This window comes from Salinicola sp. JS01 (genome assembly GCF_030284585.1).
In the GTDB taxonomy this organism is placed as follows: Bacteria; Pseudomonadota; Gammaproteobacteria; order Pseudomonadales; family Halomonadaceae; genus Salinicola.
This window is the reverse complement of record NZ_CP127244.1, coordinates 3,093,417-3,324,102: the sequence shown is the minus strand read 5'-3', so window position 1 is coordinate 3,324,102 and position 230,686 is coordinate 3,093,417. Positions and strand designations below refer to the sequence as shown.

198 protein-coding genes and 5 pseudogenes (2 of these 203 only partly in view) are annotated in these 230,686 nt (G+C 67.4%); 106 read left to right on the top strand and 97 right to left on the bottom strand.

The features are described 5' to 3' along the window. A protein-coding gene (locus QO259_RS15125) for a glutathione binding-like protein (protein ID WP_285950573.1) crosses the window boundary here: on the top strand, positions 1-7 show its 3' end. The gene continues 680 nt to the left of window position 1, outside the view; only the last 7 of its 687 coding nucleotides appear in the window; the start codon falls outside the window, past its left edge; the stop codon is at positions 5-7. Between the two features lie 131 nt (positions 8-138). Here QO259_RS15125 and QO259_RS15120 read toward each other — a convergent pair whose 3' ends face one another. Both QO259_RS15120 and QO259_RS15115 read right to left on the bottom strand, forming a co-directional pair. After that, positions 139-1,101 carry a D-2-hydroxyacid dehydrogenase family protein gene (locus QO259_RS15120; protein ID WP_285950572.1) on the bottom strand — a complete coding sequence of 321 codons (963 nt, stop codon included), beginning with the start codon at positions 1,099-1,101 and terminating at the stop codon, positions 139-141. Between the two features lie 221 nt (positions 1,102-1,322). Further along, a complete protein-coding gene (locus QO259_RS15115) occupies positions 1,323-3,893 on the bottom strand; it encodes a membrane-bound PQQ-dependent dehydrogenase, glucose/quinate/shikimate family (RefSeq protein WP_285950571.1) in 2,571 nt (856 codons plus the stop codon). A 414-nt stretch (positions 3,894-4,307) separates the two neighbouring features. Here QO259_RS15115 and QO259_RS15110 point away from each other — a divergent pair, with 414 nt between their 5' ends. From QO259_RS15110 to QO259_RS15085, 6 genes are all read left to right on the top strand, one after another. Beyond that, positions 4,308-5,600, top strand: a complete 1,293-nt coding sequence (locus QO259_RS15110) for a hypothetical protein (RefSeq protein WP_285950570.1) — start codon at positions 4,308-4,310, stop codon at positions 5,598-5,600. Between the two features lie 352 nt (positions 5,601-5,952). Further along, positions 5,953-7,080 (top strand): branched-chain amino acid ABC transporter substrate-binding protein, encoded by a 1,128-nt coding sequence (locus tag QO259_RS15105; RefSeq protein WP_207033367.1) that lies wholly within the window; start codon positions 5,953-5,955, stop codon positions 7,078-7,080. A 101-nt stretch (positions 7,081-7,181) separates the two neighbouring features. After that, positions 7,182-8,096: a branched-chain amino acid ABC transporter permease gene (locus tag QO259_RS15100; protein ID WP_035471257.1), complete on the top strand. Its 915-nt coding sequence runs from the start codon at positions 7,182-7,184 to the stop codon at positions 8,094-8,096. A 1-nt stretch (position 8,097) separates the two neighbouring features. Further along, positions 8,098-9,087 (top strand): branched-chain amino acid ABC transporter permease, encoded by a 990-nt coding sequence (locus QO259_RS15095; protein WP_285950569.1) that lies wholly within the window; start codon positions 8,098-8,100, stop codon positions 9,085-9,087. Between the two features lie 10 nt (positions 9,088-9,097). Next, positions 9,098-9,874: an ABC transporter ATP-binding protein gene (locus QO259_RS15090; RefSeq protein ID WP_285950568.1), complete on the top strand. Its 777-nt coding sequence runs from the start codon at positions 9,098-9,100 to the stop codon at positions 9,872-9,874. Continuing rightward, positions 9,871-10,665, top strand: coding sequence for an ABC transporter ATP-binding protein (locus QO259_RS15085; protein WP_285950567.1), 795 nt, complete (start codon positions 9,871-9,873; stop codon positions 10,663-10,665). Before QO259_RS15090 ends, QO259_RS15085 begins: the two co-directional genes overlap by 4 nt. 41 nt (positions 10,666-10,706) lie before the next feature. Here QO259_RS15085 and QO259_RS15080 read toward each other — a convergent pair whose 3' ends face one another. The 4 genes from QO259_RS15080 to QO259_RS15065 form a co-directional block, all read right to left on the bottom strand. Beyond that, complete coding sequence (locus QO259_RS15080) at positions 10,707-12,767, bottom strand: FUSC family protein (protein WP_285950566.1); 2,061 nt, start codon at positions 12,765-12,767, stop codon at positions 10,707-10,709. A gap of 4 nt (positions 12,768-12,771) precedes the next feature. Continuing rightward, a complete protein-coding gene (locus QO259_RS15075) occupies positions 12,772-13,791 on the bottom strand; it encodes an efflux RND transporter periplasmic adaptor subunit (RefSeq protein ID WP_353057294.1) in 1,020 nt (339 codons plus the stop codon). After that, positions 13,791-14,009 carry a DUF1656 domain-containing protein gene (locus tag QO259_RS15070; protein ID WP_285950565.1) on the bottom strand — a complete coding sequence of 73 codons (219 nt, stop codon included), beginning with the start codon at positions 14,007-14,009 and terminating at the stop codon, positions 13,791-13,793. Before QO259_RS15070 ends, QO259_RS15075 begins: the two co-directional genes overlap by 1 nt. A gap of 102 nt (positions 14,010-14,111) precedes the next feature. Beyond that, positions 14,112-15,047 carry a LysR family transcriptional regulator gene (locus QO259_RS15065; RefSeq protein ID WP_285950564.1) on the bottom strand — a complete coding sequence of 312 codons (936 nt, stop codon included), beginning with the start codon at positions 15,045-15,047 and terminating at the stop codon, positions 14,112-14,114. A 259-nt stretch (positions 15,048-15,306) separates the two neighbouring features. Between QO259_RS15065 and QO259_RS15060 the strand changes: the two genes are divergently transcribed. The 5 genes from QO259_RS15060 to QO259_RS15040 all read left to right on the top strand — a co-directional run bounded on the left by QO259_RS15060 (position 15,307) and on the right by QO259_RS15040 (position 21,285). Continuing rightward, positions 15,307-17,262 carry a ligand-gated channel protein gene (locus tag QO259_RS15060; RefSeq protein WP_285950563.1) on the top strand — a complete coding sequence of 652 codons (1,956 nt, stop codon included), beginning with the start codon at positions 15,307-15,309 and terminating at the stop codon, positions 17,260-17,262. Positions 17,263-17,407: 145 nt separating this feature from the next. Further along, on the top strand, positions 17,408-18,313 hold the full coding sequence (locus tag QO259_RS15055) for an ABC transporter substrate-binding protein (protein ID WP_285950562.1): 906 nt from the start codon (positions 17,408-17,410) through the stop codon (positions 18,311-18,313). Positions 18,314-18,425: 112 nt separating this feature from the next. Beyond that, positions 18,426-19,364, top strand: coding sequence for a FecCD family ABC transporter permease (locus tag QO259_RS15050; protein ID WP_502949153.1), 939 nt, complete (start codon positions 18,426-18,428; stop codon positions 19,362-19,364). A 5-nt stretch (positions 19,365-19,369) separates the two neighbouring features. Continuing rightward, positions 19,370-20,473, top strand: coding sequence for a FecCD family ABC transporter permease (locus tag QO259_RS15045; RefSeq protein ID WP_207033352.1), 1,104 nt, complete (start codon positions 19,370-19,372; stop codon positions 20,471-20,473). Next, complete coding sequence (locus QO259_RS15040; protein WP_285950560.1) at positions 20,470-21,285, top strand: ABC transporter ATP-binding protein; 816 nt, start codon at positions 20,470-20,472, stop codon at positions 21,283-21,285. The genes QO259_RS15045 and QO259_RS15040 overlap by 4 nt, the downstream gene beginning before the upstream one ends. Here the strand turns inward: QO259_RS15040 and QO259_RS15035 are convergent. The 4 genes from QO259_RS15035 to QO259_RS15020 all read right to left on the bottom strand — a co-directional run bounded on the left by QO259_RS15035 (position 21,256) and on the right by QO259_RS15020 (position 24,901). Then, complete coding sequence (locus tag QO259_RS15035; RefSeq protein ID WP_285950559.1) at positions 21,256-22,866, bottom strand: GGDEF domain-containing protein; 1,611 nt, start codon at positions 22,864-22,866, stop codon at positions 21,256-21,258. The two genes, QO259_RS15040 and QO259_RS15035, sit on opposite strands and share 30 nt — an antisense overlap. Next, positions 22,836-23,414, bottom strand: a complete 579-nt coding sequence (locus QO259_RS15030) for a putative pterin-binding protein (RefSeq protein WP_285950558.1) — start codon at positions 23,412-23,414, stop codon at positions 22,836-22,838. The genes QO259_RS15035 and QO259_RS15030 overlap by 31 nt, the downstream gene beginning before the upstream one ends. Before the next feature lie 34 nt (positions 23,415-23,448). After that, positions 23,449-23,910 (bottom strand): GNAT family N-acetyltransferase, encoded by a 462-nt coding sequence (locus tag QO259_RS15025; protein ID WP_285950557.1) that lies wholly within the window; start codon positions 23,908-23,910, stop codon positions 23,449-23,451. 121 nt (positions 23,911-24,031) lie between these two features. Continuing rightward, positions 24,032-24,901, bottom strand: coding sequence for a DMT family transporter (locus QO259_RS15020; RefSeq protein WP_285950556.1), 870 nt, complete (start codon positions 24,899-24,901; stop codon positions 24,032-24,034). A 224-nt stretch (positions 24,902-25,125) separates the two neighbouring features. Between QO259_RS15020 and QO259_RS15015 the strand changes: the two genes are divergently transcribed. The 8 genes from QO259_RS15015 (at position 25,126) to QO259_RS14980 (ending at position 34,449) form a co-directional block, all read left to right on the top strand. Next, positions 25,126-25,290 carry a hypothetical protein gene (locus QO259_RS15015; protein WP_285950555.1) on the top strand — a complete coding sequence of 55 codons (165 nt, stop codon included), beginning with the start codon at positions 25,126-25,128 and terminating at the stop codon, positions 25,288-25,290. After that, positions 25,274-25,783 carry a DUF192 domain-containing protein gene (locus QO259_RS15010; RefSeq protein WP_285950554.1) on the top strand — a complete coding sequence of 170 codons (510 nt, stop codon included), beginning with the start codon at positions 25,274-25,276 and terminating at the stop codon, positions 25,781-25,783. Before QO259_RS15015 ends, QO259_RS15010 begins: the two co-directional genes overlap by 17 nt. Before the next feature lie 508 nt (positions 25,784-26,291). Then, a complete protein-coding gene (locus tag QO259_RS15005; protein ID WP_207033339.1) occupies positions 26,292-27,266 on the top strand; it encodes a TAXI family TRAP transporter solute-binding subunit in 975 nt (324 codons plus the stop codon). Positions 27,267-27,581: 315 nt separating this feature from the next. Next, positions 27,582-30,173: a TRAP transporter permease gene (locus QO259_RS15000; protein WP_285950553.1), complete on the top strand. Its 2,592-nt coding sequence runs from the start codon at positions 27,582-27,584 to the stop codon at positions 30,171-30,173. Between the two features lie 98 nt (positions 30,174-30,271). Next, on the top strand, positions 30,272-30,709 hold the full coding sequence (locus tag QO259_RS14995) for a DUF4385 family protein (protein WP_285950552.1): 438 nt from the start codon (positions 30,272-30,274) through the stop codon (positions 30,707-30,709). A 36-nt stretch (positions 30,710-30,745) separates the two neighbouring features. Beyond that, positions 30,746-31,537, top strand: coding sequence for an MOSC domain-containing protein (locus QO259_RS14990; protein ID WP_285950551.1), 792 nt, complete (start codon positions 30,746-30,748; stop codon positions 31,535-31,537). Positions 31,538-32,159: 622 nt separating this feature from the next. Beyond that, a complete protein-coding gene (locus QO259_RS14985; protein ID WP_207033331.1) occupies positions 32,160-32,816 on the top strand; it encodes a carbonic anhydrase in 657 nt (218 codons plus the stop codon). 49 nt (positions 32,817-32,865) lie between these two features. After that, positions 32,866-34,449, top strand: a complete 1,584-nt coding sequence (locus QO259_RS14980) for a SulP family inorganic anion transporter (RefSeq protein WP_285950550.1) — start codon at positions 32,866-32,868, stop codon at positions 34,447-34,449. 103 nt (positions 34,450-34,552) lie between these two features. Here QO259_RS14980 and QO259_RS14975 read toward each other — a convergent pair whose 3' ends face one another. Together QO259_RS14975 and cra are read right to left on the bottom strand one after the other, a co-directional pair. Beyond that, the gene (locus QO259_RS14975; protein WP_285950549.1) at positions 34,553-36,460 is read right to left on the bottom strand and encodes an alkaline phosphatase D family protein; all 1,908 of its coding nucleotides are present in this window, start codon (positions 36,458-36,460) and stop codon (positions 34,553-34,555) included. Positions 36,461-36,537: 77 nt separating this feature from the next. Then, positions 36,538-37,518, bottom strand: a complete 981-nt coding sequence (gene cra / locus QO259_RS14970) for a catabolite repressor/activator (RefSeq protein WP_207033326.1) — start codon at positions 37,516-37,518, stop codon at positions 36,538-36,540. A gap of 330 nt (positions 37,519-37,848) precedes the next feature. Here cra and ptsP point away from each other — a divergent pair, with 330 nt between their 5' ends. From ptsP to QO259_RS14930, 8 genes are all read left to right on the top strand, one after another. Beyond that, positions 37,849-40,737 (top strand): phosphoenolpyruvate--protein phosphotransferase, encoded by a 2,889-nt coding sequence (ptsP, locus tag QO259_RS14965; protein ID WP_285950548.1) that lies wholly within the window; start codon positions 37,849-37,851, stop codon positions 40,735-40,737. After that, the gene (gene pfkB, locus QO259_RS14960; protein ID WP_285950547.1) at positions 40,737-41,714 is read left to right on the top strand and encodes a 1-phosphofructokinase; all 978 of its coding nucleotides are present in this window, start codon (positions 40,737-40,739) and stop codon (positions 41,712-41,714) included. The genes ptsP and pfkB overlap by 1 nt, the downstream gene beginning before the upstream one ends. Beyond that, entirely contained in the window at positions 41,711-43,528 is a 1,818-nt protein-coding gene (locus QO259_RS14955) for a PTS fructose-like transporter subunit IIB (protein WP_285950546.1), read from the top strand. The genes pfkB and QO259_RS14955 overlap by 4 nt, the downstream gene beginning before the upstream one ends. 336 nt (positions 43,529-43,864) lie before the next feature. Then, entirely contained in the window at positions 43,865-46,213 is a 2,349-nt protein-coding gene (locus QO259_RS14950; protein ID WP_285950545.1) for a type VI secretion system Vgr family protein, read from the top strand. Further along, positions 46,197-47,354 (top strand): DUF2169 family type VI secretion system accessory protein, encoded by a 1,158-nt coding sequence (locus QO259_RS14945; RefSeq protein WP_285950544.1) that lies wholly within the window; start codon positions 46,197-46,199, stop codon positions 47,352-47,354. Before QO259_RS14950 ends, QO259_RS14945 begins: the two co-directional genes overlap by 17 nt. Continuing rightward, entirely contained in the window at positions 47,344-48,924 is a 1,581-nt protein-coding gene (locus QO259_RS14940) for a DNA/RNA non-specific endonuclease (RefSeq protein WP_285950543.1), read from the top strand. The genes QO259_RS14945 and QO259_RS14940 overlap by 11 nt, the downstream gene beginning before the upstream one ends. 2 nt (positions 48,925-48,926) lie before the next feature. Beyond that, positions 48,927-49,226: an antitoxin YezG family protein gene (locus QO259_RS14935; protein ID WP_285950542.1), complete on the top strand. Its 300-nt coding sequence runs from the start codon at positions 48,927-48,929 to the stop codon at positions 49,224-49,226. A 213-nt stretch (positions 49,227-49,439) separates the two neighbouring features. Next, positions 49,440-49,844, top strand: coding sequence for a hypothetical protein (locus QO259_RS14930; RefSeq protein WP_285950541.1), 405 nt, complete (start codon positions 49,440-49,442; stop codon positions 49,842-49,844). A 215-nt stretch (positions 49,845-50,059) separates the two neighbouring features. Here QO259_RS14930 and QO259_RS20375 read toward each other — a convergent pair. Then, positions 50,060-50,324, bottom strand: a pseudogene (locus tag QO259_RS20375) (transposase); the annotation flags it as partial. 198 nt (positions 50,325-50,522) lie between these two features. On the opposite strand from QO259_RS20375, the gene QO259_RS14925 reads away from it, so the two are divergent. The 4 genes from QO259_RS14925 to QO259_RS14915 all read left to right on the top strand — a co-directional run bounded on the left by QO259_RS14925 (position 50,523) and on the right by QO259_RS14915 (position 52,591). Beyond that, positions 50,523-51,077, top strand: a complete 555-nt coding sequence (locus QO259_RS14925; RefSeq protein ID WP_285950540.1) for a bacteriophage T4 gp5 trimerization domain-containing protein — start codon at positions 50,523-50,525, stop codon at positions 51,075-51,077. After that, positions 50,992-51,183, top strand: coding sequence for a PoNe immunity protein domain-containing protein (locus QO259_RS20300; RefSeq protein ID WP_353057293.1), 192 nt, complete (start codon positions 50,992-50,994; stop codon positions 51,181-51,183). Before QO259_RS14925 ends, QO259_RS20300 begins: the two co-directional genes overlap by 86 nt. 15 nt (positions 51,184-51,198) lie before the next feature. After that, on the top strand, positions 51,199-51,960 hold the full coding sequence (locus QO259_RS14920) for a class I SAM-dependent methyltransferase (protein ID WP_285950539.1): 762 nt from the start codon (positions 51,199-51,201) through the stop codon (positions 51,958-51,960). A 94-nt stretch (positions 51,961-52,054) separates the two neighbouring features. After that, complete coding sequence (locus QO259_RS14915) at positions 52,055-52,591, top strand: O-acetyl-ADP-ribose deacetylase (RefSeq protein ID WP_207033318.1); 537 nt, start codon at positions 52,055-52,057, stop codon at positions 52,589-52,591. A 19-nt stretch (positions 52,592-52,610) separates the two neighbouring features. On the opposite strand, the gene QO259_RS14910 is transcribed toward QO259_RS14915, so the two are convergent. From QO259_RS14910 to folB, 4 genes are all read right to left on the bottom strand, one after another. Further along, entirely contained in the window at positions 52,611-53,306 is a 696-nt protein-coding gene (locus tag QO259_RS14910) for a response regulator (RefSeq protein WP_207033315.1), read from the bottom strand. Further along, positions 53,306-54,778, bottom strand: a complete 1,473-nt coding sequence (locus QO259_RS14905; protein WP_285952785.1) for an ATP-binding protein — start codon at positions 54,776-54,778, stop codon at positions 53,306-53,308. Before QO259_RS14905 ends, QO259_RS14910 begins: the two co-directional genes overlap by 1 nt. A 223-nt stretch (positions 54,779-55,001) precedes the next feature. Continuing rightward, entirely contained in the window at positions 55,002-55,526 is a 525-nt protein-coding gene (gene folK / locus QO259_RS14900) for a 2-amino-4-hydroxy-6-hydroxymethyldihydropteridine diphosphokinase (RefSeq protein ID WP_285950538.1), read from the bottom strand. Next, positions 55,526-55,879, bottom strand: coding sequence for a dihydroneopterin aldolase (folB, locus tag QO259_RS14895; protein WP_285950537.1), 354 nt, complete (start codon positions 55,877-55,879; stop codon positions 55,526-55,528). Before folB ends, folK begins: the two co-directional genes overlap by 1 nt. A 164-nt stretch (positions 55,880-56,043) precedes the next feature. Between folB and QO259_RS14890 the strand changes: the two genes are divergently transcribed. Then, entirely contained in the window at positions 56,044-56,721 is a 678-nt protein-coding gene (locus QO259_RS14890; protein ID WP_285950536.1) for a glycerol-3-phosphate acyltransferase, read from the top strand. A 28-nt stretch (positions 56,722-56,749) separates the two neighbouring features. Here the strand turns inward: QO259_RS14890 and tsaD are convergent, their stop codons facing one another. Further along, the gene (gene tsaD / locus QO259_RS14885; RefSeq protein ID WP_285950535.1) at positions 56,750-57,778 is read right to left on the bottom strand and encodes a tRNA (adenosine(37)-N6)-threonylcarbamoyltransferase complex transferase subunit TsaD; all 1,029 of its coding nucleotides are present in this window, start codon (positions 57,776-57,778) and stop codon (positions 56,750-56,752) included. A 451-nt stretch (positions 57,779-58,229) separates the two neighbouring features. Here tsaD and rpsU point away from each other — a divergent pair, with 451 nt between their 5' ends. The 3 genes from rpsU (at position 58,230) to rpoD (ending at position 62,875) form a co-directional block, all read left to right on the top strand. Continuing rightward, a complete protein-coding gene (gene rpsU, locus QO259_RS14880; protein WP_081919436.1) occupies positions 58,230-58,445 on the top strand; it encodes a 30S ribosomal protein S21 in 216 nt (71 codons plus the stop codon). Between the two features lie 241 nt (positions 58,446-58,686). Continuing rightward, complete coding sequence (dnaG, locus tag QO259_RS14875; protein ID WP_285950534.1) at positions 58,687-60,615, top strand: DNA primase; 1,929 nt, start codon at positions 58,687-58,689, stop codon at positions 60,613-60,615. A 397-nt stretch (positions 60,616-61,012) separates the two neighbouring features. Continuing rightward, positions 61,013-62,875, top strand: a complete 1,863-nt coding sequence (rpoD, locus tag QO259_RS14870; RefSeq protein WP_502949113.1) for an RNA polymerase sigma factor RpoD — start codon at positions 61,013-61,015, stop codon at positions 62,873-62,875. Positions 62,876-63,151: 276 nt separating this feature from the next. Here rpoD and QO259_RS14865 read toward each other — a convergent pair whose 3' ends face one another. The 12 genes from QO259_RS14865 to QO259_RS14810 all read right to left on the bottom strand — a co-directional run bounded on the left by QO259_RS14865 (position 63,152) and on the right by QO259_RS14810 (position 78,440). After that, the gene (locus tag QO259_RS14865; protein ID WP_285950532.1) at positions 63,152-64,270 is read right to left on the bottom strand and encodes a porin; all 1,119 of its coding nucleotides are present in this window, start codon (positions 64,268-64,270) and stop codon (positions 63,152-63,154) included. Between the two features lie 75 nt (positions 64,271-64,345). After that, positions 64,346-64,648: an EF-hand domain-containing protein gene (locus QO259_RS14860; RefSeq protein ID WP_207033299.1), complete on the bottom strand. Its 303-nt coding sequence runs from the start codon at positions 64,646-64,648 to the stop codon at positions 64,346-64,348. 218 nt (positions 64,649-64,866) lie between these two features. Continuing rightward, positions 64,867-66,468: an ABC transporter ATP-binding protein gene (locus QO259_RS14855; RefSeq protein ID WP_285950531.1), complete on the bottom strand. Its 1,602-nt coding sequence runs from the start codon at positions 66,466-66,468 to the stop codon at positions 64,867-64,869. 10 nt (positions 66,469-66,478) lie between these two features. Beyond that, positions 66,479-67,450, bottom strand: a complete 972-nt coding sequence (locus QO259_RS14850) for an ABC transporter permease (RefSeq protein WP_285950530.1) — start codon at positions 67,448-67,450, stop codon at positions 66,479-66,481. 70 nt (positions 67,451-67,520) lie between these two features. Beyond that, positions 67,521-68,447 (bottom strand): oligopeptide ABC transporter permease OppB, encoded by a 927-nt coding sequence (gene oppB / locus QO259_RS14845; RefSeq protein WP_285950529.1) that lies wholly within the window; start codon positions 68,445-68,447, stop codon positions 67,521-67,523. A 46-nt stretch (positions 68,448-68,493) separates the two neighbouring features. Beyond that, positions 68,494-70,074, bottom strand: a complete 1,581-nt coding sequence (locus QO259_RS14840; protein WP_285950528.1) for a peptide ABC transporter substrate-binding protein — start codon at positions 70,072-70,074, stop codon at positions 68,494-68,496. Positions 70,075-70,135: 61 nt separating this feature from the next. Continuing rightward, positions 70,136-71,731: a peptide ABC transporter substrate-binding protein gene (locus QO259_RS14835; RefSeq protein WP_285950527.1), complete on the bottom strand. Its 1,596-nt coding sequence runs from the start codon at positions 71,729-71,731 to the stop codon at positions 70,136-70,138. Positions 71,732-71,988: 257 nt separating this feature from the next. Further along, positions 71,989-72,924 (bottom strand): C40 family peptidase, encoded by a 936-nt coding sequence (locus QO259_RS14830; RefSeq protein WP_285950526.1) that lies wholly within the window; start codon positions 72,922-72,924, stop codon positions 71,989-71,991. A 31-nt stretch (positions 72,925-72,955) separates the two neighbouring features. Then, positions 72,956-74,554, bottom strand: a complete 1,599-nt coding sequence (locus tag QO259_RS14825) for a peptide ABC transporter substrate-binding protein (protein WP_285950525.1) — start codon at positions 74,552-74,554, stop codon at positions 72,956-72,958. Positions 74,555-74,781: 227 nt separating this feature from the next. Next, positions 74,782-75,969, bottom strand: a complete 1,188-nt coding sequence (locus QO259_RS14820; protein WP_285950524.1) for a GGDEF domain-containing protein — start codon at positions 75,967-75,969, stop codon at positions 74,782-74,784. 33 nt (positions 75,970-76,002) lie between these two features. Next, a complete protein-coding gene (locus tag QO259_RS14815; RefSeq protein ID WP_285950523.1) occupies positions 76,003-76,701 on the bottom strand; it encodes an OmpW/AlkL family protein in 699 nt (232 codons plus the stop codon). A gap of 128 nt (positions 76,702-76,829) precedes the next feature. Continuing rightward, positions 76,830-78,440 carry a peptide ABC transporter substrate-binding protein gene (locus QO259_RS14810; RefSeq protein WP_285950522.1) on the bottom strand — a complete coding sequence of 537 codons (1,611 nt, stop codon included), beginning with the start codon at positions 78,438-78,440 and terminating at the stop codon, positions 76,830-76,832. Positions 78,441-78,790: 350 nt separating this feature from the next. Here QO259_RS14810 and prfB point away from each other — a divergent pair. Both prfB and lysS read left to right on the top strand, forming a co-directional pair. Continuing rightward, positions 78,791-79,889 (top strand): peptide chain release factor 2 gene (gene prfB, locus QO259_RS14805; RefSeq protein ID WP_285950521.1). Its coding sequence is split into 2 segments (ribosomal slippage): positions 78,791-78,865 and positions 78,867-79,889, totalling 1,098 coding nucleotides; the frame shifts between segments, so codons are not numbered across the junction. Between the two features lie 365 nt (positions 79,890-80,254). Next, complete coding sequence (gene lysS, locus QO259_RS14800) at positions 80,255-81,784, top strand: lysine--tRNA ligase (RefSeq protein ID WP_285950520.1); 1,530 nt, start codon at positions 80,255-80,257, stop codon at positions 81,782-81,784. 96 nt (positions 81,785-81,880) lie between these two features. On the opposite strand, the gene glsB is transcribed toward lysS, so the two are convergent. Beyond that, on the bottom strand, positions 81,881-82,948 hold the full coding sequence (gene glsB, locus QO259_RS14795) for a glutaminase B (RefSeq protein ID WP_285950519.1): 1,068 nt from the start codon (positions 82,946-82,948) through the stop codon (positions 81,881-81,883). 104 nt (positions 82,949-83,052) lie between these two features. Here glsB and QO259_RS14790 point away from each other — a divergent pair, with 104 nt between their 5' ends. From QO259_RS14790 to QO259_RS14770, 5 genes are all read left to right on the top strand, one after another. Continuing rightward, positions 83,053-83,439 (top strand): hypothetical protein, encoded by a 387-nt coding sequence (locus QO259_RS14790; protein ID WP_035473929.1) that lies wholly within the window; start codon positions 83,053-83,055, stop codon positions 83,437-83,439. Between the two features lie 55 nt (positions 83,440-83,494). Further along, positions 83,495-84,883 carry an MFS transporter gene (locus tag QO259_RS14785; protein ID WP_285950518.1) on the top strand — a complete coding sequence of 463 codons (1,389 nt, stop codon included), beginning with the start codon at positions 83,495-83,497 and terminating at the stop codon, positions 84,881-84,883. A 72-nt stretch (positions 84,884-84,955) separates the two neighbouring features. Further along, entirely contained in the window at positions 84,956-85,267 is a 312-nt protein-coding gene (locus QO259_RS14780) for a BolA family protein (RefSeq protein WP_035473925.1), read from the top strand. Beyond that, positions 85,264-86,136 carry a hypothetical protein gene (locus QO259_RS14775; RefSeq protein WP_285950517.1) on the top strand — a complete coding sequence of 291 codons (873 nt, stop codon included), beginning with the start codon at positions 85,264-85,266 and terminating at the stop codon, positions 86,134-86,136. Before QO259_RS14780 ends, QO259_RS14775 begins: the two co-directional genes overlap by 4 nt. A gap of 14 nt (positions 86,137-86,150) precedes the next feature. Beyond that, positions 86,151-86,639: a GNAT family N-acetyltransferase gene (locus QO259_RS14770; protein ID WP_285950516.1), complete on the top strand. Its 489-nt coding sequence runs from the start codon at positions 86,151-86,153 to the stop codon at positions 86,637-86,639. Between the two features lie 58 nt (positions 86,640-86,697). Here the strand turns inward: QO259_RS14770 and QO259_RS14765 are convergent, their stop codons facing one another. Continuing rightward, positions 86,698-86,901 (bottom strand): cell division protein ZapB, encoded by a 204-nt coding sequence (locus QO259_RS14765; protein WP_285950515.1) that lies wholly within the window; start codon positions 86,899-86,901, stop codon positions 86,698-86,700. A gap of 165 nt (positions 86,902-87,066) precedes the next feature. Beyond that, on the bottom strand, positions 87,067-87,849 hold the full coding sequence (gene rsmD, locus QO259_RS14760; protein ID WP_353057292.1) for a 16S rRNA (guanine(966)-N(2))-methyltransferase RsmD: 783 nt from the start codon (positions 87,847-87,849) through the stop codon (positions 87,067-87,069). Here rsmD and ftsY point away from each other — a divergent pair. From ftsY to rpoH, 4 genes and pseudogenes are all read left to right on the top strand, one after another. Then, positions 87,848-89,439 (top strand): annotated as a pseudogene (gene ftsY, locus QO259_RS14755) (signal recognition particle-docking protein FtsY). The gene rsmD and the pseudogene ftsY sit on opposite strands and share 2 nt — an antisense overlap. Continuing rightward, a complete protein-coding gene (gene ftsE, locus QO259_RS14750; protein WP_106419408.1) occupies positions 89,436-90,104 on the top strand; it encodes a cell division ATP-binding protein FtsE in 669 nt (222 codons plus the stop codon). Before ftsY ends, ftsE begins: the two are co-directional and overlap by 4 nt. After that, positions 90,101-91,072, top strand: a complete 972-nt coding sequence (ftsX, locus tag QO259_RS14745) for a permease-like cell division protein FtsX (RefSeq protein WP_285950514.1) — start codon at positions 90,101-90,103, stop codon at positions 91,070-91,072. Before ftsE ends, ftsX begins: the two co-directional genes overlap by 4 nt. A gap of 298 nt (positions 91,073-91,370) precedes the next feature. Beyond that, entirely contained in the window at positions 91,371-92,237 is an 867-nt protein-coding gene (rpoH, locus tag QO259_RS14740; protein ID WP_035472419.1) for an RNA polymerase sigma factor RpoH, read from the top strand. A 107-nt stretch (positions 92,238-92,344) separates the two neighbouring features. Here rpoH and slmA read toward each other — a convergent pair whose 3' ends face one another. The 15 genes and pseudogenes from slmA to QO259_RS14665 all read right to left on the bottom strand — a co-directional run bounded on the left by slmA (position 92,345) and on the right by QO259_RS14665 (position 106,891). Then, the gene (slmA, locus tag QO259_RS14735; RefSeq protein ID WP_035472421.1) at positions 92,345-92,959 is read right to left on the bottom strand and encodes a nucleoid occlusion factor SlmA; all 615 of its coding nucleotides are present in this window, start codon (positions 92,957-92,959) and stop codon (positions 92,345-92,347) included. 269 nt (positions 92,960-93,228) lie between these two features. Then, on the bottom strand, positions 93,229-94,125 hold the full coding sequence (argB, locus tag QO259_RS14730; protein ID WP_285950513.1) for an acetylglutamate kinase: 897 nt from the start codon (positions 94,123-94,125) through the stop codon (positions 93,229-93,231). 67 nt (positions 94,126-94,192) lie between these two features. Continuing rightward, positions 94,193-95,599 carry a phosphomannomutase/phosphoglucomutase gene (locus QO259_RS14725; protein WP_285950512.1) on the bottom strand — a complete coding sequence of 469 codons (1,407 nt, stop codon included), beginning with the start codon at positions 95,597-95,599 and terminating at the stop codon, positions 94,193-94,195. Next, positions 95,596-96,143 (bottom strand): annotated as a pseudogene (locus QO259_RS14720) (YaeQ family protein). The gene QO259_RS14725 and the pseudogene QO259_RS14720 overlap by 4 nt, the downstream one beginning before the upstream one ends. A 302-nt stretch (positions 96,144-96,445) precedes the next feature. Beyond that, entirely contained in the window at positions 96,446-96,919 is a 474-nt protein-coding gene (gene dut / locus QO259_RS14715; RefSeq protein ID WP_207033255.1) for a dUTP diphosphatase, read from the bottom strand. Between the two features lie 161 nt (positions 96,920-97,080). Continuing rightward, entirely contained in the window at positions 97,081-98,322 is a 1,242-nt protein-coding gene (gene coaBC, locus QO259_RS14710) for a bifunctional phosphopantothenoylcysteine decarboxylase/phosphopantothenate--cysteine ligase CoaBC (RefSeq protein ID WP_285950510.1), read from the bottom strand. An 89-nt stretch (positions 98,323-98,411) separates the two neighbouring features. Beyond that, entirely contained in the window at positions 98,412-98,837 is a 426-nt protein-coding gene (locus QO259_RS14705) for a hypothetical protein (protein WP_285950509.1), read from the bottom strand. Positions 98,838-98,929: 92 nt separating this feature from the next. Beyond that, the gene (uxuA, locus tag QO259_RS14700) at positions 98,930-100,105 is read right to left on the bottom strand and encodes a mannonate dehydratase (RefSeq protein WP_285950508.1); all 1,176 of its coding nucleotides are present in this window, start codon (positions 100,103-100,105) and stop codon (positions 98,930-98,932) included. Positions 100,106-100,107: 2 nt separating this feature from the next. Continuing rightward, positions 100,108-101,601, bottom strand: a complete 1,494-nt coding sequence (locus QO259_RS14695) for a mannitol dehydrogenase family protein (protein ID WP_285950507.1) — start codon at positions 101,599-101,601, stop codon at positions 100,108-100,110. Position 101,602: 1 nt separating this feature from the next. Beyond that, a complete protein-coding gene (locus QO259_RS14690; protein ID WP_035472435.1) occupies positions 101,603-102,886 on the bottom strand; it encodes a TRAP transporter large permease in 1,284 nt (427 codons plus the stop codon). Beyond that, positions 102,886-103,470 (bottom strand): TRAP transporter small permease, encoded by a 585-nt coding sequence (locus QO259_RS14685; protein ID WP_285950506.1) that lies wholly within the window; start codon positions 103,468-103,470, stop codon positions 102,886-102,888. Before QO259_RS14685 ends, QO259_RS14690 begins: the two co-directional genes overlap by 1 nt. 106 nt (positions 103,471-103,576) lie before the next feature. Further along, complete coding sequence (locus QO259_RS14680) at positions 103,577-104,560, bottom strand: TRAP transporter substrate-binding protein (RefSeq protein WP_285950505.1); 984 nt, start codon at positions 104,558-104,560, stop codon at positions 103,577-103,579. 134 nt (positions 104,561-104,694) lie between these two features. Then, a complete protein-coding gene (locus tag QO259_RS14675; RefSeq protein ID WP_285950504.1) occupies positions 104,695-104,850 on the bottom strand; it encodes a hypothetical protein in 156 nt (51 codons plus the stop codon). Positions 104,851-104,949: 99 nt separating this feature from the next. After that, positions 104,950-106,161 (bottom strand): D-mannonate dehydratase ManD, encoded by a 1,212-nt coding sequence (gene manD / locus QO259_RS14670; RefSeq protein ID WP_285950503.1) that lies wholly within the window; start codon positions 106,159-106,161, stop codon positions 104,950-104,952. Between the two features lie 28 nt (positions 106,162-106,189). After that, entirely contained in the window at positions 106,190-106,891 is a 702-nt protein-coding gene (locus QO259_RS14665) for a GntR family transcriptional regulator (RefSeq protein ID WP_207033227.1), read from the bottom strand. 478 nt (positions 106,892-107,369) lie between these two features. Between QO259_RS14665 and radC the strand changes: the two genes are divergently transcribed. From radC to QO259_RS14595, 14 genes are all read left to right on the top strand, one after another. Further along, positions 107,370-108,044, top strand: a complete 675-nt coding sequence (gene radC / locus QO259_RS14660; RefSeq protein ID WP_035472443.1) for a RadC family protein — start codon at positions 107,370-107,372, stop codon at positions 108,042-108,044. A 180-nt stretch (positions 108,045-108,224) separates the two neighbouring features. Further along, positions 108,225-108,461, top strand: coding sequence for a 50S ribosomal protein L28 (gene rpmB, locus QO259_RS14655; RefSeq protein ID WP_035472445.1), 237 nt, complete (start codon positions 108,225-108,227; stop codon positions 108,459-108,461). Between the two features lie 12 nt (positions 108,462-108,473). Next, positions 108,474-108,629 carry a 50S ribosomal protein L33 gene (rpmG, locus tag QO259_RS14650; protein WP_035472447.1) on the top strand — a complete coding sequence of 52 codons (156 nt, stop codon included), beginning with the start codon at positions 108,474-108,476 and terminating at the stop codon, positions 108,627-108,629. Between the two features lie 123 nt (positions 108,630-108,752). After that, on the top strand, positions 108,753-109,568 hold the full coding sequence (gene mutM, locus QO259_RS14645; protein WP_285950502.1) for a bifunctional DNA-formamidopyrimidine glycosylase/DNA-(apurinic or apyrimidinic site) lyase: 816 nt from the start codon (positions 108,753-108,755) through the stop codon (positions 109,566-109,568). A gap of 60 nt (positions 109,569-109,628) precedes the next feature. After that, complete coding sequence (locus QO259_RS14640) at positions 109,629-110,819, top strand: class I SAM-dependent rRNA methyltransferase (protein ID WP_233076590.1); 1,191 nt, start codon at positions 109,629-109,631, stop codon at positions 110,817-110,819. A gap of 32 nt (positions 110,820-110,851) precedes the next feature. Continuing rightward, positions 110,852-111,187, top strand: coding sequence for a putative signal transducing protein (locus tag QO259_RS14635; protein WP_285950501.1), 336 nt, complete (start codon positions 110,852-110,854; stop codon positions 111,185-111,187). A 21-nt stretch (positions 111,188-111,208) separates the two neighbouring features. After that, a complete protein-coding gene (locus QO259_RS14630; protein WP_285950500.1) occupies positions 111,209-111,652 on the top strand; it encodes an acyl-CoA thioesterase in 444 nt (147 codons plus the stop codon). A 160-nt stretch (positions 111,653-111,812) separates the two neighbouring features. After that, positions 111,813-112,928 (top strand): alanine dehydrogenase, encoded by a 1,116-nt coding sequence (ald, locus tag QO259_RS14625; RefSeq protein ID WP_285950499.1) that lies wholly within the window; start codon positions 111,813-111,815, stop codon positions 112,926-112,928. 168 nt (positions 112,929-113,096) lie between these two features. Continuing rightward, positions 113,097-113,939, top strand: a complete 843-nt coding sequence (locus QO259_RS14620; RefSeq protein WP_285950498.1) for an IclR family transcriptional regulator — start codon at positions 113,097-113,099, stop codon at positions 113,937-113,939. 2 nt (positions 113,940-113,941) lie between these two features. Beyond that, positions 113,942-115,255 carry an NAD(P)/FAD-dependent oxidoreductase gene (locus QO259_RS14615; RefSeq protein ID WP_285950497.1) on the top strand — a complete coding sequence of 438 codons (1,314 nt, stop codon included), beginning with the start codon at positions 113,942-113,944 and terminating at the stop codon, positions 115,253-115,255. Positions 115,256-115,400: 145 nt separating this feature from the next. Then, positions 115,401-116,819 (top strand): Na+/H+ antiporter NhaC family protein, encoded by a 1,419-nt coding sequence (locus QO259_RS14610; protein ID WP_285950496.1) that lies wholly within the window; start codon positions 115,401-115,403, stop codon positions 116,817-116,819. Between the two features lie 122 nt (positions 116,820-116,941). Further along, the gene (locus QO259_RS14605) at positions 116,942-117,955 is read left to right on the top strand and encodes a tryptophan--tRNA ligase (RefSeq protein ID WP_207033212.1); all 1,014 of its coding nucleotides are present in this window, start codon (positions 116,942-116,944) and stop codon (positions 117,953-117,955) included. Positions 117,956-118,158: 203 nt separating this feature from the next. Then, positions 118,159-119,373, top strand: coding sequence for a YeeE/YedE family protein (locus tag QO259_RS14600; RefSeq protein WP_285950495.1), 1,215 nt, complete (start codon positions 118,159-118,161; stop codon positions 119,371-119,373). Between the two features lie 276 nt (positions 119,374-119,649). After that, a complete protein-coding gene (locus QO259_RS14595) occupies positions 119,650-121,332 on the top strand; it encodes an NAD-dependent malic enzyme (RefSeq protein ID WP_207033209.1) in 1,683 nt (560 codons plus the stop codon). Between the two features lie 393 nt (positions 121,333-121,725). Here the strand turns inward: QO259_RS14595 and QO259_RS14590 are convergent, their stop codons facing one another. The 6 genes from QO259_RS14590 to QO259_RS14565 form a co-directional block, all read right to left on the bottom strand. Then, positions 121,726-122,064, bottom strand: coding sequence for a TM2 domain-containing protein (locus tag QO259_RS14590; RefSeq protein ID WP_051895831.1), 339 nt, complete (start codon positions 122,062-122,064; stop codon positions 121,726-121,728). A gap of 286 nt (positions 122,065-122,350) precedes the next feature. Further along, positions 122,351-123,286 carry an SMP-30/gluconolactonase/LRE family protein gene (locus QO259_RS14585; RefSeq protein WP_285950494.1) on the bottom strand — a complete coding sequence of 312 codons (936 nt, stop codon included), beginning with the start codon at positions 123,284-123,286 and terminating at the stop codon, positions 122,351-122,353. After that, a complete protein-coding gene (locus QO259_RS14580; RefSeq protein WP_207033204.1) occupies positions 123,283-124,221 on the bottom strand; it encodes an ABC transporter permease in 939 nt (312 codons plus the stop codon). The genes QO259_RS14585 and QO259_RS14580 overlap by 4 nt, the downstream gene beginning before the upstream one ends. 29 nt (positions 124,222-124,250) lie before the next feature. Then, positions 124,251-125,183: an ABC transporter permease gene (locus QO259_RS14575; RefSeq protein WP_285950493.1), complete on the bottom strand. Its 933-nt coding sequence runs from the start codon at positions 125,181-125,183 to the stop codon at positions 124,251-124,253. Position 125,184: 1 nt separating this feature from the next. Then, complete coding sequence (locus QO259_RS14570; protein ID WP_285950492.1) at positions 125,185-126,639, bottom strand: sugar ABC transporter ATP-binding protein; 1,455 nt, start codon at positions 126,637-126,639, stop codon at positions 125,185-125,187. Next, positions 126,636-127,838: an ABC transporter substrate-binding protein gene (locus QO259_RS14565; protein WP_285950491.1), complete on the bottom strand. Its 1,203-nt coding sequence runs from the start codon at positions 127,836-127,838 to the stop codon at positions 126,636-126,638. Before QO259_RS14565 ends, QO259_RS14570 begins: the two co-directional genes overlap by 4 nt. Before the next feature lie 388 nt (positions 127,839-128,226). On the opposite strand from QO259_RS14565, the gene QO259_RS14560 reads away from it, so the two are divergent. Continuing rightward, positions 128,227-129,459 (top strand): GAF domain-containing sensor histidine kinase, encoded by a 1,233-nt coding sequence (locus QO259_RS14560; protein WP_285950490.1) that lies wholly within the window; start codon positions 128,227-128,229, stop codon positions 129,457-129,459. Beyond that, positions 129,456-130,217: a response regulator transcription factor gene (locus QO259_RS14555; protein ID WP_285950489.1), complete on the top strand. Its 762-nt coding sequence runs from the start codon at positions 129,456-129,458 to the stop codon at positions 130,215-130,217. Before QO259_RS14560 ends, QO259_RS14555 begins: the two co-directional genes overlap by 4 nt. A gap of 15 nt (positions 130,218-130,232) precedes the next feature. Here QO259_RS14555 and acnA read toward each other — a convergent pair whose 3' ends face one another. Continuing rightward, positions 130,233-132,995 (bottom strand): aconitate hydratase AcnA, encoded by a 2,763-nt coding sequence (acnA, locus tag QO259_RS14550; protein ID WP_285950488.1) that lies wholly within the window; start codon positions 132,993-132,995, stop codon positions 130,233-130,235. Between the two features lie 375 nt (positions 132,996-133,370). Here acnA and QO259_RS14545 point away from each other — a divergent pair, with 375 nt between their 5' ends. The 3 genes from QO259_RS14545 (at position 133,371) to trxB (ending at position 135,474) form a co-directional block, all read left to right on the top strand. After that, entirely contained in the window at positions 133,371-133,577 is a 207-nt protein-coding gene (locus QO259_RS14545) for a CPXCG motif-containing cysteine-rich protein (protein WP_207033190.1), read from the top strand. 159 nt (positions 133,578-133,736) lie between these two features. After that, positions 133,737-134,339, top strand: coding sequence for a peroxiredoxin (locus QO259_RS14540; RefSeq protein WP_035472475.1), 603 nt, complete (start codon positions 133,737-133,739; stop codon positions 134,337-134,339). A 181-nt stretch (positions 134,340-134,520) separates the two neighbouring features. Next, entirely contained in the window at positions 134,521-135,474 is a 954-nt protein-coding gene (gene trxB, locus QO259_RS14535; RefSeq protein ID WP_207033188.1) for a thioredoxin-disulfide reductase, read from the top strand. Positions 135,475-135,607: 133 nt separating this feature from the next. On the opposite strand, the gene QO259_RS14530 is transcribed toward trxB, so the two are convergent. After that, positions 135,608-135,883 (bottom strand): SlyX family protein, encoded by a 276-nt coding sequence (locus QO259_RS14530; protein WP_285950487.1) that lies wholly within the window; start codon positions 135,881-135,883, stop codon positions 135,608-135,610. A gap of 302 nt (positions 135,884-136,185) precedes the next feature. Between QO259_RS14530 and QO259_RS14525 the strand changes: the two genes are divergently transcribed. Then, positions 136,186-136,668: a cold-shock protein gene (locus QO259_RS14525; RefSeq protein WP_035472481.1), complete on the top strand. Its 483-nt coding sequence runs from the start codon at positions 136,186-136,188 to the stop codon at positions 136,666-136,668. 103 nt (positions 136,669-136,771) lie between these two features. Here the strand turns inward: QO259_RS14525 and QO259_RS14520 are convergent, their stop codons facing one another. The 7 genes from QO259_RS14520 to map all read right to left on the bottom strand — a co-directional run bounded on the left by QO259_RS14520 (position 136,772) and on the right by map (position 144,534). Next, positions 136,772-137,746, bottom strand: a complete 975-nt coding sequence (locus QO259_RS14520) for a cation diffusion facilitator family transporter (protein WP_207033184.1) — start codon at positions 137,744-137,746, stop codon at positions 136,772-136,774. Between the two features lie 160 nt (positions 137,747-137,906). After that, complete coding sequence (locus tag QO259_RS14515; RefSeq protein ID WP_207033182.1) at positions 137,907-138,299, bottom strand: hypothetical protein; 393 nt, start codon at positions 138,297-138,299, stop codon at positions 137,907-137,909. 7 nt (positions 138,300-138,306) lie between these two features. After that, positions 138,307-139,464: a succinyl-diaminopimelate desuccinylase gene (gene dapE, locus QO259_RS14510; RefSeq protein WP_207033181.1), complete on the bottom strand. Its 1,158-nt coding sequence runs from the start codon at positions 139,462-139,464 to the stop codon at positions 138,307-138,309. A gap of 16 nt (positions 139,465-139,480) precedes the next feature. Continuing rightward, complete coding sequence (gene dapD, locus QO259_RS14505; RefSeq protein WP_207033179.1) at positions 139,481-140,503, bottom strand: 2,3,4,5-tetrahydropyridine-2,6-dicarboxylate N-succinyltransferase; 1,023 nt, start codon at positions 140,501-140,503, stop codon at positions 139,481-139,483. A gap of 69 nt (positions 140,504-140,572) precedes the next feature. Beyond that, positions 140,573-140,920 carry an ArsC family reductase gene (locus QO259_RS14500; protein ID WP_285950486.1) on the bottom strand — a complete coding sequence of 116 codons (348 nt, stop codon included), beginning with the start codon at positions 140,918-140,920 and terminating at the stop codon, positions 140,573-140,575. Positions 140,921-141,006: 86 nt separating this feature from the next. Next, entirely contained in the window at positions 141,007-143,679 is a 2,673-nt protein-coding gene (locus QO259_RS14495; protein WP_285950485.1) for a [protein-PII] uridylyltransferase, read from the bottom strand. A gap of 63 nt (positions 143,680-143,742) precedes the next feature. Beyond that, the gene (map, locus tag QO259_RS14490; protein WP_285950484.1) at positions 143,743-144,534 is read right to left on the bottom strand and encodes a type I methionyl aminopeptidase; all 792 of its coding nucleotides are present in this window, start codon (positions 144,532-144,534) and stop codon (positions 143,743-143,745) included. A 365-nt stretch (positions 144,535-144,899) separates the two neighbouring features. Between map and rpsB the strand changes: the two genes are divergently transcribed. From rpsB to tilS, 18 genes are all read left to right on the top strand, one after another. Next, positions 144,900-145,634, top strand: a complete 735-nt coding sequence (gene rpsB, locus QO259_RS14485; RefSeq protein WP_035472496.1) for a 30S ribosomal protein S2 — start codon at positions 144,900-144,902, stop codon at positions 145,632-145,634. Positions 145,635-145,799: 165 nt separating this feature from the next. Continuing rightward, a complete protein-coding gene (tsf, locus tag QO259_RS14480) occupies positions 145,800-146,666 on the top strand; it encodes a translation elongation factor Ts (RefSeq protein ID WP_285950483.1) in 867 nt (288 codons plus the stop codon). Between the two features lie 162 nt (positions 146,667-146,828). Beyond that, positions 146,829-147,575, top strand: a complete 747-nt coding sequence (gene pyrH / locus QO259_RS14475; protein ID WP_035472500.1) for a UMP kinase — start codon at positions 146,829-146,831, stop codon at positions 147,573-147,575. A gap of 10 nt (positions 147,576-147,585) precedes the next feature. Next, positions 147,586-148,143: a ribosome recycling factor gene (gene frr / locus QO259_RS14470; RefSeq protein WP_207033167.1), complete on the top strand. Its 558-nt coding sequence runs from the start codon at positions 147,586-147,588 to the stop codon at positions 148,141-148,143. Between the two features lie 63 nt (positions 148,144-148,206). Continuing rightward, positions 148,207-148,968, top strand: a complete 762-nt coding sequence (gene uppS, locus QO259_RS14465; protein ID WP_207033166.1) for a polyprenyl diphosphate synthase — start codon at positions 148,207-148,209, stop codon at positions 148,966-148,968. Beyond that, positions 148,961-149,761 (top strand): phosphatidate cytidylyltransferase, encoded by an 801-nt coding sequence (locus QO259_RS14460; protein ID WP_285952783.1) that lies wholly within the window; start codon positions 148,961-148,963, stop codon positions 149,759-149,761. Before uppS ends, QO259_RS14460 begins: the two co-directional genes overlap by 8 nt. Before the next feature lie 6 nt (positions 149,762-149,767). Then, positions 149,768-150,958 (top strand): 1-deoxy-D-xylulose-5-phosphate reductoisomerase, encoded by a 1,191-nt coding sequence (gene ispC / locus QO259_RS14455; RefSeq protein ID WP_285950482.1) that lies wholly within the window; start codon positions 149,768-149,770, stop codon positions 150,956-150,958. 37 nt (positions 150,959-150,995) lie between these two features. Beyond that, positions 150,996-152,351 carry a sigma E protease regulator RseP gene (rseP, locus tag QO259_RS14450; protein WP_285950481.1) on the top strand — a complete coding sequence of 452 codons (1,356 nt, stop codon included), beginning with the start codon at positions 150,996-150,998 and terminating at the stop codon, positions 152,349-152,351. Between the two features lie 299 nt (positions 152,352-152,650). Continuing rightward, a complete protein-coding gene (gene bamA / locus QO259_RS14445) occupies positions 152,651-154,987 on the top strand; it encodes an outer membrane protein assembly factor BamA (RefSeq protein ID WP_285950480.1) in 2,337 nt (778 codons plus the stop codon). Positions 154,988-155,166: 179 nt separating this feature from the next. Continuing rightward, positions 155,167-155,670: an OmpH/Skp family outer membrane protein gene (locus QO259_RS14440; RefSeq protein ID WP_035472565.1), complete on the top strand. Its 504-nt coding sequence runs from the start codon at positions 155,167-155,169 to the stop codon at positions 155,668-155,670. A gap of 22 nt (positions 155,671-155,692) precedes the next feature. After that, complete coding sequence (gene lpxD / locus QO259_RS14435) at positions 155,693-156,733, top strand: UDP-3-O-(3-hydroxymyristoyl)glucosamine N-acyltransferase (RefSeq protein WP_207033160.1); 1,041 nt, start codon at positions 155,693-155,695, stop codon at positions 156,731-156,733. Positions 156,734-156,881: 148 nt separating this feature from the next. Further along, complete coding sequence (gene fabZ, locus QO259_RS14430; protein ID WP_035472512.1) at positions 156,882-157,325, top strand: 3-hydroxyacyl-ACP dehydratase FabZ; 444 nt, start codon at positions 156,882-156,884, stop codon at positions 157,323-157,325. Beyond that, positions 157,322-158,089 carry an acyl-ACP--UDP-N-acetylglucosamine O-acyltransferase gene (gene lpxA, locus QO259_RS14425; RefSeq protein ID WP_207033156.1) on the top strand — a complete coding sequence of 256 codons (768 nt, stop codon included), beginning with the start codon at positions 157,322-157,324 and terminating at the stop codon, positions 158,087-158,089. The genes fabZ and lpxA overlap by 4 nt, the downstream gene beginning before the upstream one ends. Positions 158,090-158,123: 34 nt before the next feature. Further along, a complete protein-coding gene (lpxB, locus tag QO259_RS14420) occupies positions 158,124-159,314 on the top strand; it encodes a lipid-A-disaccharide synthase (protein WP_285950479.1) in 1,191 nt (396 codons plus the stop codon). Between the two features lie 10 nt (positions 159,315-159,324). Continuing rightward, positions 159,325-159,951 (top strand): ribonuclease HII, encoded by a 627-nt coding sequence (rnhB, locus tag QO259_RS14415; RefSeq protein ID WP_285950478.1) that lies wholly within the window; start codon positions 159,325-159,327, stop codon positions 159,949-159,951. Positions 159,952-160,047: 96 nt separating this feature from the next. After that, a complete protein-coding gene (dnaE, locus tag QO259_RS14410) occupies positions 160,048-163,554 on the top strand; it encodes a DNA polymerase III subunit alpha (protein WP_285950477.1) in 3,507 nt (1,168 codons plus the stop codon). 99 nt (positions 163,555-163,653) lie between these two features. Next, complete coding sequence (locus QO259_RS14405; RefSeq protein WP_207033151.1) at positions 163,654-164,607, top strand: acetyl-CoA carboxylase carboxyltransferase subunit alpha; 954 nt, start codon at positions 163,654-163,656, stop codon at positions 164,605-164,607. A gap of 58 nt (positions 164,608-164,665) precedes the next feature. Next, positions 164,666-166,081 carry a tRNA lysidine(34) synthetase TilS gene (gene tilS / locus QO259_RS14400; RefSeq protein WP_285950476.1) on the top strand — a complete coding sequence of 472 codons (1,416 nt, stop codon included), beginning with the start codon at positions 164,666-164,668 and terminating at the stop codon, positions 166,079-166,081. Between the two features lie 28 nt (positions 166,082-166,109). On the opposite strand, the gene QO259_RS14395 is transcribed toward tilS, so the two are convergent. After that, on the bottom strand, positions 166,110-167,618 hold the full coding sequence (locus QO259_RS14395; RefSeq protein ID WP_285950475.1) for a Ppx/GppA phosphatase family protein: 1,509 nt from the start codon (positions 167,616-167,618) through the stop codon (positions 166,110-166,112). A gap of 184 nt (positions 167,619-167,802) precedes the next feature. Between QO259_RS14395 and QO259_RS14390 the strand changes: the two genes are divergently transcribed. The 5 genes from QO259_RS14390 to folM all read left to right on the top strand — a co-directional run bounded on the left by QO259_RS14390 (position 167,803) and on the right by folM (position 173,059). Next, the gene (locus tag QO259_RS14390; RefSeq protein WP_285950474.1) at positions 167,803-168,132 is read left to right on the top strand and encodes a thioredoxin family protein; all 330 of its coding nucleotides are present in this window, start codon (positions 167,803-167,805) and stop codon (positions 168,130-168,132) included. A gap of 394 nt (positions 168,133-168,526) precedes the next feature. Next, positions 168,527-169,786, top strand: a complete 1,260-nt coding sequence (gene rho / locus QO259_RS14385; protein ID WP_035472528.1) for a transcription termination factor Rho — start codon at positions 168,527-168,529, stop codon at positions 169,784-169,786. Between the two features lie 178 nt (positions 169,787-169,964). Continuing rightward, positions 169,965-171,470, top strand: a complete 1,506-nt coding sequence (ubiD, locus tag QO259_RS14380; protein WP_285950473.1) for a 4-hydroxy-3-polyprenylbenzoate decarboxylase — start codon at positions 169,965-169,967, stop codon at positions 171,468-171,470. 99 nt (positions 171,471-171,569) lie between these two features. Continuing rightward, the gene (locus QO259_RS14375) at positions 171,570-172,376 is read left to right on the top strand and encodes an FAD-binding oxidoreductase (RefSeq protein WP_285950472.1); all 807 of its coding nucleotides are present in this window, start codon (positions 171,570-171,572) and stop codon (positions 172,374-172,376) included. After that, positions 172,373-173,059, top strand: a complete 687-nt coding sequence (gene folM, locus QO259_RS14370; protein WP_285950471.1) for a dihydromonapterin reductase — start codon at positions 172,373-172,375, stop codon at positions 173,057-173,059. Before QO259_RS14375 ends, folM begins: the two co-directional genes overlap by 4 nt. 200 nt (positions 173,060-173,259) lie before the next feature. Here the strand turns inward: folM and QO259_RS14365 are convergent, their stop codons facing one another. Beyond that, positions 173,260-173,967, bottom strand: coding sequence for an anti-sigma factor (locus QO259_RS14365; RefSeq protein ID WP_285950470.1), 708 nt, complete (start codon positions 173,965-173,967; stop codon positions 173,260-173,262). Further along, a complete protein-coding gene (locus QO259_RS14360; RefSeq protein WP_285950469.1) occupies positions 173,946-174,500 on the bottom strand; it encodes a sigma-70 family RNA polymerase sigma factor in 555 nt (184 codons plus the stop codon). Before QO259_RS14360 ends, QO259_RS14365 begins: the two co-directional genes overlap by 22 nt. 183 nt (positions 174,501-174,683) lie before the next feature. Here QO259_RS14360 and QO259_RS14355 point away from each other — a divergent pair, with 183 nt between their 5' ends. Then, positions 174,684-174,815 carry a hypothetical protein gene (locus QO259_RS14355; RefSeq protein ID WP_285950468.1) on the top strand — a complete coding sequence of 44 codons (132 nt, stop codon included), beginning with the start codon at positions 174,684-174,686 and terminating at the stop codon, positions 174,813-174,815. Positions 174,816-174,928: 113 nt separating this feature from the next. Beyond that, complete coding sequence (locus tag QO259_RS14350) at positions 174,929-175,993, top strand: 3-deoxy-7-phosphoheptulonate synthase (protein ID WP_285950467.1); 1,065 nt, start codon at positions 174,929-174,931, stop codon at positions 175,991-175,993. Between the two features lie 4 nt (positions 175,994-175,997). On the opposite strand, the gene QO259_RS14345 is transcribed toward QO259_RS14350, so the two are convergent. The 13 genes and pseudogenes from QO259_RS14345 to QO259_RS14285 form a co-directional block, all read right to left on the bottom strand. Continuing rightward, positions 175,998-176,720 (bottom strand): hypothetical protein, encoded by a 723-nt coding sequence (locus tag QO259_RS14345; RefSeq protein ID WP_285950466.1) that lies wholly within the window; start codon positions 176,718-176,720, stop codon positions 175,998-176,000. Then, positions 176,720-177,238, bottom strand: coding sequence for a hypothetical protein (locus QO259_RS14340; protein ID WP_285950465.1), 519 nt, complete (start codon positions 177,236-177,238; stop codon positions 176,720-176,722). The genes QO259_RS14345 and QO259_RS14340 overlap by 1 nt, the downstream gene beginning before the upstream one ends. Before the next feature lie 205 nt (positions 177,239-177,443). Then, entirely contained in the window at positions 177,444-178,526 is a 1,083-nt protein-coding gene (locus tag QO259_RS14335; RefSeq protein ID WP_285950464.1) for a type II secretion system protein GspL, read from the bottom strand. Then, on the bottom strand, positions 178,526-179,662 hold the full coding sequence (gene gspK, locus QO259_RS14330; RefSeq protein WP_285950463.1) for a type II secretion system minor pseudopilin GspK: 1,137 nt from the start codon (positions 179,660-179,662) through the stop codon (positions 178,526-178,528). Before gspK ends, QO259_RS14335 begins: the two co-directional genes overlap by 1 nt. Then, a complete protein-coding gene (locus QO259_RS14325) occupies positions 179,659-180,267 on the bottom strand; it encodes a PulJ/GspJ family protein (RefSeq protein ID WP_285950462.1) in 609 nt (202 codons plus the stop codon). The genes gspK and QO259_RS14325 overlap by 4 nt, the downstream gene beginning before the upstream one ends. Further along, positions 180,264-180,656: a type II secretion system protein gene (locus QO259_RS14320; RefSeq protein WP_285950461.1), complete on the bottom strand. Its 393-nt coding sequence runs from the start codon at positions 180,654-180,656 to the stop codon at positions 180,264-180,266. Before QO259_RS14320 ends, QO259_RS14325 begins: the two co-directional genes overlap by 4 nt. Next, the gene (locus QO259_RS14315) at positions 180,653-181,129 is read right to left on the bottom strand and encodes a GspH/FimT family pseudopilin (RefSeq protein WP_285950460.1); all 477 of its coding nucleotides are present in this window, start codon (positions 181,127-181,129) and stop codon (positions 180,653-180,655) included. Before QO259_RS14315 ends, QO259_RS14320 begins: the two co-directional genes overlap by 4 nt. Then, a pseudogene (gene gspG / locus QO259_RS14310) lies at positions 181,126-181,565 on the bottom strand (type II secretion system major pseudopilin GspG). The gene QO259_RS14315 and the pseudogene gspG overlap by 4 nt, the downstream one beginning before the upstream one ends. A gap of 66 nt (positions 181,566-181,631) precedes the next feature. Next, entirely contained in the window at positions 181,632-182,840 is a 1,209-nt protein-coding gene (gspF, locus tag QO259_RS14305; RefSeq protein WP_285950459.1) for a type II secretion system inner membrane protein GspF, read from the bottom strand. 126 nt (positions 182,841-182,966) lie between these two features. Further along, entirely contained in the window at positions 182,967-184,475 is a 1,509-nt protein-coding gene (locus QO259_RS14300; protein WP_129140234.1) for a GspE/PulE family protein, read from the bottom strand. Further along, on the bottom strand, positions 184,472-186,703 hold the full coding sequence (gene gspD / locus QO259_RS14295) for a type II secretion system secretin GspD (protein WP_285950458.1): 2,232 nt from the start codon (positions 186,701-186,703) through the stop codon (positions 184,472-184,474). Before gspD ends, QO259_RS14300 begins: the two co-directional genes overlap by 4 nt. Next, a complete protein-coding gene (locus QO259_RS14290) occupies positions 186,700-187,206 on the bottom strand; it encodes a hypothetical protein (protein WP_285950457.1) in 507 nt (168 codons plus the stop codon). Before QO259_RS14290 ends, gspD begins: the two co-directional genes overlap by 4 nt. Continuing rightward, positions 187,203-188,954: a bifunctional UDP-sugar hydrolase/5'-nucleotidase gene (locus tag QO259_RS14285; RefSeq protein ID WP_285950456.1), complete on the bottom strand. Its 1,752-nt coding sequence runs from the start codon at positions 188,952-188,954 to the stop codon at positions 187,203-187,205. The genes QO259_RS14290 and QO259_RS14285 overlap by 4 nt, the downstream gene beginning before the upstream one ends. 407 nt (positions 188,955-189,361) lie before the next feature. Here QO259_RS14285 and QO259_RS14280 point away from each other — a divergent pair, with 407 nt between their 5' ends. Next, positions 189,362-191,431, top strand: a complete 2,070-nt coding sequence (locus QO259_RS14280; protein ID WP_353057290.1) for a PhoX family protein — start codon at positions 189,362-189,364, stop codon at positions 191,429-191,431. A 392-nt stretch (positions 191,432-191,823) separates the two neighbouring features. Here the strand turns inward: QO259_RS14280 and ppk1 are convergent, their stop codons facing one another. From ppk1 to QO259_RS14205, 15 genes are all read right to left on the bottom strand, one after another. Next, positions 191,824-194,031: a polyphosphate kinase 1 gene (gene ppk1 / locus QO259_RS14275; protein ID WP_285950455.1), complete on the bottom strand. Its 2,208-nt coding sequence runs from the start codon at positions 194,029-194,031 to the stop codon at positions 191,824-191,826. A 52-nt stretch (positions 194,032-194,083) separates the two neighbouring features. After that, positions 194,084-195,091, bottom strand: coding sequence for a porphobilinogen synthase (hemB, locus tag QO259_RS14270; protein WP_285950454.1), 1,008 nt, complete (start codon positions 195,089-195,091; stop codon positions 194,084-194,086). Between the two features lie 285 nt (positions 195,092-195,376). Further along, positions 195,377-196,156 (bottom strand): twin-arginine translocase subunit TatC, encoded by a 780-nt coding sequence (gene tatC, locus QO259_RS14265; protein WP_285950453.1) that lies wholly within the window; start codon positions 196,154-196,156, stop codon positions 195,377-195,379. Then, the gene (gene tatB, locus QO259_RS14260) at positions 196,153-196,659 is read right to left on the bottom strand and encodes a Sec-independent protein translocase protein TatB (RefSeq protein ID WP_285950452.1); all 507 of its coding nucleotides are present in this window, start codon (positions 196,657-196,659) and stop codon (positions 196,153-196,155) included. Before tatB ends, tatC begins: the two co-directional genes overlap by 4 nt. A 6-nt stretch (positions 196,660-196,665) precedes the next feature. Beyond that, positions 196,666-196,935: a Sec-independent protein translocase subunit TatA gene (gene tatA, locus QO259_RS14255; protein WP_035475688.1), complete on the bottom strand. Its 270-nt coding sequence runs from the start codon at positions 196,933-196,935 to the stop codon at positions 196,666-196,668. A 57-nt stretch (positions 196,936-196,992) separates the two neighbouring features. After that, positions 196,993-197,334 (bottom strand): phosphoribosyl-ATP diphosphatase, encoded by a 342-nt coding sequence (locus QO259_RS14250; RefSeq protein ID WP_035475685.1) that lies wholly within the window; start codon positions 197,332-197,334, stop codon positions 196,993-196,995. 63 nt (positions 197,335-197,397) lie between these two features. Beyond that, positions 197,398-199,020 (bottom strand): ubiquinone biosynthesis regulatory protein kinase UbiB, encoded by a 1,623-nt coding sequence (gene ubiB, locus QO259_RS14245; protein WP_285950451.1) that lies wholly within the window; start codon positions 199,018-199,020, stop codon positions 197,398-197,400. Continuing rightward, on the bottom strand, positions 199,017-199,667 hold the full coding sequence (locus tag QO259_RS14240) for a ubiquinone biosynthesis accessory factor UbiJ (RefSeq protein WP_285950450.1): 651 nt from the start codon (positions 199,665-199,667) through the stop codon (positions 199,017-199,019). Before QO259_RS14240 ends, ubiB begins: the two co-directional genes overlap by 4 nt. A 2-nt stretch (positions 199,668-199,669) precedes the next feature. After that, positions 199,670-200,416: a bifunctional demethylmenaquinone methyltransferase/2-methoxy-6-polyprenyl-1,4-benzoquinol methylase UbiE gene (gene ubiE / locus QO259_RS14235; protein WP_285950449.1), complete on the bottom strand. Its 747-nt coding sequence runs from the start codon at positions 200,414-200,416 to the stop codon at positions 199,670-199,672. Positions 200,417-200,570: 154 nt separating this feature from the next. Beyond that, entirely contained in the window at positions 200,571-200,954 is a 384-nt protein-coding gene (locus tag QO259_RS14230; protein WP_285950448.1) for a gamma-butyrobetaine hydroxylase family protein, read from the bottom strand. Positions 200,955-201,298: 344 nt separating this feature from the next. Beyond that, positions 201,299-202,672, bottom strand: a complete 1,374-nt coding sequence (gene hslU / locus QO259_RS14225; protein WP_051896335.1) for an ATP-dependent protease ATPase subunit HslU — start codon at positions 202,670-202,672, stop codon at positions 201,299-201,301. Positions 202,673-202,686: 14 nt separating this feature from the next. Next, entirely contained in the window at positions 202,687-203,205 is a 519-nt protein-coding gene (hslV, locus tag QO259_RS14220) for an ATP-dependent protease subunit HslV (protein ID WP_035475675.1), read from the bottom strand. Between the two features lie 684 nt (positions 203,206-203,889). Continuing rightward, positions 203,890-204,579, bottom strand: coding sequence for an SPOR domain-containing protein (locus QO259_RS14215; RefSeq protein WP_285950447.1), 690 nt, complete (start codon positions 204,577-204,579; stop codon positions 203,890-203,892). Positions 204,580-204,582: 3 nt separating this feature from the next. After that, entirely contained in the window at positions 204,583-206,268 is a 1,686-nt protein-coding gene (gene argS, locus QO259_RS14210) for an arginine--tRNA ligase (protein WP_285950446.1), read from the bottom strand. A gap of 150 nt (positions 206,269-206,418) precedes the next feature. Further along, positions 206,419-208,668: a primosomal protein N' gene (locus tag QO259_RS14205; protein ID WP_285950445.1), complete on the bottom strand. Its 2,250-nt coding sequence runs from the start codon at positions 208,666-208,668 to the stop codon at positions 206,419-206,421. A gap of 210 nt (positions 208,669-208,878) precedes the next feature. On the opposite strand from QO259_RS14205, the gene rpmE reads away from it, so the two are divergent. Next, a complete protein-coding gene (gene rpmE, locus QO259_RS14200) occupies positions 208,879-209,094 on the top strand; it encodes a 50S ribosomal protein L31 (RefSeq protein WP_035475666.1) in 216 nt (71 codons plus the stop codon). A gap of 440 nt (positions 209,095-209,534) precedes the next feature. Continuing rightward, positions 209,535-210,803: a malic enzyme-like NAD(P)-binding protein gene (locus tag QO259_RS14195; RefSeq protein ID WP_285950444.1), complete on the top strand. Its 1,269-nt coding sequence runs from the start codon at positions 209,535-209,537 to the stop codon at positions 210,801-210,803. A 117-nt stretch (positions 210,804-210,920) separates the two neighbouring features. Here QO259_RS14195 and QO259_RS14190 read toward each other — a convergent pair whose 3' ends face one another. Both QO259_RS14190 and QO259_RS14185 read right to left on the bottom strand, forming a co-directional pair. Further along, complete coding sequence (locus tag QO259_RS14190; RefSeq protein ID WP_285950443.1) at positions 210,921-211,673, bottom strand: DUF481 domain-containing protein; 753 nt, start codon at positions 211,671-211,673, stop codon at positions 210,921-210,923. A 128-nt stretch (positions 211,674-211,801) separates the two neighbouring features. Further along, complete coding sequence (locus tag QO259_RS14185) at positions 211,802-214,324, bottom strand: penicillin-binding protein 1A (protein ID WP_207033087.1); 2,523 nt, start codon at positions 214,322-214,324, stop codon at positions 211,802-211,804. Between the two features lie 307 nt (positions 214,325-214,631). Here QO259_RS14185 and pilM point away from each other — a divergent pair, with 307 nt between their 5' ends. From pilM to QO259_RS14135, 10 genes and pseudogenes are all read left to right on the top strand, one after another. After that, a complete protein-coding gene (gene pilM / locus QO259_RS14180; RefSeq protein WP_285950442.1) occupies positions 214,632-215,684 on the top strand; it encodes a type IV pilus assembly protein PilM in 1,053 nt (350 codons plus the stop codon). Then, positions 215,681-216,256, top strand: coding sequence for a PilN domain-containing protein (locus QO259_RS14175; protein ID WP_285950441.1), 576 nt, complete (start codon positions 215,681-215,683; stop codon positions 216,254-216,256). Before pilM ends, QO259_RS14175 begins: the two co-directional genes overlap by 4 nt. Next, complete coding sequence (locus QO259_RS14170; protein WP_207033081.1) at positions 216,253-216,924, top strand: type IV pilus inner membrane component PilO; 672 nt, start codon at positions 216,253-216,255, stop codon at positions 216,922-216,924. The genes QO259_RS14175 and QO259_RS14170 overlap by 4 nt, the downstream gene beginning before the upstream one ends. Before the next feature lie 26 nt (positions 216,925-216,950). Continuing rightward, positions 216,951-217,484 (top strand): pilus assembly protein PilP, encoded by a 534-nt coding sequence (locus QO259_RS14165; RefSeq protein ID WP_285950440.1) that lies wholly within the window; start codon positions 216,951-216,953, stop codon positions 217,482-217,484. A 76-nt stretch (positions 217,485-217,560) separates the two neighbouring features. After that, entirely contained in the window at positions 217,561-219,678 is a 2,118-nt protein-coding gene (locus QO259_RS14160; RefSeq protein ID WP_285950439.1) for a type IV pilus secretin PilQ, read from the top strand. Then, positions 219,678-220,232, top strand: coding sequence for a shikimate kinase AroK (aroK, locus tag QO259_RS14155; RefSeq protein WP_207033077.1), 555 nt, complete (start codon positions 219,678-219,680; stop codon positions 220,230-220,232). Before QO259_RS14160 ends, aroK begins: the two co-directional genes overlap by 1 nt. Positions 220,233-220,335: 103 nt before the next feature. Continuing rightward, positions 220,336-221,448, top strand: a complete 1,113-nt coding sequence (aroB, locus tag QO259_RS14150; protein ID WP_285950438.1) for a 3-dehydroquinate synthase — start codon at positions 220,336-220,338, stop codon at positions 221,446-221,448. A gap of 1,001 nt (positions 221,449-222,449) precedes the next feature. Then, positions 222,450-226,901: a glutamate synthase large subunit gene (gene gltB / locus QO259_RS14145; RefSeq protein WP_285950437.1), complete on the top strand. Its 4,452-nt coding sequence runs from the start codon at positions 222,450-222,452 to the stop codon at positions 226,899-226,901. 117 nt (positions 226,902-227,018) lie between these two features. After that, positions 227,019-228,448: pseudogene (locus QO259_RS14140) on the top strand (FAD-dependent oxidoreductase). 195 nt (positions 228,449-228,643) lie between these two features. Beyond that, positions 228,644-228,886, top strand: a complete 243-nt coding sequence (locus QO259_RS14135; RefSeq protein WP_035475645.1) for a hypothetical protein — start codon at positions 228,644-228,646, stop codon at positions 228,884-228,886. 41 nt (positions 228,887-228,927) lie between these two features. Here the strand turns inward: QO259_RS14135 and QO259_RS14130 are convergent, their stop codons facing one another. Next, on the bottom strand, positions 228,928-230,115 hold the full coding sequence (locus tag QO259_RS14130; protein WP_285950436.1) for an NAD(P)/FAD-dependent oxidoreductase: 1,188 nt from the start codon (positions 230,113-230,115) through the stop codon (positions 228,928-228,930). A gap of 270 nt (positions 230,116-230,385) precedes the next feature. Between QO259_RS14130 and QO259_RS14125 the strand changes: the two genes are divergently transcribed. After that, a protein-coding gene (locus QO259_RS14125) for a solute carrier family 23 protein (protein WP_285950435.1) crosses the window boundary here: on the top strand, positions 230,386-230,686 show its beginning. It continues 1,010 nt past the right edge of the window; the window shows 301 of its 1,311 coding nt (coding positions 1-301); the start codon lies at positions 230,386-230,388; its stop codon lies off the right edge, out of view.

The following is a 230,686-nucleotide window of genomic DNA, read 5'->3' as shown; positions in this document are numbered from 1 at the left end:
GCGCTGAGGGTCGCCAGGAGAACGAGGAGGCCAGGAAAGCTAGGGGAGCCAAAGAGAGAGGCCCGGTAGTCACCGGGCCTCTCGCGTTTCCATCACACTGTTCTAGCACAACATCGTTCTAGCACACCGCTCTGGCGCTCAGCGTTCGCTGTCGAAGAATGTCTTGACCTGCTGGAAGGCGGTGGAGAAGTAGCGCTCGTAGGTGTCCTTTTCGACGAAGCCGATGTGCGGTGTCGCCAGTACCCGCGGATGCGCCTGATAGGCGCTCGCCCCCTCCGGCTCCTGCTCGAAGACGTCCAGCGCCGCGCTCCCCGGACGCCCGGCATCGAGGGCATCGAGCAGCGCCCCGGGGCGGATCAGCTCGGCGCGGCTGGTGTTGACCAGCAGCGCATCGGCGCGCATGGCGGCCAGCTCGCGCGCGGTGATCATGCCGCGGGTGTCATCGGTGAGCCTGAGATGCAGCGAGACCACGTCGCAGCGGGCGAGAAAGGCGTGGCGGTCGGGCTCGAACGCGATACCCAGCTCGAAGGCGCGCCCGGCGCTCGCTTCGCGTCCGTGGGCCACCACCTGCATGCCGAAGGCCTGGGCGTAGCCGGCCACCAGGCTGCCGATCTTGCCCAGCCCCCAGATGCCCAGGGTGCGCCCGTGCAGCGCATGCCCCAGCGACTCCGTCTCTAGGCGCTCGGTGGTGCGCTGCCACTCGCCCCGGGCCTGGCGCGCCAGATAGCCGCCGAGACGGCGACAGCCGGCCATGATCAGCAGCCAGGTCAGCTCGGCCGGGGCGATGGGCGAACCGGTGCCCTCGCGCACCGCGATACCCAGCTCGCGACACGCCTCGAGGTCGATCGCCGAGGCCAGGCGTCCGGTCTGCACCACCAGCTTGAGCCGTGGCAGCTTCTCCAGCACCTCGCGGCTGAGCACGCTACGTTCGCGGATCAGGATCACCGCATCGCTCTCGGCCAGCCGCGCCGCCAGCGCCGAGGGAGCGACCCGCGCGTACTCGATATCCAGCCGCACGTCGCAGCCGTCGAGTTCGCGCACGGCGTCGAGAAAGCCGCAGCATCCCTGATAGTCATCCAGCACCGTTACCGTCATTGCCATGGCAGCGCCTCCTCGGCAGTCATACTGGCTGCCATTGTTGGCACGTCCAGGGGTGGCTGTCGAGCGTCGGCTGACGCACGTTGACGGAGGTGGCCAGGGGATATGAGAGGGGGTATTGAGGGGGCGTCACGAGAGGGGCGACGAGCGCAGCGGTAGCGGGCGGGTGGTATAGAAAGACGCCCCGCCAGGGGCGGGGCGTCTGTGCGGTTACCGTCAGTCGCTCAGCTATCGCTCTGCTTGGGCAGGGCGTAGGCGATCACGTAGTCGCCGGTGGGGGTCTGCATGAAGTGGTGGCCGGTGGCGACGATCACCAGATACTGGCGGCCGTCGGCTTCGTAGACCATCGGGTTGGCCTGGCCGCCGGCGGGCAGGGGAGCCTGCCACACGGTCTCACCGCTCTCGATGTCGATCGCGCGAATCAGATCGTCGGTCGCCGCGGCGATGAAGATCAAGCCACCGGCGGTCACCACCGAGCCGCCGTTGTTGGGCGTGCCGATATCGATCGGCAGGCCCGAGCGGATGCCCCAGGGGCCGTTGGCGCGGGCGGTACCCAGCGGGCGGTCCCAGAGCGTCTTGCCGCTGGAGAGTTCGATGGCGCGGATATGGCCATACGGCGGCTGTTTGCACAAAAGCCCGGTGTAGGGCACCCGCCAGCCGGCGTTGACGTTGATCGCGTAGGGGGTGTTGGCCTGCGGATCTCCCGCGCCCTCGGCGCCCCCGCGGTCGGATTTTTGCTCCTCGCGCGGGACCCAGCCCAGCTCGTTAGCGACGTCACGCGGCACCAGCTCGTTGTAGTTGGGCATGTCGTTGTAGTTGGCGATGATCACCCCGCGCTGCGGGTCGACCGCCACGCTGCCCCAGTCGGAGCCGCCGTTGTAGCCGGTGTACTCGACCCACGGCTGCTCCGCGGTGGGCGGCGTGTACATGCCCTCCCAACTGGCCTGCTGGTACTGGATACGACAGAAGAGCTGGTCGAACGGCGACATGCCCCACATGTCTTTTTCGGTGATGTCCGGCTGGCGCAGGGTGGCGTAAAGCGAGAACGGCTGAGTCTTGCTGCGCTGCTCCGGCTCGGCGCCGCCCTGAGGCACCGGGCGCTCCTCGGCGCCGCCACCGAGCAGTTCGCCGGTCTCGCGATTGAACACGTAGATCTCGCCCTGCTTGGTGGGCATGATCAGCGCCGGCACCTCGCCGTTGTCGGTGGGGAAGTCGATCAGCGTCGGCTGCGAGCCGGGGTCGTAGTCCCACACGTCCTTGTGCGCGGTCTGGAAGTGCCACTTGGGCAGGCCGGTCTCGACGTCGAGCGCGACCATCGAGCTGGCCCAGGCGTTCTCTTCCGGGGTGCGCGAGCTGCTCCAGTAGTCGGCGGCGCTGTTGGCCATGGGCAGGTAGACCAGCCCCAGCTTGCTGTCGCCGGCGGCGGTGGTCCACATGTTGGGTGAGCCGCGCACGTAGGTTTCGTCGCCGCTCAGCGGTTCGCTGCGATCGGGGCGGCCGGCATCCCACGCCCACTGCAGTTCGCCGGTCACGGCGTCGAAGCCCTTGATCACGCCGGAGGGCGGATAGCGGCGCTGGCCGTCGAGCACCTGATGCCCGGTGACGATGACATCGCGCACTACTACCGGGGCGGAGTTGATCGAGACATAGCCCGGCGGGGTCTCGCCCATGTTGCGCTTGATATCGACCTGGCCGTTGTCGCCGAAATCGGTGCACGGCTTGCCGGTGGCGGCGTCGACTTCGATGATGCGTCCATCCAGGGTGCCGGAGATGATCCGGGTGCGGCAGGCGATGGCATCGCTGTCGGCGACCGCGTTTTCTTTGTCTTGATCGCCGCCGTTCTGATCGCCCTCGTTGTGATGCTCTTCGCGCTTGGCGTCACCTTCCTGGGCGCCACTGGCCGCCTCCTGAGTGTCGGCGCTGGCGCTGTCCGCCGCGGGCAGGCGATCCGCCGGCACTTCGTAGTAGGTCACGCCGCGGCAGGCGGCGGTGTAGGGGATGGCATCCTCGGAGACCACCGGGTTGTAGCGCCAGTTCTCTTCGCCGGTGGCGGCATCGAGGGAGATCAGGATATTGCGCGAGGTACACAGGAAGACATCATCGCCCACCTTGAGCGGGGTGGTCTCGGCGCCCCAGCGGTGATCCAGCACGTCGCCGGTGCGGTACTGCCAGGCGACCTGGAGCTGGCCGACGTTGTCCGGGGTGATCTGCTCCAGCGGCGAGTAGCGGGTCGCCGCCGAATCGCGGCCGTAGGCGGTCCAGTCGCCCGGAGCGGGCACGTCCGCCGGCTGGGCGTTGCCGACATCGGTGGCCAGTGAGCCGTCGGCGACCGCCGGTACCGCCGCCAGGTGCTGATAGCCGCGCCCGGGCACAAACGCCAGCGCGCCGGCGACGATCAGCCCCAGGCAGAGCACGCCGGCCAGGGCGAAGCCGACCCGCGGGCGCGGGCCGCCGCGCAGCGCGGGCACGACCAGGGCGACCAGGATCGCCAGGATCAGGATCAGGTCGAAGCGCGGGATCCAGCGCCAGTAGTCGAGCCCCGACTCCCACGCGGCCCACAGGAAAGAGCCGATGAAGACCAGGGCGTAGAGCCAGGCGCCCGAGAGCCGGCCGCGCCATAGCTGAATGCCCGCGAGCAGCATCCCCACGCCCGCGATCAGGTAGTACCAGGAGCCCCCTAGCAGTGCCAGATAGAGCCCGCCGCCGCCCAGGGCGAGTCCGGCGAGCGCGACGATGAGACCTACGATGCAGGCGAACAACCTGCTCGCACCGCGAGACGAGGTGGATTTGGCCACGTTTTTCTCCCTTGAAAGAGCGCCTTGAAAGAGCGCCTTGAATGAACGCGTTGAATGAGTGCGCTGGCTGTCCGCCATCCATTGACCGTTGCGCGGCGGCGGCTCTGAATGGGGCGGCCCGCTTTCTGTGGCGCGCCGGCCCGTCTGACACAAGCGTAGTCAGCCCGAAGCGGGATGACGAATGCCGCTGCTTGCGGCGTGCGCTCATGGGCGCCGATGCCACGTGTGTCGAATGCGTAACGGATTCGTTACGGTAAACCGTCGAAACCGTCTACTTTGTATGAAGCGTCATGCTTTGTATGAGCCGCCTACCTCGTATAAAGGCTCGGATAAAGGGCGCGTATGTCGCGTATGCGACACGGTTTCTCGGCGGCCCGGCAGAGGCCGCATCGACAACGACAAGGGAATGACAACGTGATCAATACCTACAAGATGATCGGCCTCGGCGTGGGCCTGATGGCCTGCGTGCCTATGGCATTCGCGCAGAGCTCGCAGGATAGCGACACCATCCAGCGGCGCCTCGATGCGCTCCAGCAGCAGGTGCAGGAGCTCAAGCGCGAACTCGCCGCGCAGAAGGCGAATCAGCAGCGCGAGAATACCCAGACGCGCCAGTTGGCGGAGAAGAACAGCTCGCTGCTGGACAACGTCGGTACGCCACAATTCAGCGGCGCGATCGAGCTGGGCTACACCTTCAACGACTGGAGTGAGTCGAGCAAGGACACCGTCGGTGACATGGATTTCGGCAAGTTCATCCTCGGCATGGACGGTGGCGAAGGCCCGCTCTCCTACTCCTTCCAGTACCGCTTCTACGACGGCTATCGCTTCCTGCATCACGCCTGGGCGGGCTACGCCTTCAGCGATGCCGATACGGTCAAGCTCGGCCTGGTGCAGACCCCGTTCGGCAACATGGATTACGGCTACCTCGGCTGGTACGGCAACCTGCCTTATCTAGCGGGTTTCAACGACAACCAGAACGCCGGCATCAAGTGGGACCACAGCCAGGGCGCCTGGGATACGTCATTGGCGTTCTTCAAGAGCGATCAGCTCGGCGACGGCAACGAGCACTACGGCGCCAACGCGATCGGTGACAGCGCCCAGGGCAACAGCGAAGAGAATCAGCTGGCCGCACGCGCCGCCTATACCTTCGGCAAGGGCTCGGACTACACCACCGAGGTCAACCTCTCGGCCAAGGGCGGTCAGCTCTACAACCACAACACCCACGAGAGCGGCGACAACTGGGCCGTGGCGCTGGGCATGAACGGCAACTACGGCAACTGGACCACCCTGCTGCAGGCGACCAGCTACCAGTACGACGCCACGAACCCCGACGAGACCGTATCGGGTATCTCGGACAACGCGCTGCAGATCGGGGCCTTCGGCTTCAACTATCTGATTCCGGCAGAGGGGCAGATGTACTCGGCGAGCCTGGCCTACAGCATGGACGTCGACTGGGGCGTGGTGGAGAACCTCTACTTCTACAACGACTTCAGCTATATCGCCGCCTCGGGCGACTACTCGGCGGTCAACGGCGGCTTCGGCGACATGGACGACCCCATGCTCAACGACCTGGGGGTGAAGGTCACCGCCGGGCGCTACTACGCCTGGTTCGATATCGTCACCAACAAGAACGGGCTGAACTACTTCGGCTCGCCGGTGGACGATGGCTGGCACACCAGCGTGCAGAGCCACTTCGGCCTGACCTACTGAGGCGATTGGAGGTCGCGCTGCCATGCCCCGTCGAGCCCGCTCGGCGGGGCATGCGCGTTTCTGGGCTCATGTTTCTGAGCTCACGTTTCTGGGTCCGCGTCTCGCGCCACGTCCTGGCTACACCGCGGAGGTGGCATGTCTGTCGAGTAGACCAAGGCCACTTGCCAGTATTAGAAATGTATATTTTATACAAGAGGTGTGCTATCAGTGCGTAACACGCCGTGTCAGGAGGGGGTGGCAAAGGGGGAGGGCACGTTGCCCAGCCCGCTGCGCACCGCTCAACGCAGGCGGTCTCCTGATCAGCGTCGTACCAACAACCATAAAGCGCAAAGCGAAGGGAGTAGTGGCAATCATGAACCTGAGAACGATCCTCAAGCTCATCGCCTCCACGGCGGCCCTCCATCTGGCGGCGAGCGGCCCGGCTCTGGCCCAGGACGGACCGATCACCATCGGGGTCCAGGCGCCCACCACCGGCTCCGAAGCGACCTACGGCAAGGACATACTCAATGCCATCGGCCTGGCCGCCGACGAGATCAACGCCAAGGGCGGCCTGCTCGGCGGACGCCAGATCACCCTGGTCAGCGGCGATACCGCCTGTGACCCGCAGCAGTCGGTCAACGCCGCCAGCCGTCTGGCTTCCCAGGAGGTGGTCGGCGTGGTCGGCGGCTACTGCTCCGGTGCCACCCAGCCGACGTTGAAGATCTACGGTGACGCCAATATTCCGTTCGTGATCGTCGCCGCCAACTCGACCCAGCTGATACCCGCCAACCCCGGCAACGCCTTCATGATCAATTCGACCGGCGCCGACCAGGCCAAGACCGCGGTCGACTTCTTTGCCGGCAAGGGCATCGACAAGCTGGCGATCGTCAATCAGGGCGATGCCTACTCCCAGGATCTGGCCAACCTGACCCGCGACGCCTGGACCGCGGCCGGCCATGAGGTGTCGGCCTTCGAGTACGTCAACAAGGGCGAGCAGGACTTCTCGGCGCTGGTCAACAAGATCCGCGGCTCCGGCGCCCAGGCGGTGTTCTGGACCGCCTACTACGCCGACGGCGGGTTGCTGATCCGGCAGCTGCGCCAGCGCGGCTTCCAGGGCACCATCGCGGTGGGCGACGGCTCCAACTCGCCCAAGCTGTTCGATATCGCCGGGCAGGCCGCCGAAGGCGTCTACGCCTTCTCCAACCCCACCGCCGACTTCCTGCCGGCCGCCAAGCAGTTCATCAGTGACTATCAGGCCAAGTTCGATACCGCCCCCGGCCCCTACGCACCGCTGGCCTATGACGGTATGCAGCTGATGGCCTGGGCCATCGACAAGGCCGGCTCCACCGACGCCGATGCCATCATCAAAGCGCTGGGCAGCGCCGATGGCAAGGAGTGGCTGGCCGGCCCGATCAGCTTCACCCCGCAGCACACCCTGGCACGCAGCAACTTCGTGGTGCTCGAGGGGCAGGGCGGCAAGTGGACCCGCTACCAGCCCTGATCCACGGCCGGCCGTAGGGCCCGCCCGCCGTCTGCGTGCAGAGTGCGCGGCGGGCGGCGCCGTGACTGCCTCTTCCCCTCGCTGCCCAGGGACGCATGCCCATGACCTGGTACGACTCTCTGCTCCAGCAGCTCGCCGACGGGCTGGTGCTGGGCTCTTTCTACGCGCTGGTGGCACTCGGCTACACCATGGTGTTCGGGGTCATCAAGCTGCTCAACTTCGCCCATGGCGATCTCTACATGACCGGGGCCTTCGCCGGCTTCGGCGGTCTGTCGCTGGTCTCCGGGGTGCTCGGCGCCGGCTGGCTGGGCATCTTCGTGGCGATGCTGCTGGCGATGCTGGCGGTGGGCTGCCTGGGGGTGGTGATCGAGCGCATCGCCTACCACCCGATGCTGGCGGCACCCAGGCTGTCGATCCTGATCACCGCGCTGGCGGTGTCGCTGGTGCTGCAGAACGCCGCGCTATCGCTGACCGGCGGCCAGTACACCGCCTTTCGCACCGATCTCGGCTTCGGCGGGCTCAGCCTCGGCAATCTGTTCATCTCGTATAACCAGATCGTACTGGTGGCCACGGCGGCGGTGCTGATGATCGCGCTGGAGCTGTTCGTGTCGAAGACGCTTTATGGCCGCGCCATGCGCGCGGTGGCGATCGACAAGGACATGTGCCGCATGCTCGGCATCAACGTCTCGGCGGTGATCGCGATCACTTTCTTCATCGGCTCGGGGCTGGCCGCCGCCGCCGGCACCATGGCCGGCGCCTACTACGGCAGCATCTGGTACTTCATGGGCTTTCTGATCGGGCTGAAGGCGTTCACCGCGGCGGTGATCGGCGGTATCGGCAGTATTACCGGTGCCATGCTCGGTGGCCTGATCCTGGGCCTGCTGGAGTCGTTCGGCACCCATATCCCGTTCATCGGCAGCGAATGGAAGGATGTCTTCACCTTCGCGATCCTGATACTGGTGCTGGTGTTCAAGCCCACGGGGCTGCTCGGCAAATCCGAAGTGGAGAGGATGTGACATGGCCAATCCGACCCCTGTGGCGCCGCAAGAGCGCCCCCGTGGCAACCCGGCCCAGCGCCTGTATGCCGCCTTCGACTCCCCCGGGCGGCGGCGCGTGCTGCATCTGGTGCTGCTCGCCATCCTGATCGTCACGCCGTGGCTGTCGAGCCAGTACGTCACCGTGATCCTGACCAATGCGCTGCTCTACGTGGTGCTGTGCCTGGGGCTCAACGTGGTGGTGGGCTACGCCGGCTTGCTCGATCTCGGCTATGCCGCCTTCTTTGCCGTGGGCGCCTACACCATCGGCATTCTGACCCAGCAGTTCGGTTTCAACTTCTGGGCCGCGATTCCGTTCGCGCTGCTGGCGGCGGCGCTGGCCGGGGTGATCATCGGCGGGCCGACGCTGCGGCTGCGCAGCGACTATCTGGCCATCGTCACCCTGGGCTTCGGCGAGATCGTGCGCTTCACCGCGCGCAATCTGGAGATCACCGGGGGCGCCAGTGGGTTGTCGCACATCCCCGAGCCGTCGCTGTTCGGCTGGTACATCGATAGCTCGATCGATTTCTACTACGTCTTCGCGGTGCTGGCGGTACTCGCCTACATCGCCAGCCAGCGGCTGTTCGACTCGCGCCTGGGGCGCGCCTGGCTCTATGTGCGCCACGACGAGGATGCCGCCGAGGCGATGGGGATCAACCGCGTCGCGGTCAAGCTGGCGGCCTATGTGATCGGCGCGATCTTCGGCGCCGTCGGTGGCATCTTCTTCTCGGTCAACCTGGGTGCGATCTCGCCGGAGAGCTTCAGCTTCCAGCAGTCGGTGCTGATCCTGATGGCGGTGGTGCTGGGCGGCATGGGCAAGATCCCTGGGGTGATCCTGGGCGCCTTCATCGTGGTGCTGGGGCCGGAGCTGCTGCGCGAGTTCGACACCCTGCGATTGCTGATCTTCGCCGTGCTGCTGCTGCTGATCATGCTGTTCCGACCCAGCGGTATCTGGCCCGAAAAACGATCCTGAGGAGCCGCCGATGCTACTCCAACTCAACCAGGTCTCGCTGAGCTTCGCCGGCAACAGCGTGCTCGACGAGGTCGCTTTCGGGGTCGCCGCGGGGCGCATCCAGAGCCTGATCGGCCCCAACGGCGCCGGCAAGACCTCACTGTTCAACGTTATCACCGGCTTCTATCGGCCGCAGCGTGGCGAGATTACCTTCGACGGCGAGCGCCTGGTCAAGCGCAAGCCCCACAGCGTGACCCGCCTGGGCATCGCGCGCACCTTCCAGAACGTGCGTCTGTTCCGCGAGATGTCGGTGCTCGAGAACGTCATGGCCGGCCAGCACTGCCGCTCCCGCGCCGGGGCGCTGGCGGCGGTGCTGCGGCTGCCCAGCCAGCGCGCCGAAGAAAAACGGATTCGCGCGACCAGTCTCGAGTGTCTCGACTTTGTCGGCCTCGCCGACAGCCAGGAGCGGCTGGCGACCAACCTCGCCTATGGCCACCAGCGGCGGGTGGAGATCGCCCGGGCGCTGGCCACCGAGCCCAAGCTTCTGCTGCTGGACGAACCGGCGGCCGGGCTCAACGGCAGTGAGAAGGAGGCGCTGGTCGAGCTGATCCGGCGCATCCGCGACGAGCGCGGCATCGCCGTACTGCTGATCGAGCACGACATGAGCCTGGTGATGAACGTTTCCGAACACATCAGCGTGCTCGACCACGGCAGCCTGATCACCGAAGGCACGCCGCAGTCGGTGGCCAACGACCCTAGAGTGATCGAGGCCTATCTGGGCCAGGACGACGAGGAGTTGGCGCTGTGACACAGACGACGAGAGCCGACGACATGGCGGCGAGCCCTCAAGAAGCGGGCGGGCCGGGTGAGTTACGCCAGGGCGAGGTACGCCTGAGCCTGAGCGGGGTGGATGCGTTCTACGGGCAGATCCAGGCCCTGCGCGGAGTGTCGCTGGAGGTGCGCCAGGGCGAGATCGTCACCCTGCTGGGCAGCAACGGCGCCGGCAAGTCGACCACGCTGAAGACCATCTCCGGGCTGGTGCGGGCGCGTCAGGGTGACGTCTGCCTCGAGGGGGAGTCGATCGCCCGGCTGCCGGCGCATCGGATCGCCCGCCGCGGCGTGGTCCACGTGCCCGAAGGCCGGCGCGTGCTGCGCGGGCTGACGGTGAAGGAGAACCTCGAACTGGGCGCCTTTACCGTCAAGGACAGTGCGCTGCGCCGGCAGCGGCTGGAGGAGGTCTACGCGCTGTTCCCGATCCTCCACGAGCGCCGCCATCAGGATGGTTCGCTGCTCTCCGGCGGTCAGCAGCAGATGCTGGCGATGGGGCGGGCGCTGATGCACGGCCCCAGCGTGATGCTGCTCGACGAGCCGTCGATGGGGCTGGCGCCCAAGCTGGTGACCGAGATCATGCGCATCATCAAGCGCCTCAACGAGGCCGGCACCACCATCCTGCTGGTCGAGCAGAACGCACGTCTGGCGCTGCGCCTGGCGCACTACGCCTACGTGATCGAGAACGGCGAGATCCGCATGCAGGGCGACGCCGCGGCGATGCGCGAGGACGCCGCGGTGGTCAAGGCTTATCTCGGCCTGGGCGACTGAGCCCGCGGCGCCCGATCCGAGCCAGCGCGCGGCTCGGCGCTTCAATCGCTGGCCACGGCTGCCGTCGACGCCTTGATGTGCGGGCGCTCGGCCATGATCTTGGCCAGGCGCTCCAGCGCCAGTTCCAGGCGTTCGATCAGCCCCTCCAGCAGGACGCGGCGATCCGCCGGAACGTCGCCGTGCTCGGCGATCATCGCATCCAGGCGCTGGCCGGCGGCGTGCACGCCCTGGGGCGGGCGGCCGTTGGCGGCCTCCTCGAAGCCGCTGGCCAGGGCCCTCAGCAACTGGCGGTGGGCGCGCCGGATCAGCGGATGCGGTGCCTCGTCGAGACGGTCGCGCAGGCGCAGGGTGGCGCTGCCGACATCCAGGCCGGTGAGGCCCAGAATGAACAGATGGCGCTGGTCCTCCGGCAGCATGTCGTCGTGCTGCGCCAGCTGCAGCATGCGATCTGCCATGTGGCCGCTGAAGCGGGTCTCGGCATCGCGGATCGAGCGCCGCCGCAGCTGATGGATATCCTGGGAGATAGCGTTGATCAGGCGCCGACGGCGCAGTCGCGTGCCCAGCCCCGGCAGCAGACGGAACCCCATCACCACGCAGCTCAGGCCGATGATCACCGCCACGGCGCGGTTGGCGAAGCTGTCGAATGAGAAGTCCATGTCGTTGCCGGGCATGGTCAGCAGGATATTGAAGATGGTGAAGGCCAGGCAGTAACCCATGATCTTGGGGTTGGTCGCGCCCATCAGCCCCAGGAACAGCGGCGTGCCGAAGAGCATCGCCAGCATGGGGAAACCGTGGGCCTGAGACAGCAGCACGTGCCCGAACAGAAAGGCACTGGGGATCGCCGCGAGCATGCCCTTGTAGAACATCATGGTGATCATCACCGGATTGTCGCGGCTGGCGAAGAACGCCGAGAACAGCGTGCCCAGCAGCAGCGCCACCAGCGCGCTGCTCCACGCGGTGAGAATCCAGAAGGTGGCCAGGCAGGTGAACACCAGCCCGGCGCGCACGGCGTTGATGCCCGCCGCCAGATGGTCGCGGTGCCACGCCAGCGGCGCCGAGCGCAGGCGGTGGCGGCCCGGATCGGCGATCGCTTCGCGTGCGTCCAGCATCACCATGGCGTGGCCGATCGCTTCGCGGATGCCCAGGCGCACGCGGCGGTCGAGCGGCGCCAGGCCGGACTCGTTGCTCTCGTGGACCAGCCGGCGTAGCTCACGCAGCTCCTGGCGTGCCTGGGGGACGCCCTTGCCGTGCTCCGCATCGCGGAAGCCGTCGGCGACCCGACGCGCGACCTCCACGCTGCCCGGGTCGAGCTTGTCGGCGTGCTCGTGCAGCAACTGATGCAGCGCGTGCAGCGTGGCCATCAGGCGCAGCGTGCGGCGTGTCAGCACGTGGGTGGCGCGCATGCGTCCGGGGCCTTCGGGGCCTTCGAAGCGCGCCGCCTGGCTGTCGGTCTCGAGCAGGGTGAGCGGGCCCAGGCTGCCGCGCAGGGCCTGCTGCATGGCGGGGATGTCGTCACTCGCCGCCAGGCGCAAAGCGGCGTGCTCGAAGGCCTGATTGACCACGCTGTCGGCCTGGGTGGCGAGATGCTCGCCGACTCGTGAGGGCCATAGCAGCGAGCTCACCAGCGTGGCGCACACCGCACCCAGCCCAAGCTCAGAAAGCCGCGCGACGGCGATGTCGAAAATACCGCCGGGCGAGCTGCCGTTGGAGATCACCACGATCAGCATCGCGGTGACCGCGCCCATGATGCAGCCGTAGGTGTAGTTGTTGCGCCACAGCGAGCCGACGTAGGTGCACAGCATGATCCACAGGGTCAGCGCGATCAGCGCCGGGATCCGCGCCTGGGCGAACAGCGCCATGATCGCGATCCCGACCAGGGCGCCGATCAGGGTGCCGCCGATCTGACAGATGCCCTTTTCGATCACCATGCCGCTCATTGGACGGATCTGCAGAAACGCCGCCGAGATCAGCGCCCAGTAGGGGCGATCGAGATTGAACCAGAGCGCCAGGTAGAGCGCGATCATCATCGCCACGGTGGTCTTGATCGCGAACTTGACCGCCGCGGCGTCCGGCATCAGGTAGTGCTTGAGCAGCGTCGGCATGAGGTCAGGACGCGTCGTCGGTGGCGCGCTCGGTGGGGATCGCGTCGGGCAGCGGCGCTTGCGGCTGAGACTGCGGCGTGGGGCGGCGATCCTCGTCTTTGCCGGCCGGGGCGGCGGTGCTGGCAGGCTGGGCCGGCGTATGGCCTGCGTCGGTGCGCTCGGCATCGGCATCGTGCTGGATGCGGATCGTCGCGGTCATGCCGGCGCTCAGCAGGGTGTGGTCAGGCATCTCGTCGAAGGTCACCCGCACCGGAATGCGCTGGGCCAGACGCACCCAGTTGAAGGTGGGCTGGACCTGCGGCAGCAGCTGGTTGTTGAGGTTGGTGTTGCTGTCGGCGATACCGCGGCCGATACCGGCGACATGGCCGTGCAGATGGGTATCGCCGTTCATCAGGATGATCTCGGCCGGATCGCCGATGGCGATCGAGGACATCTTGGTCTCCTCGAAGTACCCCATCACGTAGTAGGAGCGCGCCTGCACCAGCGCCATCACCGGCGTGCCGCGGGTGACGTAGTTGCCTGCCGCCAGCTGCAGGTTGAGCACGTGGCCGCTCACCGGCGCCACCACTTGGGTGCGCTGCAGATCGAGCTTGGCACTGTCGAGGGTAGCCTTGGCCTGGTCCAGGTTGGCCTGGGCGATACGCGTGTTGATCTGCGCGATCTGGCGATCCTCGGCGCTGATCGAGCGGTTGCTGAGCTGGTTGCGGCGGCGCTCTTCGGCGCGCTTCAGATCGAGCGTGGCCTGATTGTTGGCGACGCTGGCCTTGGCCTTGTCGAGCGCGGCCTGATAGCGCGAGGGGTCGATCTCGAACAGGGTGTCGCCCTGGGTCACGTAGCCGGTGTCGCTGACGTTGAGCGAACGTACCCAGCCGGAGACGTCCGGGGCGATGGTGATCACCTCGGCGCGCACGCGCGCGTCCCGGGTCCAGGGGGTGAACAGGTAGTAGTTCCACAGCCATACGCCGGCAGCGACGGCGATGGCGACGATGATCAGGGTCAAGAGGATACGTAGCGAGTTGCGCATCAAGAGCTCTCGAGCAGGACGGTAAACAGAAAGGTGATCGCGGCGGTGAAGATCACGAACAGCGAGACGTCGAACCAGGCTTCGTACCACAGTGCGCGGTGCCCCACCAACCAGTGCAGCAGGGTTCGTGTGACCAGGGTCGCGACGAGGCCGAATATGGCGTAGATCAGTAGGGGGCTGAGATAGATGCCACCTAGCGCGATTTCCTGAAGACCCATGGCATCCCTTGGCGCAGCCGTCGAAGCGGCGATAATATTAGCATGCTTAATAAATTGTCGACAGATGATCATGGTCAGCAGACACCTGCCATATCGGCAAGTCTAGCTGCAAATGGCGAGCCCGGGAGAAGCGGGTGTGGCGATTCCCCAGGCCTCGGGGACGGCGTGTCTTAGCTGTTCCAGCAGCGCGGCGATCTTACGCGGCTGGTGGCCGTAGGGGTAGAGCAGCGTGATCGGCTGTGCCGGAGCCTGCCAGTCGGGCAGGCAGGGGACCAGCGACCCCGGATGATGGCGCAGACGCAGCTGAGCCATCCAATCCGGCATCAGTCCGAGCCCTTGGCTGCGAACGATGGCATCGGCATGCAGTACCAGTTGGTCGACCTGCAGACGCGAGGTCGATGCCGGCAGCGGATAGCCCCCGTGCTCCGGGTGTCGCAGCACCATGCCTTTCTCCGCCTCACCGAGACGATCTATCCAATCGTGGCGGCGCAGATCCCGCGGGTGCTGGGGCGTGCCGTGGCGGCTGAGGTAGTCGGGGCTTGCGTAGATACCGTAGGTTAACCAGCCGAGACGCTCCTGGCGCAGTCCGCACTCGTCGATCTCTCCCAGCCAGACGTAGATGGCGTTGGCATCCGAGGCCATTGGCGGCGCCTGTAGCGTGCGCAGAACGAGCTGCGCCTGCGGATGCTGGGCCAGGAAATGCTCCGCCTGGCGTGCCATCCACCCGCGTGCGAGCGCCGAATGCACTTCGATCACCACCTCTCCACTGATCTCCGCGCGCAGGTCGTCCAAGGCCCGCTGGCTGCATTCGGCGATCTGCAACATCTCCCGGGCATAGCCCAGAAACAGACTGCCGGCCTCGGTCGGCAGTAACCGGTTGGCCTGGCGTCTCAGCAGCGGCTGCCCGAGCTGGGCTTCGAGATGCGCGATCCGGCGGCTAAGGGTCGACTTGGCAACGCCCAGACGCCGGGCACTCACGGTCAGGCTGCCGCTGTGCATCACGTCGGCAAAAGTGGTCAGCGAATCGAGATCGTACATGTGGAAGTGGCTCTGAAGTCGGGCCCGGCGTCTGCGGCGGTGTCAACTTTGGCGGTTTCAACTTTGGCGGTTTCAACTTTGGCGGTGTCAACGGGCGTCGGGGGACATGGGAATCCGTGGGCGTTGCGCGACACGCAACACGCTGTCGCGCAACGTTACCAGAAGAGTATGAAAGAATCTAAATGATAAATATTCGTATTAAGTTTCTCGGCGGTGCGGCCCCGCCCCGCCCGAGAGCATGTCGTCCAAGGGATCCTCCATGCCGCTGTCCACACCGTTGCGTGTCTCCACCCTATCGCTGGCAGTGGCCGCTGCCGGTCATGCCCAGGCCCAGGAATCGCTCGATCCGCTGGTGGTCACCGCTGCCGGTTATGTCCAGCAGGTCGCCACTGCGCCGGCCTCGATCAGTGTGATCACCCGCGAGCAGTTGGCGGATCATCGCTACCGGGACATCACCGACGCGCTGCGTAGCGTACCGGGTGTCGTCATTACCGGTGGTGGGGCGGGAGACAATGGTGCCGACATCAGCATTCGCGGCATGCCGCCCGAGTACACGCTGATACTGGTCGACGGGCGCCGCCAGTCGACCCGAGAGACCCGCCCCAACGGTAGCGCGGGGTTCGAGCAGGACTGGCTGCCGCCGCTGCAGGCGATTGAGCGCATCGAGGTGATCCGCGGGCCGATGTCGACGCTCTATGGTTCCGACGCCATCGGTGGGGTCATCAATGTCATCACGCGCAAGGTGGCCGATACCTGGCACGGCAACCTCCAGGTCGATGCCACCCTTCAGGAAGATCGCGATTCCGGCGACGAACAGCAGACCCAGTTCTACGCTGCCGGACCGCTCCAGCCGGGGCTACTCGGTCTCCAGGTGAGCGGCCGTTACGCCACGCGCGAAGAGGATCGGATCATCGATGGCTATGAGGAAAAGGCGCTGCGCAGTGGCACCGCGCGTCTGTCGCTGACGCCGAGTGCGAATCATGACTTCACCTTCGAGGCGGGCCGCACCGAGCAGGAGCGTCGATCCCGCGTCGGCGTGTCGGCTTCCGACACCGGTTGCCGTGGGCCCTGTACGGACACCGACGATGAGTTCACCCGCGAGCACTTTGCCATCACGCATACCGGGCGCTGGGGCATCGGCACCAGCGACTCCTATGTCCAGCGCGAGATCGCCAAGAACGAAACTCGCGAGATGGAGATCACCAATACGGTGGCCGATTCGCGCCTGGTGATGCCGTTTTCCGCGCATATCCTGAGCGTCGGTGCCAACTACGAGAAGCAGGCGCTGGAAGACGCCAGCAGCAACGATCTCGCCACCGGTATCGATAGCGTAGACGTCTATCAATGGGCGCTGTTCATCGAGGACGAATGGTTCCTGACCGATGACTTCTCGCTGACCGGCGGCGTGCGCCTGGATGACAACGAGAACTACGGCACGCACTACAGTCCACGCCTCTACGGGGTCTGGAGCATGACGCCCGACTGGACGCTCAAGGGCGGCGTCTCCTCCGGCTACCGCTCGCCCGGTCTGCGCGAGATCACGCCGGGCTGGGGCCAGGTGAGCCGCGGCGGCAACGTCTATGGCAATCCCGATCTCGAGCCGGAAACCTCGCTCAACCACGAGCTGGGGCTGGTTTACAGCGGTGACGGGGGCATGAGTGCCAGTGCGACGCTGTTCTACAACGAATTCGAGGACAAGATCACCCGGGTTGGCTGCCCGATCGATATCTGCACCGATGGCGTCAACGACTTTGGCGCCGACCCGACCTATCGCATCAACGTCGACGAGGCGATCACCCAGGGCGTCGAACTCTCGCTGACCACTCCCCTGTCCGAAACGCTGTCGCTGACTGCCAGTTACACCTTCACCGATTCCGAGCAGAAGTCCGGCGAATACAAGGGCAAGCCGTTGACCCAGCTGCCGCGTCATCTGGCGACCGCGACCCTCGACTGGAACCCCCGCGGGCGCCTGAGTGGCTGGTCGCGGTTGACCTACCGTGGCGAGGAGAGCCAGCCGACCGGCGGTAGTTCGGCCAGCACGCTGCAGGCGCCCTCGTACACCCTGGTCGACGCCGGTGGCAGCTGGGAGATCGCGCCCCAGGCCAGCTTCCTGTTCGGCATCTACAACCTCTTGGACAAGGGCGTGAATTACGACGACTACGGCCTGACCGAGGACGGACGTCGCTACTGGGTCGGGATCAATCTGGCCTTCTGAGACCAGGGCAATAGCTGCCGTGGCGAACGATTATGCCGCTCGCCACGGCGGATCAGGGATCATCAACACCGACATCGCGCTCGCCGCGGTGGCGTTTCGACGCAAGAGGAAATGTGTCATGCAGATGTGTTCAAGACGTCTCGGGATGTCACGCTGGTGGGGCTTGCTGCTCCTGACGCTACTGGGCGGCATGCTCGACGCCGCCCAGGCACGGACGCTCGAGACCGCTTACGGCGAGGTCGAGATCGAGGGCCAGCCGCAGCGCGTGGTCACGCTCTACGAAGGCGCGCTGGATACCGCGCTGAGCGCCGGCGTCACGCCGCTGGGTGCCATCGCGACACGCGGCGGCGATGGCGTCGCCGCTTACCTCGGCACGGCGGCCGACGGCATCGCCATCGTGGGAACGGCGCGCGAGACCAACATGGAAGCGGTGGTGGCCCTGCGTCCCGATCTGATACTCGCCTCCCCGCGGCTGCCCCGTGAGCAGTACGCGTTGCTGTCGCGACTGGCGCCGACCGTGGTGCCGGCGACCTCGGGATTCGAAGCCGAGGCTTGGAAGGCCGAGGCGCGCTTGTTCGCCCGCGCACTGGATCGCGAGGCGACGGTGAACGCGGCCCTCGATGCCATCGACGCACGCGCGCGCGAGCTGGCTGCGCGCCAGCCACCGCGCCGCCCCAGGGCGCTGCTGGCCCGATGGATGCCGCATGGGCCGATGGTGATGTCGACCCGGCTGTTCGCCACCGGCCTGATGGCCGCCGCTGGCTTCGCGGTGACGGATGGAGGCTTGGTTACCGAGGGGCGGCCGCACAGCGATCCGCTCAGTCTCGAGAACCTGGCACTCATCGATAGCGACTGGCTGTTTCTTGCCACCCTCAACGCCGAGGGCGAGGCGGCGATGGCAGCGGCGCGCCAGACGCCGGCGTTCGCGCGACTCGATGTGGTCCAGCGTGACCGGGTGATGCCGGTGGATGGTCAGCTCTGGAGCAGTGCCTCGGGGCCGATAGCGGCTTCTCGTGTGCTCGACGACATCGCCGCTGCGTTGGCGCCATGAGCTGGCGTGCCGCAGCGCAAGAGCGCAGGCGAGAGTCATGAGTGCTACCGATCTGGCTTCACGTTGCCCGCTGCCCCGGCTGCTGCTGGGATTGTCGTTGGGTCTCGTCCTGATGATGCTGGCCAGCCTGCTTTTTGGCGCTGGCGAGGTCGGCCCGCGGGCGGCCTGGCCGGTGCTCATCGGCGGTGGCGATAGCGAGGCGCGCTTCGTGGTCGCCTCACTGCGTGCGCCGCGTACGGCACTCGGTATCGGTATCGGCATCGCGCTGGGCGTTGCCGGTGCGCTGATTCAGGCCGCGGCACGTAACCCGTTGGCCGAGCCCGGCCTGCTCGGTGTCAGTGCCGGTAGTGCTTTGGCGGTCGCCGTGGCGCTGGCCCTGGGCGCGAGTGCAGCCACGCTGCGGATCTCGGTCGCGCAGCTGGGGGCGCTCGCCGGCTGTCTGGGCGTGCTCGCCGTCGCCCGGCTCGATGGTGTCGGCAGTGATCCGGTGCGCCTGGTGCTCGCCGGTGCGGTGCTTTCCGGGCTGTTGGGCGCGCTGACCTCGCTGATCCTGCTGGTCGACCAGCGCTCCGCCGATGAGATCCGCTTCTGGATCGTCGGCAGCCTGGCCGGACGCCGGCTCGCGGATTTGCAGGCGATTCTGCCGAGCCTGGCGGCGGCGGGGGCGATCACGCTCGTTGTGGCGCGCCCGCTGGCGGCCCTCGCCCTGGGGGAGCGCGTCGCGGTGGGGTTGGGCCAGCGGCCGCGCCTGGTGCGTCTGGCGACGGTGGTCGCGGTCGCGCTGCTGGTCGGGGCGGCGACGGCGGTCGCCGGGCCGATCGCCTTCGTCGGTCTGGTGGTCCCGTTCGCGGCGCGGGCGTTGGCCGGGCCGGACATCCGTCGCACGCTATGGTTGGCGCTCCCGCTGGGGCCGATTCTGGTACTGGGCGCGGATGTGTTGTCGCGGCTGCTGGTCGCACCTTCGGAAATGCCGCTCGGTGTCCTCACCGCGCTGGTCGGTGCACCGGTGCTGATCGCGGTCGTCCGCGCCCATCGGTTACCGGCGGTATGAAGGTCATGCAGACACGCAGACTGTGGTTCCCTCGACGGCATCACCGCCACACCGGCATCGCGGCGCCCCGCGGCACTTGGCGGCTGGCCTGGCGCGTCGCCGGCCGCGATCTCTCGCTGCTGATCGACCAGCGGGCGGCGCTGGCCAATCTCTCCCTGCTGCTGGCGCTCGCTACGGTGGCGCTGCTCTCGCTGTGTCTGGGGAGCGTGGCGCTCGATCCCTCGACGACGCTGCTGGCGCTGTTCGGCCAGGGCGAGGCCATGCCCGTTTTCGTGGTACAGGCATTGCGCTTGCCGCGCCTGCTAGCCGGCCTGGCGACAGGAGGGGCCTTTGCGCTGGCCGGCTGCCTGATGCAGACGCTGGCACGCAATCGTCTGGCCACGCCCGGGATCATCGGCATCGACAACGGTGCCACCGCCTTTGCGGTCGCCTCTGTGGTCGGCATCGGCACCAGCCTTGCGCCGCCGCCAATGGCGCTGGTTGGCGCGGCCACCGCGACCGTGGTCACTTTCGCGCTGGCCGGGGATATCGGGACACGTGGCTATCGCTTCATCGTTGCCGGGATCGGCGTAGGGGCGATGTTCGGCGCGCTGACCCAACTGATGCTGGCACGCGTGGCGATCGATGCCGCCAACGCTGCCTATCCATGGACCGTGGGCAGCCTCAATACGCGCAATACCTCTGCGCTAGCGTGGCTCTGGGTCGGTCTTCTGGTCGCCGGTATCGGGGCAGCCTGGTTGTCGCGGGCGCTGACGGTGCTGCATTTTTCCGACGCCGTGGCCCGCGGGCTCGGCTATCGGGTCAAGGCGTGCCGCTATCTGGCGCTGGTGATCGCGGTAGGCTTGACCGGGCTGGCCGTTGCGGTGGCCGGACCTGTCGGACTGGTCGCGTTGATCGGCCCGGAGATCGCGCGCCAGCTGTCGTCACCGCGTGGCGTACCGTTGACCGCCGCGATGCTCGCCGGGGCCCTGGTGATGACGGCGGCGGACCTGGTCGGGCGTCTATTGCTGGCGCCGGTCGAGGTGCCGGTAGGCATCGTCACGGCGATCGTGGGTACGCCATGTCTGCTCTGGATGCTATTACGTCCCACCTCGAGGTTCGTGTCATGACGTCTGTTTCTTCCGCGGAATCTCCCCTCGCGGCCCATCAGCTAGCGGTGAGCTACGGTCGCGGGCGCACGCGTCGCCGGGTGATCGAAGGGCTCGATCTGCAACTACCGGCCGGACAGGTGACGGCTATCGTCGGGCCCAATGGCTGTGGCAAGTCGACACTGCTGGCGAGCCTGTCCCGGCTGCAGGTGCCGGATGCCGGTGCGGTGCTGCTCGACGGTCACGACATCCAGCGCCTGCCGGCCCGAGAGATGGCCCGCCGTCTGGCGCTGTTGCCACAGGAGACGCAGGCGCCGGAAGGGTTGACCGTCAGCGAGCTGATCCGCTTCGGCCGCCAGCCTCACCAGGGGATGTTCCAGCAGTGGTCGGCCGAGGACGAGCGGGTCGTCGAGGCGGCGCTCACCGCAGCTGACCTGAGCTGCCTGGCGCATCGGCGGTTGGATGCGATGTCTGGCGGGCAGCGCCAGCGCGCCTGGATCGCCATGGCGATCGCCCAACAGACGCCACTGTTGCTGCTCGACGAGCCGACATCCGCTCTCGATCTCGGCCATCAGCTCGAGGTCTTCGAACTCGTCCGCGCGCTGGCTGCCGCCGGCAAGACGCTGGCCATGGTGCTGCACGACCTCGCCAGCGCCTGTCGTTTCGCCGACCATCTGGTGGCCATGTACGCAGGGCGTATCGTCGCCGCGGGACCGCCCCGCGAAATCGTGACCGAGGCGCTGGTGCGCGAGCTTTACGGCATCGAGTGCACGCTGATCGACGATCCTGCCACCGGCAGCCCGCTACTCACCAACCTGCGACTCAGGCGCTGAACCGTCGCTCTGGCTGATCCGGTCGCGGCCGCCGCGCTTGGCTTGATAGAGATGACGATCGGCCCTGCGCATCAACTGTTTGAGCGACTCCGCGGCGTGCCGTTCGGCGACGCCGATACTGAGCGTGAGCGTCAGGTTCGGCCCCGAGGTCACCGCCAGCGGGGTGGTGGCCACGCGTTGGCGCAGGCGCTCGGCGACCCCTGCCGCTTCGCTGAGCACCGTCTCAGGCAGCACCACCGCAAACTCCTCGCCGCCTACCCGCCCGACCAGAGCGGGGTCACGCACCGCGCTGCGCAGCTGGTTGGCGACGGCACGCAGCGCCTCGTCGCCGACATCGTGGCCATGCAGATCGTTGACCCGCTTGAAGTAGTCGATATCGATCAACAGCACGCTCAGCGGCATATCGCGGTGACGGCGCAACTGCTTCACGGTCGCTCGCAGCAGCGCGCGGCGGTTGCTCAGTCCGGTCAGGTCGTCGGTATCGGCACGCTGGGTCAGGCGCTCCTGCTGGCGCCGCCGCTGGGTGATGTCGAAGCACCACACCAGCCACGCCGGCTGTTCGCCCACCCGCAGCTGGCGTGCGTTGAGCAGTGCCCAGTAGGGTGCTCTGGGGCAAAGTCTGGCTTCCATCTGATAGATCAGCTCGCCGCGCTCGAGCCGCGCGACGAAGCGCGCGTGTTCGGCAGGATCCACGAACAGCGCCGCCAGGTCGAAGCGGCCGACACGTTCGGCGCCGCTCTGGACGAGCAGATTGTCGCTGACATAGAACACTTGCTGCTGATCGGCGCTGATCAGAGTGACATCGCTGGGCGAGGAGTCGAGGATCGTCTGCAAGAGCGCCTCGCGGTCGCGCAGCGCCTGGGTCCGCTCCTGAATGCGGCGCTCCAGCGAGAGATTGAGCTGGTGCAGGTCGTTGGTCAGGCGGCGCGCCCGCCGCTGGTCCAGGATGATCTTCAGCGCCAGCAGCGCACAGCCGGCGGCCAGCAGCAGCAGGGCCAGCGAGAGCCAGTGGAAGGTGCGCTGCAACGCCTGGCGCTGGTGGTCAGTCTGGGTGGCGACGGCGAGATTGGCAGCGACGACCAGCGCGTGCAGGTCCTGGCCCTGGTCGGAGAGGGTCGCGGCGATCTCGGCGGCCAGCCGCCGCGCGGCGGCTGTCTCCTGCCAGCTCAACTCGCGGTCCCAGCGTTGGGTCGCCTGGTCGAGTCGGGTCAGAGTGGCCTGGATCTCAGGACGCTGCACGGCCTGTTCGTCGAAGATCCGCGTGTGCAATAGCGGCAGCAGCGCGGTACGCATCACCCCCAGGCGCAGCTTGAGCCGGATAGGCGGCTCGACGCCGCTCGCCACGGCGTCGGCGGTCGCGGCCAGAGCCGTGACCTGGCGGCTGAGGTTGTAGCTCTGCCACACCTCGTTGTAGCGCCCGGGCGAGGCGAACTCCTGGCCACGATCGGCCACCGTGCGCAGCCCTGCCAGTGCCACCCCCATCATGATGCCGGCCAGCAGCATCAGCGCCAGCGCGTGCCATGAGCGGCCAGCATCCGGGATCGCCGACTTCAGCGCAGCCTCAGTTCGTCGAGTTGCCATACGGTGCGATTGTAGTAGGTCCGGGTGTAAAGCTCGGCGTGGTCATCGTAGGGGTACATCACCATCAGCGGACCATAGGCATCCACCGGGAGATAGTGACCGTCACGCCGGTAGGCGACGATCGGATCGTAACGAGTGAGGTCGCTGGCAGGGATGATCGCATCGTAGTCGTTGAGGGCGTAGGCGTGCAGACTCTCCGGCAGCGGCAGGTGACGACTCGCCAGCAGCGTGCGCAGGGAGACGCCATACCAGTGGGAAGTGCCCAGGCCGCTGTCTGGAATCGGGCCCACTACCTCGCGCCCGGGTAGCGCTTCGAGATCGTCGAGCGTCAGCTCAGCGAGCGGCTTGCCATCGGTATCGCTCAGCCGCAGCAGCGGCATGTCGCGGGGATAAGGCGGCGTCTCGGGGGCGCTACCGGGCGTGTCGGCGAATGCCGGCAGGGCCATGCTGACCGCTAGCACCAGCAGCAGCCATTTCAGCACCTGAACTGGGCCGATGCGGCATGCGCGGGGCACACGCTGGTTATGGCTGGCGGAGAGTATGGTCATGGTCGGGTTGGCTCCTGGCCGTCGGGGGCGTCGCTCAGGCGTTGGGGTCGTCGACCAGCAGCCGCGAGAACCTGACGATCTCGGCGTTGCGGTTGGACCAGCCCAGGTGTGTCCAGAACTGGTGTGCGGCCGTGTTGTCGGCCAGGGTGTCCAGGTGCACTTTCTCGATACCGACCGCCAGCAGCGCCTGTAGACAGCACTCGGTCAGTTGGCGTCCCAGCCCCAGTCCGCGGTACTCGGGATCGACCATGACGTGCTGCAGGTAGCCGCGGCGACCATCGTGCCCCGCCATGGCGCAGCCGACGATACCCGATCTGCCGGGCCAGCGGGCGACGAAGCTCATGCCCGGGTTACGGGCCAGATAGCGTGCAGTGGCTTCGCGGCCATCGGCCTGGCGCAGCACCACGCCCGGCGTGCGCTGCATCATGGCGACGAAGTCGGGGTGGTCGTCCAGGGTCATGGCGGTGATCGTCACGCCGGCGTTGGCTGGGGGCATGTGGTTTCCTCGAACAGGGCAGCGGCAGATGACGCCGGCGCCCGTGAGTCGGTCAGTGGTGGCTATGCCAGAATGGCTGTCGTGCAATCCGGGCGCCGGGCAGGGCGTACGTTGGCTTATATCACGACGTGCGACGGGCGAGTCGCAGGCGCCGCAGGGGCAGGTTGATCACGGCGAGGCCGGCGACCACCAGCAGCCCGCCGACCACCTTGTGTAGGCCCAGCGGATCGTCCAGCAGCCAGACACCCAGCGCCACTGCGAAGACGGGCATCAGTAGTGTCAGTGGCACCACTCGGTTGACCGGATGCTTCTGCAGCAGGCGATACCAGAGTCCGTAGGCGGCGATCGAAGACATCACGGCGGTATAGACTACCGCACCCCAGCCGGCCCAGCCGGCGTGCTGGATGGCTTGCCACTGACCGGATTCGAACAGCGCACTGCCGAGGGCTACCAGCGGCGTGGCGAACAGCGCGATCCAGCCGGTCAGAGTCAGCGGCGGTATCGGCGGTGCCAGCTTGATGATCAGCGTCGACACCGCCCAGGCCAGCGCGCTCGCCAGCAGCAGCGCGGTGGAGAGCGGCGGCGGCAGCGACGGGCCGCCGGCCAGGACCACCACGCCACCGAACGCCAGCACCAGCCCGGCGATACGACGTGGGCCCAGTTTCTCCTTGAGGAACAGCGCCGCCAGCAGGGTGGCGAAGGGGGTGCCCATCTGTACCAGCAGCGCCCCGGTGCCGGCTTCGGCGTGTTCGAGACCGACGAACAGCAGCGGGAAGTGGAGCCCGCCGAAGGTGACCGAGAGCAGCAGAACCCAGCGCAGCTGATCGCGGGTGATACGCGTGAACGGCACCACCAGCGCGGCGACCAGCATGAAGCGCAGCACCATGACCAGTAGCGGCGGCATCTCCGCGACGCCGAGCTTGATCACGATGATGTTGAGTGCCCAGATGGCAATCACGCCCAGGCCGATCGACAGATCCTTGAGGGGCACGTGCGGAGTTCCTTTGATATGACTGGGCCCGTGGGCTCGTAGGTCCAGACTTTCAACGCCGCGGGCGTGGCCGTCAAGGGGCCATGCCAGGCCCGGGGGTGGGGGCCATGTCAGACCCGGGGGTGGGGGCTATGACGAGCCGGATGCCGGGGGCTATGGCAAGCCCGGCCGACGCGGTATCTTGAGCCCGGCACTCGCCGTCGTCGACCATCGAGGATACGAAGATGTTGAAGGGAATCGCGATCTGTCTCTGCCTGCTGGTGACGCAGCTGGCCATGCTCTCCTGGATCGACCATCGCCAGGGTGGCAGTGAGTCCGTCCAGCGCCAGGTCACCAGCGTCCAGGCGTCACCGCGTACCCGTGAGGATGACGATGCTGAACTCGGGTAAGGCCGCCGGGCGTCGGTTGCCGGCAGCGACGCTGCGCTGGGGTACGGCGCTGGCGCTGCTGGCATGGGCGGTAGTGGCGGGGGCCGCGGAGACGGGCCGGCTGGGCCTGAGCGGGGCGAGCGGAGACTACACGCTGCGGATCGAAGTGGCCGCCACCGCCGAGCAGCGCGCGCGCGGATTGATGGCGCGTGACGCTCTGCCCGAGGACGCCGGCATGCTGTTCCTCTACCCCGCCGAGCAGCCCGGCAGCAGTGCCTACTGGATGTACCGCACGCGGATTCCGCTGGATATCGCCTTTCTCGGCGCGGATGGCACCATCCGCGCGCTCAAGACGATGCCGCCGTGCCGTGCCGAGATGCCCAGCCGCTGCCCGGCCTACCCGGCGGGGGTGGCCTTTCGTGCCGCGCTGGAGACCAACGCCGGCTACTTCGCGCAGCGCGGCCTCGGCGTGGGTGACCGGGTCGATCTCGCCCCCTGGCTCACGGTGCCTTGAGCCCATGCCGGTCGCGCATACCCCATAGCGGTCGCGTCCGGTTCGCCGCCCCAGCCGTGGCCGGCAGCGAGAGATCCTCTTCTTTCGGCGTGTCTGGCGGTATGTCTTCGCTGCGCCACGCGCGTACCCCGAGGCAGAAGTGGCAAGGCGCGGGTTTTGCCAGCACGAAACTCTCTATAAGATGGCTCGCCGTCGGGATAAGCTATGTTACGTAGGGAGTCGGTTACGTAGGGAATCGGCTACGTAAAAGAGTGCCGTTCGAACCGGACTCCGCGCCGGAGGCCGCTACGGCCGCGGCACACGCTCCCGGCTACCCGGCATGACGCGCGCCAAGCGTCACGCCGCGGCATCGGGAGACATGGCGCGCCCGCCGCGCTCCATCCAGGGAGGGTGCGGCAGGCATGACGAACCGGGGTAGAATCAGCACAAGCCCGGGCCACGCCACCACTCGACGTTCGGGGTCGCCAGTTCGGCCTCACACAATAAACGGGAAACTCGAGGTATGCGCATGAAACGCCACGCTTTGACTGCAGCCTTATTCTCCTCCGCCCTGATGGGTGCGGCCACGCTGTCCGCCCCCGCCATGGCGCAGGACACGCAGTACATCACCATCGGTACCGGCGGCCAGACCGGCGTCTACTACGTGGTCGGCCAGTCCGTGTGTCGGATGGTCAACCGCAGCGCCGAAGAGAGCGGCATCCGCTGCAACGCGCCGTCCACCGGCGGCTCGGTGGCCAACATCAACGGCATCAAGTCGGGTGAGCTGAACATGGGCGTCGCCCAGTCCGACGTGCAGTACAACGCCTACAACGGTGACGGCCAGTTCGACACGCCGATGAAGGATCTGCGCTCGGTGTTCTCGCTACACGGTGAGCCGCTGACCATCCTGGCGCGCAAGGATGCCGACATCCACTCGATCCAGGATCTCAAGGGCAAGCGCGTCAACATCGGCAACCCGGGCTCCGGCCAGCGCGCCACCATGGAAGTGCTGATGAACGCCGAAGGCTGGGACACCAGCGTGTTCTCGCTGGCTTCCGAGCTGGGTGCCGCCGAGATGGCCTCGGCGCTGGCCGACAACAACATCGACGCCATGGCCTACGTCGTCGGCCACCCCAATGGCGCGATCCAGGAAGCGACCACCACCGTGGCTTCCAACCTGGTGCCGCTGGACGATGACGCGGTCAAAGGGCTGGTCGAAAAATACCCGTACTACAGCATGTCCACCATCCCCGGCGGGATGTACGAAGGCAACCCGGACGATGTCCAGACCTTCGGCGTGCGCGCGACCTTCGTGACCTCTGCCGAGGTGCCGGACGAAGTCGTCTACCAGACCGTCAAGGCGGTGTTCGACAACTTCGACCGCTTCAAGCGTCTGCATCCGGCATTCGCCAACCTCGAGCCGAAGGACATGATCAGCGAAGGGCTCTCTGCTCCGCTGCATGATGGCGCCAAGCGTTACTATCAAGAGCAGGGCTGGCTGTAAGGAAACACGGTACAAATGCCTGCGCGGGTGAATCGCTGCGTTGCGCGGTGCTCGGAATCCTCACATATACCCCATATGCTGCGGTTCCTGTGCTCCGGGCGCCTTGCGCTTCATCCCGCTCGCCGATTTGTTCAGCGTTTTCCTAAGCACGCGTGGGCTGACGTCTCGCCGAGGCGTCAGCCGCCGCGCCCTGGAAGGAGTCGGGCACCGACGCCCGGCTCCGTCCGCCAAGCGTTGCCGCAAGCAGACGTTTCGTCCCTGCCGTGAGCGGGCCACTTCCTCGGCGCCTGCGTGTTTCCCAGTCAGGATCTCACCATGACCGATACCAAGACTTCCGGCCCCGATCAGGCCAAGCTGGACGAGCTGGCCGCTACCGACACCGGTGGCCGCAAGCTGACCGGCTTTCCCAACCGATTGCTCCTGGGCGTTGCCGCCGCCTGGTCGCTGTTCCAGCTGTGGATCGCCTCACCGCTGCCGTTCGTGTTCGGCTTCGGCGTGTTCAGCGCCACCGAAGCGCGCTCGATCCATCTGGCGTTCGCCGTATTTCTCGCCTTCATGGCCTATCCGGCATTCAAGCGTTCGCCGCGCGAGCGCATGCCGCTGCCCGACTGGGCGATGGCCCTGGTGGGGGCGTTCTGTGCCTCCTACCTCTATTTCTTCTACGATCAGCTCGCACAGCGCCCTGGCGCGCCGATCCTGCAGGACGTGATCGTCGGCGTGATCGGTATCGTGCTGCTGCTCGAGGCGTGCCGCCGTTCACTGGGGCCGCCGCTGACGATCATCGCGCTGATCTTCCTGATCTATTCGCTGGCCGGGCCCTACATGCCGGGCATTCTGGCCCACCGCGGGGTGAGCTTCTCGGGGTTGGTCAACCATCAGTGGCTGACCACCCAGGGGGTCTTCGGCATCGCCCTGGGCGTCTCGACCAGTTTCGTGTTCCTGTTCGTGCTGTTCGGTGCGCTGCTCGACAAGGCCGGCGCCGGTAACTACTTCATCAAGGTCGCGTTCTCGCTGCTGGGCCACTATCGCGGCGGACCGGCCAAGGCCGCGGTGGTCTCTTCGGGGCTCACCGGGCTGATCTCCGGCTCCTCCATCGCCAATACCGTGACCACCGGCACCTTCACCATTCCGATGATGAAGCGGGTCGGTTTCAGTGCCACCAAGGCTGGTGCGGTGGAAGTGTCGTCGTCTGTCAACGGCCAGATCATGCCGCCGGTGATGGGCGCGGCGGCCTTCCTGATGGTCGAATACGTCGGCATTCCCTACATCGAGGTGATCAAGCACGCCTTCGTGCCGGCGGTCATCTCCTATATCGCGCTGCTCTATATCGTCCACCTGGAGGCGCTCAAGGCGGGCATGCAGGGGCTGCCGAGCGGTAATCCGCAGCGCCCCTGGCTGGCGAAGATATTTGGCTTCCTGACCGGGCTGGTCGGGGTGATGGGGCTGGCGGCGGCGGTCTACTACGGGATCGGTTGGCTCAAGCCGGCCCTGGGCGAGTCCGCCACCTGGGTGATCGGTGCCGGGGTCATCGCGGTCTACGTGCTGCTGCTCAAGCTCGGCTCGAATTATCCCGAGCTGGAGGTCGACGACCCCAATCAGGAGATCACCCAGCTGCCGCGCACCAAGCCCACCGTCATGGTGGGGCTGCACTACCTGCTGCCGGTGATCGTACTGGTGTGGTGTCTGATGGTGGAGCGTCTGTCGCCGGGCCTGTCGGCATTCTGGGCCACCGCCTTCATGATCTTCATCATTCTGACCCAGCGCCCGCTCGATGCGCTGTTCCGCGGGCGCAGCGATTTCGCCGGCGACCTCAAACGCGGTGCACACGACCTGTGGGAAGGCCTGATCGACGGTGCGCGCAACATGATCGGTATCGGCATCGCCACCGCCACCGCCGGTATCATCGTCGGTGCCGTGGCGCAGACCGGTGTCGGCCTGGTACTGGCGGACCTGGTCGAGACGCTGTCGATGGGCAACCTGCTGCTGATGCTGCTACTCACCGGGGTGCTCAGCCTGATCCTCGGCATGGGGCTGCCGACCACTGCCAACTACATCGTGGTGTCGGCACTGCTGGCGCCGGTGATCGTGCAGCTGGGCGAGCAGAACGGGTTGATCGTGCCGCTGATCGCGGTGCATCTGTTCGTGTTCTACTTCGGTATCATGGCCGACGTCACGCCGCCGGTGGGGCTGGCCTCGTTCGCGGCGGCGGCGATCTCCGGCGCCGACCCGATCCGCACCGGCTTCCAGGCGTTCTACTACAGCCTGCGCACCGCTGCGCTGCCGTTCCTGTTCATCTTCAACACCGATCTGCTGCTGATCAACGTCGACCTGTGGCACGGCATCGTGATCTTTGTCGTGGCCACCGCGGCGATGCTGATCTTCGCCGCCGCGACCCAGGGCTTCATGCTGGTCAAGAGCCGCTGGTACGAGAGCGCGCTGCTGCTGCTGGTCGCCTTCACCCTGTTCCGCCCCGGCTTCTGGATGGACATGGTCGATGCGCCCTACCGCGAGGTGCCGCCGGCCCAGTTCGAGCAGGCGCTGGGCGAGATCGGCCCGCGTGATCACCTGATGGTACGGGTCGATGGGCTGGATGCCTACGGCGCGCCGACCAGCTTCGTGGTCCAGGTGCCGGCGACCGAGGGTGCCAGCGGCAGCGAACGCCTCGATAGCCTGGGGCTGCACCTGATGCAGGAAGATGGCAAGGTACTGGTCGATACCACCGACTTCGGCAGTCAGGCGGATAAGCTCGGCTTCGACTTCGATCAGCAGATCGTCTCGGTGCGGATTCCGCGCGATCAGTTGCCCAAGGAGCTGATGTGGATACCTGGGCTGCTGCTGTTCGCCCTGGTCGTGCTGCTGCAGCGCCGTCGTCGCGCCGCCGGCAAGTCGCGCGAGGCGCTCGCCTGACGCCGCGCCAACCCCGGTATCTGTGTAGTATGCAGTTCGATGTGATGCAGACGGCCGCCTCGCCAGAGGCGGCCGTCATGTTTTGAAGGAGAGCAAAGATGGCGTTTCCCGACAGCCGCATCGATTACCGCCGCCACCCCGAAGCCTATCGCATTGGCCGCGGTGAGCGGGGCGTGTTCCACGTCCAGCCCTACAAGGACGAGCTGCTGCCGCTGTGGGCGATCCGCAACGAGGCCGATGCCCGCGCGGCGGTGACGGCGCTCTCGGCGCGTTTTCGTGACTACCGCGACGCCGACGATTTCGTCGGCATGGACATGGCGCGCAAGTACCTGCAGATGGGCTATACCCGCGCGCGTCGCTATGCCCGCTATCCCGGCGGGCGCAAGCGTGACCAGCGCGGCAGACCGATCGAGCCGCGGGATGCCGATGCCGAGAAGGCACGTATCGCCGAACACTACCAGCGCGCACTCGATGCGGTGCGCGACGACACCACCTACAAACGTGCCAAGCGCGCGCATCAGCAGCGTCGCCGCTGATGCGCCTCGACCCCTAGATGACCGAGGAGCCCAACCATGCCCACGCTCTCCGCGATCCACCGCTATCCGATCAAGTCCGCCGCCGGCGAGTCACTCGCCCAGGCTCGCGTCGAGGAGGAGGGGCTGGTGCTCGATCGCCGCTTCATGGCAATCAAGCCGGATGGCACCTTTCTCACCGCGCGTACGCATCCGCAGCTGCAGCGGGTACGCCCGCGTTTCGACGGCGAGCGTCTGACCCTGACCCACGACAGCTTGGCGCCGCTCGACGTCTCCCGCGAGGAGTTCAGCGGCGAGGCGGTGACGACTCAGGTGTGGGGTGATGAGTTCTCTGCGCTGGCCACCCATGCCTCCCTCGACGCCTGGTTCAGCGAGGTCGCCGGTGAGCCGGCGCGGCTGCTGTGGCTGGGCGAGCGCTCGCCGCGCTACCGTGAAGCCATCGGGGTGCGCGTGAGCTTCGCCGACGGCTATCCGCTGCTGTTGATCTCGCAAGCCTCTCTCGATGATCTCAACCGGCGCACCGACGGCACCCATGTCATGGCTCAGTTCCGTCCCAACCTGGTGGTGACGGGCACCGAGCCCTATGCCGAGGATGGCTGGCGGCGGGTGCGTATCGGTGAGGTGACGTTTCGCGTCGATGCGCCCTGTTCGCGCTGCGCCATGGTCACGGTGGACCCGGCACGCGGCGAGAAACGCGCCGACCGCGAGCCGCTCAAGGCGCTGGCCGGCTACCGCCGCGGGGAGCGTGGAAAGGTCTATTTCGGGCAGAATCTGGTGGCCGAAAATGCCGGCAGTGTGAGCGTCAACGATGCGCTGGTGGTGCTCGAATAGCCTGGCTCTCTCGCCAGGACAAGAGATCTGAACCAGGCAGAGGCACCCTCCAGCTCCACGCTTTTACTCGTGAAAATTGGCACTTTCATGAATGTCAGATGAATCGGTGAGTCGTTTTGACATTCATGTTGTCTACGCTCGGAGGGTGGGGCAATAGGGCTTGTCGAGCGTTCATCCTGGCGACAGGTAATCGCGGCTTCTGTTACATTAGTTTTTATTAAATTTTAAACGTTCCTCGCTGGCTGATAACCGCATGAGCGCCCGGTTCATGCGGTATTCATCTTCATCACCATTTCGACTCGAATAGTTTCGAATCGCCCGCGCTAGTGGGCATTTCGGGTCTGGTATGGTGCCTCATTCCTGTCTGCGAGCCGGTCGTCATCAATGGCGCCAGGCGCACAATCCTTCACCTCGGCTTACAAAATTTTCAGCGTGCAAAGCGGTTAATGGTTGCCGCCGACCTGGCTCTCCCGTTACGACTTTAGGCGAAGCCGGCGCCGTCATGTTACCCGGGGCGCGGACGGCTCCTGTCATCGCCATTCACCCGTCGCCATGCGAGCGCAGTGTGAGCACGACTGGGTGTGATCACGACTGGCGACCCCAATGCTGCCGAGGAGTTTCCATGCAATTCACCGATCGTCTGCTACTCGAAAACCGCGCCTGGGCTGCCGGCATGCGCGCCGCCGATCCGGAACTATTTTCCCGCTTACACCAGGGCCAGGCGCCTGGCGCGCTATGGATCGGTTGCTGCGACAGCCGCGTGCCCGCCGAGCAGATCTGCAACGCCAATCCCGGTGAGCTGTTCATCCATCGCAATATCGCCAACCTGGTCGATGACGACGACGCCAATGTGATGAGCGTGCTCGAGTATGCGCTCAAGGCCCTCGAGGTCGAGCACATCATCGTCTGTGGCCATCGTGGCTGCGGCGGCATCCAGGCCGCGATCAGCGGTGACGAGGCGCTGGCGGGGCTGCCCCGGGTCGACTCCCATGTCGCCCAGCTCAGACAGCTGGTGGCGGCCCACGCCAGCGAGCTGAGCCACTTCACGCAGCTGAGTGACAAGGTCGATCACGTGGTCGAGCTCAACGTCATCGCCCAGGTCGAACGCCTGGCCGAGCTGTCACTGGTACGCGAGAGCTGGGCGGCACGGCGCGCACCGACCCTGCACGGCTGGGTCTACGACCTCGCCAGCGGCCAGCTCGACGACGTGGTGAGCCGCGCCCCGGCGGACGCTGACGCCATCCCCGAGGCCAACGGTTGGCGTCGCGCGGCGGGCTGAGGCTGGCACCCCGCGACATCGACGGATCTTTCAGGTCAAGGACAAGACAATGACGACTCAGACTTCTAACGACGCTCACGTGGAGCGTGCCGAAACACTTTCCCTGCGCCACCTGGCCCGCGATCTGCCCGCCGGCATCGTGGTCTTCCTGGTGGCGATTCCGCTCTGTTTGGGGATTGCGCTGGCCTCCGGCGCGCCGCCCCTGGCCGGGCTGGTGGCGGGCATGGTCGGCGGGCTGGTGGTGACGCTGTTCAGCGGCTCGGCGCTGTCGGTCAGCGGGCCCGCCGCCGGGCTCACGGTGATCGTGCTCGACGCGATCGAGACATTGGGCAGCTTCTCCGCCTTTCTCACCGCGGTGATCCTGGCCGGCGTGCTGCAGCTGGCGATGGGGATCTTCCGGCTCGGGCGGATCGGCGCCTTCGTGCCGACCGCGGTGATCAAGGGCATGCTCGCGGGGATCGGCCTGATCCTGGTGCTCGGACAGTTCCCCATGGCGCTGGGCCACCCGCTGGACGACATGCCGGCGATCACCGACCCGGTGGCGCTGTTCAGCGGTGTTGCACCGCTGGCGGTGGGGATCGCGCTGTTCAGTCTCGCCGTGCTGGTGCTGTGGGAGCAGCCGCTGATCAAGCGCCGGCGGCTACTGAGCCTGGTGCCCGGGCCGCTGCTGGCGGTGCTCGGCAGTATCCTGATCGAGCGTCTGGTGGGCACGGCGATGCCGGCGCTGGCACTGGATGCAGCTCACCATGTGCAGCTCGGCGGGCTCAGCGGTCCGGCTGACCTGCTCGCCGAGATGACCAGCCCGGCCCTGGGCGCACTCGCTAACCCGGCGGTGTATACCGTGGCCATCACCATTGCCATCATCGCCAGCCTGGAGACCCTGCTCAGCCTGGAAGCGGTCGACAAGCTCGACCCGCTCAAGCGTCATTCGCCGCCGCACCGCGAGCTCAAGGCTCAGGGCATCGGTAACATGGTCTGCGGGCTGCTCGGCGCACTGCCGGTCACCGCGGTGATCGTGCGCAGCTCGGCCAACGCCAATGCCGGCGGCCGCACGCGCCTGGCGAGCATCATTCACGGCGGGCTGCTGCTGGTGAGCGTGGCGTTCCTGGCCATGTGGCTGGAGCTGATCCCGCTGGCGACGCTGGCGGCGATCCTGCTGCATACCGGCTACAAGCTGGCCAAGCCGTCGCTGTTCGTCGCCCACTATCGCGAGGGCATGCGCCGCTTCGTGCCGTTCACCGTCACCGTGGTGACGATCCTCGCCACCGACCTGCTGATGGGGGTGCTGGTGGGGCTGGTGTGCAGCCTCTACTTCCTGCTGCAGTCCGGCTATCGCTCGGCGATCGCCCACACCCGTCGCGGCGATCACGTGCTGCTCAAGTTCCAGCAGGATGTGTCGTTTCTCAACCGCGAAGAGATGCGCCAGTATCTGGATGCGGTGCCCGATGGTGGCGAGCTGATCGTCGATGCCACCGGGGCCAACTATGTCGACCCGGATATCCGTGAGGACATCGCCCGCTTCATCGACAGCGCGCCGAACCGGGGCATCGTGGTCGAGCTGCGCGACGTCGAGGGCACCAGCGGCACCTATGGCGATGTCGACGGCAACGCCGCGCTGTTGCGTCCGGCCTGAGCCACGGCAGCCGCCACTCGACGTATCGTCACCTCCACCGCCGCCGGCCCGTCAGCCGGCGGCGGTCGCGTGAGTGAGGTATGCCGCCACTGAGCACCGCGCTTCAGTCGGGGATACGATCGAAATGGGTATCGACGTCATCGGCGCCCAGCTGCCTGACCTCGCTCGGCGCGCCCTCGGCGTCGAGCCGCACGTAGCCGATACCGGCGCGGTTCCACAGCCGCTCGCCGTGGCTGGCGTGGGCCGGGCGATAGGGTTCGACCAGCATGCGCCGGCGCTTGGTCAGCCAGTTGAGCGGCGACCAGGGGGCGTAGAGCCAGCGGTTGAGGCGGTCGAACCAGTCGAGCAGGGTGGTGGGGAAGGTGTTCTTGAGGCCGCTGCTGGTCACCTGCCACATCCGCGGGCTGTGGCGTCGCTGGCGCAGGGTGATGGCGTAGACGAAGGAGTAGTGGACGTCGCCGGAGAGGATCACGTAGCGCTGCGGCGTGCGGCTGTGGCGCAGGATGTTGAGCATGGTATGGGCAGAGCCCGGGTGTGCCATCCAGTTCTCGGCATCCACCATCAGTGGCTTGCCCAGGGCGGTGAACAGCCGCTGTACCCCTTCGATCAGCTTGACGCCGAAGATCGGCGCCGGCGAGACGATGATCACTTCTGACTGTTCGAGTAGGTCCTGCTGGAACTCGCTCAGCGCCTCCCAGTCCATCAGCCCCGAGGGGCGGTGGCGCTTGCGCTCGCTGCGCCAGCGTCGGGTGCGGGTATCCAGCACCACCAGACGCGGCTGGGTATCCAGGGTATAGCCCCAGCCGGTGAAGCGCAGAAGCTGGGTGATCAGGTCGCCGTGGCGGGCGCAGTCGAGGCGGCCATCGGCATCACGCCGGGCGAGCCACTCGCGGGTCGCCGCCAGCGGTGCGGCCAGGCCGTCGGGGTCGTTGCCCCAACCCTGGCACAGCAGATAGGCGAGCAGCGCGTTGCCGACGATGCGCCGCGAGAATGGGTGGCCGTAGACGGCGGCCTCCCAGGCGGCGGTCAGGTTCCAGTCGTCGGTGATGTCGTGATCGTCGAAGATCATCAGCGTCGGCAGATGCGCCAGCAGGCGCGCGACCTGCGGCAGCGCGGCGACGAAGCCATCGATGTGGCGCTGTTCGCGGCGGTAGCGCTCGCCCTCGGCGGCGTCGAGGGTGGGCATCTTGAGCGTGATCAGTTGCCAGGGTGTGGGCGACCACACCAGCAGATACATCGCCATCACTTCGGCGAAGGTGATCAGGTGGTTCTCGGCGCTGGCGCTGGTGAAGATCGGCTTGCGCTTGCCGCCGAAGAACTTGTCGCGCAGCGCGGCGTTCGACGCTACCGCGGGGAGCAGCGCGTCGCGATGGTAGTAGGTGTCGTCACGCGCGTAGAGCGCTTCCCCGGTGGCGATCTCGGTGCCTTCGAGGCACTCGTCGTAGAGCCCCAGGCGCGCGATCAGCGCATGAATGGCGGCGAGCATGGGGCCGGCGACATCGTCGGCGTAGATCTGGTCACCGCTCAAGATCAGCGCGGCCGGGCGGGCAGCGGCGTCCTGGTGGCGCTCGCCCAGCCAGCGGTCGCCGCGGGCCAGACCATCCGCGCCGGGGTGGTGGGGCTTGCGACACGAGCCGTGGAGCAGGGCGTCGTGGCGCGCGCGCAGCACCAGAGTGGGCAGCGGCTCGCCGGGGTAGGCGAGCGCCTGGCCCCAGTCGCGCAGCGAGCACCAGGCGCCCTGGCGATCCCGGTAGGCCAGGTCGTAGGCGATGCGCGTCTCCTGCGGTAGCGGCGTTGTCATTGCCAGATCGATCAGATGGCAGTGGGCGTGGTCGCCGATGGCCAGGCAGGTGGTGGCAGCGTCCAGTTCGTGGGTGCGCGACTCGCCGTCGGCGCTCAGCGTCAGCCGCAGTGCGAGCGGGCGCGTGGCCACCAGCCACAGCACCAGGCGCTGCGGGTCGCAGCGGCGCAGCAGCGGGCCGGCCAGGATATCGGGCAGGGTCTCTTGCATGAACGCTTCCAGCTCGGGGGAGGAGGGCGTGCGCGTCGACGACGCGGCCTCAGCATAGCCCGGGCGGGCGGCTGTGGTCACCGCCGGCGCTTGAGCGTGCGCTCGATCACATCGAGGCCGGGGCGGTAGTCGCCGCGCACCGCCTGCAGCGCGCGCGCCAGCGCCTGGGCGGCGACGCGGTCGTGGTCCTGGGGCAGCGAGTTGACCCGGCACGGCAGGAAGTCGAGCAGGCGGTCGTCACCGAAGGTCGCCAGGCGCAGGCCGGTGGGTAGCGCGCCGCGTTCGAGCAGGGCGTCGAGCAGGCCGTCCAGCAGGGTGTAGGAGGCGGTGACGATGGCATCGGGCAGACGCGATTCGCCGAGTAGCTGGCGCATGGCCGCGGCGCCGCTGGCGCGATCGTAGCGCGCGGCGCTGATGCAGCGGTACTCGCCGGCGAAGCTGCGGCAGGCGGCGAGAAAGCCCTGGCGGCGTTCGGTGCTGATCGACAGCTGGGGCACGGCGTCGAACCATACGATCTCGTTCACGTCCGGGTCGAGCACCGAGCGGGTCAAGGCTTCGCCGGCGCTGCGGCCGTTGGTCACCACGCTGATGAAGTGCTGCGGGTCGAGCGGGCGGTCGACGGCGATCACTGGCAGCCCGGCGGCGAGTAGCTCGGCGTAGAAGTCGTCGTCCGGGGCCAGGCTGCTGGCGACGATCAGCGCATCGCAGCGCTGGGCGCGTAGCGAGCGCGCCAGGGTGCGCTCGCGTTCGGGGTCGTCGTCGGAGCCGACGATCAAGAGCTGATAGCCCTGGCTGCGGGCGCCATGCTCCAGGCGCTTGGCCAGGCGCGCATAGCTGCCGTTCTCCAGGTCGGGGACGATCAGCCCCAGGGTGCGGCTGTCGCCGCCGCGCAGCGCCGCGGCCTGGGCGTCGATGCGGTAGTCGTGGTCGCGGGCCACCGTCAGCACCCGTTCCACCGTGGCCTCGCTGATGCGCCGTGCGCGCGCCTGTCCGTTGAGGACATAGCTGGCGGTGGTGCGGGACACACCCGCCAGGCGGGCGATATCGGCGAGTTTCATCGAGCGGTCTCCGGAGCGTGCGAACGCCTGGCACCATAACCCGTCGCGCCAGGGCGGCCCAGCCCCAGGCGTGTGGTCGATGCCGCGGGCGGCGGCGTCCTGCGAAGGTCTAGCTTGTCAAATGCCCGCGTAACGACGAGCATAACGCCATTAGGTGACACGATTCAGCTTATTCTGAACGACGTTGCGGCCGGCTGTTGGATCGCGACGTCGACTCAGCGCCTGTCGGCGGCGACCGCCGCATCCAGGGCGGCAGCGGTGACGCCGCCGACCGCAGCTGGGTAGAGTGGGCTCTGAGCGTCGCCAACACCGCTTCCGGGAGAGACCGACATGCTGACCCTCACGCCGCAAGACGCGGCCCTCGACTGCCGCGCCGACGGCTGGCAGGACGCCCTCGACCAGGCCGCGGCATCGCTCCACCAGGCCGGGCTGGTGGAGCCTGCCTACCGCGATGCGCTGCACGCCCGCGAGGCCCAGGGCTCGACCTACCTGGGCAGCGGCATCGCGATTCCCCACGGCACCCCGGAGAGCCGCAGCCAGATCCACCACACTGGGGTGCGCCTGCTGCAGTTCCCGCAGGGGGTCGAGTGGCACGACGGCAATCGCGTCTATCTACTGGTCACCATCGCCGCCTCCAGCGACGAGCACCTCGACGTGCTGCGCCAGCTCACCCACGTGCTCGACGCTGAAGGCGTGGCCGAACGCCTGGCCGCCGCCGACAGCGCCGAGGAGATGATCGCGCTCCTGTCGCGCCCGCGGCCCAAGGCGCGTCTGGATGCCGACACCCTGTGTCTCAACTTCCCCGCGCGTGACCGCTTCGAGCTGGCGCTGGCGGCGGCGGCGCGGCTGCGCCAGGCGGAGTGTGTCGACGCCAGCTTCGTCGCCGCGATCAACGCTCAGGAGCCGGTCGCGCTGGGGCAGGGGCTGTGGCTGGTCAGTGCCGACCGCGGTGTCAAGCAGCCGGCGCTGTCGCTGGCGACGCCGGAGCGCGCCTTCAGCGGCCCGCGCGGGCCGGTCAATGGGGTCTTCTGCGTGGCGGCCCTCGACGACGCCCACCGCGACCTGCTGGCACGTCTCGCCGAGCTGCTCGACAGCGGTCAGGGCGAGGCGCTGGTGGATGCCGACGCCGACGGCGTGCTGATGCGCCTCTCCGGCGAGTCGAGCAGTGCCCAGACCGCCCGGGTCACCCTGCTCAACGCCCACGGGCTGCACGCGCGGCCGGCCAAGGTGCTGGTGCAGAAGGCGCGCGAGCAGGCGCTGCCGGTGCGCGTGCGCCTGCTCGAAGGCAGCGCCGAGTCGGTCTCGGCGGCGAGCCTGACCAAGGTGATCGGGCTCGGCGCGCGGCGCGGCCAGACACTGATCTTCTCGGCCGAGGGCGAGGGCGCCGAGGGCGCGCTGGCGGCGATGGTCGACGCCGTGGAGAGCGGTCTGGGCGAGGCGGTACGGCCGCTCGCCGAAGTGGCTGCCGCGGGCGCCAACCGCGCTGCCCGGCGTGAGGCCGAGGCGCCGCTCGAACCGCTCGAGGACGACGGCGTGCTGCCGGCCACGGCGGCCTCGCCGGGCCTGGCGATCGCCCCGGCCTACGTGATGCGCGCGCCGGACTTCGACTACCCCGAACGCGCCCGTGATCTGGCGGCCGACAAGCAGGGTCCGGCCGAGCGCCAGCGTGAGCGGCTGCAGGCGGCGCTCGACGAGGCGCGGCGCCAGCTGCAGGCGCTGATCGGCACCGCCAAGGGCGGTGACGTGGCCGAGATCCTCTCCATGCACGCCGAGATGCTCGACGACCCGGAGCTGCACGAGGCGGCCTTCGAGGGCATGCGCGACGGTCTCAGCGCCGAGGCGGCCTGGTGGCAGGCGATCGACACCGCGGCCCGGGCCCAGGAAGTACTCGCCGACCGGCTGCTGGCCGAGCGCGCCGCCGACCTGCGCGACGTCGGTCGCCGGGTGCTCGGCGTGCTGTGCGGCGTGGAGATGCCGACGCCGCCGCAGCGCCCCTACATTCTGGTCACCGACGATATCGGCCCCTCCGATGTGGCGCGGCTGGATACCGCTCAGGTGCGCGGCCTGCTCACCGCACGCGGCGGTGCCACCTCGCACAGCGCCATCCTGGCGCGGGCGCTGGGTATCCCCGCGGTGGTCGGCGCCGGCGAACGGGCGTTGACGCTGAACAACGACGACGACCTGATCCTCGACGGCGATCTCGGCCGCGTCATCGTGCGCCCCTCCGCCGAGCGCCGCGACCGCGCCGAGCTGCGCCTCAAGGAGCTCGAAAAGCTGCGCCGCGAGGCGCACGGGGCGCGCTTCGAAGAGGGGCGTACCGCCGACGGCAAGCGTATCGAGGTCGCCGCCAACCTGGGCAACACCGCCCACGCCGCCGATGCGGTGGAGCAGGGCGCCGAGGGCGTGGGGCTCCTGCGCACCGAGTTCATCTTCATGGCGCACCCGGAAGCCCCCGATCTGGAGACCCAGATCGGCGAGTACCGGCGCGCCTTCGACGCCCTCGATGGGCGCCCGCTGGTGGCGCGCACGCTCGACGTGGGCGGCGACAAGCCGCTGCCCTACTGGCCGGTGCCGGCGGAGGACAACCCCTTCCTCGGCCTGCGCGGGCTGCGCCTGGCGCTGACCCGGCCCGAGGTGCTCGAGACCCAGCTGCGGGCGCTGCTGACCGCCGCCGGCGAGCGGCCGCTGCGGATCATGTTCCCGATGGTCAAGGACGTCGACGAGTACCGCCAGGCGCGCGCCATCGTCGACCGCCTGCAGGCGGAGATCGGTGCCGGTGACGTCCAGGTCGGGGTGATGATCGAGATTCCTTCGGCGGCGCTGCTGGCGCCGAGCCTGGCCGCGGAGGTCGACTTCTTCTCCATCGGTACCAACGACCTGACCCAGTACACCCTGGCGATCGACCGCGGCCACGCCACCCTCTCGGCCCAGGCCGATGGCCTGCATCCGGCGGTGCTGCGGCTGATCCAGATGACGGTCGACGCCGCCCACGCCGAGGGCAAGTGGGTCGGGGTGTGCGGCGAGCTGGGCTCGGATGCCGCCGCGGTGCCGGTGCTGGTGGGCCTGGGGGTCGACGAGCTGTCGGTCTCGGTGCGTCAGGTGCCGATGGTCAAGGCGCGCCTGCGCGGCATCACTCAGGAGAGCGCCGAGCGCCATGCGCGCACCGCACTCGCCCAGGCCACCAGCCAGGCCGTGCGTGACGCGCTGGAGGCACTGTGATGGCGAGCGCGCACGAGCTCCTGGTGGTGACCCTCAATCCGGCGCTGGATCTTTCGATCGGGCTGCCGACGCTGACCCTGGGCGCGGTCAACCGTACCCAGTCGAGCCAGCTGGCCGCTGCTGGCAAGGGGCTCAACGTGGCTCGCGTGCTGGCCGCGCTGGGCCATCGGGTGACGCTCTCCGGGCTGCTGGGAGAGGACAACGACGCCCCCTTCGTCGCCGCCTGCGCCAGTGCGGGGATCGCGGACGCCAGCCTGCGCCTGCCGGGCGAGACGCGCATCAATGCCAAGATCGCCGAAGCCGACGGCCGCGTGACCGATATCAACGGCCCCGGGCTGAGTGTGTCGGCCGAGGCGCTCGCGGCGCTGCGCCAGCGCCTCGACACGCACTGCCGCGAGCGGACGCCGGGGGCGGTGGTGCTCACCGGCAGCCTGCCGCCCGGGGTCTCGGAGGAGGACTTTGCCGCGCTGGTAGCCGCACTCAAGGCCACCGGTGTGCCGGTGTGGGTGGATACCAGCGGGCCGGCGCTGGCGGCGGCACTGGCGGTGCCGCCCAGCGCGGTGAAACCCAACGAGCATGAGCTGGCGGCCTGGGCCGGCGCGCCGTTGGAGACCCTCGAGGCCCAGCGCGAGGCGGCGCGGCGGCTGCATCGGGCGGGGGTCGAGGAGGCGCTGCTGTCGCTCGGCGGCGCGGGCCTGATCTGGGTCAGCCGGCGCGGCGAGTGGCTGGCCGAGCCGCCCCGGGTGAGCGTGGTCAACACCGTGGGCGCCGGCGATACCCTGGTCGCCGGCATGCTCCACGGCATTCTCGCCGACCAGCCGCCGGCCCAGGTGCTGGGCTTTGCCACGGCGCTGGCGGCGGACGCGGTGCGGCATGTCGGCGTGGGCCGGCCCGAGGCCGCAGACTTTTCCGAACTACTTCAACAAACGCGCGTGCAGCGGCTCGACGAGGCGACGTACGCGGGGGAGAGCGCATGAACGTGATTCTGATTACCGCCTGCCCCAGCGGCATGGCGACGACCTTTCTCGGCGCGCGCCGGCTCGAACAGGCCGCCAAGCGGCTGGGCTGGCAGGTGTCGGTGGAGATGCACGGCGAGCTGGAGGCGGTGACCCCGGCCTCCGCCGAGGCGATCGCGGCGGCCGAGCTGGTGGTGGTCGCGGCCGAGCGCGTGCCCGAGCCGCAGCGCTTCGACGGCAAGCGGCTGTTCCGTGCGCCGATCCATCAGGCGCTGCCCGACCCGGACGCCTTCCTCGAGCGCGCCGCGCGCGAGGCGGCGACCTTCGACGCCGCGAGCGCGAATGCGCCCGCGCCCGCCACCGCCGTGCAGGCGCCCCAGGCCGGCGGCAGCACCCAGCGGCGCATCGTCGCGGTGACCGCCTGCCCCACCGGGGTGGCGCACACCTTCATGGCGGCGGAGGCCCTGGCTCAGGCGGGCAAGGCGATGGGACACGCGATCCACGTCGAGACCCAAGGCTCGGTGGGGGCGCAGAACGCGCTGAGCGCCGATGACATCGCCGCCGCCGACGTGGTGGTGCTGGCCTGCGATATCGAGGTCGACGACACCCGCTTCGCCGGCAAACCGATCTATCGCACCTCCACCGGCGCGGCACTCAAGCAGCCCAAGCAGACCCTGGAGACGGCGCTGGTCGAGGCCCAGGTGGAGTCGAGCGGCGCGCCTCAGGGCGGCAGTGCAGGGGCCAGCGGCGGGGCGCGCAAGAGCGTCAAGGAGCGCGGTCTCTACAAGCACCTGCTGACCGGGGTGTCGTTCATGCTGCCGATGGTGGTGGCGGGCGGTCTGTGTATCGCGCTCTCGTTCGTGTTCGGGATCAAGGCCTTCGAGCAGGAGGGCACCCTGGCCGCGGCGCTGATGCAGATCGGCGGCGGCACCGCCTTCAAGCTGATGGTGCCGGTACTGGCCGGCTATATCGCCTACTCGATCGCCGACCGCCCCGGCATCGCCCCGGGGATGATCGGCGGCATGCTGGCCTCGACCCTGGGCGCCGGCTTCATCGGCGGGATTCTCGCCGGCTTCCTGGCCGGCTACTCGGCCTCGGCGGTGACCCGCTACGTCAAGCTGCCGGCCAGCGTCGAGTCGCTCAAGCCGATCCTGATCATCCCGCTGCTGGCGAGCCTGTTCACCGGCCTGGTGATGATCTACGTGGTGGGCACGCCGGTGGCGGCAATCCTCGCCGGGCTGACCCAGTTCCTCAACAACATGGGCTCCACTAACGCGGTGCTGCTGGGCCTGCTGCTGGGCGCGATGATGTGCTTCGACATGGGTGGCCCGGTCAACAAGGCGGCCTATACCTTCGGGGTCGGCCTGCTCTCCACCGAAACTTACATGCCGATGGCGGCGATCATGGCCGCCGGCATGGTGCCGCCAATCGCCATGGGCATCGCCACGTTGCTGGCGCGGGGCAAGTTCTCGCAGCCGGAGCGCGAGGCGGGCAAGGCCTCCTTCGTGTTGGGGCTGTGCTTCATCACCGAGGGGGCGATCCCGTTCGCCGCCAAGGACCCGCTGCGGGTGATCCCGCTGGCGATGATCGGGGGCGCGGTCACCGGGGCGCTGTCGATGTGGTTCGGGATCAAGCTGATGGCGCCCCACGGCGGTCTGTTCGTGCTGCTGATCCCCAACGCGGTCAACATGGCGCTGCTCTATCTGGTCGCCATCGCTGCCGGGTCGCTGGTCACCGGGGTCGGCTATGCGCTGCTCAAGCGCGGCGAGAGCGAACTGCCGGCGGTCGCCGATGCGGGCAGCGGCGCCGTTGCCAGCGAGCAGCGCGCCGGCTGACGCCCGACACGCTCCACGCTATCGACGCCGGCGCCCTGCGCCGGCGTCTTGCGTTGAGGGCTGGGTATCCAGATCGACGCTTCAGGTGGGCATTCGGAGAGCCTGCTGGTGAACCGGGGTTGGCGCTGCGCCAGTAGTCTGCCTGATAGTCCACGCCGCCTAATATTCATGAAACTTAGAATACCGGGATCGGTTTGAGACATCTCTTACAAAATATCGAGCTAATGTCTGATAGTCTCATGTCTTAACTTGCTTTAACATCGACTTACTCGTAACCATCACATGCCTCTAGCCTTGTAACGGCTATCTCGATAATCCGCGAACCGGAAGCGCATCATGCTCGATATCAGTGAACTCTCCGGCATTGATCTGTCGCAATCGCAGCGTCTGTTGCAGCTCGACCTCCCCGGCGCGCCGGGCGGCGTTGCGCTGATCCCCCACCGTCTGGTCGGTGAGGAGCGCGTCTGCGAACCGTTCGCCTATACCCTCGACTGCATCTCCCAGCAGAACGATATCGAACTCAAGACGCTCATGGCACAGCCGGCGCGGCTATCGATCCTGCAGGCCGACGGCAGCTACCGGCCGCTGCACGGGCTGGTCTATGACGCGGCACTGCTCGGCGAGGACGGCGGCGTCAGTTATTATCAGCTGACCCTGGTGCCTTGGCTTCGGATGCTCGAACTGGGCCGCGACAATCGTATTTTCCAGAATGCCTCGGTGGTCGATATTCTCACCGACGTATTCGCTGACTTTCCCCCGGCCGCGGGCCGTTGGCGCTTTGATTTACGCCGTGACTACCCGACTCGCAGCTACTGCGTGCAATATCGCGAAAGCGATCTGAATTTTATTAGCAGAATAACCGAAGAAGAAGGGTTATGGTATTATATTGAACAGAGCGACGATGGCCACTGTGTCGTCTTCACCGATGACACCGATACCACCGCCCCGGTCAGCCCCCAGGCCATTCGTTTCCATCGCCAGGACGCCACCGAAACCGAAGACGCCTTGACCCACTGGGGCGGTACGCGCACTCAACAGCCCACCCGCGTCAGCCTCGGCAGCTTCGACTACAAGCAGCCGGCACTGGCCAAGCGCACCGGCTTGGGCACCATCAATGACCAGGGCAATCTGCCGCCGCGCGAACTTTATGACTATGCCGGCGAGTACTACTACCGCGGGGTCGAACGAGGCGAGCGCCTGGCCGAGAACCGGCTGGAAGCCCTGGAGTCGCAAGCCAAGCGCTTCCACGGCGCCGGCGGTGCCCGCCAGCTCCAGGCCGGGCGCTGGTTCGAGCTCACCCAGCACCCGCTGCACGACGCGGGCGGCGAAGCCGAGCGGACCTTCCTGCTGCTCGGCGTCATCGTTCACGCCGAGAACGTGCTGCCGGTGTCGGCGCACCTCAAGACCCTGCCCGGCAGCCTGCAACCCCGACTCGATGCCGCACGGCGGGCCCACGGAATCGACGACCCCGAGGCATCGACCGGCGACGACACGACCGACGTCCGCCGCGTCGGCACCGGCCACTTCCTCGTCGACCTCGAGGCCCAGCGGCGCAGCCAGCCCTATCGCCATCCGCTGACCCACCCACGCCCGGTCATCGGCGGGCCGCAGACCGCCACCGTGGTCGGCCCAGAGGGCGAGGAGATCCACACCGACGAGTGGGGGCGGGTCAAGGTCCAGTTCCACTGGGACCGCCAGGGCCAGCACGACGAGCAGAGCTCGTGCTGGCTGCGCGTCGCCTCGTCCAGCGCCGGTGCCGGCCATGGTTACATCCGCCTGCCCCGCGTCGGCGAGGAAGTACTGACCGAGTTCCTCGAGGGCGACCCCGACCGCCCGCTGATCACCGGCAGCCTCTATAACGGCCAGAATTCCCACCCCTGGGGCCTGCCCGACAGCAAGACCTGCTCGGGCTTTCGCTCCAAGACCTATCAGGGCAGCGGCTTCAACGCCCTGCGCTTCGACGACCAGACCGACCAGGAGCAGATCTGGCTGCATGCCCAGAAGAACTTCGACCTGCTGACGCTCAACGACCGCACCGAGGAGATCAAGCGCGACAACACCCTGCACGTCTATCGCGATCGCACCACCGACATCGACCGCGACGACACCCGCACCGTGCAGCGCCACGACACCCACACGGTACACGGCAACGAGACCCTCAGCGTGGATGGCAACGAGACCCACACCATCCACCAGCACCATCGCCACACCACCGACGGCAACGAGACCAAGCGAGTCGGCCGCAACTGGTCCACCAAGGTCGGCAACCACAAGACCGAGACGGTGGGCAAGGCGTACCTGCAGAACGTCGGCCTGGGCCGCATGGAGAACGTCGGCCTGGGTTACAGCCTCAACGTCGGCGCGCTGATGAACACCGTGGTCGGCCTCAGCCATACCACCCAGGTGGGCCTCAACCACGCACTCGACGTCGGCCGCGACATCACCCTGAACGCCGGCAACCGCCTGACCCTCCAGGTCGGCAACAGCCGCCTGGTGATCACCGGCGAGGCCATCTACCTGGACGCCGGCGAGATCCACGTGCGCGCCGGCACCAACGTGCACATCGACGGCCCCGACGACGTCTTCGTCAACACCGGCACGGCCCAGCCCGCCCCGGGCAGCGACGAGGCGGACGAGGACGACCCGGCGAGCGAGGGAGGCAGCGGCCGTGGCGCGAGTCGTTAACCCGACGCCCTTCCCCGAGGCGCTGTATCGCAAGCTCGGCCCCGGTGGCCGGGAGTACGAGGTGCTCAGCGTGCGCGGCACCTTTCGCTTCACCGGCGACCATCGGCCGCTGAGGCTGGCCGAGAACCAACGCCCCATCCGTTGGCAGGCCATCTACACCGGGGGGCCTGAGGGGTCTCAGGCGCGCACCCTGGTCGAGGACAGCGATGTGCTGATCGGCAAGCCCACGACGGATATCCATGTCAGTGGGACCCTGCGCACCCCCGATGGCCAGCCGCGTCGCAGTTGGCAGATCCGGGTTCAGGTGGGCAAGGTGGACAAACAGTTACGTGTCTACGGCCCGCGCGAGTTCCGCCAGGGGTTCTTCGGCGGCTGGCGCCTGAGCGCGCCCGCGCCGACCCGCGCCGTGGCGCTGGATTATCGCCACGCCTTCGGCGGTCATATCGCCTTGCCCGATACCGCCGACGCGCCCCTGCTCGATTGCCCCCACAATCCGGTCGGCTGTGGCTGGCTGCCGAAGCGCGCCGATTACAAGCGGCTGCCCAAGGGGCTGGTGAAGGCCTTCAAGCGTCGGGTCCTGGATGTGACCCGCCTGCCCGCGCCGCAACTGGAGGATCCCGGGACGCCGGTCCGCTCGCCCTTCGACCGGCCCGTGCCGGCAAGCTTGGGCCCCATCGCCCGCTGGTGGCAACCCCGGCTGGCCCGCCAGGGCACCCTGGACGAGGCCTGGCTGGCCGAGCGCTACCCGCAGTGGCCGGACGACTTCGATAGCCGCTATTACAACAGCGCCCACCCCGATCTGATCGCGCCCGAGTATCTGCGCGGGGATGAGGTGGTGATCCTGACCAACTGCCTGGCCGGCAGCCAACGGGTCCAGATCGGCACGTCGCGCTTTTACAGTCATCACACCCGCTTGCCGGGGCTCGCCCTCAAGGCGTTGGCGGAACACGCCGACGGGGATCGCACCATCACGCCCCTGGCGCTGGATACCGTGGGTATCGACCTGGACCACGGCGAGCTGACCTTGACCTGGCGCGCGCTGTTCGCGCCCGAGGAGGCCCTGCGCCGTGTCACGCTCGCCGCCACGCCCTTGCCGTCCCGCCAGTCACCCGCACGCGACGAGGCCCGCCATGCCGGATGAGCCGAGTGAACTGGCGCCGATGTGCGTCACCCCGGACGGGCTGTGCGAAACGGGCGACGGCCCGCCCGAGGCCGACAGCGCCACCCCGCGCGAGACCCGGGAGCAGGCGCTCAGTGGCGAATCGCGACACGTCGGTAATGCCGATGCCCAGTGGATGGCGGTCACCAGTACCCCCGACTTCTGCCGCGTCGGGGATGCTATCGTCGGCTTCGACAGCAGCGCCACTCTCGACACTCCGGTACGCCGTTCGCCGGATGTCATCGCCGCCGGCTACCCGCTCTATCGCCAGGGCGATCTGTTCCGCGGCATCCAGGGGGATGCCGGTCAGCATGTGGTCTCCGGCACATCGCTGGACAGCGGCCATGTGCTGATCACCGGTGGCCAGACCAACGTCAAGATCAACGGCCTGCCGGTGGCGCGTCACGACAGTCCCTGCCTGATCAACTGCAACGCCGCCGGGGTGGGCGGCGCCCCGGGCTATCTGGTGACCCGGCCCTGCGCGGTTGACAGCGCCCCGCCCGCCGGCGGTGGTGCCGACGAGGACGCGCACTACACCCCCGGCGAGGAAGCCGGCCGCGTTCTCAGCAACGCCTGGGAAGGCGTCAAGTCGGCCGCCCGTACCACCTGGGACGCCTTGCCCTTCACTGGCGACGCCGCCACGACAGCGGCCGCGCGGGATCGCGTGGTCGAAAGCGCCGTCGACATCTACCAAGGGCTGGACACGCTGGCTGGCCCCGGTCCCCTGGACCTGATCGACAGCGGCATCGGATGGGCCCAAGGCGACGCCGAACGCGCCGCGCATTTTAGCGAGGCCTGGCAACGCACGCGCGATGCCTACGGCGGTCTCTGGGATGCCGGCACACAAGCCTGGCAGGATGCCCGGGAACGCAACGGCACGCTGGGCGCGTTAGAGATGAGCGCGGCGACCTTCGCCATCGAGGCCATCGGACCCAAGGGCTCAGGCGCGGCCAGAAAAGCCGCGGAAGTGGCCGAGACCGCCGGGGATGTCAGCCGGGGCGCACGGCGGAGTGAGGAAGCGGCCGAGGCAGCGGGTGAGGGGGTGCATGTCGCTAGGCGTCCGGCCAAGTTGAAAAGGGTTCATTTGAAGTCTAGGGAAGAATACCGCGCTGCGTCCAAAAACCCAGAGCCCAACACTATTTATGAGTACGATGGTTTCACTTATACCACTGATGAATATGGCCGAGGCATCAGTTCATCCGGTACACTAAAGCTGGGCGCTGGGGGCAATCGTTTCCATGATGACCGGCTCATTGGACATCAGGGCATAGAGGGCGATATTGGCTTTCATGGTGGTGCGGATGAATTTGGTTTTCAGGGTGGATCATTGAACGTATCCCCTGGAAACAAAGCTTTAAATAGTCGCGAATATCGGGCTTTTGAACGAGATCTCAAAAACCACCTTCAAGAGGGAAGAGCAGTTGAGGCGGACTTCAGAAGAGTTTTTAATCCTGGGAACACCAGTTCAAGGCCAGACAAATATGCAATAAAATATAGAATTCAAGACGGTGACTGGGAAACAAGATCTTTCATGAATCAGGAAGGAGGCTAGACATGCTTTTCGAAACACCCGAAGATTATTACCAGGCCATAGGTAATGAGTTAAATTCCATAATAGAAGAACCTTGGGAAAAAGCAGAAGTAGAGGCTTTGCTAGATGGAATCTCTGTAAACATAAAAGTGGTCTATTTAAAAAAAGACGGATCCAAAGAAAGTAACGTCGATGTGTATATGCTGCCAGACTACTTTTACGAGTTATCTAAGGTCGTGAGTGGCGGCAATAAAGATCTATACAAGAAGTGTTTCTTTACGTTAAGGAGTAATGGGAAATATAAAGTCGACTTCGAGTATTAAAACAACCCAAAGGCCGCATAATCTGAGTGTAACACCAGGCCCATTCATTATGGTGTTGTACTTGGAGCTTGATACAAGCCAAATTTCATGCTTAATTCAGACAATTATATATTACAAGATAGTGCAGTTAATTGCTCGGAGGGGACGGGGCTTGGTCAACATTACAAGCCGCCGAAGAAACCTGATTTTTCAAAATTAAAAAGGTGGTTGGCAATGCAATCCAATTTGGAACTCGACGAAGAAAAATATCATTCCATTACAGCGCTTTGCGAAAATGGTGACAAGTTAGCCTCTGACGATAGATTTGAGGAAGCGATTGCCGAATACAACTCGGCCTGGTCTTTGGTTCCTGAGCCCAAATCTGACTGGGAAGCCTCAACATGGACACTCGCGGCCATTGCTGATGCTTGCTTTCTAGCTGGCTACAACACTTCGGCTCGAGAAGCGTTGGAGTATGCAATGACGTGTCCAGGAGGGATTGGAAATCCCTTTTTGCATTTAAGGTATGGACAAGTTCTTTATGAACTAGGCGATAAGAAAGGCTCAAGTGATGAGCTTGTTCGCGCTTATATGGGGGCGGGAGAGAGAGTTTTGATGGAGAGAGCCCCAAATACTTAGAGTTTCTAGAATCTAAGGCGATGATATATGCCTGAACCCGAACCAAGCTTTTGCAAATTGCGATAGTGACCTTTAACATAGTTCGTATCATCACCTACTCCACCCATGGTTTTTTTCGATGCTATAAGTGCTTGCATGAATTTTTAGCAAAGATTGAAAGCGCCATTTGCAACCAATGTTTTTAGATTTGGTGCTCTCAAGTTAAAAACGCGACGCTATTTAAGGTTGCTCAGGCCAGCGACCGATTTCTTGAGCATCTCGGTGTAAACTTCCAGTGGCGTGCGTCAATCAAGTGTCTTGTGCGGCCGTGTGTTCAGTGAGTCGGCGGTTTCGTCGAGTTCTTACTGGCTGTAGACGGAGAGATCCGACCTTTCGGCAGGTGCTGCCGCAACAGCCCGTTGGTATTGAGGGGGCGGCCATCCGCTTGGAGCCCTGCGGCCATGGGCTATGCGGGTCGGCCAAGTATATCGCCGTACCGGTGACGGTCTCACTGACCTAGTGCAACACCAGCCCTATTCAGCATGGTGTTGCACCTTCTCATGACTTTCTCGATGCCCTAGACGCTTCCTTTTCTCTCTGCACCGCGTCGGCGAGGAGGTACTGACCGAGTTCCTCGAGGGCGATCCCGACCGCCCGCTGATCACCGACAGCCTCTACAACGGCCAGAACGCCCACCCCTTGGGCTTGCCCGATAACACCCTGCACGTCTATCGCGATCGCACCACCGACATCGACCGCGACGACACCCGCACCGTGCAGCGCCACGACACCCACACGGTACACGGCAACGAGCCCCTCAGCGTGGATGGCAACGAGACCCACACCATCCACCAGCACCATCGCCACACCACCGACGGCAACGAGACCAAGCGGGTCGGCCGCCACTGGTCCACCAAGGTCGGCAACCACAAGACCGAGACGGTGGGCAAGGCGTACCTGCAGAACGTCGGCCTGGGCCGCATGGAGAACGTCGGCCTGGGTTACAGCCTCAACGTCGGCGCGCTGATGAACACCGTGGTCGGCCTTAGCCATACCACCCAGGTGGGCCTCAACCACTCCCTCGACGTCGGCCGCGACATCACCCTGAACGCCGGCAACCGCCTGACCCTTCAGGTCGGCAATAGCCGCCTGGCACGACAGCCATCTGGTGGAAGAAGGCGACGAGTTCGAGCTGTCGGATTGCTACGTTGGTTACTGGTGCTTCGAGGCGGCGCTGGTCGTCGCACTCCATGACATCGGCGGTGCGAATTTTCGCGACCACCCTTTCTATCCTGCCGATCTGGTGCGGCATTATCGTGGGAGGTATCGGAGCAATGACAGTGAGACATGTAATCTCTGAATCTGGGTGTATCCGATGAAGCAGAATATCTACGACAATCCCGATTTTTTCAGCGGCTACATGGCGCTTCGGGAGCGCGAAGGTGGTCTCAATGCCGCCATCGAAGAGCCCGCCGTCCGGCGTCTGTTGCCCACGCTGAACGGCCTGGATGTCCTCGATCTTGGCTGCGGTTTTGGCAAGTTCTCCGAGTACTGCCTGGCGCAGGACTTGCGTCGATATGTTGGCGTCGATATTTCGGAAAAGATGATCGCCGAGGCGAGGCGACGGTACCCGGACAAGCGAGCTCAGTTCCACGTAAGTGCTCTGGAGGACGCTGAGTTCGACGTTGGCTCCTATGATGCGGCGGTGGCTTCGATGTGTCTGCACTACGTCGAAGACCTCGGGGGCGTGCTGGATAAGGTCGCTTCTGCCTTGAGACCCACTGGGCGTCTCGTGCTCTCGGTGGAGCATCCGATTTGCACCGCGCTGCTCGCTGGCTGGCACGACTCGGAGCAAATGCCACGGATGCACTGGCCGGTAGATGACTATTTCACCGAGGGACGGCGCTCCACCACCTGGTTCGTCGATGGGATGATCAAGTATCACAGAACGCTGGATACCTATCTGAGTGCGGCGCTGGCGGCCGGTCTCTCGATCGCCCGGGTTCTCGAACCCCAGCCTACGGCGGAGGCCATCGAAGCGCAGCCACGGCTGGCCGAGCATCTCAGGCGTCCGCCAATTCTGGTCATGGGGTTCGACAAACGGCCACACGAGAGCCAATCGTCCCAAGACAGATAGCTAGTGCGGATGTCGCCCTGAGCTGTGGTAATGCCTTGGTCATGGTCCGCTGGCGGGACTAGAGTGAAGGCGATAGCCGTCAGAGGAGGTTGCGATGCAGATTCACTACCGCCAGGCGGGCCTCACGGTCGCCGAAGGCGATATCACCCGTTTCGACGGCGATGCCATCGTCAATGCCGCCAACCGCAGCCTGCTCGGCGGTGGCGGCGTCGATGGCGCGATCCATAGCGCGGCGGGGCCGCAACTGCTCGAGGCGTGCCGCGACCTGCGCCAGCGCGACTGGCCGGATGGCCTGCCTGTGGGCGAGGTGGCGCTGACACCGGGCTTTCGGCTGCCGGCCGGTTACGTCATCCATACCGTGGGGCCGGTGTATGCCGAGTCCGAGGACCCGCGCGGGCAGCTCGCCGCCTGCTATCGCAACGCCCTGGCGCTGGCTGAGGAGGAGGGCTTCACCCGGCTGGCCTTTCCCGCCATCTCCACCGGGGTCTACGGCTACCCGAGCGCCGAGGCGGCGGCAGTGGTGGCCGAGGTAATGCGTGAGCGGCTACCCCAACTGCCGGGTCTGGAGGTCACCTTAGTGTTCTTCTCCGCAGCGGACGCCGAGGCCTTCGTGCAGGTGGCGGGCTGGTAGGGCCGTTGTCGCGCCGCCGTCACTCCTCCGGCTGGTACTTGTAGCCGACGCCGTAGACCGAGCGGATGATGTCGCGCTCCGGCCAGATGTCGGCGATCTTGCGCCGCAGTTTCTTGACGTGGCTGTCGACGGTGCGCTCGGAGACGATGCGGTGATCGCGGTACATGTGATCCATCAACTGGTCGCGGGAGAAGATCCGCCCGGGGCTCTGCATCATCACCTTGAGCAGCTGGAACTCGACCGCAGTCAGGCCCAGGTCCTGGCCGCCGGCCAGGGCGCGCCAGCCATCCTCGTCGAGCACCAGGCGCTCCTCCTCGGAAAGCCCGCTCTCGGCGCCTGCCGCGGCGCCGTGGGTGCGGCGCAGCACCGCCTTGACTCGGGCTACCACCTCGCGCGGGCTGAACGGCTTGCAGATATAGTCGTCCGCGCCCAGTTCCAGCCCCAGCAGGCGGTCGACCTCCTCGACCCGGGCGGTGAGCATGATCACCGGCAGCGCCGGGTAGCGCTCGCGAATCTGCCGACACAGGGTGAGGCCGTCGGTGCCGGGCAGCATCAGATCGAGCAGCACCAGCATCGGCGTCTGCTCGGCGAGCCACTCCATCACTGCGTTTCCGTGGTCGATATGGTCCGAGGCATAGCCGCTCTTGGAGAGGTAGTCGGCGATCAGTCGCGCGATCTTGGGTTCGTCCTCGACGATCAGAATGGTGTCGTTCATCAAGCCGGTTCCTTGTCGGATGGCGTGGTCGCCATCTCCAGCGGAAAGGATAGGGTCCAGCGCAGCCCGCCCAAGGGCGAGCGCGAGGGTACCAGGGTGCCGCCCTGGGCTTCGATCAGGGCGCTGGCGATCGACAGCCCCAGGCCGCTGCCGCCGCTGCGGCGGTTGCGCGAGCCTTCCACCCGGTAGAGGCGTTCGGTGAGCCGCGGCAGGTCGCCCTCGGCCACGCCCGGGGCGGTATCCTCCCAGACCACTTCGGCGTGGCGCGCCTGGCGCTTCAGGGTCACCCGTAGCGAGCCGGGGCTATCGGTGTAGGCAATGGTATTGGAGAGCAGGTTGTCCCATAGCTGGCGCAGGCGCTGGCTATCGGCGCGCACCAGCGCGGGTTCGGTCTCCAGAGTCAGCGCCAGGCCGAGGCTCTCCAGGCGCAGGCGGCTGTCCTCGAGACGCTGGACCAGCGAATCCTCGAGATCCAGCGGAATCAGGTGCATGTCGAGCGCGCCGGCATCGCTCTGGGCCAGCAGGCGCAGGTCCTCGACCAGGTGACCGAGCTGATCCACTTCCTGCTGCAGCGAGCCCAGATTGTCCGCGCTCAGCTCGCGCACGCCATCCTGCATCGCTTCGATCTCGCCGCGCAGCACCGCCAGCGGGGTGCGCAGCTCGTGGGCGATATCGGCCACCCAGCGCTGGCGCGCGCGGCGGTTGGCCTCCAGCGTCTCGGCCAGCTGGTTGAAGTCGGCGGAGAGGCTGGAGAGCTCGTCGCGACCGCGCTCGGAGAGGCGCACGCTGTAGTCGCCCAGGGTCAGCCGGCGGGTGGCCAGGGTCATGTGGCGGGCGCGCCGCCCCAGCCACCAGGCCAGCCCGCTGGCGAGCAGCAGCGAGGCGAGGAACAGCGAGCCGACGATGATCATCAGGTTGCGCTGCTGGCGGTCGAGAAAGATCTGGTCCATGCGCGCCATCAGCCGTTCCGGCGGCAGGTAGCCGAGCTGGCCGACGGTCTTGTCGCCGCTGCGAATGGGCACGAAGTGCGGCTCCGGCGGCGGTGGCAGGTTGGGATCGCGCTGCGGCGGCGGGTCGAGCAGCGGCTCGCCGATCACCGGGTTGCTCAGCTCGTCGAGCAGCACGTAGCCGCGGGCATCGCTCAGCTCGCGGTCGATACCGCTGGGCGGGCGGCGCTCGCTCGACCATAGCTGACTGCGCACCAGGCTCTGCCAGGCGCGCGGGTTGTCTCGCAGCCAGCGCCAGCTGCCGCGGCTCGCCCACTGCTCACCGAGGGCATTGGCCAGGGTCTCGGCGCGGGAGGCCTGGCTGCGCTCGAGGTAGCTGACGAAGCCCTGGTCGAGACTGCGCGAGACGAACACGAAGACGAGACCGCTGATCAGCACGTTGGTCAGCAGAATGATGACGAACAGCTTGAGGCTGAGTCGCGACAGGCGCGGCCAGTCGCGCGGGCTTCTGAGGGTTAGCGCCATGGGGTCGGTTTTTTTCACGAACCGGGAAAACCTCGTCAGTATGCCGCCGCACAATGCAGCGATGATCCAGCCAATGGGTAAAGATCGTGGAGATCGCCGGCGCCGGCGGATGTGGCGATCGAGACGATCAGGGCGATCAGTGGGCAAGCGATCGGGATGATTGTGACCTGTCCGGCGCTGGCGTGCATCCGGGTGGGCGCCAGCGCCGGTCGTGTCGGTCGCGTCAGTCGGGGGCCGATATCTCGCGGCCATGCCAGGTGAAGGCGACAGCCCGGTGCGGCTGGGCGCGGGCATCGAAGCGTGCCCACAGCTCGGCGAAGGTGAGCCCCCGAGCGGGATGACGGTGGTCAGGCAGCAGCTCTGCCAGCGGGTGCAGCACGAAGGCGTAGCGCTCGATGTCCGCCCGCGGCAGGGTGGTGTCGCCGTGGCGCCCGCAGGCCTCACCCCACAGCAGCAGGTCGATGTCCAGGGTGCGCGCGACCTGCTTGGTGGGGCCGGCGGGGCGGCCGTGGGCCTGCTCGATCGCCTTGCAGCGGGCGTTGAGCGCGTCGGGTTCGAGCGGGGTGTCGAACGCTACCACCAGGTTGTAGAAGTCGCGCGGGTCGCTGAAGCCCACCGGCGGACTCTCGAACACCCGCGAGACGCGCAGCGTCGCCGGGGCGGCGAGTGCCGCCAGGGCATCCAGAGCGCCGACCAGGTGGCGCTCACGCTCGATGCTGCTGCCTAGCCCGAGTACCGCCAGCGGCATCAGCCGGCCTCGCGCTCGATGCGCACGCCCACCGCGCGGGCGCTGGCGACGGCGCCGGGCTTGCGCACGGTCAGGCGCAGACGGCGCACGCCGAACTCGGCGATCACCAGCTGCGCCACGCGCTCGGCGAAGGTCTCGACCAGGCCATGGGCATTGTCGGTGGCGTAGGCGGTGAGACGCTCGCAGATCGCGGCGTAGTCCAGAGTGTGGCTGAGGTCGTCGTCGCGCGCCGCGGCGCGGATGTCGGTGGCGAGCTCGAGGTCGAGCTCCAGTGACTGCTGCACGTGGCGTTCCCACTCGTAGACGCCGATGACGGTCTCGACGCGCAGCCCTTCGATCAGTACTTGATCCATCTTTATCGGGTCCATCCTGATTGAGTCCACCCAGGTTCGGTACACATCCGGTTGATTCGCGCCACGCGCTGCGCTCGCGAGCGTCGATTGTACGTCATGAGAGTGGCAGAATCAGGGCTCGCGTCGTCCGCGACCCATGCTGATCGTCCACTGCCGGAGGGCGGATGCCGTCATCCACGCTCATCACCATCGCGCTGGCTTCAGCCGGCTATCTCAGCGGCTCGCTGCTGGGGGCGATCTGGGTCTGCCGGCTGTGGGGCCTGGGCGACCCGCGCCGTGCTGGCTCCGGCAACCCGGGGTTCTCCAACGTGCTGCGCGCCTTCGGCTGGCGCCCGGCGCTGGCGACCCTGGTGATCGACGCCGGCAAGGGCATGCCGGTGCTGTGGCTGGCCGGCCATGCGTCGCTGTCGGTGTGGGCACAGGGGCTGGTGGGGCTGGGCGTGCTGCTGGGTCACAGCTGCCCGGTCTGGCATCGAGGGCGTGGCGGCAAGGCGGTGGCCAGCGCTTTCGGCGTGCTGTTGATGCTGGCCACCCCGGTCGCGCTGATCTGCGCGGTGTGCTGGTTCCTGCTCGCCTGGCGGGTGCGTACCGCGGCGGTGGCTTCGCTGGCCACGGCGCTGATCGCGCCGCTGCTGAGTTACTGGCTGGTGCCACCGATGAGCGGGGTGATCTGTGTGTTCTCGACCCTGGTGCTCATCCGCCACGCCTTCAATATCCGCACCTGGCGCGAGCGCCGGCGTGAGACCGTCGCGCCGGCGCTGGCCGACCCGCTGGATGAAGAGGACGCGCTCGAGGATCGGCGTGACGTTGGCGCGCTTGGGCAGCGTCCCGGCGGCGACTAGCGGCGACTAGCGGCGACAGCCGCCAGGCTCAGGGCTGCGGCGGCGTAAGCTCGGCCAGCGGCCAGCGCGGCCGCGGCTGCGGGGTATCACTGCGCTCGCCCGCCAGCAGGCGCTGGGCGCCGGCGTAGGCGATCATCGCGCCGTTGTCGGTGCAGAAGCGTCCGCGCGGGTAGTAGGCGCGGGCGCCGCGCTTGGCCAGGGCCTGGTCCAGGGTCGCGCGCAGCCGACGATTGGCGCTGACCCCGCCTGCCACCACCAGACGCTGGCGCCCGCTCGCTTCCAGCGCGCGGCGGCACTTGATCACCAGGGTGTCGACCACCGCATCCTCGAAGGCGCGGGCGACATCGGCGCGCGCCTGGGCATCCAGCGCCGCCTGCTGTTCCAGGCTGCGCAGCGCGGTCAGGGTGTGGGTCTTGAGCCCGGAGAAACTGAAATCGAGACCCGGGCGGTCGGTCATCGGACGCGGGAAGCGGAACCGGCTGCTGTCGCCCTGCTCGGCCAGGGCCGCCACCTGGGGGCCGCCGGGGTAGGGCAGGTCGAGCATCTTGGCGACCTTGTCGAAGGCCTCGCCGGCGGCGTCGTCGACCGACTCGCCGAGCAGGCGGTAGTCGCCCAGCCCGCGCACGTCGACCAGCTGGGTGTGGCCACCGGAGACCAGCAGCGCCACGAACGGGAACTCCGGCGCCTCCGGCTCCAGCATCGGCGCCAGCAGATGCCCCTCCATATGGTGCACGCCGAGGATCGGCACCGCGAGCGCCCGCGCCATGCCGTGGGCGGTGCAGGCGCCGACCATCAGCGCGCCGACCAGTCCCGGGCCGGCGGTATAGGCGATGGCGTCGATGTCGCGCTTCTCCAGGCCGGCATCGGCCAGCACCTGATCGATCAGTGGCAGCAGCTTGCGGGTGTGGTCGCGGGAGGCGAGCTCCGGCACCACGCCGCCGAACTCCGCGTGCAGCGCGACCTGGCTGTAGAGCGTATCCGCCAGCAGGCCCTGCTCGCTGTCGTAGAGGGCCACGCCGGTTTCGTCACAGGAGGTTTCGATGCCCAGCACGCGCATGGTCGAAGGTTCCGTCGCTAATCAAAAGGGGGAGGGGGATGACAAGGCGCACTATTCTACGCGCTGGCGATGGGCTTTGCATGGCCCCGATCATGCCCCCACGGAGCGCCTTCAAGAGTGGTCAGCGCCTTCAAGAGTGGTCCCCCTGCCACTGAGCCTGCGGCAGGGCGCGCCCGACGCCGGCCGGGACGCGCGGCGGTCAGGAAAAGTCGTTTGCAAAGCGTGAAGGCCGGCACTAGAATACGCTGCTCTGCAGGACTGGGTCGTGCGCTCTAACGCCCCTCGAGCGGTCGTCAAGCCGGATTTTTCGGTGCGATACCGCGCAAGAGGCGGATCCGGGATTGCGACGCGGCACGCCCTCAGGGTGAGCCGTAGCGCCGTCTGAATCCCCTCGGATCATCATGGGCGTGCGTTCAAACCGAACTCAATTCCCAAGGTAGGTGAGTGCTTAATGCCTTCTGTCAAAGTACGTGATAACGAGCCGTTCGACGTCGCGCTGCGTCGCTTCAAACGTTCCTGCGAAAAAGCCGGAATCCTGTCTGAAGTCCGCCGTCGCGAAACTTACGAAAAGCCCACTTCCGTGCGCAAGCGTAAAGCTGCCGCGGCCGTGAAGCGTCACGCCAAGAAGCTCCAGCGTGAGCGTAAGCGTTTCGAACGCTTGTATTGATCCGTACTGGGGGTGACGCGAGTCACTCCAGAGGGATAGCCCAAACGGCCGCCGCCTCGGTGGCCGTTTGTTTTTGTTCCTCGCCCCCGGAGGGTGTCTACCCAGCCGGCGGCCGCAGAGACGCGGCCCACGCGCAGCGTCGTCCGCTGCGTAGACCCTCTCTCCTCGACTGTCCCATTCCCGAGACAGTGGCCGTCGGCGCCGGGCGCCCGCGGCCGGCGCAACGAGAGCGTTTGACGCCATGGCCGGACAGATTTCACAGCGCTTCATCGATGACCTGCTGGCGCGGACCGATATCGTCGACGTCGTCTCCGAGCGCGTGCAGCTCAAGAAGAGCGGGCGCAACCACAGCGGTCTCTGCCCCTTCCATCAGGAGAACTCGCCCTCCTTCACGGTCAGCCATGACAAGCAGTTCTACCACTGCTTCGGCTGCGGCGCGCACGGTAATGCCCTGCGTTTTCTGATGGAGTACGACAATCTGCGCTTCCCCGAGGCGGTGGAGCAGCTGGCCGGGCGTGCCGGCATGCAGGTGGAGCGCGAGGGCGGCGATGACCCGGGCGCGGCCAAGCGCCAGCAGAAGCGTGAGGAGGGCGTCAATCTGCTCGAACTCGCTTCGCGCTTCTTCCGCGAGCGCCTGGCGCTGGGTCAGGGCAAGACGGCGCGCGCCTACCTCGAGCGGCGTGGCCTGAGCCAGGAGGTGATCCGCGACTTCGGGATCGGCTACGCCGAGGACGAGTGGGAAGCACTCAAGCGCTATCTGAGTGCCCAGGGCATCAGCGAGGCGGTGCAGGTCGAGTACGGCCTGCTGGTCCATCGTGAGGAGACCGGACGCACCTACGACCGCTTTCGCGATCGGGTGATGTTTCCGATCCGCGACTGGAAAGGCCGCACCATCGCCTTCGGCGGGCGCGTGCTGGGCGATGCCAAGCCCAAGTACCTCAACTCGCCGGAGACGCCGGTCTTCCACAAGGGGCGCGAGCTCTACGGGCTCTTCGAAGCGCGTCAGGCCAATCGCCAGCTCTCCCGGGTGCTGGTGGTCGAGGGCTACATGGACGTGGTGGCGCTGGCCCAGTTCGGCATTCGCAACGCCTGTGCCACCCTGGGCACCGCGCTCACCGCGGATCACCTGCAGCGCCTGTTCCGGCTGGTCGACGAGGTGGTGTTCTGCTTCGACGGTGACAACGCCGGGCGCCAGGCGGCGCGGCGCTCGTTGACCACGGCCCTGCCGTCGATGATCGATGGCCGCCAGGTGCGCTTTCTGTTTCTGCCCGAGGGCGAGGACCCGGATACCCTGGTGCGCCAGGAGGGGCGCGAGGCGTTCGAGAATCGCGTCACCTGTGCCAGCCCGCTGTCCGAGTTCCTGTTCGAGCAGGCCGCCGAGGGCCACGATCTCAAGCAGGTCGAAGGGCGCGAGCGTTTCGTCAGCGCCGTGCTGGAAGCGTTGAAGCAGCTGCCCGACGGGGTGTTGAAGTCGCTGCTGCTCAAGGAACTCTCGTCGCGCAGCGGTATCGAAACCTCGCAGTTCAGCGACTGGCTGGCGAGCCATGCGCCGCCCGTGCCGCGGCCGACGGCGGAGCCCGGCGACGATGGGTTCGAGGCGATGATGGCGATCTCCGGCGAGGTCGAGTCGGCGCCCATGGCCGAATATGGCGATGGGTCCGGGTATGGAGAAAGCCGCGCCGGCAACGGCGGCCCCCGGCGTGGGCTGACGGCGGCGCGTAGCGGAACTGCTACGCTGTCCCTGAGCTGGCCGGCGCGTATCGTGCAGCTGCTGCTGCACGAGCCGGGGCTGGCCGAGACGCTGCCGGAGCGTCTCGACTGGTGCCCCGAGGCGGAGCCCGACGGGCGTCTGTGCCGAGAGGTGGTCAAGCTGCTGCGGGCCGGTCGCTACCGTAGCCCGCAGGTGCTGCTGGCGCATTTCCACGGCACCCCCGAGGGGGAGCGGTTGGATCAGCTGGCGCGGCGCGAGATGGCGATTCCGCGCGAGGTCAGGGCCAGCGAGCTGGCCAACTGGGTGCGCCATCTCGAACGCCAGAGCGAGCGCCTGACGCCGGCCCAGGAGTATCAGCAGCTGCTGGCGAAGAGTCGCCAGCCCGGCGCGCTGAGCGCCGAGGAGAAGCAGCGCCTGCGCGAGCTGATCGGCATGCTCGCCACCGGCGGCTCGGCATGACGGGATCGCCGAGACCGGCATGGCCCGAGGGGCGTGGCGGGGGAGTGCACCTGCCGGACGGCCTCATGCGACAGGGTATATCGATAGGGCTATAAATCGAGATGGCTGTAAATCGAGCGCGTCAGGTCGATATAGCAGACAGGCCGCACGTTCGATCAGCAAGGAAAAAATAGGCGGGATACGACAGGGAAGCGTGAAGAACCGCGGCAGGAGCATCGAAGCGGTTGAAATGGCGGCGAAAGCCTCCAGATAGGGTAACCAAACACACTAGCACACCTGGCAGACAAGGCAAACAGATACTGGCAGCAAAATGCCGGTACGCGCTATACTAGCAGGCTTTTGGGGCGTCGCGCTGTCACCCCAGGTGCTTCATTCTTCTTCGTCGAGTAGGGTTTCTATGGCTGGACACGCACAGCAGTCACGTTTGAAGGAGCTGATCGCACGCGGCAAGGAGCAGGGCTACCTGACCTATGCCGAGGTCAACGATCACCTCCCCGAAGATATCGCCGATCCCGATCAGGTGGAAGACATCATCGCCATGATCAATGACATGGGGATCAACGTCGTCGAGGAAGCGCCTGACGAAGACACCCTCATGATGTCCGACAACTCCACCGACGAGTCGGCGGCGGAGGAAGCGGTCGCGGCCCTGGCGGCGGTGGAGAGCGATGTCGGACGGACCACCGACCCGGTGCGCATGTACATGCGCGAGATGGGGACGGTGGAACTGCTGACGCGGGAAGGCGAGATCGAGATCGCCAAGCGCATCGAGGAGGGCCTGCGCGAAGTGATGTCGTCGCTGGCCTATCTGCCGGGCGCGGTCGACTCCATCCTTGCCGCCTACGATCAGACCCAGGACGAGGAGGCCCCGGGCCGCCTCTCCGATCTCTTCTCCGGTTTCATCGACCCCGACGAGGGCATACCCGGCGTCGCCGAGGTCGAGATGCCGGAAGTGGAAGAGAGCAGCCTCGCCGCGAGTGACGACGACGACGAGGACGATGAAGACAAAGAAGACGAAGAAGACAGCGACGACAACTCCAGCGAAGGCGGCCCCGATCCCGAAGAGGCGCGTGTACGCTTCGAGCAGATCCGCGAGCAGAACGAGGCGGCCAAGGCGGCGGTGGCCAAGCACGGCTTCGACGCCGATGCGGCCAAGGCCGAGCTGGCCCGTTTGGCCGAGCTGTTCTCGCCGATCAAGCTCTCGCCCAAGCACTTCGAGCGCCTGGTAGGCCAGGTGCGCATCAGCGTGGAGCAGGTGCGCGAGCAGGAAAAGGCGATCATGCAGGTGTTCGTCAAGCAGGGTAAGGTGCCGCGCAAGACGTTCATCAGCGCCTTCCTCGGCAACGAAGCCAGCGACGCCTGGTTCGACGAGTTCGTGGCCAAGCACGCCAAGTATGCCGATCGGCTCACGCCGTTCCGCGGTGACGTCCAGCGCGCCCAGCGCAAGATCGGCTTCGAGGAGGAGATGGTCCAGCTCCAGGTGAGCCAGCTCAAGGAGGTCAATCGTCGCCTCTCGATCGGCGAGGCCAAGGCGCGCCGGGCCAAGAAGGAGATGGTCGAGGCCAACCTGCGTCTGGTCATCTCGATCGCCAAGAAGTACACCAACCGCGGGCTGCAGTTCCTGGACCTGATCCAGGAGGGCAACATCGGCCTGATGAAGGCGGTGGACAAGTTCGAATACCGCCGCGGCTACAAGTTCTCGACCTACGCCACCTGGTGGATTCGCCAGGCGATCACCCGCTCTATCGCCGACCAGGCGCGCACCATCCGTATCCCGGTGCACATGATCGAGACGATCAACAAGCTCAACCGGGTCTCGCGCCAGATGCTCCAGGAGATGGGCCGTGAGCCGACGCCGGAAGAGCTGGGCGAGCGTCTGGAGATGCCGGAAGACAAGGTGCGCAAGGTGCTCAAGATCGCCAAGGAGCCGATCTCCATGGAGACCCCGATCGGCGACGACGAGGACTCGCACCTGGGCGACTTCATCGAGGACAGCACCATGGTGCTGCCGATCGATTCCGCCACCGGCGAAGGTCTGATCGAAGCCACCCGCAACGTGCTCGGTGGGCTCACCGCGCGCGAGGCCAAGGTGCTGCGCATGCGCTTCGGCATCGACATGAATACCGACCACACCCTGGAAGAGGTCGGCAAGCAGTTCGACGTCACCCGTGAGCGTATCCGCCAGATCGAAGCCAAGGCGCTGCGCAAGCTGCGTCATCCGTCGCGCTCCGAGCCGCTGCGCTCGTTCCTCGACGAGTAATACCCGGGTTGCGTGCCCCCTCGACGACCCCGGCAGCCCAGCGCTGCCGGGGTTTTTTCGTTGGCGCGGCGTACTCTCATTCCCACGCCCCACGCCCCACGCCCCACGCCCCACGCCCCACGCCCCACGCACCGCGGACAGAGGACAGAGGACAGAGGACAGAGGACAGAGGATAGGAGTCTCGGACTCCCACACGAGCCGCATGAAAAAGCCGCTGCGCGGGGCAGCGGCAAACGATCGTGCAGTGGGAGCGTCCGCTCCCGGAACCGGTGTCGCTCAGAAGTCGTAGCGCACCAGCAGATCGGTCTCGTCGTGGCCGGTATCGCTGTCATCGGCCCGGCGCGAGTCGTCGAACTTGCGCTCGACGGCGAGGATCAGGTTGTCGTCGAACAGCAGCCAGGCCGCGCCGGCGAGATAGAAGGCGCTGCGCGCGTCGGAGTCGCGATCCTCGAGGCGGTTGAAACCGGTGTAGAGCTGCACCGTGCCGGGGACCTGCTGCTTGACGTTGTAGAGCGCCACGCCCTCGTAGCCGCGGGCCTCGTCGACGATCCCGTCGCTGTTGGTGACACCCTTGAACTCACCGTCGCGAACCAGGTTGTGATACTCGCCGGCGGTCAGCGCGAAGTACCAGTTACCCGGGGTCCAGCGCGCCGCGAGCAGGCCGGCGTCGACGTTCTCGTCGCGGTCGCTGCCGCCTTGGAGCTCGCCGTCGATCTCGCTGTGGGTATAGGTCAAACCGAACGCCCATTCGTCGCTCGGCTGATAGACCGCGGCACCCTGGGCGGTGTATTTGCGCTTAAGGTCGACCAGATTGCCGCTGTAACCCACCGAGCGGGGCACGTCGTTGCGCGAGGTCTGATAGAGCACCCCCAGGGTCCAGTCGCCAAAGCGATTCTGATAGGAGATGGCGTTGTCGGGGCGGCCGTTGCCGTCGAAGCCGCCGTCGCTGGAGGCGCCGTTGAAGCTGCCCTGGGCGGTGGCGCCGTTGTACCAGAACCAGTCGGTCCAGTAGGCGACCATGTCGTACCACAGCGAATACTGCTTCCCGATCAGGATGGTGCCGTAGTCATCGTTGCTGACACCGGCATAGAGCAGACGCTTGTAGTGGTTGTCGGTGCCATCCTCGAAGAAAGGATCGAAGGCCCACTCGGCGCGGGCGATCGACGACCAGCCGTCGGCGAAGTTGTGTTCGTGGATCAGGCGTACGCGGGAGCCGGCATTGGTCGGGTCGTGATCGTCGTGGGTATCGTCGACGAAGCTGCTGCCGGCGGCGATACGCCCGCTGAAGGTGAGCTTGTCCTGCGCGGTCTCGTAGAGCGTCAGGGCGAAGGCCGTTTGGCTGGCCAGCAGCGTGCCGGTGGCGAGAAGGCTCGCCAAGAGAGTCTTGTTGTACATGGTGAAGCGTTACCTATTTGTTGTTGAAGGCAAAATGAGTTCCCAGGTGAGTCAGGGGGTCACCGGAGCCGGCAATCAGGGCGACTCGGTGGCCTGGCTGTCGAGGAACTCCTCGAGCGATAGCTGACGATCGCCGTCGCGGTCGGCGGTGCCGAAGGCGCCCATCAGATCGGCGTCCGAGCGCGCCTCGCTCGGGTCGATGACGCCGTCACCGTTCTTGTCGAGCCGATGGAATTGCGCGGCCAGCGCCGGCGGTGCGCTGCCCTCCAGCTTGGCGCGCTCGAAGCTGCCGGCGCCGTCGCCGAACGGCAGGGTGTTCTGGCAGCCCGCCAGTGCCACCAGGATGGCGGCGCTCAAAAGACCTTGTGTCGTGGTCATGGATGTCTCCCTTGAAGGAGTGGATGAAGGGGTAAAACCCCGTTTTTCGGCCGCAGTTGTCCGTGGCGCCTGCCACAGGGCAAGCGCGGCCAAAGTCGTTGTCATGTGTCCTGATCGAATTAGATCCGGTGCGAACCGTCGTTTATTGTCAGCGTGTCTCTCCCGGGTCGAACGGCGGCGCCTATTGCGTGGCGCCGCCGCTCACGCTCAGCGGCGCTTCAGGCCGCGTCGTCGTCGAGGAAGGCGGCCTTGATCAGCGCCTGGGTATAGGCCTCGCGGGGGGCGGAGAAGAGCTGCTCCGTCGGGCCCTGCTCGATCACTTGCCCCTCCTTCATCACCAGCACGTCGTCGGAGAGCGCGCGCACCACCGAGAGGTCGTGGCTGATGAACAGGTAGGTGAGGCCGTACTTCTGCTGCAGATCGCGCAGCAGGTCGATCACCCGCACCTGCACCGAGCGGTCCAGCGCCGAGGTCGGCTCGTCCAGCAGCAGCAGTTCCGGCTTGAGGATCAGCGCGCGGGCGATGGCGATACGCTGGCGCTGGCCGCCGGAGAACTCGTGGGGGTAGCGGTTGCGCATGCCCGGGTCTAGGGCGACCTCTTCGAGGGCGGCGATCACTTCCGCCTCGCGCTGGCGGCGGTTCATCTCCGGATGGTGCACCTTGAGCCCTTCGCTGATGATGTCGCCGACGGTCATGCGCGGCGACAGCGAGCCGAAGGGGTCCTGGAAGACCACCTGGAGACGCGAGCGCAGCGGGCGCATGCCGGACTTGTCCAGCGCCGAGAGGTCGGTCTCGCCGAGGCGGATATCGCCCTCGGACTTGAGCAGGCGCAGCAGCGCCCGGCCCAGGGTCGACTTGCCCGAGCCGGACTCGCCGACGATGCCCAGCGTCTCGCCGCGGCGGATGCTGAGGTCGATGCCGCGCACCGCTTCGAAGTAGTCGCTCTTGCCGAACAGACGCTTCTTGAGCGCGAAGCGCACCTTGACGTCGCGTGCGCTCAGCAGCACCGGGGCATCCGCCGGGGCGGGCGTCTTGCGACCGCGCGGGATGGCGTCGAGCAGCATGCGCGTGTAGTCGTGGCTCGGGGCGTCGAACACTTCTTGGGTGGGGCCGCTCTCGACCACCTCGCCGTAGCGCATCACGCACACCTTGTCGGCGAAGTGGCGCACGATACTCAGATCGTGGGTGATGAACAGGATCGCCATGCCGTACTGGGCCTGCAGCGACTTGAGCAGGTCCAGGATCTGCGCCTGAACGGTCACGTCGAGGGCGGTGGTCGGCTCGTCGGCGATCAGCAGGCGCGGTTCGCAGGCCAACGCCATGGCGATCATCACCCGCTGGCGCTGGCCGCCGGAGAGCTCGTAGGGGTAGCTGTCGATGCGCCGCTCGGGTTCGGGGATGCCGACCTGCTCGAGCAGGTCGAGCACCCGGCGGCGCTTGGCGCTGCCGTGCAGGCCCTTGTGCTTGGTCAGCACCTCGCCGATCTGGCGCCCGACCCGGTGCAGCGGGTTGAGCGAGGTCATCGGCTCCTGAAAGATCATCGAGATGTCGTTGCCGCGGATGCGGCGCATGCGTCGGGGCGTGACCGCGAGCAGGTCCTCACCGTCGAAGCGGATCGCGCCCTGGGTCTGGGCCAGCTCCGGCAGCAGGCGCAGGGTGGCGGTCGAGGTGACCGACTTGCCCGAGCCCGATTCGCCCACCAGCGCCAGGGTCTCGCCTTCGGCGATACTGAAGCTGACCTCCTTGACCGCCGTCACCGCGCCGGTGGGGAGCTGGAAGGTCACGCTGAGTTTGTCGATTTCCAGTAGTGAGTGCGTCATCGAATCGTCCTCAGCGGGTCTTGGGATCGAGGGCGTCACGCAGCCCATCGCCCAGGAAGTTGAGACAGAACAGCGTGGCCGCGAGGAAGAACGACGGCACCAGCAGCATCCACGGTGCGCTCTCCATCATGTCGACGCCTTCGGAGATCAGTACCCCCCAACTGGTCAGCGGCTCCTGCACGCCGAGCCCCAGAAACGACAGGAAGCTCTCGAGCAGGATCACCTTGGGCACGGTCAACGTGACGTAGACGATCACCGGGCCGATGGCGTTGGGGATCAGATGGCGGGTGACGATCTTGCTGTCGCGCACGCCCAGGGCATGGGCCGCCTCGATGAACTCGCGGCGCTTCAGGGCCAGGGTCTGGCCGCGCACGATGCGCGCCATGTCGAGCCACTCCACCGCGCCGATGGCGGCGTAGATCAGGAAGATATTGCGGCCGAACACCACCATCAGCAGGATCACCAGGAACATGAACGGCAGCGAGTACATGATGTCGACGAAGCGCATCATCAGGCTGTCGACCCGCCCGCCGAGATAGCCGGAGATGGCGCCGTAGAGCACCCCGATCACCAGGCTGACGAACGAGGCCACCAGCGCCACCGAGAGCGAGACACGGCCGCCGTAGAGCACCCGGGTCAAGAGGTCGCGGCCGTTGGCGTCGGTGCCCAGGTAGTGAGCGTTCTCCAGCGTCGGGCCGGTGCCGAAGGCGTTCCAGTCGACCTCGGCCAGGCCCCAGGGCAGGAACCAGGGGCCGGCGACGCAGACCACCACGATGGCGATCAGCAGGCCGAGGCTGGCCATCGCCGCGCGGTTCTGGGTCAGCCGGCGCCAGGCGTCCTTGGCCAGGCTTTCGCCCACCGGGGCGTCTGCGGCGCGCGGGTCGGGCGTGGGGTCCGGGCCCGGCGGCGGATTGGGGGCGCCGGCGGGCAGCGGGGCGCCATGGCGTTGTTCGCCGCTATAGGGCTTGGCGTCGGATGTCATTGGCGGCCTCCCTGTGATTGTGGTGATGGGGTGGGCGTGAAGGGGCGGTTGTGACGTACAGGGTCATGGCTCAGTCGTCGTAACGAATTTGCGGGTCGAGCGCGGAGTAGAGCAGATCGACGATCAGGTTCATCAGCACGATCAGCACGCCGTAGAAGACCACGGTGCCCATCACCAGGGTGTAGTCGCGGTTGAGCGCCCCCTGCACGAAGTAGCGGCCGATGCCGGGGATGCCGAAGATCTGCTCGATCACCACCGAGCCGGTGATGATCCCGGCGATCGCCGGGCCGAGGTAAGAGACCACCGGCAGCATCGCCGGGCGGATGGCGTGGCGCCAGATCACCTCGCGTTCGGAGAGCCCCTTGGCGCGAGCGGTGCGGATGAAGTGGCTGCCCAGGGTCTCGATCATGCTGGCGCGCATCATGCGCGCGATGTAGGCGATCTGCTGGATCGACAGTGCCACCACCGGCAGCACCAGGTTGGGCCAGGCGCCGCCGTTCCAGCCGCCGGCCGGCAGCCACGCCAGCAGCACGCCGAAGACCAGGGCGAAGATCGGCGCGATGACGAAATTGGGCACCGCAATGCCGGTCAGCGCCGTGCCCATGACCAGATAGTCGACGGTGGAGTTGCGTCTGATCGCCGCGGCGATCCCCAGCGGCAGGCCGATCATCAAGGCCAGCAGGATCGCCAGCCCGCCGATCTCCAGGCTCACCGGGAAGCCCTGCATGATCAGCTCGGTGACGCTGAAGTCCTTGTACTTGAACGAGGGGCCGAAATCGCCTTCGAGCAGATTGCCCATGTAGCGCAGATACTGCATCGGCAGCGGCTCGTCGAGATGGTAGGCCGCCTTGAGATTGGCCTCGATCTCCGGCGGTAGCTGGCGCTCGCCGTCGAACGGCCCGCCCGGGGCCACCCGCATCAAAAAGAACGAGATGGTGATCACGATCAGCAGCGTGGGGATCGCCATCAGCAGCCGCTTAAGGGTGTAACTCAACATGTCGGCGCACCTCGCGGCGCGCGCGGCGGGGTCTGGGCATCGATCATCAGTCGCGCTCCTCCAGATAACGCAGCGGGTGGACGTCCATCGGGTTGCTCTGCCAGCCGTCGAGCTTGGGTGAGACCAGGTGCACGGAAACGTAGTCGTAGAGCGGCAGCAGGGCGTAGTCGTCGAGCAGCCGCTGTTGCGCCTGGGTCAGGGTGCGCTGGCGCGTCGCCGGGTCGAGCTCGCCGGTGCTTCTGGCCACCAGGGCGTCATACTCGGCGTCGTGATAGCCGCTGGCGCGGCTGGCCGAGCCGTCGTCGGCGTAGGAGCCGAGGAAATCGAACGGGTCGTTGATCGTCGCCACCATGCCGTAGCGGGCGACTTCGAACTTGCCCTGGCGGATGGTGGCGTAGTGCACCGCTGCTTCCGAGTTGACCAGCGCGACCTCGACCCCCAGCGGCTTCCACATCGCCGCCACTGCCACTGCGATCTTCTTGTGATCCTCGAGGGTGTTGTAGTTGAGCGTCAGCCGCAGCGGATGCTCGGGGCCGTAGCCGGCCGCTTTCATCAACTGCCGGGCGCGGGTCAGGCGGTCTTCCATCGACATGTCGGCGAAGGCCATCTGGCCGCCGGGCGCGTTGGCGGTGCCGCGCGGCACGAACCAGGTCGAGGGCGTCTGCCCCTGGCCCAGGATCTGGCCGGTGATCACTTCGCGGCGTACCGCCAGGTTGAGCGCTTCGCGTACGCGACGGTCGGCCAGCGGCTGGCCGTCGCGCAGGTTGAACATGTAGAAGTACTCCGCCGTCAGCGGACCCACGCGCAGCGCATCCGCCAGATTCCGCTTGGCCCAGGCGAAGCGCGACGACGGCACGCTGGAGTAGGCGATATCCATCTCGCCGGTGCGGAAACGGTTGAGCGCCGAGCCGGCGTCGTCGATCGGGTAGAAGATGGCCTGATCCAGGGCGACGTTCTGGGCGGCGTGGAAGTGCGGGTTCTTGGCGATCACGATGCGCGCCTGGGGCTGCCATTCGCTCAGGGTGAAGGCGCCGCTGGAGACCGTCTTGCCCGGCTCGACCCAGTGCTCGCCGGCGGCCTCGATGGCGTGTGCCGGTAGCGGCGCGGCTTCGGTCATCGCCAGCGCCTGCAGGAACCAGGCGGTGGGTTGGGTCAGGTGGATCTTCAGGGTGTGGGCGTCCGGCGTCTCCACGCCCAGGCTTGCCGGGGCGGCCTCGCCGGCGTTGATCGCGCGCGCGCCGACGATGGGGTAGTAGAGATTGGCATTGTGGTTGGCGATGGCCGGCTCGAGCACCCGGCGCAGGGCGAACGCGGCGTCTTCGGCGGTGATCGGTTCACCATCGGACCACTCGGCATCGCGCAGGTGAAAGGTGTAGGTCTTGCCGTCGGCGCTGATCTCCCAGCGCTCGGCCAGCCCCGGCACCAGGCTGCCGTCGGCGGCATAGGTGACCAGCCCCTCGAACAGCGCGCGGGTGATGCGCGTCTCCCAGGTGCCGCTGGTCTTCTGCGGGTCGAGGGTGCCCGGCTCGGCACCGTTGGCGATATTGACGCTGAAGGCCTGGGCCGAGGTGGCCAGGGCGCCGAGCGCGAGTCCGCCGAGGGCGGCAATGAGCTGTCGTGAAAGCATCTTTTTGGCGTTCTTGTCGGGCCGCCGCGCGGATCATCGCTCTCCGGCGGCGGGGTGAATGTCAATCGTCGCGGGAGAGCCAGCGCGACAGATGGCGGTTGAGCGCGTTGTCCTGCCAGCCCGAGAGGTCGGGGGCGACCAGGTTGCGCGAGACGTCGATGTAGATCGGCGCCATGGCGTAGTCGCCCAGGGCCTGGCGCTCGGCCTGTTCGAGCAGTTGCTGACGGGATTCGGCGTCGGGCTCCTGGCTGGCCGCGCGCATCAGCGCGTCGAACGCCGGGCTGCGATAGCCGCCGTAGTTCTTGGGCGCATCGCTCTGCAGGATGCCGAGGAAGTTGCTGGCGTCGTCGAAGTCGGCGACCCAGCTGGCGCGGCCGACGTCGAAATTGCCGTTAGCCAGCTCGGCATAGTGGACCGCGCCCTCGGCGTTGATCAGCTGTGTCTTCACCCCCAGCGGCTGCCACATCGCCGCCAGTGCCACGGCGATGCGCTTGTTGGCCTCGGTGGTGGAGTAGCGCAGGGTCAGTTCGAGCGGGTGGTCGGGACCGTAGCCGGCGTCTTCGAGCAGGCGCTTGGCCTGGGCAATCCGCTCATCCATCGGCCGATCCAGGCCGGGCATGCGCTGGGCGTCGTAGTGGGCGACGCCGCCGGGCACGAAGCCGCTGGCCGGCGCGACCACGCCACCCATGATCTGCTTGGCGATCACCTCGCGGCGGATGGCCAGATTGAGCGCCTCGCGCACGCGCTTGTCGGCCGTCGGATGGCCGTCGCGCTGGTTGAGCGCGAAGTAGTAATTGGCGAGCTGCGGCGCCAGGTGGACGGCGTCGGGCAGGTTGTCTTGCAGCCACTGATAGCGATCCGGCGAGAAGTCGCGGACGATATCCAGGCCCCCGGCGCGGAAGCGCTGCAGCGCGGCGCTGCGATCCTCCACCGGGTAGTAGTCGACGCCGTCGAGGGTGACCTCGGCGGCGGCGTGGAACTCGGGATTCTTGCGTGCCGCGATATGGTCGTGGGAGACCCACGAGGTGGGCGTGAAGGCGCCGTTGGTGACGATATGGTCCATCTGGGTCCAGGCATCGCCGTAGCGCGCGACCACGTGGGCCGGCACCGGTGAGGCGGCGATATGCGCCAGCAGCGTGGTGAAGTAGGGCGTGGGACGCTCGAGCGTGATCTGGAGCGTCTTGGCGTCCAGCGCGACGACGCCCAGCGGCGGGGCGTCGGCTACGCCCTTGGTGTGCGCCTCGGCGCCGCGGATAGGGTAGAACAGATTGGCGTAGACGGCGCCGTTGGCGGGGTCGAACAGGCGCTGGAAGGCGAGCACGAAGTCTGCCGCCACCACCGGCTGGCCGTCCGACCAGTCGGCGTCGTCGCGCAGGTGAAAGGTGTAAGTCTTGCCGTCGTCGCTGACTTCCCAACTGCGGGCGACGCCGGGGACATAGTGGCCGGCGGGATCGAGGGTGACCAGCCCCTCGAACAGGTCGCCCAGCACGTCGTTCTCCCAGGTGGTACCACCGATGCGCGCGCTGTCCAGCGAGGCGGGCTCACCCTGGATGCCGATGGCCAGTGTCGCCGCCGCGGCTGGGGCGGAGAGTGACAGCGCCCCCAGCAGCAGGGGGAGGCAGCGGGCCGTGAGACGGCGTGTGCGTGAATCGAACATGATCGAGTCCTTGTGTTGTTATGCGAGGCGCAGCGTTCGGGGCTGCACCGCCCGGGGGCGTTGCATGGACGCCTTACCCGTCTCGATCCTATGTCATCCCGGGGAGGCCGGCACTCGATAGCGCTGAGGCTCTCTATAAAAGCGCTGAGGGCTCTCTATCGATACAGCGCTGACGGCTCTCTATCGATACAGCGCTGACGGCTCTCTATCGATACAGCGCTGACGGCTCTCCGGGGCCTGTGCTGACGACGACTTACTCAGTCGAGGTGGCGGCGTACCGCACACAACTGTTCGGCATAGTGGCTGCCGCTGAGCCGGCGGCGCTCGACGCGGGCGTTGTTGGTCGGCGCGTGGAGCAGGGTGTCGTCACCCAGATAGAGCCCCACATGGTCGACCACCAGGCGTCCGCTGGCATCCGGCTTCTCGAAGTAGAGCAGATCGCCGGCGCGGCGTGCCTCCAGAGCCACCGGCGTGCCGCTGGCGAGCTGATCGCCGGCGTCGCGCGGCAGTGCGATCCCGACCGCCGCGAACAGGCTGTGCACCAGCCCCGAGCAGTCATAGCCGAAGCTCGAATTGCCCGCCCACAGATAGCGCAGCCCCTCGAAGCGTCGGCCCAGCCAGGCCAGGGTGGCGGCATCCGCGGGCAGCGGGGTCTCCGCCAGCCGTACACTGTCGCGCGGCAGCCAGCCACGGCCCAGCGGTGAGATCACCTCGACCCGTGCCGGCGTCACGGCCAGCCGACGCAGCCGGGTCATGAAGCTCAGTGCCAGCCGGTCGGCCACGGGCCGGCCGCGCTGCGGGGCTGTCATAACCAGTTCGGTGCACGGCGCCGTGACCACCACCTCGCCCTCGATGTCACCCTCGACCTCGTCGACGACCTCGGCGAGCTGCGCCGCCGGCAGCCAGCCGGGGTAGCCGCGCGGATCGAGGGCGCTCGACTGGCTCGGCACCACCACCCGGCACCAGGCGCGGCCGGCGGCGTCGGTGGTGCGCTCGAGCACATTCACCGGGGTATCGAACAGCACCTGGCTGACCAGCAGCTTGTCGCGGCACAGCGCCACACGGGTGTCGTCATCGAGTGCCGCCAGCCAGCGCTCGAGCTGGACCGGCGCCGCCAGCGCCGGAGCATCGATGGTGCGGGCGGCCTGAGGCGAGCGCCACAGGCCGGCGACGGAGACAGCGATACGCGGCATGCTCGGTTCCCCCGATTCGGTGCGCGTGCGCTCAGTCCTTGAAGCTCACCCAGCGCGACGGATGGTCGTCCTCGACGTTGTCCTCCCAGCCCTGGAGCTTGGGATTGACCAGGTTACGGGTGACGTAGGTGAGCAGCGGCACCAGCGCGTAATCGTTCAGCGCCAGATCCTCGGCCTGTTCGAGCAGTTTCTCGCGCGCATCCAGATCCAGGGTCTGCGCCGCCTTATCCATCAGCTTGTCGTAGGCGGGGTTGGAGTAGGCGCCATAGTTGTTGCCTACCCCGGTATGCAGCAGGGCGAGGAAGTTCTCGGCGTCGTTGTAGTCGGCGATCCAGCCGGCCCGGGCGACATCGAAATCCCCCTGGGCAATCGTTTGGTAGTGGACGGTGGCTTCGGAGTTGACCATCTGCACGTCGACGCCGAGCGGTTTCCACATCGCCGCCACGGCAATGGCGATCTTCTTGTGCTCGTCGCTGGTGTTGTAGCGCAGGCGCAGCGTCAGCGGATGGTCCGGGCCGTAACCGGCCTCCTTGAGCAGCGCCTTGGCCTTGGCCATGCGCGCATTCATGTCGTCGCTGCCCAGGTCCATGTGCTGGGCCTGATAGTGGTTGGTGCCGGGCGGCACCAATCCGGTGGACGCCTTGAACGAGCCGGCCATGATCTGCTGCGAGATGACATTACGTCGAACCGCCAGATTGAGCGCTTCACGAACACGCTTGTCGGTGGTCGGGTGTCCGTCGCGGAAGTTGAGCACGTAGTAGTAAGAGCCCAGCATCGGACTCATGTGCGTGGCGTCGGGCAGGTTCTCCTTGAGCCACTGGTAGCGGCTGGAAGGGTAGTCCGCCAGCACGTCCAGTTCGCCGGCGCGGAAACGCGAGATACCGGCGTTGCGATCCTCGGTGGTGTAGTAGTTGACCCCATCCAGCGCGACCTCGTCGGCGTCATAGTAGGTCGGGCTCTTCTCGACGCTGATGCGCGACTGCGAGACCCACTGTACCGGGTGAAAGGCGCCATTGGTGGCAATGTGGTCCAGTTTGACCCAGTCGCGGCCGTACTTGTCGACCAGATGCTTGGGCACCGGATAGGCGGTGTAGTGGGTCAGCAGCTGCAGAAAATAGGGCGTCGGGTGATTGAGCGTCACCTCGAGGGTCTTGCCACCATCCAGCGATTTGGCGCCCAGGCTCTCGGCCGGCTGCTTGCCGGTGTTGATCGCCTCGGCATTGGCGACCGGGTAGAGCATATAGGCGTACTTGGAGGCGTTCTTGGGTGCCAGCAGATGCTGCCAGCCGAACACGAAATCCTCGGCGGTGACCGGCTCGCCGTCCGACCACTTGGCGTTGTCGCGCAGATGGAAGGTATAGGTCTTGCCGTCGTCGGAGACCTCCCAGCGCGTCGCCATACCCGGCAGCAGCTCGCCTGTCGGTGATTGCACGACCAGGCCTTCGAAGACATCCATCAGTACCTGGGATTCCCACACCCCGCCTGACACTTGGGAGGTGTCGAAGGAGGCGAGTTCGCCCTGGATGCCGATATTGAGCGTGTCGGCCTGGGCCGGGGCGGCGAGGCTGCCGATGGCGAGCGCGAGGGCACTGACGGCATAGAGGCCGCGGGGAAGAGCGGGGAAGGGCATCGTCGATGTCTCCGAATGTGTTTGTTGTTGTGGCGCGCACGCGGGGCTCGAACAGTGCCCGGCGAGCTGCCGATGCGACACCATCGCGCGATCGGCCTGATGCGTCTAATTCAAATGCTCGATGACGTATTTCATCTCATGCATAGCAGGCCGGATGGCAGGCGGCGAGGAGTGTGGCGGGTGCTATGGCGAGGTCGTGCGGGGAAGCTGGGCCCGGCGTGGCCAGATCAAGACGCGGAGCTGATCGTGATCTCGTCGCTCTGCGTGGTGTCGAGACATACACGGTCGCGGCCCTGGCGTTTGGCCCGGTAGAGGGCGCGGTCGGCGCTGACGATGGCCGCGCTGAGCGTCTCGCCCTCCGATGTCGCCTCGGCGATGCCGATCGAGAGCGTCACCGGAATATCATGGCCGTCGGCGTGCACCGGCGTGTGTATCACCGCATCGCGCAGGCGTTCGGCGATCACCTGTGCCGCTGTGGCGTCCGTGGCGGGCAGCAGTACCAGAAACTCTTCTCCGCCCCAGCGCACCGCGACGTCGCCGTCGCGCACGGCCCCGCGCAGGCGCGCGGCGACCGCGACGATCACGCTGTCACCGACCTCGTGGCCATAGGTGTCGTTGATGCGCTTGAAGTGGTCGACATCCGCGAGCAATACGCTGGTCCGAACTCCCTCTGCGCCCGTCGTGCGCGCTGCCTCCAGCCGGTTCAGGGCGCGCTGGGCGCCGTGGCGGTTGGCCAGCCCGGTGAGCTGGTCGGTCTCGGCCTGCTGGCGCAGGGCGCGGTTGGCGCGCTCGCCAGCCATGGCGATATAGCCGAAGTAGACCAGGATGCTAGCGACACGGTCGACGGCGAAGGAGGGGTAGTTGACCGCCTCCTGCGTCGGCGGCGTGAGATTCAGCAGCAGCGCCACGCCGGTACCGGCCAGGGCCACGGCGTAGGCGATGAACGCCAGCGCCACGACGATCGGCGAAAACAGGCGCTCCGAGGCGGGTCTGAGGATCTCGAACACCGTCAGGCAGGCCGGTAGCGTGCAGGCCAAGGTGATGACGAAGCGGCGGTAGTTCAGTGCCACCTGGAAAAGATCGAGTACGGTATAGATCAGTAGTGGCAGCAGTATTATGGCGCCCAGCAGGCGCGGGTCGACGCGCCGTCGATAGAAGAGCCGCACGCCGCTCCAGGAGCCGATCAGGCTGATCATGAAGAGCAGATAGGTTGCCAGGCCGAGTGCCAGACCGGGCTCGCCGTCGACCGGAAACTGTGCCATCAGCGCCGTCCCCAGAGACGAGCCGATCAGTGCCGACAGCCAGTGCCACAGGAAACGCTCATGTAGCTGGCTCAGGACCACGGTCAGGAATACCAGCAGAAAGGCGGCGCGACTCAGCGTCGCCGTGAGCAGGGCATCGTCGGTCATATGCATGATCTTTTCCCTGGCCGTGCCGGCTCGTCGGTGTCAGAAGCGGTAGCCGAGCCCGGCGCCGAGCGTCCAGATGTTGGCCCGCAGTTCGCTGCTGAAGCCTTCGCCTTCGAAACGATAGGTGGGCACCTTCAGGTAGTGCAGGCTGGCACTGACGAACCAGTCACCACTCACATGATAGTCGGCACCGGCCACCAGTAGGGGGCCGGTGACCGGCTCGACCGAGAAATCGGGGATGCCGGTTGCGGGTTCGACATGACGTTCGCGGGCATGATAGAGCCCGGCGCCGAGGTAGGGCGTCAGTGCGCCCCAGGGAATGAAGTGGTACTGCAGCGAGAGTGCTCCGCTGTAGCTGTCGACGCGGCCGACATCGAAGTCGCCGATCAGGGAATCGCGTACCCGGTAGTGCGTACGCGAGATGCCGCCGGTGAACTGGAGTGCCCAGCGCTCGCTCAGGAAGTAGCTGAGGTCGGCGCCCGGCTGGATGCGGGAGGCGATCTCCACTTCGCCGCCGATGGTCGATATCGTCGAATGAACCTGGGAGGCATGACTGCCTAGCACCAGACCGCGCAGCAGCCAGTCGCCCTGGCCCAGGGCGCCGGCACGGGCCGGACCGGTGTGTATCAGCGTGACGAGCGCCAGCAGGAGCAGGCAGAGACAGGCACAGTGGGCACGGAAGTGGTGATCATGGATAGCGCGACGCGGCTTGGTGACGGCTGGCGCAAGGTGCCGCATGAAGCTCTCCCGGGGCAGTTCGAAGGTCGGTGCCGGTCACGCCGGCAACGCCGCGCCCTGCCGCCACTCGCACCTTTTATCGGCGGCGGCACAGCGCGCTTGAGCGCCGTGACCGCCGGGGGCGAGCATCACTCCGGCTTGTGCACCCAGCGTGAGGCATGCATGTCGAGGGGGTTGTCGTCCCAGCCGGTGAGTGCCGGTGCGACCAGATTGCGCGAGCTGTAGGTGTAGATCGGCGTCAACGGATAGTCGGCCAACCCCAGCGCCTCGGCTTGCTGCATCAGCTTGGCCCGCTTGGCCGGGTCCTGCTCGCGATCCGATTCACTCAGCAGCTGGTCGTAGCGCGCGTCGTGGTAGGCGCCGTAGTTGTTGGTCTCGGCAGAGAGCAGCTGGAGGAAGTTCTGGGCGTCGTCGTAGCTCGAGATCCAGGCAGCGCGGGCGACCTGGAAATCCCCCTGCATCAGGTCGGCATAGTGGATGTTGGCCTCGGTGTTGCGCAGTTCGACATCGACCCCCAGCGGTTTCCACATGGCGGCCACAGCGACTGCGATCTGGCGATGCTCATCGCCGCTATTGAAGCGCAGGGTCAGCTTCAGCGGTTTGTCCGGGCCGTAACCGGCCTCTTGCATCAGTGCCTTGGCCTTGGTCAGGCGGGTATCGATGGGGTCGTCGAGCCCTGGCTGCGACTGCGCCTGATAGTCGCTGGTCCCCGGCGGCACCAGCGAGGTGGCCGCGGTGACCGCGCCCTTGAGCAGCTGTTCGGCGATCACGTCGCGGCGGATCGCCAGACTCAGCGCCTCGCGTACCCGCTTGTCGGCCACCGGCGAGCCGTCGCGCAGGTTGTAGACGTAGTAGTAGGTACCCAGCGACGGAAAGCGGTGGGTGGCATCGGGGAGTGTCTTCGAGAGGCGCGGATACTGCGCCGCGGGATAGTCGCGCAGGATATCCAGCTCGCCGGCGCGGAAGCGCTGGATGCCGGCCACCTTGTCCTCCAGCGGATAGTAGTCGACGCCATCCAGGCTGACGTTGTCGGCATCATGGAAGTGTGTGTTCTTGACCGTTTCCAGCTCGGTGTTGGAGACCCATTTGACTGGCTTGAAGGCGCCGTTGACCGCGATATGCGACGGGTCGCTCCAGTCGTCGCCGTACTTGGCGTAGAGATGCTGGGGGATCGGATAGGCGAACGGCAGTACCAGGGTCTTGAGGAAGTAGACCGTGGGCTCGTTGAGGGTGATCCGAAGCGTCTTGCCATCGTCGAGAGAAGCGACGCCGAGCGTCTCGAGCGGCTTCTTGCCGGCGTTGATCGCCTGGGCGTTGACTACCGGATAGAGGCGGTGGGCGTAGTTGGAGGCGGTCTTGGGGTCGACCTGATGGCGATAGGCGAAGACGAAGTCGTCGGCGGTCAAAGGCTGGCCGTCGGACCACTCGAGCCCGTCGCGCAGATGAAAGGTATAGGTCTTGCCGTCGTCGGAGATCTCCCAGCTCTCTGCCGCGCCGGGGATGATATGGCCCTCGGCGTCGATCGCGATCGGCCCCTCGAACAGGTCGCGCAATACGTCCTCTTCCCACACGCCGCCGGTGATCTTGGCCGGGCTGAGCGAGGCGGGATCGCCCGAGATCCCCATGTGCAGCGTGGCAGCGGGCAGCGAGAGCGAGGTCAGGCCGGCGGCCAGACCGATGGCGAGGGCGAGCGGATGAGAGCGCATCGGCAAGGGTTCCTTGTAGCTGTTGTTGGTCATGAAGATGTGTCGTTGGTCATGAAGATGTGTCGTTGGTCATGGCGATAGGGTGACGACTATCCGGTAGCGGCATCCGGGTATGCACGGGTGGCGCTGATGGCCGTCGACGTTAGCAGGGCCTTTGCGGCCGGGGTAAATGAATAATAGTGAAACCGTTATAACTATCTACCGCGTGCGCTCCCGCGTCTCGCCCCTGATGCAATGTCACCACGCCGGCCGGCGAAGCCGGGATGACGCTCTGCCGGCGTTTGGCTACAATAGTCGACCTTTTGGCGCAGCCCGGCGCCGGGTGCCGCCCCCGCGGTTGGCGCGGCCTGGCGGGCGCCCATGCTCATGATGGCAGGAGTCCCATGCAAGAGATCAATCCGATCAACAACCTCATCAAGGACCTGTCCGAACGGACAGACGTCCTGAGGGGGTATCTTTGACTATGCCGAGAAGAAGGATCGGCTAGAAGAAGTCTCGCGCGAGCTGGAGAACCCCGAGGTCTGGAACGACCCCGACTACGCCCAGAAACTGGGCAAGGAGCGGGCGTCGCTGGAAGCCGTGGTCGAGACCATCGATACCCTGGACAGCGGCCTCGCCGACAACCGCGAGCTGCTCGAACTGGCGGTGATGGAAGAGGACGATGCCACCGTCGATGAGGTACGCAAGGAACTCGCCTACCTCGAAGGGCAGCTGGACAAGCTGGAGTTCCGGCGCATGTTCGCCGGAGAGATGGACGAGAACAACGCCTATCTCGACATCCAGGCCGGCTCCGGTGGCACCGAGGCCCAGGACTGGGCCAACATGCTGCTGCGCATGTATCTGCGCTGGGCCGAGCACCACGGCTTCAAGGCGGAGCTGACCGAAGTCTCCGCCGGTGAGGTCGCGGGCATCAAGTCGGCCACCGTGCATGTTCAGGGCGATTACGCCTTCGGCTGGCTGCGCACCGAGACCGGCGTGCACCGGCTGGTGCGCAAGAGTCCGTTCGACTCCGGCGGGCGCCGGCACACCTCGTTCGCCTCGGTGTTCCTCTCTCCCGAGGTCGATGACAACTTCGAGGTGGAGATCAACCCGTCCGATCTGCGTGTCGACACCTACCGCTCCTCCGGGGCCGGCGGTCAGCACGTCAACACCACCGACTCGGCGGTGCGTATCACCCACGAGCCCACCGGTATCGTGGTGGCGTGCCAGAGCCAGCGTAGCCAGCACGCCAACCGCGACTTCGCCATGAAACAGCTCAAGGCGAAGCTGTGGGAGCACGAGATGCAGAAGCGCAATGCCGCCAAGCAGCAGGCCGAGGACAGCAAGGCCGATATCGGCTGGGGCAGCCAGATCCGCTCCTACGTGCTCGACGACCAGCGGATCAAGGATCTGCGCACCGGGGTGCAAACGAGCAACTGCGAGAAGGTGCTCGATGGGGAGTTGGATCAGTTTATCGAGGCGAGCCTGAAACAGGGGCTCTGATTCGGGCCGACTGCGCTTGCCAATACGGCGTTGAAACTCGACTCGCCATGCTCATTGACACTCCAGTCAACTCCGCTGGCTCGTCGAGTTTCGCCTTGTCTTGGCATCGCTCGTAGCGGCCCTTGGAACGGTTCAAGCGCTCGAACCCCGCGCTGCTAGCGCCGGCCGGGTTGATACCCTAGAGCGGTTCGGGAATTCGATCCCCGCGCTGCGAGCGTTGGCCGGTTGATTCCCTGAGCGCGCATTGCCAGACCCTCTAGCGCTGGGCCAGGGCAAGGCGCGCAGCAGTGAGCCGAGCGTTTCACGGATTCGACGGCGTTATCGATTCGACGACTTCATAGATACGATTTTCCACAGGCGACGACATGGCGAACCAGGACAACCCGCAATCTCCCTCCACTGCACCGACCGACGTGCAGGAAGAAAACCGGCTGATCGCGGAGCGTCGCGGCAAGCTGGCGGAACGCCGCGAGCGCGCGGCGGAGCAGGGCGGCAGCGCCTTCCCCAACGCCTTCCGCCGTGACAGCCTGGCCGCCGAGCTGCAGGCCGAGCTGGGCGAGCACGACAAGGCGGCGCTGGAGGCGCTGGACCGTCAGGCTGCGGTCGCCGGGCGGATCATGCGCAAGCGCGGCCCGTTCATCGTGATCCAGGACGTCTCCGGGCAGATCCAGCTCTACGTCGACAAGAAGGGGCTGCCCGCCGAGCTGCTGGCGGACATCCAGAGCTGGGATATCGGCGATATCGTCGCCGGCAGCGGCCCGGTGCACAAATCCGGCAAGGGCGATCTCTACGTCATGCTGCGCCAGGCGCAGCTGCTGACCAAGAGCCTGCGTCCGCTGCCCGACAAGTTCCACGGTCTCACCGATCTCGAGGCGCGCTACCGGCAGCGCTATGTCGACCTGATCATGAACCCGCAGTCGCGGCGGGTGTTCGAGGTGCGCTCGGGGGTAATCGCGGCGATCCGGCGCTTCATGGTCGAGCGTGGCTTCATGGAGGTCGAGACGCCGATGCTGCAGCCGATCCCCGGCGGTGCCACCGCGCGGCCCTTCGTCACCCACCACAATGCGCTGGATATCGACATGTATCTGCGCATCGCCCCGGAGCTCTATCTCAAGCGACTGGTGGTGGGCGGCTTCGAGCGGGTGTTCGAGATCAACCGCAACTTCCGCAACGAGGGGCTGTCGACGCGTCACAACCCCGAGTTCACCATGCTCGAGTTCTACTGGGCCTACGCCGACTACCAGGACCTGCTCGACTTCACCGAGGCGATGATCCGTGACGTCGCCGAGCGCGTGCTGGGCAGCAGCGTGGTGGTCTATCAGGGCACCGAGTATGACCTGGGCCAGCCGTTCCGGCGCCTGACCCTGCGCCAGTCGATCCTCGAACATGGCGACGGCATCGGCGAGGCGGACATCGACACGCTCGACGGCGCCACCGCCACCTGCCGCCGCCTGGGTATCGAGGTCAAGGCGAGCTGGGGCCTGGGCAAGCTGCAGACCGAGATTTTCGAGGCGGTGGCCGAGCATCGCCTCGATCAGCCCACCTTCATCACCGAGTATCCGGCCGAGGTCAGCCCGCTGGCGCGGCGCAACGACGCCAACCCGCACGTCACCGACCGCTTCGAGTTCTTCGTCGGCGGGCGCGAGATCGCCAACGGCTTCTCCGAGCTCAACGATGCCGAAGACCAGGCCGAGCGCTTCGCCGCCCAGGCCGCGGAGAAGGATGCCGGCGATCTCGAGGCGATGTACTACGACGCCGACTACGTGCGCGCGCTGGAGTACGGCATGCCGCCCACCGCGGGCGAGGGTATCGGCATCGACCGCCTGGTGATGCTGCTCACCGACAGCCCTTCGATCCGCGACGTGCTGCTGTTCCCGGCGATGCGCCCGGAGTGATCGCCGCGCGGGCCAGCGTGGTCGCCGGCGCCCGCTGCGCGAGCGACGGCGCTGGCCCGCGCGTGATGTGATTCGCCGGCGGCGAGGCGGGGGCGTTCAGCCCAGCGGGGCGACGCCCAGACCCTCGACCAGGGTTTCCAGCGCACGCAGGCCGGCGACCGAGTTGCCGTAGCTGTCGAGCCGCGGCGACCACACGCACAGGCTCATCTGGCCCGGCACGATCGCCACGATGCCGCCACCCACGCCGCTCTTGCCGGGCAGGCCCACGCGCCAGGCGAAGTCGCCGGCGGCGTCGTAGAGACCGCAGGTGAGCAGCAGGGCGTTGAGCTGGCGATTCTGCTGCGGGGTGACGATGACGCTGCCGTCGCCCGGATGCACGCCGCGATTGGCCAGGAAGGCGAACGCCCGCGCCACGTCGACGCAGCTCATCGACAGCGCGCAGCCGTGGAAGTAGACGTCGAGCACCTCGTCGACCTCGCCGTGAAGATTGCCGTAGGCCTTCATCAGATAGGCGAGTGCGGCGTTGCGCGCCTTGTGCGCCATCTCCGAGCTGGCGACCCGGGTATCGAAGCCGAGCCCCGGGTTGCTCGCCAGGCGCCGCGCCAGCTCGCGCATGACCCAGTGGATCGACATGATCCGCGATACCAGTAGATCGGTGACCAGCAGCGCGCCGGCGTTGATGAAGGGGTTGCGCGGAATGCCGCGCTCCACTTCCAGCTGCACGATCGAGTTGAACGCCTGCCCCGAGGGCTCGCGGCCGACCCGCTGCCAGATATCGGCCTCGTCCAGATGCTGGATCGCGATGATCAGATTGAGCAGCTTGGAGATCGACTGGATCGAGAACGGTGTATCCGCCGCTCCGGCCCGGTAGACGCGCCCGGCGACGTCGCACACGGCGATGCCGAACTGATCCGGCACCACTTCCGCCAGCGCCGGGATGTAGCTGGCCACCTGGCCCTCACCGAAGTGGCGCGGCGCGTCGCGGGCGATACGCGCGAGCAGATCATCGAGGGTGCTGGGGTCGAACGAAGAGGACATGGCGGTGACGGCAGCCGGCTGACAAGGGGCGCCAGTGTAGGGCGCCGCCGCGCCGATTGCATCCGCCGTGCCGCTGTCGTCGAGCGCCGCAATCCAGGGTTGGTCATGGGCGCGACGAACGCTCATACTGTCGGCGCTGCGCGCAGCGCCGCACCAGTGCGGCGTCGAGCTCACCGGCCTGAGGGCTGGCAGGCTCGACGCCGTCGGTTTCGATGCAAAGGGGTGACACCATGAAGCTGCTCAACCGTTCCGCACTCAGCGTGAAGCCCACTCAGGCCTTCGTCGACTGGGTCAATTCGCTCGAACCCACCATGGGCGAGGACGATCTCACCCTCGACGATATCGCGGCTGAGACCACTGTCTATCTGATCCCCGAGATGGACACGCCGGAAGCGCTGGCGGCCTACGTCGAAGAGCGCTGCGTGGATATTCTCGAAAGCGAGCTGCGCGCCTGGGAAGAGGATTCTCGGCAGTGGCCGGAGGTGGTCGATCTGGCCCTGTTCGAACAGTTCCTGACCGTCGAGCACAGCTATCTGGCGATCGACCTGGATGACGAGGTCGAGCTGGAGACCGCCGAGGTGGATGACGAGCTGCTGATGGAGACCGACGAGGAGTGAGCGAGACCCTGGGCCTGACTGGCCGCTGCGCACTATCGGAGATGGGCGTGGCGGCATGCTGAAACGGCTGTTCGAAGTGCGTGACGGCGACGACGGGCTGCCCGGGCGCGAGCGCAAGCTGGCGCTGCTGGCACTGGTCACCGGCACGCAGATGGCGGTGCTCGACAGCGGCATCGTCAATATCGCGCTGCCGACCCTGGCCGACGAGCTCGACATCAGCGGCTCGGCATCGATCTGGATCGCCAACGTCTATCAGTTGGTCACCGCGGCGCTGCTGCTCACCTTCGCCGCGCTGAGCCGGGTGATCGGCCGGCATCGACTCTATATCGGCGGTCTGGCGGTGTTCACCCTGGCCTCGCTGGCCTGCGCGCTGTCGCGTTCGTTCGAGCTTTTGCTGGTGTCGCGCATGCTGCAGGGTATCGGTGCCGCGGCGATGCTGAGTATCGGCCCGTCGCTCTATCGGGTCATCTTCCCTACCCGCCTGCTGGGCTCGGCGATCGGCCTCAGCGCCCTCACCGTGGCTTTCGGGATCGCCGCCGGGCCGTCGATCGGTGGGCTGATCCTGCATCTGGCGAGCTGGCCTTGGCTGTTCGCGATCAATGTCCCGGTGGGGGGGCTTGCGCTGTTTCTGGCGACCCGTTCGCTGCCGCGTGAGCCGGCCCGGCGAGCGCACTTCGATGTCTGGGGGGCGCTGCTGTCGATCGTGATGTTGAGCGGCAGCGTCTTCGCCCTGGATCAGTTCGGCCATGGCGGCGGTGGGGCGATGGCGCTGGTCACCCTGGCCCTGGCACTGGTCTGTCTGGTCGGCTTCGTCTATCGCCAGCGCCACGTCGCCAGCCCGCTGGTGCCGCTGGCGCTGTTCGAAGAGCCGCGCTTCTCGTTCGCCGCGGTCACCTCGATGTTCGCCTTCCTGGCCCAGGGCATCGCCTTCGTCGGGCTGCCATTTCTCTACCAGACGGTGATGGGCGTCTCGCCGATCGCCTCGGCGCTGCTGTTCACCCCCTGGCCGCTGGTGATCATGGTGATCGGGCCGGTGGCCGGGCGGCTCGCCGACAAGGGCAATCCGGCGCTGATCAGCTCGATGGGACTCGGGCTGTTCCTGCTCGGCATGCTGGCGCTGACCGGGCTCGATGCCGACTCCGGCTATGTCGATGTGATCTGGCGCACGGCGCTGTGCGGCGTCGGCTACGGCCTGTTCCAGGCGCCCAACAACCGCGAGATGATCGGCAGTGTGCCGCTGGCGCTGAGCGCCAACGCCTCCGGCGTGCTGGCCTCGGTGCGCACTTTCGGCCAGTCACTGGGCACCGCCCTGGTGGGTCTGATTCTGGGGCTGTCGTTCGGCTCGCTGACGCTGTCGCTGTGGCTGGGCTGCGTCTCGGTGGTGGTGGCGCTGGGGCTGAGCCTCTACCGGGTACCCCTGGCGGCCCGCGACCGCCGCGGCTGAGACGGCTGCCGGTGGCGTCGCCGCGACGGCCGCCAGACGTTACAATGACCCGACTGGCACAGGAGGTGTTGCATGAGTGTTCAAACCCGCATCGAAGAAAAGCTGGCCACGCTCGAGCCGCAGTATCTGACGGTCGAGAACGAGAGCCACATGCACCATGTGCCGCCCGATTCGGAAACCCACTTCAAGGTGACGCTGGTCTCCGAGCGCTTCGCCGGGCTGATGCCGGTCAAGCGCCACCAGTTGATCTACTCGGTGCTGGCCGATGAGCTGGCCGGCCCGGTGCACGCCCTGGCGCTGCACCTCTATACGCCGCAGCAGTGGGCAGCGCGTGGCGGCAGTCGTCCCGACTCGCCCAACTGCCGTGGGGGAGGCGGGCGGTGATCGCCGACCCCCAACGGCTGCAGTACCTGGAGGCGATGGGCATCCCGGCCTGGGTGTCACGCTACCGCCTGATCAATGCCCGGCCCACCGCACAGTCCGAGTGGGAGGTGCCGGCGGCAGCGGAAAAACCCGCGCCGGGCCAGCGTCTCCACGCGCTGCTGGAAACGCCCGCTGCCCAGTCCACGGAGCGCACGCCTGCGGCGATGCGCCCCGACTCCGCTGCTGAGCCTGCTGCGCAGCGCGCCAGCCGTGCCCCGGTGGCGCGCGCCCGGGCCCTGCTGGGGGAAGATCCGGCGCCGGCCGAGACGTCGGCCGCCGTCTTCGATAAATCCGTCGATAAACCCGTCGACACCCCCACCGATACGCCGGCCGAGACTCCCGCCCCCGAGGCGGCGACCCGTGAACGGGCGGCACCGCTGCGCTTCTCGCTGACGCTTGCGGTGCTCGACCAGCGCTGGTGGCTGCTGTTGCCCGGCGGGCGCGAGGGGCTGCCGGCACCCGCCCAGGCGCTGCTCAAGCAGATGCTCGTGGCCGCCGGGCTGCCCGGCGACTGGCGAGCGCTTGCGAGCCTCGACTGGCCGCTGATGGAGACGCCGGTGGACGACCCGTTGGGCGAGGCCCGCGATGGCCTGGCGGTGTTCTGCGGTGGTCAGGCGATGCGCAACGGTCTGAGCATCGAAGGCGCCATCGTGATTCCCGGCGCTGATGCCGCGGCGCTGTTTGCCGGCGACACCCCGTTCGAGTTCGACTGCCACCGCTGGCCGCATCCGGCCAGCCTGCTCGGTGACCCGGCGGCCAAGCGTGCCTCCTGGCCGCAGCTGCATGCCACCGGCGAGGCCTGGCGGCGGGCGGCCGCTGGCGCTGCCTGAGCCGAGCCCAGCGTATGACTGCCACTCCCTCTCTGCCGGCGTCGCCGCGTCTGCTCGGCGCGGGCGATCTAGCGTCCTGGGCTCGCTTCGAGGCGCTCGCCAATGACGATGCCTGGTCGACTACGCTGCTCGGCAGCGCGCTGAGTGACGATACCCTGGAAGTGTGGGGCGTATTCGATGCCGCCGAACTGCGCGCGGTGGCGGTGGTGGCCTATCTGCCGTTCGATGCCGAGCTGCAGTCGATCAGCGTGCACCCGGACGCGCGCCGGCGCGGTCTCGCCGCGGCGCTGCTGGCGTGGTTGCTGGCGCGAACGGCGCGCGGTGGGGCCGAGCGCATGTTGCTGGAGGTGCGGGCGTCGAACCAGGCCGCGCAGCGGCTCTACCACAAGCTGGGGTTTGCCGAGGATGGTCGGCGGCGGGGGTACTACCGCTGTGACGATGGCGGCAGCGAAGAGGCGGTGCTGATGTCACGGGCGTTGCCGGCGGACGTGCCCGCGGAGTAGGCGGCGACACCGACGGCTGGGGCGGTCGTCGGTGCCGTGAGACGGGCTGAACGTGGCTTCAGGCGCCGGAGTCGCTTTGCGTCTCGTCGAGGGCGCGCAGCTTGTCGAGCAGACCGCCCAGGCGGCGTTCCCACTCGTCGCGCTCCTGGCGCAGCTGGGCGTTCTCGGCCTTCAGCTCTTCGTTTTCCATCTTCAGCATTTCGATGCTGTCGACCGCGTTCTGAATCTTCTGCTCTAGCTGGGCGAAGATCTCTCCGTTCATGACGCTCTCCTTGGGGTTGACGACGGTTGCAGGCGCCGCCGGCGTAACGCGCCGGCGTGCGGGTAAGGTGACGAATGACGCCCGCCACTGCCGATGATTCGGCTGGTCGCCAGCCTACGTGGCGTGGCCGATGGCGACAAGCGTCTCGATGTGGAGACGGCGGCGTCAGGCGGCAGGCGGGGTGCGCCGGAACAGCCGGGCGTGGCTGTCGCCGGCGCGCAGTTCGCGGTGTAGCTGCCACCCGGGCGGCGGCTGCCAGGCCAGCTCCTGCTCGGTCTCTACGTAGATCCAGGCATGCGGCGTGAGCCATCCACCCTGCTCCAGCCGCTCGCAGGTGACCGCCGCCAGCCCCTGACGGAACGGCGGGTCGAGAAACACCAGCCCGAAGGGGCGCGCCGTGCCGGCCAGATAGCTGGCGACGTCACCGCGATGGACCGTTGCCTGCACCCCCAGAGTATCCAGATTGCGCGTCAGCGCGGCGGCCACTGGGGCTGCCGCTTCGACGAAGTGCACCTCGCCGGCGCCGCGGGAGAGCGCTTCCAGCCCCAGCGCGCCGGTACCCGCGAACAAGTCCAGCACCCGCGTGCCCGCGAGTTCGAAGGCGAGCCAGTTGAACAGCGTCTCGCGCACCCGGTCCGGGGTCGGGCGCAGCCCGGGGCTGTCGAGGATCGGCAGCCGGCGACGGCGGAACTCACCGCCGATCAGGCGCAGTTCGCCGCGACCGCCGTGGGAGGCACGCTGGCCGCGACGGCCGCCGTCGGCGGCAGGGGAGGGGCACGCCCGCCGGGCGCGCCACGCTGGGATCGACGTCGATTCATGGCGCGCAATTGTACCCCCGCCACCCTCGCGGTGATAGGATTGACGCTCGATATCGACCTTTTCCGAGAGCGTGTCGACGCCCGCCGACCCGGCGACGTCGCCACGGCCATCAGCAGCGAAGTCATCCATGTTCGGACTATTCAAGAGCCGCAAGAAACAGCAGCAGGAGCAGGAAGCCGCCCGCCGGGAAGCGGAGGCGGCCGAAGCGCGTGCCGCCGAAGAAGCCCGTATCGCCGACGCCGAGGCGCCGGTAGAAGACGCTGCGGTGCAGCCGGTGCCCCCCGAGGCTGAGGCGCCTGCCGCGGACGAGGCCGTGCAGGCCGCTGACCCCGAGCGTGGCGCCGCGGTCGACTACGCCCCCGAGCCGGTCGAGATGAGCGCCGCCCGCGCGGCGCTGGATGCCCCGCTGGCCGCTGACGCCGCGGTTTCCGCCCTCGACGAGACCCCGGCCGCGCCGAGCCGCGAGACGGCGCTGGCCCACGATGCCACAGCGCCGGCAGACGGCGAGTCTTCGGCGCTGGACGAGAACGAGTCTTCGGCGCTTGATGAGCGCGAGGCTGCGGCGCCGAAAACCAGCGATGCCACGGCGCCGGCCGAGGGCGAAGCTGCGTCAGCCGCTGCCCCGGCGGCCGAAACGACGCCCGCCGAGGTCGTTACCGGCGCGCCCGCAGCGACCGGGCCGGCCAGTGTCGACGTCAGCAACGACGTCAGTACCCAAGAAACAGACGCGCCCGAGAGCGTACCCGAGCAGGCCCCCCGGCTCCGCGCGAGAAGCCCAAGGGCGGCTGGCTGGCGCGGGTGCGTGCCGGCCTCGGGCGTACCCGCGCCAATCTGACCGACGGCATCGCCGATCTACTGCTGGGCAAGAAGCAGATCGACGATGACCTGATGGAGGATCTCGAGACCCAGCTGCTGCTGGCGGACGTGGGCATCGAGGCAACCAGCGAGATCATCGCGCGGCTGACCGAACGCGTCTCGCGCAAGGAACTGGCCGACGCCGATGCGCTCTACCGCGCCCTGCAGGAGGAGCTGGCGGCGCTGCTCGAGCCGGTGACCCAGCCGCTGGCGCTGCCGCCCAAGGGCGAAGGACCCTTCGTGATCCTGATGGTCGGCGTCAATGGGGTCGGCAAGACCACCACCATCGGCAAGCTGACCCAGCGCTTCCAGAACGAGGGGCGCAGCGTGATGCTGGCGGCCGGCGACACCTTCCGCGCCGCGGCGGTGGAGCAGCTCAAGGTGTGGGGCGAGCGCAATCGGGTACCGGTGATCGCCCAGCACACCGGCGCCGACAGCGCCTCGGTGATCTACGATGCGGTGGCGGCGGCACGTGCGCGCAAGGTCGACGTGTTGATCGCCGACACCGCCGGACGGCTGCACAACAAGAGCCATCTGATGGAGGAGCTCAAGAAGGTGCAGCGGGTCATGGCCAAGCTCGACGCCTCGGCGCCCCACGAGGTGATGCTGGTGCTCGACGCCGGTACCGGCCAGAACGCCATCTCCCAGGCCACCACCTTCGACGAAGCGATTCCGGTCACCGGGATCACCCTGACCAAGCTCGACGGCACCGCCAAGGGCGGCATCATCTTCGCCCTGGCCAAAAAGATGGGCACGCCGATCCGCTTCATCGGGGTCGGCGAGACACTCGACGACCTGCGTCCGTTCGACGCCGACACCTTCGTCAAGGCGCTGTTCGACCGGGACGGTGACGCCGCTTCATGATCGCCTTCGAGCATGTCGGCAAGCGCTACGGCGGGCGGTTCGAGGCGCTCGCCGATATCAACTTCCGGGTCGAGCGCGGCGAGATGCTGTTTCTCACCGGCCACTCCGGCGCCGGCAAGAGCTCGCTGCTGCGGCTGATCATGCGCCTCGAGCGCCCCTCCCGCGGGCGCGTACTGGTCGCCGGGCACGACCTCGACCGCCTGCACCTCAGCCAGGTGCCCTATTACCGGCGCCAGATCGGGGTGGTGTTCCAGGATCACCAGCTGCTGTTCGACCGCGATATCTTCGCCAACGTGGCGCTGCCACTGACCATCCAGGGGATCGAGCCCCACGAGGCGGCACGCCGGGTGCGCGCGGCGCTCGACAAGGTCGGCCTGCTGCATCGCGAGCGCGCGCTGCCGATCGAGCTCTCCACCGGTGAGCAGCAGCGCGTCGGCATCGCCCGTGCGGTGGTCAACAAGCCGGCGCTGCTGCTCGCCGACGAGCCCACCGGTAATCTCGATCCCCAGCTCTCGGCCGACATCATGCGGCTGTTCGAGGACTTCAACCGCATCGGCACCACGGTGCTGATCGCCAGCCACGATCTGGCCCTGATCGCGCGTCTGCGCCACCGCGTGCTCAAGCTGCGCGAGGGGCGCCTGGTGCGTGACGGGGAGGCGGCATGAGCGAACGTCAGCCGGCGCCGCGCGGCGCCCAGCGCGCGCGCCCGGGGCCGGCGGGGGGCGGGCGCGCCTGGCTGCGCCACCACCGCGCCATGCTCGGCGACAGCGCCCTGCGCCTGGTGCGGCGGCCGCTGGCCACGCTGCTGACGATGCTGGCGATCGCCATCGCCTTGATCCTGCCCGCCGGGCTATGGCTGGTGCTGGACAGCGCCCAACTGCTCGATGCCCAGCTCGACGAGAGCGCTACGCTGACCGTCTACTTCGATCACGATATCGACGAGAGCCGCGCGTTGGCGCTCTCCGAGACGCTGGGTGCCGAGCCCGGGGTGGCCGGGACGCGGCTGGTGACCGCCGCCGAGGGGCTGGACGAGTTCCAGCGTGCCCTGGGGGTGGACGACGCGCTCAGTCAGCTCGAGCGCAACCCGCTGCCGGCCAGCGTGGTGGTGACGCCGGACGACCCGAGCCCGGCCGCGGTACAGGCGCTGAGCCAACGCCTCGGCCAGCTACCGGGGGTGGACGAAGTGCGCCTCGACCTGGCCTGGCTCGACCGTCTGCAGCAGCTGGCGGCGCTGGGCCAGCGGGTAGCGCTGGCGCTGGGGTTGCTGTTCGGGCTAGGCGTACTGCTGGTGGTGGGCAATACCATCCGCCTGGCGGTGGAGAGTCGGCGTCAGGAGATCGAAGTGGTGACCCTGATCGGTGCCACCCACGCGTTCGTCCGGCGGCCGTTCCTCTACAGCGGGGCCTGGTACGGGCTCGGCGGTGGGCTGCTGGCGCTGTGTATTCTGGCCGTGGGCGGCAACTGGCTGGCCGCGCCGGTGAACGCGCTGGCCCAGAGCTACGGCGCGCACTTCGCGCTACCGACTTTAGGCGTGTCCAACTCGGTTTTTCTGCTGCTCTTTAGTACACTATTGGGCTGGTTGGGCGCGTGGCTCGCCGTCGGTCGTCATCTGGCGGAGACCAAGCCGCGCTAGCGAGACTAGATCGAACGGCACTCGACGTCTGCGTCATCTTCACGCCAGCCTGACATGGCAGTAGCGGCTGGCACGGTTATCGTTTTCCTCGGGGTGGTCATAGTCTCGAGGCATGACGTCGATAGCCGCTCGGACACCGGGTCGCGCTGGCCCAACGATTGAACTTTTGTCTACACTCGGGGTCATAGAGGCATCCCACGAGCATAGACAGGCCTAACAACCTGCGGCGGTGCGATGCGACGCCTGAGCGATACCACGCTCGGCACCGCGGGCACCGCCTAGCATGGAGACACGGCATATGAGCACCAGTCTTCAAACCATCGGCAATCTTTCGCCGGGTCACGACCTCAACGGCTATATACAGGCGGTCAACGGCATCGCCGTGCTGACGGCCGAAGAGGAGCACGCCCTGGCGGTGCGCCTGCACGAAGAGGACGACCTGGAGTCGGCGCGCCGACTGATCATGTCGCACCTGCGTTTCGTGGTGCACATCGCGCGCAGCTACTCGGGCTACGGCCTGCCCCAGGCCGACCTGATCCAGGAAGGCAACGTCGGCCTGATGAAGGCGGTCAAGCGCTTCGACCCCTATCAGGGCGTGCGTCTGGTCTCCTTCGCGGTGCACTGGATCAAGGCCGAGATTCACGAGTACGTGCTGCGTAACTGGCGCATCGTCAAGATCGCCACCACCAAGGCCCAGCGCAAGCTGTTCTTCAACCTGCGCAGCGCCAAGAAGCGCCTGGCGTGGTTGAACAACGACGAAGTCGATGCCATTGCCAAGGATCTCGACGTCAAGCCGAACGTGGTGCGCGAGATGGAAGGGCGGCTCTCGGCCTACGACGCTGGCTTCGATGCCAGCCCCGGCGAGGACGACGAGCAGAGCTACCAGGCGCCGGCCCAGTATCTCGAGGACAGCAGCTTCGACCCGGCAGCGCAGCTCGAAGCCGATGACTGGGAGGCGGATTACACCCGCCGCCTGCGTGACGCGCTGGCGCTGCTCGACGACCGCTCGCGGGACATCCTGCAGCGGCGCTGGCTCTCCGAGGAGAAGTCGACGCTACACGAGCTCGCCGATGTTTACGGCGTCTCCGCGGAGCGTATCCGTCAGCTGGAGAAGAACGCGATGAAGAAGATCAAGCAGCAACTGGGTGACGCCCTCGCTGCCTGATCGTTGATCGGCACACTCGCAGCGCAAAAGCCCGACATGCTCAGCATGTCGGGCTTTTTTGCGTTACAGGGCCTGAGTCAGTATTGCCGGGTCAGGCCAGCGCCGTCTCAGGCGCTGGTGGTCGTTTGTCCTACCAGTAGCTGTGCGCCGAGCAGGGTCCACTGATCCTGCCAGTGGGCGCTCGGCAGATGGCGGAAGTCGCTGCGCACGTACTGACTGATGCGCCCCTCGACGAAGGCGGCGAGCAGATTGGCGCTGGCCGAGACGGCGACCCGCGGACGCAGCCCCTCGCGCAGCTCGGCTTCGCGCAGAATCTGCTTGAACTGGGTCTCCAGACGCTCGAACAGCTGCGACATGCGCGTGCGCAGCCTGGCCGTTTCGCCGGTGAGCACGTCGCCATCCATGAGCCGGCTGAGCCCCGGGTTCTTCTCGGCGAACATCAGCACCAGCTGCACGATCGTCTCGCAGCGGCCGAGGGCATCCGGTGTCTCCTCGAGAATTCGCCGAATGCGCTCGAACAGACTGGTCTCGATGAACTCGATCAGCCCCTCGAACATGCGCGCCTTGCTAGGGAAGTGGCGATAGAGCGCCGCTTCGCTGACGCCGACCTGACGCGCCAGGGCGGCGGTGGTGATCCGTTTGCCGCTGTCCTCTTCCAGCATCAGTGCGAGTGCCTGGAGGATCTGTTCGCGGCGGGAAAGCGTTGAAGTTGCCTGCGTCATGAGCGTTCTTGTCGGTGGTGGTGTCTTGGCTCCTGCCTGGAGTGACTCCGTCGTACGCGTCCGGGGCGATGACGCCCCGGACGGTGCACGGCGGAGCGGGCCGTCCTGGCCCGTGTCGAAAGTGCGCCAGGTTTTGTACGAAAACTACCTGCGCTCGGCAATACGGCGTTAAAAATCGGCTCAAAATGCTCATTTACAACCCGTAAATTCCGCGTTTTCGCCGATTTTTGCCTTGTCTTGCCTTCGCTCGCTGACTTTTCGTGCAGAACCTAGCGAGCGACGATCTGGGTGCCGACGCCGGCGTCGGTGAAGATCTCCAGCAGGGTGGAGTGGACCACCCGGCCATCGACGATCACCGCGCTGCCCACGCCGCCCTTGACCGCCTCCAGGGCGCAGCGGATCTTGGGCAGCATGCCGCCGTAGATGGTGCCGTCGGCGATCAGCGCGTCGACCTGCTCGGTGGAGAGCCCGGTCATGACGTTGCCGTCGGCGTCCTGCAGGCCTGCGACGTTGGTCAGCAGCATCAGCTTCTCCGCCTTCAGCGCCTCGGCCACCTTGCCCGCCACCAGGTCGGCATTGATGTTGTAGCTGTGGCCCTCGGCGTCGACCCCGATCGGCGCAATCACCGGAATGTAGTCGGCCTTCGACAGCATCTCGATCAGATCGGTGGAGACGTGCTCGACCTCGCCCACGTGGCCGATGTCGATGATCTCCGAGGCGGTCATCTCCGGAGTGCGCCGCTCCACCTTGAGCTGGCGCGCGCGGATCTGGGCGCTGTCCTTGCCGGTCAGGCCGATCGCCTTGCCGCCGCACTGGTTGATCTGGTTGACGATGCTCTTGTTGACCAGACCGCCGAGCACCATCTCGACCACGTCCATGGTCTCGGCATCGGTGACGCGCATGCCGTCGACGAAGCGCGACTCGATGTTGAGCCGCGCCAGCAGCTGGCCGATCTGCGGACCGCCACCGTGCACCACCACCGGATTGATGCCGACCTCCTTCATCAGCACCATGTCGCGGGCGAAGGAGTCGATCAGCGTGTCCTCGGTCATGGCATTGCCGCCATACTTGACCACGATCGTCTTGCCCGAGTAGCGCTGGATATAAGGCAGCGCCTCGGAAAGGATCTCGACCACGTGGCGCGGGTCGCGTGGGCTAACGCTCATGAGTCGTCACTGCTCCCAGGTTGGAATGAATGTCCCTTGTGCATGTTTTTCTCGACGCCCGACGTGCTCAGAAGGGCAGCGTCGCGTCGGGCACCTCGGCCTCGAGGGCGCGACGGAAATATCCCTGAATGCGTTCGAGGGCGGCCTGATCCCGGCCTTCGAAGCGCAGCACCAGCATCGGCGTGGTGTTGGACGCGCGGCACAGCCCCCAGCCGTCGGGATAGTCGACGCGAATGCCGTCCAGCGAGGTTCTGACCCCGTCGGCGCCGAAATCGCCATTCTCCGCCAGGCGCGCAACGATGGCGAACTTGGTCTCGTCGCTGACCGCGACGTTGAGCTCCGGCGTGCTCGGATCCTGCGGGTAGTCGGCGAAGAAGGCGTCGGCACTGCACGGCTGATTCGCCAGGATCTCGAGCAGCCGGGCAGCGGCGTAGAGGCCGTCATCGAAACCGTACCAGCGCTCTTTGATGAAGATGTGTCCGCTCATCTCGCCGCCGAGCTGGGCCCCGGTCTCGCGCATGCGTGCCTTGATCAGCGAGTGGCCGGTGTACCACATTTCCGGCTCGCCCCCGGCATGCTCGATGCGCTGGGCCAGATGGCCGGTGCACTTGATGTCGAAGACCACCTTGGCGCCCGGGTTGCGTCCGAGCATGTCCTCGGCGAAGGCCATCAGCAGGCGGTCGGGATAGATGATCTCCCCCGCCGGCGTGACCACGCCCAGACGGTCGCCGTCGCCGTCGAACGCCAGCCCGATGTCGGCGTCGTGGGCGGCTACCGCGGCGATCAGATCGCTCAGGTTCTCGGGCTTGCCGGGGTCCGGGTGGTGGTTGGGAAAGTCGCCGTCGATCTCGGCGTAGAGCGGCACGGTCTCTGCCCCCAGCGCCGCGATCAGCCTGGGGCCGAGCTCGCCGGCGACGCCGTTGCCGCAGTCCACCACCGCCTTGAGCGGCCGCGCCAGATGCACGTCGCCGAGGATGCGGTCGAGATAGCGCTGGCTCAGATCGCGGTGCTCCAGGCGGCCCTCGCCGTGGCTCAGATCACCCTGAAGGATACGTGTATGCAGCGCGGTGATCGCCTCGTTGGAGAGCGCCACGCCATCGAGCACGATCTTCAGGCCGTTGTACTCGGGCGGGTTGTGGCTGCCGGTGACCATCACCCCGCTGGCGCTCTCGGTCAGGGTGGCGGTGGCGAAGTAGAGCACCGGGGTCGGCACCCGGCCGATGTCGATCACATCGCGGCCGGCGGCGCGCAGGCCACGGATCAGCGCCGCCGCCAGCGTGGGGCCGGAGTGGCGGCCGTCGCGGGCGACGATCACGCACTGCTGGCCGCGGGCCGCGGCCTCGCTGCCGATGGCGCGGCCGATCCACTCGACCCCGTCTTCGGTGAGGGTCTCGCCGACGACGCCGCGGATGTCGTAGGCGCGAAAGATCGAGGCGGGCACCGCGTTGGCGGGTGTCTGCGGGGCTTGGCTCACGGGGTCTCCTCGGCGGGGCCGCTCCAGCGATCGAACGCCAGCGTTAGCGTGGTCTGGCCGTCGGTCAGCAGCCACTGACCCTCCATGCGCGTGGCGTCCACGCTCATGCTGCGGGCGACCCAGCCGGTCAGCGTCTCCAGCGGGGCCGCCGGCACGCTCATCACGCGCACCCGGGGCAGCGCGCGCACGTCGTCGCCGAGCTTCTTCCACCACTGCTCGGCGCTGCGCGGTGAATAGGGGTAGACGATGACCGTCTCGGCGCGCGACAGCCCCTGCTTGATGCGTTTGAGCGACGGCTCGCCCAGCTCGATCCAGGCGAGGATGCGCCCGTCCGCGGCGGTGAGCCACAGATCCGGCTCGTCGTCGCTGCTCAGGCCCCGGGTCATACTCAGCTCGCCCGGCGCCTCATGGGCCGGCGCGTTGAGCGTGTGGGCGTTTTCGATGAACGCGAGCAGCCGCACCATCAAGCGGGTGGCGGTCTCGGAGGGTGGCACGCCACGGTCAGAGCGTGGGTGGCGTAGTAGTGGTGGTCCAGGTCGCTCACATTGAGCCGGGCCTTGTAGATGGTTGCGCCTAGCGCCACGCGATTCTCCTTGGAAAACACTGCATAAATGCCTGCGCGGACTCGGCGTCCCCAACGAATCGCTGCGTTGCGTGGTACTGGTGCGCCAGCCCGGTCGAACACTCGCCTAACCCCATGTTATGTCTCGTGTTCTGTGTTCCATGCGCCTTGCGCTTCATCTCGCTCGTCGATTTATTCAGCGTTTCCCTTGCTCGCTTCACGGTCATCGCTTCACCTTTGTCGTGTCACGGTTGTCGCCCCAGGGCTATCACCGCGAGCGCTGGTCACTGCCGGCCGGAGTGGCCGAAACCGCCGGCGGCACGCTCGGTGGCGACGAAGTCTTCGACGATCTCGAGTTCGGCCTGCACGACCGGAACCAGCACGTACTGGGCCAGGCGCTCGCCGGGCTCCAGCGTGAAGGTGTCGCGGCCGCGGTTCCAGACCGAGATCATCAGCTCGCCCTGGTAGTCGGAGTCGATCAGGCCGACCAGATTGCCCAGCACGATGCCGTGTTTGTGGCCGAGTCCGGAGCGCGGCAGCACCACGCCGGCGAGCTGCGGATTACCGATATGGATCGCCAGGCCGGTGCGCACCAGCGCGCTGTCGCCGGGGGCCAGCGTCAGCGGGGCGTCGAGCAGGGCGCGCAGGTCCATGCCGGCACTGCCCTCGGTGGCGTAGTGGGGCAGCGGATAGTCGTGCACGCGCGGGTCGAGAATCTTGACCGCGAGCTTGGGCGCGGGCGAGGCGGGGCTGGTCATGATGAAGCCTGATTCCTGCAAAAACGTGATGAATAGAGTATCGCCACCGCGACGGCGGGCGGCAGCAGAAGTCTGCCCTAGCTTACCATCGCTTGGTGGCCGGCGAACGCCGCCGTGCAGGGCGGCGTCCATTGATGCGTGTGTGCCGGCACGGAGGGACGTCAGGGCAGGCGTGGCACCAGATGGTCGAGAATCGCCGTGGCCAGCGCCGTCTTGGGCTGGGGCGCCAGCGCTTGGCGATGCAGTTCTTCCGCTTCTCGCCACAGCAAGGTGGCGGCGTTGTCGTCGCTGCCGAAGCCCAGCCCCGCCTGGGAGACGTCGTTGGCCACGATCAGATCGAGGCGCTTGCGCGCGAGCTTGTCGCCGGCATGGGTCTCCAGCGCCTGGGTCTCGGCGGCGAAGCCGACGCAGAAGGGGCGCTCGGCACGTGCCGCCACCGTGGCCACGATATCCGGGTTGCGCACCAGCTCCAGCGTCATGCCGCTGGTGTCGTCGCTCTTCTTCAGCTTGTGCTCGGCGACGCTGGCGGCGCGGTAGTCGGCCACTGCGGCGCAGCCAATGAACAGCTCGCAGGGCAGTGCGGCCTCCACCGCCGCGAGCATCTCACACGCCGAGAGCACGTCGACACGCGCCACGCCGGGCGGTGTCGCCAGCGCCACTGGGCCGCTCACCAGGGTCACCTCGGCGCCACGCGCGGCGCAGGCGGCGGCCAGGGCATAGCCCATCTTGCCGGAGCTGTGGTTGGAGAGATAGCGCACCGGATCGAGCGCCTCGCGGGTCGGCCCGGCGGTGATCACCACCCGGCGCCCGGCGAGATCCTGCGTCGAGCGGGCGGCCGCGGGGTCGAGCGTCTGCTGTACCCGGGTGAAGATCGTCTCCGGTTCGAGCATGCGCCCGAGGCCGACGTCACCGCAGGCCTGATCGCCGGCATCCGGCCCCAGCAGGCGCCAGCCGAGGGTCTCGAGACGCTCGGCATTGGCCAGGGTCGCCGGGTGGCGCCACATCGCCTGGTTCATCGCCGGGGCCATCAGGCAGCGCGCCTCGCTGGCCAGGCACAGCGTGGTCAGCAGGTCGTCGGCGTGGCCATGGGCCAGGCGCGCCATCAGATCGGCGGTGGCCGGGGCGATCAGGATCACGTCCGCCCACTTGGCCAGCTCGATATGCCCCATGCCGGCTTCGGCCTCGGGGTCGAGCAGCGAGGTACGCACCGGCTCGCCGGTGAGCGCCTGCAGCGTCAGTGGCGTGATGAAAGCCTGGGCGCCCTCGGTCATCACCACGCGCACCTCGGCGCCGCTCTTCTTGAGCAGACGCGCGAGGTGGGCGCTCTTGTAGGCGGCGATGCCGGCGCTGATGCCGAGCAGGATGCGGGTGCCGGCGAGTCCCGGCCCGAGGGGTAGCGACATGGGGTGCGTGTCCTGAATCATTGGCGCTACCTTACCACTGCAGAGCGCCAGGGCGGAACGCAAGCTCCCGCCCCAGCAGGCTCGCTGGGCTACTGGTTCGGCGCCTCGATCACCCCTTCACCGGCGACCTCGCCCTGCTGGAGCCACTCGATGCGATCGTCGCCCGCGGCGCGCACGCCGTAGCACTCGACGCTGTCGCTGCCGTAGTCGAAGCACATGCGGTCGTCGACGATCCTGGCCTGCCCGGTGTAGCCGTCGCCCTGAATCTTGCCGTCGGTGGCATAGGTCTCGTCGTAGGACTGGCCGTTGGCCATGGCGCCGTGGACGCGATGCCCCCACACCCGCTGCTGGATCTGGTCGCCGCTGAGTACCCGCTCGCTCTCCGGCTGTGGCGCGGCACCGGCATCGGCGGCGAAAACGCTGGAGACACCGCCGCCGAGGGTGGCGGCGAGGGTGGCGGCGATGGCCAGGGTAGCCAGGCGCTGTCTGGAGGCGAACACGAGGGATCGTTGCATGGTGGTACTCCCGAAGAGACGAGGGTGTGACTTCACCATAGCCCAGTTGGTGCGTCTCGCCCCAGGACCTCACCTGACTGCTCCCGCCGGGCTCAGTGCATCAGCGCGTTCACCGCTGTTTCCACCCCGCGCAGCTCGGCGAGCCCCTTGAGGCGGCCGATCAGCGGGTAGCCGGGGCGGGTGTCGCGCCTGAGATCGTCGAGCAGGTGGTGGCCGTGATCGGGGCGCAGCGGCAGGCGCGCACCGCCATCACGCTGGCGCCTTCGCTCTTCACGCACCAGTGCGGCGATTACCCCGACCATGTCGACGTCGCCTGTCAGATGGCCGGCTTCGTGGAAGCTCGAGCCGTCCGTCTCGCGGCGGGTCGCGCGCAGGTGCACGAAGTGGATGCGCGGGGCGAAGCGCTCGACCATCGCCACCAGATCGTTGTCGGCGCGCACGCCGTAGGAACCGGTGCAGAAGGTGAGGCCGTTGGCCGAACTGGGCACGCTGTCGAGCACGTAGGCGGCATCGTCGGCGGTGGAGACCACCCGGGGTAGCCCCAGCAGCGGACGCGGCGGGTCGTCGGGGTGGATCGCCAGGCGTACCCCGGCTTCCTCCGCCGCGGGCACCACGGCGCGCAGGAACACGGCCAGATTGGTACGCAGGCGCTCGGCATCGACATCGCGGTAGGCGGCCAGGGCCTGGCGCAGCTCGGCCAGGCCGTAGTGGGCATCGCTACCCGGCAGCCCGGCGATGATGGTCTCGATCAGCCGCTGGCGGGCGTCGTCGTCGAGTCGTTCGACGAGGGCGCGGGCGGCGTCGCGCTCGGCGGCGGTGTAGTCGGACTCGGCGCCGGGGCGTTCGAGCAGGTAGAGGTCGAAGGCGGCGAAGGCGGCCTGCTCGAAGCGCAGCGCGGTACCGCCGTCGGGCAGCGGCCAGGCGAGATCGGTGCGGGTCCAGTCGAGCACTGGCATGAAGTTGTAGCAGACCGTGTCGATGCCGCAGGCGCCGAGGTTGGCAAGCGTTCGACGATAGTTGTCGAGATAGTGTACGGCTGCCGGTAGCCCCAGCTTGATCGCCTCGTGGACCGGTACGCTCTCGACCACCGACCAGCTCAGCCTCGCCGCCTCGATCTGCTGCTGGCGTTCACGGATGGCCGCGCGCGGCCAGGTCTCGCCGATGGGGATCTCGTGCAGGGCGGTGACGATGCCGGTCGCCCCGGCCTGACGAATCTCGTCGAGGCCGATGGGATCACTGGGGCCGAACCAGCGCCAGGTGTGTTGCATGTTCAAGCCTCCTGGTCAGAAGCGTCGTGTATCGAGGCGGCAATGGCCGATGCCACGCCGTCGCGTTCCAGTCGCATCAGCGCGTCGAGGAGCTGCCGGGTGAAGGGGCGAGCGTCGCGCAGCGCCGCGGGGAAGACCTCATCGAGTGCGAGGAAGGCGTCGATCAGCGCCGCGGGGTCGTCGCGGTGGCGACGGTGGAGCGCGGCGAAGGTCTCCGCCAGAGGGTCGTCCACCGGGTGCGGCTGACCTTGGAGGTCGCTGCCGGCGGTGTAGCGAATCCAGGCCGCGATGCCGAGTGCGGTGGCGCGCAGATCCGTAGCGTCGTTCACCGCCAGGCGGTCGACGGCGCCGGCCAGCCAGCGCTGGGGCAGCTTCTGCGAGCCATCCATGGCGATCTGCTGTAGCCGATGATGCAGGCTGTCGTTGGCGAAACGCACCAGTAGCCGCTCGGTGTAGGCCGCGACCTCGCTGCCCGCCGGCAGCTCGAGCGTGGGTGCCGCCTCGCGCTGCCAGTAGTGCCGCAGCAGTCCGCGGAACGCCGGGCTCGCGACAGCGGCATCGACCGTCTCGATGCCGGCCAGCGCACCCAGATAGGCGAGCAGCGAATGGGCGCCGTTGAGCAGGCGCAGCTTCAGGGTCTCGAAGGGGGTGACATCGGCGACCATCTCGACGCCTTCGGCCTCCCAGTCCGGCCGGCCCAGCGGGAATTCATCCTCGACCACCCACTGGCTGAAGGTCTCGCAGACTACCGCTGCCGGGTCGTCGACATCCAGCGCGACCAGGCGTGCCCGATCGGCCGCGCCCATGGCCGGCACGATGCGATCGACCATGCTCGAGGGGAAGGCGACCTGGGCCTCGATCCAGTCGGCCAGCGCGGTGTCCTGTCGGCGCGCCAGTGCCACCACCGCATGCCGGGTGCGCTGGCCGTTGGCCGGCATGTTGTCGCAGCAGAGCACGGCGAACGGGGGGACGCCGGCAGCGCGGCGCCGGGCCAGCGCCGCCACCAGCAGGCCGGGTGCGGTGTGTGGTGTGGTCGGATTGACGATGTCGTGGGCGATCGGCTCGGCCTGGGTGAGCAGCTCGCCGCTCGCCGGATTGAGAAAATAGCCTTTCTCGGTGACCGTCAGCGTGACGATGCGTACCGCCGGGTGACTCATCCGCGCCAGCAGCGCCTCGCGGTCCGGCCCGTCGGGGCCGGTGTAGAGCGCCTCGCGGATGACGCCGATCTCGCGCAGGTCGAGGTGCTCGCTGTCGCGGTATTCGGCCACGTGGTAGCGCAGATCATTGGCGCGCAGCTGCTCGACCAGGGTGCGGTTGGCGCGGATGTTGGCACTGCAGACGCCCCAGGTCTCATCGCCGCTGCGCGCCAGAAACTGCTGTAGATAGACTGCCTGGTGGGCACGGTGGAAGGCGCCCAGGCCCAGATGAACGATGCCGATCCGGCGCGGCACGCGCGTGGCCGGATGACGTTCGACATGGATCTCGCGGGATGACATCTCAGGAGGCTCCCATCAGCAGGTTGGGCAACCACAGCGACAGTGCCGGCACGAAGGAGACCAGCAGCAGTACCAGAAGATTGCAGATCAGAAACGGCACGATCGCCCGCGCCACGCGCAGCATCGGCAGCTTGCCGATGCTCGAGACCACGAACAGGCACACCCCCACCGGCGGCGTGGTCAGCCCGATCATCAGGTTGAGCACTGCCATCACGCCAAAGTGGATCGGATCCATGCCGATCCCGGTGGCGACACCGAGCAGCGCCGGGAACAGGATGATCAGCGCGGCGATGGTCTCCATGAAAGCGCCGACGAAGAGCAGGATCAGGTTGAGGATCAGGATCACCACGATGGGATTGTCGCTGAAGCCGAGGATCGCGCCGGCGATCAGCTGGGGAATCTGCTGGCTGGTGAGAATCCAGCCGAACAGATTGGCCAGCCCCACCAGCAGCATCAGCGAGGCCGAGGTGATCACGGTATCCGTCAGGATGCCGCCGAGGTTGCGCCAGTTGATGCCCTTGTAGACGAAGGTGCCCACCAGCAGCGCATAGAGGCTGGCGACGATCGACGCTTCGGTCGGGGTGAACAGCCCGCCGATGATCCCGTAGAGGATGATGAAGGTCATCAGCAGCGCCCAGAACGCGCTGCGTCCCTCCTTGAGCAGCGTCATGAAGGAGGCGCGCGGCTCCTTGGGATAGCCGCGTTTCACCGCCAGCCAGTAAACGGTGATCATCATCGCCACGCCGAGCAGCAGCCCGGGCACGGCGCCGGCCAGGAACATGCGCCCGACCGAAATGCCCGAGAGCGAGCCGACGATGATCATCGGCACGCTGGGCGGGATGATCGGGCCGATGGTCGAGGAGGCGGCGGTGACCGCGGCGGCGAACGGCTTGTCGTAGCCGCTCTTGGCCATCCCCGGAATCATCACCGAGCCGATGCTGGCGGCATCGGCCACCGCGGTGCCGGAAATACCGCTGAAGATCATCGAGCCGCCGACGTTGGCCAGCCCCAGGCCGCCGCGGACATGGCCGACCAGGGCGTTGGAGAAGCGCACGATGTGCTGGGTGATATTGCCCACGTTCATCAGGTTGCCGGCCATGACGAAGCCGGGGATACACAGCAGCACGAAGGCGTCGATCCCCGAGAACAGGCGCTGTGGCACGATGGTCAGCGAGATGCCGCCGAGCAGCAGATAGGCGACCGAAGAGACGCCCAGACAGAAGGCGATCGGCAGGCCGAGCAGCAGCAGGGCCAGAAAGGTGATGAAGAGAACGGCGATATCCATTAGCGCTCACTCCGGGCGTCGGGAACCGGGCGGATCAGGGCCATGACTCCCTCGAGGGTGCAGATCGCGGCGTAGAATGCGAGCGAGACGAACAGCAGCACCGAAGAGAAGAAGATGTAGATCATCGGGATGCGCAGCGTGGGCGAAGTCTGGAAGGCGCCGATCTGGGCGAACTGCCAGGCACCGGGCAGCACCATCACCACGAAGCCGAGGGTGATCAGCGAGATCACGCTGAGATAGAGGGCGCGCCCGCGTGGCGAGAGGCGCCCGTGGAACAGCTCGACGTTGACGTTACGGTGGCGATGCAGCACCACCCCGGCGCCGAGCGAGACCATGTAGATGAAGAGGTAGCGGGTGAGCTCCTCGGTCCAGGCCAGGGTGATTGGCAGGAACAGGCGCGAAGCCACCTGCAGCAGCACGGTCAGCGACAGGCCGACCAGTGCGATCACCGCCAGTGTCAGCAGCACGCGGTCGAGCAGCGCCGCGAACTTGCCCAGTGGCCCGCCCAGGCGAGGCACACGGTTGAGCACCTCGAGGCCCTCCTGGACGTCGACCGAAGGGGGTTCCGGGTTGGGGTGCGTCATGGGAGTCTCCGCATGAGAAGAAGGGGCACGCTCGGACGCCCGCCGGTGGCGCTTGCCCTGCGGCGAGGCGTCACCGGCGGGCGCCGCCGGGTTCAGAATGCCTAGCTCAGAGCGCCTGGATCTCTTTATAGAGCGCGCGCTGCTCGTCGTTCAGAGCGTCGAGCACTGCCGGCTTGGCCTTCTTGGCGAAGGCCGCCTGGTCCACCTCGACGAAGGTCATGCCCTTGTCCTTGAGCGCCTGTTCGAGCCGCTTCTGATCGGCGGCGAACAGCGTCTCTTCATAGCTCTGCATCTGGCTGGCGGCATCGCGTACCACCTGCTGCAGGTCGGCGGGCATCGATTCGAGCTTCTGCTTGCCGATCACCACGTAGATCCAGCTGCGCACGTGGTCGGTCATATCGACGTACTTCTGCACCTCGTTGAAGCTGGCGCTCTCGATCAGGCTGAGCGGGTTCTCCTGGGCCTCGATGGTGTTCTGCTGCAGTGCGGTGAACACCTCGCTGAACGCCATCGGCGTCGGTCGCGCGCCGAGTGCCTTCCAGGTGTCGACGAACAGCGGCACGTTGGGTACGCGAATGCGCAGGCCGTCGAGATCGTCAGGGGTCTTGATCGGGCGGTTGGAGGTCAGCTCGCGCGGGCCGCGCTCGAACCAGGCCAGCGGCACCAGGCCGGTGCGTTCGGTGATCTGTGCCTCGATCTGCTTGCCGACGTCGCCTTCCACGGCGCGGCGCAGCTGGTCGGCATCACGGAACAGGTAGGGCACCGCCATCATCGCTGCCTTGGGTGCCCAGTTCTGCAGGCTCTCACCGGTGATGGTCATGTCGGCGGTGCCGAGCTGGATGCTGTTGATCACATCCATTTCGTTGCCGAGCTGCTCGTTGGGAAAGACCTGAACCTCGATCCGGCCATCGGAATTGGCCTCTACCAGCTCCTTGAACTTGAGCGCGGCCTTGTTCCAGATGTTCTCGGCGTTGGCCAAGTGGCCGAACTTGAGCGTGTAGTCGGCGGCGAAGGTGGCCTGGCTGGCGACGAGGGTAGCGCCGAGGGCGACGCCGGCGATCAGCTGCTTGAGAGTCGGGGTGGAGAACATGGCGTGAAACTCCTTGGGTGAGGTAGCGCGGCGTTGTCACTGTTGTGCCGCAGAGACGTTGTGGCTACGGAGACGATGGTGCCGCAGAGACGACGGGCCGCGGCGAGTGACGCCGCGACCCGACTGGCAGGGCGTCAGGGTGCGATGCGTACCCGCACCTGGTGTGCCCGTTCTGGAGGGTTGGCGAGCAGATCGATTGGCATCGGGTGGAAACCGAGCCGGCCGAGGCGTCCGGCTGGCTGCTCGGTGACCGCGAAGGCGTGCGGGGCGCTGACACGAAAGGCTTGCATCGATCTCTCCTCAAACTGGCGCGGGCTGCGCCGGCGCGATCCGCCACGCGCCGTGGATGACACCGTGCGTTTCAACCGCGGCGCCTCTCGCGTATCGCATCACCAGTGCCACAGGGTGCCGTCCTCGAGCCGGTTGACCGGCAGGCTGGCGGGTTTGTACGGGTAGCGGGCAGCGGCTTCCTCGTCGATGTCGACGCCGTGGCCCGGCGACTCGCCGACCACGAAGTGCCCCGCCTCGAAGCGATAGTCGTGGGGGAAGACGCTATCGGTCAGCGGGTCATGGGGCATGTGCTCCTGAATGCCGAAGTTGGGCACCCAGGTGTCGAAGTGAACCGCCGCGCCGAGGCACACCGGCGACAGATCCGTCGGCCCGTGGAAGCCGGTGCGCACGTGATAGAGCGAGGCGAAATCGGCGATCCGGCGCACGTGGGTGATGCCGCCACCGTGGGTCAGCGGCGTGCGGATATAGTCGATCCACTGGTTCTGGATCATCTCGCGGCAGTCGTGGATCGAGTTGAACACCTCGCCGATGGCCAATGGCGTGGTGGTGTGCTCGCGGATCAGGCGCAGGCTCTCCTGGTTCTCGGCGGGCACGCAATCCTCCAGCCAGAACAGGTGATAGGGCTCCACCGCCTTGCCCAGCCTTGCCGCTTCGATCGGGGTCAGCCGGTGGTGGACGTCGTGGAGCAGATGCAGCTCGTGGCCGAACTGCTCGCGCACGGCGGCGAACAGCTTGGGCACGTGGTTGAGGTACTTCTCCGTGCTCCAGACGTGCTCGGCGGGCAGTTCGGCATCCGCCGGCTCGTAGCGCTCGCCGTCGCGCTTGGCCACGCCGTAGATCGTCTCGATACCCGGCACGCCGGCCTGGACGCGCACCGCCTTGTAACCCAGCTCGACGTGACGGGCGACCTCCGCGAGGCAGCTGTCGATATCCTTGCCGGTGCAGTGGGCATAGGTCATCACCCGCTCGCGGCTCTTGCCGCCCAGGAGCTGGTAGAGCGGCATGCCGGCGGCCTTGCCCTGGATATCCCACAGCGCCATGTCCACCGCACTGATCGCGCTCATGGTGACCGGGCCGCGACGCCAGTAGGCGCCGCGATAGAGATACTGCCAGGTGTCCTCGATGCGGCTGGCGTCGCGGCCGATCAGCGCCGGTACCACGTGCTCCTGCAGATAGGCGACCACGGCCATCTCGCGGCCGTTCAAGGTGGCGTCGCCGATGCCGTGGATGCCGCAGTCGGTGATGAGCTTGAGGGTGACGAAGTTGCGTCCCGGGCTGGTGACGATGACGCGGGCATCGATGATTTTCATGCGCTCTCCGGCGGCGGTGGCGGTCTGTTCAGCACTCGGCGAACAGCTCGGGATGACGTTCGATAAGACGTGGCAGCGAGGTCAGGAGCTCGCGCAGGTGCGCCTGGACCGCGCGCTCGGCGGCGGCCGGGTCGCGCTCGGCGATGGCGCCGACGATGCGCTCGTGCTGGGCGACCAGGGTCTCCAGCGGCGTGCCGTCGGGCATGCTGATGTAGCGCACGCGGTCGAAGTGCGCCTTGACCTCTTCGGTGAATCGCCACGCCGAGGCGTGGCCGGCCTCCCGCGACAGCGTCTGGTGGAAGGCTTCGTCGAGCAGGTAGAAGCGCTCGTAGTCGTCGCTGCCGAGGGTGCGCCGCTGGCGCTCGACCAGCTCGTGGAGCTCGTCCAGGCCGCGTCGCGAGAGCCCCGACTCCGCCGCCGACTTGGCCACCGCGACCTCGATCGCTTCGCGCACGAAGCGCGCGCTGTAGACCGCCTGCGGCGAGATCTTGACCACGAAGGTGCCGCGCTGGGGGCGCACCTCGACCAGTCCCGCCTCGGAGAGGCGGATGAACGCCTCGCGCACCGGCTGGCGGCTGACCGCGAAGGTATCGGCGATCTCCTTCTCCGACAGCGCCTGGCCGGGGGCCAGCGTCAAGCGGATGATCGCCTGGCGCAGGGTGGCGTAGAGGCGCTGGCGGACCGGGCCGGTGGCGGCGTCTTCCCACAGGCTGTAGAGCGATTGGCTCACGGCGATCCTCGTCTGTATGGCTCGTCTCGAAGGCCATGGCAGGCGCCGTGTCGGCACCGTCAGACCATCTTGTCTAACTAGTATGGTAGTGGTCGGTAGGACATGGCGATTCGACTTTCGCAGGCCCCGCGCCAGGCCACACCACGACATGCTATGTCACTCCACGTCCGCCCATGCCCCGCGGTGGGCCACAGTTTTGGCCGCGGTGGCCGATCTCTCTGGAGTGGTCGCATCCCGCGGCGCCCGCATGCTGGGCAGGGAATCGGTCAGGGGGCTGAACGGGCAGAGACGCTGACGTCCGGCTGGCGAGTGGGCAGTGAAAAGGTCGGTCAGGGATCGCGGGTAGTGAATAGCGGCTAGCCAATAGGCAGCAGAGAGACGTGCTGAACAGAAGTTCTGATAAAGAAAGTTCTGAAAAGAAAGTTCTGAAAAGAAAGTGCTGAAAAGGCAGCAGTGAACAAGAGGAGGAGACGACGCGATGGGGATCAACGACTGGCCGGCGGGGGAGCGCCCGCGCGAGAAGCTGCTGACGCTGGGCGCCTCGGCGCTCTCCGATGCCGAGCTGCTGGCGATCTTTCTGCGCGTCGGGGTCAAGGGGCGCTCGGCGGTCGATCTGGCGCGGGATCTGCTCGCCAGCTTCGGTGGGTTGCGGGCGCTGCTGGAGGCGGATCGCCAGCGCTTCTGTGCCGAGCACGGGCTGGGCGAGGCCAAGTACGTCCAGTTGCAGGCGACGCTGGAGCTGTCGCGGCGCCATCTCGGCAGCCTGCTCGAGCGCGACGCCGCGCTCACCTCGCCGACCCTGGTGCGACGCTTTCTCAGCGCCCAGCTGCGTCATCTCCCCCACGAGGCGTTCGCGGCGCTGTTCCTGGACAACCAGCATCGGGTGATCCGCTTCGAGATTCTCGCCGAGGGCACGCTGGATGGGGCCTCGATCTACCCGCGGGAGGTGGCGCGCCGGGCGCTGGCCCACAACGCCGGCGCGCTGATCTTCGCCCACAACCACCCCTCCGGCGTGGCCGAACCGAGCCAGTCGGATCGCCGGGTCACCGAGCGCCTGAGCGAGGCGCTGGGGCTGTTCGACATTCGCGTGCTCGACCACTTCGTGGTGGGCGATGGCGAGGTGATCTCGTTCGTCGAACGGGGCTGGCTGTGAGCGTGGCGGCGGGGAGTCACGGGCGCTGATCGAAGGGAAAAAACGCCCGCGCGCTTGCGGGGGGTTAGGGGGTCTGGTATAAAGTACGCCCTTTGAAACAGGGCAGAAGGCGGACGCCAGCCATTTATCGTGGTTTGCCCGAGCTAACTCTGCATAACCCGCCAGTGGTCGGAGGCTTCCATGTCCCAAGTTTGTCAGGTTACCGGTAAGCGTCCGGTGACTGGTAATAACGTCTCGCACTCACAGCGCAAGACGCGTCGTCGTTTCGTGCCGAACCTGCACACCCACCGTTTCTGGGTCGAGTCCGAGAAGCGTTTCGTCAAGCTGCGTATCTCTTCCAAGGGCATGCGCATCATCGACAAGAAAGGCATCGACGCGGTGCTCAGCGACATCCGCAAGCGCGACGCCAGCATTTAAGGAGTCTGAGAGATGCGTGACAAGATCAAGTTGGTGTCCAGTGCCGGTACCGGTCACTTCTACACCACCGCCAAGAACAAGCGTAACACCCCGGACAAGCTTGAATTCAAGAAGTATGATCCGGTCGTTCGCAAGCACGTCATCTACAAGGAAGCCAAGATCAAGTGATCTAGCTTTCCGCTGGTGCCAAGGTGCCAGCACAGAATGACAGTACGGAAAACCCGGTCCTCGACCGGGTTTTCTCGTTGGTGATGAGCCGGTCGGTGATGACAGAGCCGCGAGAACAGACGCATGCCCGAGCTTCCTGAAGTCGAGACCACCCGCCGCGGTATCGCGCCTCACGTCGAGGGGCGTGAGATCGTCGAGGTGATCGTGCGCAGCCGCAGCCTGCGTGTACCGGTGCCGGTGGATCTGGAATCGGCGCTGATCGGCGCGCGCTTCGGCGAACTCGCGCGGCGCGCCAAGTATCTGCTGTTGCCGGTGGGTGATCGCTCGCTGCTGTGGCATCTGGGTATGTCCGGCAGCCTGCGTCTGGCGCGGGTGGGCGATCTGCCCAGGAAGCACGATCATGTCGATGTGGTGGTCGAGGGCGGTGCCATCCTGCGCTACCACGATCCGCGCCGCTTCGGCTTCGTCGACTGGCTGGCAGGTGACGTCGCCAGCGACCCCAGGCTCGCGCGGCTGGGGCCGGAGCCGCTGTCGCCCGATTTCGACGGCGCGCGTCTCTACACCCTCTCGCGGGGGCGCCGGGCGGCGATCAAGCCGTTCATCATGGACAACGCCGTGGTGGTGGGGGTGGGCAACATCTACGCCAGCGAGGCGCTGTTCATGGCCGGGATCGACCCGCGCCGCGCCGCCGGACGCGTCTCGCGCGAGCGCTATGCGCGCCTGGCCGAGGCGATCAAGACGGTGCTGGCGGCGGCGATCACCCAGGGCGGCACGACGCTGCGCGATTTCGTCAGCGGCAGCGGCGAGCCCGGCTACTTCGCCCAGCGCCTCAACGTCTACGGCCGTGGCGGCGAGCCGTGCCGCGAGTGCGGCCATCTGCTGCGCCAGGTGACGCTGGGGCAGCGTGCCAGCGTCTATTGCCCGATCTGCCAGCGCTGAGCGCCTGGCTCCGATACTGTTAGAATGCGCCCCGATAATCCTTTGCCCATGGAGTCCTCCGTGCCCCAGACCCTGCGCCTCAAGAAGAACGCCGACCGCCGCCTGAAGGCGGGCCATCTGTGGCTCTACTCCAACGAGATCGACATTCAGGCCACGCCGCTGAAGGGGCTCGAGCCCGGTGCCCAGGCGGTGATCGAGGCTGCCAACGGCAAGCCGCTGGGGGTGGCCTACGTCAACCCGCACTCGCTGATCTGCGCCCGCGTGGTCTCGCGGGATGCCGACGTGCGCCTGGACCGTTCGCTGCTGGTACACCGTTTCAATCAGGCGCTCGGCCTGCGCGAGCGGCTCTTCGCCAAGCCGTTCTATCGTCTGGTCCACGGCGAGGGTGACCTGCTGCCGGGGCTGATCGTCGATCGTTTCGACGACGTGCTGGTGGTGCAGCTCAACACCCTGGGCATGGAGCGGGTGCGCGACGAGGTGATCGCGGCGCTGGACAAGGTGCTGTCGCCGCGGGCGATCGTGTTCAAGAACGACTCCAGCGGCCGCCGTCTCGAACAGCTCGAGTCGGAAGTGGCGGTGGTCCACGGTGAACTGCCCGAGCAGGTGCTGCTGGAGGAGAACGGGGTGCGCTTCGTCGCCCCGGTGCTGGATGGCCAGAAGACCGGCTGGTTCTATGATCACCGCGCCAACCGGGCCTGGCTCAACGGCCTGGTTGCCGGCAAGCGGGTGCTCGACCTGTTCAGCTACGTCGGTGGCTGGGGCGTGCAGGCGGCGGCCCACGGCGCCAGCGAGGTGCTCTGCGTCGACGCCTCCGAGGCAGCGCTCGAGCGGGTCGCCGAGAACGCCGCGCTCAACGGCCTGCACGAACAGGTGGCGGTGGGCCACGGCGACGTGTTCGAGGCGCTGACCGCGCTGCGCGCCGAAGGTGAGCGCTTCGACGTTGTGGTGCTCGACCCGCCGGCCTTCATCAAGAAGCGCAAGGACATCACCAACGGCGAGCGCGCCTACGCGCGTCTGAACCGCGAGGCGATGCGCCTGCTCGGCCGTGATGGCCTGCTGCTGTCGGCGTCGTGCTCGATGCACCTGGCCGAGGAGCGCCTGGTCGAGTGCGTGCGCGGGGCCGTGCGCCACCAGGACCGCCATGGCCAGATCCTCTATCGCGGCGGCCAGGCCGGCGACCATCCGATCCACCCGGCAATCCCCGAGACCGCCTATCTCAAGGCGCTCGGCGTGCGTGTCTTCCGCAACTAAAAGGGGAGTGGGGTGATAAGGGGAGTGGGGTGATGACGGCGCTTGTGTGTCTCTTTCGTCATCCCAATGTCTTGCTGGTGTGCCATGTTCGCAACGTCATCGACAGTGCGGGTATCGCCGTCGAGTTGCGTAACATGACCCTGGCCGGCGCCGCCGGCGAGCTGCCCATGGATCAGTGCGAGCCGCAGGTGTGGGTGGCCCGGGCCGACCACGAGCGCGCCCGGGAGCTACTGCGCGAGGCGCTGGAGGGGCCGGCCCATGTGCCCGCCGACTGGGTCTGCCCCGGCTGCGGCGAGCGCCTCGATGGCGCCTTCGATACCTGCTGGCAGTGCGCGACGCCGCGTCCGCCAGCCGCGGCGTCGGCCTGACAGCCCTTGCAGGAGAACGCCATGAGCTGGGATCTGCCCCGACCCTTCCTCCTCGACATCGCGGTCGAGGCGAGTCATATCGACCACTACGGCCACGTCAACAACGCCGAGTACCTGCGCTGGGTGGAGCAGGCCAGCTGGGCTCACTCGCGGGCGCTGGGGCTGAGCCTCGACGACTACCGCGCACTCGACCGCGGCATGGTGGTGCATCGCCACGAACTCGACTATCTCGCCCCGGCGTTCGAAGGCGATGGGCTCGAGATCGCCACCTGGATCGTCGCCTGCGATGGCCGCCTGACGCTGACACGGCGCTTCCAGCTGCGCAATGACGCGACCGGCGCCACCTTGCTGCGAGCCCAGACTCGCTTTGCCTGTATCGAACTCTCCAGCGGTCGGGCGCGACGCATGCCGGCGCGCTTCGTCGAGGTCTACGGTGAGGCGGTGACGTCTCCGGCCATAAGCTAGATTTTTCTACTGTTTTACCTCTCACGACGAGAATTTTCGTGGCGATAGTTGGGCTGCGCGCGATTTTTTCGTCTTTTTTCGTCAGATATCCCGTCGTCTGAATGGCTGTGCTGTAATCCGCTCGATCCCCCAATGACAAGTCACGATCACGGAGTCAGCCATGCATATCGGTGTCCCCAAGGAAATCAAGAACCATGAGTATCGCGTCGCCCTGACCCCGGGCGGCGCGCGTGAACTCGTCGCCCGTGGCCATCGGGTGTCGGTCGAGGCGAGCGCCGGTGGCGGTGCCGGTTACCCCGACGACGCCTACCGCGAGGCCGGGGCGACGATCGTCGAGGACGTCGAGGCGCTGTGGCGTGAGGCCGAGGCGATCCTCAAGGTCAAGGAGCCCCAGGCGGTGGAGGTGGCGCGGCTGCGTCCGGGCCAGATCCTGTTCACCTATCTGCATCTGGCCGCGGAGGAGACGCTCACCCGGGGGCTGCTCGACAGCGGCGCCACCTGCATCGCCTACGAGACCATCACCGACGCCCAGGGCGGCCTGCCGCTGCTGGCGCCGATGAGCCGGGTCGCCGGGCGCATGGCGATCCAGGCCGGTGCGCACAGCCTGGAGAAGGCCCAGGGCGGGGCCGGCATCCTGCTGCCGGGGGTGCCCGGGGTGGCGCCGGCCAGGGTCAGCGTGATCGGCGGCGGCGTGGTCGGCGAGAACGCCGCGCGCATGGCGCTCGGCCTGGGCGCCGAGGTGACCATCCTCGACAAGTCGCTGGCGCGCCTCGAGGTGCTCGATCACCGCTACCAGGGTGCCATCCGCACCGTCTATTCCACCGCCGAGACCCTGGAGCAGGCGATTCGCGAATCGGACCTGATCGTCGGCGCGGTGCTGGTGCCCGGCGCCGCCGCGCCCAAGCTGATCACCCGCGCCATGCTCGCCGAAATGAAGCCCGGCAGCGTGCTGGTCGACGTGGCGATCGACCAGGGCGGTTGCTTCGAGACCAGCCGTCCCACCACACATGCAGAGCCTAGCTACATTGTCGACGGCATCGTCCACTACTGCGTGGCCAATATGCCGGGCGCAGTGGCGCGCACCTCCACCCAGGCCCTGACCAACGCTACGCTGCCGTTCGTCATCGCCCTGGCCGATAAGGGCTGGCAGCAGGCGCTGGCTGACGATAGCCACTTCCTCGCCGGGCTCAACGTCCATGCCGGGCAGCTGACCTACGCTGCGGTGGGTGAGACGTTCGACATCGAGGCGGTCGACGCCGAGCGCTGTCTGCGCTGAGCGCGCTTCAGGCCACCGTGTTTCCAACTGCGCCGCCCGCTGTGGCGGCGCCGTCGGTATCGCCGGCGCAGCGCGGCCCTGACCGCGCCGATGACGGCTGAGCCCTCCACCCGCTGACGCCGCTGAATTCGGCCGCCGTGTCTCGCATAGCGAGACGAATTTCTCTGCATGTCTCGGTTATGCTCGGGCGACATTCGCCGCCGAGCCATGACCGTGCCCGCCAGCCGTGATGCCTCCCAGACGCCCTCGACCCTGCGCCACGTGATGGCGCTGCTGCGCGTGACCGCCGCCTGCGGCGCCCGCGGCGCGGGTATCGATGACTATCTCGACGCCACCGAGCTGAGCCGACCGACCATCTATCGCCTGCTCAAGGGGCTGCGCGAGGAGGGCTTTCTGCGCCCGTCACCGCTGCGCCACCGCTATCTGCTCGGCTACGAGCTGCTGGTGCTGGGGGCCGAGGCGGGCAATGGCGCCCAACTGCGCGATCTGGCCCGGCCGCGGCTGCTGGCGCTGGCCCAGCGTCTGGGTGGCAGCTTCTATCTGTTCGCCCACGATGGCCGGCACGCGGTGTGTCTGGAGATCCAGAACGGGGCCTACCCGGTGGGGGGCTTCGTGGCGTCCATCGGTGGTCGCGTGCCGCTGGGCGTGGGCCAGGCCTCGATTGCACTGCTGGCGTCGCTGGAGGCGCGCGAGCGGGCGTGGATTCTGGAGGCCAATCGCGAGTGCCTGATGCGCGACTACGCCATCGACGTCGACGCGGTGCGCCGCGAGATCGACTACTGCCATGCCCACGGGCACGCCCGCGGGGTGGAGGGTTCGAGCCTGCCCGAGTTCACCGGGCTGGCAATGCCGCTGCTCGGTCCGGGCGAGCGCTGTCTCGGCGCCTTCAGCTGTTCGCTGCTCAAGTCGCGCCTGAGCGAGGCGCACCGCGCCACGCTGATCACCGCCATGGCCAGCGAGGTCGCCGGGCTGAAGGCCGATCTCCACGGTCTGCTGCAGCCGGAGTCCTGAACATGACGTTAGCCCCTCACCTGGCGCCGCATCTCGCCACCCATCCCGCCCATCGCAGCGCTTGCGGCTGGCAGGCACTGCTGCCGGCGCGCCCGCCCGGGCCGAGCCAGCGCGGCGACGAGCGCGCCGAGCTGGTGATCGTCGGCGCCGGCTATACCGGTGTCGCCGCCGCGCGGGCCTATCAGGCGCTGGCCCCCGAACGGCGCGTGGTGATGCTCGAGGCGGAGCGGGTGGGCGACGGCAGCCCGGGGCGCAACTCGGGGTTCATGCTGGAGATCGCGCTGGCCAACGATGCCAGCAGTGGGGCGCTGTCGCGCATGGCGACCCTCAACCGCCTCAGCCGCGAGGCGATGGCGTCACTCAAGGCGCAGGTCGATACCCACGCTATCGACTGCCAGCTGACCCGCAGCGGCACCTACCGCGCCGCCCGGGGCGCCGCCGGGCGCGCGGCTCTGGCCAGCTACGCCGAGTTTCTGCACGCCGCGGGGCTCGATTACTACAGTCTCGATCGCGCGGCCCTGGCCGAGCGCCTGGGCACCGACTACTACGCCGAGGGGCTCTATTCGCCGGACTGCTATCTGGTGCAGCCGGCGGCGCTGATTCGCGGACTGGTGGCGGCGCTGCCGCCGGCGGTCACCTGCTACGAGCAGAGCCCGGCGCTGTCACTGACCCGCGACGGCGATGGCTGGCGTGTGACCACCCCCGAGGGCGAGATTCGCACGCGTCAGGTGATGCTGGCCAACAACGCCTTCGCGCGCGCCCTGGGGGCCGACCGTTCGCGCCTTACCGCCATCTATACCTATGCCGCGTTGACTGCGCCGCTGACGCCTGCCCATACCGCCGCGGTGGCCGGCACGCCCTGGGGGCTACTGCCTACGCATCGGCTCGGCTGCACCCTGCGCACCACCGCTGACCGGCGCCTGATGATCCGCGCCCAGTACGACTACGAGCGCGAACGCGACCCGGCCACGGTGGCCGCCGCGCTGGCCGCGAGCCTGACGGCGCGCTATCCGGCGCTGGCCGATGTCGGCTTCGAGCAGGTCTGGGGTGGCACCACCGGGCTGACCCACAACGGTGCGCCGCTATGGGGCGAGATCGGCCCGGGGCTCTACGTCTCGGCGGGCTGCAACGGCGGCGGCATCGTCAAGGGCAGCGTGCTGGGCGAGGCGCTGGCGCGGCTGGCGCTGGGGCGGCCGGCGGAGGACATCCCGGCGCTGTTCGGTCGCGCCAGCTGGATGCCACCGGCGCCGATTCGGCGCCTGGCGTTCGAAGCGATCCGCCGCGTGGAGCAGCGCCGCGGCCGCGAAGAGGCGTAAGCGCCACGAGTGATGGCGCCCCCGCTCGACTGACAGAGATCGACCAGCAGAGTCCGATAAGCGCAAGACGACGACCCCGAATCGCCGACATCGCCTAATCCGATCCCGATTCGATAACAACATCAACAACACCCAAGGAGTCAGCATGGATCCGCAAATGCACTATGGGTTGCTCTCGCTGCTGCCCGCCTGTCTCGCCATCGTCCTGGCCTTCGCCACCCGTAACACCGTGTTCTCGCTGGCGGTGGCCTGCGTGGTCGGGGTGTCGATCATGGGGCAGGGGCCAATGGGCTTTCCCACCCTGTTGAAGACTTCGCTGGGGACCACGGACTTCTCGTGGATCCTGCTGCTGGAGCTGTTCATCGGTACCGTGATCGCCTTCTTCCAGCGTACCGGCGCGATCCGTAACTTCACCGCCTGGGTCGAAGCGCGCGCGCTGTCGCGGGTGCGGGTCCAACTGGTGGGCTGGTTCATGGGCATGTTCGTGTTCTTCAGCGACTATTTCAGCCCGCTGTTCGTCGGTTCCACCCTGCGCGGGCTTACCGACCGCTACCGCGTCTCGCGCGAGAAGCTGGCCTATATCGCCGACTCCACCTCGGCGCCGGTCAGCGTGCTGGTGCCGATCACCGGCTGGGCGGTATTCATCTCCGGGCTCTTGATCGGCATGGGCCCGATCGACACCGCGGGTGAGGCCATGCAGGCGTTCGTCTACGCGGTGCCGTTCAATCTCTACGCCTGGCTCTCGGTGCTGGTGGTGGGGCTGGTGATCGTCGGCGTGGTGCCGCTGTTCGGCCCGCTCAAGCGCGCCGAGGCCCGCGCCCAGAACGAGGGCAAGGTGTTCCGCGACGGTGCCGATCCGCTGCTCGGCGAGGAGCTGACCGACCTGCAGCCGTTCGAGGGCGTGCGCACCAACCTGTTTCTCAACTTCGTGCTGCCGGTGCTGATCGTGATCGGTGTTGCCGTGAGCACCTTCGTGGTCCTGGGCTCGGCCAAGACGATGGAGGCGTTCCTCGCCGCGGCGGTGGTGCTGGGCGTGATCATGCGGCTGCAGGGGATCCCGCTCAACGACATCATGAAGACCGCCACCGCTGGCATGAAAGGGGTGATGCCGGCGATTCTGATCCTGACCCTGGCCTACTCGCTCAATCAGCTCTCCAAGGATATGGGGACCGCCGGATATATCGTCGAGATCAGCCGCGACTGGCTCTCGCCGACGCTGCTGCCGGCGATCACCTTTCTGCTGGCGGCGCTGATCGCCTTCGCCACCGGCTCTTCCTGGGGCACCTTCGCGATCATGATGCCGATCTCGGTGCCGGTGGCTTTCGTCTTCACCGGCGATACGCTGACGCCGCTGGTCTACGCCACCATCGCCGCGGTGGCCGGCGGCGGGGTGTTCGGCGACCACTGCTCGCCACTGTCGGACACCACGGTGCTCGCCTCGACCGGCTCCGCCTGCGATCACATGGACCATGTGCGCACCCAGATTCCCTATGCGCTGGCGGTGGCGCTGGTATCGCTGGCGATCTATCTGCTGGTGGGCGTGACCCTGGTCGACATCGGTTGAGTCCTGGCCTGCCCGCGCCTCGGCGGCGGGCACGGCGAGGCGGGTTCGCTAAGGCACGGGCGGCAAGGTAAACTGCCGCCATTCGCCATTTCCCGTCCACTCTCCCATCGATCGAAGAGTTCATGAGCCAGCGACGCGTTCTTACCGGCATCACCACCACGGGTACGCCGCATCTGGGCAACTATGTCGGCGCGATCAAGCCGGCGATCGCCGAGAGCCAGAATCCCGATGTCCAGTCCTACTATTTCCTCGCCGACCTGCATGCGCTGATCAAGGCGCAGGACCCGCAGCGGGTGCAGCAGTCGCGGCTCGAGATCGCCGCCACCTGGCTGGCGCTGGGGCTGGATACCGATAACGCGATCTTCTATCGCCAGTCCGACATCCACGAGATCCCGGAGCTCGCCTGGCTGCTCTCCTGCGTCTGCGCCAAGGGGCTGATGAACCGCTCCCACGCCTACAAGGCGGCGGTGGCGGAGAACGAGGAGGGCGGTATTCCCGACCCGGATCGGGGCGTCACCATGGGGCTGTTCGGCTACCCGGTGCTGATGGCCGCCGATATCCTGATGTTCAACGCCCACAAGGTGCCGGTGGGGCGCGACCAGATCCAGCATATCGAGATGGCCCGCGACATGGCAGGGCGCTTCAACCATATCTACAAGGGTGACTACTTCACCCTGCCCGAGGCGATCGTCGACGAGAAGGTCGAGGTGCTGCGCGGGCTCGACGGGCGCAAGATGTCCAAGAGCTACGACAACACCATCCCGCTGTTCGTCTCGGCCAAGAAGCTTTTGAAGCTGGTGCGCAAGATCAAGACCAACTCGCTGGAGCCGGGCGAGCCCAAGGACCCGGATACCTGCACCCTGTTCCAGATCTACAGCGCCTTCGCCACCGCGGAGGAGAGTGCCGACATGCGCCGCCGCTACGCCGAGGGGATCGGCTGGGGCGAGGCCAAGAACGAGGTGTTCGAGTACCTCGATGCGCACCTGAGTGAGCCGCGCGAGCGCTATGAGGCGCTGATGAACGACCCCGGGCATATCGAACAGGTCTTGCAGCAGGGCGCCGAGCGCGCCCGCGCCGAGGCCAATGCGCTGATGGAGCGGCTGCGGGTGGCGGTGGGGCTGGGGCGCTTTCAATAGGCGTCCGTCCGCACCCGCTACGCCACCCCGACGAGCCGGCCCTGCGCCGGCTCGCGGCTATCTGGGCCGGAGCCGCCTGGCGCTGGCTTGGAACGCTATATAACACTTTCGTCTATATAAAGAATATTTATTCGTTTTCGAATTCCTGACCAAAAGACTAAGGTATCGCCCATTCGATTCCGGTCTAAAAAGGGATATCGCTTATGACAACGTTGACACAAACCGCGCCGCCCGGCCTGGGGCGGCTCTCGCCCAAGGCGTGGCTCGCCGCGCTGCTTCTGGTGCTCGGTGCGCTCGCCGTGGGGCTCTTCGTCGGCGGCCGCCAGGGTTGGCTGATGCTGATCGGTGGCGCCCTGGGGATCGTGCTCTACCATGCCTCCTTCGGCTTCACCTCGGCGTGGCGGGTGTTCATCACCGAGCGCCGCGGCCGCGGTCTGCGCGCCCAGATGGTCATGCTGGCACTGGCGGTGGTGCTGTTCCTCCCGGCGCTGGGGGCGGGCACGCTCTTCGGCGAGCCGGTGCGGGGCTTCGTCTCGCCGATCGGGATCTCGGTGATCGTCGGCGCCTTCCTCTTCGGCGTCGGCATGCAGCTCGGCGGCGGCTGCGCCTCGGGTACGCTATTCACCGTCGGCGGTGGCAACGCGCGCATGCTGATCACGCTCGCCTTCTTCATCGTCGGTTCGGTGATCGGCACGGCGCATTTCGCCTGGTGGCAGAGCCTGCCGGCGTTCCAGCCCACGTCGATGATCGATCTGTTCGGCACCGGCGGCGGGATCGGCATGAGTCTCGCGCTGTTCGCGGCGATCGCGGGCCTGACCGTGGTGATGGAGAAACGCCGCCATGGCCAGCTCGAGCAGGCGCCACGGGTGCCCCACGGCGGCGCGCGCTGGCTCACCGGTCCGTGGCCGATCCTGGCCGGCGCCATCGGTCTGGCGCTGCTCAACTATCTGACCCTGGCGCTGGCCGGGCGCCCCTGGGGGATCACCTCGGCGTTCGCACTGTGGGGCGCCAAGGCGTTCCAGGCGGTGGGCGGCGATGTCACCGCCTGGGGCTACTGGCAGAATCCCGCGCGCGCCGCCTCGCTCGACAGCAGCGTCTTCAGCGACATCACCACGGTGATGAATCTCGGCATCATCCTCGGCGCTGGCCTGGCGGCGTCGCTGGCCGGGCGCTTCGCCCCGAGCCTGCGCATTCCGCTGCGCTCGGTCGCCGCCGCGGTCATCGGCGGGCTGCTGCTGGGCTACGGCGCGCGGCTCGCCTTCGGCTGCAACATCGGTGCCTACTTCAGCGGCATTGCCTCGGGCAGCCTGCACGGCTGGCTGTGGCTGGTGGCCGCCTTCGCCGGCAACATGCTCGGCGTGCGGCTGCGCCCGTTGTTCTTCCCTGGTCCGGCGAGGCCGGTCGCTGCCAGCTGCTGAGCGCGCTCACCGAGCACCACCAAGCCCCGCCACGGCGGGGCTTTTGCATGTCTGCCGGTGCGTTCCTCGGGCACCCGGCCGCGCCGATACATGCCTTTGGCGCTGCCAAGTGGCATACTGGGCGACCCTCGACCGGCCACGGCCGGTCGCCCGCCCGCCAGGCGCCGCCGGTGGGTCGATAACGATAGCGCGCCACTCCCGGTCTGGCCCCGTTGCGGGGGGCAAGTTCGGTCCGGCCAGCGCTTTTCATCCGTAGGTCATCGCGAGAGCCGATTCATGTCCGATCACGCCAAGCGCCCCCTCTACATTCCCTATGCCGGCCCGACGCTGCTGGAGATGCCGCTGCTCAACAAGGGCAGCGCCTTCACCAGCGAAGAGCGGGTCGAGTTCAATCTGCTGGGGCTCTTGCCGCAGAACGTCGAGAGCATCGAGGAGCAGGTCGAGCGCGCCTATCGCCAGTACTCGCTGTGCCAGAACAATCTCGACAAGCACATCTATCTGCGCGGTATCCAGGACGACAACGAGACGCTGTTCTTCCGCCTGCTCGAGGAGCACCTCGAGGAGATGATGCCGATCATCTACACCCCGACGGTGGGCGAGGCGTGCGAGGAGTTCTCCAAGATCTATCGCAACCACCGCGGGCTGTTCATCTCCTATCCTGACCGCCATCGCATGGACGACATCCTGCGCAGTGCGACCAAGGACAAGGTGCGGGTGATCGTGGTCACCGACGGCGAGCGCATTCTGGGGCTCGGCGACCAGGGCATTGGCGGCATGGGTATCCCTATCGGCAAGCTCTCGCTCTACACCGCCTGCGGCGGTATCAGCCCTGCCTACACCCTGCCGATCACCCTCGACGTGGGTACCAACAACCAGAAGCTGCTCGACGACCCGATGTACATGGGCTGGCGCCACGAGCGGGTCTCGGCGGAAGAGTATGCCGAGTTCATCACCCTGTTCATGGAGGCGCTCAAGCGTCGCTGGCCCAACGTGTTGCTGCAGTTCGAGGACTTCGCGCTGACCAACGCCATGCCGCTGCTGGCGCGCTACCGCGACGAGCTGTGCTGCTTCAACGACGATATCCAGGGCACTGCGTCGGTGTGCGTGGCGACTCTGCTGGCGTCGTGCAAGGCCAAGAACGCCAAGCTCAGCGATCAGGTGATCACCTTCGCTGGTGCCGGTTCCGCCGGCTGCGGCATCGCCGAGCAGATCGTGGTGGCGATGACCCGCGAAGGGCTCTCCGAGGCCGAGGCGCGCAAGCGTATCTTCATGGTCGACAAGAACGGCCTGCTGACCACCGACATGGATGGCCTGCACGACTTCCAGCGGCGCCTGGCCCACGACCCCGAGTCGCTCGATTTCGACGGCGATGCGCGCGCGCTGATCGACGTGGTGCGCAACGCCAAGCCGACCATCCTGATCGGCGTCTCGGGGCAGCGCGGGCTGTTCACCGAAGAGGTGATCACCACGCTCAACAGCCACTGCGAGAACCCGCTGGTGATGCCGCTCTCCAACCCGACCTCCAAGGTCGAGGCGACGCCGCAGGACGTGCTCACCTGGACCCGCGGTCAGGCCATGGTCGCCACCGGCAGCCCGTTCGCCCCGGTGGAGATCGACGGGCGCCAGATTCCCATCGCCCAGTGCAACAACTCCTATATCTTCCCGGGTATCGGGCTCGGCGTGATCGCCGCCAACGCCAATCGCGTCACCGACAACATGCTGATGGCCGCCTCCAATGCGCTGGCCGAGAGTGCGCCGATCGTCAAGACCGGCGAAGGGGCGCTGCTGCCGGCGCTCGGCGATATCCGCGAGATCAGCCAGCAGATCGCCTTCGCCGTGGGCAAGCAGGCGCAGCAGGATGGCGTCGCGCTAAGCTCCAGCGACGAGGTGCTGTGGGAAGCGATCCACGGCCACTTCTGGTATCCGCGCTACCGCCAGTACCGTCGCCGCTCGATCTGAGCCCGGCGATACGGGGTATCCTTCGAAGCGATCTTCGGCGCGTCTTCGAAAGCGATCTTCGGCGCGTCTTCGAAAGCGATCTTCGGCGCGTCTTCGAAAGCGATCTTCGGCGCGTCCCTCAAAGCGATCTTCGGCGCGTCCCTTCGGGGGCGCGCCGTTTGTTTTTCATCCCACCAAGAACGCCTTTCACAACCGCAGTATGAGTTGGGCTTCTCCGGCGGCAGGCCCGAAGCGTCGGACCGTTGCGAGGGCGCTGTGAACCCCTCCCTGGGTGCTACCTTTGCCATCCCTGGCAAAGGACCCTCGCTTTGCCCAGCCCCCGGCGCCCACCATCAGAGGGGGGATGGGCTCCAAGCCCCGTCCCCGCGGCTTCTTGCCGGTCTGTTGCCGTCGTCAGCGGTTGTACTGTTGGTCGAACTTCTCTTCGCTGATGACCAGGAAGTAGATGAACTCGAAGAAGGCGATCAGCGCCGGCACCAGGGTCCAGCAGAACAGCAGATAGATCAGGCCGACGATCGGCTGCCCCAGGTAGAAGCGATGCACGCCGAAACCACCGAGGAAGAAGGCGAGGATCGCCGCGCTCCACTTGCTGCGCCCGCTCCTGGCGCCGCGCGCGACGGCGCCGCAATTAGGGCAGCTCCGGGCGCTCTCGTGGATCGGTTTGCCACAGCCGTGGCAGTAGATCATGCCGGCGGAGAGCGGCTGTGGCCGGGTGTCGACGTCTTGGGTCATGCGGGGTTCCCTATGGATGTTCCCTATGGATGAACTTGAGGGAAACGCTGCATAAATGCCTGCGCGAGCGAATCGCTGCGTTGCGTGGTACTCGAACACTCGCCTAACCCCATGTTATGTCTCGTGTTCTGTGTTCCATGCGCCTTGCGCTTCATCTCGCTCGTCGATTTATTCAGCGTTTCCTGAGCCGGTGCGGTCTTGGCCGCGATGCCCGGCCGCCAAGTCTAAGGGATCGGCGGCGGGCCCGACAGCGCCTCGCCGCCGCGGGGGCGTCGCGCTTCGCGGGTCACGCCTCGCGCTGACACTGGGTCCACCACTCGGCGCCCTGGACGTCGACGAACAGGCTGTAGAGCGAGGTGGTCGCGGTGATGTAGAGACGCTGGCCGTCACTGCCGCCGAAGCACAGGTTGGAGACCGTCTCCGGAACCAGGATACGCCCCAGCAGGGTGCCGTCGGCGGCGAAGCAGTGGACCCCGTCGGCCGCCGACGACCACAGGTTGCCCTCGCGGTCCACGCGCATGCCATCGGGCACGCCGGCGCCGATCTCGGCGAAGATGCCGTCATCCTCGAGCGTCTTGCCGTTCACCCGGAAGCGGCGGATCACCGGGGCCACCGCGGGGTCGTGGGTGGCACCGCTCTCGGCCACGTAGAGCAGGCGCTCGTCGGGGGAGAAGCAGAGCCCGTTGGGCTGGGCGAAGTCGCTGGCCACCGCGCTCAGGCTGCCATCCTCGGGGTCGAGCCGGAAGACGTGGCGCGCGGGCTGCTCGGGGTCGGCGCGGTAGCCCTCGAAGTTGGAGATCAGCCCATAGGTGGGGTCGGTGAACCAGATCGCCCCGTCGCGGCTCACCACCACGTCGTTGGGCGAGTTGAGCCGCCCGCCGGCATAGTGCGAGGCGAGCACCTGAATACGCCCGTCGGGCTCGGTGCGCACCAGGTCGCGGCTACCGTGGCGGCAGCTCACCAGGCGTCCCTGATTGTCGCGGGTATTGCCGTTGTTGAAGCCGGTGCGCTCGCGGAAGGTGGTGATACCCTCGCGTGCCGACCAGCGCAGCAGGCGCTGACTGGGGATATCGGAAAACAGCAGGCACTGATGGTCACCGAACCATACCGGCCCCTCGGTCCAGGTGAAGCCTGTGGCCAGCCGGGTCAACGGTGCCATGGGGTGAACCAGCCGCGCGAAGCGCGGGTCGCGGCTGTCGAGATGCTCAGGGGTGGGGATCATGCGCGGCGTCTCCGGGCGTTGGCGGCGATCACGATAGCGATGATGATGGTTCCGGTCAGCATCATGCGCGCGCCGGCGTCGAAGCCGTAGGCGTTGAGCATCGATACCACCAGGAACATGAACAGGGCCGCGCCCCACACCCCGGGCACGTTGGAGAAGCCGCCGGCGATCGAGGTGCCGCCGATCACCACCACGGCGATCGACAGCAGCAGGTACTGCTGCCCCATGTTGAGGGCGGCGCCGCCGGAGAAGCTCGCCAGCAGGAAACCGGTGAGCCCGGCCAGCAGCGCCACGCTGAGATAGGCACTGGCACGCACGCGCTCTACCGGCACCCCGGCGAGTCTTGCCGCGCGCGGATTCTGGCCGGTGGCGAGCAGCCAGCGCCCCCATAGCCCGCGCTCCAGCAGCCACCACACGACCAGCGCCAGGAGCACGCCGATCAGCGCCACGTTGGGCACGCCCAGGGTGCGCCCGGTGGCGAAGTCGGCCAGCGCCGCCGGCGGCTTGATACGCAGGCCGCGGTTGGACCAGATCGCCAGCGACTGATAGAGCAGCGAGGCGGCGAGGGTGGCGATGATCGGCGGCAGGCGCAGCAGCCGGATCAGCGCGAAATTGGCCGCGCCGCAGCCCAGGCCCACCAGCAGCGCCACGCCCAGCCCCAGCAGTGCGGTACCGGGGGCGCCGCCCATGGCCTTGAGCGCCAGGGTGCCGGCCAGGGTCATGACCGCGGGGATCGAGAGGTCGATATTGCCCGGCCCCAGGGTGATCACCAGCATCTGGCCGATGCCGACGATCGCGGCGAAGGCGCCGAACGAGAGCGCGGCGTAGAGCAGCCCACCGGCCTGGGAGGCGCCGGAGAGCGCGATGGAGAGAGCGAAGACCGCGATGGCGGCGAGCCAGGCCCAGAGCCAGGGCCGCGAGATCAGGCTTTGCATGGCGTCGATCCTTGCAGTGGAGAGAAGTCTCAAATCAGCGCTTCGCGGCGCGTGAACAGCAGGCGCGCGGCGAGCACCAGAATCAGCACCGCCCCCTGCGCACCGATCTGCCAGTCCGGCGAGATGTGCATGAAGGCCAGCAGCGACCCCGCCAGCGACAGCGTCAACGCCCCCAGCACCGCGCCGATCGGCGATACCCGGCCGCCGATGAACTCGCCGCCGCCGAGAATCACCCCGGCGATGCTGAGCAGGGTGTAGCTGGAGGCGACGCTGGCCCCGGACGAGGTGTAGAGCCCCACCAGCGTGAGCCCGGCGAGCACGCCGAAGACCCCGGCGAGACCGTAGGTCAGCGCGTAGAGCCCGCTCAGGCGCCAGCCGGCGCGGGCCACCGAGCGCGAGTTGCCGCCCAGGCCGCGCAGCACCGTGCCGATTCCCGAACGCATGATCAGCAGATGCGCCGCGGCGGCGATCAAAAGCGCCGCCACTACCGCCATGGGGGCCAGCGGCGGCTTGACCGTCATCAGCGCACGCAGCCACTCCGGCGAGGTGCCGCCGGGGGCGGGCATGATCACCAGCGCCAGCCCGCCCCAGATGAACGACATGCCCAGGGTGACCACGATCGCCGGCAGCTCGAAGCGGTGGATCAGTGCCCCCAGGGCGGCGTAGGCGAGCACCAGGCCGGCCAGCGCCAGCCAGCCGAGCCAGGGGTGCTGCACCAGCAGGGTGGAGACGACGCACGCCACCAGGCTGACGAAGGCGCCCACCGAGAGGTCGATGTCGTTGACCATGATGATCAGCAGCTGGCCGATGGTGGCCAGGGCGATGGGAATGGTCAGGTTGAACAGCAGGTTCAGCCCCAGATAGCTCATCGCCCGCTCCTGCAGGGCGAAGGTCGCGATCAGCAGCACGCTGAACGAGATGAGCGGCAGCAGCTTGCGCGGCGAGATCGAATGACGGGTCATCTCAGTTCTCCTGCATCTCGAACGAGGCGGCCAGGATGCGCTCTTCGCTGATCTCGGCGCCGCTCAGTTCGGCCGAGATCTTGCCGTCGCGGAAGACGAAAACGCGATCGCACTGGCATACCTCTTCGGTTTCGGTGGAGTACCACAGGAAAGTCCGGCCGGCGTCGGCCTCGGCACGAATCAGCGCATAGACCTCCTGCTTGGTGCCGACATCGACCCCGCGCATGGGGTCGTCCATCACCACGATGGGGGCGCTCGACGCCAGCGCGCGGGCGAACAGCACCTTCTGCTGGTTGCCGCCGGAGAGCGAGGTGATGGGGTTGCCCAGATCGTCGCTGCGGATGCCGATGCGCTGCTGCCACTCGTGGCCCAGCGCCGCCTCGGCGCGGCGATCCACCGCGCCGCGGTGGGCCCTGGCCGGTAGCACCGAGAGGCTCAGGTTGCGCAGGATCGACCACAGCGGCAGCACGCCGTCGCGGCCGCGGTCGCCGGCGACGAAGGCCATCCGGGGCTGGCGCGGTGCGCGCCAGCCGGAGGTGCCGGCGAAGTAGAGCTTGGCCAGGGCCTCGGCCTGGCCGTGGCCGGCAAGCCCGGCGAGGCCGACGATCTCGCCACGCCGCGCGCTGAGCCCGGCGGCGTCTTCGATCACCGTCTCGCCCGCGGCGCCTGCTCCGGGCGTGCTGGCGCCCTCGGCCCGCTGGCGCTGGTCGGCGCTCGGGGCGTGCTGGGCCACATGGCCCATGGCGTCGACCAGCGAGTCGCGGTCGAAGTCCTGGCTCGCGCGCTCGGCCACCACGCGGCCGTCCTGCATCACCACGATGCGGCTGGCGACGCGGAAGATCTCGCCCAGCATGTGCGAGATGAACACCACCGTGCCGCCCTCGGCGCAGAAGCGCTCGACGTAGGCCAGCAGCTGTTCGGCGATGCCTGCATCCAGCGACGAGGTGGGTTCGTCGAGGATCACCAGCCGCGCCTGGCCGCCGCGCGGGGCGAAGCCGATGGCGATCTCGATCATCTGACGCTGGGCGATGGAGAGGGTATCGACCCGGGCGTCGGTGTCGATGCCGTGGCCGGGAAACACCTGGTCGAGGCTGGCGCGGATCTCGGCACCGGCGCGACGGCGCCAGCCCAGCCCCTTGAGCGTGGGGTGGGCGATGCGCAGGTTCTCGGCCGCGCTCAGGTTGGGACACAGCGAGAGCTCCTGGAACACCGAGCGGATGGCGCTGCCGCGGCCGCCGCGGGTCACATGGCTGTCGATCTCGCCGCGGCTCGGCTTGAGCGTGCCGTTGATCAGATTGACCAGGGTCGACTTGCCGGCACCGTTGTGGCCCACCAGCCCCACGCACTCGCCGGGGGCCAGGGTGAGGTCGATGCCGGCGATCGCCCTGACCGCGCCGAACTGCTTGTGCACCCCGCGCAGGGCGACCACGGCTGCGACCGGCTGAGACGTGTTCATGGCTGGGTCTCCTCGGCGGCGGGCGGATTCTTGGCCGGGTCCTGGGCCGTGGCGGGGCTGGGCTCAGGCGTCGAGGCTTGCGTGGCTCGGGCCTGCTGGATCAGCCGTTCGACGTCGGCGCGGGTGAAGATCTGGTCGGCCACCGAGCCCTTGGGCGTGTGCGCCAGCACTTCGGAGAGCTCGTCCTGGCGGATGTGGTAGAGCGGTACGGTCAGGTGCTTGGGCACGTCTTCGCCGGCGAGAATGCGCTGGGCCACCCAGAAAGCGACCACGGCGATACCGGGAGCGTTGGAGATGGCGATGCTCTGGTAGCCGTTTTTGCGGTGCTGTTCGGCCCACCAGGCCAGTTCGTCCTGGGCGTTGGAGAAGATGATCACCGGCATCTCGCGCTGCGAGGCGCGGAACGCCTGGGCCACGCCGTAGGCCTCGCCGCCCTGGTTGAGCACGCCGTCGATGTGCGGCAGTGAGGGCAGTACCCCGGCCACCGCTTGCTGGGTCACGTCCTGGGCCCAGTCGCCCTCCACCGAGGAGACGATGTGCAGCTTGGGGTAGTGCTCGAGCTCGTCGACGATGCCCTGGTGCAGGTCGTCATCGACGAAGGTGCCCGGCAGCCCGCGCACCTCGAGCAGGTTGGCGCCGTCGGGGAAGCGCTTGGCCATGTAGTCGACCTGCTCGCGGCCCCACTCATGGAAGTCGTTGACGATCTTCCAGGCGCAGGGGGCGGTGACGATGCCGTCGAACGAGACCACCACCACGCCGGCGTCGCACGCCTCCTGCACCGCGCCGTTGAGGGCGGTGGTCGAGGCGGCGTCGATCACGATGGCGTCGTAGCCCTGCAGGATCAGGTTCTGGATCTGGGCGGCCTGATCGGTGGGCTGGTTCTCGCCGATGGTGAAGGCGTCGGCGGCGGCGACCACGCCGGTCTTGACCGCGGGTGCGGTCTGCGTCTGCCAGGCCGCGAGCATCTGCTGGCGCCAGGCGTTGCCGGCGTAGTTGTTGGAGAGCGCGATGCGCTTGTCCGCAGTCGAATTCGTGCGCGGCTGGCTTTGGTCTTGGGTCTGGCCTGCGACCTGAGCAGGGCTCGCGGGCGTGGCCGCTGCCTCGCCGCCGGTATCGGCGTGTGCGGCGAGGGCCGCGGCACTCAGCGCCAGCCCCAGCAGGCCCGCACGCCAGCGCCGGTTGTCGTTATCAGGGGTCATGCTCGGCTCCCATCTCTCCTGCCGCTTGCCGGTGCGATCGGGTCGTACTGGCGGGCGGACATCGCCCTCTGGTGGGGCGTGGTATCGGACACGTGTCCAGGGAGGACCATGGTTGGGCGTGGCGGTCTGGGGTGTAAAGGCGGCCCCCCGCACAAATGCTGCGGGTTCCCGCAATTTCGCCCTCAACTTAAGGATGAGGGGAAGGCGTCGGGGATAGCGCTATTCTGGTCGACCCGGCGCCCGGTTGGCGCCTGACTTTGGCCCGCGCCAGTGCGCGCAAGCGCTATCATCAGGCAGGCCGAGCGCTCCCTATAGCGCGTTCCAGGGCTTCTACGAAAAGTCAGCGAGCGCAGGCAAGACAGTTGAGGAGTTCGGTGTGAGCGAGACGATGAGCCCTCGGCCCCTGACGGAGAAACTGCCCGGCGAGACCGCGGCGGCGCGCGAGGCCGAGGTCACGGCACTGCTGCTGCGGCTTCCCGCACTGCTGGGCGAGGCGAGCGATATCCAGGCCGCACTCGACCGGGTCGCCGCGGCGCTGGCGCCGCTGCTGCCGTTCACCCATGCCGATGTCTGCCTCCACGACGGCCCCGAATGGTCGGTGAGCTACGAAGTGGGGATCAGTACCCACTGGTCGGCGCGGCGCACCCGGCTCGACTGCTCGCCGATCCGCTCGGTGCTCGATGGTTCGCTGCCGCTGATGGTCAGCGCCAACGCGCTGCTCGACCCGCGCCAGATCTTCGCCGGCGCCTGCTGCGAGCCGATCTTCGCCCATCAGCTGCGCAGCCGGATACATGTGGCGTTGCGCAGCGCTGGCCAGGTGATCGGCGCGCTGAGCGTCTCGCACCGCGAGGCCGACCATTTCGATGCCGAAGACGTCGCCCTGATCCAGCGTCTGGCGGCACCGCTGGCGCCGGTGCTCTACGCCCTGCACGGGGCCGCCGAGCTGCGCCAGCAGGCCCACGGCCGCAGCCAGACCCAGGCCAGCGAGGAGTGGCTGCGCCAGGGCTCGCTGCAGTTGACCCAGGCGCTGGAGCAGGCGCGTCAGCGCATCGGCATGGATCTGCACGACCAGACCCTGGCCGACCTGACCCGGCTGCTGCGCGAGCTGGAGGGCGTGGGACCGCCGCCCAGCCGCGAGGCGCTGGCGCAGGCGCTGGCCCAGAGCATCGACGACCTGCGCTGCATCATCGACCGTACCGCGCCCAAGCTGCTCGATCTGTTCGGCTTCCACCATGCGGTGCGCGATCACCTCGAGCGTGCCACCGAGGGTGAGCGCATCCAGATCCTGGTCGAGGACCTCACCGCGGGGGCGCCGGACCGGCTGCCCGGGGAGACCCGCACCGCGCTCTATCGGATCGTCCAGGAAGCGATCAACAACGCCGCGCGACACGCGCGCGCCGAGCGTATCGAGGTGCGCGTGACGCTGGCGCCGGAGAATACCCTGTGCATCAGCGTGGACGACGATGGCCAGGGGCTTGCCCATGCCGGTACGCGCCAGTCCGGGCTGGTCCACATGCGCACCCGGGCACGGCTGATCGGCGCTACCCTGGATATCTTCGAGCACGTCGGCACCCGGGTCGCAGTGCGGCTGGTGCTGCCGCCGGCGGAGACCGCGGCGTGAAGATCCTGGTGGTGGAGGATGATCAGTTCCACGCCTCCTTCCTGCAGGGAGTGATCGCCGAGGCGCTGCCGGAGGTGACCGAGACGCTGCACGTCCAGGACGGGCTGCAGGGCGAAGCGGCGGCGCGCGCCGGACGCTTCGAGGCGGTGGTGATGGACCTGCAGATGGCACGGCGCAACGGCATCGAGGCGGCGCGGACCATCTGGCACGAGCGCCCGCGCACCCGCATCCTGTTCTGGTCCAACTACTCCGACGAGGCCTACCTGCGCGGGGTCGCCGATATCGTGCCGGCCCACAGCGCCTATGGCTACGTGCTCAAGACCGCCAGCCGCGAACGTCTCAAGCTGGTGCTACGGGCGGTGCTGCTGGAAGGGCAGGTGATGATGGATCGCGAGATCCAGCGGCTGCGCCGGCGCAATGCCTCGCCACGCCACTCGCTCAGCCAGAGCGAGTATGCGGTACTGCTGGATCTCGCCCTGGGGCTGCAGGACCGGCTGATCGCCGAGCGTCAGGGGCTGTCGCTGCGCACGGTGCAGAATCGTCTGCTGACGCTCTACGACAAGCTCGGGGTCAACGGCGAGGAGCAGGCGCTGCCGGGGCTCAACAAGCGCGTGCGCGCGCTGTCGCGAGCGATCTCCACGCGCACGCTCAATCTGGAGATGCTGGAGACCGCCCAGCACGACCTCGAGTGCTGGCTGGCCGCACGGCCAGCCCATGAAAAAGCCCCGCCGACCCAGGGGGGCGACGGGGCTCCGTAGCGGGCTGCCAGCGTCTTACAGCATGCTGCGCAGCACGTAGTGGAGAATGCCGCCGTGGCGGTAGTACTCCAGCTCGTTGGCGGTGTCGATACGGCACAGGGCGTCGAGCTTCTTCTCGCCCTTGTCGCTCTTGATGGTCACCTTGACGCTGCCGCCCGGGGTCAGGTCGGCGAGACCCTCGACGGAGACGGTTTCGTCACCGGTCAGACCCAGCGATTCGCGGCTCTCGCCCTCCGGGAACTGCAGCGGCAGTACACCCATGCCGATCAGGTTGGAGCGGTGGATACGCTCGTAGGACTCGGTGATGACCGCGCGTACGCCGAGCAGCCGCGTGCCCTTGGCGGCCCAGTCCCGCGACGAGCCGGTGCCGTACTCCTTGCCGGCGATCACCACCAGGGGGGTATCGTTCTCGGCGTACTTCATCGCCGCCTCAAAGATCGACATCTTTTCGCCGCTGGGCACGTGGCGGGTATAGCCACCCTCGACGTCGTCGAGCATCTCGTTGCGAATGCGCACGTTGGCGAAGGTGCCGCGCATCATGACTTCGTGGTTACCCCGGCGCGAGCCGTAGGAGTTGAAGTCCTTCACCGCCACGCCATGCTCCTGCAGGTACTTGCCGGCGGGGCTGTCGGGTTTGATCGAACCGGCGGGCGAGATGTGGTCGGTGGTCACCGAGTCGCCCAGTTTGGCCAGAATGCGGGCATCCTTGATGTCCTCGACCGCCTTGGGCTCCTTCTCCATATCCTCGAAGAACGGCGGATGCTGGATGTAGGTGGAGTCCTTGGACCAGGCGTAGACCTCGCTTTCGGGTACCTCGATCGACTGCCAGATCTCGTCGCCGTCGAATACCTCGGCGTACTCCTTGCGGTACATCTCGGTCTTGACCTTCTCTACCGCCTCGGCGATCTCGGCCTGGGAGGGCCAGATATCCTTGAGGAAGACGTCGTTGCCGTCCTGATCCTGGCCCAGGGGCTCCTTCGACAGATCCCGGCGCACGTTGCCGGCCAGCGCATAGGCGACCACCAGGGGCGGCGAGGCGAGCCAATTGGTCTTGACCAGCGGGTGCACGCGGCCCTCGAAGTTGCGGTTGCCCGAGAGCACCGAGGCCACGGTCAGGTCACCGGCGTTGACCGCCTTCTCGATCGGCTCCGGCAGCGGCCCGGAGTTGCCGATACAGGTGGTGCAGCCGTAGCCCACCAGATTGAAGCCGAGGGCGTCGAGGTCCTCCTGCACGCCGCCTGCGGCCAGGTAGTCGGTGACCACCTTGGAGCCCGGCGCCAGCGAGGTCTTGACCCACGGCTTGGTGGTCAGCCCCTTCGCCTTGGCTTTCCGTGCCAGCAGGCCGGCGGCCATCATCACGCTGGGGTTGGAGGTGTTGGTGCAGGAGGTGATGGCGGCGATCACCACGGCGCCGTGGTTGAGCGAGAATGTCTCGTCGTCGTAGGTCACTTCCTGGCTGTCGCCGGTGCGGTAATCGGCGCCGTTGTTATAGGCTTCGCCGTCGGCGGGCGGGGCGCCGATGGCGGTATCGCCGCCTTCACCGGTCCACTTGGCCTTCTCCTCGTGGGAGGCATCCGGCTGCTCGCCGCCCATCAGGGATTCGAAGGTGGTCTTCATGTCGGAGAGCGCGACCCGGTCCTGCGGGCGCTTGGGCCCGGCCAGCGAGGCTTCGACCTTGCCCATGTCCAGGTGCAGGGTATCGGTGAAGGTGGGCTCGGCACCGGCTTCGCGCCACAGCCCCTGGGCCTGGGTATAGGCCTTCACCAGCGCGATCTGCTCTTCGTCGCGGCCGGTCAGGCGCAGATAGTTGAGCGTCTCGTCGTCGACCGGGAAGAAGCCGCAGGTGGCGCCGTACTCGGGGGCCATGTTGGCGATGGTGGCGCGATCGGCCAGCGGCAGATCCTTGAGGCCGTCACCATAGAATTCGACGAACTTGCCCACCACCCCTTTCTTGCGCAGCATCTGGGTCACCGTCAGCACCAGATCGGTGGCGGTGATGCCCTCGTTGAGCTTGCCGGTGAGCTTGAAGCCGACCACCTCGGGAATCAGCATCGACACCGGCTGGCCGAGCATCGCCGCCTCGGCCTCGATGCCGCCCACGCCCCAGCCGAGGATGCCCAGGCCGTTGATCATGGTGGTGTGGGAGTCGGTACCCACCAGGGTGTCGGGGAAGGCATAGGTCTTGCCGTCGACCTCCTTGGTCCACACCGTCTTGCCCAGGTACTCCAGGTTGACCTGGTGGCAGATGCCGGTGCCCGGCGGTACCACGCGGAAGTTGTCGAAGGCGTTCTGGCCCCAGCGCAGGAACTCGTAGCGCTCCTGGTTACGCTCCATCTCGATGGCGACGTTGTCCTTGAACGCTGATTGATCACCGAAGTGATCGACCATCACCGAGTGGTCGATGACCAGATCCACCGGCGACAGCGGGTTGATACGCTCGGCCTTGGCGCCGAGCTTCTTCACCGCGTCGCGCATGGCGGCGAGATCGACCACGCCGGGCACGCCGGTGAAGTCCTGCATCAGCACGCGGGCGGGGCGGTAGCCGATCTCGCGGGTCGACTTGCCCGTTTTCAGCCACTCGGCGAGGGCGACGATGTCCTCATCGGCGACGCTCTCGTCGTCGGCATAACGCAGCTGGTTCTCGAGCAGCACCTTGAGCGTCATCGGCAGCTTGTCGATGTTGCCGAGGCTCTCCGCCGCCTTGGGCAGGCTGTAATAGTGGAAGGTCTTGCCGTTGACGTCGAGCGACGTCAGCGTCTGGCCGGGGGCTTTAGACATGGATCATCCTCCTCATTGGGCGGCGCGGCCTTGGATCTTTCAGTGGCTGCCGGTCCGGTTCCTTAGCGACGGTCCGACGGCATCGAGGCCGTCGGGGGGCTCCTGGCTGGCGGCCGTCATGGCGGCGCGCTCTGTATACGTTTTCCGATCTTGGCGTGAGGCCGTTGCCGCGCTGTGACGCGGCCGAAAAAAGTTGTCGACAATAAGCATGGGCACCATGGCGTCTCTTTTCAATCCCGCGCGTCTCGATCTTCTGTGCGGTGATGACCGCGTGGCCTTGAAAGTCGCGCCTGCCGACACCAGTTCAAGCTTAGCTCAGCTCAGCGATGATGCAGACAGTGACGACAACCTCAGTGTTCAAGGCGGGGAGGCGTAATGGCCTATGAAGCGCTACGCGAATGGCCGGTGCACTGCCCCTACTGCGATGCGCCGTTCACGCTGCTGCTCGATGTCAGCGCTGGCGGCCACGTGACCTGGGAAGATTGCGCGGTGTGCTGCCAGCCGATTCAGCTACGCGTCGAGGTGGATGCCGAGGGCGAGCTGGATGCGGTGACACTGGCCCGGGACGATGACGTGCTGTAGACGCAGCTCAGGACCCAAGGCCCGTCGACGGCACTCTCTCGATAGTGATTGTCTATGTCGCTGATTGCGGCAATTAAATTGGAGCATCAATGAGTAAGTCGTTAGTCTAATCCGCTTCGATTTCTCGACGTTCAACCCACGCTACGACAGGAGAAGCCCATGAGTGTACTCGTAGGACGCCAAGCCCCCGATTTCGAAGCCGCTGCGGTCATGCCCGACGGTGCCATCAAAGACGATTTCCGGCTGTCCGACACCAATGGCAAGCTGCGCGTGCTGTTCTTCTGGCCGCTGGACTTCACCTTTGTCTGCCCGTCCGAGATCATCGCTCACGACAACCGTCTGGCGCAGTTCAAGGAGCTCGGCGTGGAAGTGATCGGTGCCTCGATCGACTCCCAGTTCACCCACTACGCCTGGCGCAAGACCTCCCCGGATGCCGGCGGCATCGGTGAAGTCGGCTTCCCGGTAGTGGCCGACGTCAAGCACGAGATCTGCCAGGCCTATGGCATCGAGCATCCGGAAGCCGGCGTTGCCCTGCGCGCCTCCTTCCTGATCGACGAAGATGGCGTGGTTCAGCACCAGACGGTCAACAACCTGCCGCTGGGCCGCAACGTCGACGAGATGCTGCGCATGGTCAAGGCGCTCAAGTATCACCAGACCCACGGCGAAGTCTGCCCGGCGGGCTGGGAAGAGGGCCAGGAAGGTATGAAGGACACCGCCGAAGGCGTGGCCAAGTACCTCGGCGCCCACGCCGACAACCTGTAAGCAGTAGCATGTCGGAGGCGACCCAGCGGGTCGCCTCCGGCGTCTGGGCTTGCCGCGGCGAGCCCGGGACCGGCGTCCTGTGGCATGATTCGCTAATCGGATCATCCCACAGGGCGTTTTGCCTTATCACGCCGAGGGTCGGCGTATCCATCGTCCAACCGTTTTTCCAACCGAGGTAGCCATGAGCGACGCGCGTCACGAACGTCTGATCATCCTGGGATCCGGCCCGGCGGGCTACACCGCGGCCGTCTATGCGGCTCGCGCCAATCTCAAGCCGCTGTTGATCACCGGCATGCAGGCGGGCGGTCAGCTGACCACCACCACCGACGTCGACAACTGGCCCGGCGACGATGCCGGCGTGCAGGGCCCTGAGCTGATGGAGCGCATGCGCAAGCACGCCGAGCGTTTCCAGACCGAGGTGCTGTTCGACCATATCCACGAGGTCGAGCTGCGCCAGCGCCCGTTCACGCTCAAGGGTGACAACGGCACCTACACCTGCGATGCGCTGATCATCGCCACCGGGGCCAGTGCGCGCTATCTGGGCCTGCCCTCCGAACAGCAGTTCATGGGCCAGGGTGTCTCGGCCTGCGCTACCTGCGATGGTTTCTTCTATCGCAATCAGGAAGTGGTGGTCGTGGGCGGTGGCAATACCGCGATGGAGGAGGCGCTCTATCTCTCCAATATCGCCTCCAAGGTGACCCTGGTGCATCGCCGTGACGGCCTGCGCGGCGAGAAGATCCTTCAGGATCGGCTGTTCGAGAAGGTCGAGAACGGCAACATGGCGGTCGAGTGGAACCACACCCTCGACGAAGTGCTGGGCGACGGCAGCGGCGTCACCGGCGTGCGCCTGCGCTCGACGCTGGACGGCACGACCAAGCAGCTCGACGTCATGGGCGTGTTCATCGCCATCGGCCACACCCCCAACACCGGCATCTTCGAAGGTCAGCTCGAGATGGCCAACGGCTATATCCGCGTCCACTCCGGGCTCGAGGGCAATGCCACCGCCACCAGCGTGCCTGGCGTTTTCGCCGCCGGCGATGTCATGGACCACGTCTATCGTCAGGCGATCACCTCCGCCGGCAGCGGCTGCATGGCCGCGCTCGATGCCGAGCGCTATCTCGACGGCCTGGAGTGATGTCCACCCCGCGCACGGCGCGGCGATAAATGACAAGCGGCCCGGCATCTGCCGGGCCGCTTGCGTTGGGTGGGGCGTCTCGTCGAGTCCCGGCCGCGGCGAGCGCAGATAGGCGCCCGCATGGCCGCTGTGTTCAGTAGTGGGGCGGGCGCTCGTCGATGCTCTCGCTGCCGCCGTCGAGGGCATCCAGGGCACTGCGCTGTTCGCGCAGGCGCTGCTGCATCAGCGCGTTGATGCGGGTCAGCCGCTCGATCTCGGCGGACTGCTCACGCACTCGCTCATCCAGGGTTTCCAGCCAATCCTCCTGATAGGTCAGGCGGCTCTCCAGCGCCTCCAGGCGCGCCTCGGCGGAGCTGAGCGAGGCGGGATTTGCCGTGTTAGACTTCGAAGGCTGTGTCTCATCATTCATTCACGGCACCTTTGGCATGTCTGTTCGAGGATCGTCAGCCGGCGCTAATATTAGGCCGGTCATTGGTAATACAAGTAGTCAGCATCACAACCTTAGGAACCACTGCATAAATGCCTGCACGAGCGAATGGCTGCGTTGCGCGGTACTCGAAGGCTCGCCTAACCCCATGTTATGTCTCGCCTTCTGTGCTCCGTGCGCCTTGCCTTTCATCTCGCTCGGCGATTTATTCAGCGCTTCCCTTACCTGCCCGCCCCCGGGCGGTGCGCGTTCCGCTATCCCGACGTCTAGAGATATGAGAATCCATGAATAGCAAGGTCTTTCTACGCTGTACGTTGATCAGTCTACTCCTCTCCATTCCCTCGCCACTGCTGATCGGTCTGCTGATCACCCTGATCAGTAGCGTTCTGGCCACCGATCTCACCTGGTTTCTGAACGTCGAAGGGGTCTCGGCGATGTATGCGGCCACGGTGCTGGCGGTCTTCATCGTCCTGCTGCTGGCGACGCTGACGGTATCGCTGCTGTCGCCGGCGACGCCCAAGGCGGTGACCGCCGCCATGCTGGCAGACGTCGAGAACGACGACCGCGAACTGGGCGAGGTGAAGTGGTTCAACGTCAACAAGGGCTACGGTTTCATCACCCGCGCCAGCGGCGAGGATGTCTTCGTCCATTTTCGCGCCATTCGCGGCAAGGGCCACCGTACCCTCGCCGAGGGTCAGAAGGTGCGCTATCACGTGATCGAGAACGATCGCGGCTTGCAGGCCGACGACGTCACCGTCATCACCTGAGCACCAGCCACCGTCTCGATGCCCCCAACCGCCCCCGGCGCCTGACGCCGGGGGCGGTTTTTCATGTCTGGCAGTGGCCATGACCCGGCGTGACGCCGGCCTGTCATCCGCCGGCGGGGGCGGGCATTTCGCCGTCGCTGCTGTCGGAGCCGCTCGGGCCTTCCCGCTCGTCCACGCCGGCGCGCGCTTCGGCTTCGACGAAGATGCGCTTGACCGCAGCGTGGCGCTGCTTGATCTGGCGGTCGAGCTCGACGATGGTGCGCTCGATGCGTTCGGCGCGGGCGTCACGCGCGAAGCGCACGCTGAGATTGACCAGCACGAAGTCCGGGCCCATGTGCATGGTCAGCACCTCGTTGACCTGTTCGATGCCCTCGGCGTCGTGGGCGAGCTGGCGAATGTCGTCGACCACGTGGCGGTTGGCCGCCTCGCCGATCAGCAGCCCCTTGGTCTCCATCGCCAGCCAGATCGCGGTGCCGCCGAGAATCAGCCCGATGATCACCGACGCGATACCGTCGAACACGGCCAGCCCCGTCCACTGGCTGAGGCCGACCCCGGCCAGGGCCACCAGCAGGCCCAGCAGGGCGGCGGAGTCCTCGAACACCACCACGAACATCGACGGGTCCTTGCCGCGGTGGACCGCCTCGAGGTAGCTCCACTTGCCCTTGGTCTTGCGGAACTGATTGAGCGCAAAGGCCCAGGAGGCGCCTTCGAAGAGAATGCCGAGCCCGAGCACGATGTAGTTGATCAGCGGTGACTCGATCGGCTCGGGATGCAGTATGTGCACCACGCCTTCGTAGAGCGAAACCCCGGAGCCGACGGCGAAGATCAACAGCGCGACGACGAAGCTCCAGAAATAGATCTCCTTGCCGTGGCCGAACGGGAACTGCTCGCTGGGTGGCCGCTTGGCCCGCTGCATGCCGAGCAGCAGCAGGATCTGGTTGCCGGTGTCGACTACCGAGTGGATGCCTTCGGAGAGCATCGCCGAGCTGCCGGTCATGGCGGCGGCGACGAACTTGGTCACGGCGATGGCGAGGTTGCCGCCCATGGCCGCGAAGATGACCGGTTTGGATTCTGCCATGCGGACCTCCTTGTCCGGGTCTGGCGCGGCCCGCTGGGGCCGGCGCGCGAATAGGTTGCCTGCGCCTCAGGCACCGTCACGGGCGGGGCCGTGCGGCGCTGTGGCGATAGCGCTTGTGCGAGTATAGAGGATGCCGGCGGCCCCGGGCGGGGCCTTGGGCTCACTGGCCGGGGTCGGGCCAATCGATGGTGCCTTCCTGGCCATCGGGCAGGACCTGCCAGAAGCGGTCCGGGTCGTCCCCCGGCTGCCAGCCGCCCAGCGAGCAGCGTGCCTCGCAGCCCAGCCGGGCCGCGGCGTCCCGCGCGCAGTCGGTGTCGCGGGGCCAGGGTGTGGCGTCGCAGTCGAACCACAGGCTGGCGAAGTGATCGGCGGCGCGCTCGACCAGCATGATGTTGATCGGGCGCGCCGCGCACGTCGCCTTGCCGCGCCAGATGCCCTTGCCGCTGCGCGCCAGCGTCAGCGCGGCGTCGTCCAGCGCCTCGCGCAGCCAGGCGGTGATGGCGTCGACGTCGGCCTGGGCCAGATAGATCTCGATGTCGGGAAAACGCTGCATGGCTTCCTCAGGTGAACAGCCGAACCAGCGTCGCTTCGTAGACGCGGCTCAGGATATCGAGGTCTTCGGCACGGATACGTTCGTCGACCTGGTGGATGGTGGCGTTGATCGGGCCCAGCTCGATCACCTGGGTACCCAGGGTGGCGATGAAGCGCCCGTCGGAGGTGCCCCCCGAGGTCGAGAGCGTGGGGGTGATGCCGGCCTCCTGCTCGCAGGCCGCCCGCGCGGCTTCGAGCAGCCGCCCGCCAGGGGTCAGGAAGGGTTCGCCGTTGAGCGTCCACTCCAGCTGGTAGTCGAGGCCGTGGGCGTCGAGCAGGGCGGCGACGCGCTCGCGCAGCGTCTCGTGGGTCACCTCGGTGGAGTAGCGGAAGTTGAAGGTCACCTCCAGCTCCCCGGGCACCACGTTGGTCGCGCCGGTACCGGCGTGCAGGTTGGAGATCTGGAAGCTGGTGGCGGGGAAGAACTCGTTGCCGGCGTCCCAGTGCTCGTCGACCAGCGCCTGCAGCGCCGCCAGCGCCTGATGGATCGGGTTGCGCGCCAGATGCGGGTAGGCCACGTGGCCCTGGATGCCGCGCACCTTGAGCACGCCGCCGAGGGAGCCGCGCCGGCCGTTCTTGATCACGTCGCCCAGGGTGCGGGTCGAGGAGGGCTCGCCGACGATGCAGTAGTCGAGCGCCTCGGCGCGTTCGCGCAGCCGCTCGACCACCGCCCGCGTGCCGTGGATCGCCGGACCCTCTTCGTCGGCGGTGATCAGAAAGGCGATACGTCCGGCGTGGTCGGGGTGGGCGGCAACGAAGCGCTCCACCGCGGTGACCATCGCCGCCAGACTGCCCTTCATGTCGGCGGCGCCACGCCCGCACAGATAGCCTTCGGCGTCGATGCGCGGGTCGAACGGCGGGTACTGCCAGGCGCTCTCCGGGCCGCTGGGCACCACGTCGGTGTGGCCGGCGAAGGCCAGCACCGGGCCGTGCTGGCCGCGGGTGGCCCAGAAGTTGTCGATACCGCCGATGGTCATGCGTTCGACGTCGAAGCCGAGCCGCGCCAGGCGCTCGATCATCAGCGCCTGGCAGCCGTGGTCGTCCGGCGTGACCGACGGCCGCGCGAGCAGCTCGAGGGCCAGGGCCTGGGTGGCAGAGGGCGCGGTCGTCGGTGACGCGTCAGACATGGTGGCTCCGGCCGGATCAGTTGTGGGCGTGCAGGGCTTCGTTGAGCGCCACGGCGCTCTTGTTGGTGCGGCACTCCAGGCGCCCGCTCACCGAGTGGCGCACGAACAGCAGATCGCTCTGGCCGGCGAGTTCGCGCGCGGCCACGGTCTTCACCGCCTGGCCCTGGTCGTCGAGCACGGTCACCTTGGCGCCGGCGGTGACGTAGAGCCCGGCCTCGATGGTGCAGCGGTCGCCGAGCGGGATGCCGAGGCCGGCATTGGCGCCGATCAGGCAGTTCTCGCCGATGCTGATGACCACGTTGCCGCCGCCGGAGAGCGTGCCCATGGTGGAGCAGCCGGCGCCCAGGTCGGAGCCCTTGCCGACGAACACGCCGGCGGAGATGCGACCTTCGATCATGCCCGGCCCTTCGGCCCCGGCGTTGAAATTGCAGAAGCCTTCGTGCATCACCGTGACCCCTTCGCCCAGATAGGCACCCAGGCGTACCCGCGCGGTGTCGCCGATGCGGATACCCTTGGGCACCACGTAGTCGGTCATCTTGGGGAACTTGTCGACACAGTCGACCGAGAGCGGGCGACCGGCCAGGCGCGCCTGGAGCCGACGCGCGGGCAGCTCCTCGACGTCGATGGCGCCTTCGCTGGTCCAGGCGACGTTCTTGAGCAGGCCGAACATGCCGTCGAGCTTGAGCCCGTGCGGCTTGACCAGGCGGTGCGAGAGCAGATGCAGCTTGAGATAGACCTCGGGCACGCTCTCCGGCGCATGGTCTTCCGCCAGGAATACCGCGACCAGCGGCCGCTGGGCGCTGGCGAACGCCTCGGCGATCTCCGCCTGCTCGGGCGCTCCGGCCTCCCGCAGCGCCTGGGCCAGGTCGGCGCAGTGCTCGGGCAGAAAGCTCACCACTTCACCCTCGGCGTCTCCGAGCGCTTGGCGCGCGGCGCTGACCACGGCCGCGGCGGGCTGGTGGAGCGGTGCCGGATAGTAGACCTCGAGCCAGTCGCCCTGAGTGTTCTGGGTGCCGGTTCCTAGTGCGAAGCTCAGCATCGCGAAATCCTCTTGATCATGAAGGCGGTGAGTGGGGCTTTATGTATGGTGGTGCCGGGGCGGTGCCGGTCAGGCGCCCAGGTTGGCGTAGCGTGCCGGGTCGAAGCCGACGATCAGCGTCTCGCCATGGGCCAGCAGCGGGCGCTTGAGCAGCGTCGGGTGCTCCAGCATCAGCGCGCGCGCCCGGGTGGCATCGACGTCCTGCTTGGCGTGATCGTCGAGCCCGCGCCAGGTGGTGCTGCGGGTGTTGAGCAGCGTCTGCCAGTCGGCCGCGGCGAGCAGGCGATCGAGCAGGTCGGCATCCAGGCCGTCCGCGCGCAGGTCGTGATAGCGGTACTCGACGCCCTGGTCGGCCAGCTGGCGCCGCGCCTTGCGGCAGGTATCGCAGGTCTTGATGCCATACAGGGTGGTGGTCATGGTCGCCGGCCGCTCGCAGTGTCGCAAAGCCGCCGATTATAGGCGTCCCGGGACCCCGGCTCAAACCGGGTCGCCGGGAACCCGGGTCAGACGTCGAGCGCCTCGCACAGGCGCTCGCGCAGGCGCCGCTGGGCATCGGGGTCGGTCAGCGGGCGGCCCTGCTTGTCGGTGATGAAGAAGACGTCCTCGACGCGTTCGCCGAGGGTGGCGATCTTGGCCGCCGACAGCGCGATGTTCTGCTCCATGAAGATGCGCCCCACCCGTGCCAGCAGGCCGGGGCGGTCGGGGGCGATCAGCTCCAGCGAGGTGCGCTCGTTGGCCGGGTCCTGCTCGATGATCACTTCGATCGGCACCTTGAAGTGCTTGAGCTGGCGCGGCGTGTGGCGGCTGACGATCTGCGGATAGTCGTCGGGGTCGTCGAGCTCCTCGACCAGATAGCGGCGCACCTCCTCGAGACGCGCCGGATCGCGGATCGCATCACCGTCGTCGTCGAGCAGGATGAAGGTGTTGAGCGTCCAGTCGTCGCTGGAGGTGGCGATGCGCGCGTCGTGGATCGACAGCCCCAGCTGCTCCATCGCCGCGGCGGTGGCGGCGAACAGGTCGTCCACCGAGCGGGTATGGATGAAGATCTTGGTGCCGCCCTCGGTCATGTCGGCGCTGGGGGCGCTGACCAGAACCAGCGGCAGCGGCGTCTGGTGGGCGAGGATGCCCTGGGTCTGCCAAGCGATCTCGCTGGCGGTGTACTGCAGGAAGTAATCCTCGCCGAAGGTCTGCCACAGCGCCTCGACCCGCTCGCTGTCGGCGCCGATGGCGCGCAGCAGGCCGAGCGCCTCCTCGCGGGTCTCGCTGACCCAGTCCTGGCGGTCGATCGTGTTGTCGAGCCCGCGCCGCAGCACGCGCCGGGTCTCGGTATAGAGCTGGCGCATCAGCGAGGCGCGCCAGCCGTTCCACAGCGACGGGTTGGTGGCGCTGATGTCGGCCACGGTGAGCACGTAGAGATAGTCGAGGTGGACCTCGTCGCGCACCGTACGGGCGAAGGCGTGGATCACGTCGGGGTCGGAGATGTCGCGCTTCTGCGCGGTCTTCGACATCAGCAGGTGGTGCTCCACCAGCCACGCCACCAGATGCGTGTCCCAGGGCGACAGGTCGTGGCGGGTGGCGAAGTCGGCGGCATCCACCGCACCCAGCTGCGAGTGGTCGCCGCCGCGACCCTTGCCGATATCGTGATAGAGCCCGGCGATCCACAGCAGTTCGAGCTTGGGCAGCTTCTGGATCACTTCGATGGCGACGCTGTACTCGTCACTGTCGCGGGCCTCGCGGAAGCGCTGCAGAAAGCTCAGCAGGCGCAGGGTGTGGGCGTCGACGGTATAGATGTGGAACAGGTCGTGCTGCATCAGCCCCACCGCCTCGCCGAATTCGGGCAGATACTTGCCCAGCACGCCGTAACGGTTCATGCGGGTCAGCTGGGTGGGCACGTCGCCGCCGCTGCGCAGCAGCTCCATGAACAGGCTCTGGTGGCGCAGATCCTGGCGGAAGGCGTCATCGATCAGATGGCGATGGTCGCGGATCTGGCGGATGGTGTCGGCGCGCACCCCCTCGATCTCGGGGTGCTGGGCCATGACCAGGAACAGTTCGAGCAGCGCCCCCGGGCGGCGCACGAAGACGTTGGGGTGGCGCAGCTGGATATAGCCGCCCTTGGTCTCGAAGCGCGGATTGATCGGTTTCACCTCCAGCGCTTCGCCGGCGCGCAGGATCACCTCGTCGAAGTGCTGCAGCAGCATGTCGTTCAAGCCGGCCAGTGCGGTGACGTGGCGGTAGTAGGCCTTCATGAACTGCTCCACCGCCAGCCGCTCGCGGGTGTCGACATAGCCGAACAGGGCCGCCAGGGCGCGCTGATGGTCGAACAGCAGGCGATCCTCGGCGCGCCCGGTGAGCATGTGCAGGGCGTAGCGCACCTGCCATAGGAATGCCTGACCCTGGCTCAGGATGCGCAGCTCGGCGTCGTTCATGAAGCCCTGGGCGACCACGTCCTCGTAGCGCAGCGGGCCGAAGTGGCGCTTGGCCACCCAGCCGATCATCTGGATGTCGCGCAGTCCGCCCGGGGCGCTCTTGATATTGGGTTCGAGGTGATACTCGGAGTTGTTGTGCTTGTAGTGGCGAGTGATCTGCTCTTGCCACTTGCCCTCGAAGAAGGCTGCCGACGACCACATGTGGCGCGCCGACAGGCGCTCGCGCATGGCCCCGCGCAGGCGCTCGGGGCCGGCCAGGGTGCGTGTCTCGAGCAGGTTGGTGATCACCGTGATGTCGGCGCGCGCCTCGCGCTCGCAGTCGTTGAGCGAGCGCACGCTCTGGCCGATCTCCAGGCCGATGTCCCATAAAAAGGTGATGAAGCCGGTCAGCGCCTCGCGGTAGGGGGCGTCGTCGTCGCGCTCGAGCAGCAGCAGCAGGTCGATGTCGGAGTAGGGGTGCAGCTCGCCGCGCCCGTAGCCGCCCACCGCGAGCAGGGCGATGCCGTCGTCGTGCCAGTCGAAGCGCTCCCAGGCGACTTCGAGCAGGCGGTCCAGGCACCAGGCGCGGCCGTGGACCAGGTCGCGAATATCGCTGCCCTGGCGGAAGCGCGCGTCGAGACGCTCGTGGAGGGTCGCCAGGGCCTGCTTGAACGCCGGGATGGGCTGGCGTTCACGGGCGAGCTCGGCACGGAACGCGGCGACGTCGAACAGCGACTCGTCGGGCTGGAACCGATAGTGATGCAGCAGCATGAACGCGAGCGCTCCCGGTCGATGAAGGGGGTCGCCAGGCGACCCCGGGCGGGCAGGGGACGGTCAGGCGGAAAGAAAGCTCAGGTCTTCGTCGGCGCGGGCAGTGAGCACCTCGACGCCGGTGTCGGTGACCAGCAGGGTATGCTCCCACTGCGCCGACAGGCTCTTGTCCTTGGTCACCGCGGTCCAGCCGTCGCGCAGTACCTTGGTGCGATAGCCGCCGGCGTTGATCATTGGCTCGATGGTCAGGCACATGCCGGAGGCGAGCTCGGCGTCGGCCTCGGGCGCGTAGCCGTCATAGTGCAGCACCTGGGGCTCCTCGTGGAAGCCGGCGCCGATACCGTGGCCGCAGAAATCGCGCACCACCGAGTAGCCGAAGCCTTCGGCGTGGGACTGGATCACCCGGGCGAGGGTGGAGAGGCGCACGCCCGGGCGTACCTCGGCGATGGCCTTGTAGAGGCACTCCTGGGTCACCCGGCAGAGGCGTTCGCCCTGGATCGTCTCGCCGACCACGAACATCACACTGCTGTCGCCGTGATAGCCGTCGGCGGTCTTCACGGTGATGTCGATGTTCATGATGTCGCCGTGCTTGAGCTTCTTGTCGAAGTCGGGGATGCCGTGGCAGACGACGTGGTTGAGAGAGGTGCAGATCGACTTGGGAAAGCCGTGGTAGTTGAGCGGCGCCGGGGTCGAGCCGAGCTCCTTGACGATGAAGTCGTGGCACAGACGGTCGAGCTCGCCGGTGGAGACGCCGGCGACGACGTGGGGGGTGATCATGTCGAACACGGCGGCGGCCTGGCGGCCGGCTTCGCGCATTTTTTCGATTTCGTCGGGTGTCTTGCGTGGAATGTTCATGCGCTCTCGCAGCGGAGTTCGGTGGGTGTCGCAGGCCGTGGTGAGCCGTGGTGAAGAGACGACAGAAACGGCGTCGAGGCGTTGGCTTCGACGACCGGCGACTTCATCTTGCGTGGGTTCTATGGTATAAAGCCGCGCGCTCGACTGCAATTCCCGTCCCGACGCGGCGCGAGACAGTAACGTCTCATGCCTGCACGAGGATGGATGCGGTCGACGCAACAGCGGCGGTGAGTGCACTCGTCTCGAGGCGCCACCGGAAAAAACACACACGCACCGACACATGGTCCCGGGTGCCGTGACGGCAACGCCGAACGGTCGGATCCATGGGGTGTGTGGAGGCCCAACCCGATTCTTCAGGAGTCACCATGGCACAAGTCAACATGCGCGACCTGCTCAAGGCAGGTGCACACTTCGGTCACCAGACCCGTTACTGGAACCCGAAGATGGGTCAGTACATCTTCGGCGCACGTAACAAGATTCACATCATCAACCTCGAACATACCCTGCCGGCGCTGCTCGAAGCCACTGGCGTGGTCGAGAAGATGGCCGCTTCCAACAACAAGATCCTGTTCGTCGGCACCAAGCGTTCCGCCAGCAAGATCATCAAGGAAGAGGCGAATCGCGTCGGTCAGCCGTTCGTCAACCACCGCTGGCTGGGCGGCATGCTGACGAACTACAAGACCATTCGTCAGTCGATCAAGCGTCTGCGTGAACTCGAGACCATGCGTGAAGATGGCACCTTCGAGAAGCTGACCAAGAAAGAGGTCCTGATGGCGACCCGCGAGCAGGAGAAGCTCGAGCGTTCCATCGGCGGTATCAAGGAGATGGGTGGCCTGCCCGACGCGCTGTTCGTGATCGACGTCGACCACGAGCGCATCGCGATCAACGAAGCCAACAAGCTCGGCATCCCGGTCATCGGCGTGGTCGACACCAACTCCAACCCGGACGGCGTCGACTACGTCATCCCGGGTAACGACGACTCCATCCGCGCGATCCAGATCTACGTGCAGGCGATCGCCGATGCCTGCGCCAAGGCGAAGGAAGGCCGTCCGGACGAGTTCGTCGAAGTCAGCGAGACCAGCGACGCCGCGGCCGAGTAACGCCGCAGGCATCGTGTCTGCGTTGGGCGTGCTCCCGCAGGGCGGTCACCGGATCGCCGACATCAGCGCAGACAGAGGGGGCTTCGAGCCCCCTTTTTACACCCGCAGCGGTGCCCCCGCGGGCGCCGTTCGTCAGACGAAACAGCGATTTTCAGAGGGACTCACATGGCAGCTATCAGCGCTTCTCTAGTCAAGGAACTGCGTGAGCGTACCGGTCTCGGCATGATGGAGTGCAAGAAGGCACTCACCGAAGCCGATGGCGACATCGAGCGTGCGATCGAAGATCTGCGCAAGAACTCTGGCCTCAAGGCAGCCAAGAAGGCCGGTCGTACCGCCGCCGAAGGCGCCATCGTCACCCGCGTGGCCGCCGACGGCAGCTACGGCGCGATGCTCGAAGTCAACTCCGAGACCGACTTCGTCTCGCGTGACGACAACTTCAAGGGCTTCGCTGACAAGGTCATGGCCAAGGTGTTCGAGACCAAGTCCGAAGACATCGCCGCGATCATGGACGGTGAACTGGAAGACGCGCGCAACCAGCTGGTGCAGAAGATCGGCGAGAACATCTCCGTGCGCCGCGCGGTGGTCGTCGATGCGCCGGAAGGTGGCGTGGTCGGTGCCTACGTTCACGGTGACCGCATCGGCGTGCTGACCGTGCTCAAGGGCGGCAACGCCGACGTGGCCAAGGACGTCGCCATGCACGTGGCCGCGATCAACCCGGTCGTCGCGCGTCCCGAAGAGATGCCGCAGGAGCAGCTCGATCAGGAGAAGGCGATCATCCTGGCGCAGCCGGACATGGCCGGCAAGCCGAGCGAAATCGCCGAGAAGATGGTCCAGGGCCGTCTGAAGAAGTACCTGGCCGAGAACAGCCTGACCGAGCAGCCGTTCGTCAAGGACCCGAACCAGACCGTGGCCGAGTACGCCAAGAGCGCCGGCGGCGAAGTCATTGGCTTCACGCGTTTCGAGGTCGGCGAGGGCATCGAGAAGGAAGAGGTCGATTTCGCCAAGGAAGTCATGGAACAGGCTCGCCGCTGAGCCCCGTGATTTTCGACGGGAGCGGTGGTCGCCAGGCGTCCGCGACTGCTCCCAGTGATGGCGTGCGCGAAAGCGCACGCCATCGCGTATCCGCTGGATGAGAATCACGTTCCGCCAGCCGGTCCTGCCGACACGCCCCGCAATTACCAGGAGAGATCCCCCATGTCCGACGTCGTCGACCGTTCGAACAAGCCCGCCGAGAAGTCGAAGTACAAGCGCATTCTGCTCAAGCTGTCCGGTGAGGCATTGACCGGCGAGCAGGAGTTCGGCATCGATCCCAAGGTGCTCGACCGCATGGCGCTGGAGATCGGCCAGCTGGTAGGGATCGGCGTGCAGGTGGGTATCGTGATCGGCGGCGGCAACCTGTTCCGCGGCGCGGCACTGCATGCCGCCGGCATGGAGCGGGTCACCGGCGACCACATGGGCATGCTGGCGACGGTGATGAATGCGCTGGCGATGCGCGATGCGCTGGAGCGTTCCAACATCCGTTCGCGGGTGATGTCGGCGATACCCATGAGTGGCGTGGTCGAACACTACGACCGTCGCACCGCGATTCGCTATCTCACCTCCGGCGACGTGGTGATCTTCTCCGCGGGTACCGGTAACCCCTTCTTCACCACCGACTCCGCCGCCTGCCTGCGCGGTATCGAGATCGATGCCAACGTGGTGGTCAAGGCCACCAAGGTCGACGGTGTCTACGACAAGGATCCGGTCAAGCACCCCGACGCCGTCAAGTACGAGCGCCTGGGGTATGATGACGTCCTCGACCAGAAGCTCGGGGTGATGGATTTGACCGCCATCTGTCTGGTACGTGACCATGACATGCCGGTGCGCGTGTTCGACATGACCAAGCCCGGCGCGCTGTTGAATCTGGTGGTCGGTGGGCGAGAAGGCACGCTGATTGATTGAGGTTTAGGACATGATCGACGACATCAAGAAAGACGCCGAAGGGCGTATGAAGAAGAGCCTGGAGTCGCTCCAGACCAACTTCCACAAGATTCGTACCGGCCGCGCCCACCCCAGCATTCTGGATGCGGTGATGGTCGAGTACTACGGCAGCGACGTGCCGCTCAACCAGGTCGCCAACGTCAACGTCGAGGACGCGCGCACGCTCGCCGTCACGCCGTGGGAGCGGACCATGGTGCAGAAGATCGAGAAGGCCATCATGACCTCCGATCTGGGCTTGAATCCGTCCACCGCGGGCACCGTCATCCGCGTGCCGATGCCGCCGCTGACCGAAGAGACGCGTCGCAACTACATCAAGCAGGCCCGCGCCGAGGCCGAGAACGCCCGCGTGGCGGTACGCAACGTGCGCCGCGACGCCAACAGCGACCTCAAGTCCCTGCTCAAGGACAAGGAGATCACCGAGGACGACGAGCGTCGCGGTGAAGAAGAGGTCCAGAAGCTGACCGACAAGTACGTCAGCGAGATCGACAAGCTTCTGGAATCCAAGGAACACGACCTGATGCAGGTGTGAGGTTCGACGGCGGCACGGGCATGAAGCGCGTGCCGCCGTCGCCCATCCGGCTTGCGAGATATCATGACAGACATGCAGTCGCGTGACGCCCTGGCGATGTCGTCGGTGCCTCGCCATGTGGCGATCATCATGGACGGCAACAATCGCTGGGCGCGCGCCCGGGGGCTCTCCAGCGCGCAGGGACATCGCGCTGGGGTCGAGTCGTTGCGCAGCGTGATCCGCCGGGCGGCGGAACTCGGCGTCGGCACCCTCACCCTGTTCGCCTTCTCCAGCGAGAACTGGCGCCGGCCGTCGGCCGAAGTCAGTGCCTTGATGGAGCTTTTCATGCTCGTGCTCAAGCGCGAGGTCAAGAAACTCGACGACAACGGCATCCGGCTGTCGATCATCGGCGACCGTCGGCGCTTCTCCAGTTCGCTGCAGAAACAGATGGCGCGCGCCGAGGCGCAGACCCGTGACAATCCGGGGCTGCATCTGGTGGTGGCGGCCAACTACGGCGGCCGCTGGGACATCGCCCAGGCTTCGCGCCGGCTGGCCCGGCGGGTGGCCGACGGCGAACTGGCTCCGGAAGAGATCGACGAGGCGCTGCTCGATAGCGAGATCTGCCTGGCCGGCGAGCCGGCGGTGGATCTGTGTATCCGCACCAGCGGCGAGCAGCGTATCTCCAACTTCCTGCTGTGGCAGCTGGCCTACGCCGAACTGGTGTTTTCGCCGCAGCTATGGCCCGATTTCGACGCCGCCGCGTTCGATGCCGCGCTGGAAGATTTCCAGCAACGGCAGCGCCGGTTCGGCATGAGTCAACAGCAAGTCGAGGCGCATGGTGCTTAGGCAACGGATTCTGACCGCACTGGTACTGGCGCCGCTGGCGCTGGCCGGCCTGTTCGGGCTCGACGGCGGCGCCTTTGCGCTGTTCACCGCCCTGGTGCTGCTGCTCGGCGCCTGGGAGTGGGCGCGTCTGGCCGGCTTCGCTGCCACCGCGCCGCGTCTGGCCTATACCGCGGCGCTGGGTGTGGCGCTGCTGGTGGCGTGGTTCGCCGGCTGGGCGTCCGCCCACTGGCCGCTATGGCTGGGCGTGCTCGGCTGGCTGGCCAATGCCCGCTGGGTCATTCGCTACCCGGATGCCACTCACGAGTGGCAGCGCCCCGGCGTGCGCCTGGCCATGGGCGTATGGGTGCTGTTTCCGTGCTGGGTCGGTTTCTATCAGCTGCGCCAGGAGGGCAGCGAGTGGCTGCTGTTCGTGCTGCTGCTGGTGTGGCTGGCGGACATCGGTGCCTACTTCTCCGGGCGCCGCTTCGGCCGGCGCAAGCTGGCCCGGCATGTCAGCCCCGGCAAATCCTGGGAAGGTGTCTACGGCGGCTGGGTGGCGGTGGCGCTGCTGGCGCTGGCCTACGCGCTGTGGCTGCCGTTCGATCTGGGGCAGGCCCTGGGGCTTTTGCTGCTGGCACTGCTGGTGGCAATGGTCTCTGTGGTGGGCGATCTGTTCGAGAGCATGCTCAAGCGCTTCAGTGGCCTCAAGGACTCCAGCCATCTGCTCCCCGGGCATGGCGGCATTCTCGATCGCATCGACAGCCTGACCGCGGCGGTGCCGCTGTTCGCGCTGATCAGCCCCTGGCTGGGATAACCCCGCATGAGTGCATCTCCTCCCCTCAAGGTCAGCGTGCTCGGCGCGACCGGCTCCATCGGACGCAGCACTCTCGATGTGCTGGCGCGTCATCCCGAGCGCTATCGGCTGCATGCGGTGACCGCCCAGCGCTCGCGCCAGGCGCTGCTCGAGCTGTGCCTGACGTGGTCGCCGGCACGGGCGGTGATCGGCAGTGCCGAAGATGCCGCCTGGCTGCGCGCCGAGCTGGGCGCCGCCGGCCATGTCGCCACTGAAGTGAGCAGCGGTGAGCAGGCGCTGGTCGAGGTCGCCGGTGATCCCGACGCCGATGTGGTGATGGCGGCGATCGTCGGTGCCGCCGGGCTTTTGCCTACGCTCGCGGCGGTGGAGGCGGGCAAGCGCGTGCTGCTCGCCAACAAGGAGGCGCTGGTGATGTCCGGCAGCCTGTTCATGCAGGCGGTCGCGCGCGCCGGGGCGACACTTTTGCCGATCGATTCGGAACATAATGCGATCTATCAGTGTCTTCCTATGCAGCATCGCGGCGGGCTCGAGCGTCTCGGCGTCTCGCGCCTGCTGCTGACCGCCTCCGGCGGCCCGTTCCGTGAATGGGCCAGCGCCGACCTGGACAGGGTGACGCCGGCCCAGGCCTGCGCGCACCCCAACTGGTCGATGGGGCAGAAGATTTCGGTCGACAGCGCCACCCTGATGAACAAGGGTCTGGAGCTGATCGAGGCGTGCTGGCTGTTCGATGCCAGCCCGGCCCAGGTCGAGGTGGTGGTCCACCCCCAGAGCATCGTCCACTCGATGGTGGGCTACAGCGATGGTTCGGTGCTGGCGCAGTTGGGCAACCCCGACATGCGCACGCCGATCGCCTACGGCCTGGCCTGGCCCGAGCGTATCGATGCCGGTGTCGCGGCGCTCGACCTGTTCGCGGTCGGGCGGCTCGATTTCGAGCCGCCCGACGAGCAGCGCTTCCCTTGCCTGCGCCTGGCGCGCCAGGCGATGGTGGCCGGCGGCACCGCGCCGGCGGTGCTCAACGCTGCCAACGAGATCGCGGTGCAGGCGTTTCTGGCCGGCCGGCTGTCGTTCCCGGGCATCGCCCGGGTGGTGGCAGCGACCCTCGAGGCGCTCGAGGTGCGCGCAGCCGATTCGCTCGACGTGATAATGTGCGAGGATGCACGCGCCCGGCGTACCGCCGAATCGCTGCTGCCACAATGATCCGGCTGGCCGGATCCTGCTATAGGGGACGGGCGTGATGGATGCGCTCCAGAATGTGCTGGCCGTCATCGTCGTGCTCGGCCTGTTGATCACTTTTCACGAGTTCGGCCACTTCTGGGTCGCGCGCCGCTGCGGGGTCAAGGTGCTGCGCTTCTCGGTCGGCTTCGGCAAGCCGCTGTGGTCGCGCCGGGACCGTCACGGCACCGAGTTCGCGCTGGCCGCGATACCGCTCGGCGGCTACGTCAAGATGCTCGACGAGCGCGAGGGGCCGGTGGACCCGGCCGAGCGTGAGCACGCCTTCAATCGCAAGAGCGTGTGGGCGCGCATCGCCATCGTCGCTGCCGGCCCGATCGCCAATCTGCTGCTGGCGGTGGTCGCTTACTGGGCGCTGTTCGTCTATGGCACCACCACGGTGGCGCCGGTGGTGGGTGCGGTGGTGCCGGGGTCGCCGGCGGCCGAGGGCGGGCTGCGTCAGGGGCAGGAGATCGTTAGCGTGCAGGGCGAGCCGACGCCCTCCTGGAACGACGTCAATCTGCAGCTGATCGCGGCGATCGGCGCCGACGGCGCGCTGAGCGTGACCACCCGCGAGCGCGCCGACGGCCCGACCACCGACCACCGCGTGCCGGTCAGCGGCTGGCTGGTGCGCCAGGACCCGCCGCAGCCGCTGGCCACGCTCGGCGTGGTGCCGTTCCGGCCGACGGCGCCGGCGGTGCTGGGGCAGGTGCTCGAGGGCGGCCCGGCGGCCAAGGCCGGGCTCCAGCCCGGTGACCGCCTGCTGCGCGTCGACGGGCGTGAGCTCGACGACTGGGCAGGCTTCGTCGAGGCGGTGCGCGCGCATCCCGGCCAGCCGCTTGAGGTGACCCTGTCGCGGGACGGCGAGACGCGCACGCAGACCCTGACGCCGGACGTCCGCGAGGCGGACGACGGTGCGCGTATCGGCTATGTCGGCGCGGCGTCCGAGCGGGTCGAGTGGCCGGCACAGTATCGCCGCGAGATTCGTTATGGACCGCTGGCTGCGGTTGGTCAGGCGCTCGACAAGACCGGCGAGATGACCTGGCTCACCGCCGATTCGATTCGCAAGATGGTGGTGGGCTGGATTTCGCCCTCCAACCTTTCCGGGCCGATCACCATCGCGCGGATCGCGGGGGACTCGGCGCGCAGTGGAGTCGAGACCTTCATCGGCTTTCTCGCCTACCTGTCGATCAGCCTGGGGGTGCTCAACCTGCTGCCGATTCCGGTACTCGACGGCGGGCATCTGGTCTACTACCTGATCGAGCTGGTGCGCGGGCGGCCGGTATCGGAGAATGCCCAGGCCATGGGGCTCAAGATCGGCGTGGCGCTGGTCGGCTGTCTGATGGTGATGGCGCTCTATTTCGATCTGATGCGGCTCTAGGCTCTGTACGAAAACTGCCTGCGCTCGGCAATACGGCGTTAAAAATCGGCTTAAGATGCTCATTTACACCGCGTAAACTCCGCTCTTTCGCCGATTTTTGCCTTGTCTTGCCGCCGCTCGCCGACTTTCAGTACGGATCCTCGGCACTGACCGAAAAGGACTGCGCCCGCCGAGGGATGGCGACGGACGACGAAAGGAAGACCTCGGTGATCGACGGGCCTGGCCTTGTCAGTCACTGAGGGAAATGTATAAGGTGCCTGTTCGATACGCGGGCGGACCCCAGAGAAGCGACTGATTGCATGAAACTCAAGACCATCGGATTGGCAGGACTGTTGCTGGCCAGCTCGCCTGTGGCGCTGGCTGCACCTTTCGAGATTTCGGATATTCGCGTGGAGGGGCTGCAGCGCGTTTCGGCGGCATCGGTCTTCAACGCCTTTCCCGTCAGCGCCGACCAGCGGGTCGACGATCAGCAACTGGGCGACGCCGCGCAGAAACTGTTCCAGACCGGGCTCTTCGACGACATCCGCCTCTCGCGCGACGGCGACGTCCTGATCATCAACGTGGTCGAGCGTCCCTCGATCGCCGAGATCAACATCGAGGGCAACTCGCAGATCTCCGACGACGACCTGCGCAAGGGGCTGCGTGACGCCGGCATCGCCGAGGGGCAGGTGCTGCAGCGCTCCACTCTCGAGGAGATGCAGCGCGAGCTCGAGCGCCTCTATCAGTCCCAGGGCCGCTACAGCTCCAACATCGAGACCTCGGTCGAGCAGCTCGAACGCAACCGCGTGCGCGTCAACATCGACATCAACGAGGGCGAGGTCGCCAAGATTCGCCAGATCAACGTGGTCGGCAATCAGGCCTACGACGACGATACCCTGCGCGATCTGTTCAAGCTGGAGGACAAGCCCGGCTGGTTCTTCGGCTGGTTCTCCGACGACAAGTACTCCCGCGAGGCGCTCTCGGGCGACCTGGAGACGCTGCGCTCGTGGTATCTCGACCGCGGCTACGTCAATTTCCGCATCACCTCGACCCAGGTCTCGATCAGCCCCGACAAGTCGCGCATCTTCGTCACCATCAACGTCGACGAGGGCAAGCGCTACAAGCTCGACCAGATCCGTTTCGACGGCGATCTCAAGATGGACGAGTCGGTGGCGCGCTCGCTGGTGACCGCCAAGCCCGGCGAGTATTTCTCCCAGAGCAAGCTCACCGCCTCCTCCGAGGCGCTGCGCCAGAAGCTCGGCGCCGAGGGCTTCGCCTTCGCCGATATCAAGGCGGTGCCCACGGTGCACGACGGCAGCGATACCGTCGACGTGACCTTCCGCGTCGACCCGGGTCGCCGGGCCTACGTGCGCCGGATCAACTTCGAAGGCAACACCACCACCCAGGACGAGGTGCTGCGCCGCGAGATGGTGCAGATGGAGGGCGCGCCGGCCTCCACCGACCAGATTTCGCAGTCGCGTCAGCGGCTCGAACGGCTCGGCTTCTTCAAGCAGGTCGACGTCGACACGCGCCCGGTGGCCGGCGAGCCGGACCAGCTCGATGTCACCTATAACGTCCAGGAGCAGCCCTCCGGCTCGATCTCGGCCAGCGTCGGCTTCTCCCAGAGCGCCGGGGTGATCTACGGTGCGGCGCTGGCCCAGAACAACTTCCTGGGTACCGGCAACCGCGTCAATATCGGTGCCCAGCGCAGTGATACCTTCACCAACGTCAACTTCGGCTACACCGATCCGTACTGGACGCTGGACGGTATCTCGCGTGGTTACAACGTCTTCTACCGCGAGACCAACTACGAAGACTCCGACATCTCGACGTATTCCACCGACTCCTACGGCGGCAACATCAACTTCGGCTATCCGATCAACGATCTGTCGCGGTTGAACTTCGGCGTCGGCCTCGAGAATCTGTCGATCGACACCTACGACGACACGCCTGCCGAGATCGTGCAGTACGTCGATGACCAGGGTGAGGACTTCCTCAACTACAAGCTCACTGCTAGCTGGACCCGCAACAATCTCAACCGCGGCATCATGCCCACCGCGGGCAGCTATCAGCGCGTCTCGCTGGAGACCGCGGTACCCGGCTCCGATGCCGAGTACTACAAGCTGCGCTATCGCGGCCAGAAGCTGTTCGAGCTCAACCCGGACTGGTCGCTCAAGTTCAGCAGCAACCTGGGCTACGCCGATACCCTGGGCTCCAACGACCCCTATCCGTTCTACGAGAACTTCTACGCCGGCGGTCTGGGCTCGGTACGCGGTTACACCGGCAATACGCTGGGGCCGAAGACCACCAAGCGTAACAACGGTGACGACGACACCCTGGGCGGCAACGTGCTGGTCGAAGGGTCGGCGGAGCTGATCTACCCGTTCCCGTGGGTCGAGGATCGCCGTTCGCTGCAGACCAGTATCTTCCTGGACGGTGGTAATACCTTCCTGACTGACTGCTACGATGTGCCCGAGGGCATGACCTCGAGCTGCAAGAGCGGTGTCGATCTGGGCGATCTGCGCTACAGCGTCGGTCTGGGGCTCTCCTGGCTGACCCCGGTGGGGCCGCTGACCTTCAGCGTGGCCAAGCCGCTCAACGAGAAGGATGGCGACGACCCGCAGGTGTTCCAGTTCTCGCTGGGTCAGACCTTCTGACGGGAGGCTTGCGCCGATCGTCGCCCCCGGTGGCGCCTCTCAGCGGGCGCACCGGGGGCAGGGCGACTCCCGCGAAGCGCCACGGCGGTGACTGCCGGGGTGAGATTCACCAAGCTCCATTCACCAAGCTCTACTCATCAAGCTCCATTCATCGAGAGCGTATGCTCAAGGAGGCGCGGATGCGCAAGGTAATAGGTGCCCTCGGGCTAGGACTCATGACGCTGGTTTCCCTGCCGGCGATGGCCACCGACGTTGGCGTGCTCGACTGGCGTCAGGCGCTGATGTCCTCGCAGTCGGCGCAGGCGTCGATGAACCAGCTGAAGAACCGCATCGGGCCGCAGCAAAAGCAGGCCGAGGCGCTCGGTCAGCAGCTGCAGCAGCTGCAGGAGAAACTGCAGAAGAACGGCGACGTGATGTCCGAGTCCGAGCGCAACGCGGTGACCCAGCAGCTGCGCCAGAAGGGCGGCCAGTTCCAGCAGCTGCGCGGCCAGATCGCCCAGGCTCAGCAGCAGGCCGAACAGCAGTATCTGAAGGGTGCCAAGCCCAAGCTCGACCAGGCGATCCAGCGTGTGGTCAAGCAGCGTGGGCTCGACATGGTCGTGGATCGCGACGCGGTGGTCTACTCCGGCGACAGCCTGGACATCACCAACGAAGTGACCAAGATCTTCAACTCACTCAACTGACGATCGAGAACGGCCCCCGTTCATGAAGAGTGCTGCCCCCGCTTCCTACACGCTCGGCGAACTCGCCGAGCGCATCGATGCTCGCCTGGTCGGTGATCCCGACCTCCGCGTCAGCGGCCTGGCGACCCTGACCGATGCCGGTCCGGGCGATCTGGCCTTTCTCGCCAATCGTGCCTATCTCAAGTATCTGGCCGATACCCGCGCCAGCGCGGTGCTGGTGCACCCGGCCCACGGCGAGACCTGCCCGTGCCCGCGGCTGGAGCTCGACAACCCCTATCTGGGCTACGCGCGACTGTCGCGGCTGTTCGATCCGCTGGACAACCGCGACTCGCAGGGTGTCCATCCCAGTGCGGTGGTCTCCCCCGATGCGGTGATCGGAGCGCGGGTCGAGATCGGCGCGCACTGCGTGATCGAGGCCGGAGTCGAGATCGCCGACGACTGCGTGATCGGTGCCGGCAGCTTCATCGGCGCCGACACCACCCTGGGGCAGGGCTCGCGCCTGCACGCCAACGTCACGCTCTATCACGGCGTCAGCGTGGGCCAGCGGGCGATTCTCCACAGCGGCTGCGTGATCGGCGGCGATGGTTTCGGCTTCGCCCATGACGGCGCCTCCTGGGAGAAGATCGCTCAGCTCGGCGGCGTGCGTCTGGGTGACGATGTCGAAGTGGGCAGCTGTTCGAGCATCGACCGCGGTGCGCTGGGTGACACCCTGATCGGCAACGGGGTCAAGATCGACTCCCAGGTGCAGATCGCCCACAACGTGCAGATCGGCGACCACAGCGCCCTGGCCGGCTGTGTCGGCATCGCCGGTTCGACCAAGGTCGGCCGTCACTGCCTGCTCGGCGGCGGGGTTGGGCTCTCGGGCCATCTCACCCTGGCCGACGGGGTCCAGGTGACTGGCATGAGTCTGGTCACCAATTCGATTCTCGAGCCGGGCGTCTACTCCTCCGGCACGGGCTCGATGTCGAATAGTCAGTGGCGCAAGAACGCGGTACGCTTCAAGCAGTTGGACGAGATCGCCAAGCGTCTGACGCGACTCGAGCGTGGCCGACGCGATGCGTGAACGGAGGGGCACGGCAATCGGCGCGGGGGCGAAAGGCTGGCAGCCCTGTAGTGCGCCTGTATAATGCCCGCCCACATGGGTGAACGCCGCTTTACCTCCGTGTGCCTGCCTTTTTGGCAGGCATTTCGTTATTTCAGAGGTCGTATTGATGATAATGGACATCAACCAGATTCGTGAGTATCTACCGCATCGTTATCCTTTTCTGCTGGTAGATCGCGTGATGGAGATCACGCTGGGCGAATCGATCGTGGCGTACAAGAACGTCAGCATCAACGAACCCTTCTTCAACGGCCACTTTCCTCATCATCCGATCATGCCGGGCGTGCTGATCATCGAAGCACTGGCCCAGGCCTGCGGTATCCTCGGTTTCAAGACCGTCAACAAGCTGCCTGCCGACGGCTATGTCTATTATCTCGTGGGTAGTGACAACGTGCGCTTCAAGCGCCCGGTGATGCCGGGCGATCAGCTCAAGCTCGAAGCCGACGTGATCAAGGGCAAGCGCGGGATCTGGAAATTCGCCTGCCGCGCCAGCGTCGGCGGCGAGCTGGCCTGCGAGGGCGAAATCATCTGCGCCGAGAGGAAAATCGCTTGATTCATCCCACCGCCATCGTCGATCCCGCTGCGCGTCTGGCCGCTGACGTCGAGGTCGGCCCGTACAGTGTGATCGGTCCCGATGTCGAGATCGATGCGGGCTGCGTGATCGGCCCGCACGTGGTGATCAAGGGGCCGACACGCCTGGGCCAGCGCAATCGTATCTTCCAGTTCGCCTCCGTGGGTGAGGAGTGCCAGGACAAGAAGTACGCCGGTGAGCCCACCCGTCTGGAAGTGGGCGACGACAACGTCATCCGCGAAAGCGTGACCATTCACCGCGGCACGGTGCAGGATCGCGGCGTCACCACCATCGGCAGTCGCAACCTGTTCATGGCCTACTCCCACGTCGGCCACGACTGCCTGATCGGCGACGACTGCATCCTGGCCAACCAGGCCACCCTGGCCGGCCACGTGACCCTGGGCAACTTCTCCATCCTCGGTGGGCTGTCGGCGATCCACCAGTTCTGCCACATGGGTGAGCATGCCATGGTCGGCGGCTGTTCGGCGATCACCAAGGACATCCCGGCGTTCATCATGGTCAGCGGCAACCCGGCCGCGCCCCACGGGCTCAATTCGATCGGACTCAAGCGCCGCGGTTTCTCCGCCGAGGCGATCAAGGCCCTCGGCGAAGGGTACCGTCTGGTCTATCGCAAGGGGTTGACCCTGGAGCAGGCGGTCGCCGAGATCGAGAGCCGCTTCGCGCTCGAGGAGACCCAGCGCTTCGTCGACTCGCTCAAGGTTTCCCAGCGCGGCATCATCCGCTAGGGAAGCGCTGAATAAATCGACGAGCGAGGTCAGCATGCGCGTCTATCTGGTGGCCGGCGAGCTTTCCGGTGACATCCTCGGCGCCGGATTGATGCAGGCGCTGCGCCGGCGTCGCCCCGATGTCGAGTTCCGCGGTATCGGCGGGCCGCGCATGCAGGCCCAGGGGCTCGAATCGCTCTACCCGCTGGAGACGCTGTCGGTGATGGGGCTGTTCGAGGTGCTCAAGCACCTGCCCGGGCTGATCAAGGTGCGTCGCCATCTCGAGCGCGATGCGCTCGCCTGGCGGCCCGACGTGATGATCGGTATCGACGCCCCGGACTTCAATCTCGGCCTCGAACTCAAGCTGCGCCAGCGCGGCATCCGCACCTGCCACTACGTCAGCCCCTCGGTCTGGGCCTGGCGCCAGGGCCGGGTCAAGAAGATCGCCCGCGCGGTCGACGCCATGCTCACCTTCCTGCCGTTCGAGGCCGCGTTCTACGCCGAGCACCGGGTGCCGGTGGCCTATGTCGGCCATCCGCTGGCCGACGAGCTGCCTCTGGTCAATGACCGTGGCGCCGCGCGCGAGGCGCTGGGCCTCGACCCCGTCACGCCGACCCTGGCGCTGCTGCCCGGCTCGCGCAGTAACGAGGTGCGCTTCCAGGGCGAGATCTTCCTGCGCGCCGCCGCCGCGCTGCGCGAGCGGCTGGGTGAGCTGCAGGTGGTGATCCCCGCGGCCTCGCCGCAGCGCCGGGAAGAGCTCGAGGCACTGCTCGAACGCTTTCCGCAGCTGGCCGAGCGGGTCACGCTCTGCGATGGCCGCTCGCGCGAGGCGATGACCGCCGCCGACGCGGTGCTGCTGACCTCGGGCACCGCGGCGCTGGAGACCATGCTCTGCCACCGCGCCATGGTGGTCGCCTATCGCATGGCGCCGGCCACCTACTGGCTGGCCCAGCGGCTGGTCAAGACACGCTGGATCTCGCTGCCCAATCTGATTGCCCAGGAGGAACTGGTGCCGGAGCTGATCCAGGACGCGGTGGATGCCGAGCGCCTGGTCGAGACGCTGACACCCTGGTTCGCCGACAGCACTCGGCGCGAGGCGCTGGAGACACGCTTCGCCGAGCTTCACGCCGGGTTGCAGCGCGGTGCCAGCGAGCGCGCCGCCAGTGCCGTGCTCGAACTGGTCGAGCACGGCGCGCTCAGTGTCACCGCCTCTAACGCCAGTGCTTCTAAAGTCAGTTCCACTTGAGAGGTCAGCCATGCCCGCCAAGCGCGCCCCTCAGACCTATCCCGAACTGGTGATCGACTATGCCGGCGAGCGCCTCGCCGGTGTCGACGAAGTCGGGCGCGGCCCGCTGGTGGGTGCGGTGGTGGCGGCGGCGGTGATCCTCGACCCGGCGCGCCCCATCGATGGGCTGACCGACTCCAAGCGGCTGAGTGCGGCCCGCCGCGAGGCGCTGGACCGGTGCATCCGCGACCAGGCGCTGGCCTTTGCGGTGGCCGAGGCCACGCCGGAGGAGATCGACCGGCTCAATATCTATCACGCCACGCATCTGGCGATGCGCCGCGCCATCGATGCGCTGCCGCTGGCCGCGGAGTATCTGCTGGTCGACGGCAACCGCCTGCCGGGCCACGCCTGTCTGGGGCAGGCGGTGGTCAAGGGCGATCTACGCCATCCGGCGATCAGCGCCGCGTCGATTCTGGCCAAGGTGGCGCGCGACGCCCAGATGGCCGAGCTGGATGCGCGCCATCCCGAGTATGGCTTCGCCCGCCACAAGGGTTACCCCACCCGTGAGCACCTCGATGCGCTCGTCCGCTGGGGGCCGCTGGCGGCCCACCGGCGCTCGTTCGCCCCGGTGCGCGAGCAGCTGGCGCTGTTCTCCTGAGCGGCACCCTGTCCCATTCCCGGAGTCTCTGCTTGCCCGGGGCCAAGCTGGTATCCTGTCGCGGTCACTCATTCGCCGCCCGATCTCGAGTTCGTCATGACTACACCTTTCGTTCATCTCCGTGTTCACAGCGAGTACTCCCTGGTCGACGGCCTGGTGCGCCTCAAGCCGCTGATCAATGCCAGCGTGGAGGCCGGCATGCCGGCCCTGGCGGTCACCGACGACACCAACCTGTTCGGCCTGGTGAAGGTCTACAAGGCGGCCCAGGGGGCCGGTCTGAAGCCGGTCATCGGCGCCGACTTCTGGCTCCACAACGCCCATGACGAGAGCCATCCCTATCGGCTCACGCTACTGGCGATGAACGACACCGGCTACCGCAATCTGACCGAGCTGATCTCGCGCGCCTGGACCGACGGCCAGCGCCAGAACCAGGCGATCCTCGACAAGCAGTGGGTGTTCGAGCAGAGCGAAGGGCTGATCGCCCTCTCCGGCGCGCGCGAGGGTGAGATCGGGCGCTTTCTGATCGCCGAGCACGTCGATACCGCGCGCACGCTGCTGGCGGAGTGGAACCAGTACTTCCCCGGGCGCTTCTATCTCGAACTGCAGCGCACTGGGCGCCAGTACGACGAGGAGTGCGTCTACCACTCCGTGCGCCTGGCCAGCGAGACCGGCACCCCGGTGGTGGCCACCAACGATGTGCGCTTCCTCGCCCGCGAGGACTTCTGGGCCCACGAGACTCGGGTCTCGATCGGTGAGGGCAAGGCGCTGGAGGATCCGCGGCGCGAGCGCAAGTACACCGAGGAGCAGTATCTCAAGACCCCCGAGGAGATGGCGGCGCTGTTCGCCGATATCCCCGAGGCGCTGGAGAACAGCGTGCTGATCGCGGCGCGCTGCAACGCCACGGTGCGTCTGGGCGAGATCTTCCTGCCGGAGTATCCGATCCCCGAGGGCATGACCCAGGACACCTTCTTTCGCAAGATCTCCCATGACGGTCTCAGCGAGCGTCTGAACCAGCTGTTCGAGGGCGACAACCCGATCTATCCCGGGCGCGTGCTCGCCGACTACGAGCCCGAGTACCGCAAGCGCCTCGACTTCGAACTCGACATCATTCTCAAGATGGGCTTCCCCGGCTACTTCCTGATCGTGATGGACTTCATCCAGTGGGCCAAGGACAACGATATCCCGGTAGGGCCGGGGCGTGGTTCCGGGGCCGGCTCGCTGGTCGCCTATGCGCTCAAGATCACCGATCTCGATCCGCTGGAGTACGACCTGCTGTTCGAGCGCTTCCTCAACCCCGAGCGCGTCTCGATGCCCGACTTCGACGTCGACTTCTGCATGGAGAAGCGCGACCGGGTGATCGACTACGTGGCCGACCGCTACGGCCGCAACGCGGTCTCGCAGATCGTCACCTTCGGCACCATGGCGGCCAAGGCGGTGGTGCGCGACGTGGCGCGCGCCCAGGGCAAGCCTTACTCGATGGGCGACAAGCTCTCCAAGCTGATCCCGTTCGAGGTCGGCATGACCCTGGCCAAGGCGATCGAGCAGGAGCCGCAGCTCAAGGAGTATCTCGAGGCCGACGAGGAGGCCGCCGAGATCTGGGAGATGGCGCTCAAGCTCGAGGGCATCACCCGCGGTACCGGCAAGCACGCCGGCGGGGTGGTGATCGCACCGACCAAGCTCACCGACTTCTCGCCGCTACTGTGCGAGCCGGACGGCTCCGGGCTGGTGGTGCAGTTCGACAAGAACGACGTCGAGGACGCCGGGCTGGTCAAGTTCGACTTCCTCGGCCTGCGCACGCTCACCATCATCGACTGGGCGCTGGAGATGGTCGATGTGGTGCGCGGGCGTGAGGGGCAGGAGCCGCTGGATATCAGCACCATCCCGCTCGATGACAAGCCGACCTTCGACATGCTCAAGAAGGCCGAGACCACGGCGGTGTTCCAGCTCGAATCCCGCGGCATGAAGGAGCTGATCAAGCGCCTGCAGCCCGACTCGCTGGAGGACATGATCGCCCTCGTCGCGCTGTTCCGTCCGGGGCCGCTGCAGTCGGGCATGGTGGATGACTTCATCAACCGTAAGCACGGCCGTGCCGAGCTGGCCTATCCCCACCCGGACTACCAGCACGAGCTGTTGAAGCCGGTGCTCGAACCCACCTACGGCATCATCCTCTACCAGGAGCAGGTGATGCAGATCGCCCAGGTCCTGGCCGGCTACACCCTGGGCCAGGCGGACATGCTGCGCCGTGCCATGGGCAAGAAGAAGCCGGAGGAGATGGCCAAGCAGCGCGCCGGCTTCATGGAGGGGTGTGCCAACAACGGCATCGATAAGGACCTGGCCGGCAACCTGTTCGACCTGGTGGAGAAGTTCGCCGGCTACGGCTTCAACAAGTCGCACTCGGCGGCCTACGGGCTGGTCTCCTATCAGACCGCCTGGCTCAAGGCGCACTATCCGGGGCCGTTCATGGCCGCGGTGCTCTCCACCGAGATGGACAACCTCGACAAGGTCGTGCCGCTGATCGAGGAGTGCCGCCACATCGGGCTGACGGTGACCCCGCCGGACGTCAACGTCGGCGCCTACAAGTTCACCGTCGATGACAGCGCCCGGGTGGTCTACGGCCTGGGGGCGATCCGCGGCGTGGGCGAGGGCCCGATCGCGGCGATCGTCGAGGCGCGCCAGGCCGACGGGCCGTTCACCGATCTGTTCGACTTCTGCCGCCGCATCGACGGCAAGCGCATGAACAAGCGCACCCTCGAGGCGCTGATCCGCTCCGGCGCGCTCGACAACCTGGGGCCGTCGCGGGCGGTGATGGCGGCCTCGCTGGACGCCGCGCTCAAGGCCGCGTCGCAGAATCAGACCAACCAGAACCTGGGCATGATCGACATGTTCGGCGAGGCCTTCGTCGATACCGCCGATGGTGACGTCTACGCCGACTATCGCCATGCCCGCGACTGGAGCGACAAGGAGCGCCTGGCCGGCGAGAAGGATACCCTCGGGCTCTATCTCACCGGCCACCCGATCGACGAGTACGAGCACGAGCTCAAGCGTTTCGTGGCTACCCGGATCGTCGATCTCAAGCCGTCGCGGGAGCCGCAGCGCGTGGCCGGGCTGGTGGTGGCGATGCGTACCATGAAGTCCAAGCGCGGTGACACCATGGCCTTCGTCACCCTCGACGACCGCACCGGGCGCATCGAGGCGTCGCTGTTCGGCGAGCTGTTCGATCAGGTGCGCGGCCAGCTCAATGCCGATCAGGTGCTGATCATCGAAGGCGAGGTCTCCAGCGACGACTACTCCGGCGGTCTGCGCCTGCGCAGCAAGGAGGTCACGCTGATGGCGGACGCGCGTGCCCGTTTCGGCGAGGCGATCGAGCTCTCGGTCGATGGCGCACGTCTCAATGGGCGCTTCTCTCGCTCGCTCCATGACAGCCTGACGCCGTGGCTCAGCGAGCGCGGGCTGCCGGTGCGGGTGCGCTATCGCAACGCCAGTGCCAGCGGCTGCTTCGAGCTCGCCGAGGCGTGGCGAGTGTCGCCCAGCGACGAGCTGATCACCGCGCTGCGCGACGTCGAGGGCCACGAATCGGTCGCCCTGCGCTACCGCGGCGGTTGACGGCGGTTGCCAACACTCGTGAGGGTGCGATAATGACGCGTTTTCGCCGCAGCGTACGCCGCACGCTTCAGGTTGCCAGGACATCACAGTAGACGCCCTATGAATCCCAACTATCTGGACTTTGAACAGCCGATCGCCGAACTTCAGGCCAAGATCGAAGAACTGCGCCTGGTCGGGAACGACAGCCGCATCAGCCTGAGCGACGAGATCGGCAAGCTCGAAGAGAAGAGCCGCAAGCTCACCGAGCAGATCTTCCGTGACCTGACCGCCTGGCAGGTGACGCAGCTGTCGCGGCATCCGCAGCGTCCCTATACGCTGGACTATCTCGACAGCATTTTCACCGAGTTCGACGAGCTGCACGGTGACCGCAACTTCGCCGACGACGCCGCCCTGGTCGGCGGCGTGGCGCGGCTCGACGGCAAGCCGGTGATGGTGATCGGCCATCAGAAGGGTCGCGACGTCAAGGAGAAGGTGCGCCGCAACTTCGGCATGCCGCGCCCGGAGGGCTACCGCAAGGCGTGCCGTCTGATGGAGATGGCCGAGCGCTTCAAGATGCCGGTGCTCACCTTCATCGACACCCCGGGTGCCTATCCGGGCATCGACGCCGAGGAGCGCGGTCAGTCGGAAGCGATCGCCTACAACCTGGCGGTGATGTCACGCCTCAAGACGCCGATCATCGCCACCGTGATCGGCGAGGGCGGCTCCGGCGGGGCGCTGGCCATCGGCGTCTGCGACGAGCTGCAGATGCTGCAGTACTCCACCTACTCGGTGATCTCGCCCGAAGGCTGCGCCTCGATCCTGTGGAAGAGCGCCGAGAAGGCCTCTGAAGCGGCCCATGCGATGGGCATCACCGCCGAGCGGCTGAAGGAGTTGGGCTTCGTCGACACCTTGATCGACGAGCCGCTGGGCGGCGCCCATCGTCATCCCCACAAGACTGCGGAGAGCGTGCGCGCGGCGCTGCTCGAAAGCCTCGATCGGCTGCAGGGGATGGACACCGACGCGCTGCTGGCGCGCCGCTACGAACGCCTGATGTCCTACGGCGCCCCACAGTAAGGTCACGCCTGGCCGCGTCACGCTCTCCATGACCGAGGCGCGCTCAGGAGCTCTCCCGGTGGCCGACTCTCGCCCTCCTCTCGATGTACTCGATGCCCTCATCACTGAAGCCCTGGCGCCACTGGCCCCGGGGCGACGGCTATGGGTGGCGCTCTCCGGCGGTCTCGATTCGTCACTGCTGCTGAGCCGGGCGGCGCCGGCTGCGCGCGCGCAGGGGATGACGCTGAGCGCGGTGCATATCGACCACGGCCTGCAGCCCGCGGCGGCGACCTTCGTCGACCACTGCCGGGCGCTGTGCGCCGCGCTCGCGGTGCCGCTGAGCGTGGTGCCGGTTGCGGTGACGCCGACCGGGCAGGGACTCGAGGCGGCGGCTCGGGAGGCGCGCTACGCCGCCTTCGTCGCCACTCTGGCGCCAGGCGACCTGCTGTGGCTGGCGCAGCACGCCGACGACCAGCTCGAGACCTTCCTGCTCGCCGCGCTGCGCGGCAGCGGCGTGACCGGGCTCGCCGGCATGCCGTTACGGCGGCACTGGCGGGGCCTGGAGATCGTGCGGCCCTGGCTCGGGGTGTCGCGATCGACGCTGCGCGCCGCCGCCGAACAGTGTGAGCTCGCCTGGTGCGAAGACCCCTCCAATCACGCGCTCCAGCACGACCGTAACTTCCTGCGCCACCGGGTCGTGCCGCCGCTGAGCGAGCGCTGGCCCGGGGCGGCCGCGGCGGTGGGGCGCAGTGCGGCCTGGCTGGCGGAAGCGGATGAGCTGCTCGCCGAGCTGGCCGAGAGCGATCTCGCCCGCGCCGGCGGGGACCCCGAGTGCCTGCCGCTGGCGCTGCTGACGCCGCTGAGCGCCGCACGCCAACGCCTGCTGGTGCGCCACGCCCTGGCTCGCCTGGGCCTGCCGCCACCGCCGGCGGCGCGTCTGGCCGAGCTGCGCCGCCAGTGGCAGGCGAACCACGACCGGATGATCAGGGTCGTGTGGCCCGGGGCGCAGGCGCGGGTATGGCGCGGCTCACTCTATCTGTTGCCGACGCCGGCGCCGTTGGACCCGCAGTGGTGTGTGAGTTGGGATGGCCGCGAGGGGCTGGTCACGCCCTGGGGAACCTACCGCTATCGCGTGATCCGCGAACCCGACCCCGACGAAAGCGCCGCCGAGGGGAGCGCTACCCAGAAGGGGGTTCTCGAAGAGGGTGTCAGCGAAGAGGGTGTCAGCGAAGAGAGGGTTAGCGAAGAGGGTATTAACGAAGAGAGCGTTAGCGAGGCGCTGACACTGCGGGTGACCCTGCGCCGCGGCGGCGAGCGCCTGCGTCTGGCCGGCCGCGGCAGCCGCGACGTCAAGCGGCTGCTGCAGGAGGCCGGCCTGCCACCGTGGGAACGTGAGCGCGTGCCGCTGGTGTGGCACGACGACACGCTGGTAGCGGTGCTGGGGGTGGCAACCGCCGCAGGCTGGCGCCAGCTGGCGCTGCCCGCAGCGGAGTGACGGCGTGGGGTGTCGCCAGCCCGCGGCGCTACTCGTTGTAGTTGAGTGCCAGCCCGACGCTGCGCTGGTAGCCGGCTTCCTCTTCGAGATCGTTGAGCACCAGCGGGTGCAGGCGTTCCGTCGGTAGCGTCAGATTCAGGGTCTCGCCCTCGGCATCGAGCTGGAAGTCGTCGATCGCCTGCTCCGGGCGCGAATGGTTGAGCAGCACCGCCAGACGCAGCAGCCGCGCCAGCCGAGCATAGGCCGGGCGCGCGGCCTCGGGCAGCGACTCGAGCTCCTTGTGCGGAAACTTGCGCCGGTGGGCGCGCACCAGGAACGCCAGCGCCTGCTGCTCCGGACGCGAGAAGCCGGGCATGTCGGAGTACTCCAGCAGATAGGCGCCGTGTCGATGGAACTGGCTGTGCGAAATGGCCAGGCCGATCTCGCACAGACGTGCCGCCCAGGCCAGGAACAGGCGCTGCTCTGGGTTGAGCCCCCAGGCCTGGCGCACCTGATCGAAGGCGTGCAGCGCGCTGCGCTCGACGTTGTCGGCGTGGGCCAGGTCGACGCTGTAGCGGCGCATCATCTGCTCGACGCTGTGACGGCGCGAATCCTCCGGGGTGTTGCGCCCGATCAGATCGTAGAGTACCCCCTCACGCAGGGCGCCGTCGGAGTAGCGCATGCGCTCGAGCTCGAAGGCCTCGAACACCGCGCACAGAATAGCGATCCCGGCCGGGAACACCCGCGCCCGATCCTCCTTGAGCCCCTCCATGGCGACCTTGTCCAGGTGGCCGCAGTTGATCAGCCGCTTGCGCAGCGCCAGCAGCGCGTCACGCTCGATGACCCCGGCATCGCCCTCGCCGTGGGCGGCGATGACCGCGGCCGCGGCCTTGATCGTGCCGCTGGAGCCGATCGGATCCTGCCAGCCCAGGCGGCGATAGGTATTCTGGATGTTGGCGAGTTCGGAGAGTGCCGCCATCTCGGCGCGGCGAAAGCGTTTCTCGCTGATGTCGCCGTTGGCGAAGAAGGCGCCGGTATAGGCGACGCAGCCCATGTGCAGGCTCTCCAGCGCCTGGGGCTCGAAATCCTCGCCGATGATGAACTCGGTGGAGCCGCCGCCGATATCGACGATCAGCCGCCGGCCGTGCACTTCGGCCAGCGCGTGGGCGGCGCCCAGATAGATCAGACGCGCCTCTTCGCGGCCGCCGATGATCTCGATCGGGTGGCCGATCAGCGCCTCGGCGCGTGTGATCAGGGCGTGGGCATTGTGGGCGGCGCGCAGAGCGTTGGTCCCCACGATGCGCAGGTCACCCGGCGCGACTTCGGCGAGAAAGGGCGCAAAGCGCTCGAGACAGCCCAGGGCGCGCTCCATCGCCGCCGGGGTGAAGTTCTCGTCGGCATCCAGGCCGGCGGCGAGCTGAACCTTCTCGCCCATCTTGGCGACCACCTGCAGGCGGCCATCCTGATAGTTGGCGACCAGCAGGTGGAAACTGTTGGAGCCGAGATCGATGGCTGCCAGGCGACGGGTGGTCTCGGTGGCGGTCGGCTTACCGCTCATGGCGTGGCGTCCTCGACGGCGATCTGAACAAGGCGCGGGACGTAGCCGCCGGCGCCCTCGAGAGCCGGCCGCCGGCGTCCCGCGGCGGTAAAAGGTGAGTGCAAGGTTGCGTTGCCCTCCCGGGCTTGTCAATCGGCCCGCCGCTCTGCATGCTGCCCCCAGGGATTCTTTCAGGCAGGCAGCCATGGTGCAGAGACTCAAGCTCGACGGTGACACCTTCGACGCCTGGCGCGAGCGCCCCGGCGGGGCGCGGCTGGCGGTGTTCGTGGCCGCCTGGTGCCAGCCCTGCGAGAGCCTGCTGGCAACGCTCGCCACGAGCGGCGACGGGCTGGGGCTGGAGCAGCCGGTGGGGGTGATCGACGTCGACCGCGAGCCTGCCCTGGCTGAGCGCTACGGCGTCCGCGGCACGCCCACGCTGACGCTGTTCGTCAACGGTGAGGCGCGCACCTCGCGGGTGGGCGCGCTCTCGCCGAGCCAGCTCTCGCAGCTTTGCGACGAGGCCTCGCGGAGCTGAATGCCGAGCGGCGCCCGATGGCATTCCTTGCCACCATCGAATGACTTGCGTTCGTCGGGCGGCTTGTCTACCATCGGGACGTTCGCCTGTTCCGAATGCTTCTCGACCGCCTCGCGGTCCCCCAAGTCGTCAGTCACCCCAGTTCCGACCACCGGATCGACATTGCGTCTATCGGACGACCGTCCGAAAGATCACAGGCGAATCGAACCGCTCTCCCGGCATCTTTGGCCAACCGGTCTCTCCAAGTCACGGTGACCGGTCATCCAGACGAACAGCCCGGCTTCTGGGACGACTGAACGCGCCGCGCGGCGTATGCACTGACCGCCTCTTGTCCTTTCTTTCTTCATTCGGCAACCGCCATTGCCTGCGACACGAGCCATTTCTGACCGAACTCATGAATCTAACCGAACTCAAGCAAAAATCCGTTCCTGAGCTGCTGGATATCGCCCGGGAAATGGGCATCGATAATCTTGCCCGTTCGCGCAAGCAGGACATTATCTTCGCGATCCTGAAGAAGCACGCCAAGAGCGGTGAAGACATCTACGGGGATGGGGTTCTGGAGATTCTCCAGGACGGTTTCGGGTTCCTGCGCAGCGCCGACTCTTCCTATCTCGCCGGCCCGGACGATATCTACGTCTCGCCGTCGCAGATCCGGCGCTTCAACCTGCGCAAGGGCGACTCCATCTCCGGCAAGATCCGGCCGCCGAAAGAGGGCGAGCGCTATTTCGCGCTGCTCAAGGTCAACGAGATCAATTTCGACAAGCCGGAAAACGCCAAGCACAAGATCCTGTTCGAGAACCTGACGCCGCTGTTCCCGCAGGAGCGTCTGGTGATGGAGATCGGCAACGGCTCCACCGAGGACATCACCGCCCGTGTGATCGACCTCACCGCGCCGATCGGCAAGGGCCAGCGTGGCCTGATCGTGTCGCCGCCCAAGGCGGGTAAGACACTGATGCTGCAGAACATCGCCACCTCGATCACGCGCAACAATCCCGAGTGCCACATGATCGTGCTGCTGATCGACGAGCGCCCGGAGGAAGTGACCGAGATGTCGCGCACGGTGCGCGGCGAGGTGGTGGCGTCGACCTTCGACGAGCCGCCGGCACGTCACGTGCAGGTCGCCGAGATGGTGATCGAGAAGGCCAAGCGCCTGGTCGAGCACAAGAAGGACGTGGTCATCCTGCTCGACTCCATCACCCGTCTGGCGCGCGCCTACAACACCGTGGTGCCCTCCTCCGGCAAGGTGCTCACCGGTGGTGTCGACGCCCACGCGCTGGAGAAGCCCAAGCGTTTCTTCGGGGCCGCGCGTAACATCGAAGAGGGCGGCAGCCTGACCATCATCGCCACCGCGCTGGTCGACACCGGCTCGAAGATGGACGAGGTGATCTTCGAGGAGTTCAAGGGTACCGGCAACATGGAGGCGCACCTCGACCGCAAGCTGGCCGAGCGCCGCGTCTACCCGGCCCTCAACATCCGCCGCTCCGGCACCCGGCGCGAGGACCTGATCGCCTCCGAAGACGAGATGCAGCGCATGTGGATCCTGCGCAAGCTGCTCAACCCGATGGACGACGTGGCGGCCACCGAGTTCCTGATCGACCGCTTGAAGGATACCAAGACCAATCTGGAGTTCTTCGAGGCCATGAAGCGTAGATAACATCGATCTGCGCTCGGCAGTAAGGCGTTGAACGCCGATTCGCCTCGTCCTGCCAGCGCTCGCTCCGATGCCAGGCCGCAAACGGTCGGTATTGGGACAGCGAGTGCAGATGCAATGAAAGGGCAGCATGTTATGCTGCCCTTTTTGCGTTCTTGATCGCCAGGATGCGGGCAACGGCATGAAATATCACGATTTGCGCGACTTCATCGCGGCGCTGGAAGCGCGCGGCGAGTTGCAGCGCGTCAGCGTCGAGGTGGACCCCTACCTCGAGATCACCGAAATCTGCGACCGCACCCTGCGCGCCGGCGGGCCGGCGCTCTTGTTCGAGAACGTCAAGGGCAGCCGCATGCCGGTGCTGGGCAATCTGTTCGGCACCCCGCGCAGGGTCGCTTTCGGCATGGGCGAGGAGAGCGTCGAGGCGCTGCGCGAGGTGGGCAAGCTGCTCGCTTTCCTCAAGGAGCCTGACCCGCCCAAGGGCTTGCGCGACGCTTGGGACAAGCTGCCGATCTTCAAGCAGGTCATGAGCATGGGGCCGAAGACACGACGCTCGGCGCCGTGCCAGGAGGTGGTGCTCGAGGGCGATGCGGTGGATCTCGACCAGCTGCCGATCCAGCACTGCTGGCCGGGCGACGTGGCGCCGCTGGTGACCTGGGCGCTGGTGGTGACCAAGGGCCCGCACAAGACGCGCCAGAATCTGGGGATCTACCGTCAGCAGAAGCTGGGGCGCAACCGGCTGATCATGCGCTGGCTGTCGCACCGTGGCGGGGCGCTGGACTTCAAGGAGTGGCAGGCCGCCCATCCTGGCGAGCCGTTCCCGGTGGCGGTGGCACTGGGCGCCGACCCGGCGACCATCCTCGGCGCGGTGACCCCGGTGCCCGATACCCTCTCCGAGTACGCCTTCGCCGGGCTGCTCAGAGGCTCGCGTACCGAGCTGGTCAAGTGCGGCCATGCCGATCTGGAAGTGCCGGCCTCCAGCGAGATCGTGCTCGAGGGCTATATCTATCCCGACGACATGGCGCCGGAGGGCCCCTACGGCGACCATACCGGCTACTACAACGAGGTCGAGCAGTTCCCGGTGTTCACCGTCGAACGCCTGACCCACCGCCGCGATCCGATCTATCATTCGACCTACACCGGACGTCCGCCGGACGAGCCGGCGATCCTGGGGCTGGCGCTCAACGAGGTGTTCGTGCCGATCCTGCGCAAGCAGTTCCCGGAGATCGTCGACTTCTATCTGCCGCCGGAAGGGTGCTCCTACCGCATGGCGGTGGTGACCATGAAGAAGCAGTATCCGGGGCACGCCAAGCGGGTAATGATGGGGGTCTGGAGTTTCCTGCGTCAGTTCATGTACACCAAGTTCGTGATCGTGCTCGACGACGACGTCGACGCGCGCAACTGGGAGGACGTGATCTGGGCCATCACCACACGCATGGACCCGGCGCGCGACACGGTGATGGTGGAGAACACCCCGATCGACTATCTCGATTTCGCCTCGCCCACTGCGGGGCTGGGGTCCAAGATGGGGCTCGACGCCACCAACAAGTGGCCCGGCGAGACCACCCGCGAGTGGGGCGAGCCGATCGTCATGGACCCGGCGGTCAAGGCGCAGGTCGATGCGCGCTGGGACGAGTACGGCATCGATATCGCGCCACCCGCAGCGCGCTCGGGCAAGATGTCCGACTGAGGTGACGGTTCGGCGCGCAGGCAGACAGTGGTCCATCGAACAATCGGCAGTCGAGCGATCGGCATACAAAATAGTGGGCATGCGAACAGAGAGGTGAACATGACGGTCAGAACCCTGACCTGCCAGGTGGAATCGGTCGAGGATCTGACTCCCGACGTGTTCCGGGTAATGCTCGAGGGGCGGGCCGAGGCGATCGCCCACGCCCCCGGCCAGTATCTGGAGCTGGCGGTGGACGAAGACACCTGGGTGCCGTTCTCGATCGCCTGTGCCGAGAACGGCGAAGGGCGCCTGGAGCTGCATATCCAGCACTGGCCCGAGCGCACGCACTCCTCGCGCCTGCGCGAGATGCTCACCCACCGTGCGCGGCTCTCGGTGCGCCTGCCCCACGGCGAGTGCACCCTGCCGGCAGAGAGTCGTGCGCCGCTACTGCTGATCGGTGCCGGTACCGGCTTCGCCCAGCTGAAGGCGATCGCCGAGGCCGCGCTGGCGGAGAACCCCGCGCGCGAGCTGGCACTGTGGTGGGCGGTGCGCGAGCGTCGCGATCTCTACGCCGAGAGCCTTGCCCGAGCCTGGGCCAGCGAGCATCCCAACGTCAGTTTCCACGCCGTGGTGGAGAACCTCGATGACCAGACCGAGGCGCTTCCGGGGGTGATCTGGCACGCCGGGCGCATCGATGCGGTGCTGGCCGCCGAGATCCAGACGCTCGACGGCGTCGAGATCTATCTGGCCGGCTCCCCCGGCATGGTGTACGCCTGCGTCGATACTCTGGCGCCGCTGGGGCTGGTGGCCGAGCAGGTTCACTCCGATGTCTTCAGCTACGCCCCCCGCGTGCCCTTCCTGCCGCTGCCGGAAGCCGACCCCGAGACGGCGCCGCTCAGCCCCGGCGAGGAGAACGAGCGCCCGTGAGCCAGTCGCCGATCCTGATCACCGGCGGCGCCCAGCGCCTGGGCCTGCACTGCGCCGAGCGCCTGCTCGACGACGGCCATCCGGTGATCGTCACCTACCGTCGCGAACGCGAGGCGGTGGCGGCGCTACGTGCCCGCGGTGCGCTCACGCTGCAGGCGGATTTCGCCACCCGTGCCGGCATCGAGGCGTTCATCGTCAGCCTCAAGGCCCAGACGCGCAGTCTGCGTGCGGTAGTGCACAACGCCAGCGAGTGGCTGGCGGACCCCGACCCCGAGGCCGCGGGGGAGACCTTCGAACGACTGTTCCAGGTCCACATGCAGGCGCCGTACCTGATCAATCTGGCGGCGCGCGAGCTGCTCGAGGCGTGTCAGGAGCCGCAGCGCGACATCGTCCATATCACCGACAGCGTGGTGCGCCGCGGCGCCGCCGAGCAGGCCGCCTACGCCGCCAGCAAGGCCGGGCTGGAGAGTCTGACGCTGTCGTTCGCCGCGCGCTTCGCGCCCGCTATCCAGGTCAACGCCATCGCCCCGGGGCTGGTGATGCTCGGCGAGGCCACCCACACCAACCGGCGGGTGCCGGGCCCCGGGGTGGTCTACCAGACCCTGCGCTATCTGCTCGACAACGACTATGTCACCGGCACCGTGATCGCGGTGGATGGTGGGGAGTCCCTGGGCGCGGGCTGACTCCGGCAACGTCCAGGGTTTTTACGAAAAGTCAGCGAGCGAAGGCCAGACCGGGGCGCGTAGCTAAGGCAAAAATCGGCGAAAACGGACCGGGCTGGCGCTCCAGTTTACGGGGTGTAAATGAGCATTTTTGACCGGGCTGGCGCTCCAGCCGATTTTTAACGCCGTATTGCCGAGCGCAGGTAGTTTTCATACAAAGCCTAGAGCGAGAACGGCTCGCTGCGCATCGGCACCAGCTTCCCGTGATCGAGCATGGTCCCGCTGGGCTTGCCCGCCGGGGCGCCGCTGCGCGGCTCCAGGCTGACCGCGAGGTCGGCGCTGCGCAACTGGGCGCGCATCGGCTCGGGCAGGCGCATGCTTTTCTGCCCGCTGCTCGGTAGCATGCCCAGCGAGACCGGCTTGCCGTTGTCCATCATCCACAGCTCGCACGCCATGCCCGCCGGCATCGGGCCCGGTGCCAGGGTCTGGATGCGCATCTCGCCGCTGTCGGAAGCGCTGACCAGCCAGCCCGGGCGGCCACCCTCGGCGTTGGCGACGAACACGTAGTCGCCATCCATCATCGGCGGCGCGGGCGCGGCGATCAGCAGTGCCGCCAGCACCAGCGCCGCCAGGGTGGAGAGGGCGCTGATCCCCTGCCACAGCCCCAGCCGCCGCCACCAGCGGCGTTCCAGCCCGGCCCGGGCGGCGATCTGCGGCCACAGCGCCGCGGGCGGGTCGACCGGCGCCAGCCGCGCATTCAGCGCCTGCAGGCGCTCGCGCCAGGCGTCGACGCTCTGCTGCAGCTCGGGGCTGACCGCCAGCAGCGCCTCGAACTCGGCCTGCTGGCGTCGGGTCAGGGTTCCCAGCACGTACTCGCCGGCGGCCAGCTCGCGGGCCTCGGGATCGCTCAAGCGAAGCGTGTCATGCATGCCTTCAACCTCTCCAGCCCGCGGCGGACCCAGCTCTTGACCGTGCCCAGCGGTGCCGTCAGCTGCTGGGCGAGCTCGTGATGTGTCATGCCTTCGAAATAGGCCAGCTCCAGCGCCTGGCGCTGCTGCGGCGTGAGCTCGTCGAGGCAGGCGTTCAGTGACTCCGCCTGGCCCGCCATGTCGCTGGCGTGCTCGATGTCGTCCTCGCTGGGCAGCGCCTCGATCAGGGCCTCGCTGTCCGGCGCGTTGGGGCGCTGGCGGCGCAGCCAGTCGATGCCGGCGTTGCGTGCCAGCGTCGACAGCCAGGTCATCGGCTGGGCGCGGCTGGCATCATAACGGCCGGCGGCCTGCCACACGCGCAGATAGACCTGCTGCAGGCAGTCCTGCGCGGCGGCCTCCTGACGCACGATACGCAGCAATTGCGCATAGAGATGCGGGCTGGTGGCGCGGTAGAGCTTGGCGAAGGCGCGGTCGTCGCCGCGGGCGCACGCCGCGAGCTGGCTGGCCAGGGTGTCGGGGGGCGGGTAGGTCATCGTTATCCTTTGATTTTTCTGGCTCGTGCGATCCCTGCCCGGGGTTTACCACAGATTCACGCATGCTGTCTCGCGCGCCGCCCGGGGCGGCTCGGCGGCGCTGGGTGAGGCGCGTCTCAACGCGGTGCTTGTCAAATGCCGACGAGGCGTTAGGATAGAGGCACGATCTACGCGAGAGAGCCCATGACCGCCAACCCCGCCATTCACGCTACCGCTGCTGCCGATCTCTTCGGCGGTGCCGTCGCGTATGCGGGTTTTGGTTTCGGTTATGGCTACTGGTTTAGGACTGGCGTGCCCGTCGGTCGGTCGACATGACCTGAACCCGCGAGGCACGCCCCACCAGGGCTGCCTTCCGCGTATCGAGAACCCCCGGAGCAGCCCGCCGGGGGTTCTCGCGTTTCAGGCCCCAACCCTGGAATGAGATGATGATGAACGCCGTGACATCTGCCCTGAAGCCCGCCGCCGAGAGCGCCCCGCGTCGGCGTGAACTGACCCTGCCGAGCGCCGCCGAACTGCGCGCGGCGATCCCCCTGGAGCCCGTGCTCGCCGCGCGTGTCGAGCGTCAACGCGAAGCCATTCGTGATGTCCTCGCCGGGCGCGACGAGCGCCTTCTGGTAGTGGTCGGCCCGTGCTCGATCCACGATCCCGATGCCGCGCTGGAGTACGCCGAACGCCTGGCCGCGCTGCAGGCCAGCGTGGCCGATCGCCTGCTGCTGGTGATGCGGGTCTACGTCGAGAAGCCGCGCACCACGGTGGGCTGGAAGGGGCTGGCCTATGACCCGCACCTGGACGGTAGCGATGACATGGCGGCGGGGCTGGCCAGCGCCCGGCGGCTGATGCGCGACGTCGCCGCGCTGGGCCTGCCGGTGGCCACTGAGCTGTTGCAGCCGATGGCCGCGGCCTATTTCGACGATCTTCTGAGCTGGGTGGCGATCGGCGCGCGCACCACCGAGTCGCAGATCCACCGCGAGCTGGCCAGCGGGCTCGACGCCTGTGTCGGCTTCAAGAACGGCACCCAGGGCAATGTCGACGTGGCGGTGGCGGCGATGCAGTCGGCGGCGCACGCGCATCGCCACTTCGGGGTTACCGCCGCGGGCACGCCGGCGATGATCGAGACCCCGGGCAACCCCTTCACCCATCTGGTGCTGCGCGGGGGCCAGGACGGACCCAACCACGATGCCGCCAGCATCGCCGCCAGCCGCCGCGCGCTGGAGGCCGCCGGGATGACGCCGCGGCTGATGGTCGACTGCAGCCACGCCAATTCGCGCAAGGATCACCGTCGCCAGACCGAGGTGCTGCACAGTGTGGTCGACCAGCGCCTGGCCGGTGAGCGCGCGCTGATGGGGGTGATGCTCGAAAGCCACCTCTTCGAGGGCAAGCAGCCGCTCAACCCGGCCGCACTGCGCTACGGCGTCTCGATCACCGATGCCTGCCTGGGCTGGGAGACGACCGCGCAGCAGCTCATCCGCGCCGCTGAGCGTCTGCGCGGCTGACCCGCTACCAGCGGAAGCGCTGCTCGATACGCTCGCCGCTGGCGTCGGGGGCGAGACGCCGGCGCCACTCGGCCAGCGGATGGCCATCGGCGATGCGCCCGCGCAGCTCGCCCTGGCCGCTGTCGGGGTCGAGCGTCAGCGCGAGCGCCAGGGCCTGGCCCTGTTCCAGATTGAGCCGCAGCTCGGGGGTGCCGCCACGGCATTTGAGCTGCAGCTTGGCGTGACCCAGTTCGACCCGGGTCGGGGCGAGCAAGGTCACGCTGGGGGCTGTCAGCGCGCCGTGGCTGGCGAGACAGCGGGTGCCGCGCAGGGTGACCTCGAGCTGCCCCTCCCAGCGCCCCTCCAGCGCCAGCGGCAGGCGTGAGAGATCGAGAGCGTCGAGGTCGCCGCCGCTGAGCGTCCAGTGGGTGTCGAGGCCGTGCCAGGCGCCGCGGGCATGCCAGGCGCCGCTGCCTTCACCCAGGGTGAGCGTCAGCCGCCCGGGCCAGGCCAGCTGCCAGTCGAGGGGGCCCAGGGCCAGCGGCCAGCCAGCGGCGCGCCAGGCGAGGCGCGCCACGCGGCCCGCCGCCAGCGTCCCCGAGGGGGCGGCCAGGGTGATGTCCCGGGCCACCGCCGCCCGCGGGCCTAGGGTCGTCAGTGGCCAGGTCAGGGCTAACGTCGAGACGAAGACGAGGGCCACCGTCAGCCCCGCGCCGAGCATGCCCAGCACACCGATTACGCGTCGCATTAGCGGCTCTCCGTCGCGGTCGCGGTGGTATCCAGCGGCGCTGATCCCGCTTCCGGCCCTGGTCTTTCGAGCTGACTACGCCAGTGCGCTACTAGCGCCAGGCTCTGCCCCTCGCGACGTTCGAGCTGCCACGCCACCGCCCACCAGCCATGCTGCGCCGCCCAGCGCGCGAAGTCGCTGAACGCCTCGGGCGAGGCCGCCTCGCCGTGGGTCGTGACGCCGTGCGCCGTCACCTCGATGTGGGTCAGCGCCAGGCCCTGTTCCACCGCGGTGCTGCGCCATTGCTCCACGCTTACGGGCGAGATTGGTGGCAGTCGCTGCAGGCCCGGATCGGGCGTGGTGACGGACGTCGTGGCGATGAACGATTCGCCACCCGCAGGCAGATGCGTCAGCGCGGCGTGGCCGGCGTAGGCCAGCACCCCGACCAGCGCTAGTATCAGCAGCCCCTTCTCCCGCCCCGAGCGCGCCGTCCACAGCGGCGCCAGGCGAGCGGGCAGACGGGGGGTGAGTCGGCTCATGGCGTGGGCTCCGGAGTGTCGGCGGCGAGGGAAAGCTTCAGGCTCAGCTCGCCCGGCAACGCCTGCCACTGCGCCTCGCCCAGCGTGGCGAGGGCCTGGCGGGCCCGGTTCACCACCACCGGCGCCGGCGGCTCGGGGTAGCGCCAGGCCAGGGTCGCCCGATTGCCGCTGACCGCCAGCCGTGACAGCTGCCAGGGTGTGGCGGCTAGCTGTGCCGTGGCCGTTGCCAGGGCCTCGCTGAGTTGCCGATTGCGCCGGGCCAGGGCGTCGATGGCATCGGCGCGGCTGGCCAGCGCCGCCTGGGCGTCGGCCGGCGGTGGGCCGACGAAGCGCGCGGCCAGCGCCGCCGCCTGACGCTGGCTCGTCGCGGCGTCTTCGCGCCAGCTCGTGGCCATCCACAGCGAGGCGTCGAGCAGTACCAGCAGGGCGATGGCCCCCGCCAGCCGGCGCGTACGTCGCTGAGGCCGCCAGGCGATCCCTTGCCGGCGCGCGCCGCTGTCATCGGCGAACGGCAGCGCGGCGGGGGCTGAGCCGCCAGCCAGGTGAGGCTGCGGCGTCGGGCCTGCTCGGCGGCCGCTTCGCCGCCATCATGCCGTTCGTCATCGTGTCTTTCGCCATCGCCATCGCCATCGACTACCTGGCACTCACGCTCGCGCCAGGCCGGCGGCAGCGGCCAGTCGCGCGGCCACGCCAGCCACTGGCGAGCCTCCGGCGCGCCCGGCGCCACGGGCGCGGCCAGCCCCAGGCACAGCCGGTGGCTGCCGTCGTCGAGCGTGGTGATCTGATCCGGCCTCGCCGGCCGTGGCAGCGCCAGGAAGGCGCAGCTCCAGCCCGTCGGCGCCAGGCCGAGGCGCCGCGCCCAGGCGTGCCAGGCAGCGAGTTCGGCGCGTGGCAGAGCGATCAGCTCCAGGTGGCCGCGACCGCGCTGCAGCGGATTCAGGTGGAGCTGGTCGACCGCCTCACTGGTCACCGTTTCCAGCAGCAGCGGCCACTCGCGGCGCTTGAGCCCGCGCGGTGCGGCGAGATGGAAGTGGCTGACCGCATCCGCCGCCAGCAGCAGGGTGACCGGGTGGCTGGCGGCCAGCCGCGTCAGCGCCTGCCACGCCTCAGGCGGGCTGGTGTCGCTCAGGGTGTGCGGCGTGGCGCCCTCCAGGCACCAGTCGACACGGAGCCGGGTGTCGGCGTCCGTCTCTGCGTCGGCGCTGGCATCGATGAGCGGCGCGAGGCGCTGGCGCGGGGCGACCAGCAGGCGGGTGGCGGCGCGCGCCGGGCGTGCGGATCGGCGCATCAGGGTGACTCCTGGGTGAAGACGTTGTCCGCCGCCGGCCCGGCGGCGTCGGTGGAGAAGGCGTTGGTCGAGACAGCGCTGGTAGAGATGGCGTCGGTCGAAATAGCGTCGAGGCGGGCGCTGGGGTAGCCGCTGCGGCGGCTCAGCACCCGTACCCGCGCCGCCGGCTGGCGGGGATAGAAGGCGCTGGTGCCCTCGGCCAGCAGCAGGCGCTGGAAGTCGTAGTGGCGATCCGCCAGGCGGATGCGGATATCCAGCGCCACATAGTCCGGGGTCAGGCGCAGGCGGTTGGCGTAGCGTTCGAGCCAGGGGGCATCGCCGCCCAGCGCCTGGCGCACCGCGTCGAGGTCCGTGTAGCCCCCCGGCGGGCGCGCGCGCAGCAGCGTGGCCAGGGCGCCGCGGTCGACCTGGCCGACGAACAGCGCATCCAGCAGCGGCAGATCGCCGGGGCCCAGGGCGTTGAGATCGAGCCGCCAGGGTCCGTCGTCGGGCAGCGTGCAGAGCTCGTCGAAACGCCCGGCGCGGCGACTGTCCAGCGGCGCCAGCCAGTTGATCTCGCTGGGATCGCGCAGCCAGGTGTCGGCGCTCGTCCGGGGCGGGTCGAGGCGCGCATAGTCGGCGCCATCCATGCCGCCGACCCGGGCGATGTTATCGGGATCGATCCAGTCGGCGAGGCGGGCGACGAAGGTATCCGGCGTCATCCCGACGAGGCGCTCGCTGGCATAGGTCGCCACCCAGTAGCGCAGCTGCTGCTGGGCCAGCGCCGCCTGGCTGCCGCCCAGGGCGTTGAGGTTGAAGCAGGTGCGCAGGTCGTGCACCACCAGACGCAGCTCGCCGGCGTCGGTGGGGTAGCGCAGCGGCCGCCCGGCCAGGGTCTGCCACCACAGGTCGGCGTGGCGCACCGCGGCATCGGTCAGCGCACGGCGGGCGATGATCTCCGCGCCGCGGGCGTAGAACTCGGCCTGGGTCTCCTGCTGCAGCAGTTCGAGACGGGTCAGCTCGCGCCGCCCCTGCAGCGTCAGCGCGCTCAGCGTGATGCTCACCAGCGCCAGCGCCAGCAGTACCATCAATAGCGCCGCCCCGCGCTGGCGCGGCGCCCACGCGGGCTCACGCCGGGTTGGCGGTGACACCTTCATGGCAGCAGCTCCGGCAGGACCACGGTCAGCGTCACCGGGCGCCCATGGCGCTGCCACTGCACGCGTACGCCCTGGGCGATGCCGTTCGGCGGCGGCGCGGCGAGCCAACGCCCGGCGACGAAGAACGCGAACGTCACGGCGTCGACGCCGTCGAGTGCCGCCACCCGCTGCCACTCGGGCTCACCGGCGGCGTCGAGCAGCCCGCTGGAATCGAGCGTCAGGGTGGCGCTATCGCGATCCCACTGCAGGCGCTGGCGGCGCAGACGGGTATAGAAATCACCCACCGGCAGCGCCACCGCGCCCAGCGAGACCCACTCCAGCCGTGCCAGGTCGGCACGATAGGTCAGCGGCAGGTTGAACAGCCGACGACCCTCGGCGTGTATCGGGCGCTGCACCAGCGCCTCCAGACGCCGCGAGATCAGGCGGCTGATATCGATCCCCGCGTCCAGCGGCGCCGGTTCGGCGAAGCGCTCGCGCGCAATCACCAGTTGATTGACCAGCGCTGCCACGCCGATGCCGACCAGCGCGGTCAGGGCGATGGCGATCATCACCTCGAGCAGGGTGAAGCCGCGCTGGTGCGGTGTCGTTGGGGTCGGCGCTCTCATGGCGGTGCCAGATAGAGCGTGAAGGTGAGCACCGGATGTGCGCGGGCCGGGGTGTCGTAGAGCGCCAGGCGGCCCTGCCGCAGCCGCTGGATCGGCGTGGCGCTCACCGTCAGCCGCCACCAGCAGGTGTGCCCCGCCTGGCTCAGCTCGCCCTGCTGGGTCCCCAGGCGCGGCCAGTAGTGGTCGAGCGCCGCACGGCTTTCGAACTCCCGCGCGCACAGCAGCATGGGCGCGCGGCGCGCCGCACTCTCGGCGATGCGCACGCGCTGCTGCACCCCCTGGGCGACGATAGCCGCGATCAGCGCCAGGATGAACAGCGCCACCATCACCTCGAGCAGGGTGAAGCCGCGCTGGCATGGGGCCTCGTGGTCGCCGGGCCTGGTGCTCATCGCCCACGGCCTGTCACGCTGACCCCGAGCGCGTCCACCGCCAGGGTGCGGCGGGCGCCGTCGCTGGCCAGCTGGATATGCGCACCCACCACCTCGCCGTCGGGCAGCCACACCAGCCAGGGCGTGGTGGTATCGGCGGCCGGCGGCTTACGGCTGGGCTGCAGCGGCGGGTCCCAGCGCTGGGCGGCCAGCCCCAGGCGCTCGCCGAAGGCCTGCCAGCCGTGGCCGGGCTGCCAGCTGACGAAGCGATAGCCGTCGCCCTGCGGCTGCCAGCCGATCACCCGCTGGCGCGCGCGGGCGACGTCCGCGGCCAGGCGGAAGGTGCCGGCCAGGTCGCGCGCCTCGCGCTCGAGCCGCTCGCCAGGGCGCGTGCCCGCCAGCCAGGCCACGGCGAGGCTCGCGCCGAGGGCGATGATCACGATCACCACCAGCAGCTCGATCAGCGAGAAGCCCCGGGTCGCGCGCGCGCTCACAGCATCCAGTTGCCGATGTCGGCATCGATGCCCTCGCCGCCGGGCTGGTCGTCGGCGCCCAGGCTGTAGAGATCGACCCGCCCGTGCTGGCCGGGGCTGGCGTAGTGGTAGGGGTGGCCCCAGGGGTCTTCGGGCAGGCGCCGGATATAGCCGCCTTCGCGGTAGTTGTCCGGCTGCGGGTCGCTGCTGGGGGGCTGACCAGTGCCGCCAGGCCCTGCTGGGTGGTGGGGTAGCGATAGTTGTCGAGACGATACATGTCGAGCGCCTGCTCGAGGGTCGAGAGATCGGCGCGCGCCTTCTGCTGCATGGCGTCGTCCTGGTTGCTCAGCACGTTGGGGGCGACGATCGCCACCAGCAGACCGATGATGAAGATCACCACCATGATCTCGAGCAGGGTGAAACCGGACTGGTGGCCGGGGCGGGGAGCGCGTGTCATGCCGTTGCCTCTCTCGTCGTTGTCGTATCAGTCGTTTGCGTCATGGCTTGCGTGTCTGCCGGGGCGCTACAGCGCCACGCTGCTGTTGAGCTGCATGATCGGCAGCAGGATGGCGAGCACCACGGTCAGCACCACCGCGCCCATGACCAGGATCATCAGCGGCTCGAACAGCGCCAGGGCCATGTCGACGCGGCGGTTGAAGGTGCTCTCCTGGGCGTCGGCGATGCGTTCGAGCATGCGGTCCAGGGTGCCGCTGGCCTCGCCGCTGGCGACCATGTGCAGCAGCGAGGGCGAGAAGCGCCCCGACTCCTGCATCGCCCGGTGCAGGCTGATTCCGCTCTCGACGCGCTGCTCGATCAGCGCCACCGCCTCGCGCATGCCGTGGTTGCCCAGGGTGTCGCGGCTCACCCGCAGTGCTTCCAGCAGGGCGATGCCGCTACGCGTGAGGATCGCCAGGGTGCGGGTCAGGCGCCCGGTGTCGAGCAGCCGGATCAGCTCGCCCAGGCGCGGCAGGCCGAGCAGCAGGGCGTCGAGCCGCGCCCGCGGCGCCGGGCGGCGCAGTACCCGCGCCGCCAGCGGCAGGCCCAGCAGCAACAGCGCGAGCAGCCACGGGCCCAGGCTCAGCATCAGATGGGAGAGGCCGATCATCAGCCGGGTCAGCCACGGCAGCGCCATGTCGGAGCGCTCGAACTGCTGTGCCAGGCGCGGCACCACCCAGGTCATCAGCCCGCTCACCACCGCCAGCGACACCCCCGCCAGCACCAGCGGATAGACCAGCGCGGTGCGCGCCTTCTGGCGCTGCGCCTGGACCCGTTCGAGGTGGTCGGCCAGGCGTTCGAGTACCAGCGCCAGACGCCCGGCGCGCTCGCCGGCGGCGACCAGCGAGCGGTAGAGCAGATCGAAGCTCGCGTGGGGCTTCAGGCTGTCGGCCAGCGAGTGGCCCTCGCGCACCCGGTTGCCCACCGCCAGCAGCAGCGCGCGCTCGCGCTGGCGCTCGGCCTGGCGGGTGAGGGCGTCGAGGGCGTCGCTGAGCGGTATGCCGGCATCGATCAGGGTCGCCAGTTGGCGCGTGAGCAGCGCCAGGCTGGTGGTATCGAGGCGCCCGCGGCCCGCGCTGCGACCCGGGGCCTCGGCACCACGCACCAGCGCCAGGCGGCGCGGGAACAGACCGCGTTCGTGCAGCAACTGACGCGCCTGACGCTCGCTCTCGGCCTGCAGCACGTCGCGCTGACGGCGGCCGTCGGGGCTCAGGGCGACATAGCGATAGGTGGGCATGAACCAGCTCCAGCAGCGAGGTCGATATGACGTTGGTCACGCATCGCGACGGTCATGACGGGCATCGATGGCGCCGTAGTCTGACTCACGCTCGATGGCAGTTTGAGGTCAGCGCGGGGGGCAAGCTCAGCGGTGGATCGCACGCAGTACCTCGTCGAGGGCGGTCTCGCCCGCCGCCAGCCGCGCCAGCGCCGCCTGCGCCAGGCTCTGGGCGCCGGCCTGGCCGAAGGCGTACTCGGCCAGCGCCGCCTCGGGGGCGCGTTCGTGGATCAGGCCGGCCAGATGGGCATCGATAGGGATGAACTCGTAAAGGCCCAGGCGGCCGCGATAGCCGCTGTGGTCGCAGCTTTCGCAGCCCTGGGGCTCGGCCAACCGCGGTAAAGTCTCGAGGCCGGGCAGCCACTGGGCATCGTCGGCACGGCGCGGGCGCCACTCACTGCACGCCGGGCACAGCCGGCGCACTAGGCGCTGCGCCATCACCCCCTTGAGGCTGGTCGCCAGCAGGAACGGCTCGATGCCCATGTCGCGCAGGCGCGCGATCGCCCCCAGCGCGCTGTTGGTGTGCAAGGTCGAGAGCACCAGGTGGCCGGTCAAGCTCGACTGCACCGCGGTGGCGGCGGTCTCCAGATCGCGGATCTCGCCGATCATGATCACGTCCGGGTCCTGGCGCAGGATGGCGCGCAGGCCGCGGGCGAAGGTGAGCCCGGCGTGGGGGTTGACCGGGGTCTGCCCGATACCCGGGATGGCATACTCCACCGGGTCCTCGACGGTGAGGATATTGCGGCTGCGGTCGTTGAGCGCATTGAGGCTGGCGTAGAGCGTGGTGGTCTTGCCCGAACCGGTGGGCCCGGTGTTGAGCAGGATACCGTTGGGCTGCTGGAGCACCCGGCGATAGCGTTCGAGCACCGCCGGCGGCATGCCCAGGCGGTCGAGGTCGAGCAGCGCGGCGTGCTTGTCGAGCAGACGCATCACCACCCGCTCGCCGTGGATGCCGGGCAGGGTGGAGACGCGGATGTCGACGTCACGCCCGGCGGCGCGCACCGTGATGCGGCCATCCTGGGGCTGGCGCTTCTCGGCGATGTCGAGCCGCGCCATCACCTTGATCCGCGAGATCAGCACCGGCGCCAGCACCCGCGGCGGCCGCAGCGCCTCGCGCATGGCACCATCCACCCGCAGGCGGATCACCAGTTCGCGCTCGAAGGGTTCGACGTGGATGTCCGAGGCGGCCAGGCGCAGGGCCTCGGAGAAGACGCCGTTGATCAGCCGGATCACCGGCGCTTCGTTCTCGCTCTCGAGCAGATCCTCGGCCCGCGGTAGCTCCTGCATCAGGCTGTCGAGATCGACGTGCTCGGCCAGCCCCTCCAGCAGCGCCGCGTTGTCGGCACGCTCACCGTCGTGCAGCGCGGCCAGACGCGCCTCGAAGGTATCGCCGTCGAGCCACTCGCAGCCCTCGGCGCGGCCCAGGCGGCGCTGGATGTCCTGGAGCACCTCGAGCTGCAGCGGCGACGGCGTGTCGCGACACAGCAGGCGGTAGCCGTGCTTGCCCGGCGCCAGCGCCACCCCGGCGCGCTTGGCCAGCCGGTAGGGCAGCGGCGCGAGATCGTCGCCGGCGCTGAAGGCCGCGGTCGCGGTCATGGCGCCAGGCTCCCCAGGCGGCTGCGCTGGTCGGGGAAGAAGGTGCTCCAGCGCGGCTGGCCCGGCGTGCTCGGCGCCGCACTCGCCATCCCCGGTCCAGACGCCGCCGTGCCGCCGGATGCGCTGCTGGCCGTCTCCCAGGGCGCCAGCGCCTGGTCGTCGTCGAAGCCGGCGAGCAGCTGCTGGGCGCGCATGTAGCGGTACTTGTCGGCGGTGGCGCTGTCCATCTGGGAGGCGTCGCGCAGCACCCGGGCGCGGATGAACACCATCAGGTTGCGCTTCTCCTGCTCGTCCCGGTTGTACTGGAACAGCTTGCCGATCACCGGGATGTCGCCCAGCAGCGGTACCTGGGCCGAGCTCGAGTTGCCGGCGTTGCTGATCAGCCCGCCGAGCACCACGATGCCGCCGTCGCGGGTGATCACCGAGGTCTCGATCTCGCGCTTGTTGGTGACCACGTCGGAGGCCTGGACGTTGGGGTCGATCGACGACACCTCCTGAACGATATCCATGCGGATGGTGTTGTCGGAGCTGATCGAGGGGCGGATGCGCAGGCTGACCCCGATGTCCTCGCGCTGGATGATCTGGTAGGGGTTCTCGTTGAAGGTGGTGGAACCGGTGACGAAGGGCACCTCCTGGCCTACCAGGATATAGGCCTGGGCGTTGTCGAGGGTGGTCAGCGAGGGCGTCGACAGCAGATTGGTCTCGCTGTCGCTCTGCAGCGCGCCGAGCAGGGCGGCGAAGCTCACGCCGCTGTCGCTGACCCGGCCGACGCCGGCGCTGACCCCGGTGATGCTGCCGAGCAGCTGCGCCAGCTGGCTGGTGTCGTTGCGCGCGGCGGCGCCGGCGATGGCGTTGATCCCCGGCTGGCCGTCGGCGGCGTAGTTGAACCCGCCCACCGGCACGGTGCCGCTGCCGGAGAGATCGCCGAACAGCCACTGCACGCCCAGGCGCTTGGCGCGGGATTCGGTGATCTCGGCGATGATCGCCTCCACCGCCACCTGGGCGCGGCGGATATCGAGCTTCTTGATGATGCTGGCGTAGGCGTCGAGCCGCGCCGGCGGGCCGATCAGTACCAGGGCGTTGGTTGAGGGATGGACGGCGAAGCCGACCGCGTCGTCGCCGCTGCCAAGGGTGCCGGCGAGCGCGGCGTTGCGGCTGGTGGCGTCCGGTAGCGCGGGCAGCCCGCTGCCGCCGCTGCCCGTGCCGGTGCTGGCGAGGCTGCCGCCCTGCAGGGCACCACCACCTCCGCCACCACCGCCGGCGCGCTGCAGCAGTTGCTGCACCTGACTGCGCGGATCGGTGCTGCCCGCGTTCTGCGGGCGTTCGCCGGTCAGCCCGCCGAGGACCGAGACCACCGATTCGGCGCTGACGTTGTCCAGATAGATCACCCGGGTGTTGCGCTGCTGGGCCTCGGCCTGGGGCTTGTCCAGCGAGGCGGCGAGCTGGCGCACCCGGGCCAGCCCGGCGGGGTCGCCGTAGGCCACCAGGGCGTTGGCGCGGGGGTTGGCCACCACCTTCACCTGACCGCCACCCTCGCGCTGCATCAGCGTATCCAGGGTGCCGGCGAGCTCGTCGGCGGTGGCGTGCTCGAGCGGCAGTACCGCGGCCTGGAGATCGCGCTGGCGGTCCAGGCGCTCGGCCAGCTGGGTCAGCCGGCGGAGATTGTCGCGCCAGTCGGTGACCACCACCAGGTGGCTCTCCGGCCACGGCGTGACCGTCCCCACCTGGCTGTCGACCAGCGGTTGAAGCACGCCGGCCAGGGTGGCGGCGTCGAGGTTGCGCGTGGCGATCACGCTGGTGGCGACATTGGCCCCCTGGGCATTGTCGCCGAGCGGCAGCGGCTGGGTGCGCGAGGCCTGGGCCGGCACGATGCGCACCTGGCCGTCGGCGAGCGGCACCGTGGCGTAGCCGTTGATCTGCAATTCGTTCTGGAACAGGCGGTAAAGCTCGTCGGCGCTCAGTCGGCGCTGGCTGGTCAAGGAGATGTTGCCCTGTACCCGCGGGTCGACGATGAAGGCGTGGCCGGTGATCCGCCCCACGCTGTCGATGAATTCGCGCAGGCTGGTCTCCTGGAAGTCCACGTCGTAGCGCGGCGTGGCGTCCGCCGCCGTGGCGCTGGTGTCATCCGTGGGCGTCTGAGGCTGGGTCTGTGACTGGGCCAGCGCCGGGGTCGGGAGCAGCAGGGCCAGCAGCAGCGTGAACACCAGTCGATACGGCAGAGGCCTCATGGGGATGACTCCGAAAGCGTGGATGAAACGGCGGCCGGTGTGCCCGGCTCGACGCGGACGATGGCGCCGCGGGGCGCGCTGTCAGGCTCCGGCCAGGCCAGGCGTTCCAGGCGCCCGCCGCGCGAGAGCACCACGCCCTCGCCATCGATACGCGCCAAGCTGATGCCCGGGGCGATGCGATCCCCCGGCATCAGCGCGCGCTGGCCGTCGGGGGTCGCCAGCACCACCAGCGAGTTCGCGCCCTGACTCAGCGCCCGGCCGACCACCTGATAGGGCAGGTCGGTGAGCGGGATGCGCCGGTCCGCTGCGATGGCCCGCGACTGCCAGGCGGCGGGTACTGGCGGCAGCGCCGCGGGGTCGAGAATGAAGGATGTCGATGCCGCGACAGGGTCGGCAGGCGCCAGCAGTCGCGCCGTGCCGCTCAATGCCTGGGCCGCCAGCCACGCCAGCAGACATAGCGCCAGCCACCGTGCCGGGGCGCTCAGCCAGGCCGGGGGCGTCATACGCTCAGGCGCGCCTGCGGATGCCAGCCGGGATGACCCTCGACGTAGCGCGCCTCGACGCTCGGCGGCGTGGGAGCCGGCGGGGTGCCGCCGTGGTCGCCGAGATAGCGCTCCAGGCGCTGCCACAGCGGTTCGCCGCCGGCCTGGGGGCGGGCGCTGAAGCTGCGCCAGGTGAGCCCCGCCGGCAGCGCCCCGAGATGCGCACGTTCTCCCGCGGCGGCGCCGTAGTCGAGCGTCCAACGGGTCGCCGAGAGGCGTGGCAGGTCGCGGCTGTCATTGAGAATCAGCGGCAGGCCCAGACTGCTGTCCAGCGCGCGTTCGAGCAGGCGCTTCAGCGCGTCGGGGTCCGGCGTGAGATCGACGACCCGCGCCGGATGGCCGCCGCTCAGGCGCCACAGATGGTCGCGGGTGATCGTTTCGTCGGGGGCCAGCAGGGTATCGTGGCGCAGCCCCGGGAGCAGCGCGCGGGTGGCGTCGCTATCCGCGCTGAGGGCGGCGGCGATCAGACCGTCCCAACTGCCGCCGACACTGTCGCGTCGCCACAGCCAGCCGGGGGCGCTGCCCAGCGGGCGGTCGAGCCAGCCGGCGTAGGGCGCGCGCAGGGCGTCGAAGCGCGCCTGCAGCTCGCCAGCCGCGGCGTCCGGGGTGACGTCGTTGCGCTGGAACTCGGCGTGGATCTGCCAGCCGCTACGGGTGCTGCGGCAACTGAGATGGAAGAAGCCGCTGGCGTGGCTGCCGGGCAGACACAGCGGCACCGGGGCGCCGTGGGGGTTGTCCACCGCGATCAGCGCGGGCCAGAAATCCTGACCGCGGGCCGCCAGCACCAGATCGACTCGCGGCAGCCGTCCGGCCAGCCAGCGTGCGGTGGCGCTGCCGGTATCGGCCAATAACACCACCAGATCGGCGCCTTCGGCGGCCTTGGCCACGCTCTCGGCCAGAGCCTGGTACCACCGATCGAGCGGGCGGGTTTCATCCAGGGCGTTGGGGTCGCTGGCGCCGACCACCGCCACCTGCACGCCGTCGCGCTCGAAGCGGGTCGCGGTGCTGACGCCGGCGGGCGGCGCGGCCAGATTGCCCAGCACCGGGCGCGCGTAGTCGCGGTAGAGCGCCGGGGCACGCTGCGGCCAGAGCACGCGCTCGTCGCTGCTGACCCGGGCATCGCTGGCCAGCAGACGGCTGGAGGCGACGCCGGCGCTGCCGTTGGCGAGATGCCCCAGGCCGCTGCCGCTCCAGCACTGGCCGTTCTCCAGGGTCAGGGTGCGCTCGGCGCCGAGTTCACGCCGCAGCCGCGCGAGCTGGGCGGCCAGGCCGCCATAGCCGGCGGTATGGCGCCGCGCGGCGCTGCGTGGGGTATAGAGGTCGGCCCATGCGGCGCCAGCGCTGCCGACCAGCGTGGTCACGCCGTCCGCGGTGGCCCAGGGGGCGGCGCCGAGCAGCTCCGCCGGGCCGAGATAGGTGGCGGGGGCGACGATCCGCGTGGGGCCGAGACACTCCAGGGTATCGGCGACATAGAGCAGCTCGACCTGGCGTCCCGGGGCCGGTGCGCGTGCGGCGCCTGTCAGCGGCGTGGCGCAGCCGCTCAGCACGCCACCCATGCTGGTGCCGAGCCCCGCGCCCAGTAGGGCGCCGATCAAGCGGCGGCGGGCCGGGTCGGGTCGCCGGCCACCGGTGGCCGGAGCTTCAATGGCTGGGGCATTGATGGCCGGGGCGTCGATGGCCGGAGCATTGATAGAGAGGGGATCGGTCATGGGGCTCCCGCGAATGATCCAACGCGGCGCACGGTCTTCGCCGCCGCCGGACTCGGCATCCTAATGACTGGGAGATGACGGTTTCGTGACCGCGCAGCGGGCGCGGCGCTGCCGCCAAGTCGTCATGGGGTTGTCACGTTGCTGCTCTAAGTTGCCTCCGGGTAACGCAGCCCGGTGACCGCATTCACCGGGACGCCAAGTGGCCGGCGGCGCGCATCGCCGGCTCGGGCGCCATGGCATCAGTCGACCGTCATTAGTGGATCACTCACAGAGAGGGGACACCCCATGAGCAAGGAAATCGAGGATCATCGCGTTCTCAACCAGAGCACCAACGAGCCGTTCTCGTCGGTACTCTCCCGCCGTGTCTCGCGTCGAGGCATCATGCAGGGGGCGCTGGGCTGGCCGCCATGGGCCTGCTCGGGGGCTTCGGTCTGGCCGGTTGCAGCAGCGACGATAGCAACGACAACGGCAGCGCCGGCGGCGGCTCTTCAGAAGCCACGCCGCTGGCGCTGGCGTTCGCCTCGATTCGCGGTTCGCGCACCAATGGGGTGGTGGTGCCCGAAGGCTATGTCGCCCAAGTGGTGATCCCCTGGGGGACACCGCTCGACAACAGCGTCGGCGCCTGGTCCGCGGACCGCAGCGTGACGCCCGACTACCAGGCGGCCAGCGTGGGCATGAACCACGACGGCATGCACAACTTCGCGCTGAGCGAAGAGAGCGCCTCGCGCGAATTCATCATGGCGCTCAACAACGAGTACATCGATCAGGGCGCGCTGTGGGCCCCTCAGGGCGGCCCGACCAATGCCGATAAAGGCGCGCGCCCGGCCGACGAGGTGCGCACCGAGATCAACGCCCACGGCGTGACCCTGGTCAAGCTGATGCTCGATGCCAACGGCCAGTGGCGTGAAGAGCGCGGCTCGCGCTACAACCGTCGTATCACCTCGGCCACGCCGATCGAACTCGCCGGCCCGGTGCGCGGCAGCGACTACGTGGTCACCGCCTACTCCACCAACGGCACCCGCACCCGCGGCACCAACAACAACTGCGCCAACGGCTACACCCCCTGGGGCACCTACCTCACCTGTGAGGAGAACTGGCCCGAGGTCTTCACCAAGTCGAGCGACCGTTATCCTGACGACGAGCGCCTGGGTCTGCCCGAGGGCCGCGGCCGCTACGGCTGGGAGACCGCCCAGGGCGGCACCAACGGAGAGTTCGCGCGCTTCGATGCTACCCCGAGCGCGGCTTCCGCTGCCGGCGACTACCGCAACGAGCCGCGCACCTTCGGTTACGTGGTGGAGATCGACCCCTACGGCAACACCGCCAGCGTGGGCACCGAGACCGCCGCGCTCAAGCGTACCCATATCGGACGCTTCCGCCACGAGGGCTGCTGGCCGGGCAAAGTGATCGAGGGCGAACCGGTGGTGTTCTACTCCGGCCACGATTCGCGCAACGAGTACATCTACAAGTTCGTCTCCAAGGCCAAGTGGGACCCCCAGGACGCCAATCGCCCGGGCCAGGACTACGACCGCCTGGCGATCGGCTCCAAGTACCTCGACGAGGGCACCCTCTACGTGGCGCGCTTCAACGCCGATGGCAGCGGCGACTGGTTGCCGCTGACCCCGGACGCCACCACCCAGAACGGCCGGCCGCTGTGGCAGGCGCTCAATCTGGCCAACGAGCGCGATCTCGCCGGGGTCATCATCAATACCTGCGACGCCGCCGACTTCATGGGCGCGACGCCGATGGACCGTCCCGAGTGGGGTACCGTCGACCCCTCCTCGGGCGAGGTCTACATGACCCTGACCAACAACTCCAAGCGTACCGCCGAAGGCACCGCCGCCACCTACACCGATGGTGGCAGCGACATCGAGGCGCTGGGCGCGGGCTACGCCACGGCCCCGGTCAACGCCGCCAACCCGCGGCCCGACAACGAGGGCGGTCAGGTCATTCGCTGGCGCGAGCCTTCACCGGCAGCCACCGATTTCGAGTGGGAAGTGTTCGTGTTCGGCGCCGCCGAGAACGATCCCGACAACTTCTCGGGTCTCACCGAGCTCAACCAGTTCGCCAGCCCCGATGGCCTGTGGTACGACGATCGCGGCGACGGCCGCGGCATTCTGTGGATCGAGACCGACAACGGCTACGACAACGTCACCGACTACACCAACGACCAGGTGCTGGCGGTGGTGCCGGGCAATGTCAGCCGCGGCCCGGGGGACAAGGCGGTGATCGATGCCGCGGACCAGGCCCAGCTCAAGCGCTTCGCCGTCGGCCCCAATGGCTGCGAGGTGACCGGTATCTTCGCCACGCCGGACAAGACCTCGCTGTTCATCAACATCCAGCACCCGGGCAACTGGCCGGCCGATCCTGACGCCAACGTGCAGGATGCCACGGTCGCCATTCCGGAGTCGGGCAGCGTGCGCGCGCGTGCCGCCACCGTGGTGATCCGCAAGCGTGATGGTGGCGAGATCGCGGTCTGATCCGCGGCTATCTCGTCACGTAAACCAACTCGTCACACAAGCTTTGGGCCGCGCGCAGCGCGGCCCTTTTTCGTTCAGAGCGCGCATTCATCGTGACCCGATGGTTCGGGTAGGCGGGATCTGAGTGCTCGCGACGCGAGCAGCAGCGGAGAGGAACGGCGGCGCGAGAACACACACCTGATGACACAGACGTGGCGATCCGACGAGCGGTCGAGACGGCGATATCGATGGTGCTGGACCGGGAGCGGGCTGAGCGCCCATTGCCAACCCCGCCCCCTGGCGCCGGATAAGCCGACTTCGGCTATCGGCTGTGACAGGCTTGCCGAGTGTCGGGCTGGCGGACGCGTTGTGGCAGGCCGGTCGCCGCGCCGGCGGGCGCGGCGACCGGCGCTTCAAGCCTGGCTGGCGTAAGCGTAGAGCAGGGTTTCCTGGGCGCTGATCGGCTCGGCGTCACCGCTATCCTGCAGGTGGTACTGGCCCTCGCTGTCGAGCACCCAGCTCTGGCAGTTGTCGAGCAGGTAGGTGTCGAGATCCTTGCGCACCTGCTGGGCGACCTTCTTGTCGAGCAGCGGGAAACAGGTCTCGACGCGGTGGAACATGTTGCGCTCCATGGCGTCGGCGCTGGAGCACCACACCTCGTGGGCACCGTCGTTGCTGAAGTAGTAGACCCGGGTGTGTTCGAGGAAGCGGCCGATGATCGAGCGCACGTTGATGTTCTCGGAGATGCCCGGCACGCCGGGGCGCAGGCAGCACATGCCGCGGATGATCAGATCGCAGCGCACGCCGGCCTGGGAGGCGCGGTAGAGCGCGCGGATCAGCTTGGGCTCGGTGATGGCGTTGCACTTGATCACCAGGCGCGCCTTCTTGCCGCTCTCGGCCAGCTTGGCCTCGCGCTCGATCATCGCCACCAGGGTGTCGTGGAGGGTGAAGGGCGCGTGCAGCAGGGTATTGATCTTGCGCGGCTTGCCCATGCCGGAGAGCTGCTGGAAGACGCGGTGGACGTCCTCGCAGAGCGCCTCGTTGGCGGTCATCAGGCTGTAGTCGGTGTAGAGCTTGGCGGTCTTGGCATGGTAGTTGCCGGTGCCGAGGTGGGCGTAGTGGCGCAGCTCACCCTTCTCGCGGCGCACGATATGCATCATCTTGGCGTGGGTCTTGTAGGCCATCACCCCGTAGATGACGATGGCGCCGGCCTCCTGCAGGCGCGAGGCCAGCGCCAGGTTGTCGGCCTCGTCGAAGCGTGCCCGCAGCTCGATCACCACGGTCACTTCCTTGCCGCCACGCGCCGCTTCTACCAGGGCGCTGACGATCGAGGAGTCGGCGCCGGTGCGGTAGAGCGTCTGCTTGATCGCCATCACGTCGCTGTCGCGGGCGGCCTGGCGCAGCAGCTCCTCGACCGGGGTGAACGACTGGAACGGGTGGTGCAGCAGGATATCGCCCTGGCTGATCATCGAGAACAGATTGACGTCGCCACGCACCTGCTTGGGCAGCCCCGGGGTGAAGGAGCGGTAGCGCAGGTCGGGGCGCTGGACGTCATCCAGCACCGACATCAGCCGGGTCAGGTTGACCGGCCCGTTGACCCGATAGAGATCCGCCTCGCCGAGCTCGAACTGCTTGAGCAGGAAGTCGATCAGGTTGTCCGGGCAGTTGTCGGCCACCTCCAGGCGCACGCCGCTGCCGTAGCGCCGCGCCAAGAGCTCGCCGCGCAGCGCCGAGGCCAGGTCCGAGACCTCTTCCGGATCGACCGAGAGATCGGCGTTGCGGGTCAGGCGGAACTGATAGCAGCCCTCCACCTCCATGCCCGGGAACACCTCATGGGCATGGGCGTGGATCATCGACGACAGGAACACATAGTCGGTGAAGCCCGCCTCGCACAGCGCTTCGGGCAGGCGGATCAGGCGCGGCAGCGAGCGCGGCGCGGGCAGGATCGCAAGCCCCCCCTCGCGGCCGAAGGCGTCGGTACCGTCGAGTTCGACGATGAAGTTGAGGCTCTTGTTGACCAGCCGCGGGAAGGGGTGCGAGGGGTCCAGCCCGATCGGGCTGATCACCGGCGCGATCTCCTCCTCGAAGTAGTCGGCGACCCAGGCCGCCTGGGCCGGCGTCCACTGTGAACGGCGGCGGAAGCGGATGTTCTGCTCCTCCAGCGCCGGCACCAGGGCGTCGTTGAGAATATGGTACTGGCGGTCGACCTGCTCGTGGGCGATGCGCGAGATCTCTTCCAGCGTGCGCGCCGGGGGCAGGCCGTCGGCGCCCACCTCTTCGTTGGCCAGCGCCAGCTGGTGCTTGAGGCCGGCGACCCGGATCTCGAAGAACTCGTCCAGATTGGAGGAGAAGATCAGCAGGAACATCAGCCGGTTGAGCAGCGGATGCGAGGGGTCCAGCGACTGCTCGAGCACGCGGATATTGAACTGCAGGTGCGACAGCTCGCGGTTGAAATAGAGCGTGGGGTCGCTCAGGTCCGCCTGTGGCGAGGGGGTCGCCTTGGCATGGATGCCCTTGCGGGTGCGGTTGACCCGCAGGGGCGGCGAACTGCCGTCGTCGACCAGCCCGGCGGGGCTGGCGAGTTCTCGACCTGGGCCGGGCGTGTCCTGGGTGTCCGTCATCGACTGCTCTCCACAATGATGTCCCGCACCCGGGCGGACGCGCCCGCGGTGGTCAGGCGTTGAGTAGTTGCGCTGCGCGCTTGGCGAAATAGGTGAGAATGCCGTCGGCACCGGCCCGCTTGAAGCAGGTGAGCGACTCCAGGATCACGCTGTCGGCGTCGAGCCAGCCCTTCTCGAAGGCGGCCATGTGCATCGCGTATTCGCCGCTCACCTGATACACGAATGTCGGCACGCCGAACGATTCCTTGACCCGCTGGACCACGTCCAGATAGGGCATGCCCGGCTTGACCATCACCATGTCGGCACCCTCCTGGATGTCGAGGGCGGTCTCGTGGAGCGCCTCGTTGGTGTTGGCCGGGTCCATCTGGTAGCTGAACTTGTCGGCTTTACCCAGATTGCCGCTGGAGCCGATGGCGTCGCGGAACGGGCCGTAGTACTTCGACGCGTACTTGGCCGAGTAGGCCATGATCTGGGTCTCGTGGAGCCCTTCGCGCTCGAAGGTGGCGCGAATCTCACCGATGCGGCCATCCATCATGTCGGACGGCGAGATCACGTCGGCGCCCGCCTCGGCGTGCGACAGCGCCTGCTTGATCAGCGCCTCGATGGTGCGATCGTTCTGCAGGTAGCCGTGCTCGTCGGGAATGCCGTCCTGGCCGTGGGTGGTGTAGGGGTCGAGCGCCACGTCGGTGATGATGCCGAGCTCGGGGAAGCGCTCGCGCAGCGCGCGGATGGCGCGCTGGATGACCCCGTCCGGGTTCCACGCCTCGGCCCCGTCGGCGCTCTTCTTCTCCGGCGGGGTGAACGGAAACAGATCGATCGCCGGAATCCCCAACGCCACCAGCTCTTCGGTTTCGCGCAGCAGCTCGTCGATCGACAGCCGCTCGACGCCGGGCATCGAAGGGACCGCCTCGCGGCGATTCTCGCCGTCGAGCACGAAAACCGGCAGGATCAGGTCGTCCGTGGTCAGTGCAGACTCCCGCGCCAGGCGGCGAGAGAACTCACGCTTGCGCAGTCGACGCATCCGGGTGGCGGGGTACTGACGGGACAGAGAATGACGCATGAGAATCTCCACAGAAGCGACGAGACGGGTGTGACACCGCCCCGCGACGCCGAAGGCAACGCTATCAGCGTCGAATGACAAAACGATGACATGAGCATCATGGGGTCTGCCCAGTATAACAACCCTGTGCCGGACAGGGCGGAGAGAACCGGGCGGAGAGAACCGGGCGGAGAGAATGAACCGGAGAGAACGGGGTGGAGAGAAGTAAACGGAGAGAACGGCCGCGCGGGACTCATCGGCCACGGCCATCGAGTCCCGCGCGGTGATCGGATCGCCAGGTCGGCGCTAGGCGTCTGCGTCTGCGTCTGCGTCGACGTGGGCGCGGCGCCGGCGTACCAGGCGTGCGAACACGATGCCGACTTCGAACAGCAGCCACATCGGCACCGCCAGCAGGCTCTGCGAGATGACGTCGGGCGGGGTCAACAGCATGCCGACGACGAAGCAGATCAGGATCACGTAGGGGCGCTTCTTGGTCAGGCTCTTGACGTCGGTGATGCCGGTCCAGATCAGCAGGAAGGTGGCGATGGGGATCTCGAACGCCACGCCGAAGGCGAAGAACATCTTCAGCACGAAATTGAGATAGGCGTTGATGTCCGTCATCACCTGCACGTCCTGCGGGCCGGTGTGGACGAAGAAGCTGAACAGCAGCGGAAATACCACGTAGTAGGCGAAGGCCGCGCCGCAATAGAACAGCACGATACTCGATGCCAGCAGCGGAAAGGCGATCGCCTTTTCGTGGCGGTAGAGCCCCGGGGCGATGAAGGCCCAGGCCTGATAGAGGATCACCGGCACGGCGGCGAAGATCGAGACCACCATGGTGAGCTTGAACGGGGCCAGGAACGGCGAGGTCACCTCGGTGGCGATCATGCGCGAGCCCGCCGGCAGCAGCGCGATCAGCGGCTCGGCGACGAAGCGGTAGATATCGTTGGAGAAGGCATAGAGCACGGCGAAGATGGCGATCACCACGATCACCGCCTTCATCAGGCGCGAGCGCAGTTCGATGAGATGCTCGATCAGCGGGGCCTGCGGCTGCTCTTCCTCCGGTGGGCGTGAGGCATCACTCATCGGCTACTCGAATCCTTGTCCTCGGTACCGCTCGCCGGCGCGTGCGGTTCGTCCGCAGCTGGCGGCGAGGGATCGGCGGGTCTCGGCGAATCGGCCGAGGGCATCGCGGCGTCGGCCGGCGTCGAATCGGTCGCTGTGGCACGTGCCGTGCCGGGGCGGGCTTCGTCGCTGCTGCGGTGAGCTGCGTCGGGGCCGAGGGTCTTCTCGACCGCGTGGCGAGCCCGGCCCACACCCTCGTCGAGCTGGCGCTGGCCCTGCTCGAGCTCCTGCCTGACCCGGCCGACCCCTTCGTCGAGCTTGCGCTGCTGCTCGGCGAGTTTCTGGCGCAGCTCTTCCGCCTCCAGTTGGGAGGTGATCTCGCGCTGCATGTTGGCGACGCTGCGGCGTATGCGGCCGATCCACAGCCCGGCGGTGCGGGCGGCAATCGGCAGGCGCTCCGGCCCCAGCACCAGCAGGCCGACGATGCCGATCAGCAGCAGTTCGAAAAAGCCGATATCGAACATCGCCGCTTACTTGCGCTCGGCCTTGTCGTCGGCGCCCGACTTGATCTCGTCGCTATCGAAGCGGCTGTCCTGGGACGCCTGCTGGGAGTGGTCGATGCGCTGCTGAGAGGTGCTGTCCGCCTTCTCCTTGTCGTCCTCGTCGTGCATCGCTTTCTTGAACCCCTTCACCGCGCCGCCCAGATCGCTGCCGACGTTGCGCAGTTTCTTGGTGCCGAAGATCAAGATGATGATCCCGAGCACGATCAGCAGCTGCCAGATACTGATACCACCCAACATAACCTTACTCCTTGAGGCGTGCGCCGAGGCGCTTACACGATTGATGCTTGATAGAGCTTACCGGCTTGGCTGCCGCGCCGCCTTCTCGTCCAGGCCGGAGACGCCGAAGCGTCGAGCCAGCTCGTCGAGCACGGCACGATGGTCGACCTCCAGATGCGAGAGCATGACCAGACTGTGGAACCACAGATCGGCGACTTCACCGACGAGTGCCTGCCGACTCTGCTCATCATCGGCCTTGACGTCCTTGGCGGCAAGCAGCGTCTCGGTGGCCTCTTCGCCCACCTTCTCCAGGATCTTGTTGAGACCCCGGTGATGAAGCTGTGCGACGTAGGAGCTTTGCGGGTCGGCGTCACGGCGCTCGGCGAGCACGGCGGCCAATCGTTCGAGAGTATCACTCATGAGATGACAATCCTGAGTCTGAATAAGCGGTTCGCAGGCGCGGCCGCCGTGGGCGGCCCGCGCTCAGCGCCAGGCGAGCAGCGCCACCCCCAGCACGGCGGCGACCACCACCGGCCACGGCTGCTGTTCGGCCCAGCCAAGCATTGGCTGCCAGCCCAGCGCCAGCACCAGCAGCAAGAGCCCCAGGCGCAGCCGTCGGGCGCGCGCGCTGGCGCGTTCGAAGCGCTGCTGCAGGCCACTCAGCGCGGCGGTCTGCTGGCGCCGCTGGCGGCGCTGCTCGTCGCGCTCGGAGAGCGCCTGGTGCGCCAGCACCGGCAGCTCCGGCAACTGATGGGCCAGCTCCGGGGCGTGTTTCTTGAGCGTCTCCCAGAAGCCCTTGGGCCCGGCACGCTCGCGCATCCAGCGCTCGAGGTAGGGGCGCGCGGTGCTCCACAGATCGAGATCCGGATAGAGCTGGCGCCCCAGCCCTTCGATATTGAGCAGGGTCTTCTGCAGCAGCACCAGCTGCGGCTGCACCTCCATGTGGAAACGCCGCGCGGTCTGGAACAGGCCCAGCAGCACCTGGCCGAAGGAGATGTCCTTGAGCGGCTTCTCCAGGATCGGCTCGCACACCGCACGGATCGCCGAGGCGAACTCGTTGGCCCGGGTACCTTCGCCGACCCAGCCGGACTCGATGTGCAGCACCGCCACCTCGTAGTAGTCCTGACGGAAGAAGGCCAGCAGGTTGCGCGCCAGGTAGTCCTGGTCTTCCCGCGTGAGACTGCCGACGATGCCGCAGTCGATGGCGATATAGCGCGGCTCGGTGGGGTTCTCGCGGGAGACGAAGATATTGCCGGGGTGCATGTCGGCGTGGAAGAAGTTGTCGCGGAACACCTGGGTGAAGAAGATCTCCACGCCGCGCTCGGCGAGCTTCTTGAGATCGGTGCCCTGGGCCTTGAGCGCCTCCACGTCGGCCACCGGAATGCCCTCGATGCGCTCCTGCACCATCACCTGGCGATGGGTCAGCGACCAGTAGATGCTGGGCACGTAGAGCAGCGGCGAGCTCTGGAAGTTGCGCTTGAGCTGCGAGGTGTTGGCCGCCTCCTTGTTGAGATCGAGCTCATCGAACAGCGTCGCTTCGTAGTCCTCGACCACCTCGACCGGGCGCAGACGGCGCGCCTCCGGCACCCGGCGCAGCAGCCGAGCGAAGGTATAGAGCAGGCCGATGTCCTCGCGCATGGTGCGCTCGATACCCGGACGGATGATCTTGACCACCACGCGCTCGCCGCTGTGCAGCTCGGCAGCATGCACCTGGGCGATCGAGGCCGAGGCCATGGGCTCGGTGTCGAAGCTGGCAAAGGCCTCGGCGACCGGCTTGCCCAGCTCCTTCTCGACCATGGCGCGGGCGGTCTCGCCGGGGAACGGCGGCACCTGGTCCTGCAGCCGCTTGAGCTCGTCGGCGATGTCCGGCGGCAGCAGATCGCGCCGGGTCGAGAGCATCTGGCCGAACTTGACGAAGATCGGCCCCAACGACTCCAGCGCCAGCCGCAGCCGCTCGCCGCGGGTGTGGCTGCCGGTGGGGATGAGCCGCGCCGGAGCGAAGCGCCACAGCCAGCGCAGCACCGGCGGCAGGCGCTCCTGGGGCACCAGGGTATCGAGACGGTAGCGTGAGACGGTCCAGGCGATACGCAAAAGCCGCAGACTCATGGGCGCGGCTCCTGTGCGGCACTGGCCGTGTGCGCGCGCTCGAGACGGGTGACCCGTGCCGAGAGCCGGTCGACGCGCAGGCGCAGTGCGCTCAGGGCATCACGCGCAACCTCGAGCTGATCCTGCCCGGCCATCAGCCGCGCTTCCTCGAACAGATACTCGCGCCAGTCCTGCCGCCACTCGCCGGCGCTGGCCCGCGCCTGGCGGGTCAGGTAGCCGAGCGCGCGGGCCAGGCCGTGGGCCGGCGTGGCGCCGAGGGCCTGGGCCAGCGCGCCCTCCCAGTCAAGATCGAGATCGAGCAGCAGCGCCTGCAGCGGCGCCAGCATGCCGGTATCGCCGCTGACGTCGAGATCGCCGTTGAACAGCAGGCGTTCCAGCGAGTCGCCGGCGACCCAGCGCTCGAGCACGCGACGGTCGACGCCGATCACCAGGTCGTCGTGCTGCTGCCAGTCGCTGACACGGGAGAGGCGTATGCCGGTGTCGGTGAAGCTCACCCGCAGCGCCAGTGGCGGGGTGGCGCTCACCAGGCGCAGGCTGCGGCCGTCGAGGGCGCGCAGGCGCGCAGGCGTTGCCGGATCCCGCGCCAGCAGACGCGCGATGGCCCGCTCCGCGGCCACCAGCGTGAAGTTGTCGACCACGCCAGCCATGCTCAGAGCTTGATGCCGCGGTGCAGGGCGACGATGCCCCCGGTCATGTTGGTGTACTCGACGCGTTCGAGTCCGGCGGCCTGCATCATGCCCTTGAGCGTCTCCTGGTCCGGGTGCATGCGGATCGACTCGGCCAGATAGCGGTAGCTGTCGGCGTCGTTGGCGACCAGCCGCCCGACCTGCGGCAGTACCCGGAACGAGTACTGGTCGTAGGCCTTGGAGAGCAGGCCGTTGACCGGCTTGGAGAACTCCAGCACCAGCAGGCGCCCGCCGGGCTTGAGCACGCGGGTCATCGAGCGCAGCGCGGCGTCCTTGTCGGTGACGTTGCGCAGGCCGAAGGCGATGGTGATGCAGTGAAAACTGTTGTTGGGGAACGGCAGACTCTCGGCGTTGGCCTGCACGTACTCGACGTTGTCGCCGACGCCGCTGTCGATCAGCTTGTCACGCCCGACCTTCAGCATCGAGGCGTTGATATCGGCCAGCACCACTCGGCCGCTGGGGCCGACACGCTTGGCGAACTGGCGCGTCAGGTCGCCGGTGCCGCCGGCGATATCGAGCACCCGGTGGCCGGCGCGGACCCCGCTGCGCTCCAGGGTGAGATGTTTCCACAGCCGATGGATACCCAACGACATCAGGTCGTTCATCACGTCGTAGCGCGCGGCCACCGAATGGAAGACGTCCGCCACCCGGGCGGCCTTCTCCTCGACTGCGACCTGCTCGTAGCCGAAGTCGGTCGTGCGCTTGTCCATGTGCTTCTCCCCGAAAAGACGCTGTAGATCGCTGCGCGAACGCCGTCGACGGCGGCCGCGGCGAGGGCAGGCGGGTCGAGTCTTCGCTGACTCGGTCGATGGTGCATTGTAGCGTCTGGCCCGGGCCTTGTCTTTGCGCCGCGGCGCCGCGCCTTCACACCTGATGGATCTGGATCGTGCTCGGCTCGCGCGAGGCCCCGGCCTGTGCCAGCCGCGCCAGGTAGTCGGCCCAGCGTGCCTCCTGCTGAGTCGCCAGCTCGTAAAGGTAGTCCCAGGTATAGATGCCGCTGTCGTGGCCGTCGTCGAAGTGCAGCTTGAGCGCATAGCGCCCGGCCTGAGTGACGTCGAGCAGCCCGACGTGGCGCTTGCCGGTCTGCAGTACCGCTTCGCTGGGGTGGTGTCCCTGGACCTCGGCTGAGGGCGAGTAGACCCGCAGCAGCTCGATCGCCAGGCGGTAGCTGCTGCCGTCGGCATAGCCGAGTTCGAGCTCACTGTCGCGCTTGTGGTAGTGCACGCGGGTGGGGACGGGGGCGGACATGGCGAAACCTCCTGGCGCGGTGCAGGCGCCGATGGGAAGAAGACGAGCGGCGCGACGAACAACGCCCGCGAGCCCCGAGACGTCGCAGGCCATAGAACGCCTTTCACTACTGCTAGAAGACGTAGGCTCATCCGGTGGCAGGGCGTCGCGAGGGCGCTGTGAACCCCTCCCTGGGCGCTACCTTTGCCATCCCTGGCAAAGGGCCCTCGCTGTACCCTGCCCCCGGTGCCCATCGTCAGAGGGTCTGGAAATAGGCGCTATGTGTATCGAGTCCTGCGGGCGTCGAGACCAGCGTCATGATCGCCTCCGCGGGCACGCGCTTGGCATGCCCGCGGCGCTCGGGATTACAGAATATAGCGCGACAGATCCTCGTCCACCGCCAGCTCGCCGAGCTGGGCGTCGACGTAGGCGCCATCCACCACCAAGGGGCTTGCGAAGTCGCCGCCCTGGTAAGAGGCCTCCTCGAGCAGCCGCTCCATCACCGTGTGCAGGCGGCGTGCGCCGATGTTCTCGGTGCCGTCGTTGACCTGCCAGGCGATCTCGGCGATCCGCGCGATGCCGTCTTCGGTGAACTGCACCTCCAGCCCTTCGGTACCGAGCAGCGCCTGATACTGCTTGGTCAGCGCCGCCGAGGGCTCGGTCAGGATGCGCTTGAAGTCGTCCGGGGTCAGCGCGGTGAGCTCGACCCGGATCGGCAGGCGCCCCTGCAGCTCGGGGATCAGGTCCGAGGGCTTGGAGAGGTGGAAGGCGCCGGAGGCGATGAACAGGATATGGTCGGTGCGCACCATGCCGTGCTTGGTGGAGACGGTGGAGCCCTCGATCAGCGGCAGCAGGTCACGCTGCACGCCCTCGCGGGAGACGTCGCCGCCGCTGCCGCCGGACTCGCCGCGCTTGGCGACCTTGTCGATCTCGTCGAGGAACACGATGCCGTTCTGCTCCACCGCTTCCAGCGCGCGCTGCTTGATCTCCTCCTCGTTGACCAGCTTGGCGGCCTCCTCGTCCTGCAGCAGCTTCCACGCCTCCTTGACCGTGACCCGGCGGCTCTCGGTCTTCTGCTTGCCCATGTTGGCGAACAGGCTCTGCAGCTGGTTGGTCATCTCCTCCATGCCCGGCGGGGTCATGATATCGATGCCCTGGCTCGCCGGGGTGACCTCGATATCGATCTCCTTGTCGTCGAGCTGGCCTTCGCGCAGTTTCTTGCGGAACACCTGACGCGTGCCGGAGTCGTCGCGGCCGCTGTCGTACTCGCTGCCCCGCGGGCGCGGCAACAGGGCGTCGAGAATGCGCTCCTCGGCGGCATCCTGGGCCTTGTTGCGGACCTCGGTCTTGGCCTGCTCGCGCACCATCTTGATCGACATCTCCATCAGATCGCGCACGATCGACTCGACGTCGCGGCCGACGTAGCCGACCTCGGTGAACTTGGTCGCCTCGACCTTAAGGAAGGGCGCGCCGGCGAGCTTGGCCAGACGCCGCGCGATCTCGGTCTTGCCCACGCCGGTGGGGCCGATCATCAGAATGTTCTTGGGCACGATCTCGCCGCGCATGTCGGCGTCCAGGCGCATGCGGCGCCAGCGGTTGCGCAGGGCGATCGCCACCGCGCGCTTGGCGTCGTGCTGGCCGATGATGTACTGGTCCAGCGAATGGACGATCTCGCGTGGGGTCATCGCCGACTGGGTGTCGGTCGGTGCCGGGAGGGCGTTCTGGGTATCCTGGGTCATGGCACTCGCTCTCGTCACAGCTCTTCGAGCGTGATGTGGTGATTGGTGAAGACGCAGATGTCGGCGGCGATGTTGAGCGACTTCTCGGTGATGTCGCGGGCGCCGAGCTCGGTGTTCTCGAGCAGTGCGCGGGCCGAGGCCTGGGCGAAGTGGCCGCCGGAGCCGATGGCGATGATGCCGCGCTCCGGTTCGACCACGTCGCCGTTGCCGGTGATGATCAGCGAAGCGCTCTTGTCGGCCACCGCCAGCATCGCCTCGAGGCGGCGCAGGGCGCGGTCGGTGCGCCACTCCTTGGCCAGTTCCACCGCGGCCTTGGTCAGGTGGCCCTGGTACTTCTCGAGCTGGGCCTCGAAGCGTTCGAACAGGGTGAAGGCGTCGGCGGTGCCGCCGGCGAAACCGGCCAGCACCTGGCCACGATAGAGCCGGCGGACCTTGCTGGCGTTGCCCTTCATCACCGTGTTGCCCAGCGATACCTGGCCATCTCCCGCCAGCGCGACCTGGTCGCCACGGCGCACGGATACGATTGTGGTCATCAAGCTACTCCTTGTGGCGCGCCGTCGGGAGCCGATCTGAAACGATCCGCCGCGACCGCTGTGGGTCGGGCGGCCGGCAACCACCCGACGGCGCCGAAAAAGACGTGCGGCATCGCGAGATCGCGATGCGCCGTGCTGGCAGAGGTGCGGGCAGTCGGGACGGAAATCAAGCGAGGCGGGTTATCGAAGGTGGTGGGGCGGCCGAACTTTGAGCGCCTTTCACGACCGCTAGACGACGTGGGCTTATCCGGCGGCAGGGCGTCGCGAGGGCGCTGTAAACCCTTCCCTGGGCGCTACCTTTGCCATCCCTGGCAAAGGACCCTCGCTTTGCCCTGCCCCCGGCGCCCATCGTCAGATGGGTTTGGAAATGGGCTCTAATCTGGAGAGATAGGGCGAAGGCGGGGAGAGATAGGGCGAAGGCGGGGAAAAGAGCTGGTTGGGTAGAAGGGTGGGAAGGTGCGTGGGCAAGCGCCTCTCCGCCCCGGATCGGTGCGCGTGACCGATCCGGGCAGGCGAGCGCACCGTTTTTCAGGCAGTGCTTAGAGGGTGTTTACAAATTCGGCGAGCGAAGGCAGGACAAGGCAAAAATCGGTCGAAAAAGCGGAGTTTACACGGGGTAAATGAGCATTTTAAGACCGATTTTAACGCCGTATTGGCGAGCGCAGGCAGTTTGTAAACACCCTCTTAGTTCTGCAGCCGGATCATCAGCGGCTCGATACCCTGTGTCACCATCAGATCCTGGGCCCGATTGAGCTCGCGGGTATCGCGATAGGGGCCGACCTGGACCCGGTGCCAGATCTGATTGCCGTTGGCGCGCACGTCGGTGATCTTGGCCAGCAGGCCGAAATCCTTGAGCCGGTTGGCGAGCCGTTCGGCGTCGGCGATATCGCGGAACGATGCCGCCTGCAGCATGTAGCTGCCGGTCGCGGCGGGCTGTTTGGTCTGGTTGGCGGCGTCGTCGGCCGCCGCCTCCTGGCTGGCCTTGGCGCTGGCCTCGGGGCTGCTGCTACTGCCACTGCTGCTGTTCGGCGCGATCACCTCGGTTTCCGGCAGCAGGGTGTAGAACTCGAAGGTGGGTGTGGCCGGCTGGGCGCTGCTGGTGCCCGCCTTGCCGCTCTCGCTGCTGCCGGCGCCGCCGCTGGCCGAGCTGCTGCTCGACTGGCTGGCCGGCTTGGGTACCACCGCGGCCACCGGCTCCGGCGAGGTGTGGTCGAGATACTGCGACAGCGCGAAACCGCCGATCAGGCCGGCGATCGCCCACAGCCAGCCGGGGATACCGCTGACCCTCTGGCTATTGCCTGAACTGCGCGCGCGGGCGCGGGTGGTCGCGCCCTTGGGCGCGGCACGTGAGTTGTGCGCGGGGCGTCTGGCCATCCTCTACATCTCCTCGGGAGCGCTGACGCCGAGCAGCGCCAATCCATTGCTGATCACCTGGCGCGCGGCCAGACCCAGGGCCAGGCGCGCGTTGCGCAGTCCGGCATCGTCGACCATGACTTTCTGGGCGTTGTAGCAGGTGTGGAAATCGCTCGCCAGATCGATCAGATACTGGGCGATCTGGTGCGGCTCGCGGGCCTCGGCGGCGCGCTCCACGGTGTCGGGGTAGCGCGCCAGGCGGTTCATCAGCGCCTTCTCCTGGTCGGCGTCGAGACGCTCCAGATTGGCCATGGCGGTGGCGTGGTCGAACGCCAGGCCATCGCGCTCGGCCTTGCGCAGCACGCTGCAGACCCGGGCGTGGGCATACTGGATGTAGTAGACCGGGTTGTCGTTGGTCTGCGAACGGGCCAGATCGATATCGAAGGTGAGCTGCGAATCGGCGCGGCGCGCGGCGAGGAAATAGCGCGTGGCGTCACGCCCGACCTCGTCGATCAGATCGCGCAGGGTGACGTAGCTGCCGGCGCGCTTGGAGAGCTTGACCTCGACCCCGGAGCGGGTCACCAGCACCATCTGGTGCAGCACGTAGTCGGGCCAGCCCTGGGGGATGCCGACCTCGAGCGCCTGCAGCCCGGCGCGCACCCGGGTCACCGTGGAGTGGTGGTCGGCGCCCTGCTCGTCGATCACCCGGGTGAAGCCGCGCTGCCACTTGTTGTGGTGGTAGGCGACATCGGGTACGAAGTAGGTGTAGCTGCCGTCGGACTTGCGCATCACCCGGTCCTTGTCGTCACCGAATGCAGTGGTGCGCAGCCACAGAGCGCCGTCGGCTTCATAGGTGTGGCCGTTGGCGATCAGTTGCTCGACCGTCTCCTCCACCCGGCCCTCGGCGTAGAGCGAGGATTCGAGGAAGTAGACGTCGAACTCGACCTCGAACGCCTTGAGATCGAGATCCTGCTCGCGGCGCAGGTAGGCCACGGCGAAGGCGCGGATCGCCGCCTCGTCCTCGGGGTCGGCGGCAGCGGTCACCTCGCGATCGTCGGCGGTCACCGTCTCGCCGGCCAGGTAGGCCTTGGCCACGTCGGCGATATAGTCACCGCGATAGCCGTCCGCCGGCCACTCGGCATCCTCCGGGGTGAGGCCGTGGACGCGCGCCTTGACCGAGCGCATCAGGTTGTCGATCTGGGCCCCGGCGTCGTTGTAGTAGAACTCCGAGGTGACATCGTAACCGGTGGCCTCGAGCAGACGGCTCAAGCAGTCGCCGATCGCCGCGCCGCGGCCGTGACCGACGTGCAGCGGGCCGGTGGGGTTGGCCGAGACGAACTCCACCTGCACCTTCTCGCCGCCACCCTTGAGGCTGCGACCGAAGGTGTCGCCGGCGTCGAGGATGGCGCTGACCACGCCGGCGATGGCGTCGGTGGCGGCGAAGAAGTTGATGAACCCGGGCCCGGCGATCTCCACCTGACGCACGGCGTCGCTCGCCGGCAGCGCTGCGACCAGCTTGTCGGCCAGCTCGCGCGGCTTGAGGCCGGCCGGTTTGGCCAGCACCAGGGCGAGATTGGTGGCGTAGTCGCCGTGGGCCTTGTCGCGGGCCGGGTCGACCTTGATCGCCGGGCTGACGTCGGCCGGCAGCTCGCCGCGCTGTTTGAGTGCCGCGACGGCGTCGTCGAGCAGTTGGATGATCGTCTCTTTCATGGCCTGCTTCGTAGTCGTGGGGCCTGTCGCCCGGGGCATGGTCACCCGAGCTTGGCGCGGGTAAAAGGCCGCCATTATCGATGATTGCGCACGGGCTTTAAACCCTGATGCGCCGGCCATCGGCGGGATGTCGAGCGAATACGCGGCCGCTCAGCTCAGGCTCATCGGGTCGACATCCAGTGACCAGCGCACCCGGCGCGAGCTCTCCTGCTCCAGTCGCGCGACCAGCCAGGCGGCGGCCTCGTGCAGCGCGCTGCGGCGCTCGGCGCTCAGCATCAGCTGGACATGGTAGCGGTTCTGGCGCCGCTCCATGGGTGCCGGCACCGGCCCCAGGGCGTGCACCGGCGAGCCGTGTGTGGCCAGCCACTCGCGCAGCGCCTCGCCGGCGGCCTCGGCGGTGGCCTGAGCGTCGGCCTCCTTGACCGCCTCGAAGCGTGCCAGCGCCAGGTGACGATAGGGCGGCAGCGCGGCCAGGCGCCGCTCTTCCAGCAGCTGGTAGGCGAGGGCGTCGTAGCCGCTGTCCGCCAGCAGGCGCAGGTTGGGGTCGTCCGGGTGCAGCGTCTGTACCAGCACGCGGCCGGGACGCTCGGCGCGCCCGGCGCGCCCGGCGACCTGGATCAGCAGCTGGGCGCTCTGCTCCAGGGCGCGAAAATCGCTGGCATAGAGCCCGGCGTCGGCGTTGACCACCACCACCAGCGTGACATGCGGCAGATGGTGGCCCTTGGCCAGCATCTGGGTGCCGACCAGCAGGCTCGGCTCGCCGCGGCGGATCTCGCCGAGCACCTGATCGAGTGCCTCCTTACGCCGGGTGCTGTCGCGATCGATGCGATAGATCGGCGTCTTGGGGAAGAGTGTCGTCAGCGTCTCCTCGGTGCGCTCGGTACCGGCGCCCAGGGGGCGCAGGTCGGCGCTGCCGCAGCTGGGGCAGGCGTCCGGCTGCGGCTGCTGGTGCTCGCAGTGGTGGCACACCAGGCGCGGCGGTTGGCGATGCAAGGTGAGACGTGAGTCGCAGTGGCTGCATTCGGCGATCCAGCCGCACTGATGACAGGCCAGCGAGGGCGAGAAGCCGCGCCGATTGATGAACACCAGCACCTGCCCCTCCGCCGCCAGGGCCTGGCGGATCGCCTCGATCACCGGCGGGATCAGCCCGCCCTGGCGCACGCGGCCGCGCAGGTCGGTCAGCTCCAGCCGCGCCGGGGCGTGGCGGCTGGCGCGGGTGGTCAGGCGCAGATGGCGGTAGCGCCCGCTGCGCGCCTGGGCCAGGCTCTCCAGTGACGGCGTGGCGCTGCCCAGCAGGATCGGGATGCCCTCGCGGTGGGCGCGGGCGATGGCGAGATCGCGGGCGTGGTAGCGCAGGCCATCCTGCTGCTTGAACGAGCCGTCGTGCTCCTCGTCGACGATGATCGCGCCGGGACGCGCCAGCGGGGTGAAGATCGCCGAGCGGGTGCCGATGATCACCGGCGCGCGGCCGCTGCGCGCGGCCTCCCAGGCGTCCAGGCGCTCGAGGTCGGTGAGCCCGGAGTGCAGCGCCACCACCGGCACCCGGAAACGCTTGCGAAAGCGCGCCAGGGTCTGCGGGGTGAGGCCGATCTCCGGCACCAGCACCAGCGCCTGCTTGCCCTGGCCGAGCACGGCTTCGATCAGTTGTAGATAGACCTCGGTCTTGCCGCTGCCGGTGACGCCGTGGAGCAGGCAGGGATGGTAGCGATCGAGCCCTTCGTGCAGTGCCGCCAGCGCCGCCGCCTGCTCGCGGTTGAGGGTCAGTGCCGGGGTCGCCAGCAGCGGCCCGGAGGGCGCCGCCGATGCGGTCAGCGGCTCTTCGTGGCAACTGACCAGGCCGCGCCGAGCCAGGCCCTGGAGCTGGGCCCGGGTGAAGCCCTGGGCGCTGACTGCGCTGGTGACCAGGCCGTGGCGATGCTGGGCGAGCAGCGTGACCAGCTCGCGCTGGCGCGGCGCGCGGGCGAGCTGTTCCAGTGCCGTCGCCTCCGAGGTCTCCAGACGCCAGCGTTCGCGGGTGCGCGCTTCCAGCGGGCGCCCTTGGCGCAGGGGGCCCGGCAGGGCGTTGTGCAGGGTGTCGCCCAGCGCGTGCTGGTAGTAGCGCGCGGTGAATTCGCACAGCCACAGCCAGTCCGCCGGCAGCGGTTCGGCATCGAGGCAGGCGACGATCGGCTTGAGCTGGGCCAGTGGTAGGTCGCTCTCGGCGGCGCAGGCGATGACGATGCCCACCAGCTCGCGGCGCCCGAAGGGGACCTTGACCCGGATGCCCGCGCGCCAGCCGCCGGCAGGCGGGGCGCCGGCGGGGCGGTAGTCGAACAGCCGGCGCAGCGGGGTGGATACGGCGACCCGCAGCACGCGCGCCTGCGTGGCCGGCGCTACGGCGTCGGGCTTGAAATCTGCCAATTGGCCTCCATTCAGAACAGTGCTAGAATGCTGCGCCTTCCGACGTAGGGTGCGTCTTTTATCCGAGGTGGCGCCGCCGGGCAAGTCCGGTGCCGCGAAACTTCGGGATTCCAGGCGTTCCGGTCGCGCGGGAGTCAACCGCTAATCCCTATCCGTGTACGGTGCCTGGCAAACGATCAGGTGGCGGTACACTGCCAGCGAGGCTTCACGATGAAACAGGCTATTCACCCCGAATACAAGAAGGTCACCGCGACTTGCTCCTGCGGTGCGACTCACAGCGTCGGTACCACGGCGAGCGAAGATTTCCATATCGACGTCTGCTCCCAGTGCCACCCGTTCTACACCGGCAAGCAGAAGCAGGCGACCACCGGTGGCCGCGTCGAACGCTTCAACAAGCGCTTCGGTGCTGCCGTGCGTCGCGGCTGAACGACGCCACGCCGAGCGCTCGCGCTCGGCCCGGTCGCTGACCGCAAACGTCGCTGACCGACAACGATGCCCCGGCCCTGGCCGGGGCATCGTCGTTCTGGCCCACCTGTCTTGCCTGGCTCTACTCGTCCCTGGCTCGATCCGCGTCTCTTCGCAGGCGTTGTCTCTCTGCTTGGCTTTGCGCCTCTCACCTCCCTTCTTCTTGCTCTTCTGTGTAGCGTCCTCTGCCGGTGCCGACGCAGCGACTCAAGGCGCTTGGGCGTCTTGATAAGGGATGCTCTATGGCTGGTTGCTCAGATATAAGTTGCAGCAAATGGCTGCGATATGAGCCAAAAACGTATTCAATGGTCGCCAAGCTCCAGCAACGTGTTCGCGTTGTTCGGCGCGGGTTTTTCCGTTAGGCTGGCGCCACCCAATGACCTGGATACGAGAAAAAGCCCATGAGTGACGACAAGCGCCAGGCTGCGCTCGACTACCACGCCAAGCCTTTTCCGGGAAAGCTCTCGGTCGAGCTGACCAAGCCGACTCAGACCGCCAAGCATCTGGCGCTGGCCTATAGCCCGGGCGTCGCTGAGCCGTGTCGCGAGATCGCTGCCAACCCCGAGGATGCCTATCTCTACACCGGCAAGGGCAACCTGGTCGCCGTGGTGTCCGACGGCAGCGCCATTCTGGGGCTGGGCAATCTGGGCCCGCTGGCGAGCAAGCCGGTGATGGAGGGCAAGGGCGTGCTGTTCAAGCGCTTTGCCGGCATCAACTCGGTGGATATCGAGGTCGAGGCGGATTCGCCGCAGGAGTTCATCGATACCGTCGCCAACATCGCGCTGAGCTGGGGCGGGATCAACCTCGAGGACATCAAGGCGCCGGAGTGTTTCGAGATCGAAGCCGCGCTCAAGGCGCGCTGCAACATTCCGGTGTTCCACGACGACCAGCACGGCACCGCCATCGTCACCGCGGCGGGGCTGCTCAACGCCCTCGATATCGCCGGCAAGACCCTGGATGCGGCACGCATCGTCTGTCTCGGCGCCGGCTCGGCGGCGATCGCCTGCATGAAGCTGCTGCTGGAGTGCGGTGCCCGCGCCGAGAACATCTACATGCTCGACCGCAAGGGCGTGATCCATGCCGGGCGTGACGATCTCAACGCCTACAAGGCGCAGTTCGCCACTCCGACCGATCGCCGCACCCTGGACGATGCCATCGAGGGCGCGGACGTCTTCGTCGGGCTCTCCGGCCCCAATCTGCTCAACGCCGAGCAGCTCAGCCGGATGGCCGCCGATCCGGTGGTGTTCGCCTGCTCCAACCCGGACCCGGAGATCCACCCGGACCTGGCGCGCCAGACCCGCAGCGACGTGATCATGGGAACGGGGCGCTCCGACTACCCCAACCAGGTCAACAATGTCCTCGGCTTCCCGTTCATCTTCCGTGGAGCGCTCGACGTGCGCGCTACCACGATCAACGAAGCGATGAAGATCGCCGCGGTGCATGCGCTCAAGGATCTGGCGCGGGAGCCGGTGACCCAGGAGGTGCTCGACGCCTACGAGCTCGACGCGCTCTCCTTCGGCCGGGGTTACATCATCCCCACGCCGGTGGATTCTCGCCTGCTCGAACGCATCCCGGCCGCCGTGGCCCAGGCCGCCATCGACAGTGGCGTGGCGTGCAAGCCTTATCCGGCGCACTATCCGCTGAAGAGCGTCAAGGATATCTACGGCTAGTAAGACCGCCGTGGCGTTCTAGATGACATCACTGCCGCCCCAATGGGCGGCAGTGTCGTTTGGGGAGCTCGCCTACTGGCTAGGCGCTCACCAGTTACACGATCACCAGCTATGCGCTCACCAGCTATACAACAGCGACACCGAGGTGGTGGTGTCGGTGCGGGCGTCGGCATCCGGCGGTGGATGGGTGTTGCTCTTGACGTCGTAGGAGACACGCAGCGCCAGGTGCGAGTTGAGCTGCGAGGTGATGGTCGAGAGCGAGCGCGTGGTGACGCTGATATGGGTCGCTTCCACCGACATCTCCTGGTCGAAAGAGATGTCCTCGCTGAAGTTGTAGGTGTAGTCGAGCGCCGAGTAGGCCAGCGGCAGGTCGTCGCTGGCCTTGCTCTTGTCGGCGTAGTCATCGTGGCGATAGCCGGGGCCGACCTCGGCGGAGAGGGTGTGGGTGGGGCCGTTGAGCAGCTGGCGCCCGTAGCCGCCAATGGTGGTGAACTGCCAGGCGTAGCCGCTGAAACGATCGCGCTCCCAGCGGGCGAAGCCGAACAGATAGTTGTCGTCGCTCAGCTCGTAGCGCTCGCGTCCGGCGACCAGATACTGCTCGCTTGTGGTGTTGTCGTTGTCCTGCACGCTGCGCGTCTCGGCGCGAAACGTGTGGGTGAAGCGCCCGGTCAGCCAGGTCAGGCGCCCCTTGGCCAGCAGCGTCTGGGTATTGCTGTTGCCGGTCAGACGGGTATAGCCGAGCTCAGCGCTACCGCTGAAGTTGGGCGTGTCGTCATCGGGCGCCGGCGGCGCGTAGAACAGATCGGCGGACGCGCTCGAGGCCAGCAGGCAGGTGGCTAGCAGCAGCCAGCGGCAGCGGGGCAGGGGCATGACATCTCTCCCGGCATGGGGGCGACGAACGGTGGCACTGAAAACGGCCCTCGGATCCGACCCGGGGGCCGCCACGACGGGCGCGGCGGGGCCTGCGGCGGGGCGGCAGTGACGCCGCCCGAGATGCTTCAGAAGATCGCCTCGTAGGTGCCGGTACCCTGGGAGCCACTCTGGTCTTCCAGCTCCGGCTTGATGCCGCGGGGCTGGTAGTCGGGCACGTTCTGCTTGCGGAAGATCTCGTTGATGCCACCGGGCTGGTCGTCGTGCAGGCGCTTGCCGGTATCGGGGTCGATACGCACGCTGACGATATCCGCCGGCGCTTCGGGGATCACCTGCGGGGTGCCCTTGAGCGCCGGGCCCATGAACGCCTTCCAGATCGGCAGGGCGGCCTGGGCGCCGTACTCGGCGGTGGTCGAGTTGTCATCCTTGCCCACCCAGACGGTGGTCACCAGCGAGTTGTTGAAGCCGGAGAACCAGGCGTCGCGCTGATCGTTGGTGGTGCCGGTCTTGCCCACGATGTCGGCGCGATTGAGCGACAGTGCGCCGCGCCCGGTGCCTTTCTCGATCACGTCGCGCAGGATGCTGCGCAGGATGTAGAGCGCATCCGGCTCGACCACCCGGGGGGCGAGGCGACGCGGTTCGCCGTCGACTTCGGTCTGGGTGGCGTCGGCGGCGCAGTCGCGGCAGGCGACCAGCGGGTTAGCCTCTTCGACCACGGTGTTGTGGCTGCCCTGGGTGATCTTGTCGATGTACCAGGGCGACACCTGGAAACCGCCGTTGGCCAGCACCGCGTAGGCGTTGGCGATCTCCAGCGGCGTCAACGAGGCGCTGCCCAGCGCCAGCGACAGGCCGTGGGGCAGGCGGTCGCGGGAGAAGCCGAAACGCTCGAGGAAGTTGAGCGCGTTGTCCAGTCCCAGCGACTGCAGCACGCGGATCGTCACCAGGTTGCGCGAGGTGTAGAGACCTACGCGCAGCCGGGTGGGGCCGAGGAAGCGCTGCTCGGCGTTCTCCGGGCGCCAGTCGTCGGCGCCGAACTGCTCCATCACGATGGGAGCATCGTTGATGATCGTCGCCGCGGTCATGCCGCCCTCTTCCAGCGCGGCCAGATAGACGAACGGCTTGAAGTTGGAGCCGACCTGGCGCTGGGCCTGGATGGCGCGGTTGAACTTGCTGGCGGAGAAGCTGAAACCGCCCTGCAGTGCTTCGATCGCACCGGTGTTGGGATCGAGCACCACGATCGCGCCCTCGGCACCCGGGCGCTGGCCCAGACGCCAATGATCGCCATCGCGCAGGATGCGCACCAGATCGCCGCGGCTGGCGATCGCCGCGGCATTGGCCGGCACGCCGCCACGCCACTTGGCGCTGTGATACTCCCGCGCCCACTTGAGGCCATCCCAGTCGAGGGTGATCACCTTGCCGTCGGCGTCGAGCACGCGCATCTGCTTGCCTTCGGTGGAAACCACGATCGCCGGCTGCAGCGGACCGTAGGCCGGCGTGCGCTCGAGCACCTTGAGCCAGTTGCTGACGTCACCCTCGACGCCCTGGATCGTGGCCTGGCTGCTCTGGGCGGCCTGGCGTGCGGTCTGGATCACCTCGGGAGACTCCGACAGCTCCTCCTCCAGGCCCTTGCGCTCGGTGCGGTCCTGGGCCTCGACCAGACTCGGCGGGACGTCCTTCTCCTCCGGCCCGCGCCAGCCGTGGCGGGTGTCGTAGTCGATCAGCCCCTGCACCAGGGCATTACGGGCCTCGGTCTGCAGGCGGCTGTCGAGGGTGGTGGTGATGCGGATATTGTCGGTATAGGCCTTGTCGCCGAAGCGCTCGACCGCGTAGCTGCGCGCCATCTCGGCGACGTAGGGGGCATCGACCTCGGTCTGGGCGATGTGCCGGCTGGCGGTGATCGGCGCCTTGACCGCCTTGTCGTAGGCGGCCTGATCGATGAAACCGAGATCGCGCATGCGATAGAGGATCCAGTTGCGCCGGATCAGCGCGCGCTCGGGGTTGGCCAGCGGGTTGAAGCTGGAGGGCGCCTTGGGCAGGCCGGCGATCATCGCGTACTGCGGCAGGGTGAGCTCGTTCAGAGGCTTGCCGTAGTAGGTGTTGGCGGCGGCAGCGACGCCGTAGGAGCGGTTGCCCAGATAGATCTTGTTGACGTAGAGCTCGAGGATCTCGTCCTTGCTCAGAATCTGCTCCATCTGCAGCGCCAGCAGGATCTCGCGGATCTTGCGGGTGAAGGTCTGATCGAGCGTCAGCAGATAGTTACGCGCCACCTGCATGGTGATGGTACTGCCCCCGGACTGGATGTCGCCGCTGGAGGCCAGCTCGACGGCGGCGCGTGCCAGCCCCTTGGGGTCGACCCCGGGATGGGTGAAGAAGCTGGCATCCTCGGCCGCCAGCAGGGCATCGATCAGCGGCTTGGGAATCTGGTCGAAGCTCACCGGCATGCGGCGCTCCTCGCCGTACTCGCCGATCAGCTTGCCGTCCTCGGTATAGATGCGCAGCGGCGTCTGCAGTTCGTAGTTCTGCAACTGGTGGACATCCGGCAGCCCCGGGGCGAAGTAGAGCGCGGCACCGACCACCGCCAGCAGGGCGCCGGCGCCGAGCGAGAGCAGCAGCCAGAAGGCGGTGGACAGGAGTCGGGTAAAGAGCTTCATGGGCAGAGTGCAATTCCTTGACGGAGGTCGGTGCGGCCGGTCGCGCGTCAGCCATCCCTGGCCTTGAGGATGTCGAACCAGTGAGCGTTATCCAGCGGGCATTATATGGACGCGACCGAATCGGGGCCAGTTTCCACCCCCTCGGTTCCTGCAAGCAGCGCGCAATCTATGTAACGAAATGTCTCAAGTCGGCCGCGGACCCGCCGTTAAACGGGATGAGGATGGTCGCGTCTTCCCCCATTTTCGCGTTCCGCTAGTGGGTTTCATGGCGAGGTAGGACAGTGTTGCGCCCGAAAAGGTCCCTGAAGTGTTACGCCTGAAACGATCTCAGAGAGGCCTGGTCGGGGTCGATATCACCTCCGCCACGGTCAAACTGCTCGAGTTGGAGCGCCACGCCGGGCGCTTGCGCATCGACAGCTATGCCGTGCGTCCGCTGCGCGAGGGGGCGGTGGTCGAGCGGCGTATCCGCGATCAGCGCGAGGTCGTCGATACCCTCAAGCGGGCGGTCGAGCACGGCCGGCTCAAGTCGCGTCGGGCGGTCGTGGCGGTGCCCAATTCGGCGGCGATCACGCGCAAGCTGACACTGCCTGCCTCGCTCAGCGACGAGGATATCGAGGCGCGCATCCAGATGGAGTCGGAGAAGTACGTCCCCTTTCCGCTCAACGAGGTCGCCTTCGACTTCCAGCGTCTGGGACCCAACCGGCGCTACGAGGACCAGCAGGAGGTGATGCTGGTGGCCTGCCGGGTGCAGGACATCGAGCAGCTCACCGCGACCCTGTCCGAGGCCGGTCTCGAGGCGGTGGCGGTGGACGTCGAGGGGTTCGCGCTGGAGCGCATGTGGGGCGACATGGCGAGCCAGTTCGACAGCGCCGACGCCGTGGCGCTGGTCGATATCGGCGCCAACCTGTGTGCCTTCCACGTGCTCAAGGGCGGCCGCATCGTCTATAGCCGCGACAACCTGTGCGGCGGGCGCCAGCTCACCGACGCCATCAGTCGTCGCTATCGCATCAGCTTCGAGGAGGCGGGGCGGGCCAAGAAGCGTGGCGGCCTGCCCGATGACTATCGCCAGCAGGTGCTGACCCCCTTCATCGATACCTTGATCCAGCACATCGGCCGTTCGCTGCAGCTCTACTATACCGCCGCCGGCCAGCAGGAGATTCGCCAGCTGGTGCTCGCCGGCGGCTCCTGCGTGCTGCCGGGCTTCGTCGACCGACTGCGCGCTCAGAGTGGGCTGGAGGCGACACTGGCCAATCCGTTCTGCGGCATGCGCGTGCATCCGCGCCTGGATGTCGATGCGCTGGCCGCCGACGCGCCGGCGATGCTCACCGCCTGCGGTCTGGCCATGCGGGTGCGTGCATGAGTATCGAGATCAATCTGCTGCCGTGGCGTGAGCGCGAGCGCCAGCAGCGCACCCGGCGTTTCCAGAAAGGCGTGCTGCTGGCGCTGTTGCTGGGGCTGGTCGCCGGCGGGCTGATCGCCCTGCATCAGCAGGCGCTGGTGCGCGCGCAACAGGCCCGCCTGGGGATGATCGAACGCCATACCCAGCAACTCAACCGGGACATCGAGTCGGTGCGCGACTTTCGTCACCTGCGCGAACGCATGCTCGAGCAGATCGACCTGATCGGCAAGCTGCAGGCGAGCCGGCCGCTCACCGTCGAGGTGTTCGACCAGCTCACCGCGACGCTGGTCGATGGCGTCCACTACACCAAGCTCGTGCGCCACGACCACACGCTCGAGCTCGATGGTGTGGCTGCCTCCAATCGTCAGGTCTCCGAACAGATGCGGCGTCTCGCGGCGAGCCCTGCGCTGGGCGTACCGCTACTGTCCGATGTCAGCGCCGGTGACGGCGCCGATGCACCGCGGCGCTTCCAGATGAGTGTCGAGGAGCAGGCGGCGGACGCCACCGACGTGAACGCGGCGTCGGCACCATGAGAGGGCTGCGGTGGTGCCGGCAGCGCCTGCGTGGCTGGGTGCAAGAGCAGGCGCGTCAGTTGCGCGAGCTGCCCTGGCGCGAGCTGGATCTCAAGGAGTCGGGCTCCTGGCCCACCAGCCTGCAGGCGCTGATCGCGCTGGCGGTATTCACGCTGGCCCTGCTGGCCGTGCAGTGGCTGCTGGCGTCATCGCCGCGGGAGCAGGACGCGCGCCTGGTGGCGCAAGAGACGCAGGCGCTTTCGCGCTTCGAGACGCTCTCCTATCAGGCGGTCAACCTGCCGATGATGCGTCAGCAGATGGGCCAGCTGAAGGTGCGCATGCAGCGCGTGCTCGAACAGCTGCCGAGCGACGCCGAGGTACCCGCGCTGCTCGATGCGATCAGCGATGCCGCCCGCGAACAGCAGTTGAGCATCGACAGCATCAAGCTTGAGCCGGCGGTGGCACGCGAGTTCGTCTTCGAGCAGCCGTTCGATATCCAGGTGCGCGGCGGCTATCACCAGATCGCTGCCTTCCTGGCCGAGGTCGCTGCCATGCCGCGGATCGTCACGCTGCACGACTTCACCCTGGCGCCGGTAGCGGGCTCGCCCACGCTGCGTTTGACGATGCTGGCCAAGACCTACCGCTATCGCGAGACGGATGACGCCGCCGGCGCGGGGGCTGGCTCATGACGTCGGGCGCACGGAGGCGGTGGCCTGTGCGCCTGGGGCTGGCGCTGGCCGGTATCGCGCTGCTGGCGGGCTGCAGCGATGCCCATCTGGATGCGCTCGAGCAGCATTTGCAGACGCTGCGCCAGAAGCCGGAAGGCAAGATTGCGGCGCTGCCGGAGATGCCCAGCTACGCAGTGGCCGCTTACCACGGCAGCGCCATGCGCAGTCCCTTCGCCCCCGCCGGGCAGGCCCTCGAGGCGCTGCCGCCACCGGCCGAGCCCCGCGAACAGCGCGAGCGTCAGCCGCTCGAGGCATTTGCGCTGAAGAATCTCGCGCTGGTGGGCACGCTGAGCGTCGGCGACACGCCGTCGGGGCTGATTCGGGCACCGGACGGGCGTCTCTATCGAGTCTTCGTCGGTGACTATCTGGGGCGCGACCAAGGCCGCGTCGTGAAGATCACGCGGCGCAGCCTGAGTCTGGTGGAGCGTGTGCGCGACACCCAGGGGGCGTGGCGCGAGCGTACCCGCCAGTTGAATCTGGCAGCCTCGCAGGATGCCGGCGCGCCACGGGTGTCGCAATGAGTTCGCCAGGCAGGTGCTTTGCCGAGCGCCAGCCGCCGAGGCGGTGCCAGCCAAGCAGATCAGCAGGAGAACGAGCATGACGCGTCGACGGCGGTGGATGAGCGGGCTGCTGGCCTGGCTTTTACTGGGGCTAGCCACGCCAGCCTGGGCGGCGCCAAGCCTGACCGCGCTTGACTTCACCGAACGGGGGCCTGGACGTCTCGACGTCGAGCTGCGCTTCAGCGGCGGGGTGCCGCAGGTAAACGGTTACCAGACTGCCGCGCCGCCGCGGCTGGCGCTGGATCTGCTCGATACCACCAGCGCGCTGGCGCAGAACCGCTTCGCGCTCGCCGGTGGTGGGGTCGAGTCGCTGCGCGTGCTGGCCGCCCCGAGGCGTACGCGGCTGGTGTTCGCACTCGACGAGGCCCTCGACTACCGCCTGGAGCGTCTTGCGGATCGTCTGGTGGTGCATCTGGGCGCCGCGCCGGCGGCCAGTACTAACGCGGCGACACCCGCGCCGGGGTTCGTCGCCGAAGCCGGGCGCGAAGCGCCAGGCGTGAGCCATGTTTCCGCTACTTCTACCAGTCGGCCGCGGGTGGAGGCGCTCGATTTTCGCCGTAGCGACACCGATCACGGCGAGCTGCTGGTGACTCTCGACCGGCCCGGGGTGGCGGCCTCGGTCTCCGGCAGCGGGCGTCAGGTCACCCTGACGCTGCCCGACGTGGTGCTGCCGGACGCCCAGTATCAGACACTCGACGTGAGCGACTTCGGCACTGCGGTGACGCGTATCGTCCCGCGGCGCGATGCCGGAGGGGTGAGCTTCGAGATCAGCGCGACGCGGGCGGTGGAGCCGCTGGTGACCCAGAACGGGCGCGAGCTGCGCCTGGAACTCGCCCCGCAAGACCAGGGCCCGCGCGCCGCGACCAGCGCCAGTGCCCCCGGCGCAACGCCGAGCTACAGCGGCAAGCCGGTGACGCTCGACTTCCAGGACATACCGGTACGTGACGTGCTCTCGATCATCGCCCAGGTCTCGGGGCTCAACGTGGTCGCCAGTGATAGCGTCCAGGGCAACGTCACCCTCAATCTGGTCGACGTGCCCTGGGATCAGGCGCTCGATCTGGTGCTGCAGAGCCGCGGCCTGGCGGCGCGGCGCACCGGCGATGTCATGGTGGTGGCGCCGGCGGGCGAGCTGGCCAGCCTGCAGCGCCAGACCCTGGAGAGCCGTGAGCAGTCGCAGCAGCTGGCGCCGCTGGTCACCGAGTTCGTACCGATTCGCTATGCCAAGGCCGACACCCTGGCCGGGCTGCTGCGCGGTGGCGAGGGGGTGGGGCTGATGTCCGAGCGCGGCCGGGTGACCGTCGATGTGCGCACCAATACCCTGATCCTGCAGGACACCCGTGACCAGCTGGAGGCGATCCGGCGCACCATCGAGCAGCTCGACGTGCCGGTGCGTCAGGTCCAGATCGAGGCGCGCATCGTCATCGCGCGTGACAGCGCCACGCGAGAGCTGGGGGTCAACTGGGGCATGTCTTCGCCGGCCGGCGGGCGCTTCAACCTCAGCGGTGCCGCCGATGGCGACCCCTCCAGCGTGCCCACCACCAGTGACGACCCGCAGTCCTATGGCGGCGGTCTGGCGGTCGATCTGGGCAACGCCACACAGCCCGCCAGCGCCTTCAGCTTCGGCTATCTCTCCGGTGACGTGCTGATCGACCTGGAGCTGCGCGCGCTGGAGAGCGAGGGCAAGAGCCAGACCATCTCCCAGCCCAAGGTGATCACCGCCAACCAGCGCACCGCGGTGATCAAGCAGGGCCAGGAGGTGCCTTATCAGGAGGCGTCCTCCAGCGGTGCGACCACCACCGAGTTCAAGGAGGCGGTGCTGTCGCTGGAGGTGACCCCGCAGATCACCCCGGACGACCGCATCATCATGGATCTGCGGGTCAACAACGACGATATCTCGGACACCCGCTTCGATGGCGCGCCGGCGATCGACACCAACGAGATCCAGACCCAGGTGCTGGTCGACAACGGCGAGACCGTGGTGCTCGGCGGCATCCTCACCTCTGAGCAGCTGCATACGCTGTTCAAGACGCCCTTCCTCGGTGACATCCCGGTGATCGGGCAGCTGTTCCGCTATACCCAGGAGAGCAATGAAAAGGTAGAATTGCTGATCTTCATTACGCCCAAGATCATCGAGGACAGACTGGCCATTCGCTGATGCGGTCGCTTCCCAATCTTTTTCTCATCGGCCCCATGGGGGCCGGCAAAAGCACGATCGGCCGCCTTCTGGCGGCCGAATTGCAGCGTGAATTCCTGGATAGCGACCATCAGATCGAGGCGCGATGCGGGGCGAATATCCCGTGGATTTTCGACGTCGAGGGCGAGCAGGGGTTCCGCGATCGCGAGACGGCGATGATCGACGAGCTGACCCAGCGCAGCGAGGTGGTGATGGCCACCGGCGGCGGCGCGGTGATGCGCGAGCTCAACCGCCAGTACCTGCGTGAGCGCGGCACCGTGATCTACCTGGCGACCACGGTCGAACAGCAGATCCGGCGCACCGCCCGCGACCGCAACCGCCCGCTGCTGCGCAATGCCAACCCCGAGCAGGTACTGCGTGATCTGTTCGCGCTGCGCGACCCGCTCTATCGTGCCACCGCCGATCTCGTCGTGCGCACCGACCGCCGCAGCCCCAAGAGCGTGGTGGCGGACATCGTGCGCCGGGTCACGCGGCTCAGTCAGCCGCTCCAGGCCGAGGTCTCGCCGCCGCGCTAGGCGTGGTGTTAAGAGAGTCGTGTCGCTACGAGAGTCGTGTCGCTACAACCGTTGCGCCACTATCGGCGTGCCGCTTCGTTTACTCGCAAAAGGGTTACCCGTCATGACGCAGTCTTCTTCCGCTGCCATGGAGTCGCTCGACGTCGCGCTCGGCGAGCGCGCCTATCCCATCCACATCGGCGCTGGGCTGCTCGACGAACCGGGCTGCCTGCTGCCCTATCTGGCCGGGCGTCAGGTGATGATCGTCACCAACGACACCGTGGCGCCGTACTATCTCGACCGGCTCCGCCACGCCCTGAGCGGGGCGGATCTCGAGGTCTGTGAGGTGATCCTGCCCGACGGCGAGGCGACCAAGACCCTGGCCTCGGTGGAGCGCATCTGGGATGCGCTGCTGGCGGCCGGCTTCAATCGCCGCTGCACCCTGATCGCCCTGGGTGGCGGCGTGATCGGTGACATGGCCGGCTACGCCGCGGCGAGCTACCAGCGCGGGGTCGCCTTCATCCAGGTGCCGACCACGCTGCTGGCCCAGGTCGACTCCTCGGTGGGCGGCAAGACCGGGGTCAACCACCCGCGCGGCAAGAACATGATCGGCGCCTTCTGGCAGCCGCGCGCGGTGCTGATCGATACCCAGACGCTGGCGACACTGCCCGGGCGCGAGCTCTCGGCGGGGCTGGCCGAGGTGATCAAGTACGGCCTGATCTGGGATGCGGCCTTTCTCGACTGGCTCGAACGCGAGATGCCGGCGCTGCGCGCGCTGGATGCCGCGGCGATTCGCCATGCCATTCGCCGCAGCTGCGAGATCAAGGCGGAGATCGTCGCCGAGGACGAGACCGAGCAGGGCGTGCGTGCGCTGCTCAATCTCGGCCACACTTTCGGCCATGCCATCGAGGCGCACCAGGGTTACGGCAACTGGCTGCACGGCGAAGCGGTGGGCGCCGGCATGGCGATGGCCGCGGCGCTCTCCGCCGAGCGCGGCTGGCTCAGCGCGGCCGAGGTCGAGCGCATCGGGACCCTGCTGACGGCGGCGGGGCTGCCGCAGACTGCGCCCGCCGCCATGGGTGTCGCCGATTTTCTCGAGCGCATGCGTCTGGACAAGAAGAATCTCGACAGCCGCCTGCGGCTGATCCTGCTCGAAGCGCTGGGGCGCGCCGCGATCCACGACGATACCGACCCGGCCATGCTCGAACGCCTGATCGAGCATTTCCCCCGCGCCTGAGAGGGTGTTTACAAAATGCCTGCGCTCGCCAATACGGCGTTAAAATCGGCCTCACTGAACGAAGTTCAGAACGTCCGAAGGACGGCCCGAAGGGCGAGCGGAGCGAGTAAAATGCTCATTTACCCCATGTAAACTCCGCTTTTTCGGCCGATTTTGCCTTGTCTTGCCTTCGCTCGACGAATTTGTAAACACCCTCTGAGGGCGCCACGCCACATATCTGCCATCAGGCGCTTGCATCACGCGCCCGTCCGACGGGGCGGGCGTCTGCCTGAGACGGTGCGTCTGTCTCACCCGCGACGATGCGTCTGTCTCGCCCGAGGCGTTGCCCGGCCTGTTGTGACGCGCGCCACCCCGCGACCTGTTCGCTTCGGGTCCGACCCCGTCGGTGGCGCCCGTTCATCGCGCTGTCGTCTTCGTCGCGTCAAACTCCCCGTCGCGTCAAACGCTTCGCCGCTCCAGGCTCTCCGTCGCTCCAAATTTGCGCTGCGCTGCCGTTGCCGCAGTGACGCTCGTTGTGACTGACGCCGATGCTGTCCGTACCGCCGCGCCACGAGCGCGCTCAAGCGTGCGACGCGAGGGGGTTGGTGGCGGTTGGGGTATCGGTGTCGGGGTGGGGTATGCCTGTAATTGGCATGCTCTATGTCGTATCGGCATGGGGTGATGGAGCGGTTTTGAGGTGCCAATGTGTAACAGGCTCCTGCTTTAGACTTTGGTCTAATCCCTCTGGCTAAGCCGTTGAGCTGTCAGGGTATTTTTTTAGTTATAAATATAAGTCACAGATTTTCAATGGTTTTGTCGCTTGGGTCAGGCCAGGGCGCGATTGCGTTGGGGCGGGGGAGTGGCTATTCTGGGCGGCCTTTTGACGCCGTTTCGTGGCGCCAGCGTCGGCGCGGGGTGACGCTGAAAACCGGCTTTCAGCCCGGTTAAGAATAATAAAAAACCTTGCATTATCTCCCTGTATTTTACCGAACGCAAGTTCCCCTGTTCTGTGAGGCACGCCCATGATGAGAGGTCTTCACCAGCCCGGCGAATTCCGCGACAACTGCGGCTTCGGACTGATTGCGCACATGGAGGGGCAGGCCAGTCACGATCTGCTCGAGACGGCGATCGAGTCGTTGACGTGCATGACCCACCGTGGCGGTATCGCCGCCGATGGCAAGACCGGCGATGGCTGCGGTCTGCTGCTCAAGATGCCGGTCGGCTTCATGCGTGAAGTCGCCCAGGAAGCGCTGGGCGTGGCGCTGGGTGAGCGCTTCGCCGTTGGCTGCGTGTTCTTCGCCGATGACGATGGGCGTGAAACCGAGGCGCGCCAGGTGCTGGAGCGCGAACTCGAGGCTCGCGGCCTGACCGTCAAAGGCTGGCGCGACGTGCCCACCGATCCCAGCGTGTGCGGCCCGATGGCGCTCGACTGCCTGCCGCGCATCCGTCAGGTGTTCGTCGAGGGCGACCCCTCGCAGTCGGACGCGGCTTTCAACGTCGAGCTGTTCATGGCGCGGCGTCTGGCCGAGCAGGCGCTGCGCGGCGATGAAGAGTTCTACGTCTGTTCGCTGTCGTCCAAGGTGGTCTCCTACAAGGGCCTGATGATGCCCGCCGATCTGCCCACCTTCTTCAAGGACCTGGGCGATCCGCGGCTGGAGACCGCGATCTGCGTCTTCCACCAGCGCTTCTCCACCAATACCGCACCGCGCTGGCCGCTGGCGCAGCCGTTCCGCTTCATGGCGCACAACGGCGAGATCAACACCATCGAGGCCAACCGCGGCTGGGCCAATGCGCGCAAGGCCAACTTCGTCAGCCCGCTGCTGCCGGATATCGAAGGCCTCGACGAGGTGGTCAACACCACCGGTTCCGACTCGTCGAGCATGGACAACATGCTCGAGGTGCTGCTCACCGGCGGCATGGATCTCTACAACGCGGTGCGCATGATGGTGCCGCCGGCGTGGCAGAACGTGGAGACCATGGATGGCGACCTGCGCGCCTTCTACGAGTACAACTCCATGCACATGGAGGCGTGGGATGGCCCCGCCGGTATCGTCATGACCGAAGGCCGTCATGCGGTGTGCATGCTCGACCGCAACGGCCTGCGTCCGGCGCGCTGGGTGATCACCGACAACGGCTATATCACCCTCTCCTCCGAGATCGGGGTGTGGAATTACGCCCCCGAGTCGGTGGTGGCCAAGGGTCGCGTGGGCCCGGGGCAGATCCTGGCGGTCGATACCGAGACCGGTGAGGTGCTGCACACCGACGATATCGACCAGCGGCTCAAGTCGGCCTACCCCTACAAGCGTTGGCTCAATGAGCACGCCCACTATCTCGAGTCGGCGCTGACCGAGCTGGCGCGCTTCCAGCCGATGTCCCTCGACGAGCTCAACGTCTACCAGAAGATGTTCTCGGTGACCTTCGAAGAGCGCGATCAGCTGCTGCGCCCGCTGGCCGAGAGCGGCCAGGAGGCGGTGGGATCGATGGGCGACGACACGCCGATGGCGGTGCTGTCGCGTCACAATCGCCTGCTCACCGACTTCTTCCGCCAGAAGTTCGCTCAGGTCACCAACCCGCCGATCGACCCGTTGCGCGAGGCGATCGTGATGTCGCTGGAGACCTGCTGCGGGGCCGAGCTCAACGTCTTCGAGGCGACCCCTGAGCACGCCAACCGGCTGATTTTGACCACGCCGATCCTGTCGCCGCGCAAGTTCACCGCGCTCATCGAGCAGGAGGACCCGGCATTCGCCGCGGTGCGTCTGCCGCTGCACTACGACCCCGAGACCACCACGCTGCGCCAGGCGCTGCACGCGCTGTGCCAGCGCGCCGAGCAGGCCGCCCGCGACGGCAAGGTGCTGCTGGTGCTGTCGGATGCCGAGCTGGAGCAGGGCAAGCTGCCGATCCAGGCGCTGCTCGCCACCGGCGCGGTGCACCATCATCTGTCGCGGTTGGCGCTGCGCCCGCGGGTCAACCTGATCGTCGAGACCGGCTACGCCCGTGACGCCCACCAGATGGCGGTGTTCTTCGGTGTCGGCGCCACCGCGATCTACCCCTACCTGGCCTATCAGGTGATGGCCGACATGCACCGCACCGGCGAGCTGGTGGGCAACCCGGCGGATACCCGCGAGAACTATCGCAAGGGGATGCAGAAAGGCCTCTACAAGATTCTGTCGAAGATGGGGATCTCGCAGATCTCCTCCTACCGCGGCTCGCAGCTGTTCGAGGCGGTGGGGCTCGGCAGCGAGGTGATGCAGACCTGCTTCACCGGAATGATGTCGCGGATCGAAGGGACCGGCTTCAGCGAGCTGCAGATGCAGCAGGAGCTCTCCGCCCGCGACGCCTGGATTCCGCGCAAGGGGCTCAAGCAGGGCGGGCTGGTCAAGTTCGTGCACGGCCACGAGTACCACGCTTACAACCCGGATGTGGTGATGAAGCTGCAGCAGGCGGTGCAGCAGGGCGACTATACCCAGTGGAAGGCCTTCGCACGCCTGGTCAACGAGCGCCCGGTGGCCACGGTGCGCGATCTGCTGCGCCTGAAGCCTGCCCCCGAGCCGCTGCCGCTCGACGAGGTCGAGCCGGTCGAGGCGCTGCTGCCGCGCTTCGACAGCGCCGGCATGTCGCTCGGCGCGCTGTCGCCGGAGGCCCACGAAGCGCTGGCCCAGGCGATGAACGAGACCGGTGGCCGCTCCAACTCCGGTGAGGGTGGCGAGGATCCGGCGCGCTACGGCACCATCCGCTCCTCCAAGATCAAGCAGATCGCCTCCGGGCGCTTCGGCGTCACGCCGGCCTATCTGGTCAACGCCGAGGTGCTGCAGATCAAGGTCGCCCAGGGCGCCAAGCCCGGCGAGGGCGGTCAGTTGCCCGGCGGCAAGGTCAACGAGATGATCGCGCGGCTGCGCTACGCGGTCCCCGGCGTGACCCTGATCTCGCCGCCGCCGCACCATGACATCTACTCGATCGAGGATCTGGCGCAGCTGATCTTCGACCTCAAGCAGGTCAACCCGGCGGCCCAGGTCTCGGTCAAGCTGGTCTCCGAGCCGGGCATCGGCACCATCGCCACCGGCGTGGCCAAGGCCTATGCCGACCTGATCACCGTCTCCGGCTACGACGGCGGTACCGCGGCGAGCCCGATCACCTCGATCCGTCACGCCGGCAGCCCGTGGGAGCTGGGCCTGCCCGAGGTGCACCAGGCGCTGCGCATCAATGGCCTGCGTGACAAGATCCGGCTGCAGACCGACGGCGGGCTCAAGACCGGCCTCGACGTGGTCAAGGCGGCGATTCTCGGCGCCGAGAGCTTCGGCTTCGGCACCGCGCCGATGGTCGCGCTGGGCTGCAAGTACCTCAAGATCTGCCACCTCAACAACTGTGCCACCGGGGTCGCCACCCAGCACCAGGAGCTGCGCGACGAGCACTTCCGCGGCACCGTCGACATGGTCAAGCACTACTTCCGCTTCATCGCCGAGGAAGTGCGCGAGCTGATGGCGCTGCTCGGTGTGCGCAAGCTCACCGATCTGATCGGGCGTACCGATCTGCTCGAGTGCCTCGAGGGCGAGACCGCGGCACAGCGCAAGCTCGACCTGAGCCCGCTGCTGGCCAACGACTTCGTCCCCGCGGACGCACCGCAGTTCTGCCAGGTCAGCCGCAACGTGCCCCACGACCCCGGCGCCAAGAACCAGGAGCTCTACGACGCCCTGATCGGGGCGATCGAGGCCAAGTCCGGCGGCGAGTTCAGCTTTACGATCACCAACTGTGACCGTTCGGTGGCCGCCCGGGTCTCCGGCGAGATCGCCAAGCGTTACGGCGAGGCGGGGCTCGAGGATGCGCCGATCACGGCGCGCTTCACCGGCGTGGCGGGGCAGAGCTTCGGGGTGTGGAACGCCCGCGGCCTGCATCTCTATCTGGAAGGCGACGCCAACGACTACGTCGGCAAGGGCATGAACGGCGGCAAGGTGGTGATCACGCCGCCGCGCTCCAGCCGCTTCAACAGCCACGAGACGGCGATCATCGGCAACACCTGTCTCTACGGCGCCACCGGCGGCAAGCTGTTCGCCGCGGGCACCGCCGGCGAGCGCTTCGCGGTGCGCAACTCCGGTACCCATGCGGTGATCGAGGGTGCCGGCGATCACTGCTGCGAGTACATGACCGGCGGTCTGGTCTGCGTGCTGGGCAAGACCGGGATCAACTTCGGCGCGGGCATGACCGGCGGCTTCGCCTATGTGCTCGACGAGGATCGCGGCTTCGTCGATCGCTACAACCACGAGCTGGTGGAGATCCACCGTATCAACACCGAGTCGATGGAGGCCTATCGCCGCCATCTGCGCGAGGTGATCACCGAGTACGTGGCAGAGACCGGCTCCCGGCGCGGGCGCGAGATCCTCGAGGATTTCTCCGACTTCATCCGCCACTTCTGGCTGGTCAAGCCCAAGGCCGCGAGCCTCAACGGCCTGCTGGCCCAGTCCAGGCGCCAGCCGGAATAAGCAGCGGCGTCAGCCAGAATGTGAGCCGGCGCAAGCCCGAACAAGCCCCGGCGCCGCCCGCCTGACGCGGCGGCGCCCGATCCCGCCCTATCGGCAGCGGGAGTGAGGAGAGAGATCATGGCAAACCGTTTGAGCAACGATTTTCAGTTCATCGACGTCGGCCGACGCGATCCGCAGAAAAAGGATGCCCGCAGCCGCGCCAAGGAGTTCGCGGAGATCTATGAGCCGTTCCGCCCCAGCGAAGCGGCCAGCCAGGCGCACCGCTGCCTGCACTGCGGCAACCCCTACTGCGAGTGGAAGTGTCCGGTCCACAACTACATCCCCAACTGGCTCAAGCTGGTCAGCGAGGGCAACATCCTGGAGGCGGCGGAGCTCTCCCATCGCACCAACTCGCTGCCCGAGGTATGCGGCCGGGTGTGCCCCCAGGATCGCCTGTGCGAGGGCGACTGCACCCTCAACGACGGCTTCGGCGCGGTCACCATCGGCTCGGTGGAGAAGTACATCACCGATACCGCCTTCGCCATGGGCTGGCGCCCGGACATGTCCAAGGTGAGCTGGACCGACAAGCGCGTCGCCATCGTCGGTGCCGGCCCGGCGGGTCTCGGCTGCGCCGATATCCTGGTGCGCAACGGGGTCAAGGCGGTGGTCTATGACCGCTACCCGGAGATCGGCGGCCTTTTGACCTTCGGCATCCCCGAGTTCAAGCTCGAGAAGCACGTGATGGAGCGCCGCCGCGCGGTGTTCGAGGAGATGGGCGTGGAGTTCCGGCTGGGTACCGAGATCGGCCGCGACGTCACCTTCGAGCAGCTCCACGACGAGTACGATGCGGTGTTCCTCGGCATGGGCACCTACAAGTACATGGTCGGCGGCTTCCCCGGCGAGGAGATGGAAGGGGTCTACAAGGCGCTCGACTTCCTGATCGCCAACGCCAACCACTACCTCGGCTTCGAGAAGGACCCCGCGGACCATGTCTCCATGGCCGGCAAGCGGGTGGTCGTGCTGGGGGGGGCGACACCGCCATGGACTGCAACCGCACCTCGATCCGCCAGGGCGCGGCCAGCGTCACCTGCGCCTACCGCCGTGACGAGGAGAACATGCCCGGCTCCAAGCGTGAGGTGGCCAACGCCCGCGAGGAGGGGGTCGACTTCCTGTTCAACCGCCAGCCGGTGGCGGTGGTCGGCGAAGGCAAGGTCGAAGGGGTCAAGCTGGTGCGCACGCGCATGGGCGAACCCGATGCCAACGGCCGCCGCAGCGCCGAGGTGGTGCCGGGCTCCGAGGAGATTCTGGCGTGTGACGCGGTGGTGATCGCCTTCGGTTTCCAGCCCAGCGAGATCGAGTGGTTCGATACTCACCAGATCGAGGTCGACGAGCGCGGCCGGGTGCTGGCGCCGGAGATTCCGGCGAAGATGGAGCGCTTCGCCTACCAGACCAGCAATGAGAAGGTATTCGCCGGCGGCGACATGGTGCGCGGCTCCGACCTGGTGGTCACCGCGATCTACGAAGGGCGTCAGGCTGCCGAGGGGATTCTCGACTATCTCAAGGTATGATAGCGAGAGTGCAAGGTAGGACGGCGGGCGCTCGAGAGATTAGCGAGAGTTCGCGGTAGACGAGCGCACGTGCCCGCGGCTGGCGTGAGCACGTGCGCCGGCGGCGCGGCGAATGGCCCCATGGGGTGGTGTCGGCGGCGCCGAATCGCTAGAGTGGCGCGCTTTCCCTGCATCGCAAACCCCAGAGGTGATCGCATGATCCGACTCGAACGCAACATTCTCGACCAGGCCAACACGCTGATGCGCACGCTGGAAGATCACGTGCTCGACAGCGACGTCGACGATGCCGAGCAGGCGAGCGCGGTATGCCGCCAGCTGGAAGCGCTGCTGGCGCTGGGCAAGACCCGCGACAGCGGCATGTCCGACGAGTGCGCCGGCATGCTCGAAGAGATCGAGCGCCGCTCCCGGGTGATGGCTGCTCGCCTGCCGACGGCCTGAACCGCCGGCAGCCCGCGGCGCGCCGACGATGACGCTACCGCTCAGCTCAGCGGAATGCGTCCGCTGAGCGTGGTGGCATCCTGCGGCCCGGGCTCGGCGAGCACCTCGCGCGCGGCGTCGAGCGGGGCCTCGTCGAAACCGAGCAGCAGTACCCCCACCACGCGGCCCGACTCCAGATAGTAGTAGACCCCCTTGTCAGCGTGGCTGTCGGCGACGATGTCGAGCGTGGCATCGAGACGCCCCAGCGCCTTCCAGGCGATATCGAAGACGTTGGAGTAGAAGTAGGGCGTGTGGGTGTAGGCCTCGTCACTGCCGGCCATGATGCGCCCGGCCGCGGCGCCCTGACAGTTGGCGTTGTCGACGTGCTCGGCGTGCCAGCGCCCGAGGATGCGATCCGGGTAGGTGGCGACGTCGCCGGCGGCGTAGATCGCGGCGTCGGCGGTGCGCAGCCGCTCGTCGACCAGGATGCCGCTGTCGATCTCGAGTCCGGCCGCCTGCGCCAGTTCGGTGCAGGGCTCGACCCCGAGCCCGAACATCACGCCGTCGGCGGCCAGCTCGCTGCCGTCGTCGAGTTCGAGCGTGACCGTGCCATCGGCCTCACGACCCGCCTTCACCTTGCTTCCGCTGAGTAGCGCCACGCCGTGGTCGAGATAGGTCTGGTGCAGGCGGTCGGCGACCTCGGGCGGCAGCATGCCGCCGCCCAGCACCGGCTCGGGGCAGATCAGGGTGACGCGACAGTCGTTCTGGATCAGCGCCGCGGCCAGCTCGCTACCGATATAGCTGCCGCCGACCACCGCGATGTGGCGATTCTCGCCCGCCAGCCGGCGCAGATGGTCGTAGTCGTCGACGCTGCGGAAGTAGCGCACCCGCTCGCTCTCGGCCAGATCGAGGCGAATCGGATCGCAGCCGGTGGCGAGCAGCAGCTGGCCGTAGCCGAAGGTCTCGCCGTTGCGGGTGGTGACCTTTCGCGCCTGGCGGTCGATGGCGCTGACCCGGGTGTCGACATGGAGCGTGGTGCCGGGGTCCTGCTCCGGCTGCATCCAGATCTTGTCGTAGCCGAACTCGGGGTCGGTCCAGAGCTTCTTGGAGAGTGCCGGGCGGGTCACCGGCCCGCGCGGCTCGGCGCCCAGAATGCCGATGCTGCCCTCGCTGTCGCGCTCGCGGATGCCGTCGACGGCGTTGGCGGCGACCATGCCGGCGCCGACGATGAGATAGTCGTAGCGTTGCATATCCACTCCCTGGTTGGCTGGTGGCGGGCGTCCCATCCTTCCCCGATGGCGACGCCGGGAACTCGCGCTCGGGCCGCGTGACGGCACCGATAGCCTCAGCGTAGTTCACCTGCGCCGGCCTGGCGTGAAGCCACAGGGGAGAGGCAGCGACCCACGACTGCGCTAGAATGCGCGCCGGCCCGTCGATTCGCCGGCCACGCCGACAACAATCGCTTTCGCGCGGTCGAACGCCGCTGGCGCCCCCGGCCGCTGCTCTGGAGAACAAACCCGATGTCATCCTGGTTTCCGCACTGGCGCCGCGTCGACGCCAAGCGCGTCGCCCTGGTCGCCCCCGACGAGACGCTAGCCGCCCCCCAGACCCTGCTGATGGGAATCCAGCACGCCGTGGCGATGTTCGGCTCCACCGTGCTGGCGCCGCTGCTGATGGGCTTCGACCCCAATCTGGCGATCCTGATGTCGGGGATCGGCACGCTGCTGTTCTTTGTCGTCGTCGGCGGTCGGGTGCCCAGCTATCTGGGCTCCAGTTTCGCCTTCATTGGTGTGGTGATCGCGGCCACCGGCTATGCCGGTA

Bases quoted from the DNA above. Each gene is read 5' to 3' on its own strand.
- rnhB (WP_285950478.1), top strand. From the start codon at position 159,325: ATGCCCGCCAAGCGCGCCCCTCAGACCTATCCCGAACTGGTGATCGAC.
- QO259_RS14675 (WP_285950504.1), bottom strand. From the start codon at position 104,850: ATGCAAGCCTTTCGTGTCAGCGCCCCGCACGCCTTCGCGGTCACCGAG.
- QO259_RS14160 (WP_285950439.1), top strand. From the start codon at position 217,561: ATGACGCGTCGACGGCGGTGGATGAGCGGGCTGCTGGCCTGGCTTTTA.
- QO259_RS14320 (WP_285950461.1), bottom strand. From the start codon at position 180,656: ATGAGCACCAGGCCCGGCGACCACGAGGCCCCATGCCAGCGCGGCTTC.
- QO259_RS15055 (WP_285950562.1), top strand. From the start codon at position 17,408: ATGTCACGCTGGTGGGGCTTGCTGCTCCTGACGCTACTGGGCGGCATG.
- rpmB (WP_035472445.1), top strand. From the start codon at position 108,225: ATGTCCCAAGTTTGTCAGGTTACCGGTAAGCGTCCGGTGACTGGTAAT.
- QO259_RS14790 (WP_035473929.1), top strand. From the start codon at position 83,053: ATGAAGCTGCTCAACCGTTCCGCACTCAGCGTGAAGCCCACTCAGGCC.
- QO259_RS14195 (WP_285950444.1), top strand. From the start codon at position 209,535: ATGAGTGACGACAAGCGCCAGGCTGCGCTCGACTACCACGCCAAGCCT.
- aroB (WP_285950438.1), top strand. From the start codon at position 220,336: ATGACGCAGTCTTCTTCCGCTGCCATGGAGTCGCTCGACGTCGCGCTC.
- QO259_RS14815 (WP_285950523.1), bottom strand. From the start codon at position 76,701: ATGCGGCACCTTGCGCCAGCCGTCACCAAGCCGCGTCGCGCTATCCAT.
- QO259_RS14250 (WP_035475685.1), bottom strand. From the start codon at position 197,334: ATGAGTGATACTCTCGAACGATTGGCCGCCGTGCTCGCCGAGCGCCGT.
- pfkB (WP_285950547.1), top strand. From the start codon at position 40,737: ATGGCGAGCGCGCACGAGCTCCTGGTGGTGACCCTCAATCCGGCGCTG.
- dapD (WP_207033179.1), bottom strand. From the start codon at position 140,503: ATGCTGAGCTTCGCACTAGGAACCGGCACCCAGAACACTCAGGGCGAC.
- lpxD (WP_207033160.1), top strand. From the start codon at position 155,693: ATGAAGAGTGCTGCCCCCGCTTCCTACACGCTCGGCGAACTCGCCGAG.
- ald (WP_285950499.1), top strand. From the start codon at position 111,813: ATGCATATCGGTGTCCCCAAGGAAATCAAGAACCATGAGTATCGCGTC.
- ubiE (WP_285950449.1), bottom strand. From the start codon at position 200,416: ATGGACAAGCGCACGACCGACTTCGGCTACGAGCAGGTCGCAGTCGAG.
- QO259_RS15050 (WP_502949153.1), top strand. From the start codon at position 18,426: ATGATGCTGGCCAGCCTGCTTTTTGGCGCTGGCGAGGTCGGCCCGCGG.
- tsaD (WP_285950535.1), bottom strand. From the start codon at position 57,778: ATGCGCGTGCTGGGCATCGAAACCTCCTGTGACGAAACCGGCGTGGCC.
- QO259_RS14345 (WP_285950466.1), bottom strand. From the start codon at position 176,720: ATGCGACGCGTAATCGGTGTGCTGGGCATGCTCGGCGCGGGGCTGACG.
- QO259_RS15030 (WP_285950558.1), bottom strand. From the start codon at position 23,414: ATGACCATACTCTCCGCCAGCCATAACCAGCGTGTGCCCCGCGCATGC.
- QO259_RS14500 (WP_285950486.1), bottom strand. From the start codon at position 140,920: ATGACCACCACCCTGTATGGCATCAAGACCTGCGATACCTGCCGCAAG.
- QO259_RS14190 (WP_285950443.1), bottom strand. From the start codon at position 211,673: ATGCCCCTGCCCCGCTGCCGCTGGCTGCTGCTAGCCACCTGCCTGCTG.
- hslU (WP_051896335.1), bottom strand. From the start codon at position 202,672: ATGACCCAGGATACCCAGAACGCCCTCCCGGCACCGACCGACACCCAG.
- rpmG (WP_035472447.1), top strand. From the start codon at position 108,474: ATGCGTGACAAGATCAAGTTGGTGTCCAGTGCCGGTACCGGTCACTTC.
- dnaG (WP_285950534.1), top strand. From the start codon at position 58,687: ATGGCCGGACAGATTTCACAGCGCTTCATCGATGACCTGCTGGCGCGG.
- QO259_RS14595 (WP_207033209.1), top strand. From the start codon at position 119,650: ATGTCCGATCACGCCAAGCGCCCCCTCTACATTCCCTATGCCGGCCCG.
- lysS (WP_285950520.1), top strand. From the start codon at position 80,255: ATGGCGAACCAGGACAACCCGCAATCTCCCTCCACTGCACCGACCGAC.
- QO259_RS14830 (WP_285950526.1), bottom strand. From the start codon at position 72,924: ATGCCGCGTATCGCTGTCTCCGTCGCCGGCCTGTGGCGCTCGCCTCAG.
- QO259_RS14560 (WP_285950490.1), top strand. From the start codon at position 128,227: ATGAGCCCTCGGCCCCTGACGGAGAAACTGCCCGGCGAGACCGCGGCG.
- QO259_RS14915 (WP_207033318.1), top strand. From the start codon at position 52,055: ATGCAGATTCACTACCGCCAGGCGGGCCTCACGGTCGCCGAAGGCGAT.
- QO259_RS14285 (WP_285950456.1), bottom strand. From the start codon at position 188,954: ATGACCGATCCCCTCTCTATCAATGCTCCGGCCATCGACGCCCCGGCC.
- slmA (WP_035472421.1), bottom strand. From the start codon at position 92,959: ATGACGCAGGCAACTTCAACGCTTTCCCGCCGCGAACAGATCCTCCAG.
- QO259_RS14170 (WP_207033081.1), top strand. From the start codon at position 216,253: ATGAGAGGGCTGCGGTGGTGCCGGCAGCGCCTGCGTGGCTGGGTGCAA.
- ppk1 (WP_285950455.1), bottom strand. From the start codon at position 194,031: ATGACGGACACCCAGGACACGCCCGGCCCAGGTCGAGAACTCGCCAGC.
- QO259_RS14365 (WP_285950470.1), bottom strand. From the start codon at position 173,967: ATGCATGACACGCTTCGCTTGAGCGATCCCGAGGCCCGCGAGCTGGCC.
- QO259_RS14975 (WP_285950549.1), bottom strand. From the start codon at position 36,460: ATGCAAGAGACCCTGCCCGATATCCTGGCCGGCCCGCTGCTGCGCCGC.
- ftsX (WP_285950514.1), top strand. From the start codon at position 90,101: ATGAGCGAACGTCAGCCGGCGCCGCGCGGCGCCCAGCGCGCGCGCCCG.
- QO259_RS14825 (WP_285950525.1), bottom strand. From the start codon at position 74,554: ATGCCCTTCCCCGCTCTTCCCCGCGGCCTCTATGCCGTCAGTGCCCTC.
- rsmD (WP_353057292.1), bottom strand. From the start codon at position 87,849: ATGGATGACTTCGCTGCTGATGGCCGTGGCGACGTCGCCGGGTCGGCG.
- tatA (WP_035475688.1), bottom strand. From the start codon at position 196,935: ATGTTGGGTGGTATCAGTATCTGGCAGCTGCTGATCGTGCTCGGGATC.
- QO259_RS15015 (WP_285950555.1), top strand. From the start codon at position 25,126: ATGTTGAAGGGAATCGCGATCTGTCTCTGCCTGCTGGTGACGCAGCTG.
- glsB (WP_285950519.1), bottom strand. From the start codon at position 82,948: ATGAGCGTTCGTCGCGCCCATGACCAACCCTGGATTGCGGCGCTCGAC.
- tatC (WP_285950453.1), bottom strand. From the start codon at position 196,156: ATGAGTGATGCCTCACGCCCACCGGAGGAAGAGCAGCCGCAGGCCCCG.
- QO259_RS14990 (WP_285950551.1), top strand. From the start codon at position 30,746: ATGCCCACGCTCTCCGCGATCCACCGCTATCCGATCAAGTCCGCCGCC.
- tsf (WP_285950483.1), top strand. From the start codon at position 145,800: ATGGCAGCTATCAGCGCTTCTCTAGTCAAGGAACTGCGTGAGCGTACC.
- QO259_RS14520 (WP_207033184.1), bottom strand. From the start codon at position 137,746: ATGGCAGAATCCAAACCGGTCATCTTCGCGGCCATGGGCGGCAACCTC.
- QO259_RS14920 (WP_285950539.1), top strand. From the start codon at position 51,199: ATGAAGCAGAATATCTACGACAATCCCGATTTTTTCAGCGGCTACATG.
- QO259_RS14580 (WP_207033204.1), bottom strand. From the start codon at position 124,221: ATGCAAAGCCTGATCTCGCGGCCCTGGCTCTGGGCCTGGCTCGCCGCC.
- QO259_RS14810 (WP_285950522.1), bottom strand. From the start codon at position 78,440: ATGACCAACAACAGCTACAAGGAACCCTTGCCGATGCGCTCTCATCCG.
- QO259_RS15090 (WP_285950568.1), top strand. From the start codon at position 9,098: ATGCTACTCCAACTCAACCAGGTCTCGCTGAGCTTCGCCGGCAACAGC.
- QO259_RS14850 (WP_285950530.1), bottom strand. From the start codon at position 67,450: ATGACATCCGACGCCAAGCCCTATAGCGGCGAACAACGCCATGGCGCC.
- gspD (WP_285950458.1), bottom strand. From the start codon at position 186,703: ATGAGGCCTCTGCCGTATCGACTGGTGTTCACGCTGCTGCTGGCCCTG.
- ispC (WP_285950482.1), top strand. From the start codon at position 149,768: ATGAGTGCATCTCCTCCCCTCAAGGTCAGCGTGCTCGGCGCGACCGGC.
- QO259_RS14540 (WP_035472475.1), top strand. From the start codon at position 133,737: ATGAGTGTACTCGTAGGACGCCAAGCCCCCGATTTCGAAGCCGCTGCG.
- ptsP (WP_285950548.1), top strand. From the start codon at position 37,849: ATGCTGACCCTCACGCCGCAAGACGCGGCCCTCGACTGCCGCGCCGAC.
- rpsU (WP_081919436.1), top strand. From the start codon at position 58,230: ATGCCTTCTGTCAAAGTACGTGATAACGAGCCGTTCGACGTCGCGCTG.
- rseP (WP_285950481.1), top strand. From the start codon at position 150,996: ATGGATGCGCTCCAGAATGTGCTGGCCGTCATCGTCGTGCTCGGCCTG.
- QO259_RS14360 (WP_285950469.1), bottom strand. From the start codon at position 174,500: ATGACCTACCCGCCCCCCGACACCCTGGCCAGCCAGCTCGCGGCGTGC.
- cra (WP_207033326.1), bottom strand. From the start codon at position 37,518: ATGAAACTCGCCGATATCGCCCGCCTGGCGGGTGTGTCCCGCACCACC.
- QO259_RS14185 (WP_207033087.1), bottom strand. From the start codon at position 214,324: ATGAAGCTCTTTACCCGACTCCTGTCCACCGCCTTCTGGCTGCTGCTC.
- QO259_RS14300 (WP_129140234.1), bottom strand. From the start codon at position 184,475: ATGACCGCGACCGCGGCCTTCAGCGCCGGCGACGATCTCGCGCCGCTG.
- QO259_RS14545 (WP_207033190.1), top strand. From the start codon at position 133,371: ATGGCCTATGAAGCGCTACGCGAATGGCCGGTGCACTGCCCCTACTGC.
- argS (WP_285950446.1), bottom strand. From the start codon at position 206,268: ATGAAAGAGACGATCATCCAACTGCTCGACGACGCCGTCGCGGCACTC.
- QO259_RS15040 (WP_285950560.1), top strand. From the start codon at position 20,470: ATGACGTCTGTTTCTTCCGCGGAATCTCCCCTCGCGGCCCATCAGCTA.
- QO259_RS14575 (WP_285950493.1), bottom strand. From the start codon at position 125,183: ATGACCCGTCATTCGATCTCGCCGCGCAAGCTGCTGCCGCTCATCTCG.
- ubiD (WP_285950473.1), top strand. From the start codon at position 169,965: ATGAAATATCACGATTTGCGCGACTTCATCGCGGCGCTGGAAGCGCGC.
- QO259_RS14565 (WP_285950491.1), bottom strand. From the start codon at position 127,838: ATGACCCCTGATAACGACAACCGGCGCTGGCGTGCGGGCCTGCTGGGG.
- QO259_RS14905 (WP_285952785.1), bottom strand. From the start codon at position 54,778: ATGGCGCTAACCCTCAGAAGCCCGCGCGACTGGCCGCGCCTGTCGCGA.
- ubiB (WP_285950451.1), bottom strand. From the start codon at position 199,020: ATGAGTCTGCGGCTTTTGCGTATCGCCTGGACCGTCTCACGCTACCGT.
- QO259_RS14955 (WP_285950546.1), top strand. From the start codon at position 41,711: ATGAACGTGATTCTGATTACCGCCTGCCCCAGCGGCATGGCGACGACC.
- fabZ (WP_035472512.1), top strand. From the start codon at position 156,882: ATGATAATGGACATCAACCAGATTCGTGAGTATCTACCGCATCGTTAT.
- QO259_RS15105 (WP_207033367.1), top strand. From the start codon at position 5,953: ATGAACCTGAGAACGATCCTCAAGCTCATCGCCTCCACGGCGGCCCTC.
- QO259_RS14495 (WP_285950485.1), bottom strand. From the start codon at position 143,679: ATGCTGCTGCATCACTATCGGTTCCAGCCCGACGAGTCGCTGTTCGAC.
- QO259_RS14840 (WP_285950528.1), bottom strand. From the start codon at position 70,074: ATGCTTTCACGACAGCTCATTGCCGCCCTCGGCGGACTCGCGCTCGGC.
- dnaE (WP_285950477.1), top strand. From the start codon at position 160,048: ATGACTACACCTTTCGTTCATCTCCGTGTTCACAGCGAGTACTCCCTG.
- QO259_RS14615 (WP_285950497.1), top strand. From the start codon at position 113,942: ATGACGTTAGCCCCTCACCTGGCGCCGCATCTCGCCACCCATCCCGCC.
- QO259_RS14820 (WP_285950524.1), bottom strand. From the start codon at position 75,969: ATGCATATGACCGACGATGCCCTGCTCACGGCGACGCTGAGTCGCGCC.
- QO259_RS14770 (WP_285950516.1), top strand. From the start codon at position 86,151: ATGACTGCCACTCCCTCTCTGCCGGCGTCGCCGCGTCTGCTCGGCGCG.
- dapE (WP_207033181.1), bottom strand. From the start codon at position 139,464: ATGTCTGACGCGTCACCGACGACCGCGCCCTCTGCCACCCAGGCCCTG.
- QO259_RS14335 (WP_285950464.1), bottom strand. From the start codon at position 178,526: ATGCGCCGATCCGCACGCCCGGCGCGCGCCGCCACCCGCCTGCTGGTC.
- QO259_RS14985 (WP_207033331.1), top strand. From the start codon at position 32,160: ATGCAATTCACCGATCGTCTGCTACTCGAAAACCGCGCCTGGGCTGCC.
- QO259_RS14690 (WP_035472435.1), bottom strand. From the start codon at position 102,886: ATGGATATCGCCGTTCTCTTCATCACCTTTCTGGCCCTGCTGCTGCTC.
- QO259_RS14930 (WP_285950541.1), top strand. From the start codon at position 49,440: ATGCAATCCAATTTGGAACTCGACGAAGAAAAATATCATTCCATTACA.
- QO259_RS14325 (WP_285950462.1), bottom strand. From the start codon at position 180,267: ATGAGAGCGCCGACCCCAACGACACCGCACCAGCGCGGCTTCACCCTG.
- QO259_RS14705 (WP_285950509.1), bottom strand. From the start codon at position 98,837: ATGCAACGATCCCTCGTGTTCGCCTCCAGACAGCGCCTGGCTACCCTG.
- QO259_RS14600 (WP_285950495.1), top strand. From the start codon at position 118,159: ATGACAACGTTGACACAAACCGCGCCGCCCGGCCTGGGGCGGCTCTCG.
- QO259_RS14890 (WP_285950536.1), top strand. From the start codon at position 56,044: ATGCCGTCATCCACGCTCATCACCATCGCGCTGGCTTCAGCCGGCTAT.
- QO259_RS14530 (WP_285950487.1), bottom strand. From the start codon at position 135,883: ATGAATGATGAGACACAGCCTTCGAAGTCTAACACGGCAAATCCCGCC.
- QO259_RS15005 (WP_207033339.1), top strand. From the start codon at position 26,292: ATGAAACGCCACGCTTTGACTGCAGCCTTATTCTCCTCCGCCCTGATG.
- uppS (WP_207033166.1), top strand. From the start codon at position 148,207: ATGACAGACATGCAGTCGCGTGACGCCCTGGCGATGTCGTCGGTGCCT.
- QO259_RS14280 (WP_353057290.1), top strand. From the start codon at position 189,362: ATGGGCCTGCTCGGGGGCTTCGGTCTGGCCGGTTGCAGCAGCGACGAT.
- QO259_RS14590 (WP_051895831.1), bottom strand. From the start codon at position 122,064: ATGACCCAAGACGTCGACACCCGGCCACAGCCGCTCTCCGCCGGCATG.
- QO259_RS14680 (WP_285950505.1), bottom strand. From the start codon at position 104,560: ATGTTCTCCACCCCGACTCTCAAGCAGCTGATCGCCGGCGTCGCCCTC.
- QO259_RS14390 (WP_285950474.1), top strand. From the start codon at position 167,803: ATGGTGCAGAGACTCAAGCTCGACGGTGACACCTTCGACGCCTGGCGC.
- QO259_RS15060 (WP_285950563.1), top strand. From the start codon at position 15,307: ATGCCGCTGTCCACACCGTTGCGTGTCTCCACCCTATCGCTGGCAGTG.
- rho (WP_035472528.1), top strand. From the start codon at position 168,527: ATGAATCTAACCGAACTCAAGCAAAAATCCGTTCCTGAGCTGCTGGAT.
- frr (WP_207033167.1), top strand. From the start codon at position 147,586: ATGATCGACGACATCAAGAAAGACGCCGAAGGGCGTATGAAGAAGAGC.
- QO259_RS14350 (WP_285950467.1), top strand. From the start codon at position 174,929: ATGAACGCCGTGACATCTGCCCTGAAGCCCGCCGCCGAGAGCGCCCCG.
- bamA (WP_285950480.1), top strand. From the start codon at position 152,651: ATGAAACTCAAGACCATCGGATTGGCAGGACTGTTGCTGGCCAGCTCG.
- rpoD (WP_502949113.1), top strand. From the start codon at position 61,013: ATGGCTGGACACGCACAGCAGTCACGTTTGAAGGAGCTGATCGCACGC.
- uxuA (WP_285950508.1), bottom strand. From the start codon at position 100,105: ATGCAACACACCTGGCGCTGGTTCGGCCCCAGTGATCCCATCGGCCTC.
- map (WP_285950484.1), bottom strand. From the start codon at position 144,534: ATGAACATTCCACGCAAGACACCCGACGAAATCGAAAAAATGCGCGAA.
- QO259_RS15035 (WP_285950559.1), bottom strand. From the start codon at position 22,866: ATGGCAACTCGACGAACTGAGGCTGCGCTGAAGTCGGCGATCCCGGAT.
- argB (WP_285950513.1), bottom strand. From the start codon at position 94,125: ATGAGCGTTAGCCCACGCGACCCGCGCCACGTGGTCGAGATCCTTTCC.
- QO259_RS14935 (WP_285950542.1), top strand. From the start codon at position 48,927: ATGCTTTTCGAAACACCCGAAGATTATTACCAGGCCATAGGTAATGAG.
- QO259_RS15095 (WP_285950569.1), top strand. From the start codon at position 8,098: ATGGCCAATCCGACCCCTGTGGCGCCGCAAGAGCGCCCCCGTGGCAAC.
- QO259_RS14375 (WP_285950472.1), top strand. From the start codon at position 171,570: ATGACGGTCAGAACCCTGACCTGCCAGGTGGAATCGGTCGAGGATCTG.
- manD (WP_285950503.1), bottom strand. From the start codon at position 106,161: ATGAAAATCATCGATGCCCGCGTCATCGTCACCAGCCCGGGACGCAAC.
- QO259_RS15100 (WP_035471257.1), top strand. From the start codon at position 7,182: ATGACCTGGTACGACTCTCTGCTCCAGCAGCTCGCCGACGGGCTGGTG.
- QO259_RS14570 (WP_285950492.1), bottom strand. From the start codon at position 126,639: ATGAACACGTCTCAGCCGGTCGCAGCCGTGGTCGCCCTGCGCGGGGTG.
- QO259_RS14630 (WP_285950500.1), top strand. From the start codon at position 111,209: ATGAGCTGGGATCTGCCCCGACCCTTCCTCCTCGACATCGCGGTCGAG.
- QO259_RS14780 (WP_035473925.1), top strand. From the start codon at position 84,956: ATGAGTGTTCAAACCCGCATCGAAGAAAAGCTGGCCACGCTCGAGCCG.
- trxB (WP_207033188.1), top strand. From the start codon at position 134,521: ATGAGCGACGCGCGTCACGAACGTCTGATCATCCTGGGATCCGGCCCG.
- oppB (WP_285950529.1), bottom strand. From the start codon at position 68,447: ATGTTGAGTTACACCCTTAAGCGGCTGCTGATGGCGATCCCCACGCTG.
- gspK (WP_285950463.1), bottom strand. From the start codon at position 179,662: ATGAAGGTGTCACCGCCAACCCGGCGTGAGCCCGCGTGGGCGCCGCGC.
- radC (WP_035472443.1), top strand. From the start codon at position 107,370: ATGGGGATCAACGACTGGCCGGCGGGGGAGCGCCCGCGCGAGAAGCTG.
- QO259_RS14835 (WP_285950527.1), bottom strand. From the start codon at position 71,731: ATGTTCGATTCACGCACACGCCGTCTCACGGCCCGCTGCCTCCCCCTG.
- lpxB (WP_285950479.1), top strand. From the start codon at position 158,124: ATGCGCGTCTATCTGGTGGCCGGCGAGCTTTCCGGTGACATCCTCGGC.
- ftsE (WP_106419408.1), top strand. From the start codon at position 89,436: ATGATCGCCTTCGAGCATGTCGGCAAGCGCTACGGCGGGCGGTTCGAG.
- QO259_RS14440 (WP_035472565.1), top strand. From the start codon at position 155,167: ATGCGCAAGGTAATAGGTGCCCTCGGGCTAGGACTCATGACGCTGGTT.
- gltB (WP_285950437.1), top strand. From the start codon at position 222,450: ATGATGAGAGGTCTTCACCAGCCCGGCGAATTCCGCGACAACTGCGGC.
- QO259_RS14695 (WP_285950507.1), bottom strand. From the start codon at position 101,601: ATGTCATCCCGCGAGATCCATGTCGAACGTCATCCGGCCACGCGCGTG.
- QO259_RS15025 (WP_285950557.1), bottom strand. From the start codon at position 23,910: ATGCCCCCAGCCAACGCCGGCGTGACGATCACCGCCATGACCCTGGAC.
- QO259_RS15080 (WP_285950566.1), bottom strand. From the start codon at position 12,767: ATGCCGACGCTGCTCAAGCACTACCTGATGCCGGACGCCGCGGCGGTC.
- rpsB (WP_035472496.1), top strand. From the start codon at position 144,900: ATGGCACAAGTCAACATGCGCGACCTGCTCAAGGCAGGTGCACACTTC.
- QO259_RS14230 (WP_285950448.1), bottom strand. From the start codon at position 200,954: ATGTCCGCCCCCGTCCCCACCCGCGTGCACTACCACAAGCGCGACAGT.
- QO259_RS14785 (WP_285950518.1), top strand. From the start codon at position 83,495: ATGCTGAAACGGCTGTTCGAAGTGCGTGACGGCGACGACGGGCTGCCC.
- QO259_RS14855 (WP_285950531.1), bottom strand. From the start codon at position 66,468: ATGACGCACTCACTACTGGAAATCGACAAACTCAGCGTGACCTTCCAG.
- QO259_RS14685 (WP_285950506.1), bottom strand. From the start codon at position 103,470: ATGACGCACCCCAACCCGGAACCCCCTTCGGTCGACGTCCAGGAGGGC.
- folK (WP_285950538.1), bottom strand. From the start codon at position 55,526: ATGCCGCTGGCGGTACTCGGGCTAGGCAGCAGCATCGAGCGTGAGCGC.
- hslV (WP_035475675.1), bottom strand. From the start codon at position 203,205: ATGACCACAATCGTATCCGTGCGCCGTGGCGACCAGGTCGCGCTGGCG.
- QO259_RS15045 (WP_207033352.1), top strand. From the start codon at position 19,370: ATGCAGACACGCAGACTGTGGTTCCCTCGACGGCATCACCGCCACACC.
- QO259_RS14340 (WP_285950465.1), bottom strand. From the start codon at position 177,238: ATGAGCCGACTCACCCCCCGTCTGCCCGCTCGCCTGGCGCCGCTGTGG.
- rpmE (WP_035475666.1), top strand. From the start codon at position 208,879: ATGAAACAGGCTATTCACCCCGAATACAAGAAGGTCACCGCGACTTGC.
- QO259_RS14175 (WP_285950441.1), top strand. From the start codon at position 215,681: ATGAGTATCGAGATCAATCTGCTGCCGTGGCGTGAGCGCGAGCGCCAG.
- tatB (WP_285950452.1), bottom strand. From the start codon at position 196,659: ATGTTCGATATCGGCTTTTTCGAACTGCTGCTGATCGGCATCGTCGGC.
- acnA (WP_285950488.1), bottom strand. From the start codon at position 132,995: ATGTCTAAAGCCCCCGGCCAGACGCTGACGTCGCTCGACGTCAACGGC.
- QO259_RS14635 (WP_285950501.1), top strand. From the start codon at position 110,852: ATGACGGCGCTTGTGTGTCTCTTTCGTCATCCCAATGTCTTGCTGGTG.
- QO259_RS14355 (WP_285950468.1), top strand. From the start codon at position 174,684: ATGACCGCCAACCCCGCCATTCACGCTACCGCTGCTGCCGATCTCTTC.
- QO259_RS15070 (WP_285950565.1), bottom strand. From the start codon at position 14,009: ATGGGTCTTCAGGAAATCGCGCTAGGTGGCATCTATCTCAGCCCCCTA.
- QO259_RS14215 (WP_285950447.1), bottom strand. From the start codon at position 204,579: ATGGCCAGACGCCCCGCGCACAACTCACGTGCCGCGCCCAAGGGCGCG.
- mutM (WP_285950502.1), top strand. From the start codon at position 108,753: ATGCCCGAGCTTCCTGAAGTCGAGACCACCCGCCGCGGTATCGCGCCT.
- coaBC (WP_285950510.1), bottom strand. From the start codon at position 98,322: ATGTCGCTACCCCTCGGGCCGGGACTCGCCGGCACCCGCATCCTGCTC.
- QO259_RS14585 (WP_285950494.1), bottom strand. From the start codon at position 123,286: ATGATCCCCACCCCTGAGCATCTCGACAGCCGCGACCCGCGCTTCGCG.
- QO259_RS14995 (WP_285950552.1), top strand. From the start codon at position 30,272: ATGGCGTTTCCCGACAGCCGCATCGATTACCGCCGCCACCCCGAAGCC.
- hemB (WP_285950454.1), bottom strand. From the start codon at position 195,091: ATGCGTCATTCTCTGTCCCGTCAGTACCCCGCCACCCGGATGCGTCGA.
- QO259_RS15010 (WP_285950554.1), top strand. From the start codon at position 25,274: ATGCTGAACTCGGGTAAGGCCGCCGGGCGTCGGTTGCCGGCAGCGACG.
- aroK (WP_207033077.1), top strand. From the start codon at position 219,678: ATGCGGTCGCTTCCCAATCTTTTTCTCATCGGCCCCATGGGGGCCGGC.
- QO259_RS14525 (WP_035472481.1), top strand. From the start codon at position 136,186: ATGAATAGCAAGGTCTTTCTACGCTGTACGTTGATCAGTCTACTCCTC.
- QO259_RS14980 (WP_285950550.1), top strand. From the start codon at position 32,866: ATGACGACTCAGACTTCTAACGACGCTCACGTGGAGCGTGCCGAAACA.
- gspF (WP_285950459.1), bottom strand. From the start codon at position 182,840: ATGCCCACCTATCGCTATGTCGCCCTGAGCCCCGACGGCCGCCGTCAG.
- QO259_RS14865 (WP_285950532.1), bottom strand. From the start codon at position 64,270: ATGTACAACAAGACTCTCTTGGCGAGCCTTCTCGCCACCGGCACGCTG.
- QO259_RS14940 (WP_285950543.1), top strand. From the start codon at position 47,344: ATGCCGGATGAGCCGAGTGAACTGGCGCCGATGTGCGTCACCCCGGAC.
- pyrH (WP_035472500.1), top strand. From the start codon at position 146,829: ATGTCCGACGTCGTCGACCGTTCGAACAAGCCCGCCGAGAAGTCGAAG.
- dut (WP_207033255.1), bottom strand. From the start codon at position 96,919: ATGACCAGCCCCGCCTCGCCCGCGCCCAAGCTCGCGGTCAAGATTCTC.
- QO259_RS14765 (WP_285950515.1), bottom strand. From the start codon at position 86,901: ATGAACGGAGAGATCTTCGCCCAGCTAGAGCAGAAGATTCAGAACGCG.
- QO259_RS15120 (WP_285950572.1), bottom strand. From the start codon at position 1,101: ATGGCAATGACGGTAACGGTGCTGGATGACTATCAGGGATGCTGCGGC.
- QO259_RS15075 (WP_353057294.1), bottom strand. From the start codon at position 13,791: ATGCGCAACTCGCTACGTATCCTCTTGACCCTGATCATCGTCGCCATC.
- QO259_RS14135 (WP_035475645.1), top strand. From the start codon at position 228,644: ATGATCCGACTCGAACGCAACATTCTCGACCAGGCCAACACGCTGATG.
- QO259_RS14860 (WP_207033299.1), bottom strand. From the start codon at position 64,648: ATGACCACGACACAAGGTCTTTTGAGCGCCGCCATCCTGGTGGCACTG.
- rpoH (WP_035472419.1), top strand. From the start codon at position 91,371: ATGAGCACCAGTCTTCAAACCATCGGCAATCTTTCGCCGGGTCACGAC.
- QO259_RS14515 (WP_207033182.1), bottom strand. From the start codon at position 138,299: ATGCAGCGTTTTCCCGACATCGAGATCTATCTGGCCCAGGCCGACGTC.
- QO259_RS14605 (WP_207033212.1), top strand. From the start codon at position 116,942: ATGAGCCAGCGACGCGTTCTTACCGGCATCACCACCACGGGTACGCCG.
- QO259_RS14620 (WP_285950498.1), top strand. From the start codon at position 113,097: ATGTCTCGGTTATGCTCGGGCGACATTCGCCGCCGAGCCATGACCGTG.
- QO259_RS14130 (WP_285950436.1), bottom strand. From the start codon at position 230,115: ATGCAACGCTACGACTATCTCATCGTCGGCGCCGGCATGGTCGCCGCC.
- QO259_RS14405 (WP_207033151.1), top strand. From the start codon at position 163,654: ATGAATCCCAACTATCTGGACTTTGAACAGCCGATCGCCGAACTTCAG.
- QO259_RS14610 (WP_285950496.1), top strand. From the start codon at position 115,401: ATGGATCCGCAAATGCACTATGGGTTGCTCTCGCTGCTGCCCGCCTGT.
- QO259_RS14950 (WP_285950545.1), top strand. From the start codon at position 43,865: ATGCTCGATATCAGTGAACTCTCCGGCATTGATCTGTCGCAATCGCAG.
- QO259_RS14395 (WP_285950475.1), bottom strand. From the start codon at position 167,618: ATGAGCGGTAAGCCGACCGCCACCGAGACCACCCGTCGCCTGGCAGCC.
- QO259_RS15000 (WP_285950553.1), top strand. From the start codon at position 27,582: ATGACCGATACCAAGACTTCCGGCCCCGATCAGGCCAAGCTGGACGAG.
- folB (WP_285950537.1), bottom strand. From the start codon at position 55,879: ATGGATCAAGTACTGATCGAAGGGCTGCGCGTCGAGACCGTCATCGGC.
- QO259_RS14910 (WP_207033315.1), bottom strand. From the start codon at position 53,306: ATGAACGACACCATTCTGATCGTCGAGGACGAACCCAAGATCGCGCGA.
- QO259_RS15065 (WP_285950564.1), bottom strand. From the start codon at position 15,047: ATGTACGATCTCGATTCGCTGACCACTTTTGCCGACGTGATGCACAGC.
- QO259_RS14240 (WP_285950450.1), bottom strand. From the start codon at position 199,667: ATGGCTGGCGTGGTCGACAACTTCACGCTGGTGGCCGCGGAGCGGGCC.
- QO259_RS14290 (WP_285950457.1), bottom strand. From the start codon at position 187,206: ATGACGCCCCCGGCCTGGCTGAGCGCCCCGGCACGGTGGCTGGCGCTA.